Below are 230,686 nucleotides of genomic sequence, written 5' to 3' on the forward strand. Positions count from 1 at the left end.
CATAATGATATCCTCCTTCATGAGTTGACTGCTTGAACATGTTAAGCATAAACTATGAAGTGAACTCTAGGGCAAGCGGTCCAAAGGAGAAATGATGATAAAAATTCAGGAACTGGCGGACAAGATAGGATTAACGATCCATACGATCCGCTTTTATGAAAAGGAAGGCTTGCTGGATGATCGGCATGTCCGGCGAGAGAGCAATAATTACTGCAACTATTCGGAAGAGGCTGTCGAGCGGTTGAGGCTCATCAAGAATTTCCAGTCCATCGGCTGTTCGCTGGCCGAACTGAAGGATGCTTTGCAGGACTGCGACCCCAATATGAGCACCAATCTTTTCCATGAAATACCCTGCTCGTAAATGCAAAACATTTAACTGTTCAATTTGGTTTAAACCCTGTTCAAGCAGATGTAATCCCGTAACTGGCCCAGTACCTTTTTCTTTATCAGCCCCCAGCTACTAAGAGAAACAACATTCTTAACTTTTGATTGATGGTCAATCATACAAAAAAAGACACCGTACCCTTGGGGTAAAGTGCCATGTACTAGTGAGCTTACGAAACAACATTTTTATATATGAGTCACAAATTCGTTTACCGGCTTCCGGTAACCGCGCGGCTTCCGGCTCTCCACCTTCTCTTTACCGATGGTGATCATTAATACAACCTCATGCTGGTCGTCGATGTTGAGGACCTCTTTCACCGCTTCCGGATCAAAACCGATCATTGGACATGTATCCCAGCCCTTATCCTTGGCCGCCATCATGAACAGCATCGCAGACAGCGACGCATTGCGGATCGCCTCGTCTCTTTGAAATTGTTCCCCTTTCGATTCATAGGTAGCAACGGTATCGTTGACCATATGATCATACTCCTGCTTATTAACCACGCCCAACAGCTTAAGTCCTTCATAAATTTCGGCTGCCTGAAGATATGCCTTTTTATCCCCCAGGACCACAATAACCGCAGCAGAACTGCCTACTTTATACTGCCCATATGCCGCTTTCTTAAGCTTTTCCTTATAGACCGGGTCGGTGACCGCGATATAGCTTGTATGCTGCAGGTTAAAAGCCGATGGCCCCAGCTTGACCAGCTCAAAAATTTCATTCAGTTCTTCCTTCGTGATCGGGTGATCTGGAAGAAAATTGCTTGCAGAACGTCTTTCCTTTACCACTTGTACAAAATCAGTCATTTCGTTCTCCTCCAATTCGGTTATCTTACATTTCTATATCGGATAATCATTAAAATTATTTATCTTTATTTAAAGATTTTTTCATCATAAAGCAATACTATTCCTCTTTTATTACGGTGTCAATCTCTTTTAAACAAAAAAATCCCCTCCGGCAATAAAGACATTCAACCGAAAGGGATCATTATCATTTACTATTTTTAAATCGCAGCAGCCTCTTTGCCCAGCGGCATTGTATAATACCAAGGCTTCTGGTCTTCGTTCTGCTGGTATACCACAATCAGGAGTGTACGGCCATCGGCCGTCAAAGCGCTGCCTCCACCCAGAATATGTTCAAGCCGGAACGGCAACACGTCAACCACCGCGAACTTCTGCAGCTCCTTCTCCCCCATTCCCAATTCAGCAAATGCAGGTGAAGTGAATCGTTCTCCGGCAGGAGCTTGCACCACATCCGGATGGCTGGCCGCCAGTTTGACATACTCGCTGCGGTCGTCTTTATCGAGCGAAGTGTCCCACCAAATTTTACGCGGCTTATACTTGTGATTCAGGAAGTAGTCCAGCTTCATCAAGCCGAGGACAACATCCATTCTCTTTGTATCGCGCTGCTTAAGAAAAGCGTAAAGCCGGTTAAACAGATCCTCCAGCTGATGTCCGATCTTCTGCCAGCCCTGCTCCTCCCAATAGTCCCCGAACTGCTGAAAGAAGTCGAAGGCGGATGGGAATTCTCGTTCGATCAGGTAGTTCAGCGTATGATCCATCCGATGTGCGTTCCAGTATTTCTCCAGCACATCCTCCAGTCGCTTCAAACGAACAATATCTGCAAAAGACAACATGTCATTGCTCAGCATTTCATACGGCGCAACATCCATATAAATGTAGTTATACTTCTCGGCATCCAGGCGGAGGCCCGTACCGCGCAGCATTTTGAGGAAGCCGAGCTGCAGCTCTTCCGGACCTAGTGCGAAAACGTCATTAAAGGTTTTGCAGAATGTGTTATAGTCCTCCAGCGGCAGGCCTGCGATCAGATCCAGATGCTGGTCGATCTTTCCGCTCTCTTTGACCTTCGTTACCGTCCGCGTCAGCTTGGCAAAGTTCTGCCGCCGTTTCACCAGTTCGTTCGTCGGATCGTTGGTGGACTGCACGCCAATTTCGAACCGGAAAATACCCGGAGGCGCGTGCTCTGCCAGATAGTCCAGCACCTCTGGCCGCATAATGTCCGCCGTAATTTCAAACTGGAATACACAACCCCGGTGGTTTTCGATCAGGAACTTGAACATCTCAAGGGCATAATCCCGCTTGATATTGAAGGTGCGGTCGACGAACTTGATCAGCTTGGCCCCGTTGTCAATCAGATACAGCAGGTCGGACTTGGTCCGCTCAATATCAAAGTAGCGCACACCGACCTCTATACTGGACAGGCAGAACTGGCAGCTGAACGGACAACCCCGGCTTGTTTCGAAATAGACAACCCTCTTCCCAAGCTCGGGAATATCCTCCGGGAACCGGTACGGGCTTGGCAGCTCGTTCAGATTGGCCTTCGGCCGCCCTGGCATAAGGATAACCTCGTCACCCTTGCGGTAAGCCAGGCCGTACACAAAATGATACTTGCCCGCTCCCTCAATCTCCTGCAGAAGCTGATGAAACGACTCTTCCCCTTCACCCATCACGATAAAGTCGACGTTATGCAGCCGGTTCATCCAGTATTCCGTATCATAGGAGACCTCCGGTCCGCCGAGCACGACTTTTACATCTGGCATAACCTTCTTCAAGACGTCAATGACCTTGATCGTTTCTTCGATATTCCAGATATAACAGGAGAAGCCGATCACGTCCGCTCCCCGCCGGTACAGGTCTGAGACGATATTCATCACCGGGTCCTTGATCGTATATTCCGCCAGCTCAATGTCAAAATCGCGCTCGCTGTACGCCTTCAGACAGCGGATAGCGAGCGACGTATGGATGTACTTCGCGTTTAAAGTGGACAGAATGACTTTCATGGGTCACGACCTTTGCGTAAATTGGTTAAAACTCATCGTCATAGAGCGGAGCTGAATCGTCTGTCTGATTCAGGAAGAAGTCCAGGAACGGCTTGCCGTACTTCCGGAATTTCACTTCCCCGACCCCTTTGATGCGCAGCATATCCGCTTCGCTCCGCGGATTGGCTACGCTCATTTCCCGCAGGGTAGCATCGTTGAAAATAATATAGGAAGGCACATGCTCCTTCGCCGCCAGATCACGGCGGATCAGGCGCAGCTGCTCGAATACCGTCTCATTAACCGCTGACGGGTAAGCATCTCTGCCGCGTCGGCTGCCCGAGCCGCCAGAGATGGCAGTCGCATGACGCACAACACGCTGCATGACCTGGCGCTGCCCTTTTAATACCTCTGCCGCAAGCTGCTGCAGCCGTACAACCGGATACTGTCCTTCGCTGAGGGACAGATATCCTTCCGAGATCAGCACGTTGATGATCTCTACGATTTCCTTTTCCGTGTGGTTGCCCATGACGCCATAGGTCGGGAGGCTGTCAAAGCCGTACTGCAACACCTTTTTGTTGCGTGAACCCTTCAGCACCGCCGCGACCATCGTCGCGCCAAACCGTTCCCGCATGCGGTGAATGCAGGAAAAGATTTTCTGCGCATCCACCGTCATATCCACGAGCTCGCGCTCATCGGTGCAGGAGCTGCAATTCCCGCACGGTGTATCGTCATGCGCTTCGCCAAAATAATCCAACTGTGCGCTGCGCAAACAGCGGGTTGTATAGCAATAGTCAACCATCTGCTGCAGCTTCCGGTAGTCGTTGCGCTTGCGTTCCTCATCCTGCGGGTTCTGCTCAATCAGGAATTTCTGGGTGACAATATCCTGCGGCCCAAACAGCAGGATGCATTGGCTCGGATCGCCGTCACGTCCGGCCCGCCCGGCTTCCTGTACATAAGCTTCCATATTCTTCGGCATGTTGTAATGAAGCACATACCGTACGTTCGATTTATCAATGCCCATCCCAAATGCATTCGTCGCGACCACGACTTGAATATCGTCATACAGAAAAGCCTCCTGGCTTTCCGCGCGCTCATCGTCACTCATTCCGGCATGGTAACGCCCTGACGCTAGACCGGCATCGCGCAGGCGCTGGTACAGATCGTCGACATCCTTGCGTGTCGCTGCATAGATAATGCCCGCCTCTCCGGCATGCTCCCGCACATAGTTCATGATATAAGCTTTTTTGTCCTCACCCCGCAGCACATGAAACGCCAGGTTATCACGACCAAGTCCGGTGACAAACGTCCCGGGCTCACGCAGCCGCAGCAAACGCACAATATCATCCATAACCTGCGGTGTCGCCGTTGCCGTGAAAGCAGCCAGGATCGGACGCTGTGGCAAGCTGTCTACAAACGGAGCCACAGCCAGGTAGCTTGTCCGAAAATCATGCCCCCACTGTGACACACAATGCGCCTCATCCACGGCAACACAGGAGATCGGCAGTTGGGCTATCTCCTCACGGAACCAGTCCAGCTCCAGACGCTCCGGTGCGACATAGAGCAGCTTCAGGTCGCCGCGCTGCGCTCTCCGGATACGTTCATTCACTTCCCGGCCGCTTAAGGTACTGTTAATGAATGCTGCCGGTATTCCCATCGCAGTCAGCGCATCTACCTGATCCTTCATCAGCGAGATCAGCGGGGATACGACCAGCGTAAGACCGTCATACAGCAATGCCGGAATCTGATAGCAGATGGATTTGCCCCCGCCAGTCGGCATAATGCCGAGCGTGTCGCTGCCCTGCAGCAGACTTTCTACAATTTTCTTTTGTCCTTCCCGGAAATCGGGATATCCATAAAACTTGATCAAAAGCTCGCGCGCCTGTTCCAGACCCGGTGCTTGCACGTTCATTATTCAAAACCCCTTATAAACAGCGTTCATAACGCCTATAAACCTTTTGTTCTCATGCTTAACCGATTTTACGGCCTAAACATCCAGTACATGTTATTTTCCCATCAATACGGCATCATTTCAATAGGCAACGGAACTTGGAAACCCGCTGTATCCCGCCTGTATCTCTAGTTTAGCGGGCTTCTAAAAAATGGGCAACCGAACAAGCCATTCTGCCAAAAACGTGTACTTCTTTTCAACCCTGTGTTAGCGCCGCCGATGGTCAGGTGACATAGTATACATTATTTGATTTAACGGATGACTCTAAGGGGAGTGAATTAGCGTTTATGAAGAAAAAACAATAATAGCAATCCGTCTCAGTTAACTCGGAACGTATTATGATGAAAAGGAGGCTAACAAATGTCACAACCCAACATACCTAACATAACACCTAATATATCCTTAACCAGAAATGATGCTATCAACTTGCTTATATCTTCTGTAGCTTTTGAAGAACTTGGCCTAAGCCATATTCTTAATGCGGAAGGAGAAAAACTGCAATATGTGCTTGGGACGTTCCCGGGTATTTCCAGACCGGCTCCTACAATAAGTGAACTTTTGGCTGTCAATGATAGTGTCAGAAATATGGTGAAAGATATAACAAAAAAAGAGTTGGTACTTCAAAACAAGCTGGAATATATTTTAGACGCACCTTACTCAGGTGATTCAACAGGGCCGACCGGCGCTACTGGGCCGACGGGTGGCACGGGTGCCACAGGGAACACGGGCGCTATCGGGCCGACCGGCGACACCGGACCGACGGGTGACACCGGACCGACGGGTGGCACGGGTGCGACGGGCACCACGGGCGATCCTGGGCCGACTGGGGCTACTGGGGCGACAGGATCTATTGGGCCAACCGGGGCCTCGGGAGCCACAGGGAACACGGGAGCTTCAGGCGCTACCGGACCGACAGGTGACACGGGCGCGACGGGACCCACGGGCGCTACCGGGGCGGTTGGAGCCACTGGGGCGACGGGGTCTATTGGGCCAACCGGGGCGACGGGCACCACAGGGGCCACGGGAACCACAGGGGCCACGGGGGCCTCAGGCGTTCCCGGGCCGACAGGCGACATCGGACCGACGGGTGGCACGGGCGCCACGGGACCCACGGGTGATCCCGGGCCGACGGGCGACATCGGACCGACGGGGGCGACGGGAACCACGGGGCCATCGGGCGTTCCCGGGACGGCTGGCGCTACTGGGGCGACGGGGTCTATTGGGCCAACCGGGGCGACGGGCACCACAGGGGCCACGGGGGCCTCAGGCGTTCCCGGGCCGACAGGCGACACCGGACCGACGGGGGCGATGGGGGCGACGGGGCCATCGGGCGTTCCCGGGCCGGCTGGCACTACTGGGGCGACGGGCGCCATTGGACCAACCGGCACCACGGGCGCCACAGGGGCCTCAGGCGTTCCCGGGCCGACAGGCGACATCGGACCGACGGGGGCGACGGGGCCATCGGGCGTTCCCGGACCGGCTGGGGCGACGGGGGCTACAGGACCTATTGGGCCAACTGGGGCTACTACGGGCGACACCGGCGCTACTGGACCAACGGGGACCACAGGAGCCACGGGGGCATCGGGCGCTATCGGACCGACGGGCGATACCGGGCCAACCGGAGCTACTGGGGCGACGGGATCCATTGGGCCAACGGGGACGACGGGCGCCACGGGGGCTACCGGGCCGACAGGTGATCCCGGACCGACAGGGGCCTCAGGCGTTACGGGACCCATTGGGCCAACTGGGGCATCGGGCGCCACAGGAACCATAGGGGCAACTGGTATCACTGGGGCCACAGGCAACACGGGCGCCACGGGAACCACGGGGGCGACGGGAACCACGGGCGCCACGGGGTCCACGGGGGCGACGGGAACCACGGGAGTCACGGGAACCACGGGGTCCACGGGCGCCACGGGAGTCACGGGCACCACGGGGGCAACGGGCGCCACGGGCGCCACGGGAACCACGGGGGCGACGGGGTCCACGGGAGCCACGGGCGCCACGGGAACCACGGGGGCGACGGGGTCCACGGGCGCCACGGGAACCACGGGAGTCACGGGAACCACGGGAACCACGGGGGCGACGGGGTCCACGGGAACCACGGGCGCCACGGGAACCACGGGAACCACGGGAACCACGGGCGCCACGGGAACCACGGGAACCACGGGCGCCACGGGAACCACGGGAACCACGGGGGCGACGGGGTCCACGGGAGCCACGGGAACCACGGGGGCGACGGGGTCCACGGGAGCCACGGGGGCGACGGGGTCCACGGGCGCCACGGGGGCAACGGGAACCACGGGGGCGACGGGGTCCACGGGAGCCACGGGGGCGACGGGGTCCACGGGAGCCACGGGGGCAACGGGAACCACGGGCGCCACGGGCACCACGGGAACCACGGGGGCGACGGGAACCACGGGGGCGACGGGGTCCACGGGCAGCACCGGACCCACAGGCGGCACCGGACCCACGGGCGATACCGGACCCACGGGGAACACCGGGCCAACCGGCGGCACCGGACCCACAGGCGGCACCGGACCCACGGGCGATACCGGACCCACGGGCAATACCGGGCCAACTGGCATCACTGGACCCACAGGCGACACCGGACCCACGGGCAATACCGGGCCAACTGGCATCACTGGACCCACAGGCGACACCGGGCCCACGGGCAACACCGGGCCAACCGGCAGCACTGGACCCACGGGCAACACTGGACCCACGGGCAACACCGGGCCCACGGGCAACACCGGGCCAATCGGCAGCACTGGACCCACAGGCGACACCGGGCCCACGGGCAACACCGGGCCAATCGGCAGCACTGGACCCACAGGCGGCACCGGACCCACGGGCAATACCGGACCCACGGGCGATACCGGACCCACAGGCGGCACCGGACCCACGGGCAATACCGGGCCAACCGGCAGCACCGGACCCACGGGCAATACCGGGCCAACCGGCAGCACCGGACCCACGGGCGACACCGGACCCACGGGCAATACCGGACCCACGGGCAATACCGGGCCAACCGGCAGCACCGGACCCACGGGCGATACCGGACCCACGGGCGACACCGGACCCACGGGCAATACCGGGCCAACCGGCAGCACCGGACCTACGGGGAACACCGGGCCCACGGGGAACACCGGGCCAACCGGCAGCACCGGACCCACGGGGAACACCGGACCCACGGGCGACACCGGGCCCACGGGGAACACCGGGCCAACCGGCAGCACCGGACCTACGGGCGACACGGGGGCCACAGGCGCTACCGGACCGACCGGCCCTTCCATAACCAGCATCAGTATCATCCCTACGGCGTTCAGATATTTTCTCATCCTCCCAAGTGATACGAGTTTATCTGCTCCGGTAGCGTTCGCCGCAACCCAGTTCACTGATGATTCCGGTAACCCGGCCGCGGCATTCAGCGGACTTGGAGCAAACAGCTACAATAACTTATTTATCAACGGAATCCTGCAAGAGGGGAGCTTATATAATGTAATTTCATCTGCATTAACGTTAAATAACGGGGGCGGAACCCTTTATGCTGGAACTCCGGTCATTTTAGAGATCGTTAACTTTACAGCCATATTTTCATAACAAATTTGTCTATCTATATAGCAGGACAGTGAAAAGTTCTCGTACATGAATGACCTTTCACTGTCCTTCCATTCCTGCTGCTCCAGACAAACCACGTTCGAATGGTCTGTAGTGCTCATCGTCGGCCGGATGCTGCAGGGCTTTGGGCGTTGCTGGAGTTAGTGATAAAGATATCATGGCCTAGATTACGGGGTTAAGCTTACTTCTTGGATCACCTTCTCGGGCCCTTTCTCAGTTCAACAGTATTGGGGATAAAATCATCTACTACGAAACCTCACTGGTTCAGTTTATCTAGTAATTTTAAAAATACTCTTTTAACCTCCTACTATCGCCGCTCCTTTCTCTACCTGCCGAACATATCTTGGTATAGAGAAAGGAGGTGAACCGCTATGCCAATAACTCCTCCCTTCCAGGCCTCCAGAAAGTTCCAGTCTACCTTTGGAGCCGGAACCGGAACAGGTGCGACGTTCGCCATTGCCGCAACTACCTTTACAAATGACGCTGGAGCTGCAGCAACAGCTTTTCCAGGCTCCTTTGCTTATTATGTACTCTATATCAATGGTGTTCCCCAAACATCTGACGTTTCAACCATCTCAACGACAACGATTACCATACCTGGCGGTGATGCACTCGACGCAGCCACACCTTTGTTAATTGAATTTGTCGTCACTTAAGGTCTGTTGTACGAAAGTACCGGTTATCTTATTAGATAACCGGTACTTTCTATATTAGCGCAAGCCATTACTGACGACGCAAGCTTTCCGCTAAGCTCCTTACATAGCATTCCACCTGCCCGCATGGTATAGTGGACACGATACTACACAGGATGGAGAAATTACCGATATGGGTGAACAGCAACGCCCCCGCAAGGGAGCTCAAACCTATGAACAACCGAAAAAACAATCCCAGCCCAAAACACATACAGGCAAAAACAATGCCAATACGGGTGCCAAGATGGTCTCTTCCGGTCCCAAGCCAAAAGGGGCATACAAACAGCCCTTCTCCCGCAAGTCCACAGGTGCTGCTGATGCAGAGGAGCTGCGCCCGGACGACCGTATCGTCGTTACGATCAAGCGGCTGGGCATCAACGGGGAAGGTGTTGGATATTACCGCCGCAAGGCTGTTTTTATAGACGGGGCACTCAGCGGAGAAGTTGTGAAGGCCAAAGTCATTGACGTACAGCCCAAATTCATTAAAGCAGAACTGACCGAGATTGAGAAAAGATCCTCGCATCGCATTGAGCCCCCCTGCCCCGTGTTCGGTGTCTGTGGCGGCTGCCAAATTCAGCACCTTTCTTATGAAGGCCAGTTAGAAGCCAAGGTGGACATTATACGTGAAGCCTTCAGTCGTTATGCCGGACTGGAGGATATCAAGATGAAACCGATGCTGGGTATGGAGCAGCCGTGGGATTACCGCAATAAAGCACAGCTTCAGCTCACCCGCCGCCAGGGCGAGGTCATTGCCGGGCTATATGAAGCGGAGAGTCACGACATTGTGGACATCAGCGGCTGTCCGATCCAGCATCCGAAGGTCAATGAAGCCGTGGAAAAGGTAAAATCCGTGCTCGAGGAACTGCGAATTCCGCTGTACAAAGACAACGGCTCCCGTGACGGTGTCCGTACCATCGTCGTCCGTCATGGCTTTCAATCCGGTCACCTGCAGGTGACTCTGGTCACCACCGGCAGCAAGCTGCCGCGCAAGGATGATTTCGTGCGTCTGCTGCGCCTCACGCTGCCGGAAGTAACAGGCATCTCCATGAACGTAAATCCGAAACGCACATCGCTCATTTTCGGCGATAAAACGATTACGCTCTGGGGAGCGGGAGCCATGCAGGAATCGCTCGGCGATCTGGAGTTCGCCCTGTCCCCGCGCGCGTTCTTTCAGCTTAATCCGCAGCAGACGGTCAAGCTGTATGAAAGCGTCAAGGTTGCAGCCGGCCTGACCGGGCGTGAAACCGTTGTGGATGCTTATTGCGGGACAGGCACCATCGGTTTATGGCTGGCTCCTTACGCCAAGGAAGTTAGGGGGATCGAGGTCATTCCGGAAGCCGTCGAAGACGCAAAACGCAATGCGGAGCGCAACAACCGGACCAACGCCTCCTTCTATGTTGGAGAAGCGGAGGAACTGCTGCCCCGCTGGGTGAAATCCGGCTTCTCCCCTGACATTATCGTTGCCGACCCGCCTCGCACCGGCCTGGACCGCAAGTTTCTGGACACGATCCTGCGTACGAAGCCCAAACGTTTCGTTTACGTATCCTGCAATCCATCCACTTTGGCCAAGGACTGCAAGGTCCTGCTGGATGGAGGATATGCGATTGAGTGGGTTCAGCCTGTCGATATGTTCCCACAGACGAGTCATGTGGAATGCTGTGCGTTGATAGTGAGAAGTAAAGGATAAACAGAAGGGTTCGAGAAGCTGTAAAAGATTCTCGAACCCTTCTGCTTTAATTTGTTAGAAAAATGGCTTAAAATGATTTTTAGCCATACAATGAGTTACATTTTATGGTAACATGGTGATAGCGGTTTGTTTTGCCGAAAATGACGGAAGGGGTGACGTATTTTGAAAAGGATGGAAAATCAAAATTGTATGCCTATGAGAGGGCTTGCCTCTTAGCGGAGTTTAGTCCTCTCATAGATAGTGGGAGGAAAACAACAAAATGATGAAGTTAGGTAACATGGTTAAAGGTTTGGCTTCGGATGCCGTTGCCAAAAATCTTATTCAAAATTGGGAATATGACGAAGGTTCATTGAAATTCTGGCGTGCCAGTTCAAACTTCGTCTATGCTTTTGAGAAAAACCAGGAGAAATATTTTTTACGATTCAGCTTTGATCAAGAGAGTGCAATCGAACAAATTAAAGCCGAGCTTGAATTCATGGAATATTTGAAATCGAATCATTACCCTTGTGTTTCTCCTATTCTTTCAGTAAATGGTAACTATATTGAGACAGTACAGAACTCAGAAGGAACGTATTTTGCAGTTGTGTTTAGTTCAGCCAAAGGCATCACATTGGATGAGAACATAACCGAGGTGCAATGTGAGGACTGGGGAAGATCACTTGCTTCCTTGCATCAATTATCGAAAGTGTACGAGCCTTCCGATACGAAAAGATCGAACTGGCAGGATATACTACGAAAAATTGATGCTATGTTACAAAGATACCCGGATGAACAAGAAGCAATTGAAGAACTTGGTAGATTAACTGAGTGGCTTCAAACATTTCCGATTTCAAACAGTAATTATGGATTAATCCACTATGATTTTCAACTGGACAACATATTTTATAAATCGAATAATCGTTCATTTAGCGTTATTGATTTCGATGATGCTGTTTATAGCTGGTATGCTCACGACATTATAACGGCTCTCGATGATTTTCTGGGCGATGATATGAACTTGGATAATCCTCAAGTGAAGTCGTTTCTAAAAGGTTACTGTTCAGTAATTCCGCTGAGCAATGAGGACATTAACCAGTTTCCGTACTTTCAAAGATTCATGAAGTTGTATAGGTTTTCGAATTTGTTATGGTCGTTGGAAGGTTCTGAAATCACAGATGCGCCCAAATGGCTTAATGATATAAAGTTAAAGCTCGCTCGCGTTAGAGATGAATTTAGGCAGGGATTTCGAGAGCAACATTGAGTGAATAATAAACAAGATCCACCAGGCGTAATGCAAGGTGGATTTTGTTTTTTGGAATCATTGATTCGCTTGAATGAACATACGTCCGTGGATTGAAATTCACACCCATCGTGTTATAATAAGGGCAGAAACAGCGTATAATGCAAAGAGAGCCGTGCGCTAACACGACTCTCCTAGCAATAGCCGCTTTTAAGGGCGGTTGGCTTAACAAGAGGACATACGATCAAGCAGACCGCGACCTTTGCATGGGGGGCGGTCTACTTGTTTTTATTGGACAGCAGCGCTACAATCAGCGAACCAAAGGTAAGCATCAGCATAACCGCTTCAAACACTGTCACAAGGCATCACCTCCCTTCCGGGAGATTAGCCGACCGCCTATATCAGCCTTTCTATTGCTTTTGCAATTATATCATGCAGGGAGAGTTTTAGGAATATACTGGCACCAGTAAACCCACATTCTGCACCGCCATAATGGTCAATACCTCCATCCAGTTCCAGCATATTTCACTAATGATTCCACCAAAAATTTGACCATCCGCGTTTTTTTAAAACAGATTCACCTCTTGATACCTACCTTCTAAACCATCAGGGAAATACATTAAATTAAACTCAACCATCTTGTTTCTTATGTAGTCTTTGTCAGCATTAATAACTTACCATACCGGGCTGGAAATGAAAGACCAGAAGAGGATTTGCTGCAAGTAATGTATGTTTTTTTCTGATTGGAGCCAGATTGTTAACAAAGCGCCGACAAAAATGGACGAACTCACTCTGGCTGTCTTCGACGATACTTGCGGCAACCTGATTCAGATTGTGCAGCAGTAATAGCAAAAAGGGAGAGCTAACCTAGGGGCTAACCTCCCTCTTTTTAGTTTTGAGATGCTATCGTACTATATCATGTTTTTTATACCTGCCGAGCGTTCACCTGTAATCCGAACCTTATCGAATACGGTCACAGGGATCATCCCTCTGCTTGTTTGGTCCGGTAACCCGGTGCGTTGCCGCCCTGCTTGGCCTTCTGCTTCACATTTGTGCCGATCACTCCTGCGATGATGAGTGCAGAACCGATGAGATGGTAAATGGTCACGGTCTCTCCGAGCATCAATGCTCCGGCTGCAATGGAGATGACGGTGGACAGATTGGAAAAGACGCTGATCTTGGAAGCTTCAAGCCTGGACAGCGCATAGCTGGACGAGAAAGCTGTCACCAGCGATGCCAATATGCCGAGATAAACGATGGACCAGACAAAATCCGTGTGCGCCAGCGGCGCGAAGATTTGGTTCATCGTGCCGTCGGCCGCATGACCAACGAGCGACACGGCCCAAAAGGTGACACATCCGATTGCCATCATAGAGCTGGTGACTTCGGTAGGTGTGAATGTGCGAAGCAAAAAACGCGAAAGGACGACATAGCCCGCAGATGCGAGACATGACAGGATAAGCAGCAATATACCCGCTGCGTTTGCAAGCTCAATGCCACTACCCTGCATGACAAAGATCAATACCACGCCGAAGACGGATAACAGGATCGACAGCTTCTGCCGCAGTGTCGTGGATTCCTTCAAAAAGATCCCTGCCAGTAAGGCGGTAAGGATCGGTGTCACCGCAAAAATGATACCACCTTCGGCAGATGAAGCATGCTGCAGTCCAAATGTCTGCAAGGTAAAGAAACCAAGCGGATACATAAAGGCTAACAGAAGCAGTCTCGGCCATGGTTTGCCCTTGAGCGAAATGCGAAACACGCCAGTGGCCACCAGTATAACAATCGCCGCGAATGACAAGGTAAAACGCAGAGCCAAGGTATCGATGGGATCGGCGTACATGAGGGCGACTTTCGTAAACATAAAAGATAATCCAAGAATGAACGCATAGACTAGAACGGCCAAATAGGCATAAAAGCGACCGCGTTGCAATTGAGATTGCATAGATGTTTTCCTCCTTTGACGAATGTAGGACCGAATCTGTACTTGAATCGTAAGGCTTCCCCTTTCATGCCACAATGTGAAAAATCCGAAACTGTACCGATACAGTTTCGGACAGCGCTTATGGTACTTGGACGTTTTTTTCGGTATAGTGGGGTCTAAGAAGAACTTCGGGCACGTATTGAGGCATAAGGAGCGAGGAGGTCATGAAAAAGTATTCGGCAATCCTGGCGGATTTTGAACAAAAGCGGGCTGCAGGCGAGCTTCGTCCGGGCCAGAAGCTGCCCTCCGTTCGTCAGGCGGCGGAAATGTACGGCTGCAGCATCAGCACGGTGACGAGGGCTTATGCGGAGCTTGAGAAACGTCATGCGATCTATTCGATTCCACAGAGCGGTTATTATATGGTGGAGGACGAAGAGCAAGAGGCCGAGCTGGATGATGGAGTGATCGATTTTGCATCCTCCTCTCCCGATCTGAATGTATTTCCTTACCGGGATTTTCAGCATTGCTTGAACAAGGCCATCGACACATACAAATACCATTTGTTCACCTACGGGGACCCAAAAGGGCTGAGCGCTCTGCGCGAAACGCTCGTTAAGCATCTCGCCGATGATCAGGTGTTCGCCAAGACCCAACAGATCGCGGTGACGCCAGGCATCCAGCAGGCACTTCATACGTTAGCGAAGATGCCGTTCCCGAACGGCAGGTCGGTAATCCTGGTGGAACAGCCGAGCTATAATTTGTATTTGAAGTTCCTTGAGGCGGAGAATCTGCCGGTGCAGAGCATTGCGCGTACCGCAGACGGCATTGATTTGCAACGGTTAGAGGAGCTATTTTGCAACGGGGATATCAAATGCTTTTATACGATGTCGAGGCATCATAATCCGCTGGGCACCTCCTATGGAGTCCAGGAGAAAAAGACGATTGCGCGGCTGGCGGCCAAGTACGATGTGTATGTGCTGGAAGACGACTATATGGGAGATCTCGGAGACAGGCGGGGTTTTGAGCCCCTATTTGCTTATGACCAGAGCAGGCATGTGGTGTATTTGAAAAGTTTCTCGAAAATCATCTTCCCCGGGCTGCGGATCGGTGCCGTGGTACTGCCTGAGCCGCTTTTAGACAGGTTTCATACATACAATCAGCAAGGCGGGGCTGCCCTCCTGTCACAAGCGGCGCTGGATATCTACATCAAAAACGGCATGTACGAAAGGCACAGAGAAAAGATCTATCGGCAGTATGAAGCGAGGGTTGAGACCTTGCACGATGCGGTAAAAATGTATAACGATGCAGGGCTGCTTGAAGTGGCGGATGTCCGTTCAGGCATTTATACACAATTCAAAATTCCGCAGGCAGTCAATCTTGAGCGGGTAGTGGATCAACTCAAGAGACGGGGCGTGCTTGTAGGCAGCGGGAGGCTGTTCTACCTGTCAACCTATCTGCAACGGGAGAAGTTTTTGCGAATCAGCATCTCCCGCGCCCGGCCGGAGCAGATTCATGAGGGCGTGAAAGCTGTCATCGAAGAAGTAAAACGTGGAATGAATGCGTAGTTTAAGGGCATACCCCTCCGCTCCTTTTTTGTTGTTGAATTTCTCCATATACTTCGAAATCTTGCTTTTTATAAAAATCTAAGGCTTGAAAGCTCAATGTATCCAGTTTGATGAAATCGCACGCTTTCTATTCCACCAAAAATCTGGCCATCAGCATTTTTTAAATACAGATTTACCTCTTGATAATCATAGGAGTGTGAAGGAATGATTAAAGCCGTACTTTTTGATTTGGACGGAACTTTATTGGATCGGGATGCTTCTTTGAAAGGATTCATTGATGCTCAGTATAATCGATTGCATACTTTTTTAGGTCATATTGCAAAGAAAGATTTTAAAGCAAGATTTGTTGCGTTGGATGCACGTGGTTATGTATGGAAAGACAAAGTTTATCGCCAATTGATTGACGAATTTGAAATCAAAGGTATGACATGGGAAGAATTACTTGATGATTATGTAACTCAATTTAGTCACAACTGTATTCCGTTCCCTAACATGATTGAGTTGTTAGAATATCTTCAAAATCAAAAAATTCTATTAGGAATGATATCGAACGGATCTGCTGCTTTGCAATACAGCAATATACAGGCCCTTGGAATTGAAAAATATTTCGCAACGATTCTTATCTCGGAAAAAGAAGGAATCAAAAAACCGGACGCACAAATTTTTATGAAATCCATGGAAAACCTTGCAGTAAAACCGACAGAGAGCATTTATGTTGGAGACCATCCGGTAAATGATGTTCAAGCCTCCCGGAATGTTGGAATGACTGCCATTTGGAAAAAAGATATATTTTGGGATGCTCCTGTGCAGGCTGATTTTATCATTGAAGATTTGGCTGAACTTAAACCGATCATTGAACAGCTTCAAATTGGCAATCATTAACGCACATTAGCCTGATGTAGGGAGCGCGAATACTGCCACATCATGCCACGCTTTCTCCTATGTAAACTATGCAAATGCAGTTATATTTTATTGCGTAAAAACCGGCCGATGACATGAATATAGATCTCTATCAATAATGGACACTTTAAACCGACGCCTTTTCTAAGTTAATATCAGGAGTGTGGTGGTTATAATGAAAGATACAGTTTATCGCCAATGGATTGGCGAGTTTGAGATTTCACGTGTAAGCAGATTTTATCATTCATGATTTGCTTGAACTGGGACATATAGTTCTGGCTGAGGAATGTTTTTTTATTGCGAAGGAGGAGCTAACATGACAAAGAGCAATGAAACCAGTAACATAAAGGAAATATTACCCGAACAACGTGAAGAACTGCTCGGAACATTAAAAACCCGGTTTGAGAAAAACATGAATCGCCATAAAGACATTGAATGGACTAAAGTTCAAGCCAAGCTCGAAGCTAACCCTGAAAAACTATGGTCACTCAATGAAATGGAAATAACCGGCGGTGAACCGGATGTTGTGGGTCATGATGAAAAGACGGGTGAATACATTTTCTACGATTGTTCAGCAGAAAGTCCTAAAGGCCGCAGAAGTGTTTGTTACGACCGTGAAGCACTGGAGTCCAGGAAAGCGCATAAACCAGAAAATACCGCTATCGATATGGCTGCTGCCATGGGCATTGAGCTTTTAACGGAAGAACAATACCGGGAACTGCAGAAGCTTGGAAATTTCGATATGAAAACATCAAGCTGGGTGAAAACATCTGCGAATATCAGAAAACTCGGCGGGGCCCTCTTTTGTGATCGCCGCTACGACACCGTCTTTGTGTACCACAATGGAGCCGACTCCTACTATGGTGCAAGGGGTTTCCGTGGCTCGCTAAGCGTCTGATTATTGAAGGGAGAAAAAGATGAATACAAGTTCTTTTCATTCATTGGAAGGTGAAAACATCTGCTTTAAATCACTAAGCTCAAATGATGTTAAAGAGATACATAGCTATGCTTCTGATGAGGATGTGTCATGTTTTATCAGTTGGAATTTAATGAATACCTTCCAGGCAGTGATAGGGACTGCTATGATTTTCAATTTTGACAAAGAAGCCAGTCATGCCGAGATTGGTTATGTGCTGCATAAAGAACATTGGGCAAGGGTTATGGCACAGAAGCCGTTGGTTTAATGAGTGAATTCGCATTTGCGTCCCTTCAGCTCCACAAACTGTATGCCAGTGTAGTAGATGCGAATAAACGTTTAATCTTTATGAATAATGATAGGTTAAACCTTTAAGCAGAGAGTAACATGCATTTATTCCCAGCGTCGAGCTCATTTATTTGTCGGCCTTGATCCACTTGAGCAGTTGACAGAGTATCGCCCACAACGCACAAAGCCGGTTGCGCTTAAAATCAGGCAACCGGCTTCTAATTGAGTCGTGATGTTTTATAAAGCCCTATATAGAGCACGCTTTAAAGCCGCGTGATATTCTTTTATCACTCGCTGGCTGATCTCCGCAGAAGGAAAGTATTCTTCGAAACCATGAAAACATCCAGGGTATAAATGAAATTCTGTTGGCACACCGGCCTGCGTTAGCCTCAGAACATAGTCGATGGTTTCATCGCGAAATGGATCCAGGTCACCGACACAGGTGTACGTAGGTGGAAGCCCTGACAAATCGGTTGCACGTGCCGGAGCGGCATATTGAGATACTTCACCTCCATCCCCTAGATACATTTCCCATCCCAATTGGTTTTTTGCTCTGCTCCACACTCTGTCATCCGTTATTTCATGGCTGGACTTGGTCATGTGCCGATCATCAAGCATCGGATAGAGGGGCATTTGGAACAGGATCGAAGGGCCATTTCGATCTCTTGCCAAAAGAGAGACGGCAGCCGTTAATCCACCGCCGGCACTGGGGCCAACCACTGCGATTCTGGATGAATCGCTCCCCAGTTCTTCAGCGTTTTCGGAGAACCACTGGAGTGCAGCGTAGCAGTCCTCGAGCGGAGCCGGAAAAGGATGCTCCGGAGCCAGCCGATAATCCACGGAAACGATGACACATTCGAGTTCCGATGCCATCTGCTGCAAGGCAGGATCCATCATATCCGCGGAACCAAGAATATAACCGCCACCATGAATATAGAGAACTCCCGGTAGTGGCCCATTCTTTACTCGCGGTTCGTACATCTTGATCCGAACATCCGGATCCCCTGCTGCGCCCGGAACATATCTTTCTGAGGTCAGAACGGCATCATTAACGGGCAGAGATGCTGTCATACCGGCAACAAACTCTTGCATCTCTTTCCTTTTGGCCGCTAAATTCTCTCGAGTGTAAACAACCTCCGGTAAAACGGAAAACATATTTTTAAGTTCCGGGTGTAATCTTTCTTCCATTCTCCAACCATCCTTTGTGAAGCAGAATCATAAATCGTCATTGAATGTCATCCCTGTCTATTTTGCCACGCCGTTTGCCCTAGCAAGTCGCGCATGGTCGCCATGTACTTTTCTTCCGAATGGGACCACCTCAGTTTAGCCGTTTCCTCTGCGTCCGGACCTGCGAGATAGCGCAGCCGGGCAGACGGATCGCATGCAGCGGCGTATATCTGATCTGCAACCTCGTTCTCATCCGCACTATCAAACGGATAGTTCATCATAGAGTTCATCATATGATCAAAATAAGGCTTGTACGCTTGTGGAATGGATACGGCTTGGGCGGCGGCCATGGTGTTCGACGTGAAATTCGTGGTTCGCATGGCTCCGGGTTCCACAAGTTTGACGGAGATATTTTGCGATTCCAGCTCGTACGACAATGATTCCGATAGCCCCTCGATGGCATGCTTGGTCGCGACATAGACCGCCAGCAGTGGGTTGGATGCAAAACCCACGTTCGAAGTGATATTGACGATGGTTCCACCCCGTTGCTCACGAAAATAAGGGGTAATCGCCTGGATGACGTTCATGACACCGAAAACATTGGTCTCGAAAATTCCGCGGATCACATTCATGGGTGTAGCTTCAAATATCGAGAGGATGCTGACTCCGGCGTTGTTCACGACGGCGTCGATCCGGCCGAACCTATCAACCCCTGCCGCAATCGCCGCCTCGATCGTGGCGGGCTTAGTAACATCAAGTGCAGTTACGAAAATCCGTTCGGGATTTTCCTCTGCCAAGCGCTGGTCCGGTTTGCGCATCGTCGCAACCACGTTCCATCCTTCATAAGCGAACTTCTTCGCTGCCGTATTTCCCAATCCGGTCGAACTCCCGGTGATCAACACCGTTTTGGTCATTGAAGACCCTCCTCTTTATCCTTTTGTTATTTCTCCCTTAGCTTACAAGGCTAAAGCCGCTCTAAGTCAAATCCAAAACATGGTCCCTTATGGACAAGGGATGTATGGACTGGAAGCAAGCTCGGATTGTAAAATAGATGAAAGTAACTCTAACAAGTAAGAGGCGGTGAAAATGCTTATGGCTTATACGATGAAGGAAGTTGTGAATAAAACGGGCATTACCGCGTATACTTTGCGTTTTTATGAGAAGGAAGGCGTATTGCCGGCTGTTGACCGGGATGTTAATGGGGTACGCAAATTCAGCGACCATTACGTCGATTGCGTTGAGATGGTACAAGCCCTTCGTTCGACAGGTTTGCCCCTGGCCGAAATCAAACAATATGTTGAACTATACAAGAGCGGAGATCGGACACTGCCCCTAAGAAAAACGATGCTGTCCAACCAAAAAAGCAAAGTAGAGGAACAAATCGTACGGCTGATGAAAACGCTGGAAAAGCTCAATTACAAACTGGCGTTAATCGATGCCCAAGAAAACAAATTTGAACGGCTGCCCTGATCGGAGGAAGGTAGTATCTGTCACCTTCCTCTTTACAGTAACTCCCTTGCTGCCAGCCGAGACTGCACCTGGATCGGCTACACTTAGTTGGACAATAAAAATAAGGGCTTGTAGAATAAACCTATCATGTTAAGGAGCGGATCTCTACAATGCCAAAACAACAACGACGTACCTTCACCTCAGAATTTAAAAAGCAAATGGTGCAACTCTATGAAAACGGGAAATCCAGAGCAGCGATTGTGGAGGAATACGACCTCACAGCCTCAGCTTTAGATCGCTGGATCAAGCAAGCTCAGACGTCCGGCTCCTTCAAGGAGAAAGACAATCGTTCTTCCGATGAAAACGAGCTGATGGCTTTGCGAAAAGAGAACCAGCGTTTGAAGATGGAGGTCGATATTTTAAAGCAAGCCGCGCTGATCATGGGACGAAAGTAGCTATCATCCAGAGCAATCGTGATAAATACTCGGTATCAGCAATGTGCGACGTCCTGCAAATGGCAAGAAGTACGTTCTACTATGAAGCTACAGAAAGGGCCCATGAAGACGATCTTACTGAAGCCATTGTGGATATCTTTCACAAGAATCGAAAAGCTTACGGCACCCGCAAGATCAAAGTCAAGCTCCACGAACGTGGGCTCGTCGTGTCCAGACGCCGTATTGGCCGAATCATGAAAGAACAGGGACTGGTTTCCACGTACACGGTGGCGCAATACAAGTCGCATAAAGCCGTATGCAACGAAGAAGCTACAGCCAATATCCTGAATCGTGAATTTGACCAAATCGAGACCAAACGCTTCGTCGTCAGCGACCTGACCTATGTGAAGGTTCAGCACCAGTGGCACTACATTTGCGTACTCGTTGATCTGTTCAATCGAGAGATTATTGGTCATAGCGCAGGTCCGAACAAGGACGCTGCTCTGATTTCACGCGCCTTTGCTACCGTACAGGGGGATCTGCGTCAAATTCAGTGGTTTCATACCGACCGTGGCAGTGAATTTAAAAATGAAAAGATGGATGAGCTTCTGGAAACCTTTGAGATCGGTCGTTCTCTGAGCATGAAAGGCTGTCCCTATGACAACGCCGTAGCAGAAGCCACCTACAAGGTGATGAAAACCGAGTTCGTCAACCAGCAGGAACTTCAGAACCTTCGTCGTTTGGAGATCGAACTATACGATTACGTCAACTGGTTTAATAAGCATCGCATTCACGGAACACTGGGATACATGACACCTGTGCAGTACCGCCAAGAGGCCCTTAAAAAAGCTGTCTGATTTACTGTTGACAATCCAAAAAGCTATCCTTCAAAAAGCGAAACTATTGAGAAAAAAGAGGGTCTCCCCCTCTTTTTTTGCGTTTCAATCCCTCCGTCCCCACCTTCCACCCTATGGGGCGCATCGCGATCGCAACCTCGGATGCCAGAGCAGTGCCTACCTTACCTTTGACTGTACATAATTTCTGATTGTTGTTTTGTGGAAGCGATAGAAACTTTAAATTGATGTATTGAATTTTTCAAATATACATTGTCCGGGTGTTAGCCTATTATAGCAGATATAAATTACAGTAATCCAAGTCGTTTAGACGGGATTTGTTTTTTAGCTGGAGAAAGGGGAGAAACAGCATGGCTCAAAATCGATATCTCAAATTGGGAACCTTCCTGCAAGGCGTTGGTTCCAGCATGTCCTTGTGGAGACATCCCGAGTTGGAGGCGGATGCCAGCATTCGCTTCCCGCTTTATGTGGATCTGGCCCGGAAAGCGGAAGCCGGTAAATTTGATTTTGTGTTTATTGCGGATGGGCTCCATATTAACGAAAATTCCATTCCCCATTTTCTTAACCGGTTTGAACCGCTCACTTTGCTGTCCGCACTGGCCGCCGCGACTTCGCGCATCGGACTTGTCGGAACATTGTCGACCTCCTACAGTGAGCCTTTTACGGTGGCACGCCAGTTTTCCTCGCTTGACCATATCAGCGGCGGGCGCGCCGGCTGGAATGTAGTCACCTCTCCATCCGACGGCGCTGCCGCCAATTTCAATAAAGGCAAACATCCGGCCCATGCCGAGCGTTACCGGATCGCTGAGGAATATCTGGAGGTTACGACAGGACTGTGGGATTCGTGGGAGGACGATGCGTTTATCCGGGACAAAACGAGCGGCGTATTTTTTGATCCGGCCAAACTTCACCGGCTTAACCATAAAGGTGAATTTTTCTCCGTACAGGGCCCCTTGAATATTGCCCGTTCCAAACAGGGACGTCCGATTATTTTTCAGGCAGGCTCGTCCGATGCGGGACGTAATCTGGCGGCCAAAACGGCGGATGCCGTATTTACCGGACAGGAGACACTGGAGGAAGCACGCGCCTTTTATAAAGATGTCAAGACAAGAGCGCGGGCTTTCGGCCGTTCTCCGGAAGAGTTGCTAATCTTTCCTGGAATATCCGTCATTGTGGGCCGGACGGCAGAGGAAGCGGAGCGCAAATATGAGGAGATTGCGGGGCTGGGGTCCATTCAAGACGCCCTAACTTACTTAAGCCGTTTCTTCGACTATCATGACTTTACACAATATCCGCTGGATGAACCGTTCCCCGAGCTGGGTGACTTCGGATCAAACGGATTCCGCAGCACGACTGACAAAATCAAAAAAGACGCAAAAGAGCTCCATTTGACCTTACGACAAGTAGCTCTGCGGGCTTCGACACCAAGAACGGCGTTTACCGGAACACCGGAGCATATCGCGGATCAGCTTGAGGAATGGTTTCGGGAGGAAGCAGCTGACGGCTTTATTATCGGGTCAGGTGTGCCAGGAGGCTTCCATGATTTCGTGGATCAGGTGGTCCCGCTTCTTCAGCAGCGTGGGCTGTACCGTAACGAGTACGAAGAGGATACGCTGCGCGGACATCTGGGGCTGCCCTATCCAGAGAACCGTTACACCAAACAGAAGATCACAAATTGACCTACTCTCGACACAGGGGGATCAGAACAAATGAAATTATCCAAACAGCATCGATATGTGACGGCTTTGACTCTGACGGTTTCATTGCTCTTGTCCGCCTGCTCCGGCGGCAGCGGGGAGAATACGGCTGCCGGAGCGGATCAGGTTGCTTCAGGTCAGACGACCGCAGGCGGGGAGCTGACCTATGCGCTGGCAACTTCACCCGATACGCTGGCCCCGCAGCAAAGCGGTTTGGCCGTAGCCACACGTGTATACCGGACCATGTTCGATAATCTGGTGGTCAAACTGCCGGACAATACGATTAAGCCTTGGCTCGCAACGGAATGGAGCATATCCGACGATCACAAAAGCTATACGTTCAAGCTGCGCAAAGGCGTTAAATTCCATGATGGCACACCGTTTAATGCAGAGGCCGTGAAGTTCACCTTTGACCGCATCCTCGATCCGAATGTGAAGGTAGGCAATGCCGCCGCCCAAATCAGTCCTTACGAATCCTCCGAAGTGATCGACGAATATACGATCAAGCTGAATCTGTCCCAGCCATCCAGGGCTTTCCTGGGCAACCTGAGCCAGGGCCCGTTAAGCATTATATCGCCAACGGCGGTCAAGCAATACGGGGATGAGTTCGGCAAGCATCCGGTTGGAACCGGGCCGTTCAAGTTCGTAAAATGGGAGGAAAACTCCGAGATCACCGTGGAACGTAATCCGGAATACAATTGGGCCCCGGAAACAGTGGATAATCAAGGCGCCTCTTATTTGGATAAAATCACGTTCAAAATTGTTCCCGAGGAAGCGACGCGCATCGGCAGTGTACAAAGCGGACAGGTGCTTGCTGCCGAAACAGTTCCTCCGCAAAACGTGCTGGCCTTAAAAAACGATCCGAATTTTCAAATTTTGGAGACCGATACCATTGGTTTACCTTACACCTTGTTCATCAACCGGGAGCATAAGCCCTGGAATGAGCTGAAAGCAAGGCAGGCGCTGCAGTACGGCATCGATGTGGGCGCCATCGTGAAAACCTTGTATTTAGGCACCTATAACCAGGCCTGGTCTGCTTTGACGCCTGGCGTATTTGGCTATGATGAGTCGCTGGAAAATTCCATCCAGCCTGATCAGGCCAAAGCGGCGGCTTTGCTGGATGAGCTCGGCTGGAAGCCGGGTGCGGACGGGATCCGGGAGAAGGACGGCAAAAAGCTGACGCTTCATTATGTAGATGGTTCGCCAAACCGTGAGAAACGCAATGATATTGCGGTCATGATCCAGCAGCAGTTAAAGAAAATCGGCATTGATGTCCAGGTGGAAATTACGAAAGATGTAGCGACAGTCATCTATCAGAACCAGGATTATGACTTGTACGGCAACAGCCAGGTTAACGGCGATCCAAACGCCCTTTATGCGTTCTATCATACGCCCGCCGCAGGCGCCGCTACGTTGTCTAAGCTTTCTGATCCGCAGGTGGATCAATGGCTTGAGCAGGGTGCGGTAGAGACGGATGACGCCAAACGTGCCGAATTGTACAAAAAAGTGCAGCAGTACATTAAAGATCAGGCTGTAATTATACCGATCTACGTATTCCCTTACACTGTAGCCGCCGCCAAATCGGTCCAGAATTTGAAGTTTGATGTGCTCGGATATCCGATATTCAACGATGTAAAGCTGCAACATTAGTCGGGGCAAAAATGTAAACGAGGAGGTATCAGCATCATGACCAGAATGATTGCGGGCAGGCTGGCCAGCTCGCTGCTGGTGGTTTTCGGCTCGGCAGTCCTCGTATTTTGCATCCTTTACTTGCTGCCGGGGGACCCAACCAATACGATTCTGGACCCGTCCACGGCCACGCCGGAAATGATTAATCAACTGCGCCACCAGCTTGGTGTCGACCGTCCCTTATACGTTCAGCTGCTCGATTATTTCGGGGACCTGCTGCGCGGGGATTTTGGCAGATCGCTGCTGGATTCCAGCCCGGTCCTGCCTAAAATTGTGGCCAGCTTCCCCCCCACGCTGGCGCTGACGGCCGCAAGCATGGCCATTTCGGTCATTGTCGGCATCCTGCTGGGCGTGCTCTCAGCCATTCACCGCAACGGATGGATCGACATTTTTGCCCGCCTGGTAGGCTTGTTCGGCATTTCGATGCCGACCTTCTGGTCCGGTATTCTGCTGCTGCTGATCTTTTCCGTTCATCTGGGCTGGTTTCCCGCGATGGGCTCGGACGGCTGGAAAACACTTGTGCTTCCCTCCATCACCTTGGGCATTATCGGTTCCGGCTTTATCGTGCGCCTCGTCCGGAACAGCATGCTGGAAGTGATGAACGAGCCTTATATCGTCACTTTGCGCGCCAAAGGCATCGTCGAGAGAACGGTTATGTACCGCCATGCTCTCCGCAATGCGCTGATTCCGGCGATCACGATGATCGGCATGCTGGTCGGCGAAATGCTGGCTGGCACGGTCGTCATCGAAACGGTGTTTTCCAGGCAGGGAATCGGACGCATCCTTGCAGATGCGATTATGGCCAAGGATCTGCCGGTCGTGCAAGGAGTCATCTTTTTCTCGGCGATGATTTACGTCACGGTGAATTTGCTGGTGGATCTTTCGTACACGCTGATTGATCCGCGATTGCGCAGGTCTCTGTAAAGAAGGCGGCTCTTAAGTTGGCGGCTGCCCTGGCCGGTATGCGCAACTTCAAGCATCTTCAAACGGAAGGAGGTTTCATGGAAAATGAGAGACACCGCCATAGACAAAAAGCTCTGGAGAACCGCCAGCGGAAGAGTTCAGCCTTTTCCGCCCTTCCGGCGCGTAAATATCGCCAACCTGTTTGTGCTTTTCGCTGGCGTGATTATTTTGTTCATGCTGGCCTGCGCGCTGGTGCCCCAGTGGATTGCCCCCTATCCTCCTACAGAGATGCAGACAGACAGCATTCTGCAGCCCCCGAGCAGCAAGCATTGGTTCGGTACGGACTATTTCGGGCGGGATGTGTTCAGCCTTGTCGTATACGGCAGCCGGGATTCACTGTTTATCGGTCTGATGTCCGTCGTTGTGGGAGGACTGGCCGGAAGCGCGCTTGGTTCTCTCTCGGGTTATCTGGGAGGCAAGTGGGATCTGGTTTTGATGCGTTTCATCGATATCCTCATGACAATTCCCGGCATCCTGCTGGCGCTGGCTATTGCTGCCGCATTGGGGCCGGGACTGCTCAATATCGTGCTGGCCGTAGCCGTGGCGGGCATTCCCAATTACGCCCGGGTCATGAGGGGACAGATCATGAGCATTAAAGGGCGTCCTTATATTACGGCGGCCATTTCCATCGGAATGACCCGCCTGGACGTCTTCCGCAAACATATATTGCCTGGTTCGCTGTCCCCGCTGCTCGTAATGGCTACCCTGGGAATCGGCAGCTCCATTTTGGCAGGAGCGGGGTTAAGCTTCCTTGGACTCGGGCTGCTGAAGGAAACTCCCGATTGGGGAGCTCTATTATCTCAAGGCAGAGGCTACCTGACCGTAGCCTGGTGGATCTGCACCTTCCCCGGTCTTGCCATCACCTTATTTGTGTTATCCGTCAATCTGATCGGCGACCGGCTGCGCGACCATTTAGACCCGAAGAAAGCCAAAAGCTGAGCTAATAAAGGAGGGCAAGCGTTGAGACCACTACTGGAAATCGAGCATCTGTCCGTTGAATTTCCCGCCCAACCCGAACCCTTACAGGTCCTGCACGATATCTCCCTGACGATTGCGCCGCAGGAGACGATTTGCCTTGTGGGCGAATCCGGCAGCGGAAAAACGGTGACCTCGAAAGCCGTGATGCGGTTGACCGATTTCGAACACGGCCAGATCACCAGCGGTCGGATTCGCCTGAACGGGATGGATTTAACCCAGGCGACTCCCAGAGAGCTGCGTCTGTTGAGGGGCAAAAAGATGGCGATGATCTTTCAGGAGCCGATGTCCGCGTTTGATCCGGTATACACAATCGGCCATCAAATCACGCAGACCATTCTTGCCCATGACCGCACCAAAACACGTGCGAAAGCCAGGAAGCGTGTTATATATCTGTTGTCACGCGTGGGTATTCCCGAACCCGAGCTGCGGATGAAGCAATATCCCGGCGAATTGTCCGGGGGCATGCTGCAGCGTGCCATGATCGCTATGGCCTTGTCCTGCGGACCCGAGCTGTTAATCGCGGATGAACCGACGACCGCGTTGGATGTCACTATCCAGGCCCAGATTTTGGGCCTGCTGCAGGAGCTGAAGCAGGATTTCAATATGTCGATTCTGCTGATCACGCATGATTTGGGGGTGGCGGCACAAATCGCCGACCGGATTGTCGTGATGTATGCGGGCCGGGTCGTCGAGCAGGCAGCGGCGGCCGAACTGTTCAGCCGGCCGCTCCATCCGTACAGCCAGGGGCTGCTACAGTCCGTGGCAACACTGGACACGGAAAAGGGTACCAGGCTGCCGTCCATCGCAGGCTCGATTCCGGCGCTGACGGACCTGCCGTCAGGCTGCCTTTTTCACCCGCGCTGCCCCTTCGCTACGGATCGCTGCGCACAGGAGGCGCCTCCGCTCGAACACAAAGACGGACGGGACGTCGCCTGCTGGCATGCCGAACGTTTGGAACGTTTGATACCCTCCGGTAAATTCGCAGGGCAGGCAGCGCCTGTCACCGGCGATGCTGCCGCTCCTGCTTATGATTCCCCCTCCCGCCCGACGGACGCTCCGGAGCTGTTTCAGATTAGCAGGCTCAGCAAATATTACCCGGTAAGAGGCGGACGGTTGGGTCGCCGCTCTTTTGTCCGCGCTGTGGACGATGTCAGCTTCTCCATCCGGCAAGGAGAAACCTTCGGCCTGGTCGGGGAATCCGGCAGCGGCAAATCAACCCTGGGACGGCTGCTGCTTCAGCTGGAGAACCAAACCTCCGGCGAGGTAAATTTTCAGGGACGGGAGCTGTCGAAGCTGCGCGCGGCGGAGCTTCGAAGTATTCGCAGGGACTTCCAGATGATTTTTCAGGACCCGTACGGTTCGCTGGATCCCCGCTGGAAGGTGGGAGATATTATCGGGGCACCACTTGAGGTACATGACAAACTAAGCGGAAAGGAGAAACGGCTCAGAGTCGGGGAGCTGCTGGAATCGGTGGGGCTGTCAGCCTCCGCCACGGACCGTTTCCCGCATGAATTCTCGGGCGGACAGCGGCAACGGATCGGTATTGCACGGGCAATTGCGCTGCGTCCCCGCTTTATATTAGCCGACGAAGCGGTATCGGCGCTGGACGTATCCGTGCAGGCGCAAATCGTCAACCTTCTGCTTGAGCTTCAGGAGAAGCTGGGGCTGACCTATTTGTTTATCGCTCATGGCTTGCAGATTGTCCGGCATATTTCAGACAGGATCGGCGTAATGTATTTGGGCAAGCTGGTGGAAATCGCGCCTGCTCATGAGCTGTTCGCGAGCCCCGCCCATCCATACACCCGGGCCTTGATCGAATCCATTCCTCATATGGCCCCAGGACAACAGTTCATGGCGAACGGTATACAAGGGGAAATCCCTTCACCCGCCCGCCCACCGTCCGGTTGCCGCTTTCATACACGCTGCCCTTTTGCCACAGCCAAATGCCGTGCGGAACAACCCGAGCTTGTTTCGGGGGGCCATGACCGTTTCGTTGCCTGTCATTATCCTTTATAGTTACCTGAACTAATCCATGATCCATACCAGGAGGACAAAGTTATGTATGAAGCTTTTGCAGCCAGGTTGGCTGAACATGAACAGCAGTTGATTGAATGGCGCAGATATTTGCACCGGAACCCGGAGCTTTCTTTTCAGGAAAAAAACACGGCCCGCTTCATTGCGAAGCAGCTTCAATCCTTCGGCATTGAAGTCCGGACCGATGTTGGCGGCAATGGTGTACTGGGCTTGATCCGTGGCGGCAGCCCGGGACCGCGCATCGCTTTCCGTGCGGATTTTGACGCTTTGCCCATCCAGGATGAGAAGGATGTTCCTTACAAATCGGAGGTGCCTGGCGTGATGCATGCCTGCGGCCATGACGGTCATACGGCTGTTTTGCTTGGTGTTGCGCGTGTGCTGCAGGAGTTTCGTGAGACGCTTCATGGAGAGCTGGTGCTAATCTTCCAGCATGCTGAAGAAAAACCGCCGGGCGGCGCCAAGTTTATGATCGAAGACGGCTGCCTCGAAGGGGTGGACGCGGTTTACGGCATCCATTTGTCTTCCGAGTACCCTCTCGGCAGACTGGGGCTGAGGTCTGGTCCAGCAATGGCTGCCGTCGATGCCTTTACGATTGAAGTTCACGGCAAAGGCGGACATGGGGCCAGACCGCACCAAACCGTGGATGCGCTGGTCATTGGCACGCAGATCGTGGGCGGGCTGCAGCAAATTGTCAGCCGCAGAGTGGATCCGCTCGAATCTGCGGTGGTGACGGTGGGACAATTCTCTTCCGGCACGGCATTTAATGTCATAGCGGACAAAGCAGAGCTGCAGGGGACGGTACGGACGTTCAGCCCGAAGATACGCAAGCAGATTGAAGAAGAACTCAGAAGTATTGTCCGGGGACTGAGCGAGGCGGGCGGCGCACGCTCTGATATTCATTATTTGAATGGATATCCCCCTCTGGTTAATCCGGAGATAGAAACGGAAAGGGTCAAAAAGCTCGTTGCAAAACATTTTGGCGAGGATGCTTTCCTTGAGCCGCCTCCGGTAATGGGAGCAGAAGATTTTGCCTATTATCTGGAACAAAGACCGGGTGCCTTCATACAGGTGGGTGCAAGAACCGAAGATGTGCGGACCCAGTATGCCCACCACCATCCGAAATTTGATTTTGACGAACGGGCGCTGTTACATGCGGGAAACACATTTCTTGCACTGGCGCTGGACTATTTAAGTTGAAGCATTCCTTCAATTCCCATGATTTTCAAATTAGGCAAAAAAGGCAGAGAACAGAAGTAAATTGTCTTGTTCTCGGCTTTTTTATCATTGTATTTCATTTCATTTGATATTTGATATTTGAAATCCACTTATGGGACAAACCTGTTTTTTTGAATTTTAAATCACACCCACTCCCCGTCTTCCGGGATGGCCACCTGGTCAATCAATCCTTCCTTCACCAGCCGTTCACGCAAATCCGCTCTTGTGGTGAGACAGTGATTGATTGCCTCCATATGCACGGCCACCACCTTGGTATATGGCGCATACTGGCATAGGCTGGCTACATCATCTTCATCCATCGTAATCGGATCACCCACATTAAACCGCGCGCCCCCGGCATTCACAACCGTTATGTCCGGCTGATGTGCATCCAATGCGTTCTGCACATCGTCGCACCAGATGGTGTCCCCGGCGATATACAGCGTCGGCTCGCCTTCCGCTTTGAATACAAAACCGGAAACGGGCCCCATCCGTTTCCCGATTTCGCCTGTGCCGTGCTGCCCGCTGGTTCGGAAGATCGTCACGTCTTTGAAGGTGATGTGCTCACTTATCTCAGATACCGAGCTGAAGCTGGCAGAAGTGATAACCGTTCTGTCCTCTGGCTGACATAGAATCGGTGTTGATTTTGGCAGCGCTGTTGCCGCCGCTGCATCCCAATGATCTGGATGCAAATGCGTGACGAGCACGGCGTCCGGATTAAGCAATCCCTCCATTACAAAAGGCAGCGGCACAAGCGGGTTGCGGCGGTCGTTCGGCGTATTAATAACCGGCGGGTTCACTCCTGCGTCACTGAACATCGGGTCAACCAGAAACTGTGTTCCTCCATATTCCAGCCACAGTGTGGCATGACGTATTAATTGAAGCTTCATTGTTCTGCACCCCTTATCTTTCGAATCATGATTCTGCTAATATTATATATAAAACAAGCGATAAGATAATCATCCTGGTGAATGGAAAAATCGCTTTCCACTTTCACGCTGAAAGGAAATTACAATGTTGAGCAATCAGATGATCGATGAAGTGGATTTGCGTATCCTGAAGCTCCTACTGGAGGACGCCTCCCAATCCTACAAAACCATCGGCCAACTCGTGCACCTGACCGGGCAGGCGGTTGGTGCCCGTGTGCGAAAAATGCAGGATCTCGGTGTGATTGAAGGAGCAACCCTGCGCTGGAACCCGGAAAAAATCGGCCAGACGGTGCACGCCTTTGTTACCGTTTTCCTAAGCTCCAATACGGCCCACCCCTCGTTTCAAGCATTCGCTGCACAAAGCGAACAGGTAGCCGAGATGCACCGTGTAAGCGGCGAAGGCTGTTACTGGCTGCGGGTGCGCGTCGCATCGCCGCTGGAGCTGAATGATTTTCTCGACAGGCTCCTGAAATATGGAAACTACAAACTAAGCATGTCGATTGGTCAATTGAAATAGAAAATAAACCGTGCGAGCCGCAGTTTCTTTAGCCAACTTTGCACGGTTGTATTGTTCTATCTGTTCCTTTGCGGAAGGCTGGAATTACCATCGCCCCGCGAATATCAGTTATCCATATATTGCTCATCTGGCTCATTTAAAGCGGCTGCCAGAATTTTCTCTGCTACAAATTCAGGCGTATCCGATGGACGGGAAGAACCTGGAGCATGCTGCGGTTGAACGCCCAGCGCGTTTTTGCCAAAATCCGTTGCGGTTGCGCGTGGATAGACGGAAATTACCCGGATATTCTCTGAGGCCAATTCGCCTCGTGCTGTATCGGAAAGCATGTTCAAAGCGGATTTGGTAGCCGCATAAGCTCCGATTCCAGGGATATTCATTTTGGTGACCACCGAACTTATATTGATGATCAGTCCTCCTCCTTGCTCTCGCATGATAGGGATCACAGCTTGCATCGCTGCTAATGGTCCCATCACGTTAAGTTCAAAGATTCTACGGAAGTCATCAGGATTGACATCAGCGATCGAGCTAACTACAGCTTGCCCTACGTTATTGATAACCACATCCAGACGGCCAAAATGCCGCGCCGTCTCCTCAATGACTCGCTGAACCTGCTTCGGATCGCTCACGTCAGCAGGCAGAGCTACAGCGTCACTTCCCTGGCTCTTCAATTCCGCAGCGAGATGATTGAGTACATCGGCAGATCGGGCGACTAATGCTAGTTTGGCACCAGCGGCGGCAAAGCGGCGTGCTGTGGCTAAGCCAATACCAGCAGATGCTCCAGTAATAAGAACGACCTTGTCACGAATTTCCATATTAAAAGCTTCCTTTCTTTGAATGAAATGTACGGTCTTTGTAATATTTTAGGTTGATACATTAACCTGTGTTTACTGTATCACGTTCATGTTGATACGTCAACTATGTTATTATACTCCATGACTTATAACGAGCTGTACAAAGAGGAACTGTGAATATTTGAGGTTGAACTCGTGAAGTTTTATCTTGGAAGGAGGTATGCACGGCATGAAGGATTACGGCCCGGATTTATTCAAAGGAACGGCGCATTACTACTCCAAATACCGCCCGGCTTACCCGGCTGAACTAATCAGATGCATCGTGAGCCGGTTTGCGCTGGACGGGAGGAGCGAGCTTCTTGACTTGGGATGCGGAACGGGGCAATTAACCGTGAGATTTGCGGATTGGTTCGAAAAAATTACAGGCGTGGACAATGAAACGGAAATGCTGCAGGAGGCACGCCGGATCACCGAAGAAATGCGAATTTGCAACATGCATTGGGTACATGGAAATGCGGAGAACTATATTAAAGGGCTCAAGCATGAGTCCTTTAGACTCGTCATCATCGCCAAGGCATTCCATTGGATGGATAGAACACGCATGCTAGAGCAGTTACATCCCAGGGTTGAACGGAACGGCGGGGTTGCCATCATTGACAGCTACACCCCGGACCGGAAGGAACCGACAGATTGGCAAATCGCGGTCGATAAGATAGTTAAAAAATGGTACGGACCCGAAAGAAGAGCAGGCAATTCCACCTATACCCATCCCACGGTCAGCCACGAGGATATCGTTGCGGCTTCACCCTTTGAAGTAGAGGTGCACCGGCTGCCAGTTTACGAGCATACATGGACCGTTGAGTCGATCATCGGAAATTTGTATTCAACCTCTTTTGCTTCAAGGCGTTTCCTTAGGGACCAGGCGGTTTTATTCGAAAAAGAGCTGGAAGAAGCTCTGCTCAACCTTGACAGCAGCGGAATATTCCGGGCCGAGATGCACACATCTATCATTTTGGCCGTGAAGAATCATTAAGCAGCTTCTCCCATTGTTCCATGGACAGTTTTTCGGTCATGTTCTTTAACTCATCAGGTACATTAGCAAAACAGATCAGCTCCAAACTATTTCCGCTCGGATCTTCGAAATACACTGAAGCATTACCTTGATCAGGCCTAACAAAAGGATCAACCGACGTTCTTCCACCAAAGGGCACAGCCTCAATGTGAATAGAATTCAGCTTATGCCAGGATATAGATAGGAGAAGGAATGAATAGTTTTAAAGGGGGCAATAAATTGAAAAAAACAATCTATAAGAAGTGGTGGTTCTGGGTAATAATCATTTTGTTTGTTGGAGCTATAGCAAACTTAAAAACTGAAGAAACTGAAATAGTACCAAATGAAACAGTTTCAACGAGCCCTGTGTCAAATGAGCCAGAAGAACAAACGCAAGTTGAAGACACAGGTAATACGGAAAAAACCGAAAAAAATGTAGAATCTCCAAACCAATCGGAAGCTACATCAAACTGGGTTGGTATAGGTGCAGATCTAACAGCATTTGAAGAAAAATTCGGGGCTCCAAGTAATGCTTCTGATGATCTTTTCACAAATTATAGCAATGATAAATATTCATGCCTGGCTGTTGACAATAAGTGCATTAACCTCACAATTAACACTGAGGCAAGTAACATTGATGAAGCTATAGTAGAGATAAATACAATGAGTCCGACCGATGCCAAAGTAATTCAGAGATATGAACTTAAGGAAGATGGTGCTGATTATTTGAGAACAATCATTGTTTATCAGAGCGAGATACTTAAAAACAATTTCGAGCAATCGTTGTTTGGGGATGCTGAGCCTGGAACATTCATTGCAATTATCAAGTCTAACCAGACAGAGGGGATATTTGCTACTGTTCTCGGATTAGGTGATAATCCTTAATTGTTGTTGTCTAACAATCCATTTCCTAAGCTGCATCAACCTAAATGCATTTATGTCAGAAGCGAGAACGTTTAAACTTCCGTGTAATTGGTAACAATATCCACAAAGGAGATGTTACCCATGGAAGCGAAAAAAAACGAACTGGTGAGACTACTGGCACAAGAATGCAACAGTATGCAAGACATTCAGCAACTACTCAAAGATTTGTTTAAAGAAACGATTGAGCAGATGTTGGAAGCGGAAATGGACGAGCATTTAGGCTATGACAAGCACAGCCCATTGGGCGATCTCAGCGGAAATAGCCGGAATGGCTACAACAAAAAAACCATCCAAACCGAAATGGGCAAAACGCAAATTCGGGTGCCGCGAGATCGCAACGGACAATTTGAGCCGCAATTGATCGGGAAATATCAGACCAAAAACGACGGCATCGAGCAACAAATTATCGCCATGTATCAGAAAGGCATGTCGACTCGTGACATTGAAGATCACCTGCGCGACATCTATGGTATTGATGCTTCTCCCGCATTAATCAGCCGGATCACCGACAAAATCATGCCTCAGCTCATGGAGTGGCAGTCCCGTCCACTCAGCGCGATCTACCCGATCGTCTTCTTGGACGGCATCGTGTTTAAAGTCCGCAAAGAATCCAGAGTGGTGAATAAATGCGCCTATACCGTACTTGGCATCAATATGGATGGCAAGAAGGAAATCTTGGGCATTTGGCTCTCCGAAAATGAGAGCGCCAGCTTTTGGACCACCGTGTGCAATGAACTCAAAAACCGGGGGGTACAGGACATTCTCATCGCTTGCCGAGACAACCTGAGCGGGTTCTCCCATGCGATTCGGACCGTATTTCCGAAGACAGAGCAGCAGTTGTGCATCATCCACCAGATCCGCAACTCGACCAAGTATGTGTCCTATAAAGACCTCAAGCCGATCATGGCGGATTTAAAAGCGATTTACCAAGCACCAAGTGAAGATGATGCGCTATATCACCTGGAGGTGTTTGCAGAAAAATGGGATTCGAAATATCCTCAGATTTTGAAGTCCTGGAAAGAGAACTGGGCCGAGTTATCGACGTTCTTCAAGTATCCGAATGAGGTGAGACGATTGATTTATACCACCAATTCCGTCGAAGGTTTTCATCGGATGCTGCGAAAATATACGAAAACGAAGACGAACTATCCTTCGGATGATGCGCTCAAAAAATCGATCTATTTGTCGATTGAGGAAATTAGCAAAAAATGGACTATGCCTCACCGGGATTGGGGAATCATAGTAGGGCAGCTCCTGATTTTTTTCGAGGATCGGTTCGACCAGAAGGATCTGGCCTGAGACCTTGGGGCTCTGCCCCAAACCCCGGAGTTTTTCGCTTATCTGCGTTACCGGTACAAAGAAAAACAGCCGCCATAGCGACTGCCCTCTATACCGTATAACGCACAGCGGGATGCTCAGGTTGCTCTCCAGCAGAGCCCTATCCTTCCAACTGTAGTACCCAGGTTATCCCTATATCAGCTTATTAAACTCTTTGCAGTAAACCAATTACACTAAAGTTGAAACATTCCCTCAGAAGCTGTAACCAAACTTGTGACTCATACATAAAGAGCGACTCAAAACCATTTTCGCTGATTTGAGTCGCCCTGTCTTTTTATTTTATGAGAAGTGGGAAGCTACGGTATCCTCAACTTCCTTCAACATTTGCTTATATGCTTCTTCATCGAGATGCCCAACACCTCCGAAGAGCAAATGCCCTACAGACTCAATGCCCACGAAGTCAAAGATACCGGTATCAGAAGTCATTTTCAACGCTTCAGTCATACCAGACTCATCATAATAAGGCTTTGGAGTACCTTGTGTATTGATAATAAATCCTTTCTTTCCTGTCAGCATCTTGACGACTCCCTCTTCGCCATACGCATAAGCAAACCCATAGGAGAATACACGGTCAATATATCCTTTAAGAATTGCTGGCAATCCGGTCCACCAGATTGGATAAATCAAAGTGATGACATCGGCTTCCGTGATGTAATCCTGTTCTGTTTTAATATCCTGAGGAATTTGTCCCGCCTTCATGGAAGCTGTGTCTTCGGGTTTGAGTACGGGCTGAAAGTCCAGTGTATACAAGTCACGGACAACCACTTCGTGACCGTTATTTTTCAATGTACGGACTGTGGTTTCCAATATGGAGTGGTTTAAGCTCTCCGCATGAGGGTGAGCATAGATAACAAGATGCTTCATAGATGATTACCTCCGTTTGTTTACATTTTTATTTAAAATATGAAGTTATATAGATATCTATACATTCTAGCAAAAAAAATTATAACCTGCGCAGCATGTTTTCTAACGTAGATTCCAGTTGTTCCTTTTCAGAATCATCCAGACTCCCGTAAATGGCGTCGTTCAATTTTTTGGATATCGAATGAAATATCGGCTCCAATCGCTTCCCCTTCTCGGTAAGCTGAATCCAGGTTACGCGGCTGTCCTCCTCGCTTTTTATTTTCTCAACATAGCCCAATTTCGCCAACTTATCCGCTAATACCGTTACTGTCGGTTGTTTTCGATGAATTTTTTCGGCTAGTTCCTTCACGGAAAGTCTGTTTTTTTGATACAGAAACACTAATATATCACCGTGGGAAGGAGCCAATCCTTCGATCCCGACACGCTCGAGCTCGGACACAATCATTTTATTGACAGCATCTCTGATCTTGCTAATGGTTGCGGCAGCATTGTATTTCAACATACCCGTATTATACATAGACATCTATGCATTTGCAACAGGTTATTAATTTTTTGCTCTCTGATTCTTTTTCATGGAGGGTAGGCATCTCAATAAACAATGTATATATTTTATGATAGTATAGGACAGAGTCAACGTGAGGAAGGACCTGGAAAGGTGCCTGCCAAGCATCTTGATGAAACTTGGTGATTTATTGGCCCAAATCAACTAGATTGACTTTGGAACGTATGAGACGAGGAGAATTAGAGTATGAAGGACGTTTTCCACGATATAAGCCCCCACACCCTGCAGGCCGACTGTGAAAGCTGCTTCGGTTTATGCTGTGTCGCGCTTCCGTTCGCGGCCTCGGCCGACTTTGCGGCCGATAAAGACGCCGGACAGCCCTGCCCCAACCTGCAATCCGATTTCCGGTGTGGCATTCATAACCGCCTAAGACCGCAGGGCTTCAAGGGCTGCACCGTATTTGACTGCTTTGGAGCGGGCCAAAAGGTATCCCAATTCACCTACAAAGGAAGAGACTGGCGGAAAAAGCCCGAAGCCGCGAAGCAAATGTTTGACGTATTTCTGGTCATGCGGCAGCTCCACGAATTGCTTTGGTACCTAAATGAAGCGCAGACACTGCAGACAGCCCGTCAAATTCATGACAAGCTGCGCGCGGCGCGAGATAAGACCGAAGCCTTTACCCGGCTTGATCCCGATTCTTTGCTGGAGCTGGATACAGCCACCCATCGTGCTGAGATCAATGCCCTGCTCCTGCAAACCAGTGAGCTCGTAAGAGATGAGGCGCTGCGACAGTATAAACCGTCACGCCGCCGCAAGAACTACGGACGTGGAGCAGATCTGATCGGAGCCAAGCTGAAAGGCGCTGACCTGAGAGGCGTGAATTTACGGGGAGCCTGCTTGATTGCCGCCGATCTTAGAGACGCAGATTTAAGAGGTGCCGACCTGATCGGAGCAGACTTCCGGGACACGGACCTCCGTGGGGCCAATCTCAGTGAGAGCCTCTTTCTCACCCAATTCCAAATCAACGCCGCAAGCGGGGATAGCTCTACCAAACTGCCCACATCGCTCACCCGCCCCGCGCATTGGGGCACAAGCACATCCTAACCCATTAACCCAAAAGAGGGCCAAGCTATCCCAAAGTTGGTTCTAATACGGAGAGATTCGTCTCCTATATAAAAGGGTCGAGAACAGGGAAACTCACTCCTGTTCTCGACCTTTTTACCAAATCCGGAATCGAAGAAGATTTCTCGGGATTGGCGTTTTCTTCTTTTAATTTGGCATACGCACGCAGCAGCGGAGAGAACGAAGCAATTCCGGAAAAGCGGAGCGTTCGCCTTTGGCCCGAAGGGTCAACAACGATTGTAGGAATGCTTCGTTCTCGGAGCGCCTCATAACGTCTGCTTCAAGGTAAGCTGCTGCCTCGCCCATAAGGCCGCACCAATAACACCGGCCGCTCCGCCCAGTGCAGAAGAAGCAAATGTAATCGAACCTACAACCTTGGAGATTCCATAACGCCGGATAGCCGCGAGCATCGGATCAAGGAGCAGCGCTCCGCTCTGCGAAACACTGCCGCCAATCACGATGAGCGCGGGATTCAACAAATGGGCAAAAGTAACGATCCCGCAGCCAAGTGCCTCCCCTGCATCAGCCAGCAGCCTGATTGCAAAGTCGTTTCCCGCCTTCGCGGCCGCCGCTACATGCTCTGCTGTTACCCGCTCCGGCTCAACACCGTTCAGGGCAGCTATTGCCGCAGCTTCAGGTTCGCCTGCCTGAATGGCTACCCACGCCCTGCGGGCAATGGAATGCCCGGCCGTGTACATTTCCACACAGCCCCGATTACCGCAGGCGCACAAGGGGCCGTTACGGTCAATCGTGATATGACCAAACTCGGCGGCACTATGAGTGGTCCCCTGAATCAGCCGGCCGCCGCTGATAATACCGGCACCAATACCTGTCGAAACGGTAATATAGATCATATCTTGGATGTCAGGCCTCTCACCCGCCATCCACTCGCCAAACGCGGCGGCATTGGCATCATTGAGGATAAGGACCGGACAATGAAACCATTTCTCCAGGATGGGGCCAAGCTGCACATTATGCCAGCCTAAATTGGTAGCCAGCGAAATGATGCCTGGGTCCGGTTCCAATACACCCGCGACGGCTACCCCAATGCCACGAATAGTTATGGAACCCGCTCCCGCCCGTACAGACTCATCCGCTATTAATGCGTCACTTATGACGATTAGACGGCGAATCACATCATCCGCTCCCCGGTCAGCAAACGTGGGCTCCTGAATTTTAGCCACAATCCGCCCCTGCTCATCGATCAAGGCAGCAAGCATTTTCGTACCGCCCAGATCAATTCCCAAATATAGATTATTCATGCATTAACCTCTCTCCCGACTCCAACCTCCGTTATATTTATTGCAAGCTCCGTTTGATGCGGCGAATCGCTTCTGAAACGATCGGGCCATCCAGCATTTGCTCCAGACGTACAGCACGTCCGAAATGCACTTCCTCCACTCCCGTAGCCGCCAGAAAATCAGCAAGGTTGTCCTCCGACAGACCGCTGCCCGCAAGAATACGAATCGGCGTGCCTTCCGAACGCTGCCGCAACCGGCCAAGCATGCTTATCCCTTCCACAGCAGTCGCCTGCCCGCCCGAAGTCAGAATCCGATCAATTTGCGGAAATTGCAACAGTGTGTCGAACGCCTGCTCCAAGTCACATGCCTCATCAAACGCCCGATGAAAAGTAACGGACAAGCCTTTTGCCTCAGCCAGCAGAAAAGCGAGAGCCTCTGTATCCACCCACCGCTCCTCTGTCAACACACCAAGCACAATTCCGCTGGCTCCCACGCCCCTGACGGCCCGAATATCACGAACCATAACCTCCAGATCCTCCTTGCTGTACCGAAAAGAACGGCTGTGCGGTCGAATCATGACACGGATGGGCAGCGACGATACCTCGACGGCCCTCTCGATCATGCCGATACTGGGCGTAAGCCCCCCTTCCGAAAGTGCGCTGACCAGCTCAATGCGGTCGGCACCGCTGTCGTTAAGCTGCACAATATCGTCAACAGAGGTTGCGATCACCTCAAGCAGTTTTTTTTCAGACAAAACCTTCACCCCTTCACAGCTCCTTGTGTAAGACCCGAAACAATGTAACGCTGCACAAATGCAAACAAAATGATGACCGGGATCAACGAGAGCATGCCTGCAGCGCTCATCTCTCCCCAGTTCACATCAAACTTCTGAATAAACCCGTTCAAACCGACAGGAACCGTCTTCACATCCTCACTTACGGTAAACATCACCCCGAAGAACAGATCATTCCATGCCGCTGTAAAAGCAAATACAAAACTGGCGACAATCCCGGGCAGCATGATAGGCAAAATAATCTGGACCACGGTGCGGATGCGGCTGCAGCCGTCCACCATGGCAGCCTCTTCCAGCGCCACCGGAATGCGTTGAAAAAAGCCGGACATCGTAATCAGGCAAAAAGGAATATTAATGGCCGTATACGTAATAATGAGCGCAGGCAGCTTATCCAGCAGATCCAATTCCCCGAAGACGATGTACAGAGGCACGAGCAGCACCATGACCGGAATCATCTGTGTTGCCAGGAAAACGAGCAGGAAGAGCCCTTTTCCTCTAAACTGATATCTTGCCAGCGCATACCCTCCCAGAATAGAAACGATCACAACCAGCAGGCCGGATACGAGACTGACAATCGCGCTATTCGCAAAATACTGCAGAAAATCCGAATCCTGAAACGTTTTTACATAATTGTCCCAGGTCAGCTTTTGCGGCCACAATGTCAGCACAGAGCCGTAGATTTCCTGGCGTGTTTTCAGAGACGTTACGAACATCCAGTAGAAAGGAACCAGCGTTCCCAGCAAAAAAAGTGCAAGCACGACAAAGCGGACAAGCCCGGGCATGTTTTTGTGAACCCATACTGCCATTACAGATCACCTGCTTCCTTATATCTGGTGATACGCAGAAAGACAACCGTATACAGGATCAGCACGATCAGCATCAGCACGCCAAGCGCCGAAGCCTGGCCGAAATCGGCAGAATAACCAACCTTGTTAAAAATATAGGAAGGCAAGTTATGCGAGCTGTTAGCTGGTCCGCCATCGGTCATGATATAGATCAGATCGGCAGAGTTAAAGACCCAGATCACCCGCAGCAGCAGCGTCAGGATGAGCGTCGGCTTAATGTATGGCATAATAATTTGCAACAGCTTGCGGAATCTGCCCGCCCCGTCAATATCTGCGGCCTCCAGCATTTCATCCGGAACCGATTGCAGCGCGGCCAGAATCATAATGCCGAAGAAAGGAACGCCGTACCAGATCATAGCGATGATGACCGGAATGATGGATGCATAGGGAATAGCCAGGAAAGGAATAGACTTATTGATCAGTCCGGTTTCCAGCAGCAGATGGTTGACCAGCCCTCCCCGCTCGCTGAACATCCATTTGAAAATCATGCCGATCAGAAAAGCCGATACCGCCCAAGGCAGAAATACAACGGCCTGATACAGGTTTTTCCCTTTAAACCTTGAGTTTAAAGCCAGAGCCAGCGCAAAACCAAGAATAAACTGAAATCCGACCGTAGCCATCACCCAAATGATCGAATTCAGCAGAATGCGAAGCATGTTGGGGTCGGCAAACAGCGCTCTAAAGTTTTCCAGTCCAGCATACCCGATGTTATTCGGCTCGAACAGCACATAATGCATAAAGGCCAGTTGGAAAGCCTTGGCGACAGGGTAAGCGAAAAAAGCAAGCACGACCACGATAGCAGGCAGCAACAACAGATATGGCTGAAAACGCCGGAAAACACCTTTCGATAACATCTCATCACCTTCCTAAAGAAAAACGCATAACCAAGCAGAATTGGCTATGCGTTTTCATTCTCCTTCAGATCATCTTAAGGATTCTGCTGCTTGTATTTGCTTTGCGCTTCGGTCAAATAATCGGCCAAATGTTTGACCGTATCGTCAAGCGATTGGCCCCTCATCATATACTTTTGTGTCTCCGTAACCGCAAATGTGCCTGTAAAATCACTGAGTGTCGGCAGATAGCTCGGCGGCCCTGCAAACACGATATTGGAATCCGCCATCGCACCCGCATAACCGGCAATCGGGCCTGTGCTGAAGAACTCATCCTGCAGCGACTCCTGGTAGATCGGGATGCTGGTGTTGGCTTTGCTGTATTCCAGGTTGTTTTCCGGCTTGCTCAAAAATTCAATGAATTTCCAGGCCTCGTCTTTATGCTCCGAATTTTCCGCGATAGAATATCCGGCTGTGTATCCCCAGTAAATATAACGTTTGCCGTCATCCGACTTTGGCATCGGCAGCACGTTCCAGGTGCCTTCCGTCATGTTTTTCTCCGCTACGGCTATGACCTCCGGCGTCTGGTTCAGGATACCTGCCTGGCCGTTCATAAAGCCCTGCACCATCTCATTGAAGCCCCAGTTGACGGATTCGGACGGCGCGTTTCCATTCAGGTAAATATCATAAAATCTTTTAAAGGCTTCCTTGGCTTCCGGCTGATACAGGATGGATTTGCCTTCCGCATCAAACCAGCTGTCTGCGTGAACAGCCGCCATGACGTATTCCATTGCCCGGATAATGCCATGCGCACCGCCACGGAAAGCAATTCCGTACTGCCCTTTCGATTCGTCCGTCAATTCCTGAGCCAGCTTGAAGTAGTCGTCCCACGTTTCGATCGTTTCGGGGAGACCCTTTTCCTTGAACCAGTCGCTGCGGACAAACAGCCCCTGCAGCAGGAAAGCGTCCGGAATAGCGTATACCTGATCCTGATATTTGTTTCTGGCCTGCTTGAAGGCCTCTGTTGTTTTATCCTTCTGATCCCAGCTATCGTAGTAGGATTGCAGATTGGCGATATAACCGGCGGCTGCCAGTCCGGCCAGTGAGGTGTCATCCACGCTGATGACATCCGGGAGCGTTTTGGACGCACCCATCATCATCCATTTGGTATGCGCGTCCTCCCACGGTACGGAAGAGTATTCGACATCGATATTGGGATTTTCCGCTTCGAACTTTTCAATCATGCCCTCCATGAAGCTTGTGCGCTCTTCACTTGGCAAAGGATCCAGATAAGAAATAACAACCTTCTCTGCGCTGTCCCCGCCTGATGCCTTGCCTTCCGGGCTTCCCCCGCCGCAGCCTGCCAAAATGGAAAAAGGAAGAATAACGCCTGCCAGTAATGCGGATACCTGTTTTTTCATAACTCAGCCACTCCCCTGGATTGCATGAATTGGTTACATCAATTTGGTTGCTTTAATTGACTGTTTTAAGATGAAATACCGGTTTATTTTGGCCGACGACAAGCTTGTTGTCATTCATGATGTCCAGTGGAGCCAGCTCGTACATGCGGTCGATCGTATCCTGGTTGGCATAATCAATTTGCTCAAGAATCGAGGCTGTAATGATGGGCCATTCATCCTCCGAACCGTCCAGTACTTTCAGGGCAAAGGCCAGTCGTTCTTTTTTCAATCCGAGGCAGTAGACCCCTTTTGCCCCGCCTTTGGCGACAATATTGTCATCCATCAACAGACTCGAACAGATGCGATCGGTACCGGCTACCATTTCATAATGGGCGTTCATGCGGCGCACGATTTTTTCAACAGCCTGCCGGATAGCAGCATCCCCGATAAGGTCTGGACAAGCCAGCTTCAGGAAGGCGACAGCCAGCGAACGCAATGGCATCGCAAATACCGGAAAACCGCAGCCGTCAGTCCCCAAGGCGATTTCTTCCTTCTTGAGGTCGGCCATATAAGCGAGTGTCTCCAAAATCTCCTGCTGCGCCGGATGGTCAGGATGGCCGTACCCCTCCAGCGGATATCCCATAGCTTTGCACAAAGCCAGAATGCCCAAATGCTTGCCTGAGCAGTTATGGTAGATTTGGCGCTTCGGCTTATGCTCACGGTGCAACTGCTCGGTCGCATATACGCTGAGCGGATAGGTCGGGTGGCAGATGAGCTGCTCTTCCTGAATGCCCGTTTTGCCCATGATCGACTCCAGCGCTTGCACATGAAACGGCTCGGCCCGGTGGGAGCCCATCAGAATGGCCCCTTCGGCATCCGTAAACCCAAAAGCATCATCAGCTCCGTGTTTGATGACAGGTATCGCTTGAAACGGCTTGCCTGAAGATCTCAGGAAGGTCATTGCTTGCACATCGCCAACCGAATACTTCACGCCGCCCGTTCCGTCAACCCCGCAAATATGTCCGGTATGTACACATTCTTCGACACCGGCACGGTACTCCCTTACCAGAACTTCCTCCATAGCAGCCTCCATTTGCTCCCTATGATTTATGGACAAGCCCGTAATCGATCTGCTGCTGCAATACGAGTTTGGCAGCACCGATCATTACCGACCTTTCGCCAAGCTTGGAACGAAACATCTCAAATGAACCGCTGAAGTGCTCCCCGATAAATTCCTGGAGCTTCAGATTTACGGCCTCAAACATGCCGGGATGCTCCTCGATGAACTTGCCTGTCAAAATAATGCTGTTCGGATTATAGGTGCATACCACATTGTTGATGGTGATCGCAATGTAGGAGCAGGCCCGGTCAATAATACTTTTCGCCCAAGGCTCCCCTTGCTCCATATACCGGAACAGCTCCTGCAGACTGGACACCTCTCTGATCTGGTTGGCCTCCTGCAGCAACGCCAGATCCGTAATATAGGTTTGCAAACATCCCCGTTTGCCGCATTCACACAGCTTGCCGTTCGGATCAATGATGGAGTGGCCAATCTCACCGGCGATATTTCTGGAGCCACGGTAGATTTTTTGATTCATGATCAAAGCGGCCCCCAGTCCGCTGCCGATGCTGACCAGTGCAGTGATATTTTCAACCGTTTCAGCAGGTATAACATCCAACGATCGGAAGGAGCTTTCGCCCAAGGCTTTAACCTTCAGATCATTATCCAGCACCACCGGCATGTTCAGCCTGGCTTCCAGCCTTTCAGCGAACGGGACATTCCTCCAGCCAAGCTGCGCGGAGAACACCACCACCCCCTGCTCCGAATCGATGATGCCCGGCAGTCCGACGCCCGCTCCAATAAATTTGGAATGTGGAATGCCCTGTTCTGCGGCCATTTCGGCGACCAAACGAACAATAGCGTCAATCAGATTGTCCAGTTGCTTCTCATTTTGATCAATCAACTGCTGGTTCTCCACAATGATGCGGCCGCTCAAATCCACTAGGGCAACCTTCGTCAAATTCCGGTCCACTTCAATACCAACCGTCATGATCGATTCCAGGTTCAGCTCCAGCATCGTTGCCTTCCGGCCCACACCGCCGGATATTTGGTCGGTTTCTTTTACGAGGCCCAGCTCAATCAGATCTGCAACCACCCTGCCCACTGTGGCGGCGCTCATCCCTGAGAGCCTGGCGATATCTGTGCGTGAAATCGGATGATGCTGCTGAATGCTGTTAAACACGAGCATACGGTTCTTCTTGCGCATCAATTCCTGATCATGCTTTTCCAGAAACACTGGCATCTTCCCTTCCATATATTAATTTCACCATGAAATTAATTAAGCAAAAAAATAGTGTTATATGTACAGATCAATTATAAAACAATGCATTACAACGTGATTTCAAGAAACATTACTTGCAACTTGATAAAAATATAGTCCGATCCATTCTTAATGTCAAGGAATAATTTTTAATTATGTTAGGATACTTAACACAACCAGGAAATATGTGTGCATCCAATACTGCTTACCTGTTGTTGGTGGCTCACAGCAAACCAGGACTCCGACGCTGCATGTAACCCGGTCAGGATGATGCAGCACGTAATTTTCCTATATCCTGCTCTTGAAATACCAGACCCTTCAATGGAAAATAGTATTTATATCATCATTTGTACAATATTAACGCAGCAAAAATGAGATTTCAGAGACAAGGGGGCATGGAGATGCTGAAGCAATACGTACTGCCGGACGGTACGCTGGATGGTCAGCGAATATGGAAAAAGGAAACTCTGTATACCGGCATGAACGGCAGGCATGTGGAGCGTTTTTACGTGTCGCCTGATCAGAGCTATATTTTCAAGCCCTTGACTAATGATGGGCAGGCGGGCAAGGAACGCTGGGTATACGAGCATCTGCTGCCTTCCTTTCCGCCGCTATATCCCAAGCTGCTGTCGAAGTCGGACTCCCTTGATCCGGACACCAGCTGGATGATCTTCGAGGATCTTGGAACCATACGTCATGTTTATGACAACGAACTTGCTTTAAGCATCATCCCGCACATGGTATGGTGGCATCGACAGCCGACCGAAGGGTTACGGCAAGTCCCTTTGAAAGGGCCAAAGCCGCCCATTCAGGACATTGCCGCAAACCTAAGAGCAAGACAGGCCGAAGCGGAAGCTGCTCTGCTGTCCCTGGGAGTGCCGCAGCTTACCGTCCGCTCCCTCTTCGATTTGCTTGAACGCCTACCCTTTACAGAAGCGGATGTCCTGTGCCACGGTGATCTTCACCTCGGCAACTATACACGTGTGCACGGCCGGTTAATCGTGCTGGATTGGGAGCATGCTCATTTGAATTCCCGGCTGTGGGACCTGTACCATCTGATCGACATGTCCCACCCGCTGTTTCCGAAGCGCATGACCTCTCGGGGCCGAAGCCGCTTATTGGAAGCATATATAGATCAAGCGCTGCAATCCGGCGCAGTGCTGCATCCGCATAATTTCAAACGGGAATATTACCTGTTTGCAGCCGTCTTCTCCATCTGGATGCTGCTGCTGATTCACTCTGATCTGGAACAAGGGCACAGCGTATGGCCGGAGGAAGCGCTGCGCACCCAGCTCCGTGAAACAATGGACAGCCTGACACAGTGCGCGGACGAGCTGTTTTACAATAACAATTATGAAAACAAGGTGGTACAATAAATGACCAAAGTCGGATTAGTAATGAGAAAAATTCAGTTTACAGAGGCCCAGGGTCCGCGTATTTTTGCGGAAAGGCTCCGGCAGATCGGCAGCGAATTGGGGGTGGAGATCGTCTTCATTTCCCCGGAGCGGCATGTCAGCGGTTATGACTGGCTGCCAGGCTATGAACACGAAAAAGGCGACCTCGTCAACTATGATATCGTACTGGATCAGCTGCATAGCCAGCAGATTGAGCATGTGATCTATACTGTGTCCGGGTTTACTTTTTTGAACATGTTCTTCAAGAAAAGCGTGCTATTCCCGCACAGCTTTCCCGATCCAGCCCTGACTGGCTATGAAATGATGAAGCCGTTCTATTCGATTGTGAATAAAGCGATCGTGCAGACGGATTTCCTCAAACGGGAGATGGCAGACAAATTCGGCGTGCATGACGTCACCGTCATTCCGATCGGCTTTAATGAACAGCTCGTGGACAAGCATTTCGATCCTTCCCGTGTGGTTCAGAACCGTATTCTGTGGATCGGCAGGGACGAGGAGAATCGGCGTCCGAATGTGGTGCTGGAATATGCGCGTTGCAACCCGGACAAGGAAGTATTCATGGTCTTCGGAGGCGAAAGATACAAGGAAAGCATGAAAAAATACGACATCCCGCATAATGTGAACCTGCAGTTCGCCTTATCCCAGAATGACGTATTTGCGCTCATGAATACGGCCAAGGTGTACTGGAGCTGCTCCAAATTCGATACGTTTGCGATGCCGCTGACGGAAGCCATGGCGATGGGCAAAATCGTCGTCAAGCCCGAGCATGCCTGTTACGGCCACATCAGCTCACGCCATACCTTTGCCGGTAATGAACAGAACTGGTTCGAGCTCGTCAATATGGCGGCAGCTTCCCCTCATACCGTATCGATGGAAAACAAGACCTATGCGCTAGAGCACTTCTCCAGCAAGGTGATGAAGGAAGGCTACCGCCGCTTTTTTGAGCAGTGGCTGAACTGACCACACACTCCCGTCAGCCTTCAAACATCCGGGCGGTCAATGCTTATAAACTGTTCTTTTCAGGCCTGAAAAGCTCCAGCGCCGTCCGGATAAACAGCTTCACCGCCAGCGGCGCTTCCTGGAAGGAAGGCATAGCCATATAAATATCCCGGTATGCTTTCGGTTCAATCGCACGAGTAGTCACATTCGGCGGCTGATATGCCTGCATCATGCCGGACATGATCCCTAAACCCAGTCCCTCCTGAATCATGCTTAGCAGTGTCGTAAGATTGGACACGACAAATTTGGGTTTAAGCGGGGTATCTGCCTGTGCGAATAGCTCATATATGGGCGTTTCAAAACCGCCCTTGCAGATAATTATGGGCTGCTGCTCCAGCTCTTTTATCCGAATGGCGGGGTGTGCGGACAACGGATGACCGTCACGGATGACCGCGAACATCTCCTCTCTAAGCAGCGGGATCATCTCAAATTGCTCATCCTTCATAATCGTAAAGCCGACATCGATCTGACGGGATTCAAGCCATCCCCGGATCTCGTCAATCGTTCCCTCATGCAGATCAAACTGCAAATTCGGATACTTCTCTCCGATCGTACGCATGATCTTTGGCAGGAAATAAGCGGACGCTGACGTAAAGGTCCCGATCCGGATGATGCCCACCTCCAGCCCCTTCTCGGCGGCAATCTCTTGCTCCACCTTCTCAAACCCGTTTAAGATTTCCCGAAACAGCACCAGTATGCGGTTGCCCACCTCTGTCAGGACAATTCCGTTCCGCCGGTCGCGCAGGATCAGCTTCACGTCCAATTCATCCTCCAGAGTGGATATGGCCCGGCTAACGGCCGGCTGCGTCATATTAAGCGCCTGCCCTGCTTTCGTAAAGCTGCCGGTTTCAGCAATTTTCACAAATAACTGCAGTTGTGTATTCGTCATAACGTAAACGGTATGCTCCTCATAACAAACATTCATTTTATTTATAATAAAAGTCATTGTATCATAATAAAGCATTGTATGAAAGGAGTGGTTTGTCTTGCCGAAGCTTTCACGATCACGGACAGCCGTGTATCTTGTTTTTCTGATCATCATGTGGGGCGTGAACTGGCCCTTGAGCAAATTTGCCCTGGAGTATACACCTCCCCTGCTGTTCGCCGGACTGCGGACCTGCATTGCCGGTCTGTTATTGATCCTGGTTGCACTGCCGCGCTTTCGGGAGCTGCGCTTTAGACAGAACTGGCCCATCTATCTGATTTCCTCGCTGCTGAATATCGTTCTGTTTTACGGCTTTCAGACGATTGGGCTTGGCTATGTTCCCGCAGGCCTGTTCTCCGCCATCGTGTTCCTGCAACCTGTACTGCTTGGCATTGCAGCCTGGCTGTGGCTGGGCGAAGGAATGTCCGGGAAAAAGCTGATCGGGCTGCTGCTTGGCTTCCTTGGGGTGGCAGCCATCAGCATTGGCGGACTGGCGGGACATATCGCACCGGAAGGAATTTTCCTCGCCATTGGCAGCGCCGTGGCCTGGACCCTCGGAACCGTCTACATGAAGAAAACTTCCGGGCGGGTGGATACGTTATGGATGACCGCGATCCAGATTACGATCGGCGGCATTGTGCTGCTGGCTTCCGGAGCCGTCGTGGAGGACTGGACGGCCATCCGATGGGAGCCTGTGTTTATCTATGACATGCTGTTTATTTCCGTCTTTGTCATCGCGCTCGGCTGGCTCACCTTCTTCAAGCTGATCGGCTCCGGTGAAGCCAGCAAGGTCGGTTCGTTCACCTTCCTGATTCCGCTGATTGCGATCACCTGCAGCGTGCTATTCCTGGGTGAACACGTTACCCTGAATCTGGCCGCCGGGCTTGTGCTGATTGTGCTGAGCATTCTGCTCGTTAATGGAAAGCAGCGCAGATTGGCGGCTAGAAGCAGCAGTACAGCCCAATCCTGATCAGAGCCAGGCATAAAGGACAAAAGGTCGAGAACTGGGGAATCTCAGCTCTCGACCTTTTTTGCCAGATTAGACATCGCACGAGATTGGCGATGTTTTCTCGATATTTTTAAGTAGGGACATGCACGAAGCAGCGGAGAGGACGAAGCAATTCCGGAAAAGCGGAGCGTTCGCCTTTGGCCCGGAGGGTCAACAGCGATTGTAGGAATGGTTCGTTCTCGGAGCCCTCACAACCTGCTAAAGTAACTATTAAACGCCTTGCGGTACGGGCAGGCCGAGCGCTTGCGCCAGACGGGTGCCAAAGTCAGGGTCAGCCTTGTACCAGTGGCCGATTTGGCGGATTTTGATTTCATCTTTTTCCACCGGCTTCATCGCAGCGGCGATGTTGGCAATCAGACGGACACGCTCATCCTCGCTCATCAGACGATACAGGTCACCAGCTTGGGTATAGTGATCGTCATGATCGAAGCTTGTGCTCTCTGCCAGACCGGACACCGCAAACGGCGTTGTCTTGTGCTCAGACGCTTCCGTCGGTCCACCGTAGCTGTTCGGCTCGTAGTACGCGCCTGCTCCGCCGTTGCCATCCGCTCTCATAAACCCGTCACGCTGGTTGTTCTTCACCTCCGCAACCGGACGGTTGATCGGCAGTGTGCTGTGGTTGGCGCCTACACGATAGCGGTGTGCATCAGAGTAAGCGAACAGGCGTCCTTGCAGCATTTTGTCAGGCGAAGCCTCGATACCCGGGACGAAGTTGCCAGGGGAGAACGTAGCCTGCTCTACTTCAGCGAAGTAGTTTTCAGGATTTCTGTCCAGGACCATGCGGCCCACTTCGATCAGCGGGTAGTCTTTTTGCGACCAAACCTTCGTTACGTCAAACGGATCGAAACGGTAGGTGTTCGCATCCTCCAGCGGCATGATCTGAACATACAGCTTCCAGGCAGGGAAATCCCCTTTTTCGATGGCGTTGAACAGATCCTCCGTATGATAATCCGGATTTTCACCCGCCAGCTTGGCGGCCAGCTCCACATCCAGGTTTTTAATCCCTTGCTCTGTTTTGAAATGGTATTTCACCCATACGCCCTGTCCTTCGGCATTTACCCATTTGAAGGTATGGCTGCCAAAGCCGTGCATATGACGGTAGGTTGCCGGAATGCCACGATCGGAGAACAGAATCGTTACCTGATGCAGAGATTCGGGAGAAAGAGACCAGAAATCCCATACCGCATTCGGATTTTTCAGGTGTGTCTGCGGATGGCGCTTTTGTGTATGAATGAAATCCGGGAATTTAATCGCATCACGAATAAAGAACACCGGCGTATTGTTGCCTACCAGATCATAGTTGCCTTCTTCAGTATAAAATTTAACGGCGAAACCACGCGGATCACGAACCGTATCAGCAGAACCGAGCTCACCGGCAACGGTGGAGAAACGGATAAACAGCGGCGTACGCTTGCCCGCTTCGGACAGGAAAGCTGCCTTGGTGTACTTGGACAGATCATTCGTCACTTCAAAGTATCCATGGGCTCCTGCTCCTTTGGCATGCACGACACGCTCAGGCACACGTTCACGATTAAAGTGGGCCAGCTTTTCCAACAGGTGTACGTCCTGAATCAACACAGGGCCGCGTTGGCCGGCTGTGATGGAGTTCTGATTATCGCCGACAGGAGCCCCCCAGCTTGTAGTCAAATGATTTTGATTGCTCATTAACGGAATCACCTCGTATGCTTGATATGTTCCCAACTATAAATGAGCCCTTTATTAAAATCAATCTTTTTTTATAATAATTCTAAAATAGAATGAAACATAAAAACTTTTCTCAAATTTACTATTACATATATGCTGTTACGAGAACTTTATGAAATATTCATCCTCTGTTTCCTTGACAATTTGACCTGGAATTTTCTCGGCAGCATAAAAGGTCTCCTTATCCAGTGCGGTTAAGGAGACCTTTTATGCTGTTAGATAGCAATCCTGTTACGCTTATTTAATCCAGCGGGAAAACAGTTGATTGACCCGCTGGGCAAATTCTTCAAGATTCAGATTGGCCTTATCAAGCCGGTAGTACCAATTTTTGATCGTATCCAGAACCCAGGACGGCATCCTTGCTTCCGAAAATCCGGAATAAAAGGTGTGGTAGGCCCATACGAGATGCTCCCACCGTTTGTCATCGCCTTCCTTGACGTACTCGGATACATCCAGCACCTTGGCACGCCCGTTCTGCAGCAGCACATTTTTAAGGTGAATATCTCTCGGATTAAGCCCCTTGGATCTGACGAAATCCCGGGCCTCCTCCACATCCTGAATGACCTGCTCCGGCACGGGGATTCCTTGCAGCAGACAATCCATCAGTGTAATCCCTTTCTCGTAGCTGATCACAATATATCTGTCCCCTTCTCCGTAAAATACCGGAAAGGAGGGACATCCCCGCAGCTTCTCATAAACGGAAGCTTCGGCGCTCTTTTTCTCCGCGGCCAGTTCCGAGTAGATCTTGAATGCATATTCCGGCATGGAGTCCAGCGTAAATACGGCAGCATCCGTGCCGATGCCGATACAGTGCACACCTTCCGCATAACCGTTAATGGTGACAGGCGTGTTGTCCGGGGTGCCGATGACTTCAATCCGCTGCAAAACGCTTTCTGCCTTTCTCCATTCCTCACTCATGTCGATCTCCCCTTTTCCGGTGCTCCGCTAAACGCGGTATGTCTTCTTGAAAGTATATCGATAGATGTTTTTCTCAGGTCGGCAGCAGCATTTCCCTCAGTTCTTCGTAGCTGGCAGCCGTCCCATATGGGGAATGCTCCGTTGTCTCAGGCTCTGTCTGCCGATGGTTGAACCATAGAACCTTCCAGCCCGCTAAAGATGCGCCTACGACATCATTCCGCCAGGAATCCCCCACATACCAGCACACGTCAGCGGTCGTTCCCGTTCGTTCGTTCACCGCAGTGAATATACGCGGATCAGGCTTCGCATAACCTACAGCTCCAGAGATAAAAACATGCTCAGGGGCCACATGTGATTCCAGCGCCAATGCGCGGATTTTCTGAAGCTGGTGTTCTTCAGGACCGTTCGTAATCAGCCCGACCAGAACCCCCGCATCCGCCAAATCTTTCATCAGCTCAGGGGCCCCTATAAAAGGCGTGATTCGATACTGGCGGTCCAAATATTCAGCCTGCAATCGGGCCGCCTGCTCCCAGGACAGCTCGCTCCCGAATTCCCGCATGGCGAGTATGAAGCGGCGAATACGCATCTCCTCCAGCTCTGACGTGCCTGGAGCCCTGTGCAGCAGTCCCCCCTCCGCTGCGAGCTTGTCGCTGTAATAACGGATGCGGTGATAGGCGGCCTCGTACGGAAAGGAATCGTCCAGCCCCATCACATGCTGAAGCGCGCCGCGGGTAGGCTGCAAATGGTCGTACATGGTATCATCTACGTCAAAAAATACCGCCTGGTGCCATTTTTTCGATATCATATGTTGTTGTCCCCTCTGTAAAGACTTCGTGCACCTGCAACCCCCGAAGCACATAACTTAGATTAGACCCGGGAAATCATCGGTGTTTTACACTCATTTGACAAAAGTGTTTCATGATACTTATTTACCATTTTTCTGCAGTTTTTATAATTTTGGTTTACAATTCGTATAATTTCACGTAATTTTTATGTTACGGTCCAGTAATCAGAGCCGTTGGTTCCCGCCCTTCCGGCTCCCAACGAACACAAAATGCATGTCATCAGTAAGGGAGGAGAACTTGAATGAAGCCCGGTTCTGAATTTAACTATGGCTCCTTGTCGACGCTGATCCAGGAACTTATCGACTTTGAACAGGAGCTTGAAGAGAACAGGCACTCCCTCGATTTCGATCTGGGATTGATTATGGAGCGCGGCCGGGGGATACGGTACATGTCGACCCCGCCGGATGTTATACCGTTCGCACGCGCAGGCGTGGACGGGCTCCAGTACGGTTTTTTGACCGATTTCGGCGCTATTGCCGATCCTGCACAGGCTCCAGTGGTCTGTGTATCTCCCATGCACTGGAACGGCGTATGGCTGGTCGCCCGCAATCTGCATGAATTCCTGAGCATTGTCTATACGGATAATAGCCCGCTCACCCATTATTATGAACATACGGACGCCTATCTGCACGATCTGGCACGCCGTCAGGCCCCGGTTTATGATGAGCGGCGGCAGATGGTACGTGAGCTGTTCCGGACCCGCTTTGGCATTCATCCGATTGAAGACATGGTCCGCTATATCAAGGATCTGCGCATGACGCGCCGCCGCAGTATCGCCGTACAAACCTTGAACGGGCTCGGCATTGTGCCGCTCTCTTCGGAGCAGCGTGCTCACACTCCTTTTAGCCTGCCGGATATGCTGCTCTGGGATCAGGACAGCAGGAGAATTCAGGAATTTTTTCTGAATGCCTCGGTGGAATCCAGGCTTGCCTTTGTGCGGGACGCCCAGACGAAGCACCTGTTCACCGATTCCCTTCTGCGGGCGTTTGTCACATCCCAGCTCCGAGCGATGGGATTGTCCGAGGCGGCCGACCATCTGGATGAGTCCTATTATACCGTTGTCATGGAATCCTGACCAAAGCATCATCTCATCTATTTCGCACTCTGCCGTCTGCATTGCAGGCGGTTTTTTTCTGTTTCGCGGACACTGTCTAGACAGAGGCGGTTCATGCTACAATAGGTTCATGAACAACACATTGCAATATTCCAGTTATGACATCATAGAAGTGTGTCTGCTGGCCGGAAAAGTCATGCTGCAAAGCGGAGCGGAGACCTACAGGGTGGAAGACACGATGTCACGCATTGCCGCCGCTTACGGTGTCCTGCACTCACACAGCTACGTCACTCCGACGGGGATCATCTTTTCCATGGACGGTACGGAACCGGCCAAGCTGATCCGCATCATGGAGCGGACAACGGATCTCCACAAGGTGGTTGAGGTTAACAACATATCACGCCGGATCGGTGCAGGTGAGCTGTCCCCCGTCCAGGCCGTCGAACAGCTCAGGCAGGTGGAGTGCCGCCCCCAGGCTTACTCCGTTTGGTTGCAGCTCTTCGCGGCCGCTGCGGCCAGCGGATGCTTCATGATCATGTTCCGTGGAATATGGGCCGACTTTCCCGCAGCCTTCATCTGCGGTGGCGTCGGCTTTGCGGCAGTACAGTATTTTCACCGGCTCGTTCAGGTGAAGTTTTTCGCCGAATTTTCTGCCGCCTTCCTGGTCGGGCTGGCCGCCTCACTGTTCGTTACTGCCGGATTCGGACACCAGCTGGACACCATTGTCATCGGCTCTGTCATGCCGCTGGTGCCCGGGCTGCTGATCACCAACGCCATAAGAGACCTGATGGCAGGCCACCTGGTATCAGGTCTGTCCAAAGGGGCTGACGCCTTTCTGACCTCCTTTGCCATCGGGGCCGGCGTCGCTTTGATCTTTTCCATCTGGGGGAGCGGAGGAATACTATGATACTTCAACAGCTCGCTACCAGCTTTATCGCTTCCGCCGCATTTGGCATTCTGTTCCATGCGCCGCGCAGGTCACTGGCGCTTTGCGGTTTTGTCGGCATGCTGGGATGGGTAGTCTACTTTTACACCGTCGACCGCTGGGACACCCTGCTGGCCACGTTTGCCGCCACCTTTGTGATCGGAGTTTTAAGCCAGGCCATAGCAAGATGGTATAAAATGCCGGTCATCATCTTCAGCGTGGCAGGCATGATTCCACTGGTGCCCGGAGGCATCGCCTATGATGCCATGCGCAGCTTTGTGGAACATGAATATGCCGGAGCTGCCGAGCTTGCCGCACAGGCGCTCATGATCTCCGGCTCCATTGCCGTCGGTCTTATTGCCTCCGAAGTATTCAACCAGATGCTGAAGCAGGTCAAGAAGTTCTGAATGTGGGGAATGCAACGTGCATGCCCCTGACTTTCTTGCTCATTCAGTCTTCGACGCGCTGGCCTACAATGACCAGATCGCGTTCAATGCCGTCCAGTACGGCTACAGCCGGATACAGCCCCCACTGTTCAAACCCGAACTTGCGCAGCAGACCAAGGCTTGGCTCATTATGGCCGAACACAAACCCCAGCACCGTCTGTACGCCAAGTCCCGGACATTCCTGCAGCGCATGCTGTACCAGCCGGCCGCCGATTCCCGCTCCCCGGAAAGCTTCACTTACATAAATGCTGATTTCAACCGTGCCGTTATAGGCCGGTCTTCCATAGAAGGACTGCAGGCTTGCCCAGCCGGCAATGTCATCTCCGGTGCGCATGACCCACAGTGGCCGCCGCTCAGGATGATGCTGCTCAAACCAGGGTCTGCGGCTTTCTGCAGTCACCGGTTCCAGATCCGCCGTTACCATCCGGCCGGGAATGGTAGAGTTATAGATATCGACAATCGCAGGCAAATCCTCCAAGCGGGCAAAATCGATGATGTACTGTTCCATATAAATGTCCTCCTAAAATGACCTAAAAAAACCAAAATATACATCCTGTGTAATATGCCTATTGTACAGGAGGAGCCGCAGGAGCGTCATCCGTTTTGCACGATGCCCGGACAAAATCTGAGACTGAGACATCCTTGCTTTGCATATCTGCTCCGGGCAGATTTATAATAATTATAGAACGAATTTGGAAAGGGAGAAATCATATGGCTGATAAAATAAATACGTTATTTAACGCGCTGGCCAACAACGGATGGCAAGGTTTGCTGGTCACCGACCCCACACATATCTATTATTTGACCGGCTTCGCCAGCGAGCCGCATGAAAGATTTCTCGGACTCCTGCTCGTGAGCGGGGAGGAGCCTGTGCTCATCGTGCCTGCGCTGGATGAAGATAAGGCCCGTGAGAGCTCTTCCGTCAGCCGCATCGTTACTCATACCGACACGGATAATCCGTATGAGCTTCTCAAAAGATTCATCGGCGGCAGCATGGATGTGTTCGCTATTGAAAAGGAGCACGTGTCCGTCGCACGCTACGAAGCGCTTTCCACATCGGTGGGCGCACAGCGCTACGAAGATCTCGGACCGGTGCTGCGCGAGATGCGGGTTAGAAAATCGGCTGATGAAATGCAGCGGCTGAAGCATGCCGTGCATCTGGTAGAGGAGGTGCTGCGCGGCGGGCTGACTCATGTCAGAGAGGGCATGACTGAGGTCGAATTGGTCGCCGAGCTTGAATACCGGATGAAGAAGCTGGGAGCAGACGGGCCCTCATTTGATACAACGGTGCTGTTCGGGGCCAAGACGGCTATGCCTCATGGGGAACCAGGGACGAAAAAGCTGACTCCCGGAGATCTGCTCATGATCGACATGGGCGTGTACGCGGACGGCTACGCATCCGACATTACCAGAACGTTTGCTTTCGGCAGCCTGTCCCCCGAGCTTGAGAAAATTTATAATACCGTGCTTCAGGCTAACCTGGCAGGGATCGCAGCCGCACGTCCTGGGGTCAGCTGCGCTTCTGTCGACCAAGCTGCGCGGGCTGTCGTTGAAGCAGCCGGGTACGGACCGGCATTCAATCACCGCGTAGGGCACGGCCTTGGCCTGGGCATTCACGAATACCCTTCCCTGCATGGCGCCAATGAAGATCCGCTGGTGGAGGGCATGGTCTTTACGGTTGAACCGGGCATCTATATTGCAGGCAAAGGCGGAGTCCGCATTGAAGACGATGTGCTGGTTACCGCAGATGGCGTCGAGGTGCTGACCTCCTTCCCCAAAGACCTTAAAATTTTGGCATAATACAAGCCGGATTGTGAAAAGGGACTGTTCCCGCAAGTCATCAGCGATGACGGGGAGCAGTCCCTTTTTCTCTTAAACGCCGCAGCGTTTTTTTACAGCTTAAGATGTTGCCGCCACATCCAGATCCGGTCCGCGGTCGTTATATACATCCTGATTATTCTCCTTGAGAATCTTGCTGGAGATCAAGCCTGACGTAATCGAATCATTGACATTCAGCGCAGTGCGGCCCATGTCAATGAGCGGCTCGACGGAAATCAGCAGCCCTGCCAGCGCTACAGGCATATTCAGTGTGGACAGCACGATCAGGGAAGCGAAGGTTGCGCCGCCGCCCACACCGGCCACACCAAACGAGCTGATGACAACAACGGCGATCAGGGTAAGAATGAAATCCCAGCTTGTCGGATCAATGCCAACGGTCGGTGCAATCATAACAGCCAGCATCGCCGGATAAATGCCAGCACAACCGTTCTGTCCGATGGTAGCGCCAAAGCTCGCGGACAGGTTCGCAATTCCCTCGGACACGCCGAGCTTGCGGGTCTGTGTCTCCACATTCAGCGGAATGGTAGCCGCGCTGGAACGGGAAGTGAACGCAAACACCAGGGTGGGCAGAACCTTCCGTACATAAGTGACTGGATTATAGCCAAACAGCGCGATCAGCACAAGGTGAATGACAAACATGATCAAGAGTGCCACATAAGAAGCCAGCACGAATTTGATCAGCTTTAAAATTTCATCCGGGTTGGTGGTCGACACCACTTTCGTAATCAGAGCGAGAATACCATATGGTGTCAGACGCAGCACGATGGTGACGATGCGCATGACCACCCCGTAGACCGCCTCAATCACATTGCGGAAGGTCTGCGCCTGCTCAGGCTTCTTGCGGTCCAATCCCAATACGGCCACGCCCACAAATGCCGAGAAAATAACTACAGCCAGCGTTGAAGTGCTGCGTGCCCCCGTCATATCTTCAAAAGGATTGGCAGGGATGAATGACAGCACCTGCTGCGGGATGGTCAAATCCTCTACCTCGCCTACACGCTCTTCCAGTGCCGCGCCGCGCGCCTGCTCGGCATCCCCTGCATTAATCTCAATCGCCGTCAGGTTGAAGGACAGGCTGGTCGCGATACTGACGGCTGCGGCAATCGCAGTCGTAATCAGCAGCACCGCAATAATGGAGAAGCTCATTTTCCCCAGATTTTGTTTGCCCTTCAGATTCATGATGGCCGAGATAATAGACACCATGATCAGCGGAATGACGATCATTTGCAGCAGCTTGACATATCCATTGCCCGCCAGGTTGAACCAATCCACCGATTTGGCTATTGTATCCGAGCCTGCACCATATACAAGCTGTAAAATGACACCATATACAAGCCCAAGGCCAAGGCCGGTAAATACTCTTTTCGTAAACGAAATATGCTTTCTCTGCATCCAGTACAAAATGCCCAGCAGTACCAGCATAACTACAACATTTAAAACAACCAGAAATGTATCCATAAAGATTTCCCCTCTCTCTTTGTATTTGTCCGGCAGCTTTGCAACAATTAAGCCTCCGGCTTTCTTTTTCCCGGGCAAATAGCCGCACTGAACACTATACCACAATTCCCCACCAAACAGGTATGATTTATTTTATTTCATGTGATGTATATGTCAAATACTACTTTAGGTTCATATTTTATTTTATATTCTAGTTAGATTTTACTATTCAACCTGCGGTTGATTTTGTAAAATAGGACTATCCTAGTTCTAAAGTGTTACGGATGCTGCAAAGCGCCGGCATGACTGCATGCGCATGGCGGCGTGCATCCGTCCGCAATCATGATGGCTACAGGATTACCATGGGCAGATTAGCCCGAAGAAATATGAAAGGAGAGCACTTATGCTGCGCTTTAACCGCTCTATCGCAGCCAAGCTGAAGCTATTAAACATCGCTATTCTGCTGGCTGCTTCGCTGCTATTCAGCATCAGCTTTTATGCCGTATCCATGAGTATCATCAACAGCTATGTCGTTCCACAGTCCGTTCAATCCCTTGAAACCGGTGCTCAGGAGCTGTACAGCAAATTGAATGCCACGCAGGCCCTGCAAACCCGTCAGAGCGGAGCGGGGGCCGTCATGACGGTGGAATCTTACCTTCAGGACAAGGTAAGCAGTCTCAAACTGGAATCCGCCTACCTTGCGACCATTACGGACCAGGAGGTGGCCGTTGTCGCCCGCAATGCCAAATCTGCTTATCAGATTGGGGACAAGCTGCCTTTCATGAATGAAATGCAGCTGGCTATAGACAGCCATGAGAGACAAATCAGCGGCGTGCACAAGGATCAGTACGGGGTACATAAGACAGCCTTTTACTCGATTCCGGGAAGCAATTTGATTGTGGCTGTGAACACGGATGTCGGCTTCATCGAACAGAAATCCAACCAGATCTTCTGGATTTGCCTGTTGATTACGGTCGGGGTCATTGCAGCAGGCTGGGTTGTTTCCACACTGACGGTCCGCAAAATTACCCGTCCGATTGCCGAGCTCCTGAAGCATAGCGAGCAAATCGCCGCAGGAGATCTGTCCCGTGATTTGCACATCCGGGGGCAGGACGAAATCGCGCAGTTGGCCGGAAGCTTCCGAAAAATGACCGTCAATTTGAAAGAAATGATCGGACAAGTATTATCCACCTCAAATGCTGTTGTTGAGGGATCTCACGAGCTGCTGCACCGGGTGGACACCATCAGCGGCACCACGCGGCAGTCAGCCCGTTCCGCCGAGGAGGTGACGAAAGGCAGCGTAACGATTGCCACCTCAGCCTCCGAAAATGCGCGCGCAATGGAAGAGATTACACAGGGGATTCAGCATATCGCTGCATCGTCCGGCGAGGTGTCGGACCAGATCAGCAGAGCCGCCGATGAGGCGGTAGGCGGAAATACACTGGCTCAAAACGCGGTTTCACAGATGAATCTTGTTGGACAAGCCGCTGAGGAATCTTTGAGGTATGTAAGTACGATGAACGAACGCTCGGAAGCGATTGGCGAGGTTGTATCCTCCATCTTTGAGATCACGAAGCAGATTCAGATGCTGTCCCTGAACGCCTCCATAGAAGCCGCACGCGCCGGCGAACATGGACGGGGCTTCGCCGTGGTAGCAGGAGAGGTTCGTAAGCTGGCGGAACAGTCGAAAACCGCGACACAGCAAATTTCCGACTACCTGCTCACACTTCAGGAAGATTCGCAAAAGTCTGTCGATTCCATGAATCGGGTGAATACCGAAATTGTATCCGGAACCGAATTGGTACAACAGGCCGGTGCAGCCTTCAACGAGCTGATGGATCTGATCCAGAATGTCAATCTGACCATTCAGGCCGTATCCGCCGCGACTGAAGAGGTATCTGCAGGCTCTGAGGAGGTTAGCGCGTCTGTGGAGGAAACTGCTCAAATTACGGCCAGAGCGCAGCAAATGCTGCAGGAGATCGGACACAGCGCGGAAAAACAGCTGGCCGAAATGGATGACCATACCCTTACCGTGCGCAAGCTGAACGAAGAAGCTTCCGCTCTGCAGCAGGCTGTGCTCAAATTCAAATTGTAGATTTTGCAATATTGGGTGGTCTGGGGCATTTCTTGGGGGGGGTTGTGAGACGCTCCGGGAACGAAGCATTCCTACAATCGCTGTTGACCCTTCGGGCCAAAGGCGACCGCTCCGCTTTTCCGGAATTGCTTCGTTCTCTCCGCTGCTCCGTGCGTCTCCCTGCTTCAAAAATGCCCATCAGAAATCGCCAATGTATTGCGGTTTCTGATGGGTATAAAAACCGGGAACAGGGGCGAGCTTCTCCTGTTCTCAAGCTTATGTTCTTCATGCGCAATGCCATGTATATGTATATGTATATGTATATGAGAAAGAGCGAGTATTTTGTGGAATTAGACCACGATACTCGCTCTTTTCATCTGAAATGGTTCTTTTTGTATTTCAATGACTGCCTACTATGATTTAATTTTCTTTACTTGGTAGCCCCATTTCTTCCGTTAGCCCCATGATGCTGTAGACTCTTTTCATATCCAGATGGGCACGGACCAGGTCGGCAATCCGGTCGAATTCGCGTTCTTTCGCTTCCCGCGCGGCAAAGGTTTGTCCCAATGGGGACAGTCCCTTGCTCAGCCGGATGCCATCCAGCCAGGAGCGGCGCAGCCTGTCATTATCAAATACGCCGTGCAGATAGGTTCCCCATACTCTGCCATCCGCTGCGGCGCTTCCCTCGTCAAACGGAACGCCGTCACCTCTGCTTACGCTGAACAGCGGCAGCAGATCGTCCTGGCCCTCCATCCGTTCCGTAATGCCCATATGTATTTCATAGCCTGTCACCGGGAACGCCTCTGTCAGGCCTGCAAGCGGCAAAGGATTGGCTGGTGCAAGGGTACCGCTGACTCTGACGGTCTGTTTTTCCTTCAGAAACGTCGTAATCAGCGGCAGCCAGCCCAGCCCCTCCGCTTCCTGCGGTTGTCCCGCTTCCACCGCATCCGGGTCCAGCAGCCGGCCACCGAGCATCTGATAACCGCCGCAAATGCCGACAAGCTGGCTGCTGCCCTTCTCCATGGCGATCCGGATATCCTCGTGAATTCCCTGCGCCTTCAGCATTTCGAGATCGCCTATCGTATCCTTCGTTCCCGGCAGAATGATGGCATCAGGAACACCAAGCTGCCCCGGCTCCGTAACAAACCGTATACTTACATCCGGCTCCTCCGCCAATGCGTCCACATCTGTAAAATTTGAAATCCGCGGATAGCGGATCACCGCAATATCCAGTTCCTTTCCCTGCGCGCGCGACTTGGGCAGCTTGTCCAGCACGACCGAATCCTCCGCCTCGATCTTGATGTCCGGGACGTAAGGCAGGACGCCGAGCACCGGAATTCCCGTCCGCTCCTCCAGCCAGTCCAGTCCGGGCTGCAGCAGCGACAAATCACCTCTGAATTTGTTAATGATAAAACCCTTGATTCGCTTCACCTCATGCGGCTCCAGCAGCTCTATGGTTCCCACAAGCGAAGCGAAGACCCCGCCCCGGTCGATATCGGCCACCAGCAGCACAGGAGCGTCCGCCCAGCCGGCCAGGTTCATGTTGACGATGTCCCGCTGCTTCAGATTGATTTCGGCCGGGCTGCCTGCGCCTTCCATCACTACGATGTCGTATCGGTTGCGCAGACGGTCAAGAGCGTCCATAACGGTCTGCCTGGCCTCCGGCAGAAAACGGTTCCGGTAATCGGCCGCGCTCATATGGGCATAGGGCACTCCGTGCACAACAATTTGCGAATGCATATCCCTGACCGGTTTGATCAGGATTGGATTCATGTCAGTGGTTGCTTCGATGCCGCTGGCTTCCGCCTGAACCCCCTGCGCGCGCCCTATCTCCTTGCCATCAGCCGTGACATAGGAATTGAGCGCCATATTTTGTGATTTAAACGGGGCGGGCCGGTATCCATCCTGCTTGAAAATCCGGCATAGAGCCGCAGTGACCACACTTTTGCCGACATCCGAGGCAGTGCCCTGCAGCATCAGGACAGCGGCAGTCTGCTGCCCTGCCGTTTTCTTTTCGGTCATTACAGGTCCCCTCCTCTATCATAAATCCAAATTGGAACTTAAGTTGTGGCCTGTGGCCTTTAGAGTAGCAGCCTGTGCAGCAGTACCACCGCAAGCAGCAGCAGAGCCTCCAGCAGCTCATTCAGCGCGCCATAGACGTCGCCCGTTAATCCGCCCAGCCGCTGGCTGATTCGTTGTGCTGTCCATTTGCCAATGATCCACGACAGCACCGGAATCACCAGGAAGGCAGCCATGAACGGAGACATGAGGACGGCCGGGTTCAGAAGCGCAAGCAGCACGCTCAGCATGGCGGCCAAGAGGGCGGCAAGGCCTGCCTCACGTCCCCTGAGCGTGTGAAACTGCCCGGCCAGACCCTCCCCTTGACGCGCTTTGGGCCACCCGGACAGGGCAGCCACCATGAACCAGCGGCTCCAGAGCAGTGGCAGCAGCAAGGCGGTGGACCAGAGTTTTTCATCAATTACCGTATAAATAAGGGAAACCTTCAGCAGCAGAAGCAGAACGCAGGCGATCACGCCCATCGCTCCTACTCTGCTGTCCTTCATAATCTCCAGCATTCGCTCACGGGAACGATAGCTCAAGAGCGCGTCAGCCGAATCCATCCATCCGTCAAGATGCAGCCCCCCGGTCAGCCATACCCAAAGCATCAGGACCAGGACGGCCGCCGGAAATGGCGGCAGCAGAAGGGCCGACAGATAAGCAGCCGGCCAGACTACCGCAGCAATGGCGAGGCCGACAAGCGGATAATAGACCGTGCTTCGCTGCAGCAGTTCAGGCGAGAAATCGCCTCCGGACTTGACCGGGAAGCGTGACAGGAACTGGAACGCCGCTGCCGCTGCCTCAAGCCCCCGCTTCACAGCCGGTACTCCAGCCGCTTTAATTCAACAGCGACACCTGCGGTGACGAGAAATACTTCCCCGCACACACCCGCAATCCGCTGATTCATGATCCCGCTCAAATCCCGGTACAGCCGCCCCAGCGGATACTCGGGCACGATGCCGCTGCCAACCTCGTTGGTCACAAGAATCAGCTCGCCGGGATAGGACGCCACCGTCTCAGTGAGGCGTTCGACCGCTTCACGCGCAGAAGCCTCCCCTTCGTCCCCAGCGGCGAGCAGGACATTGGACAGCCACAAGGTAAGGCAGTCTACCAGCACCGCAGGCGGCCCGCCGCTGCTTGCAAGCCTGTCCAGCAGACCGGGGAGCTCCAGCGGCTCCTCCAGCGTGCGCCAAGGATAGGCGGCTTCGGCACGCAGGCTGCGGTGAAGAGCGATCCGCTCCTTCATCTCATCGTCGAAGGCCTGCGCGGTTGCCACGTACACAGCCGCGTCAGCGCGTGATATGCAGAGCCGCTCGGCAAAGCCGCTTTTGCCGCTGCGTGCCCCACCTGTAATCAGCGACTTCATGCTTCCAGCACTCCCGTTCCGTCGGAAACGCCCGCACTGGCGAATGTCGCCATCTCCCGCATCACTGCACAAGCCGAATCAATCAGTGGCAGGGCCAAGACACCGCCCGTGCCCTCTCCGAGCCGCATGTCCAGCCGGAGCATCGGCTCCAGGCCAAGCACTTCAAGCAGCACAGCATGCCCTTTCTCATCGGAGACATGCGATGCCAGCATATAATCCAGGCTGGCCGGACACAAGCGGCTGGCAGCAAGCGCTGCCGCGCCGGAGATGAATCCGTCCAGGACGACGGGACAGTTCCGGGCCGCTGCACCGAGAATAAGGCCCGCCATGCCCGCAATCTCCAGTCCGCCCACCTTTGCCAGCACGTCGATGGCGTCCTCTCTGTCAGGCTGATTAACGGATAGCGCCTGCTGCACAGCCCCCGTTTTACGGCTCAGGCCCTCATTGTCCACTCCTGTCCCCCGTCCTGTCAGCAGTGAAGGCTCCAGTCCAGTAAATGCACTGGCCACAGCCGCGCTGGCCGTCGTATTTCCGATGCCCAGCTCACCGGTGACGAAAAGCTGTATCCCCCGCTCGCAGGCCTCTTCAGCCACAGCCGCTCCCGCCAGAATCGCCTGCTCCGCCTCCTCACGCGTCATAGCCGGACCCTTGGCCATGTTGGCCGTACCTTTTCTAAGCTTGCGGTTCAGCAGGGCCGGATGGCTGATATCCGCATTTACGCCCATATCGACACAGACCACCTCAGCTCCCGCCTGCCGGGAGAACACATTGACGGCGGCACCGCCTGCCAGCATATTCAGCAGCATCTGGGGGGTCACCTCGGCAGGATAGGCGCTGACGCCTTCCTCACATACCCCGTGGTCCGCAGCCATAACTACCACAGCCTTCCGGGCCAAATCCGGCTTTGGCTGGCCGGTGATGCCGGCTGTCCGAATAACCAGGCTTTCCAGCTTCCCGAGGCTGCCCGGCGGTTTTGTCAATTGGTCCAAATGCGCTGCGGCCAGCCGCTTGGCTTCCTCATCAGGCAAAGCTATGCTTTGGACAAGCCGCTTCAGAGCTTCATTCATCCTTCCACTTCCTAACCTTAATGTATTTAAGAACAGAGTCGTCTCTGGGTCCCTATTCCCTTCGTTTCAGCATGAGCTGCGGAACCGCGCTGTCGGGGTGGGGCATGACATGGCTGTCCACGCCGAACCAGCGACGGATATTGTCCTCTGTGAGCATTTCCGCAGCCGTTCCCGCTCCCTCGATACGGCCGTTTTTCAGCACCAGCAAAGAATCACAAAATTGAGCCGCCAGATTCAGATCATGCAGGACGGCAATGATGGTAATGCCCGCCTTCGCCCGCCATTCGGCCAGCATCTCCATGAACTGGAGCTGATAATGAAGATCGAGATAGGTCGTAGGTTCATCCAGCAGCAGAATCTGCGGGTCCTGGGCCATCACCTTGGCGAGCGCCACCCGCTGCCGCTGGCCTCCGCTCAGCTCGTCCAGTTTCCGTTCGGCCAAAGGCGCAAGCCCGAGCTGATCCAGCACGCGTTCAACGATATCCGCGTCGGCATCCTTCCCGGCCCAATCCAGATGAGGGTATCTGCCCATTTCCACGACATCCCTGACCGTATACCCGACCGGAGGCACTCCCTCCTGCTGCAGCACGGCCACGATACGCGAGAGCTCCTTACGTCTGTAGGCGGCCGCGTCCCGGCCTTGAATGTGAACGATTCCAGCATCAGGCTTGTCCACCCCGGACAGCAGCCGGATCAGGGTCGATTTGCCGCTCCCGTTCGGGCCGACGATCCCCCACCACTCTCCGGAGGCTGTGCCCCAGTTGATATCGGATAACGCCTGCACCCGGCCAAAGGTTTTATGCACCCCCGACACGCTGGCTGCCCTGAACTGTGTGCTCATCACGACAGTTCTCCTTTCCGCTGCTTCTTGTTGCGCTGCAGCAGGTAAGCGAAGAACGGAGCTCCCACAAATGCCGTAACGACCCCGAGCGGAATTTCTGTCGGTGCCAGCAGCGTGCGTGCGGCCGTATCCGCCCATACCATAAAGATAGCGCCTCCCAGCGCGGACAGCGGAATGATCAGCCGGTAGTCCGGTCCGGTCAGCAGGCGGATCATATGCGGCACAACGAGCCCCACAAAGCCGATCACCCCGCAGACGGATACCGACGCCGCCGTCAGAAAAGTCGCCGCAATCAGCACCCACAGCTTCGTCCTGTTCACATTTACGCCCATATACGCTGCCTGCCTTTCTCCCAAGGCCAACATGTTCAGTACACGGGCTTTACTGCACAGGAACACCAGCCCGAGCATGACGTAAGGAAGAATAATGCTCGGATATGCCCAGCCCTTCAGGCTGAGGCTTCCCATCGTCCAATACAGGATTTCATTGACGGTCTCCTTGGACATGGCCGTCAGCAAAGAGACGACCGCCCCCAGAAAGGACTGCATGACCACACCGGACAGGATCAGGCTTTGAGTGGGAATTTTTCTTTTTTCCCCTGCCAGCAGGATCACAAAATATAAAGTAAGAATTCCTGTAGTGAAGGCCACCATCGGCAGGGTCCAGAGGCCGAAAAACGAATACTGAAGTCCCCAGTAAATCAAAAATGCCGCTCCGACCGACGCGCCCGACGATACCCCAAGGGTAAAGGGATCGGCCAGCGGGTTGCGCAGTACGCCCTGGAAGGCCGCGCCTGCAAGCGCAAGCGCCGCACCAGTCAGCATGCCGAGCAGAACGCGCGGCAGGCGCACGTTAACAATAATTTGCTCGGCCGGAGCATCCCAGAACGGCGTAATATACATCCCGGCCCACGGCAGGTGGTGCATCAGAATGCCAGCGATCTGCTGGACAGGCAGCCGCACGGAGCCGATGCCCAGGCAGACCAGCACGGTCAGGATCAGCAGAACGAATCCGGCCAGGCCGTACGCAACAAGCTTGCGGTTCATTTAAAGATTTCCGGATAGATGGCCTTGGCCACTTCCTTGAGCCCTTCCGTCACACGTGGTCCCGGACGGCTGAGCAGGTTATCGTCCAGACCGAACACACGGTTATTGCGGATTGCGTTGATGTGGCTCCAGCCGCCACGCCCTTTGATGATCTGCTCCAGTGTCTTCCCATTCTCATCCACCACACTTTTGCTATACAGGATGACATCCGGGTTAGCCGCGATGACCTTTTCTTCGCTGATCTGGTTCCAGCCTTCCGTGTCGGAAGCGATGTTCACCCCGCCTGCCAGGCTAATCAGCTCGTCCATAAATTCTCCCTTGCCAACCGTCCAGCCTGGCGAAAATTCAACATACACCCGCAGTCTCTGGTCCTCGCCGATATTTTTAACTCCCTCCTGCACCTCAGCGATATCGGCCTTCATTTTATCAGTTACAGCCTTGGCCTCCTGCTGGCGGTCCATTACTTTGCCATACAGGGTGATATTGTTCATAACGTCCTCTACCGTCTTCGGATCGGTCTTGAAGATGGTAATGCCCAGGTCGCGCAGTTTGTTGACGGCCTCTTCGCTCATCGATATGCCTGTAAAAACTATGTCAGGCTGGGCAGCGATAATGGCCTCTTCATTCGGCTTTGTAATGCCGCCCATCTTCGGCTTGGATTTGGCCGCTTCCGGGTAATCATCATAATCCGATACACCGACGATTTCCTTGTCCAAACCAAGAGCGAACAGCGCCTCCGTCTCGGCCGGGGATACGGAAATCACCTTTTCCGGGGCCTTCTCAAAAGTAAACTCCTGTCCGGTCGCATCCTTAACGGTCAGCGGATAAACGGTAGCTCCCGCTTCTTCCGCCGGCGCTGTTTGCTGCGAAGAAGCTCCGCTGCCGCCTGCAGCCTCATTGCCTGCCCCTGTATTGCCACATGCAGCCAGCGCTGCAATCAGCATCAGCGCCAGCAGCACGGTCATCCAACTCTTTATTGATCTGGTCACAATGCTTACTCCCCTTTTCTTCTGTATAGTCCGGCTGTGCAAAAGAAAACCCGGCCCTCATGAGAGGACCGGGCTCTGCGTCAGCCGATATCCGCAGCAGGCAAGTGCCGTGCCGCGCGGATTCATTGCCGCGAACCCGCCATCCTTTCCGCGAAGGAGCGACGGTCTAAACGGACCAGGCAGGTCTCCTGACTTACGGGAATTGAATTGCTCAAGACCGGCGCCTTCCCGCCACGGTATTTCCTGCGGCAGTGGCGTATCGCCGTCCATACCCGTTTCACAGTGGCGGGACCGTGCCGGAATTGCACCGGCTTCCCTTTTAACAGAACGGCGGAATTCGCAGTCTTCTGCGCCGCTCTGACCTAGTCTGCTGTCAATTTCAATCAGGCCATACTTTTCAAAGTGATTATAGGTGAAAAAAGACGTCTGTACAACCCGAACAACCAGCAAGTCTGCCGTCAAAATCAAGGAAAACCCGCCGGGGCGGGCTTTACAAATTTGTGAACGAATGCAGGCCAGACCCGGGTTAGGCAGGCGCCAAGTCGGGGTTAGGTAGATATGATGCTACTCAGCCAGCTTCCTGTAATGTGCCCATCCTCATATCTTAGACGCAGCCCCGCCATGCCAGCGGGCGGCAGCTGAATGGACCAGAAGTCAAGACCAGGCACGGTCCGCGCGGCCAGTTGGCGGATCACGCCGCCATGGGTGACTGCAAGTACGGCAGGAATTACAGCTGTATCGCTTTCTTCCCCCTGCAAAACATCCTTCACCAGATCGTTCAAAAAGCCGTTAAGCCTGTCTTCAAAATGCTCCAGACTCTCGCCGCCGGGCGGAGTGACACAACGCGGATTGTCCAGCCAGGACCTGTACAGCTGCATATCTTTAAGCGATTCGTAGGTTTCGCCGTCCCATGCCCCGAAGTCCAGCTCACGCAGCCTCTCGTCCAGAGCAGCCTCAGCCGCAAGCTGGGGCGCGGCAAGCCTCAGCGTCTCTGTACAGCGGCGAAGGTCGCTGCTGTACACTTTGGCAAAACACATCCCGCGCAGCCGCTGCCCAAGCGCCCCCAATTCACCTTCCGCATCAGGAAGCAATCCCGGATCGGCATGTCCCACATAACGTCTTTCGCGATTCCACTGCGTTGTCCCGTGCCGGACAAGGATTAAATCCAACTCACAGAATGTACTGCTGCTCATTTTATATACCTCCCCCGGAATCAGGCTCTTCATTGCGGCGGCGTAACCATCCAGCCTATCTCCCCGGCTGCCACACAGAGCAGCACGAACAACGAGGAAGAAAGGAACATCAGCGCAGTTGTCCGCCTGATATCCTCCGCTTCCAGCGGTCGGAGCGGGTCTCCCATATAGGCTCTGAAGGAGCGTACCCCATGGTATACATTGTACCCGCCCAGTCTGACGCCAAGCGCGCCCGCGACCGCCGCTTCCGGAAATCCGCTGTTGGGGCTTGGATGGAGCCGCGCATCGCGCCGTATCGTCCGCCAGCTGCGAAGCGACTCCAGCCTCTTCAGCCACGCCGCGACGACAAGCAGCACTGCCGTAAGCCGGGCGGGAATGTAATTGGCCGCATCGTCAAGCCTTGCCGACGCCCAGCCCAAATGGAGGTACTTCTCATTTTTATAGCCGACCATAGAATCAAGTGTATTGACCGCACGGTAGGCCATAGCCAGGGGCGCACCGCCGATCAGCGCATAAAACAACGGTGAAATAATCGCGTCAACGATATTTTCGGCAATTGTTTCCACCGTACCACGCACAATTTCCGGCTCATCCAGCTCCTGCGTATCCCGTCCCACGATCATGCCGAGCGCCGCGCGGGCTGCAGGCAGATCACCGGAGCACAGCTCCCTGTACACCGCCATGCCCGCATCCTTCAGCCCTTTGGAGGCGATGGTCGTTGCAATGAGCAGCACCTCCGCGCCAATAGCCAACCAGGGATGGATTCTTCCAAGCAAAAATACGACAAGCCAGGTCAGCAGATACGCTGCCCCCACGATGGTCAGGGGAAGCAGCATACCCGCCCAGCGCAAGGCCTTCGTGCTGCGGGCGTAGCCGCGTATGATGCTCTCCACGAAGGTGATCAGCTTGCCCATGCCGATCACAGGATGGGGAATCCAGCGCGGATCACCGATCATCCGGTCCACGATGTATGCCGCCACAATGATCAGGCTACCTGTCACGCCGCTCCTCCTCCAGCACACGCCCCAGGGTGTCCAGCAGCAGCAGATTATCCTTCCGTTCTTTGACGGCGACCCGGAAATGGTTTTCCGACAGCCCTGGGTACATGGCACAGCTGCGGATGAGAATGCCGCGCCGTCCCAGCGCTTCCTGCAGTTCGACCGCCCTCCACATCCCCGGCGCGCGCACCAGCAAATAGTTGGCCTCGCCCGGAATTACCGCACAGCCCAGTTCCGCCAGCCCTGCCAGCAGCCTCGCCCGCTCAGTTTGAACGAGTTCCAGCGTCCGTTCCTCATAATCGGCGCCGGCATGCAGACAAGCTTCTCCAGCCAGCAACGCCAGTCCGTTGACACTCCAGGTCACCTGCTTGGCGGTCAAACGGCGGATCATGCCCGGATGAGCCACGGTATAACCGAGCCGCAGCCCCGGAATCGCGTAAAACTTCGTCATGGAACGGATCAAAATCACGTTCGGATACCGTTCCAGACTTTGCAGCAAGGACACCCTGCTTTCCACGGGTATAAAATCCGTAAATGCTTCGTCCACTACAAGCACCGTGCCCGTCCTTGCCGATGCAGCAGCCAGGGCATCCAGTTCTTCCTGACCATACTGTACCCCATTGGGGTTATTCGGCTGGCCAAGGAAGAGTACGTCCACTTCTTCCATCAGACCGACCATCTCCGCCTTGTCCGCTCTCCACTGCTGCGAGGCCCTGCCATACACCCTGCTGACCTCAGCCCCGAATTTGGCCGCAAGCTCCGCATATTCCGAGAAGCACGGCTCCACGATGCCCACTCTCGCCGGAGCGAGAGCCAGCAGCACAAGCGCCATGCATTCCGCTGCCCCATTGCCGATGCCGATCCATTCCGGCGCGAGCTGCAAGCTGCGGGACAGCAGACTCTTCAGCGTCCGGTGACCCGGGTCCGGATAACGGATAACCGCCCGCAGCCCGCTGCGCAGCGCCTCCCTGACTTCGGGAGGTGGGCCGAGCGGATTGATATTCGCGCTGAAATCAACGAAATCAGTCGCACGCCTGCCAAACACGGCAGCCGCCGTCTCCATATCACCGCCATGGCCGAAAACTTCTATCATATCCATCAACCTTTCCGGACGAATTCCGTTCTGTTTCCCATTATGACGCTGTATTTCACGTTCCGTCAATCGGTGCAATCTTTTGTGTCCTGTTGTTATTTCGGTTACAATGAAAGACGAATCTTGTCATAAACGGAGGAACGAACATGCTGTTCATCGACAATAAAGGAATCACCGATCCAGCCATCAATCTGGCGATCGAGGAATATGCCCTAAAGCATCTTCCACTGGACGACAGCTACCTGCTCTTTTACATCAACAGACCGTCCATTATTATAGGTAAGCATCAGAATACAGTGGAGGAAATCAACAACGAGTACGTGAAGGACAACAATATCCAGGTCGTGCGCCGTTTGTCGGGCGGAGGGGCTGTATATCACGACCTCGGGAACCTGAATTTCAGCTTCATCACCAAAGATGACGGACAATCCTTTCACAACTTCCTCAAATTCACGCAACCGGTAATCGACGCCCTGCGCGACATGGGGGTAAATGCGGAAATGACGGGACGCAATGACCTTCAGGTCGGGGAGAAAAAAATTTCCGGCAACGCCCAGTTTGCCACCCGCGGTCGTATGTTCAGCCACGGCACGCTCATGTTTAATCTTAATCTGGATGATGTGCAGGCGTCCCTGAACGTCAATCCGGAGAAATTCAAATCCAAGAGCACAAAATCCGTGCGCAGTCGGGTAGCCAATATTGCCGACCTGATGGATCACCCGATGACGATTGAGGAGTTCCGGGGCGAGCTGCTGCGCCATATTTTCGGCATGGAGCCAGATCAGGTCCCGCAATATGAGCTGACTGAAGCCGACTGGGCCAAGATTCATGAAATTTCCGCCGAGCGCTACCAGTCCTGGGATTGGAACTACGGCCAATCGCCTGAATCCAATATCAAGCATGTGAAGAAGTTCCCGGTCGGCCTGATCGACATCCGGATGGACCTGAAGGATGGCCGAATCCGGGAAATCAAAATCTACGGTGATTTCTTCGGCGTCGGCGACGTGGCGGATATCGAAAATGCGCTGCGCGGCAAGCGTTATGAAGAGGCTGAGGTGCGTGAAGCTCTGGCTTCTCTGGACATCAAGCATTATTTCGGCAATCTGGAGCTGGATGATTTCATCGGACTTGTTTTCCTTGAAGACTGAACGTCTGCAATGCCAAAACGTACGATATAGAGAAAAAGGAGAGAAACTACATGTACAAACTGATAGCCATCGATATTGACGATACGCTGATCAACGATGAGAAAGAAGTTACTCCTGCAACACAGAAGGCACTGGAGGCCGCTGTCGACAAAGGTGTTGTTGTAACGCTGGCAACCGGGCGCGCTTATGCCTCTGCACAGGCTATCGCCCGCCAGACGGGGCTCAACGTGCCGATCATTACCTATCAGGGAGCTCTGGTTAAGAACCTGATGGATGAAAAGGTACTATATGAGCGCTATGTTCCGGTCGTCGCTGCCCGCCGCCTGTTTGAGTTCTGCCTGGAACGCAACCTGCATCTGCAGACATACGTGGATGACAAGCTGTATGCGCGTGAGGAGAACCAGAAGCTGCTGGACTACTCCGCACTGAACAAGACGTCTTATTATATTGAACCGGTTTTCAGCAAAATGATTGAACAGCCTACTCATAAAATGCTCATCATCGACGAGCCGGACTACCTGGATGAAATTGCGCCGCAATTGCGCGAGCTGCTGGGCGATGAAGTGCATATTACGAAGTCCAAGCCTTACTTCCTCGAAATTATGCATAAAGAAGGCACCAAGGGCCATGCCCTTACGTTCCTGGCGCAGCATTTCGGCTGTGACATGTCCGAAACGATCGCCATCGGCGATTCCTGGAATGACCATGAAATGCTGGAGTGCGCTGGACTTGGCGTAGCCATGGGCAATGCCATTGATGCGCTTAAAGAGCTTGCCGACTACGTTACACTCACCAATAACGAAGACGGAGTCAAGCATGTGATCGATAAATTTGTGCTGAACGCGGTCTAAGCCACAGGCACGGGTTTATAACGTATTCACTGCAAAGAAGCCTCTTTCCCTTTTAGATGGAAGAGGCTTCTTTTTCATATTAACGTCATCTCCGGCCCTCTGTCCGTCGTGTTCATTCCAGTTCCAGCTCCATAAATACATTCGCTCTTGCATAAGGCATGGGCCCGATTTGCTCAACCGAAACGTGTTTGAAGCCAACGGATTCGTAAAGATGAACGGCATTCGGCAGCTTGGTGCTGCTCCCTAAAAAGAGAGAAGCTGCCCCAAGCTCACGTGCGCGGTGAATAGCGGCAAGAATGATTCTCCGCCCGTATCCACGCCCTCGGCACTCGGGTGCAACGCTCATCTTCGAAAGTTCGAACACGCCAGCTCCGGTTGGCACGAGTGCAGCGCATCCAACGATCTCAGTACTACAGTGAAGGCGCTTATCATGCTTGTCAGTCTATAACTTTATTTTTCTGGCCCAATACTTTATTTCCTGCGAGCAGTGCAGCTTTACGCCGGAGCCAATCCCATGCCGTCTGGTTCATAAAAATCAATCCCCCCAGAATCAGGACAACACCCGCGAGGCTGATCAGGCTGATCTCCTCCCCATACAGCAGCACACCAAGACCGACGGCAATCGGCGGTGATATGTAGAGCCATGTCGAAGGAAAGAGCGGGTTCGTCCGTGCCATAATCCAGTAAAACAGGCTGTGGCCCACCATGGAGCCAATCACAGTCAGATACAGAAGTGAAGCAGCAGCCGGAACAGGAGCCCAATCGCTGAACTGCCAGGTTTCAGTCAAAAGTGATAACACAAGCAGCCCCAGACCTCCATGAACCATCTGGGCGGCATTCAGGGCAATCGGATTCGTACCGGCCAGCTTTTCCGTCACATGCTTGGAATACACCGCGCCGCCCGAATAACAAATCTCTCCCAGCAGGATTACCACACAGCCCAATACCCACAATCCGCTTATGTCCACAACAATGCCGGGAATCATCACAAGAATCACACCCGTAAACCCTGCCAGGCAGCCGATGACGGAGCGGCGTGATACCTTTTGCCGCAGCAGTAGGGATTGAATCAGCACGATCAGCAGCGGGCCGGTTGCGGAAAGCACGGCCCCGATCCCCGAGCTGACATGCTGCTCCGCCCAGTACAGGGCGGCGAACGTTCCGAACGTTAATCCGGCGCCGCTGATCATCGTTTCCTTGCGCAGCAGCAGCGACAGCTTCGCCCTGCCGGTCACTCGCAGCACAATCAGCAGAATTATACCTGCGGCAGCAAAACGGATGCCCCCTGACAGAAACGGGGGAAGACCTGCATCAATCCCCACTTTAATGACCAAAAAAGTTGTCCCGAAGATCAAGCACATGATTGTAAAAGCAGCAGCTACCATCTTGTTCCCTCCTTGTTGTGCTTCATGATAATGCAGCAGGGACAGAACAGATAAAATGATACAGAACAGACTGGTGCTATATAAGGTACAATGAAGCAAAGGAGCGTGAGAAAAATGACGTTCAAAACGTTTTTTCAGGCTGACGCCGCCACCAGACTATATGAACAGGTCATGGATTATATCCAGGTGCGGATCGAACGCGGAGAGTGGAAGGAGCACGAAAAGCTTCCTTCCGTTCGCAGGCTTTCGGAGGAGCTGGGGGTGCACAGGCTGACGGTATTCCGGGCTTATCAGGAGCTCAAAAATAAAGACAAAATCTATGTAAAAGATAAATCAGGCTATTATGTACAGCCCGCGAACGGACAGAAGGACCGGGAACCGGCCGACGATCCCGTATACGGCAGCTGGCTGCAGGCGGATAACCTTGCACGCATTCATGCCATTCAGGTGGACTATCAGTTTTCCAAATCGCTCATTGACCCTGCCCTGCTGCCGAACCGGTTCTGGGCGGAGCTGATGGTGAACATGTTCCGCGAGTATCCCAGGCTTCCAGGCACTTACTCCACCGTCCAGGGAGATGCGGAACTGCGCGAAGAGCTGGCGGCTCACTTTTCGAATACCGGGCTTTTTCACCTGACCGCCGATGAGCTGCTCATTACCTCCGGCGGACAGCAGGCCATCGATGTGACGGCAAGGACCCTGATCCGCCCCGGAGACCGTGTGCTGGTGGAGCGGCCTGCATATGGGCCGGCCATGGAAATCTTTCGCAGACAGGGAGCGCGGCTGCTGACGGCCGATATCCGCCCGGACGGATATGATATGGAGCGGATTGAACAATGCATGCGCACCGAGAAGCCGCGGCTGTTCTATATCAATCCGACCTTTCACAATCCGACGGGCTTCACCGTGCCGGCCGCACAGCGCAAGCTGCTGCCAGAGCTGGCCGAACGATATGGCTGTGTCATCCTGGAGGATGACAGCACTTATGACATCCATTTCGGCTATAAGACTCCGCCGCCCGTATTCACCTATGCCACAACCGGGCATGTCATTTACATTCGCAGCTACAGCAAATACGTAGCGCCCGGCTTGCGCATCGCTGCTGTAGCCTGCCGGGGAGACCATTTGCCAGGGCTGCTGGCAGCCAAATCCTTGACCGATAACGGGTCTCCCCTGCTGAACCAGAAGCTGTTCCTGCAGTATTTCCGTTCGCCGCGCATGCAGCAGCATCTGGAGAAGCTGTGCACAGCGCTGCAGCTGCGCAAGGAGGCGATGGAGCGCTGCCTGGCGGACTCCGGATGGACATGGCACAGTCCCGCAGGCGGGCTTAACCTGTGGGTGCAGTTGCCCCGTCAGGTCGACATGCGCCGTTTCCTGCAGGCAGCGCTGGCGCAATCCGTATCTTTTATACCAGGCCATGTGTTTGATCCGCTAGGTTCTGCGGAAAATCCACATATCAGGCTGTCCTATCCTTTTGCCAACGAAGGGCAGATCCGTGAAGGCATGCAGAGGCTGCTCTCGGTCTATGAATCTATTCATTAAGAAGTTTCGGAAAATAGCAGCCTAGCTGTCACGGTGAGCCAGAGATACCTTTGTTCCTGTCCGGGCAAGAGTAGTAGCTTCCGGCAGGGGATAAGCCCGGTTCACATCCACATCATGGGACATATGGGTGAACAGCGTCCGCTTCGGCTTGATCTCGGCCAGCAGCTCCTGGGCTTCCAGCATGTCATACACCGAGCGGCCAGAGTACTCCGCCTCTTCGTGGTAGAAGCTTGTTCCAAGCACCAGCATATCCAATCCGTTCAGGGGCTGTTTCTCGGCTTCATTGAGGCCAATGGAGTCCGAGCAGTAAGCCCACGTGAAACCATCCTTGGTCATACGATAGGCGTAAGAATAACCGTTCTTGCCGTGATTGACACGCCAGCCCTGAATGTCCCAGCCAGCCAGGCGGACGCCGCCGTCTGCAGGCAGCAGGTCCAGATGCCCCGGCAGCCACGGAAACTGGCGCAGGATGACGTCAATGACCTCCTGCGGAGCATACATCCGGCCCCGTCGGCCCTGCCAGCGGCAGGCATCCGTCCATTCCGGCAGACCTGCAATATGATCAAAATGGGCATGAGTCACGAGGATCGTATCTATATGGCGCATACCCATGTTCTCCATCTGTTGGCGCCAATCCGGGCCGCAATCGATGAGAAACGATTCGTGATCCCCCTCCACCAGCACCGACGATCTCAGCCTCCGGTTGGCTCCTGTCTGACGCGCTTCCTCACATACAGCACAGCTGCAATAGACGCGGGGAACACCCATCGCATCCCCTGTTCCCAAAAAAGTAAGTTGATTCATCCGTAGAGTTCCTTCCTGAAATTCAAATTTTCGGTCAGGGCTGCCAGGCCTAGCCACCCAGCCCCATGCTTCTTCATTATACCTGTACCCTGTTACAGAAAAAAACACTGCCGGCCCATATCCGGGCTGATCGGCAGTGTTCACTGAAAAGAAATATTTGATTCTTCAAGTTCATCTTACAATCCGGCTAATACCTGATACCAGATTCCCCGCTTGGAATAAAGTTCGTCCTTCACCTTGTCCCATCCGCCCAGATAATTGATATCAAATAAACCCGACGGCTGTGGAAAGCGGCTCTTCGTTTCTTGGAATACTTTATCATCCACGGCACGAAAACCGTTTTCGGCAAAAATCCGCTGTGCTTCCTCTGACTGCAAATAATCCACAAACGCTTCGGCCAGCTTGCGGTTGCCGTGCTTATCCACATTTTTATCGACCACTGCAGCCGGATTCTCGATCAGGATCGTATGCTCGGGGACAACAATATCGTATTTAATCCCTTTGGCAATCCGGGCCAGCAGTTCATTTTCATAGGTAACAATGACGTCTCCTACTCCGTATTCAAAGGCAGCCATCGACGCACGTCCGCTTTTGTCCAGTGATTCCACATTCCGGTGAACCTCCTCCAGAAACTGCTTCGCTGCTGCCGGATCTTTCTTTCCTTGTTCCTCCGACATCTTCAGACCCGCACCGTAGATCGCATTGATGTCCCACTGAGCGCCCCCGGACGTCTTCGGGTTAGGATACAGCACCTTAACCCCTGGCTTGGTTAAATCCGCAAAATCAGTAATTCCGAGCGGATTGCCCTCTCTTGTCCCGAGCACAACGATGGAGCGTGTAATCATGCCCTCATGCTTCCGTTCCTTCCACTGCGGACTGATCAGCCCGGCACTCACCAGCTTCTTGACATCGCCCTCCATGGCCAGCATGGTAACATCCGCCTCAAAGCCACCCGCAATCGCCCGCGCCTGGGTGCCAGAGGCTTCGTACGATTCCTGGAATTCAACCTTCTGCCCCGTCTCGGCTACCCATTTGGCCTGAAAACGGGGAATGATCTCAGCCATCGCATCCTTGACGACACTGTAAGCGCCGATAACCAGGGTGGCATCCGCCGGCCGGGCGCTGGCTGCCGCCTCCTGCGCCTGATCCGCTCCACCGCAGCCCGCCGTCACCACCGCGACGGCGAGCAGCAGAAACAGCACCGTCAAGAACCGCTGTTTTGTTCCGTTTAACCTGCTGCGCATACCACATGCTCCTCGCTGTCCCTCATATTCAATCAGATCATGACCGGCATCGGGTCTTCCTTCAGTCTGTTCTCCACCATCCAGCTTGCTTCGTCGTTAAACAGGTAGGCCCGGTGAATGAGCACCCGCACTTCCTCTCCCGGATGCAGCGTCTGCTTTTCCAAGGATCTGTAGGTAATCAGGCGGTTTTGGCCCACTTCAACCTCCACCATCCACTCGCTGCCGCGGAAATGCAAATGCCGTACTGTGCCGGCTTCGGTGGCGGAATGCAAAGTAAATTCGTGATCATGGCCCATCTCAATATATTCGGGACGGATCAATGCGCGGGTTCCAGGACCTGCGGCGGTATCGAATCCCTTCAGGGTTGAGGCATCCTCCACGATTGTGGATTCGCCGATAAACGAAGCGACGAACGGTGTGCCAGGACTTTTGTAAATATCCCAGGGCGTGCCCTTCTGTTCCAGACGGCCCTGGTTAATGACCATAATCTCGTCAGCCACCTCAATAGCTTCATCCTGGTCATGTGTAACGAAGATCGACGTAATGCCCACCCGCTCAATCAAGTCGCGCAGCCAGCTGCGCAGCTCCTGACGGATTTTGGCGTCGATGGCGGCGAAGGGCTCATCAAGCAGCAGCAGCTGCGGCTCGGGCGCAAGCGCGCGCGCAAAGGCCACACGCTGGCGCTGCCCGCCTGAGAGCTGGTGGGGGTAGCGTCTTTCAAAGCCTTTAAGTCCGGTCAGCTCCACGAGCTCCATCACCCGGTCCCGGATTTGCGCCTTGGGCATTTTTTTGATTTTCAGGCCGAAGGCGATGTTATCAAACACCGTCATATGCTTGAACAGGGCATAGTTTTGGAAAACAAAACCGATGCCGCGCTCCTGCGGAGGAAGCTCATTAACACGCTGTCCATGGAAAAGAATATCCCCCCCGTCCGGGTTTTCCAGGCCGGCCAGCATTCTCAGAATCGATGTTTTGCCCCCGCCGCTGGGGCCAAGCAGGCCGATCAAATGGCCTTTGGCAATTTCGAATGACACATCTTTGACGGCGTGAAAGCTGCCAAAATGCTTGTTCAGATTCCGAACCTCCACATGCTGCATATCAGTGCACTTCCTTTCTTTTTCTGGACCATTCCATAATGAGCAGCAGCGCTATGGAAAAGGCGGCCAATACGAGCGCCAGTCCGTTCGCCGCAGTAACATTAAAGTTCTCCACATCCTGATACACGAGCGTCGTAGCCGTTTGCGTCTTGTTCATGATATTGCCCGAAACGACCAGAACTGCCCCGAATTCCCCCAGCGAGCGGGCCACCGTCAGTACGACACCGTAAATAACAGCCCACTGAATCGAAGGCCAGGTGACGTACCAGAACGTTTTCCAGCCATAGGCCCCCAGTGTGGAAGCCGCTTCCTCCTGCTGGGCTCCAATCTCCTGCAGCACAGGCATAATCTCCCGTACCATCAGCGGGAAGGTGACAAACAGAGTGGCGATCACCATGCCGGGGAAGGCGTATACCACTTGAAATCCGCTTTGTTCAAAAAATGCCCCCATAATGCTGTCAGGACCAAGCAGCAGTACGATCATAAGGCCTCCTATTACCGGCGAGACCGCATAAGGAAGATCCACAATGCTGTTCAGTATGTTTTTCACCCGGTCGCTCAGCCAGCCAGCCCTGACCAGATAAATGGCCATCATAACACCAAACAGCGTATTGAGCAGGGTGACGACGATAACGACCGCTCCGGTCATCAGAAGGGCGTGCAGCGCCTCCGGCCGCAGCAGAGCAGCAGTAAAACCTGAGAAGCCCTGTGCAAATGCTCCGGTGATGATCCGTACCAACGGAATGATAATCAGAAGGATGAATACAAGATAAGTGAGACTGATCCACAATTTTTTCATCGTCTTCTCCCTCTTGTCTGAACGATGTTGATGCCCCATAGAATGAGGAAGGATAATGTCAGCAAAATGACAGACACCGAGGCCGCACCCACCGGATTGTCACTTTCGACCTCCCCGTAGATGAACACCGACGCGACCAGCGTTCTGCCCGGAATGTTGCCTGCGACGAGCACAACCGCACCGAATTCCGCAAGAGCCCGCGAAAAGGCCAGCATACCACCGCTGATCATGCCCGGCAGCACAGAAGGCAGGATCACCTTCCAGAACGTCCGGCTTCTGGATGCGCCAAGTGTATAGGAGGCCTCCTCTTCGGACGAATCGATTTCCTCCAGCAAAGGCTGGACGGCCCGGATTACAAACGGGAACGTCACGAACACCATGGCAATTACAATAGCCGGTTGGTGAAATACAATTTCGAGGCCAAGGCCTTCAGCCAAGCGCCCGACGAGGCTAACCGGTCCGAGCAGCAGCAGAATCATCAGTCCTCCAACGGCGGTTGGCAGCGCAAACGGCAGATCCACCAGGCTGTTCAGGAGAGAACGTCCCCTAAATCTGTATCTTCCCAGCACCCAGGCGATCATCGTGCCGATGATGACATTGATGACAGCCGCAATCGCCGCCATTTTCAAAGTTAGCAGCACCGCTTTCCAGGCGATGGGGTCCCTGATGCTTTCCATAAACACAGTCCACCCGAGCGTAACAGAGTTATAATAGACCCCCGTAATAGGCAAGATAACCAACACGATAAAATACAATAAAACCGTTGAACGGAACCCCCACGTCCATCCCTTGTAACGAAAAACTGTATTCATGCTCTGTTTCCTGCCTTCCTTCCCCCATAAAAGTCCGGTCCATAAGGAATATTCTATATTTTTACATATGAGGAACAAGTGATTAATATATTAATCCAATTAGTATACTTGGTTTTACTTAAGTGATACTTTATCAAATTCATTTGCAGACCGTCAATGCCTTTTTATTTAAATTCCTCATACAACATATTCGAAACGGTTATAGGCAGATGCCTTGATCATGCAGGTAAAATAGAAAAAAGGAATAAATGAAATCTAAAAAAGACGATGTGCGCGCAAGTTAGCCCCATCGTCTCCCCTCATTCCCTTTTCTTGTGTAACGTTATGCCATTGCAACGTCGTGAAGCATCAAAGCCAATAAAAATGCCGTCTTAGGCGGCACCTGCTTTTCATATACTTTTACACATCAGTTTAACATGAGCTAGCGCGGCCGGCCGGATCTCCTCAAAAGTCAGTCTGTCCTGGATGTAATAGGAAACAAAACCGTGCAGGGATAAAAAGAGGCTGTGCGGGATGCGCTGCCGGTCTGTCTCCGAATGCTCCCCCTGCCCCAGGTGCTGGCGGATCATGGATGCAAACAGCTCAAGACATCGGCTTTGCTCGGCACGGCAGTAGGCCAGAAGCTCCTCATCCCGGATCATGAACATAATCTCGTACTGGTACGGATTTTCCAACCCGAACCGGATGAACTCAAGCATCAGATGTTCCGGTTTGCTGAGGCCCTCAGGAGGTGTTTTATGAACGGCCTGCATCAAAATTTCACCAAGCGCCCTGAAATCCTCCATGACAATGGCATAGAAAAGCTCTGCTTTTTCTTTGAAATGATAGTATAAGGATCCGTGACTATACCCCAGATGCTGGCCAATGCTGCGCATTGAGATGGCGCGGTAGCCCTTTATAATGAAAAGATGCCTCGCCGCCTCCAGTATCCGTTCCCGTGACAACTCCCGTTCTACTGCTCTTCTAGCCATAAATTTTATTCCCCTTCAATAAAGTAAAGCTGATTTCCCTCCGTTATGAGCGATTGTCCCTGTGTGATATCCGTCATCCAAAGCTTGAAGGCTTCCGCCTCCCCATTCAGGGGCAGACAGGTCAACTTCACTTTATCCGTAAAATCCGTATTCCCCATGCGTATGCCGCGATTCCGCAGTTCATTTTCCACCTTGCCCAGCCATGTATAATCGAGTTCTACAAATACCTCTCTGTGCAGTACTCGTGTAATGGCTTCTCCGGCTTCAATGGCAACTACGGCACCGTCCGTATACGCCCTGATCAGACCGCCCGCCCCCAGCATAATGCCGCCAAAGTAACGGGTGACGACGATCGCCACATTTTTCAAGCCTTGATTGCGGATGACTTCAAGAATCGGTTTGCCGGCAGTGCCGCTCGGTTCCCCGTCATCCGACTGCTTCTGGATTTCATCACGCTCGCCGATCATATAAGCAGAGCAATTATGAGTGGCGTTCCAGTGCAGCTTCTTGATTTCTTCTATAAAAGCAACCGCTTCCTCTTCATGTTCAACTGGCCGTACATGACCGATGAAGCGTGACTTTTTAATCACGATTTCTTTCTGGCCGGCATTACGTACAGTTCGGTAACGTTCCAGCATGGCCGATCATTCCCCAATTCATTTTGAAAGAAAGCAGCCCATCAGCCAGCAGGCTGGTGAACTGCTTTTTTTGTGAACCCTGCAAAATCTTGATATTGATGCGAATTACTCGGACAATCTGGCTTCCAGCTTCGCTTTTTCTTCCTCAAAGCCAGGCTTGCCCAGCAGTGCAAACATATTTTTCTTGTAAGCTTCAACACCCGGCTGGTCGAACGGATTGACTCCCAGCAGGTAACCGCTGACGCCGCAGGCTTTCTCAAAGAAATACACCAGATATCCAAATGTGTATGGTGTGAAATCCGGGATATTTACGATAAGGTTAGGAACCTGACCGTCCGTATGTGCCAGCATGGTGCCCTGGAACGCTTTCTTGTTCACAAAGTCCATTGTCTTGCCTGTCAGGAAATTAAGGCCGTCCAGATCATCCGGATCCTCTTCGATCGTAATGTGATTGGTCACATTCTCAACCTGAATCACAGTCTCGAAAATGTTGCGGCTTCCTTCCTGAATAAACTGACCCATGGAGTGAAGATCTGTTGAGAAATCAACGGACGCCGGGTAAATGCCCTTGTAGTCCTTGCCTTCACTTTCGCCGAAGAGCTGTTTCCACCACTCGGACACATAGTGCAGAGAAGGCTCATAGTTCACGAGAATTTCCGTTGCTTTGCCTTTACGGTACAGCGCATTGCGAACGGCGGCATACTGGTAAGCTTCATTCTCAGCCACATTAGGGTTGCTGTAAGCTTTGGCCGCATCGGCAGCGCCCTGCATCATTTCTTCAATGTTGATGCCCGCGGTTGCGATTGGCAGCAGACCTACCGCAGTCAGTACGGAATAACGTCCACCCACATCGTCCGGAATGACGAAGGACTCATAACCTTCTTCATTCGCCAGGCTTTTCAACGCACCGCGCGCTTTATCCGTAGTGGCATAGATACGTTTGCGCGCTTCTTCCTTGCCGTATTTTTTCTCCAGTTCCGCACGGAAAATACGGAATGCAATCGCCGGCTCTGTAGTCGTACCGGATTTGGAGATGACATTGATGGAGAAATCTTTGCCCTCAATCAACTCCAGCAGGTGGCTTACATATGTAGAGCTGATATTGTTGCCTGCAAAATAGATTTCAGGCGTTTTGCGCTTGTCCTTCGGCAAAATATTGTAGAAGGAATGCGACAGCATTTCAATCGCCGCACGCGCGCCGAGGTAGGAACCCCCGATACCGATAACGATCAGTACGTCGGAATCGCTTTGAATTTTGGCCGCAGCCTTTTGGATGCGTGAAAATTCTTCTTTATCATAATTTGTAGGCAGATCGATCCAGCCGAGGAAATCAGAGCCTACACCTGTCTGGTTGTGCAGCTGCTCATGGGCCAACTTGATCGGTTCTGCAAAATAATCGATTTCGTGCTGCCCCACGAAAGTGAGCGCTTTGCTGTAATCGAAAGAAACCTTCTTGGACATAATTGAACCTCCTGTTTTGCTATTAACCAAGACACTTCAATATATTGCCCATAAAGCGGCTTAGCAATAGGATACTTTATATTTTAGGGCCTGACAAGCATGACAAATCAGTTTATGTCCGGTTCCTTGACAGGCCCTATGCCTATCGATGGGGCATCTCCCGGAGAAGCTCCGGTAAAAGGTTGATACTGGTGGTTACGCTGGATATGAACAGCAGTAATCCGTTACACTCCGTACTTCCAGTTTGAACTTGGACTGGGCCGGCACATGGAAGGTACCCTCTCCCTTGATCTCCAGCCATGTCTCTTCTCCTGGCAGCAGCACACTTAAATCGCCGGACAGAATTTCCATGATTTCGCGGGAGTCCGTACCGAATTCGTACGTTCCGGGCAGCATGATGCCAAGAGTTACTTTAGAACCATCTGCCAGAAAAACGGTCCGGCTCGTTACCTTTCCTTCAAAATATACATTCGCTTTTTTGACTACGCTGACACCGCTGAATTGTTCCATGCCCCACTTCTCCTCGTCTGGTTTCGAATCATCCATCAGGACTGGCTGATGAATGATTCGAAACCGGAACCGCCCGGGAGACGGTTCCGATTCCTGTACTGCTTTTACTTAAGCAGATTTTTAACTTTACTCACGACGTTCTCAACCGTAAAGCCATATTCTTTAATGACACGATCGCCAGGAGCGGATGCGCCAAATGTCGAGATGCCGAGAATGTCTCCCTGATCGCCAACATATTTCTCCCAGCCCATTGGATAAGCCATTTCCACCGCAAGGCGGGCCTTAACGTCAGGCAGGATGACCGAATCCTTATAGGCCTTGTCCTGCTTCTCAAACAGATCCCAGCTTGGCATGCTGATAACGCGCACCTGGATACCTTCTTGAGCGAGTGCTTCCTGTGCTTGGACAGCCAGTTGAACTTCGGAGCCGGTAGCAATGATTTGTGCAGCAGGCTTGCTGTCCTTGGCATCAGACACCACATAAGCGCCACGTTTGATTCCTTCACGAGCGCCATCAACCGTACCAGCCAGAATTGGCAGATTTTGACGGGTCAGCACGAGGGCAACCGGATTCGACTGATTTTCCAGAGTATATGCCCATGCAGCTGATGTTTCGTTGCCGTCTGCAGGACGAATGACAGTCAGGTTAGGAATGATCCGCAGGGAAGCCAGCTGTTCGATAGGCTCATGCGTAGGACCGTCTTCACCGACAGCAATACTGTCGTGAGTCAGCACATAAGTAACAGGAAGACCCATCAGTGCAGCCAGGCGAACTGCCGGACGCAGATAATCCGTAAATACAAAGAACGTGCCGCCGAACACTTTTACGCCTTTATGCAGTGCCATGCCGTTCATGGCCGCTGCCATGCCAAACTCGCGGATACCAAAATAAATGTTGCGGCCCGCATAGTTTTCTGGAGCAAAGTTGGAAATATTGTTCAGATGAGTCATCGTCGAGCTTTCCAGGTCAGCGGAACCGCCTGTCAGGAACGGAACGTTCGGAGCCAGTCCATTCAGTGCATTACCGGAAGCAACACGTGTCGATACAGCTTTATCTTCCGGAGCATACTTAGGCAGGTCACGATCCCAACCCTCTGGAAGCTTGCCGCTGATTGCCGTCTCAAATTGAGCAGCCAGCTCAGGGAATGCTTCTTTGTAATTCGCAAATTGCTCATCCCACTCTTTGTTGGCAGCGATGCCGCGCTCTTTCACTTTGCCAAAATGCGCACGCACTTCGTCAGGCACGTAGAAGTCTTCTTCGTAAACCCATTTGTAGAATTCCTTGGTCAGCTTCGCTTCTTCGCCACCCAGCGGGGAACCGTGTGTACCGCCGTGACCGCCCTTGCCCTGCTTGTTTGGGCTTCCGTAACCGATGATTGTCTTCACTTCGATCAGCGTAGGACGCACAGTTTCCGCCTGGGCTTCGGCAATTGCTTTTTCAACCGCAGGCAGATCGTTACCGTCTTCTACACGCAGCACCTGCCAGCCGTAAGCTTCAAAACGCTTCGCCACAGATTCGGAAGAGGACAGGTTCAGTTCGCCGTCCAGCGTGATATCGTTGGAATCAAACAATACGATCAGCTTGCCCAGGTGCAAACGTCCAGCCAGGGATGCCGCTTCATGGGATACACCTTCCATCAGGTCGCCGTCGCCGCAGATCGCGTATGTAAAGTGATCCACAACTTTAAACTGGTCTTTGTTATACGTAGCAGCCATTTGCGCTTCAGCCATTGCCATGCCGACAGCCATCGCAATCCCCTGTCCAAGCGGACCGGTAGTGGCGTCAACACCTGCAGTGTGACCGTATTCGGGATGGCCTGGAGTTTTGCTTCCCCATTGGCGGAACTGCTTGATTTCCTCCAGTGGGAGATCATAACCGCTCAGGTGCAGCAGGCTGTACAACAGCATGGAACCGTGTCCCGCAGATAATACAAAACGGTCGCGGTTAATCCATGTCGGCTGGTCCGGGTTATGCTTCATCGTCTTTGCAAACAGTTGGTAGCCCATTGGAGCAGAGCCCATCGGCATGCCCGGGTGACCGGATTTCGCTTTCTCAATGGCGTCAATAGCCAGCGTACGGATGGTAGTAATCGACAGGTTGTCGATGGTTGAGTTCTCGTCCTTATGAATCATTTCTTGATTCTGGTCTGTCATGGTTATCCTCCTCGTAATTGTTGAACTATGCCAGATAGTTGCCGGATTTCACATACGGCCCCGGCTGCGGCTTCTTACACAAGTCCGTCAATGCGATTCAATCTGCTTGAATCTTTCAATTTGACTTATTCGTTACTTCTGTATTGTATCACTTGCCGCCGAGCTTTGCCATACACAAAGGTATTCATAGTAAATATACCCGTTATAGATCATCGTCATTAACCAAAACCGTAAATTTCGTGTATGATTTGCCGGAATCTGCATTTGGAAAGTTAATTGACCTTTCCCGACATAAAAAGGGAGCAGTTCTCTGGTTATTTGCTGCCAAAGAACTGCTCCCCTGTTTAATTTAAAAGACTACCGTTTTATTTTCATGTACTAATATCCGGTCTTCGACATGCCATTTCACCGCTCTGGCCAGAACAACACGCTCAATCGTGCGGCCGATGCGCTTCAGCTCGGTCACATCGTCACGATGGCTGACACGTTGAACGTCCTGCTCAATGATCGGTCCTCCGTCCAGCTCCTCGGTAACATAATGCGCGGTAGCCCCGATAATTTTCACCCCCCGGTTATACGCCTGGGCGTAAGGCTTTCCGCCGACAAAGGCAGGGAGGAATGAATGATGGATGTTAATAATCCGGTTTCTGTAATGCTCGATAAACTTCGGTGAAATAATCTGCATATACCGTGCAAGAATGATGACATCAATGTCGCTGCCGATCACTTCCAGTTGGCGTTGCTCAGCCTCAGGCTTCGTCTCCGGCGTTACCGGAATGTGATGGTAAAGAATGCCAAAGGACTCCACATACTCCTTCATATCGAGGTGATTGCTCACCACCATGGCGATGTCGGCATCCAGATCTCCTGCCTGCCATTGCCACAACAGCTCAACCAGGCAGTGATCCTCCTTGGATACAAAGATGGCAAGCTTCTTTTTCCGGCTGACACAGGAGATATGCCATTGCATGCGGAACTGTTCAGCTACCATCCCAAAATCCTGCTCCAGCTTAGGCAGAGCTTCGGTCAGCTCTGGCAGGTCGAACTCAACACGCATAAAGAACATGCCGCCTTCCGGATCCATCGTGTATTGGTCCGATTGCACGATGTTCGCCCCATGTTCATGAAGAAAACGGGAAACGGCCGCCACGATCCCAGGGCCGTCCGGACAGGAGATCAGCATGCGTGCACGATTCGCATACACAGTATGTGCGTTGACACGATGTTGATTTACATGGATTTCCATCTTTCTGTAGACCCTCCTAGGCTTTTTATGCATTCACCAGCAGCTGCTTGCCGGCTAACCAGGCAATCAGTCGGTGATTAACCTGTTCCTCTGTGAGCTCGCTAAAGATGCCTGCATTGGCAACATTGTCATACAGACGCTCAAGCGGTTCACGAGGATCTGCTTTTTTGGCCTTCGCATCGTTCTTGAGCAGCGTCCAGGTATCCAGCACAAACTGGCGTGAATCGATATCCTGCTTGCTGAAAAAAGTATGCAGATCTTCAATTTGATTCATAAAATCCGGACCGAAGCGCTCTGCCACATCCCCGCGCAGAAGTGCTATTTCAGCTTCATACATCGGACGCTGTGTTTTGGCGTCCTTGCCAATCCATGGAGTTTCGAGAATGAACGGGCGGCCCTTAAGCGCATCATGATGAACCACGTTGCGGATGGCATCAAAGCCGATCCAGCCCGATCCGAGCGGAGCATGGCGGTCTTTTCCGGCTGCTGCGGGATTCTTGCTGTCATTCAGGTGAACTACCGCGATACGGTCCAGACCTACAATTCTGTCGAACTCTTCAAGAACGCCGTCCAGATTGTTCACAATGTCATAACCTGCGTCATGAATATGGCAGGTGTCCATGCATACGGTCAGACGTTCATTCTGCTCCACCTTGTCCATAATGCCAGCAAGCTCCTCGAAACTGCGGCCAATTTCTGTACCTTTGCCAGCCATCGTTTCAAGCGCGATATTCACGTCCGTCTCTTTAACTCCATTCAGAACCTCATTCAATCCTTCCGCAATCCGGCTGATGCCGTATTCCGCATCCTTATCCGTATATGCCCCTGGGTGGAGTACAATATTCCGGACTCCGATCGCATGTGTTCTGCGGATTTCCTCCTGCAGAAAGCTCACTGCAAGCTCATACGTATTGCTCTTGTAAGAGCCCAAGTTGATGATATACGGAGCATGAACAACGATCTCCTCCATGCCCAGTTCCTTCATCAGTTGCTTCCCTTCATCCAGATACATGGACTCCATCGGCTTGCGGCGCGTATTTTGCGGAGCACCCGTATATATCATGAACGAACTGGAACCGTAGTGCGATGCTTCTTTGGTTGCGCTCAACAATCCCTTATCCGAGAAAGATACGTGAGAACCAATCTTCAGCATCTTTCTTCCCCCCTTACCATTCGAATGTCTACTTATTTTAACGTGATTACGAAAATCTAACAATGATGAACATACCGGTAAATCTGCCCGATAAATCCGCTATGGAAGGCAACCCCAAACAGGACCTCATGGCATGATTTGTTTTAGGCGTTAAAACAAAGTTATATTCTACATAGTAGGAGAAAGCAATCGGCAATTGCAACCTGGCCCGATCACTTAATATCGAATAATATCGAAGCAGGTCTGAAGGGGGATGAAGATTATGAAAATAGCTGTCTGCGGAGGTACCGGATTTATTGGAAGTGCGCTCACCAAGCACTGGCTTGAGGTGGGGTACGAAATTGTGATTATTACACGCAGGCCGCCGGAGCGCGCCACATCAGGCCGTCAACCTCAGTACGTAAGCTGGGGCGAGCTTGAACGCGATCCGCAGCGGATCGCGGGAGTAGATGCGGTCGTGAATCTGTCCGGCGAGAGCCTGAACCAGCGCTGGACGAAGAACGTTAGGCTGCGGATCATGCAGTCGAGAGTTGACAGCATCGCGGCATTAGCCAAGGCAATCAAGCAGTTGAATAAGAAACCGGAGGTCGTGATTCAAGCCTCGGCCATGTCGTTCTATGGGACATCGGAAACGGAGACTTTTGATGAATCCAGTCCGCACCGTCCCACTGACTTTCCGTCAACGGTTGCTGAACAATGGGAAGCTGCAGCGGAGGCTTTTCAGGACGTCAGGCTTGTAAAGCTGCGAATCAGCATGGTGCTTGGCCGTGACAAAGGGGCATTTCCTCTTTTGAAGCTGCCTTATTTGATGGGCTTTGGAGGCCGGATCGGGAGCGGGCGGCAGTGGGCCACCTGGATTCATATCACCGATATGGTCAGGATTGTGGATTTTTGCCTTCATGACCGCTCTATATCCGGTGCAGTAAATTCATCTGCCCCCAATCCCGTGACTAATGACGATTTCGGCAGAACGATTGCCTCCGTGTATCACCGGCCTCACTGGTTTCCCGTACCTGCCTTCCTCATTAAAGCAACCCTTGGCGAAATGAGCGTGATGGTGCTGGAAGGACAAAAGGTCATCCCGAAAAAGCTGCTGGACCACGGCTTCCAATATCAGTTCCCTGATTTGAAGCATGCACTTGAGGACCTGCATACCAATTAGGCAGCATAATAGGTGTAAACCACCCCCGCAAGCTCGAATGTATCCCCGTCATTCAGCAGGTATTCTTTGTAAGGAACCATCGGACTGCCGTTTAAGCGCGTACCGTTCGTAGAAGCCAAATCCTTCAGGACATAAGTCTGTCCGCTTCCCTTCAGGCTCAGTTCAACATGCGACCTGGATACTCCCTCAGTCTGGTCCACGTACTGCGCTGTCTCCTGAGAGCGGCCGATAATAAAGCTGCCTGACTTGACGGGTATTTCCTCTGGCGAGCCTGACTTTCCCGCAACCCTTCGTAAATAAGCGCCAGTGCTAACGGTCACCGGAATATCGTTGTGCTTGTCCTGAAGGAGTGTGGTTGCCGGACTTATTGGGGACTCCGGTACATCATCATTGGTTTCAAACCCGTCCCCATTCTCCTCCTGAACGATGAATGTCCGATACTCAGATTTCATTGTATCTTCCTGTACGTTCCATCTCCACGGTTCCTGTCCCTCAGCCTCTTGCTCTGCTGCAAAACGGAATTTCCCGCGCAAAGGAGCTGCCGGCTCCGAATATTCTTCACCAGGAATATCGCCGATATCGGGATCTTCACGTCTTCCGAGCATTCCCCGCAAGCTCCACCCCTGCCATGCGAATAATGCCACCGTTGCCAAGCCTGCCGTTATAATGGCGCAGATCAGCAGACGGATTGTACCAGGAGCTTCAAGGTACACATATCTCCACATGACCGCAGCCCCCAGCAAACATCCTAGAGCGACATACAACCGGTATTTATATAATGCCGATTCCAGCTCATCCCCTTCCTCTGCTTCATCCTCAATGTCGCCCGCATCCTCCTGCCTGCGGGTGGCTGCTATCGTCGCAGCCGTAAAAGTGTTCTGATCCCGGGGCAATCGTATACTGTCCACGGCAAGTGACCTATTCAGATCCGGTTCAGGAATGGAATCGTTGTCCTGCTTCAATCTCGGCGTATGCTGCTGCAGGCCGGGATTCGCATAACCACCGGGCTCTGCTGCACCTGTTTTACCATGCGCGTTCCCTTTCGTCCAGGTGTCTGCTTCGGGATGAATATATTGCAGCAGCACCTCCTTCAGCTTTCCAGGGTCAAACAGCCCCCCGTCGCAAACCTGAAGTATCCGCTGTACACCATCACCTTTCAATTCGGAGACACAGGAAATCAGGCGGATAATTAACTGCTTCATCTGATCGCCTGGTGTACCTTCATACAGGCTTCTGCGCACAGGTACATATGACAAGCTAACGCTGCCGGAGCGCTCGCTTTCAGAGATAAATATATAATCTTCATGCAGAATGAAACGGTTCATATCAAGCATGTATTGCCGGCAGTTATGCAGCGTATCTGCAATTTGATAGATCATATCGTAGAATTGGCCCATTGAAATATTGCCGTTTTTCCATATATGGGACAGCATCCGCCGGCCACTGATGTCATACTGCAATTCAATCCGGTAATCCACTTCTTTGATCATAACACCCAACAAGCCGGGAATCCGGTTGGAAGTAACCATACCGCTTTGAACCGGATGAAGATCGGCGGACCCCAAATCAGGCTCCTGTTTGATAATCATGAATAACCCGCCATTCAGCGTAAAATCCCTCTGCAGACCAAACAATCCTCTCCCCTCCCCTTAAATGCTTAAGTAAACGTAAGCGCTGATGACCCCGGGAATTACCGCAACCATAAAAGGAAAGCGCAACTGTGATTCCCACCCTGCCTTAAAGGGATTCCCGCCACGGAATATGAGAAATCCCCCAAGGTTAAACAATACCCTTCGCAAACGAAGAACGGCCTCGCGCTTCCACAATACAATGAAAAGACCGATCACCCCCGCGAACATCACAGAGTAAATCGCAGACTGAAACACAAAAGCTGCGCCTGTCCATGCCCCGATGCCGGCAAACAGCTTCACATCCCCGGCGCCTACGGCGCCCATCCAGTACATGACCAGCAGTAAAACAAATCCCGTGCCAAGCCCTGCGCAGGCAAACAGTATCCCTTCCCAGCCGCCGCTGACCGCATGCACCACCAAACCGCCCAGCGCGGCTGGCAGAGTCAGCTTGTTCGGGATTTTCATAGACCGTAAATCTGTTATTAGCGCTGCCGCAAGAAAAATGGCGCAGCCGATATACATAACCCCCATCATACACGCTCCCTGGCTGTATTTTTTTCTACTACCTCGAACTGCACCTCAATGTGCTGACCACTTTCTGTTTCAATGACAAACGTCCAAATGCCGGGTGTTGTATTCGTCCCAACAAACCAGTTCCATTCCACGGTACCCTCGGCATCGGCCTGAGTCCATCCGATATGCTTGGCTGTACTGGAGCCTGATTTATAATAGATCGACAGATTGGCGGATTCTCCCGGAGCAACCCGGGCCTGAATGGTGTTGTACACCCCTTTGATCGCCGGTTCCGGCTTGGAAAGAATCTGTATGCCTCCATTCACGGTTCCGGGATCTGTGCCGCTACCGTCTCCAGCCCCTTCCCCCGTATCCCCGATCCATAATCTTTCTTCTGCGGCTGCCTGCAGCACCGTATCCCTGTAGATGAAAGGAACTTTGATCGGCAGCTCATAGGACAGTTCAATTTTGAAATAAGGACTGCTGCCGTCATCAAATCCGGGAACCACGACACCTGTGATATGTATCCGTTCATAATCCAAAACGGTCTTCTCTATAAACGGCTTTAACAGAGGTTTCATAACCGGGTCCATTACAGCCTCGCTCACCTGTCCCCGCAGCTTCTCCAGAGGTTTTTTTCCAGCCAGAACTGCTTCCTCCATCCAGGTGCCTGCAGGCTCCGGCAGCGTGTCGCCGAACTTTGCGGCAAGCTCCTCAATCGTCAAGGATGGAACGATCTCGATCTGGCCGATCGAGTCTGCCGTGCCTTCAGCCGCTTCAAGCGCAAGCGATACCGGATACATGCTGGATGCAACCTGCTTGGCCATTTCGGAGGCTGCATTTTGCAGGGCCGTTGATATGAGCGTCATCTGTACCATATAAATAAAAAACAGGATAAAAAATATAAATAAAGGCAGCACCAGCGAGGCTTCCAGAACAATGCTCCCCTGCTCCTGTCCTGCCCTGCAGCCGCGCATCCAGCTTCTCACACGCAACCTCGCCCTCCCTCCTCCTAAAAGACGCGGCCGTTTCAGTAAGAAAAGACCGCTTGCTTTGTCACATAAAAAACACCCTTTTCGATCTCTTCTCCTTCACCGGAAGCCGTACCCAGCATTTTCATCACCCCTGGCAAAAACCACAAGCGTATGCCGCTGCGAACCTCACCGGAGGCATACGTATCCCTCTCAGCAGGATTAACCCCCGTATTAAAGCGGATGAGCGCAAGCATGCGGGACATTTTACGTTCATTATTGCTGTGCAGCATCAGGAAGAGTCGCAAATGATCCTTGTAGGTCATCTTGAAGTTTATGTACTCCGACAAAGGCACAAATCCTTTCTGCGCCAGCATAATCATATCCTCAACCGCTTTTTCCACACCGTATAATACAGCCGCTGCCAATACCAGCAGAGGGTTCCCCTTGGAGCTGTTCTTGACCAGCCCCTCCATCGTCCGGATTGCCAGCCTCATGCCGAATATTTCCCCGTATGCTGCTGCAAGATTGCCTGCCGGATTATGAAAACCGTATAAAATGTACTCAACCTCCTGGCCATTTACCTGCAGCTGATCTCCCAAAATTTCGGACGCGTTGCCTACCGTTTTGTTCGGACCGATCAGGCCTCCGAAACGGCTGAAGTCCACATGCTCAAACCGGGACAGCGCATATTCGTTCTGGAAAAATTCATCACCCAGCTTGTTCAGAAGGCCCGCCGTCGAACCATACATTCCGTCCATGCTGTCCATAGCGCCCCCGACGGCATCGTAAGAATCATAGGATATACCTGCCGGGGTCCCTGCCTCAGCAGAGGCTTCATTAAATTGCAGGCTTTCGAGATAGTATTGTTCGAGTTCGTTGAATTCTTCGTTGCCCTGTGTCAGGCTGGACAGCATTTCAACAATTTGATAAGCCTCTCTCAGCTTGTTTTGCGACTGCTTTTCCAATTGTTTGCGCTCTGCATCAGACCCACGTCTGCTCTCAAGCAGGTTCTGCGCCTGTGTCAGCTTGTTATCATCCCCCTGGTGAACATATCCTTTCAAATATTCGTCCAGCGCACTGCGCGCACGGATGACCTTGTTCTTAAGGCTGTCGGCATCCTCCGTTCGAGCCGAAATATTCGCCAAGCCTGAATTCATGATCTTCACCTTGCTGTTAACGGCATTAATCACCAGCTCCTGCTCACGGATGCCAGATCTCAGCGACTGAAATACAGAATCAGGTGTAAGCAGATCCTCGGCCTGCTGCCTGGCACTTGCAATGGTGCCGTCTGCAGACCCTGCGCTTCCCCCGGAGGTTTGCGCCCTGGACACCTCGTCATATGCCGCATTAGCAGCGCGCTCTTTGTATTCGGCGATGACCTGCTTCATCTCGGCATTGATTTTCTCCGCTTCATTCAGCTCCGTTTCCGCCTCCTGCAGCAGACTGCTATGCTTGATTAAAATTTTGTCCATTTCCTTCGCAATATCACTCCTCAGCCTGCTGACCTTTGTACGGTAGCCCTGTAGAGCCAGTTCTTTTCTGAGGCTTGGATTCTTCTTGTTATCCTCATACAAATCCAAATACGGGTTATACTGAGCGGCAGCTTCTTCGGCGGTTTCGGGTTTATCGACATCCTGCGCATCGTCAATATAATTGCTGCCATTTTCCATGATCAGCTTGCGCAAGTTGCCTGCGCTTTCCGCCGCTTCCCTCTGCTTCCGCAGCATACTGTCAAGCCTTGCTTCCCGCTTCTCATAAAGCTTTTGCAGCCTCTTCAACAGATCAACCGTGTGAGCCGCCTCCTTCATATTCTGGGAAACAGGCTTCAGCTTCTCCAGAATTTCAAAGGTGAAATCAACAGGCGCCTTATACTTCATTTCCTCTCGGACCTGGTTATTAAAAATGTCATAGGCCCCCAGCTTCCGCTCCATGCTGAGAGAGCTGCTGTCCAGGCGGCTATTCATTAAGGCCAGTGAGCCCTCCCGCGGGGTTCGTTTGGCACTGTCATTCAGCACCTTTGTCATGATCCGGTCCCCCGTTCCCTCGCCATAGGCAAACAGGCCATATTGACGCTGCAGTGCCGGATCATACGCGGACATTACCGATCTGAGCGCAGCGTGAAGCACCTTCTCAGTCTGTACATGAAGAGTTGCTACGCGTGCATAATCAATGAAAATGGCCACAAATGCAAACACAAAGGCAAGAACCATAATCAAAAAAACCGTAACCGCTCCTTCTTCATCTTTTCCTCTGCGAAACATGCCTCAGCTCCTTTCGTAGATGCTCATTCATACAGAATCACATGCCCGATTGCCCATACTGCTGCAGGACGTTTCCGACTGTCGCAGGCGTCACCTGCGTTCCCCCACCTCTGCCCAAAAATTTCGCGCCATAATATCTCGTCAGCTCGACGGTTCGAATAAACTCAACCGGATCCACAATACTCACCCAGACCGAAGACTTCATTTCAGGCTCGCTCATGACCGAATTCAGCAGCGGAATTTCCGCCATGTTCTCCAAATTCGTCGTAATTTTCCGCATAATCAGATTGTTGCGGTAGCTCATCTCCCCATCAAGACCTGACGGGAGCCCATCAGCAGCCTGCAGCATTTTTTGCGCCGCGAGCTGACTGTCATCACCGGCAGCATCCGTGATGGCAACTTTCACCTCATTGTCGGCCCCCGCCCAGCCAAACAGCGCTCCAAGGGCGGCATCGTCCTTCAATCGCCAATACAAGGAATCTCTTTCTCCTTGTGCAAATGCGCCGTGGACCGGTTCCTTGTGGCTGTTGTCCCAGCTGTAGGCCGATCGCTCCGCCGCGGTTGAAGAGAGCTGGACAAGGATCGTTTTTTGGTATAAATAAATACAGAAAAAAAGCAGCACAAAGATAAGCAGCAATATAACCGGCATAACCAGGGAAGCTTCCAATGAGAAGCTCCCCCCTTCTTCTTTTTGCAGCCGCCTGAGCATCAGGAGTCCATAAAATCGTTGCTTTTTTGATCCGCTTTGTCCAGGAGGCCTGTGATGATTTTGGAAATCTGTTCTCTGAAGATAATCGCCACCGCAATAAGAATGGCAATAATCAAAATCATCTCCAAAGTTCCGAGACCTTCCTCTTCCTTCCAGAACTTCTGTAATCCATGATTAACGTTTGGTATCACCTTTGTATTCCTCCTCACATATTCATCATCATGAATGCTGGCGCACCCACCAGCACGATTACGGTCAGCAAAATAACCGCCATCGGAAAAACCAGCTTGGACGAGGCCTGTTCGCCATGTGTGCGGCTGATCGCCGTCCTCTTATTCCACAGCGATTGTGACAGCTCGCCCAAGGCCATGACAAAATCGCTCCCGCCCCGCCGCATGTTAAGCAGCACAGCTGTTGTAAACACGGTCACCTCCTGAATTCCGCAACGGCGGCTCAACTGCTCAAAGGCTTGCTGAAACGAATATCCACCTTCCCATTCCGCAATCGTCTGCGTCAATTCGCGGTACAGCGGGTGACCCGGCTGATGCTTTTTCCGTTCCGTACAATGGATAATGGCCCGCTGTACCGTCTCTCCTGCTCCCACAAGCAGCATAATTTTCCCCAGCAGCTCAGGCAGCTCCATAATCATTTCCTGATCCCTCTTGCTGACCTTGGCATGAAGATCCTTTACGAGCGCGGCAGGCACCACAATGCCAAGCCCCAATCCAAGCATCAGCCCTGACGCGTCTCCTCCCATGGCCAGTGTCAGCATGCACCCTCCCCCAAGCAGCAGAAAAAAGTAACCCGCCATTTCCGCCAGAAACAGCATCGTTTTCTCCTGACTGCTGCGTATTCCGTAAAGCTTTTGCACAGACCTCTGCAGCCTGAACATGAGCAGCGGGAACTTTTGAAAGATGCGAAACTTGTACAGAAGATGCAGGAACGGAGCGGCCATTTTTTGCAGACGGAGCCCTTCAACACGCACCGTTTTATAAGATTCATATTCCTTCCCGTGCATCCGGTACAGAAGCAGCCAGCCGCCGATTTGCAATGCCAGCACGAAGCAGCTGATGATCACCATATCGCTTCCCCCTACACGTTGATTTTCATGATTTTGTTGATCCACAGGAGACAGCAGCCCAGCAAGAGCAGACATCCTGTTGAAATCAATCTTCCGGTGCCGCTATAAAGAGGCGTCATATAATCCGCCGCTGAAATATTCATGAACAGCACGAATAAAAAGGGCGTGGCAAACATGACCCTTGCCTCAAAACGCTTCTGCGCGACCATTACACTGATTTCCTGCTGGATGTCCATTTTCTCACCGATTACAGCCGATGATCTCCGCACGACTTCAACAAGATCGCCGCCCGTACGCTTACAGGTCGCAAAGACGTCGGAAAAATTGACGATATCCTCCAGCTCCGACCGCCGGGCAAAATCCTGCAGCGCCTCTTCTACCGGCTGGCCGTATTCCATCTTGGCACTGATAATGCTGAACTCCCGGATCAGATCATGATCTCCGTCAGGACTAAGCAGCTTCATGTCCGCCACCGCCTCGCGAAAACCGTTCTCTACGGATTTCCCTGCCGCCAGGGAAGAAGAAAGCGAATAAAGCGCCTGTTTAAACTGCATGCTTAAAGCGGCCTTCCGCCGTTCCAGCAAAAATCTGCTGTAATATCGGGGGACCAGCAGCCCGACCAACGATGCCATACCTGCAATCACCCAATGGTGATAGAAAAGAAAGCCGACACCGTAAAACACCAGTCCGCTGAGCATGATGCAGCCTAATCTCTGACCTGCCGACAAACGATAGACGGTATAGTCCTGCAGCTGTCTCCCGGCACCTTCCCTCACAGACGGGCCATTAGACGATCCCCGCGTTGCAGCGCGAATGGATATTCGTGGACGAATACGGGAATACGATCTTTTATTAACCTTGTTATGCGCTGTTTTTCCTGGTGATCTTGACCTGGTCTCCGTCTGCGGAATGGGCTGCCGATGCTCTTCCGGGCGGAGCTCTATTTTATCCTTCCGCCCTCTGTTCATTGTCTTCACCTCCTTCAGCCCACGCGAGCAGTTCGTGCTTTATCCCGGCCATCCGCAGCTTTTCCCGGTGCTGCAACCCTGATCCGGTCCGTTCCAGCCTGCCTTCAATGCGTCCCTCCCTTTCGGCGTATTCTTTAAAAAGAAACAGCGGATTAAGAACAACTTCCCCGTCCTTATATCCAATCACCTCGCTGATCTCCAGCACACGCCGTGACCGGTCGCGCAGTCTGGACAAATGAACAAATATATCTATGGCCGAGCTGATCTGCTGGCGCACGACGCCAAGGGGAAGCTCCGCACCGCTGAGCACCATCGTTTCCAGCCTGCTGATCATGTCCGGAACACTGTTGCTATGCCCCGTGGACAAGCTTCCATCATGCCCCGTATTCATAGCCTGCAGCATATCAAGCGACTCGCTGCCTCTCACCTCCCCCACGATAATCCGGTTTGGCCGCATCCGCAGGGCGGAGCGGATCAGATCACGAATGGATACCTCACCCTTTCCTTCGGTATTGGGATTCCTCGTTTCCAAGGACACCAGGTTGGGAACGGTCGTAATTTGCAGCTCTGCCGAATCCTCAATCGTGATGATACGCTCCGATGCCGGAATGAACTGGGACAATGCGTTCAGGAAGGTGGTCTTCCCCGACCCCGTACCACCGCTTATAAAAATATTGTATTTGCTGCGCACAAGCTGCTGCAGCAGCTCGGCCGCTTCTGCACTCAGGGCATCCTTTCGGATCAGATCCTCCATCGTCAGCGGCGCAGCCGGGAATTTGCGGATCGTCATGGTAGGCCCTTTAAGCGCAATGGGTGGCAGCACAATATTCACCCTTGAACCGTCCTTTAAGCGCGCATCCACGATAGGGGAAGCTTCGTTCACAATCCGGTTCACACCGGCGACGATCATCTGAATAATATCCTCCAGCCGCTCACGGGACTCAAAGGCGACAGGCAGGCGCATAACCTCCCCTTCCCTTTCCACAAACAGCTCGGTATGGCTGTTGATCATAATTTCACTGATGCCCGGGTCATCCACCAAGGGCTGCAGAACGTCCAATCCCCGGAATGAGTCAAAGATCCGGCGGACAAGGGCATACCTTTCACGTGAGGTTAATTCGGCGAGCCTCGTATCATACAGCACCCTGTTTTCGATTTGCCGGATCAGCTCCTTATCCGTAACAGAAGAAGTAAGATCCAGTCCCGCCCGAATCTCCTGCCGCATCTCCTGAAATATTCCGTCCCCCATCCACTCCTCCTTATGCACGGACAGGTTCCTGTAGCGCCACGGCAGCCTCGTTCAGCAGTTCCCTGCACAGCTTGCGAATCTCGCGCTGATAAATGGGAGAGCTCAACAGCAGTTCTTCCCGGTCCATCTGTTTCCACGAGGGAATATACGGCAGCACACCATGCAGAACCATTCCTTCTGCCGGCAGCTCGTTGACTTGTTGGCCAGCATACCTGTTCAGCACGAACAGGGTCTTGTCCATCAGCATTTCGTAATCGTCTTTATACGAGCTCTCAAGCTCATACAGCCGCAGCCTGCACTTATGCATGCTTACCACATCGTCGGCCAGCAGCCAGACCAGCCGGCTGCTGGCCTGCAAGACAGCCTCCGTGCGGGCATTCAGTTCGGCATCGGCATCCGCGATAATCACATCATATTGACCGGAACCTGCAAGCAACTTGATCAGCTCGCAGGTCTCCATACAGGCCATCTCCGCGATTTCCTTGCGGTTGGCCAGCGGCTGGAATATGTCAGCCTTGAAATCATGCTGCCGCATGCTGTAGGCCGCGGCAGACTCAATAGGATTCGTCCCCCTCGTCTTCATGTCATAAAGCAGACGCGAAAGTCCTGTTACGCCTTCAGCCGACGGCGCAAACAGTGAACTGGAGTCTGCCGTTTCCAGATTCAAATAGAACACGGAATAACCCGCACTGCCCAATTGCTTGGCCATATTAAGGGCCGCCGTCGTTTTGCCTATACCGCCGGATGCGGAGACAACACCCACCACCATCGTCTCCTCCCGGCTGCTCATGCGCAACTCCCCGTCCGACCTGCGCCTGCATTCGTCCCAAATGCCTGCCAGCAATTGGGGAACAGGCTGATATTTCCGCATGGGGATCGTGCCAGCCACGGAACGTCCCTCTTCACTCAACAGGAAACAGGTCATGGGAGATTCTACACGTTCCTTCCAGCTCTCGAAAAACACTGCTTCTCCCACCACCGCATCAGGCAGCTTACCGTCAGCCGCCTCCTGCATATATTGGCAAAAAGCGTCCGGTTGTGAAAAAGCCGTCATCCGGATCCGCCCTGCATATTCACTTCCGTGCAAATAATCCAGCAAGGGCTCTATATACTCCCTGCTTTGCACAGCCAAAACAACCCTCAAACCATTCATGCCTCCTCCCCCTTTCTGTCCGGAAACGCAAAAAAGCACCGCTCATCAGCCGCTGTCATGCGGCCGGTGAACGGTGCTTCCGTCACGTCCCATATTTTTAACGATAGAATATCACAGTCCCGTGATCCAGGCAAGCTGTTTCTGTAAAATAATGCAGATGCAAAAGTTTAAACAGGCTGTATTCGTTTTAGCGCCTATATTTAGTACAATATTGAAAGGCCAAGATTGCACCGGCAGCAGGAAAGGGTGAGTCAGAATGAACTTATATATCAGCCGTTCCGGTCGGCTAATCGTTGCAGCGGCATTGTTGCTGTTTCTCTGCTCATGCGCCAGAGGAAATGCACATGCGACTGTACATATAGACCGAAGCGTCGATTTGGATGTGGAGGTCAGCGTGAGCGAAAATACATTAAGCTCATTATATTTGCAGAAAGCTGTAGAGGATTACGCACAGCCTCTTGAACAATACGGTATACAGATTGAACCGCTTCAGGAAAGCGGGCGGGAGGGCTTTCAGCTGCACCATACGTTTACAGCCCCGAAATCCGACGGCAATACGGATCCAGCGGAGGCGCTGGAGAAACTGTCGCAGCAGTTGCCCAAGGGGATGACGCTATCCTCCGCGGTGGAGAAGCATTTTTTCTCCACAGACTATCACTTACAGTTGAGCGCCGATTTTCTGCAAATGCTCCCCGACAGTGATCAATCATTAACCAAAAGTCTGAAAAGCATGAACTTTATTGCCAAAAAGCTGCTGGCACAGCAGCTGGATTTCAGCTTCGACCTGGCGCTCCCCATTCGTCCGCTGGACCATAATGCGAATCAGGTGACGGGTAACGGCAAAACTCTGACCTGGGACATCTCCCCGCTGAGCGAGAACCGGCTGGAGCTGGCCGTCCGTGTGCCGAATTTGGGACGCATTGCCACAGCGGCGGCGGTTGTACTGCTGGCCGTAATTGCCCTTGTTCTATTCTGGGTGCGGCAGAGAAAGAAACGCTCAAAGAGTTAACCTGCCTGGGGGACCCCTGATTACTGCCGATTCAATCTTAAACTAGCTTACAGACAGGAGAACCCATGAACACAAAGAACTTTTTTCATCCACACATGCCAAAACTGATTTCAATTATTGCAGCACTGCTCTTGACCCTACTGATCGCAGGATGCGGCGCCGCTCCCCTAATCCAGGAGAACGGGACGCCCACGGACATTGTCCGGAACACTGATCAGAATGCTGTCCAGAAATCACAGGAATCCTCCAAAACGGAATTTCCCCGGGTAAAGGTCAAGCTGGACAGAGCCGTCGATGGCGATACGCTGAAGGTGATCTATGACGGCAAAGAGGAATCCGTGAGAATGCTGCTGATCGATGCACCTGAGACGTCGCACCCCCGTCTGGGAGTACAGCCCTTTGGCCCGGAAGCAAAAGCTTATACCAAACAGCTTCTGGAGCAGGCGAAAACGATTGAGCTGGAATTTGATGTCGGGCCGCAGCGGGACAAGTATGGGCGCTTGCTGGCCTACGCATATGCAGACGGTGTCATGGTGCAGGAGACGCTGTTGAAGGAGGGCCTGGCCCGTGTCGCCTATATCTACCCGCCGAATGTGCGTTATGTCGATCCATTTGAAGAGCTTCAGAAAACCAGTAAGAAACAGGGAAAAGGCATCTGGAGTGTCGAAAATTACGCACAGGAGGACGGCTTTCACCCGGATGAAATGGAAAATGGCACAATAATTGATAACAGGAGCAAAAAAGACGCCGACACAGCAGAACAGACAAACACGAAAACGTCTCCTCCCGCTACAGCGTGCGCCATCAAAGGCAATATCAACTCCAAAGGGGATAAAATTTACCACACTCCGGAGTCTCCCTCTTATGAGCGTACCAAACCGGAGCAGTGGTTCTGTACCGTTGCGGAAGCGGAGAAAGCCGGCTTCCGCGCTCCGAGATAGGAACTCCATTTTTAAAGCAAAAAACGCTCTCACCGCTGGCGTTTTTTTGCTTACAGGAACCTTTCCCTTACCTCCGGTGAAGGAATCCGGCATTGGGCACCGTCGCCGTCATCCTTGCCGAACCAACGGTACCGGTTGCGGGCGATGTAAGTATATAGAGCATCCCTTATAGGACGAGGAATGAGGATAAACAGATAAGCAAGCGGGTAGGGAAAGCGCAAATTCCTGGCAATCCGCAATACTGCCGTAGACTTGGTGAAATATGCACCATCTTCAAACAGAACAAGTGTATCAAGCCGGTCTGGCGGCAGATTTCCCGCCTCCAGCAGCCGTTTCCCTTCTTCGGACTGCAGCGAACCAAAGTGGTGCCTGCCCTTCGGGTCACGCTTGAGGATGAATTGGACGGCTCCCTGACAAAAGTGGCATACACCGTCCACCAGGACAATAGAATGCCCCCTATGCTTATCATGCAGCCCTGCGGCGACTGCCTCTCTTTCGGTCAACAGAAGCACCTCCTCTAACATAGATACCCTTGTTCAGGCTGCTTTGTTCCGATATGCACAAAAAAGCGCCGGAATTTTAAGAATCCGCCGCTTATCTATGCTGATCGAAGAGAAGAACACCCGCTTATTCAGCCGCTGCCTTCTCCAGCCAATTATTATCCTGCAGCTGCTGCTCCAGATCACTTGTATACTGTTCTATACACTTGCAAATATAATCCTTGCGGCACACAGGGCAAGGCGTTTTTTGCAGGCGGCTGATGTTCGTCATTGTCCATTCCGGATACCGTTGATAGAATACACGGCACTCCGTGCCGTCAGCCAAATACATCGTAAATTCGTATAATCCGTCCTTCTCATTGCTGCTGGCTTTTTTAAAGTTCACAATATTCGGTTTGTAAGAAGACATAACATCACCTGTATTCTCAAATTTGGTCCATACCTTTGTCGAATCCAGCCGGAATTTCGGTTCTGAATCACCTAAGTATATTAAAGAATTTTTAGTATCATGTCAAATTGACAATCATCCATGTATTGAAATAGAAACCTAAAATGAATACGCAAAAAAGAGCCCTGCAATGATACAGGACTCTTCTCCGTTAAATGATGCGGTCGAGAGGACTCGAACCTCCACGGGCGTACGCCCACTACCCCCTCAAGATAGCGTGTCTGCCATTCCACCACGACCGCTTAATTAAGCAACAGATTTATTATACTCCTTTTAATCTCAATTGTAAAGTTAAAATCAACAAAATACATAAATATTATAACCGAGTTATATTATATGACATAAATAATTTTGATCGAGTAAAATTTCGGCAAATCAATTGACAATTCTCTGCATTGAATGTAAAACTGTATTACATAAGCGACATATTCAACATCAATAAGTATGCATATGTCATTAAATTCAACATTTGAATCATGAGTAATATTTTAAGGAGGCGGACCATAATGAGCAAGAACAGCCGATTGCTCCATTATGCGTATGTATTGGATCCCAGTTTGCCCATTGGCAGCTTCCCTTTTGTTTCCGAATTGAGACAGCACATCACTGAAGGAAGCATAACAGCACTGGAAGATGTCGAAGCATATATGAAATGTCACATGCACAGCCTTATGGTCAGCATGGACGGAATGGCTATAAAGGGTATTTATGCCGCCTCCAAGCAATATGATGGCTGGCGGATTGCGCTGATTGATAAAATGCTGCATGCGCAGCGAACACCCCGCGATCAGTTGAGCAGTGCCCGCATATCAGGGCAGCGTCTGCTCAAGCTGGGCAAAGCGCTGTATCCATGGATTGACTTTAGGGATCTGCAAAAAATATTGCAGCGCTACAGAGCCGTAGGCACGCTTCCTACAGTGCATGCCTGGATCAATTTTCAATTAGGCGCAGATATGGAGCAGGCGGTCATCACTTATTTAAATGCAGCCGTCAATGCCTGTGTCGAAGAAGCTACCAAACAGCTAAATGAAACACAGATTTCCAAAAAACAGGCGCTCCAAAGAATCATGAAGGATATGGAGCAGGAATGGGAAAATGGCAAGGACGCGGAGCCCGTTCATTCCATCAAGCCCTTTCCCGCCTGGAATCTTGGAGCAGCGTACGCCGTTAACCCATTGCATCATAATAAACGTATGCTGCCTACACATCCGTGATCCCCAATTTTTATATATACCCCTAACACAAAAAACACTCCCATCGCTTTCTTCCCCTGCGATTAGAGTGTTTTTTGTTGTCGAAATCAGGATTCGGAATTGTCCTTATGGTGCCGGTATTGCACGAATTCAATGTACTCCTTTATAAACCACTGCTCATCCTTTGACAATTCCCTGCTTTTGTTGTAGATATATGCCGGAAAGGATTCCGAAGCATCTCCAGGCGTACCTTTTCCCAAGACAAGCCAATCAAGACTGACATCAAAAAAAGCGGCGATTTCAATCAATTTGCTGGTGCCCGGTTTGGATTTCCCCCTTTTCCAGTCTCCAAGATTTCCCGTACTGATGGCCAGCTGCTCACAAAAAGCTTTTTTCGTCATTCCTCTTCGATGGATCAGCAGCTCAATGCGTTCATAAATAGACTGCATATCCACCCGCCTTCCTAAAAAAACTTCAAGCAAGACGACGCACGTAAGTAATTATAGATTGTAAAATGACGTAAATAAGTATATAATGAAATTCAGATGGTTAATTATAGCACGTTTCACCATGAAATACAGCATAGGAAGCTAGTGTTGGAAAATCGGTTAGGGGTGAAACTTCTTGAACAAAAAAAAGCCGATCACTCCATTCGGGTGGGCAATTAAACAGAGACTTACCGAGCTGCAAATGGATCAGAAAAGTTTTTGCGAGCTGCACGGGATACCCCCGTCACGACTTTCTAATCTGATTCACGGCACACGGAAAGCCGCCCGCCACAGACAGCTGGTTGCCAAACTTCTTGATATACATCCGAATGAAAAATACTAATTTTGCAGCAATGAACTGCTACAATAGGACGCACCAGCAAGGAAGTGAAATCGTTGTCCAAAACAATGTCCATCCATCTGGTCGAAGGAGCTAATTCACTGCCCGTGCAAATCGTTGTGATCGACCGCAACGGCACCATTCACGCGGTTAATCAAGCCTGGGAGCAGGCTCACATCGATAAAGGAACTCCGGCTGGCTATATATGGCCCGGGACCTCCTATTTCGATATTTTGCCATGGTTCTGCAGTGACGACAGCCTGGAATCCGTTCAGACTCTGCATGACGGACTCCTTAGTGTCCTCCAGGGAGATACATCGCAATACAGCTGCGAATTTCATTGCAGGCATTCATCCAAGGACCAGTGGTATTTGCTGCAGGCTGCTCCAGTTATACAACCGGAAAATCAGGAAATTGAGGGGATTGTTATTTCCAGCACAGACATCACCCGCCTCAAACTACAGGAAACACGGCTTGTTCAAGCAATAACTCAGATCAGAACCATTCACGGCATGCTGCCGATCTGTGCCGTATGCAAGGACATCAAGAACAAAGACAATGAATGGCAGCCTGTCGAGTCCTATCTTAAGAAGCATACCCATGCCGAGTTTACACACGATATCTGTCCGGAATGCATTCGCAAGCTGTATCCCGAATATTCATCAAAACTGGGTCTGAATCACGCAAATTAACAGCCGTTCATAAAGGCCTGACAGGATATCTGTCACAGGCCTTTATGAGCCATTATTTTTGTCTTCTTTCTTTTTCTTCTTTTTGCGGTAAGCAGCAAATTCAACATAGTCGAGTATAAATACTTTTTCCTGCTCGGAAAGCTGAGCAATTTGGCAATTCAATTGCCCTAAATTGTCAAAAAAATAAGACTCCTGCTTTTCATTTACCATTTCACGATTCGGGGTACGGCCCATCATAAGCCAGTCCAAGCTGATGTCGAAAAAAGTTGCAATCTCAATCAGCTTGTTGGTGCCAGGAGTTGTTTTCCCCCTTTTCCAGTCTCCAAAGTTACCAGTGCTGATCCCCAGCTGCTGGCAAAAAGCCTTTTTCGTCATCCCTCTTTCAGCGATAAGCGCCTCAATCCGTTGATAAATCGATTTCATAAGATACCACCTTCCACCCAAACTTTACTTAAGATGTTTGAATCCGGATATGTATACTCAAATATTATAACATACGACATGGCAAGACCGTCCATATTCAATAATGAACGGTCTTTTTTCACCCTATTTTTCTTCATCCATCTGGTCCAGCTTGAGCAGAATCGTTTTCAGTTCATTCAAACAGCTGTTCATTCGCTCCAAATCTTTCTCTTGCAGTCTGGCCAGCCTTTCTCTAATTTCGATCATCAAGCGCTCACCTATTTCCCGGACCAGTTCGTCCCCCTGGCGGGTTATTTCGACCTCCACCACCCGCCTGTCCGTCTCGCTTGGCTTCCGGGAAACCAGGTCATACTTTACCAGCTTATCGAGCAATGGGGTCATATTGGGCCGTGAAATATTTAGCTGCTTGGAAAGCTCCGACACTGTCGAATGGCGCATTTCGTGCATAAGAAACAACACATGGTAGTTACTGTTCGATAGCGGAAGCGATGAGGTGGGAACCGGAGCCCCTTTCATCAACTTTTTTCTTATTAAAGGAAAAAGTCCCAACAGTCCTTCTGATATATTCTCCAGAAGATGGGATTTCATACCATTCACCATCATTTCTTAAAATTTCTTCCATATCCAATGAATCTTATTGTCCATATTATAACATTCGCTTGTATGATTATACTCTTTGTTTCGATTTTTTGTAAACGGAATTTAACTTCTCTAAATTTTACACAAAATTTGTAAAAGCAAAACAAAAATTCATCTCTATTACATTAGACTTAAAAAAGCCGCAAAAGTCGCTAAAATAAAAAAAAATCCGATACAATCGCAAACGATTGCACCGGATTCCTTGCACTATTATGCGGTAGAGAGGACTCGAACCTCCACGGGCGTACGCCCACTACCCCCTCAAGATAGCGTGTCTGCCATTCCACCACTACCGCACATGAATGAACCGTAGGGAATACTTTCACTTCGCTCGAGACTGCGATGTATTCCTATCGAAGCTTATGCTCCAACGAACCCAATGGATTCTCACCCCTGAAGCTTTAAAGAAAGCTATGACCCGTAGGGGATTCGAACCCCTGTTACCTCCGTGAAAGGGAGGTGTCTTAACCCCTTGACCAACGGGCCATATTGTTTTGTCATTCTCGTGACGACAAGATAGAGTATATCAAATAGAATACTGAGTGACAAGCACTATTTTTATTTTTTTAGAATTACATAAATTCATGCAGAACAGGTCAGAAATCATTGTAATTTCACTTACAAACACTTAAAATGAATTATAATCACTTACAAAGATCAAGCATTTATCTGTCGGGAGGCTCCCCATGTATCAAGAAGAACGGATGCAGCTCATTTTGGATCATCTCCAAACCAAGAAGCGGATTTCCATTGAAGAGATTTGCTCCCTGTTCGACGTTTCCCGCGATACCGCACGCAGGGACCTCGTCAAGCTGGACGAACAAGGGGCCATTATTCGCACCCGCGGCGGCGCCCTCCTGCCGAATCCGCTGCAGGACAAGATCGGAAATTACAAAGAACGGCTCATGAAGGTGTCTGAAGAGAAAAAGTCCATCGGCCGTGTGGCTGCGCATTATATTCGTGATGGAGAGCATGTCATCCTCGACTCCTCCACTACGGTGCACGCATGCGCCGAATTCATCGATCAGCAAAGCTGCTTTATTATTACCAACTCGATTAACCAGGCGGATGTTTTATCGGACAAAAAAGGGGTGTCCATCCACCTGCTTGGCGGCCAATTGGAGAAAGAGCACAGATATGTATATGGATCGACCGTCATTTCCACCCTGTCCAACTATTTTGTAGACAAAGCATTTATCGGTGTAGGCGGCATATCTGCGAGCGGCTTTACATCCGTTCATGATGAGGAAGGCATGCTGAAGCATCAAATGATGAAGCAGGCGCGTCAGGTGTTTGTGCTTGCCGATCATTCAAAGTTTGGCAAGGACTGTCCTTTTCGTTTTGCCGCTCTCTCTGAAGTCGATTTCATCGTGACCGACCGCCTGCCTGAACCTGACATGCTGGAAATGCTGCAGCGTCAAGGAATTGAGATCCTTATTCCTGATTTTAAAGATGAAGAGGAGCTGGAAGAAGTATGAAACTTATTGCTGTGGATTTAGACGGAACCCTGTTGAATGCGGACAGCCGCATCAGTGAAGTGAACGCCTCGGCCGTCCGGAAGGCGCAGGAAAGCGGACTTACGGTTGCGATCGCCACCGGCCGCGCGGTATACGATGTACAGGAAAAGCTGCGGGAATCCGGGCTGAACGCACCCGTTATCTCCGCGAATGGCGCAGTCGTTCACGATGATCAGAAACACCTCCTCACCTCCTGCCCGATGGACCGCAGTCAGGCTTTCTCCGTCCTGGCTTGGCTTGAGGAAAACGAATTTTATTACGAGATCATGACTGATCAGGCCATCTATTCGCCGCAGAAAGGGCATCAAATTTTAACGATCGAAATGGATCGGGTACTAAGCGCCAATCCTGATGTCACCTTGAAGGAGCTTATATATGCTACGGAGAAACAGTACTCGCAAGCTGGAATTGTACGGATCGCTTCTTATGAACACATCCCGCAAGAGGCTGAAATTTATAACATTCTCGCGTTCTCTTTAGAAGAACATAAGCTTGAAAAAGGACGCAGCCGCTTTCGCAACGATTCCTCATTGACCATGGTCGTGTCCTCGGATCATAACTTCGAAGTGGAGGATACCCGGGCATCCAAAGGCAATGCCCTCTCCTATCTGGCCAACCATTTAGGTATCCCCTTGGAAGAGACGGTCGCCATAGGTGACAGTTACAATGATATTTCCATGTTGACCTCTGCGGGCAAGGGTATTGCCATGGGCAATGCGCATGATGAGATTAAAGCCCTCTGTGACGAAGTGACTCTGACCAACATAGAGAACGGAGTTGCCCATGCCATTGAACGCCTGCTTAAAGAAGCCTCTCCATCTCCGTCGAATCCCTAAATGGTAAGGAAGCATCTAAATAGGTCAACCAGGAACTTCTGGTTGACCTATTTTGCAGGTGCTTTAAGATGGTGCGTAGCCAATACAGGGCAACATAAGCGAAGCTTTGGGGTAAGTAGGGGGATGCACAGAGCAGCGGAGAGAACGAAGCAATTCCGGACAAGCGGCAGCGTTCGCCTTTGGCCCCGAATTTCATCCACTAAAAAAATAATTTGAAATTTGGGGTCAACAGCGATGGGAGGAATGCTTCGTTCTCGGAGCGTCTCACAACAACCGAAAGGAGCGCCCTAGTCAGCCTCCATCACGAACGGGATGCCCAAAGCCGGGTGTTCCGTCCTCTTTCCAATGAAAGACCTGCGCCCGGGTATGGCGATTCGGATCGTACAGGGGGTCCCCGCTAATTTCTTTATAATTCCGCGCATGATAGATGAGCACATCCTCCCCCTCTTCATTTACGGTAAAGCTATTATGCCCCGGCCCGTATTGTGCCGTCTCCTCACTCGTCCGGAAGACCGGCTCCGGCTCCTTGACCCAGGAGGCGGCATCCAGCAGATCAGCATGTTCATCCGCCCACAGCAAACCCATGCAGTAGTTGAAATCGGTGGCGCTGGCCGAAAACGTAATGAAGATACGCCCGTTCCGCTTCAGCACAGCCGGCCCTTCATTCACTCTGAAGCCAATCACCTCCCAGGCATGCTCAGGCGTGGCGATCATCGTCTGCGGTCCTGTCAAAGTCCAGGCATTACTCATTTCCGATATGTACAGATTCGAATTGCCCTGAATGTCCGGGTCCTTCTGCGCCCATACATAATACCTGACTCCCCGATGCTCAAAGGAAGTGGCATCCAGAGCAAAGGATTCCCAGGCCGTCTTGACCTGTCCCTTCTCGATCCATTCCCCTTCCAGCGGGTTTGCAGATTCATTCTCCAGCACATACATCCGGTGATCGAACAAGCCGTCCTTCGTTTCCGTCGTGCGGGCAGCGGCGAAATAGATATACCATTTTCCTTCGATAAAATGGATTTCCGGAGCCCAAATATTCGCGCTGAGCGGTCCTGTATCATATTTGCGCCAGGCCACAACCGGCTCGGCCAGACTTAAACCCTCAATGGTGGCGGCACGTCGCACCTCAATTCTGTCGTACTCCGGGACAGAGGCCGTGAAATAGTAATATCCGTCCGTATGTCTGTACACCCACGGGTCCGCGCGCTGCTCTATCAGCGGATTGTGATATTTTTTGACCGTTTTCATATTCATAACTCCTTCCTAGAAAATCTGCACACTCTAACCTTTCACAGCTCCAGCCGTCATCCCGTCGATAAAGTATTTCTGAAAAGCCACGAATAATATAAAAATCGGGATGATGGAGAAAAACGAGCCCACGATCAGCAGATCATAGTTGTTCCCGTATGGGGTCAGCAGCGTTTTCAATCCGATCGGCAGCGTGTATTTGCTTTCATCGCTCAGAACCATGAACGGCCAGAGAAAGTTGTTCCAGCTGTTCATCCCGTTCAGGATGGCCATTGCCGCAAATGACGGCTTCATGATCGGAAGAATGAGGCGAATATAAATGCCGTACTCACTAGCCCCATCGACCCGGCCTGCTGCGATAATTTCCTTGGGCACTCCGCTCAGATACTGCCGGAAGAAGAAAATGGTGGCCGCGCTCGCGATACCCGGCAGAACAATGGCCGAATAGGTATTCATCATGCCCAGATTGTTGATCAGCGTGTACAAGGGCAGCAGCAATATTTCAAAGGGAACCATCATAATGAGCAGCACACAGATAAACAGAAAGTTTTTCCCTTTAAACTCATAAGCCGAGAAGCCGTAAGCCACCGTTGCGCTGATCAGCAGCGTCAGGACAACCTGCACAATCGTAAGCACCAGTGAATTAAAAAACCAGCTAAAATAAGCGTGATTGCCGGTAAACAAATAAATGTAGTTGTCAAAGTTCATGACAGACAGGTCGAACCTTAAATTCAGTCCGTACCGGATCAGCTCCTGGCCCGGCTTAAAGGAGGAAATAGCGATCGCATAAAACGGAAGTAAAATAAGGATACAGAGGGCCGTGAAAAAGACAACCAGAGTAATCTTGGCAAAAAGCCCCTTTCCCGTATTAAGCCCGTGCTCCCGGACAGCAGGATATGCATTTGGGGCAAGCTCCTTTTTCATTACCGATCCTCCTTTTTAAACAGGCCGGAAAACGCCAGCTGCGTCAAATTAATCAGCATCGTAATCGCCAGCAGTACAATCCCGACCGCCGCCGCATAGCCCAGATTGTTCTTCTCAATGCCCTGGCGGTACAGATAGCCGACGATGGTAAGGCCGATATTCTTCGGCGAATTGTTGCCGTTCCACAGCATCATGCTCTCAATAAACATGGCCAGTCCCGCATAGATACTGATCGTCACCACGTAGATGGTCGTTGGCTTCAGCAAGGGCATCGTAATCATTCTGAATTTCTGAAAGGCGGAGGCTCCGTCAATCGAAGCCGCTTCATAATATTCATCAGGGATGTTTTTGAGGCCTGACAGGAAATACAGCATGTTCACACCGGTCCATCTCCAGGCAGCCAATGCCAGCAAAGCGATAAACCCGGTGACCTGGCCTTTCAAGAACTTGACTGGCTCTACCCCAAACCAGCCCAAAACACTGTTGATAAGCGAACCGTCCATTTCCCCGAACATGAGCCGGAAAATCGTCCCCGCCACCACCACGGAGGTCAGCGCCGGAAAGAAGAAGGAGGACTTAAAAAATTCTCTTCCCCACATAAATTTATTGTTGATCAGAACCGCGAACAGCATCGGGAAAGGAATGAGAATCACCAAAGTAAGAACCATGTAGATGGCACTGTTAATGACAGCCTTCAAGAAGATGCCGTCCCCCATCAGCTTGGTATAATTGTCCAACCCTACCCAGCTTGCTTCCTGGCCGAGCGATATTTTTTGGAAGCTCATTTCAAAGGAGCTGAGCAGCGGATATACCCAGAAGACGGCGAAAACAATAACAAACGGCAGCACAAAGACGTAAGGGGCAACCTTCTGCGAGTACAGGAAATTTTTAATCACATCTCCCACTCCTTTCTTTAAAATCGAGCCGCTCTATGCAGAGCAGCCCGCTTCTGTCTCTCTGGTTATTGCAATTCCTGTTCGATTTGCGCCTGTGCATCATTCAGCGCTTCCGTGATATCCCTTCCGTCCTCAAATATTTCGTTCAACGTCACCGTACAGAGCACATTATTGATGGTTGGACTTGCAGATGTCGATTTGATCAGCCGGATTTCATCCTTGATCTCATTTAATACATCGAACGGATTGTTGATAAAATACTTTACAAACTCGTTGTCAGGGTTATGGGTAACCTCTTTCATATTCCAGATGTCCATGTTCACCGGATCAAACCCAAGCGTATTCCAGATTTCGATGTTCGCTTCCTTCGACAGTTTTGCGAATGCTACGAACTCCTTGGCTAACTGCACATCCTTGGCCGTTTTGGTAACGACTGTGCCGGTTCCGCCGCCGCCAAGCGATCTAGGCATGCCCTCTTCCATGACCGGAAGGGGAGCAAGCGCAATTTTTCCTGCCAAATCCGGCATATAGTTCGTGTAACGCGACATCATCCAAAGCGGCATAAAAATGGTCGCATAATTCCCGGAGTTAAACTCCCCGTATGCTTCTTCCGTATCAGGCTGTCCGCCGGCAATCGTCGCAAGAACATTGTTATCCTGCAAATCTTTTAAAACGGTAAGCCCCTTGATCATTTCCGGAGAATTCACTACTGGCTTGCCGTTGTCATCCGTAAGATCCGCTCCCTGCTGGGCCAGCATCATGGAGGACTGCCATAGCGCGCTGGTGTCGGCTGTAGCCATATACTTACCGGTCTTGGCATAAACCTGGATACCCGCTTTCTTGAAATCGTCCCAGGTTTTGATGGTGGTGTAATCCACACCGGCTTCCTTGAGAATTTCCGTGTTATAGAAAGCCACCGTCGCGCCTACATGAGTCGAAGCTCCGTAAGTTACGCCATCCTTGCTGTACAGATCAATCTGTGACTTTACGATCGTATCCCGGTACGGATCAATGACATCGTTCAGCGATTCCAGTTGGGGAGTTCCTTCCAGGAAATCAGGGAATTTGCCAATCTCAATATCGGCAATGTCCGGAGCGCCGGTACCTGTCTGCAGGGCAATCGACAGCTTGTTGTGCATGTCATCATACGGCATGACCGTCACGTTCAGCTTGATCTGACGGTCCGGGTTGGCTTCGTTCCACTTTGTCAGCATTTTCTCAAAATGCTTTCCATGCAGTTCAACAAAGGTCCAAAAAGAAAGTTCGGTTGCATTTTCGCCTGCACCTCCATCGAGAACTTCGTTTTCCCCTCCCGCACCCTTATTGCTTGAAGAGTTGCCACAACCCCAAAGGAATAAAACCATCGAAATTACCGTGAGCATCAAAAACCATTTTTTCTTCATGCTTGACCCTCCCTATGTAAAAATTCAATTGATTGTATCCGCTTACAGAAATAAAATAGCATAGAACGGAATCTGTTGTAAATAAAAAATATAAAATGGTTTATAAAAATATAAAATTATAATACTATTAGCAATGAAATCATAAAAATTCAGGATGAAAAGGTCATGATTTCACAGTTTAAATTCATTTTTTTCTAAAATAAACATTTGATTTTCGACTTTAGCACCTGTTTTTTCATCATTTTTCACACAAAAAGTATTGTTCATTTGCTTTTCAGGCAATTTAGTTTATACTTACCTAAAATAAAAAGTTTCGTGGAAGAGGGTACTGTATCATGATCTATATTAAGGACCTGATGAGCGGTATTGATATTTTCAAGGCGCTCAGCTCGGAAATTCGCCTGCAGATTCTGGAGATGCTGGCCAGCAATCAGGAGCTGAATTTAAATGAAATCGCAAGAAGACTCAACCTCAGCAACGGAGCTATTACCATGCATATAAAAAAATTGGAGGACAGCGGACTTATTGAAATCAACACCTCTGTCGGAAAGCACGGAATTCAGAAGGTCTGTTATTTAAACAAGGATAAGCTCATGGTTGATCTGCGCAGCAAGGACACCGACAATTTGTACGAGGTGGAGATTCAGGTGGGCCATTACAGTAACTATCAGGCTTTTCCGACCTGTGGGCTTGCAACCAAGGACAGTATTATCGGAGATTTTGACGATCCCCGTTATTTCGCGGATCCGCAGCGGATCAATTCAGGCATTATCTGGATGAGTGAAGGTTTTCTGGAATATCGTATTCCCAACTATCTGAAACCGAACCAGTCCTTCCGCGAAATCCAGTTTTCTCTGGAGCTGGGCAGCGAGGCTCCCGGTTATTCCGACAATTATCCTTCTGACCTGTATTTTTATATCAATGGCACGGAAATCGGCTATTGGACCAGTCCCGGGGATTTCGGTGATATGCGCGGAACCTTCAATCCGGATTGGTGGCCCCCTCACCTGAATCAATACGGGATGCTGAAGCTGATCCGCATCAACAAGGATGGCAGCTTTATTGATGGCTGCCGCATCTCGGATGTGACTTTGCAGGATATCGGGCTGGATTATAAAAGTGAGCTTACCTTCCGGATTGCCGTAGCCGACAAATCGGTGAACAAACGCGGAATGACGATTTACGGAAAAAATTTCGGCAATTATAATCAGGATTTATTGGCTCGTGTGCTTTACGATGAGCATTGGGTTGCGGAGACACGAAGCGCCTCCTTAACGATAAATGCGGATTGATGCGGATAACAAAAAAACCGTTCATTGGTGGAAGCCAACGAACGGTTTTTTCTGAATCAAAACGGAGAGAGAGGGATTCGAACCCTCGCACCACTTACGCAGTCTAACCCCTTAGCAGAGGGTCCCCTTGAGCCACTTGGGTATCTCTCCATACTGGCTCCCCGAACAGGACTCGAACCTGTGACAACTCGATTAACAGTCGAGTGCTCTACCGACTGAGCTATCAGGGAACATTCTTTGTTTTATAATTTATCATGATTGAGTTACAACGTCAAGGCGAAGAAGCTGCAGCTGGCCTGAGCACTTGCCGCAGCGGTAGCGGGAAGGATCCATTTTGCGTTTACGCAAATATTCCTGGCCACAGGTACGGCATAACAGCTTGTAGCGGAAAGGCAATTTCTTCGCCTTCTCCCTTCCGGGCAGCGCGCGGCAGTGTCTGCTTCCTCCTACCTTGGCAAGCAGGCGCTTGAAGTCCTCATCCCGGTGCTTGTACCCCCTGCCGCTTAAATGAAGGTGGTAATGGCACAGCTCATGCTTGATAATGCTCTCTACCTCTGCATGTCCGTATGCGGTCAACTGATGAGGGTTAATTTCGATATCGTGGCTCTTCAAAAAATACCTGCCTCCCGTCGCGGTCAGACGGGGATTAAAGATCGCTCGATGACGGAAGGGAGCGCCGAAATAATCAACAGATATACGTTCTACCCAGCGCTGTAGCTCTTCGTTGCTCATGGGCTGCATGACTTCCGGCCAACTCCTCTCCATGCTATATCACTATTTTGAATCATACCCCCTCCCCACACGGTTCTGTCAAGCATGTCTTTCTGGAACATATCAGGACGGTTGCCCATATGCTAACCATACATACGACCGAATGGGGAGGAGATTGTGTTGCCTCAATGGCTCAGAAATCAGTTAATGCGTGCTTTCAACAAAAGAGACCGCAATCAGATTCGCTTGTTGAACGACTGCTGGTTCTTCTACGTTAAAAATCCCGGTAAAACGCTGGAATCACGGAACGGCAAGACCGTCTGACCACCAAAAGAACAAGCCGGTGTCCCGAATGGACACACCGGCGAAATGATTTTTTCTGTGTTTTAGGAAAATCAGGAATGTGCCTGCTCTTCGACCGGCTCCTTCATCGTAAGACCGACTCTGCCTTTTTTCAAGTCCACGTTCAGCACCCAGACCGTGACGTTATCACCCACGGATACGACATCCATCGGATGCTTCACATATCCGTGCTTCAGCTGTGAAATATGCACAAGGCCGTCGCTCTTGATACCGATATCGACGAATGCGCCGAAATCAATAACATTCCGCACCGTTCCCTGCAGTTTCATGCCAGGAGTCAGATCTTCAATCTTCAACACATCCTTGCGGAATACCGGCAGCGGCAGTTCATCCCGCGGATCTCTGCCCGGACGCTGCAGGCTGTCCAGAATGTCGCGCAGCGTCGGCACGCCTACACCCAGCTTCTCCGCCAGCCGCTCCGGATTTTGAGCAGCCAGCAGGTCTGCCACCTGCCTGGAGCCGATCTCCTGCTGATCGATATTCATCTCCTGGAACAGGCGGTTTACCACCTCGTAAGATTCCGGGTGAATCGGGGTACGATCAAGCGGATTGTCTCCACCCGTAATGCGCATAAAGCCGACACACTGCTCATAGGTTTTGGCTCCAAGGCGGGATACCTTCTGCAATTGGCGGCGGTTGACGAATTTTCCGTTCTCCTCGCGGAATTTTACAATATTTTTGGCAATGGTCGTATTGATGCCGGCCACATAGGACAGCAGCGACGGTGAAGCTGTATTCACGTCAACACCGACATGGTTAACGGCGGATTCAACGACAGCTTTCAGGCTTTCTTCCAGATGTTTTTGGGAAACGTCATGCTGGTATTGGCCGACGCCGATCGCTTTTGGCTCAATTTTAACAAGCTCGGCGAGTGGGTCCTGCACCCGGCGGGCAATGGAAGCCGCACTCCGTTCCGCCACATCCAGATCCGGGAACTCCTCCTGGGCCAGCTTGGACGCAGAATAGACACTGGCACCCGCTTCATTTACGATCAGGTAAGACAGCTTGCTGCTCTTCAGTTCAGCGATCAAATCTGCGACAAATTGCTCCGTTTCCCGTGAAGCCGTGCCGTTGCCGATTACAATCAGCTCGACATCGTACTTGTCAATGAGTTCCTTGAACTTCTCGGCAGCTTCCTTCTTCTTGTTATTGGGCGGAGTCGGATACGTAACAGCCACCTCCAGCAGCTTGCCGGTATCGTCTACAGCTGCCAGTTTGCAGCCCGTACGGTAGGCAGGATCCACGCCGAGAACCCGCTGTCCCTTGATTGGAGCCTGCAGCAGCAAGCTGCGCAGATTGCCGGAAAAAATGGAGATCGCCTGATTCTCCCCTTTTTCCGTCATTTCCGCTCTTACCTCACGCTCAATAGACGGGGCGATCAGCCTTTTATATGCATCTTCAATGACAGCTGTAATCAAATGGTCAACGACAGACGGGCTCCTCTGGATCTGGCCGGCAATGTAGCGGTGAACCGATTCCGGTGCAACCTCCAGACTGACCTTCAGAAAGCCTTCGCGCTCCCCGCGGTTAATCGCCAAAATCCGGTGTGGCGGCATTTTCTTGGCCAGCTCACGATAGCTGTAGTAATTCTCATAGACAGACTCCGCTTCCGCATCCTTGGCTTCCGAGGTCAGCATGCCTTGGTCCAGCGTGTAGCGGCGCACCCATTTGCGGATGGTCGCATCATCGGCAATATTTTCAGCCAAAATATCCAGCGCTCCCTGCACCGCGGCCTCGGCAGTATCGACACCTTTTTCCGGGTCAACATAACGCTCTGCTTCCTGCAGCACATCGCCCTGCTTCGGCTGATTCCAGATCCATACGGACAGCGGTTCAAGCCCTTTTTCCTTGGCGACGCTGGCCCGTGTTTTGCGCTTCTGGCGATAAGGACGGTAGAGGTCTTCCACTTCCTGCAATTTGACCGCATTTTCGATGGCGCTCTGCAGCTCCTCCGTCAGCTTGCCCTGCTCCTCGATTATCCGGAGGACCTCCAGCTTGCGGTCCTCCAGATTACGCAGGTACTGCACCCGCTCTTCGATTTGACGAAGCTGGTTCTCATCAAGCTCCCCCGTCATCTCTTTACGGTAACGGGCAATAAAAGGAATCGTATTTCCTTCATCCAGCAGGCCGGTCGTCGTACGCACCTGCTTCAGGGACAACGACAATTCCTCCGCCACCTGCTTAATAATCCGTTCCTGACGCTTCTGCTGCACTTCATCAACTACATTAGACATGTAACCAAAACTCCCTCCAGCCCCATACAACGGAGCTTATCCATCATACTAACCCGATTGCAGCGGGCTGCAACTGCTTCTGTTTATGGCAAAAAAAGAACCGTACTTGCCAGTACGGCCCTTGATATTCTTCATCCGTCCGATGCTAAAAATCAATCAGCCCCACACTGATTTGAAGCGCATCGCTTACTTTGCGCATGGTTTCTTCATCCAAATGGGTTATTTTGTCAGTCAACCTCTGCTTGTCGATCGTCCGGATTTGCTCCAGCAGGACGACAGAGTCGCGGTCAAAGCCATGTGTCGCCGCATCAATTTCCACATGCGTCGGCAGCTTTGCCTTCTGGATTTGGGCAGTAATCGCCGCTACGATTACGGTAGGGCTGAACCGGTTGCCAATATCATTCTGGATGATCAGTACCGGCCGTACTCCACCTTGCTCGGAACCGACAACGGGTGAAAGATCTGCAAAAAAAACGTCGCCGCGCTTAACGATCAATATCGATTACACCCCGCTAACTGTGCGGCCCAGAGTGCTGTCTGCATCTTCCTCCGCGTAAAAAGCCTCGGATGCCATGGTTAAATTAATCTTAGCCATTTCCATGTATCCCCGCTGCATCGCTTCACGAATATACCGTTTCTTCCGTTCGCTCAAATACAGCTTCATGGCCTGCCTTATAAATTCACTGCGGTTGGAATTCTCCATAGCTACGATCCCGTCCACTTCCTGAAGAAGATAATCAGGCAAACTGATCATAATCCTTTTGGTGTTCTGCAAGTTAGCCAACTTCCTTCCACCCCCCACAACCTTATCGCCATTGTACCATTATAACGTTATCCCCGGTAATTTATACAAGATATATATATGTTGGCAGTATATCAACTATGCTGCATCCCATTATAAACTAACCATGGCATTCGCGTACAGTGCGTTTCCTGTCAAAAAACACCCATCTGCCCGCAGCATGCTCCCGATTAGGCGCCAGCATAGTATTTTCCTCGCCTCTCACACAACATATTTCGAGACACTCCACGCAAACTCCTGCCTGTTCATATCGTTTCTCTTGTCATTTCCTCATTTTTTGCTTCTAGATGAAGAAAAAACCGGTAATTCGTTATCCATTGGCAAAACATGCTACAATAACGGGTTCCTGCGGGTGACTATCCGGCCTCCGCGCATATATAGCCGCGGGACCCTGTTCGCAATCATGCAGACCACCTCATAGTTGATGGTCCCTAGCCAGGAAGCCAGCTCATCCGCGGAAATGATCGCGCCGGATTGCTGGCCGATGAGAACAACCTCCTCGCCGGCCTGAATTTCTTCCGCCTCTGCGGCGAAAGCTTGCAAAGAAACCATACACTGGTCCATACAAATGGTGCCCAATACCGGAACGCGACGGCCGCGTATCAATACTTCCGCTTTACCACTCAGCATCCGCGAATATCCGTCGGCATAACCGACCGGAAGCGTACCGATGAGCTCCTGGGAAGCTGTTGTATATTGGGTCCCATAGCTGATGCCCCAGCCAGGGGGAAGAGTTTTGACGTAGGACAATTCGGTCCTCAGCGTCAAAACCGGGAGCAGTTCAACAGCCTGACGGTTCACCTCATGGGAAGGATACAAGCCGTACATGGCGATGCCGATCCGGATCATGTCGAAAGACAGCCCCGGCATGTCCAAAGCCGTTGCACTGTTTCCCGTATGTATGATGGGAATGGAATAGCCTTTCCCTTGCAGCGCCGACGCCACACCCTGAAATCTCCGGTATTGTTCCAGTGTATAGCTTTTATTTTCTTCATCCGCCCGGGCAAAATGAGTGTACATTCCTTCCAGTTCCGCCTCTTCCGTGTTCCAGACCTTCTCGATAAAGGCGAATGCGCCTTCATCCGGCAGCAAGCCGAGACGTCCCATGCCACTGTCAATTTTGATATGCACCTTCAACCGGCGCGGGCTCCCTTTACGGTCAAGCGCCTGAACGGCCTCCAGCACCTCTGTCGTGAACAGCGTCAACGTAATCTCGTTCTCCCATGCCGTCTGCACAGCCTCCGGTGACGTATAGCCAAGAACCAGAAGAGGCAGGGTAATTCCTGCCCTGCGAAGTTCAATGGCTTCGTCCAGAAATGCCACGCTGAGATAATCAGCCCCGAGCTGCTCCAGCTCTCTCGATACCTCTACCGCTCCATGACCGTAAGCATTGGCCTTGACGCACGCCAACAGCTTCATTTGCTGTGGCAGCGCATGGCGAATGCCCTGGTAATTGAAGCGCAAATGATCAAGATTGATTTCCGCTCGGGTCGGTCTGTATTGTACTTGCACTGTAGGTCACCTTCTTCAAAGTCTTGGATGCGAGCCGGATCGCACGCTGCGATGTAAGCTGAATAGTTACCATGGTAATGTTCCGTGCCGCGACTGTCAATGAAGCAGGGCCAGACATATACAAATGCAGGAAAACAGCGGATGAAAAAAGACGGACAGCGGCAGCAGCAGAGCGAGTACCCTACCAACCATCACTATCCGCCTATAAGGATTTATTTACCCGATTGATCCTGCATAGACGCGGCAATTTGAATCATTTCCTGAACAGGCAGGTCCGCACTCGTAATTCTGAACTCCACACCGTCCATCATCCAGGTCAAAGTCTGCTGCTGATCTCCTGTCAATACACCTACCACACCAAAGCCCATATCGATCGGATCGCCTGCCGCAAGGGATACAGCCCGATCAAGCGGCCGGCTCTCCACAATCGTATAATTGTATTGTCCGGCATAACGCATCATCACCGCGTAGGTCTCGCTGTCCTCGATTTCCGGCATATCCCTCATCTGCACGCCTGCAGGCATGTAGGTCGGCTCAATAATTCCGAATTCACTCATGGCCGGGTCTTCACTTCCCTGGTCAGATTGGCCGTCAGCTCCTGCATTCGGCTCCCCGGCCCCGGCATCTGCATCACTGGCCTCGATACCATCAGCAGCCGGTTGCTCCTCCGTCCCGTTAGCTTCACCTGCTGCCGGCCCGCTCGTACCCGTTCCCGCCTGATCCGGGTCTCCTGTTTCATCCGAGGTTCCTGTTTGATCCGGGTTGTCCGATGGCTTGTTCCCCCCAGTCTCCCCAGTCTCCGCTTGCGGCTGCGCGTCCTTCGTGTCCCCTGAATTGGATGGCGGAACAGCCGTGCTGCCTGCACCCATATTGCGCTCCATATCAAAGGCATCCTTGTCAAATTCGGTTCCGAATTTGAAATCGCTGAATTTCAAATCGACTACAACTTTGGCATTGGCGTCGGACACCTGCACCTGCTGCGGGGCATAATTGTCCTTGGCAAGCCAGATTTTTTGGCGGACAAGCGCATGGCTGTTGTAATTAGCGGCAACATCGAAGATGTAGGCTTTGTCATCGTTAGCCAACTGGCGAGTCTCATCCCCTATGATGCTGCGCACCAATGTCTCGTACAGATAGACCTGCCCCTGATTATCCGGCCAGTCGCTTTTAAAGCGGAAGCTTTTGTTCAGACTTGGTGTAAGGACGAATACCCCCTCATCATTCCGCAGCACAATCTGGGTAATATCCTTCTTCTCATTCGTCATGGCTATACGATAATACGAAGGCTTGCGGTAGGATATATCCACCAGATATTCCTGTGGCGTCTGGCCCGTATGCAGGGTCATCAGCGCCGTACCGTGATAGCTGTCCATCCCGCTTACCACATCACTTAAATCTTTAACCACATCGTCCGCACTTTTCTTGCCGCAGCCAGCCAGCAGCACGGTCACGCACATGATCATGGCAAGTATCCATGAACTCCGGCGCATATCATCAACCCCTTCAGCATGTTTTAATTCGAATTAGTACATGTCTATGAAAGACTTGTTCGATTTATGCTGACTAGCCTGACAAGCTGCGTCTAAATACTGGCTTTCGATTCATTCAAAATTCTGAAACTTCATGAAATATCCCTGCCTCCTTCATGTAATTTTCACTGGACGAAGCATGCAGACAGCTGTAGAATATATACTATCTAAAAAAACGGAATAAGGATCTTCGGGGTAGGGTGAAATTCCCGACCGGCGGTATGGCTCCTGGAGCCGAGCCCGCGACTCCGCTGCCTGTCATTCAGACAGCGGACTGATTTGGTGAGATGCCAAAGCCGACGGTACAGTCCGGATGGAAGAAGATCACACAATAAACCACGTTAGCGGGTTCACGGGGAACAGTCTGCTCTTTTGGGCTCATTCAACTTCCTGTGATGTCGTATACGTTCAGGTTTATTTGATCATCAGTCCCCGTCCGTGTTTAACCACACGCGAGCGGGGGCTTTTGCCTCTATGGGTCCTTTATCCACAAAGGAGCTAACAATCATGAGTGAAACTACAGCGTCATCCACAGCTATTTTGCGGGAAGCACCTGTAAAAAGCGGCTTTTGGCTCGTCGTCATCGGAGCAGCCTTATGGGGCGTTGATCCCCTGTTCCGCATCCTGCTGCTGGATCATCTGACCTCCACGCAGATTGTGTTGCTGGAGCATGTAATTCTGTTTATATGCGCCGCGCCGGTGTTATGGCGACACCGCGGAGAATTAAAGCGGGTGCGGCTGCGCCACGTCCTGGCTCTGCTGTTCATTTCCTGGGGCGGTTCGGCCCTCGCCACCGTGCTGTTCACGATGGCCCTGTCTGACGGCAATCCGAATGCGGTGCTGCTGCTGCAGAAGATGCAGCCTCTTTTTGCCATCATCATGGCCAGAATCATTTTGAAGGAACTGTTGCCCCGCTACTTCAGTGTTTTGCTGCTGGTCGCGCTGGCCGGCACTTATATGCTGACCTTCGGCTGGTCGATGCCTTTCAGCCATGTCAACGAATTTATGCAAATCGGCAGCCTGCTCTCGTTAGGCGCTGCCGCTTTATGGGGCGGCTCCACCGTCATGGGCAGATATTTACTTGGCACCATGAAATATGAGACAGTAACCTCCCTGCGCTTTATGCTGGCTCTGCCCCTGCTGCTCGTAATGACCTCTGTGGAGCAGGCTCCCTGGCAGCTTCCGTCAGGCACATGGGCCGCTGGTGCCGTAATTCTGAATCTGGTGCTGCAGGCACTGCTGCCCGGACTGCTCAGCATGGCGCTGTACTACAAGGGGCTTAGTTCTACCAAGGCCTCCTATGCCACGCTGGCCGAGCTCAGCTTCCCAATGATTGGCGTGCTCATTAACTGGGTCGCCTTTCACGAACTGGTCACCCTTGCACAGCTTACCGGCTTTGTGCTGATCTGGATTACGCTATTTCTCATTTCCAGACAGCCCAGGGAGGCTTCAACATGAGACGAGATTATGCCTCATTATGCAACGACCGCGTTCCTATAAAAGGAACGCGGTCGTTTTTTTCAATAACTTTTCTTTTGGGATTAATGTATTATTTTTACATTATAACTAGGTCTATAAGCTCTTTATTTTAACTCGAATTTAGTCGAATAACATAACAGCAGTTAAATTTTGAAATAGGAGAATACATATGGACAACATTCATTCCAAAAGCTTATTCGCTAAATTCAGGAGACACATCGGTTTAATGAGAACAAAGCTGATTGCTTCTTTCTTGGTCGTACTCCTTGTTCCCAGCCTGTTCATAGGATATTTCTCCTACCAGAGTGCCAGTAACAAGCTGCGCGGCAACATTTCCGATGCGGTAACAACCAATATCGGATTGATCGATTCCAATATTACGGAGTATGTGCAGCCAGTTATAAATACTCTGAACATGTTTGTGAAAGTGCTCTCATCAGAGGACGTCACCGAGCATCCGGAACAGGTTCAGCAGACGTTGGATCAGATGATGGCCACGTACTCCAAGCTGGATGGAGTCGTTATCGCAACTGAAGATGGCAGCTATGTCAGATCACCCGCCAAGGTCGATCCGGAGTATGATCCGCTTGAGAAAATCTGGTACCAGGAAGGCATAAAGCTGAACGGAGACGTTTTTGTTGGCAAACCTGTGGTCAGCACCTCTACCGGCAATCTGGTCGTCACGTTTTCCAGATCTTTGCCTGACGGCAAGGGTGCGCTCACCTTGAATCTTAGCCTGCAGAGTCTTACGGACAATCTGAAGGATATCAAAATCGGCGAGCACGGCGGATTAATCATCACCAATGATGAAAATATGATCGTCGCAGGGGTCGGCCCTGCATATATCAACAGCAAGAAAAAACCGGGGGACCTCTTGAAAGGGCTGCCTGCTGTGGACACAAACGGCGAGACCGCTGCAGCTCATGGCATCAGCTTCCTCGGGCTGCTGGCGGATGTCTTTTCCACCAATCAGCCGCTGACGGGCTGGAATATCTACGGCATCTATGACAACCAGGATTATGATCAGGCGGTCAAGCCGATACTGATCAACAGCCTCGTGGTCATTGTTGTGTCGATTGTCGCAGCGGCCGTCATTATATTCTTGACACTGCGCAGCATTATGGTACCACTGGGCAGATTGCAAAGAGGAACCAAAATCATCAGTGAAGGCAACCTGACGGAACGCATCCATCTGAAGAGAAATGATGAGTTCGGCGAGCTTGCCCGCGATTTTGACCAGATGACGCAATCCCTGCATGCGATGGTGTCGGAGGTCAATCAAACCTCAAGCCATTTGGCTTCGTCGGCTGAAGTGATTAAGGAAAGCACCGAGCAGACCACCCTGTCCGTTCAGTCTGTCGCGGAAACGGTACAGGAGACGGCAGAAACGGCATTAGCCAGTGCTGAATCCTCGGAGCAAACCGCCTTTGCCGTAGAAGAAATGGCAAGGGGCGTCAGCTCTATTGCCGAATCCGCAACCTCCATTGTGGACTCTGCATCCCGGACGGAACACGACGTTGCTAATGGAAGCCACAAGATCACCACCGTGCGCAGCCAGATGGACCGCATTTTACAGGCCGTACGCGAAACAGGAGACTCCATCGACGAGCTCTCCAAGCTGTCGGATCATGCACGGGAGATGAATAATGCGATTGCCGACATCGCCAAGCAGACCAACCTGCTCTCGCTTAACGCATCGATAGAAGCGTCCAGAGCAGGCGAAGCAGGCCGTGGATTCGCTGTTGTGGCCGAGGAGGTCCGCAAGCTCTCCGAGCAATCCAAGCATACAGCCGGCGAAATCAGCACGATCATCGGACAGATGGTGGAGTTGATCGAACGGTCGACCCATCAAATGAACACCGAGGTACGCAATCAGGTCAACGAGGGTCTGCGGGTCAGCGAAGAAGCGCAAACGGCGTTCAACAGCATCGAAGGCTCCACAGCCCATATTGTGGACCAGATCCAGACGGTGTCCGCTGCCGCTGAACAAATTTCGGCGAGCACACAGGAGGTGTCCGCTACCGTTACTGAATTGGCCAACATGTCCAAGCAGTCTGCCGAAAGCGCACAGACGACATCGGCTTCCGCAGAGGAGCAAATGGCCGCGATGGAGGAAATCTCTTCCTCCACCCAGGAGCTCGCGAATATGGCGGAAAGCCTGCAGCAAATGGTTAAGCGTTTTACGATATAATACCTGAATTTATAAAGAGGACCTCTTCCATACCAACAATGGAAGAGGTCCTTTGGCTGCTTGCGAACAAGCAGAATCAGTTCTTCGCTGCAGCAATGAAGAGGACTCGCTTCTCCGCATCCGGGTCCCGGACAACCGTAGTGTCACAGTTGAAAATAACGGTAGCCCGTTCATTCAGATCATATCTTGGCCAGTCCAGCTCCGGAGTAGAGGGGTTCCCGCTGCTGGCAAAGGATACCCAGGCATCCTGCATCCATCGTGACAGGCGCTTCATCTCTTCAGTCAGCGTGATGTTCAGTTCCTTCAATTGCTGCTGGTTGTCAAATACAAACGCAATCTCCGCCCCATGCACCGATTTGCCCAGGAACGGGTGTCCCGGCATGCACCAGTCAAACCGGTACATCCAGACCGGGCCGTAACCTGCCTGACCAGATGCGTATTGTACCGCCGAACGCCAGAAGTACAGGTCTGTCATTAGCTGCGCCTGTCCTTCCACACTGACGGGATACCGGCCGGAAAGCTCGGCGGCATGGGTTATCCCTGTCATCGCCTGAATGGCCTGGGCAGCGGCTTCAGCGCTGATCAAATGCTCCGGCCCTCTCACGAAGTATGCGCCTTCGTCACGGTTGGTGCCGATCATGACAGCCACATCTTGAGCTGCTCCGTGTTCAATGGCTTTCTGCGGCTCCTCCGGCAGCGAGCTGCCGTCTACCACCGGCTGAAAGAGCATCGCAACCCCGGAGGAACCGAATTTTTCATACAATTTGAATCCTGCTGCGGCAATAGCCTCTGTAGGAAGTGTTGAAAGGCGCTCCCTGCTGGATGCATCTACCCCCAACTCATGCAGAAAAGCAGCCGCAAGGCCTGTGGCGTCCTTCGGATTAAGCACCTGGGATGCGCCGCTTTGAAGTATCGCTTTACGGAACAATCCCCTGGCAGCCGGCATCGCCAGCAGTGCTGCTATACTCATGGCACCAGCCGATTCGCCGAATATCGTCACATTGTCCGGATCGCCGCCGAACTCCCGGATGTTCTCCTGAACCCATTGCAGAGCCGCAATCTGATCCAGCAACCCCGCGTTGGAGACCAGATCTTCTCCAAAAGGCGAAAGATGCAGAAATCCGAACGGACCCAGACGATAATTAATCGTAACGACCACCACACCGCCGTTGTTTGCCAGCGCTGTTCCATTATACAGGGACATGCTTCCGGACCCTGTCACAAATGTACCGCCATGGATCCATACCATAACAGGACATGGAGCATCCGCTTTTGGCGCCCAAACGTTCAAATACAGACAGTCCTCCGACGGAGCAGGCTGCCCTGTCCGCGATCCAAAGATGCCTTCAGCCGACTTCTGCGGCTGGGGACAAACCGGACCAAACTGTGAAGCGTCCCGAATTCCCTCCCAGGCTTGCGGAGGCTGGGGAGCGCGGAAACGGAGCGGCCCTACCGGCGGCTGTGCAAAAGGTATGCCTTTCCACGAAAAAATACCGTCCGCTTCTGTACCCTGAAGCTCGCCATTCTTCGTACTGACCCGTATGCTCACCATGCGAATCTCTCCCTCGAAAATAAGCATGACGATGCTCCCGCCCTTTTCCCAGGCAAGCACCATGCCTTATCTAGTTTTTGTGTTCTGTCTTTATTTTATCATCTTCTTCCTTCGGAACCAGCTCGTAAATCTTCTCATCCTCCATCGCATCAATCAGGCGGTCCAACCATTTATAATAGGATTCCGCCTGTTTCATTTTGCCGCGGTCGCGCAGCAGCACCTCTTTCACCGCCTCGCTGGCGTCCTCATCCATCAACAGCTTGTCTACTTCAGAGATCGCCTTCCGCAGCACCTGCAGATTCATTTCCACCGCTTTGCGCCACTTGATGGCAAAATAATCGGTAAAGGTCTGGTGCCAGTCAAATTCTACCTCATATAAATCCTTACGGGAGCCCTTGGTCCACACCTTGTTCACCATTTTCAAATCCAGCAGCGTGCGCATGCTGGTGCTCATGCTTGTCTTGCTCATTTCCATTTCCCGGCCCATATCATCAAGCGTCATCGGTTTATCGGCAAAAAAAAGCAGGCCGTACAGATGCCCCGTGGAAAGCGTTACCCCGTATAAATCCATATTTTTACCGATCGCTTCTATGACCCTCTTCCTTATTTTTTGCAGGGATTCCTGCTGCTTTTCATCTAAATGGTCCAAGCTCATGCTTGCAACCTCCTGTTCATATGCTTAGACGGGGCAGCTGCCTTATTTGTTCGCAGTATCATCCGTTGTAAGATTTAAATCTTTGTCTATTTTAAAAAAAGCTGATTCTGTTGTAAAGAAACGGATCGTGGAGCATCCTAAAGGATACATGAGAATTATATAGCATTGGTTCGTACAGTTTTTTCTGTACGTTCCTTATGAACAGAATTTTCATTTGATAAATTTACAAAAGCTCTGTTACAATTGTTTACGTTGTCAGCCGGATCCAAACGCTGACCGTGTAAAATCCATTGACTTGTGTCAATCGCCATACAAGTGTGTGTTCAAAAAGTCAGGTTTTCAGCACCGAAGCCTATGCTTTCGAAGTGCGTTTTTTCAAAACGCTTGAGTTGGATGAAACTAGGGACTGAGGAGCGGAGCGTACGTGGGGTACGTGAGCACCGGAAGGACCGGCTGAATTCAAGATTCGATGTCGAGTCCGCTTCCTGATTTCCTTCGTGATCAAAAGATGACTTTTGAACAACCTCTCAAGCACCGTGGGGTTAATGGAAAGCGAAAGATATAGAGAAGAGGTGGATTACATGACCATTTTGGAAGTCAAAAATGTAAGCAAGCTGTTCGGGCTGCGGGCTGAACAGGGAGTCGCGCTCCTTGAGCAGGGCTGGACGAAGGAAAAACTTGCCAAGGAAAAGCAAATTACTGTCGGTGTAAACCGGGCCAGCATGGAAATCCGGCAGGGTGAGATTTTTGTCATCATGGGCTTGTCCGGCAGCGGGAAATCGACGCTGGTGCGGATGTTCAACCGCCTGATCGAGCCGACCTCCGGGGAAATCCTCGTTCATGGCAAGGATTTGCGCAAAATGAGCAAGGAGCAGCTGCGTCAGGTACGGCGCAAAACGATCAGCATGGTGTTCCAGAAATTCGCCTTGTTCCCACACCGGACCGTACTTGAAAATGTGGAATACGGGCTGGAAATTCAAAAGGTGGATAAGAGCGAGCGCGAAGAAATGGCTCGCCAAGCGTTGGAGCTGGTTGGCCTGAAAACCTGGGCTGATAAAATGCCTGATGAACTGAGCGGCGGCATGCAGCAGCGTGTTGGTCTGGCCCGTGCGCTTGCCAACGATCCTGAAATTCTGCTGATGGACGAAGCCTTCAGCGCGCTTGATCCGCTGATCCGCAGAGATATGCAGGACGAACTGCTGGAACTGCAGGATAAGATGAAAAAAACGATTATCTTCATTACCCATGACCTGGACGAAGCGCTGCGGATCGGTGACCGGATCGCCCTGATGAAAGACGGGGCTGTTGTACAAATCGGCACACCGGAAGAAATTATGATTCAGCCGGCCAACTCCTATGTCGAACGCTTCGTGGAAGACGTGGACCTGTCCAAGGTACTGACAGCCGCCCATGTTATGCGCAGACCCGAAACGATCACATTGGACCGGGGACCGCGGGTTGCACTGGGACTTATGCGTGAACGCGGAATTTCCAATCTGTTTGTTATAGACCGTTCCAAAAAATTGCTGGGCGTCATTACGGCTGAAGACACGTCGATAGCCCTGAAGCAAGACCGGAATTTGAACGACATTCTGATTACGGACGGCCCGCAAGTGGCGCCGGAAACCGTCATGAATGATTTGTTTGAAATTACAAGCTCGGCCAAAGTACCTCTGGCTGTTGTTGATAACAACGGCAGACTTCAAGGGGTTATTGTGCGCGGTGCAGTGCTCGGCGCGCTTGCCGGAGAAGTATCCATCAAGGAGGTGAATGCCGATGCTGCCGAAAATACCGCTCGCTGAATGGATTCAGGCCATCGTCGATTGGATGGGTCTTCATCTTGGCGGATTGTTCAGCGTCATTTCAACCGTAATTCAAAGCGTCGTTGGGTTCTTTGCAGGACTATTCCTGATGCCCCATCCGCTACTCTTTATCCTGATTGTGGGGATTATCGCTTACTTGATCGGAAGGCTGCCGCTCACGCTGTTTACGGTCATCGGCTTCCTGCTGGTCGACAATCTGGGCTACTGGACCCAGACGATGAATACACTGGGGCTTGTCATTACCTCCGCGTTAATCTCCATCATTCTGGGTGTTCCGCTTGGAATATGGTGTGCCTACAGCAGAACCGCTTCGCGCATCATTACCCCTCTGCTTGATTTCATGCAGACGATGCCTGCCTTTGTCTATTTGCTTCCTGCTGTAACCTTCTTCAGTCTGGGTGTCGTTCCTGGCGTGATCGCTTCCGTTATTTTCGCTATACCGCCAACGATCCGCTTGACCAATCTGGGGATTCAGCAGGTGTCCGGCGAGCTCGTGGAGGCGGCTGACGCTTTCGGTTCCACAGCGGGCCAGAAGCTGTTCAAGGTGCAGCTTCCGCTGGCAATGCCTACCCTGATGGCGGGCATCAACCAGACGATCATGCTGTCCCTGTCCATGGTGGTCATCGCGTCCATGATCGGCGCACAGGGCATCGGTGCGGAAGTATACCGTGCTGTGACCCAATTGCAGATCGGCAAAGGCTTTGAAGCCGGTCTGGCCGTTGTGGTGCTCGCGATTGTGCTTGACCGTTTTACCCAAAGTCTGTTCAAGCCCGGGAAACGCGCCAAGAGCCGGGTCAAAGGCAAGCAAAAAGCCTGGATCGCCGCTGCTGCCACCGTACTCATTCTTGCCGTCGGATTTACCCAATATATTGACAGATCCGGCACCGCTGCCAGCAACAGCAATGCAGGTTCAACCGTAGGCGAAGAGGTCGGATACCAGATTATCGGGATCGATGCCGGCGCCGGCATTATGAAATCGACCGCGCAGGCCATCAAGGATTACGGTTTGACCGAATGGACACTGATCGAAGGTTCGGGAGCGGCCATGACCGCAGCTCTCGACAAGGCTGTCAAAAATCAGGAGCCGATCATCATTACAGGCTGGACACCACACTGGATGTTCAATAAATATGATCTCAAATATCTGGACGACCCGAAGAAAACCTACGGGGAATCTGAGGAGATCCATACCATCGCCCGCAAAGGGCTGAAGGAAGATCATCCGATAGCCTATGAATTCTTGGACCGTTTCGCCTGGACCTCAGATGAAATGGGCGAAATGATGATCGCCATTCAGGATGGCACAAGCCCCGAGCAGGCGGCACAGGACTGGGCGACCAAGCATGCCGACAAGGTTGCCGAATGGACGAAGGGCCTGCAGCCGGTGAACGGCGACACGATCAAGCTGAGCTATGTTGCCTGGGATTCGGAGATCGCCAGCACAAACCTGCTCAAATATGTGCTTGAGCATGACCTCGGCTACAAAGCAGAGGCACTCCAGGTGGAAGCCGGACCGATGTGGACCGGCGTCGCAAGTGGTGATGTTGATGCTTCCCCTGCAGCCTGGCTGCCCCTGACTCATGCCGATTACTGGGCTGAGTACAAGGATAAACTGGATGATCTGGGACCCAATATGACGGGCGTGAAAACCGGACTTGTCGTTCCTGCCTATATGGACGTCAATTCCATTGCAGATTTGAAAGGCGGGCAAGCCCCTCCGCCGAATGCCGTTGGAGACGAGGTGGACCATCAGATTATCGGCATTGATGCCGGTGCAGGTATTATGAAATCAACCACGCAGGCGATCAAGGATTATGATTTGACCAACTGGACACTGGTTGAAGGCTCCGGGGCAGCGATGACCGCCGCCCTCGACAAAGCTGTCAAAAACCAGGAGCCGATCATCATTACAGGCTGGACACCACACTGGATGTTCAATAAATATGATCTCAAATATTTGGAGGACCCGAAGAAAACCTACGGGGAATCTGAGGAGATCCATACCATCGCCCGCAAAGGACTGAAGGAAGATCATCCGACCGCCTATGAATTCCTCAACAGGTTTGCCTGGACCTCGGAGGATATGGGTGAAATGATGACCGCCATACAGGAAGGCGCAAGCCCTGAGCTGGCGGCACAGGACTGGGCGACCAAGCATGCCGATAAGGTTGCCGAGTGGACGAAGGGCCTGCAGCCGGTGAGCGGCGATACCTTCAAGCTGAGTTATGTCGCTTGGGACTCCGAGATTGCCAGCACAAACCTGCTCAAATATGTGCTTGAGCACGAACTGGGCTACAAGGTGGATGCGCTCCAGGTGGAAGCCGGACCGATGTGGACCGGGGTGGCAAACGGCGATGTCGACGCTTCCCCTGCAGCCTGGCTGCCCCTGACTCATGCCGATTACTGGGCTGAGTACAAGGATAAACTGGATGATCTGGGACCGAATATGACGGGTGTAAAAACCGGCCTTGTCGTTCCCGCATATATGAATATTAACTCCATTGAAGATTTGAAAGACGGAGCAGCAGCGGATACCGCTGCCTCCGGGGATTTCGGCAAGAAAGTCAGTTACAAAATTGTCGGCACCGATCCGGGTGCGGGCTTGATGAGGCTCACTGCAAACGCCATGAAGGATTACGATTTGTCAGACTGGACGCTGATAGAAGGCTCTCCTGCCGCAATGACCGCAGCGCTGGATGATGCCATCAAGAAGCAGGAGCCGATTGTTGTTACAGGCTGGTCGCCTCACTGGATGTTCAACAAATACGAGCTGAAGTATCTTAAGGACCCCAAGAAATCGTACGGTGATCCAGAAGAGATTCACACTATCGGCCGTTTGGGGCTGCAGGAAGATCATCCTGTCGCGTATGAATTCCTTAGCCGGTTCAAATGGACTGCAGAGGACATGGGTGAAGTTATGATTGCAATCCAGGAGGGTACACCGCCTGAACAGGCAGCCAAGGGATGGGCGGATGCCCATCCTGAAAAGGTGAAGGATTGGACCCAGGGCCTGCAGCCTGTGAACGGAGATGCATTTAAGTTAAGCTATGCTGCCTGGGACTCCGAGATTGCCAGCACGAATGTGCTCAAGTATGTGCTTGAACATGATTTGGGTTACAAAGTCACTGCCCTGCAGGTAGAGCCCGGACCGATGTGGATCGGTGTCGCTACCGGCGATGTGGATGCGAGTGCGGCAGCCTGGCTGCCCCTCACCCACGCTGATTATTACGCACAGTATAAAGATGATATTGTTGATGTGGGTACAAGCATGACAGGTGTATCTTCCGGACTTGTCGTTCCAGCATACGTTGACATCAGTTCCATAGAGGACTTGCACTCGTAATATTATCCATTAACAAAAATTCCCCGAAGTTTGATGGCTTCGGGGAATTTTTTATTAAACTGTCCCATTAGAATTGCTCGCTCGCCTGCAACATCCGATTCATGCGCTCCAACATATTATCTATTCACTACTCGTTCGAGATGGATCGTTAAGTAAAGCATTTCTTCATTCGTCAGCTCGTGCTTGTATTCTTTCTTGACGAATTTTTTGATTTTCTCCGTGCATTCCGCGGCCTCTTTATGCTTCTCTTTGATCATCTTATATAAATAATCGTAGTTATTTTCATAATGTGTGCCTTTAAAGACACGCTGGGCAAAGAACTTCAAGTGGGTAATAAAGCGGAAATAGCTTAAAGAATCCTCATCAAATTCGGTTTTAAAATGATATTTCACAATCGTCATAATTTGCTGGATGAACTTTGTAATGTTCATGGTGTTCACGACTTCTTCATTCATTTCCGCATTGATGATATGAATGGCAATAAACCCGGCTTCATCCTCCGGCAGCTCGATATTAAATTTATGATTTATTTGTTCGAGCGCCTTCTTGCCAACCTGAAATTCTTCTTTATATAATTGCTTGATCTCCCACAACAGGGCATTTTTGATTTCCAACCCCTGCTGTTGTCGCTCCATGGCAAAATTGATATGGTCCGTCAGGGACACATAAATATTCTCGTTCAACTTTTTACCCAATGTATTTTTGGTATAGTTGATAATATCTTCAACCACGACGACCAGGTCGATGGGAACCTCACGAAGAAGCATTTTAAAATTGTCGGATGTTTGTTTGTTTTTCAAAGCAAAGACCTTTTCGATCTTGTCTTCTTCCACTTCATCGCCAGGCTTTTTCTTAAAGGCAAGCCCTCTTCCCATGACTACAAGCTCAGCGCCATCCTCCTGATTTACGCTTATGACATTGTTGTTAATGACCTTCGCTATCTTCACGATCTTCCGCCCCTTTGTATGCCCCTGCATATGTCTCCGATCCTATGATCATGCCCTGCTTTCTCTCTATAAACACACAAAAAACCTAAGCATTACAAAATAAATAAGACCCTTTGATCTTACATTTTGCACCTTAGGTTTTGCCTGCGTACAGTAACAATCCTAATGTTATATTCACTTAACTAAGTTAAGTATATAGCGGCATTAAGCTTCTGTCAACGCTTTCATTTCGTGCAAAACAAAAACGCAAATCCTTATGGAATAGGGATTTACGTTTTCATTTTCAGGCAGCTTTACTTACGTTTTGCAGTATGCTTATTCATTTCTTAGAGATCAGCACCGTTGGATTGAATCACACTTTTATACCAGTCAAAGCTTTTCTTCTTTCTCCTTGCCAAAGTCCCTTTTCCTTCGTTATCCCTGTCCACATAAATATATCCGTACCGTTTCTTCATCTCACCGGAGGATGCGCTAACGATATCGATCGGCCCCCAACTGGTGTATCCAATCATCTCTACGCCGTCCTTGATGGCTTCGCCCATTTCAGCGATGTGCCGCTTCAGGTAGTCAATTCTGTAATCATCGTTGATTTCCCCATCAGGTGAAACCTCATCGTTAGCCCCGAGCCCGTTCTCTACCACAAACAGCGGTTTTTGATAGCGGTCATGCAGCTGGTTGGCTGTAATGCGGAAGCCCCTTGGATCGATCGTCCAGCCCCACTCGGATTTGTCCAGGTAAGGATTGGCCACGGAGCCGAAGACGTTGCCGCTGGTCATGTTTTTGACGACCTCCGGATCTGTGCTCGTGGTCCGGCTGGAGTAGTAACTGAAGCCAATATAATCCACCGTATGATTTTTCAGAATGGCTGCATCTTCCGGTTCCATGACGATGTTGAGGTTATGATCCTTGAAGAAACGTTTGGCATAACCCGGATATTCTCCGCGTGACTGAACGTCAATGAAGAAATAGGACTCACGATCCTTCTCCATCCCCTGGAAGACATCTTCCGGGTTGCAGGTATAAGGATAGAAGCTGCCTGCAGCGAGCATGCAGCCAATTTTTCCATCCGGAATGATTTCATGACATGCTTTCGTAGCCAGTGCGCTGGCAACGAGCTGATGATGCGCGGCCTGATACTGGATTTCCTTGATATGGTCCCCTTCTTTAAATACGAGACCCGCGCCCAGGAACGGAAGATGCAGCAGCATATTGATTTCATTGAAGGTCATCCAGTATTTCACTTTGTCTTTATAGCGGTTAAAGACGGTCCTGGAATACGTTTCGAACAGGTAGACAAGCTTGCGGTTTCTCCAACTCCCGTATTTTTCGATCAAATGAACCGGCACATCAAAATGAGCAAGGGTGACAACCGGCTGAATATTGTGCTTAAGCATTTCAGCAAACAGATCATCATAAAATTGCAGCCCTGCTTCATTCGGCGTCTCATCTTCTCCTGTCGGGAAAATACGTGCCCAGGAGATCGAGACACGCAAGGCTTTAAAGCCCATTTCGGCAAACAAGACCATATCCTCTTTATAACGATGATAGAAATCAATTGCTTCATGAGAAGGATAGAATTCCCCTTTCAGCGGGGTGAAGGACGGGACATTGCCTTTCATAATCGCTCTTCTATGTTCGCCTGTAGGCAATAAATCAACGATGGTCAGCCCTTTGCCGCCTTCAAGATAGGCTCCTTCCGCCTGATTGGCGGCAATGGCTCCGCCCCACAAAAAATCACTAGGAAAGACACTGTTGGACATGGTTAAGACTCCTTTGCTAAGTATTGTATTAGCCAAACTGGCAGGGCCGGATAAAGAAAAAACCTGAGCCGAAATTGAATACACGTGTCGTGTAATCAGGTCGGTCCAGGTTATGCCCTCTCGGTAACATTCCATGAAACATTTTCACTTGTTTATAACTCTAACAACTATTTTGGGCAAAGTCAATAAGGAAGCGGATACATTACAGTGAACCTCAATGCCTTATAAAGTGTATAATATAGAGAGCCCGAAAGGAGGTGTTTGCTTGTGAATGAAAGGCAGCAATTCGTTACGGATGAAAATCTGAGAGTTTTCACCATGAAAAACTACTTTGTTGATTCCAGGCACAAAAAGGTTCATTGGAACTGGGCAGCATTTTTTCTGACTTCCTTCTGGTTGTTTTATAGAAAGATGTATCTGTTAGGCTTCGTCTATTCCATTTTTACGATACTCGTCCAGTATCTTATTCCATCCTCCTGGGCCGTATTTATAATTAACTGGACAGTATCCATTTTGTTTGGCATGTTCGGCAATGCTATGTATCTCAAGTATGCAGAAAAGAAGATCAGCCGAATCTGCGAAACATATGCCGACGATTCTGCGCGTATTCCGGAATTCTATGATCAGGGCGGCACCAACTTAAGAGCAGCCATCCTTATTCCGCTGGGGATTGGCATAATCCATTATGTAATTTTTCAAGTTTTTCTCGCCTGAATTTCATATTCTGTGATGTAGGGAGGATCAAACTAAGTCCACAACTTATATTTATTTACCACAAATGGAAATACTACGATGAACAAGGATATAGCCTTATATAATCCAGCTAAATAGTAAAGGAGCTGATACATATGAGTAAATATGGAATGCAAGCCATATTCACCGCCAAGACCGGCCAAAGGGATGTGTTGGCTAACATACTATTGGAAGCAGCCGCTGGCCTGCAGTCGATAAAAGACTGTGAACTATACATCGTTAGTGTGCCAGAAACGGATCCAAACGCAGTATGGGTAACAGAGGTATGGAGCAGCTCAGAAGCTCATAAAGCGTCCCTTTCCCTTGAAGAAACAAAAGCTGCAATTCAACGTGCAAAACCTTTAATCGATGGAATAGAAGCAGTAGAATTGAAGCCCCTTGGAGGAAAAGGAATCATTTCCTGACAGATCGTTCCCGAAATTCACTTCAAAAAAGTACCCCTTAGAACATTGCAATATCCCTCGAATGATTTTGCAAATGTTTATTCTAAGGGGTACATTCCATCATTACTGCCAAGATCTATTCATGAAAAATTCCAAACACTTAGATTTTATTTACTTCGTGTCCTCATCTGGCTTGGTTCCTGCAGACTTGGTTGCAGACTGGCCGTCAACATAGGCTTCGGAGAGCATATAAATGGCGATAGAGCCGAAAGCGCCGATGAGCCCGACGATTTTCACTGTCACTTCTGAATCGCTGGAGTAGCCATAAATCGTCAGAGCAGAAGTGGCAAGACCGGCGAGAAGCGCCCAAAACTTCCGGCTCGCCACCTTTCTTTTCCAATCAAAATTATTCATGATTGTCCCCTCCTCAGCCGAAGCAGCCCCGGCTTGTCTTATATCATTTCATTGAGCTTTTTGGCTCGTGATTATTCTATTCATTCAAATCCTCCTTGCCTTTGCTTTTACCTAATTTAAATCCAAAAAACAACAAATAAGCAAAAAAAGCACGCCAAACTGGCGTACCTCGAGTGTTATGTCTTTTTTAATTAACCGAAGATATCTTAAAAGTACAGATTATTTAGCGTTCATTCCATAAATGCCAATTGCCAAAGAGGCAAAAGCTACAGCAACTAATATCCATAGACTAAATCCAACAATTGTGAGGCACTCCCATTTAAGCTATTCTTAAGAGAAGGACGGTGATTAACATGAACTTCGTCAGAAAAATTACAAACAGCGCTGCTTTAAAGCATATCGTCGATCTCCCTGAAGACCTTCAGAATCAGGATGTTGAATTAATCATATTGCCTATCGGAGACTCCTCTCTATTGAGACGTTCCATACCTTCTTCCCACACTGCCAGAGGTGCTCTAAAACAATACGCCAATTTGGATTTAATCCAATTCGAACAAGGCGCTTGGGAAAAGGGTGTGCAAGAAAAACATGAACATCGTTGATGCAAATTTAATACTGCGTTATTTGCTTCAAGATGCGGTTCAGTTCATTGAACAAGCTAGAGACAAAATTGAAAACCATCGTATCTTTATCCCGAACGAAGTCATCGCCGAAGTCGTATATGTGTTGGAAAAGGTATATAAAGTCGAACGTGTCAATATCTTTGATACCTTGCAGAACCTGCTCACTTATAGCAACATTACAACACATGACTGAAGTATCCTAGTCGAAGCTTTAAATGTCTACAGTGAAATCAAAATCGATTTTGTTGACTCACATGCCGTTTTCACTTTTGATAAGAAGCTTAACCAGTTGCTTGATGAACTGCGCAATGCGTAATAAAAAGGCTTCTCACAGTTCAATTCGAACTCGTGAGAAGCCTTTTTTAATTCAATGTGATCAAAATGTGGTCAAACGGCGTTCCTCTGAAGAAGGATCGTTGATGCACAAGGCCTTTCAGCCTTTATTACATCATGCCACCCATTCCACCCATGCCGCCCATATCTGGGACTGCTGGAGCTGCTGGTTCTGGCTTGTCAGCGACAACCGCTTCTGTAGTCAGGAACATAGCCGCGACGGAAGCTGCGTTTTGCAGAGCGGAACGTGTAACCTTGGCAGGATCAACGATACCTGCTTCGATCATGTTCACCCATTCGCCGGTTGCAGCGTTGTAGCCTACGCCAATTTCTTCGCGCTTCAGGCGTTCTACGATAACAGATCCTTCTTCACCAGCGTTGGCAGCAATCGTGCGGACTGGGGATTCCAGTGCACGCAGTACGATGTTCACGCCTGTTTGCTCGTCGCCTTGCAGTTGAACTCCTGCAACAGCGTTGTATACGTTCAGCAGTGCCACGCCGCCGCCAGATACGATACCTTCTTCAACCGCAGCGCGGGTTGCGTTCAGGGCGTCTTCGATGCGCAGCTTGCGCTCTTTCAGTTCAGTTTCAGTAGCCGCACCGACTTTGATGACTGCTACGCCGCCAGACAGTTTAGCCAGACGCTCTTGCAGTTTTTCTTTGTCGAATTCGGAAGTAGTTTCTTCCAGTTGAGTGCGGATTTGGCTTACACGTGCATCGATGTCGGCTTTGTCGCCTGCCCCGTCAACCACGATCGTGTTTTCTTTGGTTACACGCACTTGACGTGCAGTACCCAGCATGTCAACCGTAGCGGATTTCAGATCCAGACCAAGCTCTTCTGTGATCACTTGACCGCCTGTCAGAGCAGCGATGTCCTGCAGCATAGCTTTGCGGCGGTCACCGAAACCAGGAGCCTTAACAGCAACTGCGTTGAATGTGCCGCGCAGCTTGTTCACTACGAGCATAGCCAGCGCTTCGCCTTCAATGTCTTCTGCGATCAGAACAAGCGGTTTGCCTTGCTGTACGATTTTCTCAAGCAGTGGCAAGATTTCCTGTGTATTCGTGATCTTTTTGTCCGTGATCAGGATGTACGGGTTTTCCAGCACAGCTTCCATTTTATCCGTGTCTGTAATCATGTATGGGGAAATGTAGCCGCGGTCGAATTGCATACCTTCAACCACTTCCAGCTCTGTAGCGAAGCCTTTGGATTCTTCTACAGTAATAACGCCGTCTTTGCCCACTTTTTCCATTGCTTCAGCGATCAGCTCGCCTACTTCTTCGTCAGCTGCAGAGATTGCGGCAACCTGAGCGATGGATTGTTTGCCTTCGATTGGCTTGGAAATGGACGCCAGTTCAGCTACAGCTGCTTTAACCGCTTGGTCGATACCTTTGCGGATGCCGATTGGGCTTGCGCCTGCAGTTACGTTTTTCAGACCTTCTGTAATCAGAGCCTGAGCCAGAACGGTAGCTGTAGTTGTTCCGTCACCTGCAACGTCATTTGTTTTGGTCGCTACTTCTTTAACGAGCTGGGCGCCCATGTTCTCGAAAGCGTCTTCCAGTTCGATTTCCTTGGCGATGGTTACACCGTCATTCGTGATGAGCGGGCTTCCGAATTTCTTCTCAAGCACAACGTTGCGGCCTTTAGGTCCGAGTGTTACTTTCACAGCGTTAGCCAATGCGTCTACACCGCGCAGCATGGAGCGGCGAGCGTCTTCACTGAATTTAATCTCTTTAGCCATTATGGTAAAACCTCCCTGTGGATTATGGAATATTCAATGCAGGCTTCACAGAAACCCGTCATGCTATAGTTCAGGTCTTACGGGTTCGGCCCCGATTAACCGATGATGGCGTGGATATCGCTTTCTTTCATAATCAAATACTCTTTACCTTCGTATTTGATTTCTGTTCCAGCGTATTTGGAGAAAATAACACAGTCGCCTTCTTTCACTTCCAGAGGAATGCGCACACCGTCTTTCAATGCTCCCGCCCCAACCGCAATAATTTTGCCTTCTTGCGGCTTCTCTTTAGCGGAGTCCGGAAGAACGATACCGAAAGAAGTTGTTGTCTCCTGCTCGATCGCTTCCACCAATACGCGTTCACCCAAAGGTCTGATCATGAAAAATAGCCTCCTTATTCAAATGTGTATTCAGATATGCGGTTGTTCTCATATGTATTAGCACTCGACTCAGTGTAGTGCTAACAACCAACTTCATGATACTCAACTTGGCAATCAATTTCAAGTCCTTATGACAATTTTTCTCGACCTTTAACGAAAAAAAACTACCCTGCCACAAAATCTGCGGGTTGGACATCCCCTCTCCCATTGTATACAGTTAAATCCCAAATATGCCAACCGCGTACAAGGCCATGAAGAGGTTCAATCGTTTCTGTGGGCGCTGCGCTGAAGCTGCCTCCGGTATACCACAGCCGATATATAGACACTGCACTCGTAAAGCAGCAGCAGGGGAACCGCAACAAGCAGATCAGAAATAAAATCCGGGGGCGTTATAACCACCGCTATAAATACCAGTGAAAAATAAGCGATCTTGCGCCATCTGCGCATTCGCCCGGGAGTGAGCAGGCCGAGGCGGGTAAGGAACATGACCAGCACCGGCATTTCGAACAGCAGCGACACAGGCAGCACAATATTGAATACGAAGCTGAAATACTGGGCTGCGCCATACGTTTCATGAAGCCCCATGCTCCGGTTGATGGAGGCCGTAAAATAAAGAGCCATCGGCACAACTGCAAAATAGGCAAATACAGCCCCCGCAGCAAAAAGGAAGAACACGTAAGGAACACAGCGCAGCGCGGCTGAACGTTCAACCGCCTTCAGGCCAGGGCTGACAAACTTCCAGATCTGAAAAAGCAGAAATGGAAGGGATACGGCCAGCGCCAGCAGAAACGCAATTTTCATATAGATGCCGATACCGTCCCACAGAGAGAGCGCATGCAGCTCAATGCTGACCCTCTGCTGTCCCGCCGACAATATCCAGCGGTAAACAGGCTCAGCCGTGGCCAGGCCTGCAACGAGCGCGGCGGCAAAAACAAGCAGAACCCTTATAATTCGGCTTCGCAGCTCGTTCAGATGGCCTGCAATGGTCATTTCCTGTTCTTGCGGTTCCGGCATGCTTTCACCACCTTGCGAATTGACAAGAAAAGCCCTTCCCGAAGAAAGGACCAATAAAAGCTGTCATGGCTGATCTGTCGTCCGTTTGTCCGCCGTGCGGTCAGCGTCTCCAGACCCCCGGACCGGGGAGGAAGGATTCCCGCCCCTGGGCTCTTCCTCTGACATCAGATCCCGCGCCCCGTTCTTGAACTCGCGAAATGTGCGTCCTACAGCCCGCCCCAGTTCAGGGAGCTTGTTCGGGCCAAACAACAGCAGCGCCAGCACAACAAGCAGAATCAATCCGGATGTTCCTATGCCTCCGAAACCCATACGGCCTTCCTCCCTGGTAGCTTGGATTTGGCAAAATCCGGCCAAGCCTCCTGCTGTTTCAGCATCATCGCTTGCCGGATCGGCTGCTAAACTGTCCTGTAACCATAAGCAGGGCTTCCGGCAACTGGTCCATGATGGCAGCCAGATTCTCGTGCACTCCCTTCGGCGTTCCCGGCAGATTCACGATCAGCGAGCGTCCGCGAATGCCCACAATGCCCCGAAACAGCATGGAGGCCCGGTTTTTCTGCATGACCGTCATTCTCATCGCTTCGGCCATACCAGGCACCTCCCTTTCGATCACCCGGCGGGTCGCTTCCGGTGTAATGTCCCGGATTGCAAGCTCCGTCCCGCCTGTGGTCAGTACCAGATCCGCATGAAAATAATCCGTCATTTCTATTAAAGCGGCAATAATTTCATCAGGCTCATCGGGAACGATTCTGTATTCGACAATTTCGCCACCCAGCTCTTCTTCAACCAATTCCCGGATGACCTGTGCGCTCGTATCTTCACGTTCTCCGCGTGCCCCTTTATCACTGGCCGTCAGGATCGCTGTTTTCCACACCATAAGATCACCCTTCTCCTATCTTCATCCTCTGATTATGGCCTGGCCGTAAATCAAGGCCCGATTATACCACGATTACTAGTTGCTGCCGTTGATATCGCGGGTGACGTCACGCATGAAGTCGCCGTTCTTGCCTCCGGTTTTGGACTTCAGCAAAGTCGGCCCAATCACCATGTCCTTCTGCAGCGCCTTGCACATATCGTAGATGGTCAGCGCGGCAGCCGACACGGCGGTCAGCGCCTCCATCTCGACCCCTGTTTTGCCTTCGCTTCTTACCTCTGCTTCAATAAAAAGCTTATCAACCCCATTATCCGCAAATGTGATATTGACACCGGTTAAAGCAAGCGGATGACACATGGGAATCCAGTCGGATGTTTTCTTCGCTCCCTGGATTCCGGCAATCTGCGCCACAGCCAGCACATCTCCCTTGCCAACTGAGCCCTCCTTGATCGCCGCGAGCGTCGCCGGAGCCATCGTGACCTTGGAAACCGCGACAGCAGTGCGGACACTGGATGCTTTATCCGAGATGTCAACCATCCGTGCCCTGCCCTGCCCATTAAAATGTGTGAATGACTCCATACAGATAACACCTACCCTTCTCCCGTGCTGATGACGCCCTCTGCGGTGATCAGCTTGTCTACTCTTAAATCCCCGGGCTCCATCGGAATATGGCCTATGATCTGTCCGGGCAGCGCAAGCGAAACAAAGGCAGGTCCGGCCGCTCCCGTACGGACGCATTCCTGCAGAAGTGTCTCAGTAAAACGATCATAATAACCCCCGCCGTATCCGATACGCCCTCCTGAGAGGTCAAAAGCAAGCCCGGGCACGACCACCCAATCAAGCTGCGCCCACTGCCCGACCGGCCACAGCGGACAAGTCTCGTCTGGTTCAGGTATTCCCCAGCTGCCGGAAGCAAGCCCGCCCGCATCCTCGATGACCCTCAGCTCAAATCTGCCTGCTGCCCTGTTCACCCTGGGAGCAAGCACAAGATCTCCACGCAACCAGCAATGCTGGATTAGCAAAGTGGTGTCTGGCTCGCTGCCGAAGGACAAGTAGGTAAACACCGTAAGGCGCTCTTTCCCGCTGCCCTCCCGCAGCTCTTCCCATTGCTGAATGGCATGACCACAAGCGTCGGCAGCTGCCCGCTGCCGTTCAGCAGGACTCATTTCATTGCGCAGGCTCCGCATATCAGCCCGCAGTCTTGCCTTGATCGTACGAATGTCCACCATCTTTTCATCCTTCCGGACGAGGCCTTCCAAAATTACGCGCGGACGGGTGCATAGCACGCATTCCGAATCAGCCGCGCTTTTTCAACATACTTGTTTTAGTTTATCATTGATTATGGAAAATGACCACAAGCTTGAGGAGCTCACGATTTAAACTACTGTCCACGAGTATGAATTTCATAACCGCGCATGGATACACGCGACTTTAGTTGTGTGAGGAATTGCGCTCGGCATGAGGGCTACCCTCTGGTAGCTCCGAAAGCCGAAAACTCCATGCTTCCTCCTTCCGGTCATGAAGATTCAACCATTTCTTATTGGATCATATGCTATACTAAATTTAGTGAGAAGAGGTGAATCAGATATCTACCATTACAGCAAAAATCCAAATCTATGTCCCGCATGAACATACGGAAATGCTTATCAAGACAACCAACACCTATCGTGAAGCTTGTAATTATCTTTCCGCTATTGTTTTTCAAACGAAAGAAATAAATCAGCGTACACTCAATGACTTGTACTATCAAGAACTTCGAAACCGTTTTCGTTTGAAAAGTCAAATGGCACAATCGGTGATCAAAACCGTCATCGCCCGCTATACATCCGCTCGATCCAACGGGCACGATTGGAACCTGGTCAAATTCAAATGTCCTGAATATGATCTGGTATGGAATCGAGATTACTCTTTGAACCATAACAGGTTTAGCATAAATACACTGGACGGACGCTTGAAGCTTTGTTACGAAAAACAAGGAATGCAACACTTCTTTGATGGGACGTGGAAGTTTGGTACGGCCAAACTCGTATATAAACATAGGAAATGGTTCTTGCATATTCCAATGACCAAAGAATTCCCTGAATTCGACTTTACGAAGGTCAAGCATATGGTTGGAATTGACCTCGGAATCAACTTTCTTGCCACAACCTACGACAGTCAAAGCAAGACGACGTTTTATCCTGGACGAACAGTTAAACACAAACGAGGTCAGTATAAAGCCTTACGCAAACAACTTCAGATGAGACAAACTCCATCTGCACGTAAACGACTCAAGCAAATCGGTTCAAGAGAAAACCGTTATGTTACCGATGTCAACCATCAGATAACAAAGGCACTCGTTGAAACGTATCCGAAAGGGACTCTTTTTGTAATCGAAAATTTAAAGCATGTCCGTTCAGCAACTGAAAAGGTATGTGTTCGCCATCGTTATGTGCTGGTTTCCTGGGCATTTCACCAGTTCCGTCAAATGTTGGAGTACAAGGCTCAACTGAACGGACAACAAGTCATCGCAGTAGACCCTAAATATACTTCCCAAACCTGCCCAAAATGCGGGCATATTGAACGGGAAAATCGAAACAAAAAGACGCATAGCTTTGAATGCCGAACCTGTCGCTATCGTTCGAACGATGACCGAGTTGGCGCTATGAATCTGTACCGCAAAGGGATCGAGTACATCGGTACAGTTGCAGCAGGAGTATAACTCTTGTTGTAGGGGCGAGGTCAACCGTCCTGATGTTCCATCACGCTAAGGTAGGAGCACTGTGAGGTGCGTTTGCACTACCGGTTAGGAATAAGTCTAAAAGGCTGGTGCGAAGCGCAAGCACTGTCTACGAAGTAGGCAGAGACAAGCTCGTGACTTGAGTCATGAGTTGTTGATGTAAACTGGAGGTGGTCTGCCTACTACCCGGATCGGGGATGCAGACCAAATTGTAATGGAGGATACAGGCTATGCTGCTGCAAGTAACAGGAATTGTTAAAGCTTATGAGGTGGACCCTGTCCTGGACGGTGTGAATTTGCAGATTCAGGAACGTGAGCGGATTGGGCTCGTCGGGGTAAACGGCGCAGGCAAATCCACCTTGCTCAAGATTATCGCCGGGGAACTGTCTTACGACAGCGGACAAATATATAAATCCAAAGAAACGACGCTGGGGTATTTGGCTCAGAACAGCGGTCTGAACTCGGAGCGTTCGATATGGGATGAAATGCTGCAGGTATTCCAGCCCCTGCTGGAAGCGGAGGCGGAGCTGCGCCGGATGGAGCAGCAGATTGCGGACCCCGCATCCATGGCGAACGGGAAGGCTTATGAAGAATTGCTTGAACGTTACGCCAGACGTTCGGACTGGTTCAAGGACCGGGGCGGCTATGAAATGGAAACCCGCATCCGCAGCGTTCTGCACGGCATGGGCTTCGGCTCGTTTGATCCGCAAACCCCGGTCTCCACATTAAGCGGCGGTCAGAAAACGCGACTGGCTCTGGCCCGCATCCTGCTGCAGGCCCCTGATCTGCTCATGCTGGACGAGCCAACCAACTATCTTGATATTGAAACGCTCACCTGGCTCGAAGATTATTTGCGCGGTTATCCCGGCGCGCTGCTCGTCGTCTCCCATGACCGCTATTTCCTTGACCGGCTGGTGACGACCATTTTTGAAATCGAGCGCCACCGTTCGACAAGATATACGGGCAATTACTCCAGATATATTGAACTGAAAGCCGCGGAATACGAAGCGCAGATGAAGCAATTTGAGAAGCAGCAGGACGAAATTGCCCGCATGGAGGCGTTTGTACAGCGCAACATCGTCCGTGCCTCCACGACCAAACGTGCCCAAAGCCGCCGCAAGGCACTTGATCGCATGGAGCGCATCGAGAAACCGATGGGAGAGCTGAAGAAGGCGAATTTCTCATTTGAGCCTGCCTTTATGTCCGGCAAGGAAGTGCTGGATGTGGAAGGTTTGTCCGTCACCTTTGATTCCGGTAAAACGCTGTTCCGCAACGTGACCTTCAGCTTGCGCCGCGGAGAAACTGCCGCGCTGATCGGCCCAAACGGGATTGGCAAGTCCACACTCCTGAAATGTCTGACCGGGTCTCTGAAGCCTTCTCTGGGCTCGATCCGCTGGGGAACCAAAGTAAAAATCGGATATTATGACCAGGAGCATACCCTCCTGAATCCTGCCAATACGGTACTGGAGGAGCTGTGGAGCGAGTATCCACACCTGGAGGAGGTGCGCATTCGAACCGTACTCGGCAGCTTCCTGTTCAGCGGGGAGGATGTGCTTAAGAAAATATCCGCGCTCAGCGGCGGGGAGAAAGCACGCGTGTCGCTGGCCAAGCTCATGCTGCGTGAAGCGAATGTGCTGATTCTCGACGAGCCGACCAACCATCTGGACCTGTTCAGCAGAGAAGTGCTGGAATCCGCATTGGTGGATTATGAGGGTACGCTGCTGTTTATTTCACATGACCGTTATTTTCTTAACAAAATGGCGGAGCGGGTCATCGAGCTTCACCCTGAAGGTGCCGAGCATTTCCTAGGAAATTATGACGACTACATCGCCAAAAAGGAAGAACTCGCCGAAATCGCACAAGAGCAGATCCAGCAAAGAGCAAGCCGGCCGAATAACTCCACTGAGTACGCTGACCAGCAGGGGGCGGAGAAAGACGGTGCAGCCGCCTATGCCGCCGGCAAGCAGGCTTCGCGTGAAGAACGCAATCGCAAGCGGAAGCTGGAAGCATTTGAAAAACGCATCACCGAACTGGAGGAAGCCATAGGCTTGCTAGAGGAGCAAATGACCCGTCCGGAGGTTTATCAGGATTATACGGCTCTTCAGGAAATTCAGACTCAGCTTGATGGGCATAAACAGGAGCTTGCTGAGGTCTATGCCTCCTGGGAGGAATTGATTGAGGAGTAAAAGCCACAGCATCGACAATTTTTTTGGAATTGGCGGCATATACTTATTCACAAGGTTATGCACAGAATAAGTATACAAAATCATTTATAAAAATGGCCTTAAGGGTCATTTTTTTATGATTAGACCGCCATTTTTCATAAAAACCCATTATTATCCATATTTTTTATCCACATTATCCACAATTTTTCCTTTATGTATTATCAACGATATTTCATCCGATGGATTCGACAAAAATCCTTATAGGGTCGGCACTCTGCAGATTTGTCCACAAAATGATGTGGGTATGTGGATAACGTTGTTAACAACTTGACAAATGTTTATTGCTTGTATGTATTTCCGCGAAAAACACAAAAGCCTGCCGTCTCGATGGAGAGACGGCAGGCTTTTCACCCTCGCGGTACCACTTTTGTTGACCGTTATTACATGGTGGACATCAAGAGAACTTTGCGGCTTCCACCGACCAATTCTCGAGGGACAGTCCTGGCTCTGCTTTCATATCCAGCGGCGTGAATTGGCCCTCCTGCCATTTCAGATGAGCGGCAGCCCCGATCATCGCCGCATTATCGGTACAATACTTCAGCGGCGGAATCAGCAGCGGCAGCCCTTCCCGCCCGCACCGTTCGCTCAGCGCTCTGCGCAAGCCCTGGTTTGCAGCAACACCGCCGCATAACAGCAGCTGGCGCCCGCCGAACTGCCGCATGGCACGGACGGCCTTCTCCACAAGCACCTCGACGACCGATTCCTGAAAGCCGCGCGCAACCGCTCCCTTATTGACCGTCTCACCGCGCATCTTCATCTGGTTGACCGCATTCAATACGGCTGATTTCAAGCCGCTGAAGCTGAAATCATACGAATCCGGCTCAAGCCAGGCTCGTGGGAGCGAAATCACCTCCTCCGACTCAAGCGCGGCACGATCCACATGTGGCCCCCCCGGATACGGGTAGCCAATGGCTCTCGCGACCTTGTCATAAGCCTCGCCAACCGCATCGTCCCTCGTACGGCCGATCACTTGGAAGCGGCCAGGCGATTCCAGCAGCACGAGCTCCGTATGCCCTCCCGACACCACCAGCGCAATGCAAGGATAAATGATTTCATCCGTCAGGTTGTTGGCATAAATATGTCCTGCAATATGGTGGGTGCCGATGAGCGGCTTGCCAAAAGCCAGCGCAGCGCTCTTGGCGGCAACGATCCCTACCAGCAGCGCCCCGACCAGGCCCGGTCCCTGCGTCACAGCCACGGCGGACAGTTGGTCGGGAGTAATGCCGGAAGCGTCCATCGCTTCTTCCAGCACGTACGTAATGCTTTCGACATGCTTGCGGGAAGCCACCTCGGGGACAACCCCGCCAAAGGCCTGATGGGTAGCAATCTGGCTGGAGATCAGATTCGAGAGCACCTCTTTGCCATCCTTAACGACGGCTACGGCCGTCTCGTCACAGCTTGTCTCAATCGCTAATATGTAGCTGGGCTCCGCTGTTTGCTTCCCTTTGCTGTCTTGATGTATCCTCATTTCTGTTCGCTTCCTTCCTCTCCGGCCGTACTCTCCACGTTGGGCAAATCCGCCCACATAATCAGAGCATCTTCATGGTTATCCGAGTAGTAGCCTTTGCGGATGCCGGACGGTGTAAATCCTTTTTTCTCATATAAATTCCGGGCGACACTGTTCGAAACTCTCACCTCGAGGGTGATCCGCTTCATACCCAAATAGGCAGCGGTCCGCATCAGTTCATCCAGCAGCCGCTCCCCAAGCTTGCGGCCTCTGTATGCTTCACGGACCGCGATATTCGTAACATGAGCTTCATCCATAATCGTCCACATCCCGGCATAACCGATCGGCTCTCCGTTCAGCTCCATCATCATATATTTGGCAAAATGATTGTTGGTCAGCTCGTTCCGGAACGCTTCCCTTGTCCATGGCAGCGTGAACGATTCATGCTCAATCACCATCACATCCGGTAGATCATCGAGCATCATCAACCGGAAAGTCAGCTCTCCCGGAAACTGGCTTAACTCCTTCATCCCGTTTCAACGTCCCTTCAACGTTGGCGCAGCAGGTTTGCTTCCGCCTCCGCCAACTGGGTATAGTTCGGAACGAGCGTATGCAGCTCGTCCTGCTCTCCATTCAATAAGCGGTCAGCACCCAGCCGCCCGACCCAGCCGCCTTCCAGCTCATAGGGTACTACCTGTACCGCCGCCTGTGCCTCCAGTCCAGCCGCCGTTTGTGCATGCACCCCGGTTTCTCCGACAAACCATAGAACCCGCGGACGGCTGCCCTCATCCGTATCCGTCAAACGCCGCTTGAGCTCCTCAACCCAGGACGTCATCAAGCGGATGCCATCCTGCTCCATCCGTACAGGAGCTTGCTCGCCATTGGCCGCAAAAAGACCGGTATACACCTGGCCGCGCCGCGCATCCAGCAGGGGGATGATCCATTGAACGGCACTGGCCTGCAGTGGCACGGACTTGTCCCCCAGCCCGGTCTGTCCGTGAGCCCAGCCGCCCCAAGCCAGCGCATGCAGCGTGGATACGCCAGCCACCGGCACCTTCCATGCCCAGGCCAGCGTTTTCGCTGCCGTAACAGCAATTCTGACTCCCGTATATGAGCCAGGCCCTACACCAACCGCCAAACCTGTGATGTCTCTGCCGGATACGCCGGCATCCGACAGCAAACGTTCCAGCTCGGTAATAACATGTACGGAATGATTTCTCTCTCCCTGCACATTTACCTCTCCGGTAACCTTGCTGCCTTCCAGCAAAGACGCAGCCATCACGGCCGTTGCTGTATCCAACGCCAAAAACCGCTGCCGCGGCCGTACTTCCTCATCATTCATATCATTCTACTCCATTCTCTCGCAAACTCCGGCACCATTCGCCATACACTTCGCCGCAGCCTGTCAGATGAATCAACCGTTCATCCGGCAAGGCCGTCGCTTCAATGACGATGTGCAGTCGCTCTTCTGGCAGGAGAGACGGAATCAGGCTTCCCCATTCCACCAGACAAACGCCTGTGCCGTAAAAATATTCATCCAGGCCGAGCTCACCCGCCTCATCCTCATCGATCCGATAAACGTCCATATGGTATAGGGGCAAGCGGCCTTCGTATTCCTTAATCAGGGTAAAAGTCGGGCTGTTCACCACTCCTTCTACCCCGAGATGTCTGGCGAACGCTTTGGAAAACGCGGTTTTTCCTGCGCCCAGCTCACCGTCCAGCACAATTACGGAGCCTGCGGACGACCGGGCGGCCAATGCCGCCGCCAGCCGCTCCGTATCAGCCACACCTTTCGCCAAATATGTGAAATGTTCCTCTGTCATTGTATATGCCTACCTCTCGGCGGCCCCTCAGGCCTTGCAACTTGTTCTTTATTATATAGCCCTTCTGTACCTTGCCGCAAGAAAAGGGATAAGCAACCTTATCATGACAAAAAGAACCGCTCCTGCCGGTAAAACGGCGAGCGGTTCTTCCCTGTCAGGCTTTATTTCTCCTCCAGCCGGGCGGTTTTGACCGTTTGCGTGTTGACAGGATTCGATCCTACCTGCACGGTCGCCATGCCGTTCTCCACATCCACATGCTCAATCCACACCGGTTCTCCCTCAAGCTTGACTGCAATCATTTCCGGCGAGTCCAAGATGGCTTTGGCACGCTGGGCGTCCATAACCTATTCCTCCTTTGCTGCAAAATCTCCTTTTATCTGGCATCAGATCATCTTCTCCGTATTCATGCTCCTTGTTACTATGCGCCAAAGCGAACCCCGCCATGCACTACATACAAAATGCCATGCTACGCATACTACGTATTGCGCAGTATACAGCCGCTAACAAAGGAAGGTGATCAACGATGCATACCGTCTGGAAAGGAGCGATCAGCTTCGGCCTTGTCCATGTTCCTGTCAAAATGTTTTCTGCAACAGAGGACAAGGATATTTCCATGCGTTACATCCACAAGGAGTGCGGCAGTCCGTTAACTTATGTACGAAAGTGCCCCGTTTGCGACAAAGAGGTCGAGTGGGAGGAAATCGGCAAAGGTTATGAATATGAGAAGGGCCGTTTTGTCATGTTCGAAAAAGAGGAACTTGAGCAGCTGACGGAGCAGGGCAACAAAAACATAACGATTCTGGACTTTGTCAATTTGACCGATATTGATCCGATTTATTTTCAGAAAACATATTATTTGTCTCCGGATCAGGCGGGCGCCAATGCATACAGCCTGCTGCTTAATGCCATGCAGGATACCGGCAAGATCGGCATCGCCCACATCTCCATCCGTTCCAAGAGCAGTCTGGCGGCCATTCGGGTGCTGGAGGGCTGCCTTGCCATCGAGACGATATTTTATCCGGATGAAATCAGGCCTATATCGCAGGTGCCCAATCTTCCAGGGACGACAGCAGTTAATGAGAAAGAACTGTCCATGGCCAAAATGCTGATTGAACAGCTTTCCACTGAATTTGACCCTGAAAAATATACGGACGAATACCGTGCACGGCTGCTGGATCTGATCTCCCACAAGGTAGCGGGAGAAGAGGTCAAAATTGCTCCGGCCAAACCGCAGACGAATGTAGTGGACTTGATGGCAGCGCTGCAGGCCAGCATTGAGGCGGTTAAGCCCATAACACCTGATCCGGGCCCATCTCCAGGCCGGAAGCGTACTGCCAAAAAGCCAGCCGCCCCGGCCAGGGCCGCTGCCAGCGAAGCACCGCCTGCCGCTCCCAAGCGAAAAACCGCGACCAGAAAAACAAGCAAGACATGACTGTTCGATAAGGAGGCTCCCGTATGGCCAGAACGGTGAAAGGCAGCATAACGATTGAAGGGCGTGAAATCACCATCACCAATCCGGACAAGCCGTTATGGCCGGAAGCCGGGATCACCAAAGCGGTATATTTGACCAAGCTTGCCGTTCTGGCGCCTTACCTGCTGCCTTACTGCCGTGACCGCCTGTTGACCGTGATCCGCTGGCCGCATGGTATTCACGGCGATTCCTTTTACCAGAAGAACGTGCCTGAGCCTAGACCCGACTTCGTCAAAAGCTATGTCGATCAAGGAATCGATTATATGGTGCTGAATGATCTGCCGCAGTTGCTTTGGCTCGGCAATCAGGCTGCACTGGAGTTCCATCCTTCTCTCCATAAGGCAGGCAGTCCGCTCCCCTGTGAATGGATGATTGACCTGGACCCCTCGGTCGAAGAGGAACCGCGGATCATGGAGGCCGCCGGCATCGTGGGAGAAGTGCTGGCTTCGCTCGGCCTGCAATCGATTCCCAAAACTTCTGGCGCTACCGGTGTACAGATTATCGTCCCCGTATCTGAAGGCATTACATTCGACGAACTGCGGAGCGTCGGCCATTTTGTCGGAAAATACGTAACCGAGAAGCATCCGTCTCTGTTTACGCTGGAGAGGCTCAAGAAGGACCGCGGCACCTGCATTTATTTCGACTATCTTCAGCACTATCGCGGAAAAACGCTGGCAGCCCCCTATACCCCGCGCGCAAGAACAGGCGCCACGGTATCCACTCCCCTAACATGGGAGGAAGTTCGGCGGGACGTGTCTCCCAAGGACTATCACCTGCTTAATATCGGGGAACGGCTTCAACAGATAGGGGACCTGATCAGCATGGTTCCTCCACAGCCCATCCGCCCGCTATTGGACTATTTGAACGGCAAAAAACCTGTACAGATCCAATGACCGTACAGGTTTTTAAATTTTAAGCTCTGCTGCCTTCCCTTTACTCATATCTCAAAGCATCGATCGGTTTGAGGCGCGAGGCTTTAAGGGCAGGAATAACTCCGAACAGGATGCCAACAGCCATACAGCTCAGGAATGAATACAGAACCGGCTCAACCGTATATACGATCGGCATCTGTGCCGTGCTGTTCAGCAGCCTGGCCGCCCCGATTCCGGCAAGCACGCCGAGGATGCCGCCAAGCAGACTGATGAATACCGCTTCCATCAGAAATTGCAGCATAATATCGCCGCGCTGGGCTCCGATGGCCTTGCGGATTCCGATTTCCCTGGTCCGTTCCGTAACGGCCATCAGCATCATATTCATGATACCCACCCCGCCCACGAGCAGCGCAATCCCGGCCACTCCGAGAATCAGCAGGTTCATGGTGTCATCAACGCCGGCAGTCATCTGCAGATAGTCAGTCTGGCTCATCATTTGAAAATCGTCCGGCTCCCCTTCCTTGATCATATGCCTGGTCCGCAGCTTCTGCGTAATTTCAGCACGCGCGCTGTCCATTAATTCGGGAGCCGCAGCGGAAATATTTAATTGTTGAATGCTCATATGACTCATCCGGTCCATGCCGGTTGTGATCGGAATATAAAGCTGGTAGGCGCTGTTGTTTATCATGGAGTTTTTAGACGACAGCAAGCCTACGATTTTAAATGGCAGATTGTTAATCAATACCGTTTCCCCAACCGCATTGGCGCTGTTCTCCCCGAACAAGTCGCTGGCAGCCTGCGGCCCGATAACAGCCACATTCAGCCCCTTTTCCACCTCATAATTCGTGAAGGTTCTGCCATCCGTGAAGGAAAGCTTTTGCACCCTCGCAAATGAGGCCGAAGTGCCTTCGATTTGCAGATTCGCCTTTTGCCTGTTCCAGACCACATCGGCGCTGCTCATCCCGCTCGGAGCCACATCGGCAACGGACCTGAGCTGCTCCAATTCGGCCACATCCTCCAAGGTGAATTCCGGCGGCTCCACAAATTGGGTGCCATTCGCTTCATCATATTGAGCAAAAGGGTAGATCATAATTAAATTATTGCCCATATTATTAATCTGCGAGGTGATCTGGGCATTGGAGCCCTTGCCGATCGCCGCAATGGCAATGACTGCCGCAACCCCGATAATGATGCCGAGCATGGTCAGCAGCGAGCGCAGCTTATTGCTTTTCAGACTGGAAAAGGACATCTTCAGCGTTTCCAGCAGGTTCATGCGTTCACTTCCTCTGCCGTCATTCTTCGCGGAGTAATCCGTTCATCCTTCTCGATCCGTCCGTCCCGGAAATAGATCAGGCGCTTGGCACATGCTGCCACCTCCGCATCATGCGTCACGAGAACGATCGTGATCCCCTGATCATTCAATCGTTGAAAGATGTCCATAATCTCCACGGTCGTACGGGAATCCAGCGCGCCTGTCGGCTCGTCCGCCAGCAGAATGACCGGATCGTTCACAAGCGCGCGGGCGATGGATACACGCTGCTGCTGTCCCCCGGACAGCTCGTTCGGCTTGTTCTTCAGCCGGTCCCCGAGCCCTACATGGGTAAGCGCCTCAGCCGCCCGCCGCTTCCGCTCCCTTGCAGGCATCCCGGCATAAATCATCGGCAGCTCGACATTGGCCAGCGAGGTGGAGCGGGACAGCAAATGAAATTTCTGAAATACGAAACCGATCTTGCGGTTGCGAATCAGGGCCAGCTCATAAGGCTTGGCTCCCAGCACCGGATATCCATCCAGATAAAACTCGCCGGAGTCCGGCAGATCAAGACAGCCGAGCACGTTCATGATCGTGGATTTCCCCGATCCCGATGGACCCATGATGGCGACAAATTCCCCCTGCTCAATGGAAAGGTTCACATCATGCAGGGCGTGAATTTCCTGGCCGCCTACCCTATAGGTTTTGCGGACATGCCGAATGTCAATGACGTGGCTCATCCCGCACCTCCCATCATGGGATCCACCGGCATCGCAGCAGGCGCAGGGATCACCACCGTATCCCCTTCCTTCACGCCGGACTTCAGTTCAACCCGGTCAGGAGTGTAGAAGCCCTGCTCAATCGGCACAAATTTATAAGCCTCTGGAGCTGCCGGATTGGACGCCACATATACGCCGTCCTGTCCTCCCTCGGAGCGGATCGCCATGGCTGGAACGAACAGCACGTCTTTATGCGTACCCAGTAAGATGGATATTTCCATGACCATCCCGGTTTTCAGCTTGCCATCGGGATTTTTGACAGACAGCTCAATCGGATAAGCGGTGCTCCCATCCTCGGTGGACGGTTCAGGTGACACAAACTTCACCTCTCCCTGAAACTCCTCACCTGGATAAGCGTTGGTACGAAATATAGCCTTCAAGCCTGTCTGTACCTTAACGATATCGCTTTGTCCGATTTTGGCTGCAATCATCAAATTGTTGGCGCTCGCGTTGTTCATCACAATGAAAGGAGCCGTCGGGCTTGTCCCCACGTCGCCGTTTACTTTCAGAATTACTCCGTCCCACGGGGCCTTGATTTCCAGCTTCGTCAGACTGTCCTGTTTTTGCTTCAGCACGGTTTCAGCCCGCCGCACATCAATCCGTGCCGCCTCAATCGCGGAGTCATCTGTGGGAGTCTGGATTTTTTTCAGCTCGGCCATCGCCTGCCGGTACGATATTTCCGCATCCTCGATCGCTTGCTTCTGTTGATTTTCAATCTTGCGCATGTTTCTCTCTTGCGCTTTATAGTCCTGTTCGGCCTTCTCCAGTGTCTGCTCAGCCTGCTCCATTTCATTGGCGGGAACAGCCCCTTCTTCCAGCAGAAATTTCTGGTCATCATAAGCCTTACGGGCCTGTTCGAGCTGCTTGGAGGACTGCTCTTTCTGGCTCTGTGCCTCCTCAATATCAAAGTTCTGCTTGGCTCTTTCCAGCTCCGTCTTCGCACGCTGCACATGGACCTGCTGGATTTCCACTTCCTCCGGCTTTGGCCCTTTAAGGGCCTCCTCCAGCTTGTTTTTGGCCATAGCCAGGTCGTCCGCCGCACTCTGTGCCTGATTGCGCGCCTCCGTATCATCAAGCCGGGCCAGCACCTGTCCGGCCTTGACCCGGTCCCCTGGCGCGACATTGACCGCTGCCAGCTTATCGGTGCTTTCGCCTGTGAAGTTGAGGTTGACCTCCTTCGACGCTTTGACCGTTCCCGTGGCGTCCAATGTCTCCGTAACATCCCCGCGCTCCACCTGCAGCGTCTCGTTCTGAGGCACGGCCGCTACTTCTTCTTCAGGCCACTGCCAGTATACCACCGCTCCCGCTCCGCATAATGCAAGCACAATAACAGTCCGAATGATCCATTTCCTTCTTCGTTTCTTTTTCCATTCCACGATTGCATCGTTAGCAACGATTTCACTCACAGCCTGTCCCTCCTAGACACTCCACGGCTTATTCAGCGTATATTCCAACTGGCTTATCTCGATCGCCAATTCCTCAAGCTGACGTCGGAGCTGGTCGGCATTCAAGCGGCTCTCCACCAGCTCAGACTGAACGATCATGCCCCTATCCCATTTCTTGCGGGACAGCTCCAGCGCTTTTTGGGCAATTTCATAATTTTCCTTCAATCGTATGTATTCCTGGCCCTTGTCCATCAGCGTGCTGTAGGCCGTTCTCAACGATTCAGCAAAATCTTCCTTCCCTTTCGTCAAGCGCTCATTGGCCTCTTCCAGATCCATACGCTTCAGTTTTTTATCAGACTCACTGCCCTGGAAATTATCGTATCTGATATTCCATTCACTGTTCTTGACCGCTTCCTTCAGGTCAATAATCTCCGGGCTGTCTTCCACGAGCTTGCTGATGTGGGCCTCGATATCCAGTTTAACGGGCTCCCGGTACCCTGGCGGGTCCTCCAAAGTATATGTTGTGCCCTTGGGCTTGCCTATCAGCGTATTTAACGCATCATACGCCTTTTGCAGTTCGGAGCTGCGCTGCCTGACAGTTTCCTCCGCTTCCATCCGGCTGTGTGCGGCATCATCGTAATCTTTCTGCGCCACTAGACCGCGGGATGATTTGGCGGCAGCGATGCGTTCTTTTGCCCGTGCAAGCTCCAACTGCTGCTGAGCGGTTTCTGCATTGTTTTCTGCAACATAAACGGCCTGATAGCTTTTCATGACCGAGAAATAGACCTTATCCTTGGCAAACTTGGCATGCCTTACAGCCGTAAGATAAGCCTCATTGGCCGAAGTATAACTCTTCCAGAGCGGATTGCTCTCCGAGGCATCAACGCTCCCGTCGACATCATAAGGCGAGATATACCCCAGGTCTTCCACTGCCTCCTGCAATGTAATCCCTTTACGATCCACGTCCCGTGTCGAACTTCTCAACAGCTCGTTATTAGCCTCTGCCAGAGCTACGGCCTGCTCCAGGGTAAGCTGGACTTCCCCCTGTTTGGCAGGCGCATTTACTTCCGCATTCGATGGCTGCGGCTGCTGATTGCTCCCTGACGCTGCTTTTACTTCTCCGGCCAAAGCGGCGGATAAAGAAACAACAAGCAGCAAGACAGCCGTTTTCTCTTTCATCATGAAACCTCCCTTTGATCATACTCTCATTCCCTCTCACACCCTCTCATGACGAGGGGATGGAAAAATAATGAATCCCTTCTCCTTAGATATTGTAAGTGAAGAGGTTATGGTAGATAAAGTTCTAAAAAAACACATTTTTGTAACCTAAAACGACAAATTGTGAATTGTAGTTATGGGTCTTTCACCGATGATGACAAATACGGCAAACGCACCTCGAATACGGTACGGATGAGATCGCTTTGCACCGATATGGCGCCTTCGTGCTGCTCTACAATGTTCTTGGCGATAAACAGGCCAAGCCCGGTGCTTCCCTCCTGATGGGTGCGGGCACGATCCCCGGTAAAAAACATATCGAACACATAAGGAAGCTCGTCCGCAGGGATGACATCGCCGTAATTGATGACTTGAACGATGACCTGGTCCTCCTCCAGGCGGCCGTAAATATCAATGTATTCGCCGTCTTTACCGTAACGGACAGCATTGGACAACAGGTTCTCGAACACACGTGCGAGCAGATCGCCGTCTCCGGAAGTCATCAGCTGCGGCGCAGCATCAAGGCGCGCTTTCAGCTCACCTTTTTCAAATACGGGATACATCTCTTCGGTTAATTGGGTCAGCAGTTCGCTCAGGTCAAGCGGGTTGCGATTGATCCTCAGCTTGCCGTAATTCATTCGCGTTATTTCGAACAGCTCGTCGATCAGCTTCTCCAGCCGCTGCGATTTGGTGTAGGCAATCGTCATGTAATGCTTCATCTGCTCTGCGGTCAAATCCTTGCCCTGAAGGATGAAATCCAAATACCCGATGACGGAAGTCAACGGAGTCCGCAAATCATGAGCCAGATTCAGCACCAGCTGTTCCTTGCTGTTCTCGGCGAAATCCCCCCGTTCCACCGCCTGCTGCAGCTTTTCGCTGGCCAGGTTGATGTCCCGGGCAATGTCCCCGATTTCATCATTGGACGGGATATGGACCCGATGGGAGAAGTCACCCCCGGCCAATTGGTTGATCCCGCGGGAAATCTCCCGGAAATAAGCAACGTAACGCCGGGTAAGCAGATAGAAGTAGAAAAACGAAATCGGAAAAAAAAGGAGCAGGAACACGTTAATATCGCCGATCTCTCTGATGGTTTCCCGGACTACGAACATCGGGTCTTCCCGGTACAGCGTATGGTAATATTGCTGCAGCGCCAAGTAGATCAGAAAAGTAGTGCCAGCGGACAACAGCATGCTGAGCCCGAACAGCCGGATCATATGAAAGCGGAAGCTGCGGAATTTGGGTTTAGCCATTGAACGTATAACCTACCCCCCAGACGGTTTTGATCAGCTTGTCCTTGTGCTGGTCCTCCCCCAGCTTCTTGCGCAGAGTACGGATATGTACCATTACAGTATTTCCACCTTCATAATACGCCTCGCCCCAAACTTGCTGAAAAATATGCTCTGAGCTGAATACCTTCTTCGGATGGCTGGCCAGCAGCATCAAAATATCGAACTCCTTTGGCCTAAGCTCCACCGGTTTGCCGTACAGAAACACGGTCCGCTGCTCGGGATGGATCACAAGCCCCCCGGCCTCAAGCACGGACGCATCCGCCGAAGCCGCCATCGACGGGTTCAACTGAATGAAACGTCGCAATTGGGCATTCACCCTGGCCACCAGTTCCATCGGGTTAAATGGTTTGGTCATGTAATCGTCGGCACCACGAACCAGACCGGTGATCTTATCCAGGTCGGTCGCCTTGGCGCTAAGAAAAATAATCGGCAGATGATGCTGCTCGCGGATTTGCCGGGTCACCTCGTACCCGTCGATCCTGGGCATCATGATATCCAAAATCGCCAAATCCACGGACTGCGTCCGGATCGCGTCGAGAGCCTCTTGTCCGTCAGCGGCTTTTAGGCAACGGTAGCCCTCTCTGGCCAGATGCAGTTCGATCAGATCGGCGATTTCCGCCTCGTCATCCGCAATCAGAATGGTAATCGGTTTCATAGCGTTTTCTCCTTTTCAAGGACATGCGTAACCGAAGGGGACGGTTTCATCGGTCCGGCATAGATTCGGTATATCACAAAACCAAGAAGTCCTCCGGCGGTATTCAGCAAAATGTCATCGACGTCGAATTGTCCAATCCTGAACAAGAGCTGGGCGGTTTCCATACCCAAGCTTAAGAAAAACGCACAGATGAATATTTTTATCCCTGGCATGCCTTCTTTTTTGAACATAAGTCCCAGCAAAATACCCAAGGGTATAAAAATCGCCACATTTCCGAACAGATTAAGTAAAGTATGGTCCGTTAACGAACGCAGCGATCTGGAGATTTCCCGGAAGGGGACCAAATTGCCTGTATGCAACTGCTGCGCGATCAAGCCGGGATGCTGCAGGCCAGTCAACAGCTGGCCCCAGAGAAAACCCAAATCCAGGGAATGAAACTTCAATAAGATGATTTTGACCAACACACATATATATAGGACGAGCAGAGCTCGAAGGCTTAGAATGCTCAGACGGCTTCTCGTCGCCGCACCTGATCTTGTCAAGGTATCCATGCTCATTCCCGCTTTCATATTGTTAATATCCACGCTCGTATTCGTCTTCATCCCCACTGTCGTCACCATCCCGATTTTCGTATTCATCCTGCCCGGTTATTCTCGTACTGTAATGATAACACCGTCCTCATTATTGCCGGAAATCTCGTATTTTCCTTGCGCCGGCACGGTGATCGTATTATCTTTGGTTACCGGAAAGTAAAAGACTTTATAGTTTTCCCCCCCGAGCGTGATACTCACCGCCTTCTGCTGTTTCAGTAAATCCAGGTACTGTTCCAGGACAAGGCTCTTCTCCTGCATGATCGCGCTGTGCGGCAAACCGACGTAACGGAAATGCCACGGCTCGAATTGAATGCCCGTCACTGCTGTTTTATCCTCGGGATAGCGCAGAATAAACCCATATTTCCAGGAATTATCTTTCAGCCATTTCCCTTCCGGGGCCTGATTCATATCCGCCTGTGAGGAGCCGATATCCATCGATAAACCGAGGTTGTGCTCGCTGTACCCCGCCGGCAGGGCGTATTCCGATCCCATATCGCGATACAACTCGTCCTGCTTGTCTTCGCTCCGATAACCGCTGCTGATCAAGAAATGATTGACCCCTTCCTCTGCTGCGGCCTTGATCATGGTATGAAATTTGTCCACCAGCCGGGGCGATAGCAGAACCGTGTTATCAAGCACGCCAAATCCGTCGATCAACTCGGAATTCTGGACCAGACTCACCGCTTCCGACTCGGGGTTTAGCCCTTCCGGAACGGGATGGTCCTTGTTGACGAGCAGCAGATCCCCGTGGAATATCATTTCTTTCGTCACTTTTATCGTAAACTCATCCCTATCCGATTGCGAAACCTCTTCAGAGTTGTCTATGCTTACGGCAAAAGGCTCCAATTCATCAGACAGGCCGGTCATGCCCGTCTTCAACTTCGTAAATCCGTAGCCCAGCAGCAACAAAACGATAATACAAAAAAACCATTTCTTCATACTTCAGCTTCCTCCTAATCCTTCGTATGCTTGTAGGATAAAGAAAACTATTAAAGAAGAAATGAGGTTAAAAATAAAATTTTTCTTAAATCACAACATCACTTTTAGTGTTCGGGCAGAAAAAAGCCCCCTGAAATGCGATCAGGGGACGGGTTTTGCCTTATGATTTAGCTTCGCTAATGAATTCCCTTTTTCTTAAATCTTCCACCCTTAACATCATGAATATTGCCAATCGCCACAAAGGCATGGGGGTCCCAATCTTCTACGATGGATTTCAGCTTCGCTTCCTCAAGCCGGGTAATGACTACGAAAATCACCTTTTTGCTTTCACCGGTAAAGCCTCCTTCACCATCCAGATAGGTGACACCGCGGCCCAGCCGGTCGGTCAGCGCATCACCGATATCCCGGTATTTATCACTGATGATCCATACGGACTTGGACTGATCCAGACCCTCAATCGTAATGTCGATCATCTTCATGGCAATATAATAGGCAATCATGGAATAAAGTGCGTTAGGCCAGCCGAAGACGAAGCCCGCGCTGCCAAGAATGAACACGTTCACGAACAGCACGATTTCACCCACCGAGAAGGGCGTTTTCTCACTGACGATAATCGCCACGATCTCCGTGCCATCGAGCGAGCCGCCCGAACGAATAACGAGTCCTACACCGATACCGAGAATAACTCCGCCGAAGATGGCACCCAGGAGAGGCTCGCCCGGCGTCAAGGCCGGAACCGGATGGAGCAGCGTTGTACCGATGGACATCAGGACTACGCCTAGCAACGTAGAAAGCGCGAAGGTTTTGCCGATCTGCTTGTAGCCAAGAATGAGAAAGGGCAGATTGAGAAGAAACAGAAAGATGCCGAGCGGGAGGTCAAATATTTCTGAAAACATAATGGATACGCCGGTAATGCCCCCGTCGATGACCCCGTTGGGCACAAGGAAAATTTCAAGCGCGACCGCCATGAGCGCCGCTCCAAGCGTTATAAAAGAAACCCGCCGCAGCAGTTTCTTGATTTTATTTTTACGACTGACCGGAAGCCTTTTTTCCAATGCTGCGACTTGTTGCTTTTCGATGGTTTCCATCATCCTTCCCCCCAAATTTATATGGAATAATTTACATATTAATGGATAAAAAAGGAGGCTCGTTTAACAAGCCCCTTCTTCGCAGCATCATTAACTTATGTATAGTATATCACATAATGTTCGATCCATGGTAAAAAAGTCAGCAGTGAGCAGATAAACAACAAAACAGCCCGCTTTTCTGTCAAATTCAAGCCATTTTAGCCTTTAAAGGAGGGGGGACAGCATGCGAGCTAACATTTCAGCTGCCTTTCGGGTTTTTGGCCGGTTGGAAAACTCTTCGTAATCGATGGGACTGGAGTGCTGCAAGTCCTCCTCGAAATCCTGCATCAGCCGGCTAATGGCCTCGTCCGAAAACAGCACGGCTGTAAGCTCGAAGTTATAAAAGAAGCTGCGCATGTCCAGATTGGCTGTTCCTACAGAAGCCAGCAGTTCATCCACAATCATCACCTTGGCATGGATAAAGCCTTTACGGTATTGATAAAACCTTACCCCCGCCTCAAGCAGTTCCTCAACATAGGATAAGGAAGCAAGCTGCACCAATACGGAATCCGATTTGAACGGAATAATGATCCGCACGTCCACACCGCTAACGGCAGCCGTCTTGAGCGCTTCATAAATGCTGGGGTCTGGGATGAAGTACGGAGTGGTCAGCCATATCCTGCTTTGGGCGACAGACAAGGCCCCGAAGCACATTTCCTGGATCGCATCCCAATCCTGGTCAGGACCGCTGGCCAGCACTTGCACCTGCTCATTTCCCTGACATTGGTGTGGTGGGAACAAGCTTTCATCGATAATCCTTTCTCCGGAAGCAAGCTGCCAGTCGCCGAGGAATGTGTTTTGCAAAATATAGACCCCATCCCCCTCAATCCTGATGTGGGTGTCCCGCCAGAAGCCATGCTTCGGATAGAGCCCCAAATAATCATTCCCGACATTGATGCCGCCGACAAAGCCAACAATACCATCCACCACTACAATTTTACGATGATTCCGGTAATTCACCCGCCGGTCAAGGGTCGCGATAAGCGGAGGCAGAAAAAAATAAAATTCCACCCCTGCTTCCCGGCAGTCACGGACAAAGGAGCGGGGCAGATGGTAGCTTCCCAGCCCGTCCGCCACAAAGCGCACCTTAATCCCCTCCCGTGCCTTGCGCATTAAAACCTGCTGAAAACGCGTACCGATTTCATCATTGCGGAAAATGTAAAACTCGATATGAATGTGATGCTGCGCGCCCTCCATCGCCTGCAGCATGTCGGGAAAAGCTTCTTCCCCGTTCGTCAGTATGCTCGTTGCATTACAGCCTGTGATAGGGCCCTCCGACAAGCGGGAGAGCAGGTTGAACAAGCGCTTCTGATTGGCGAAGCCGGGATTCTCCATTTGTTCAGGATGCTCAATCACCTTGGTCTGCTTCCAGAGACGGTCTTTGAGTTCCTCAAATAAGCGGGACCCTCTGCGGCGCATGAACTTGCGTTTTTTATAATCCTGGGCCATGAAATAATAGACGACGAATCCGACCAGAGGAAAGCAGAACAGGATAAAGAGCCAGGCTACCGCCTTGGAAGGATTGCGGAATTCAAGAAGCAGGATCGTTCCGACCTGAAAAATAAAAATCAGCAGCGCAATCACCAACCAAAAAAGCATGTGGCACCCCCTTTACGAATATACTTTGACAATGGGACACTTTACATCTTTGTCATATATCGCGAAATTCAGGAATACATAGTTAGCAATACAGGCATTTGGTCGGCGATACGGCTGTGCAGCCGCCGCCTGCTGTGTATCTGCCGGAAAGGAACTGTTATGAAAAAAGGAGACACTAACCGACGGATGACCCTTCTTTTACTGCGTGACGCACAGCGTCCTGCCCGCCAATTTCAGCTGTCCAGACCTGTTATTATTTGGGTGCCTGCCCTGGCTATCCTGTCCATCTCCACACTCGTCGTATCACTCCAGGTCCGATCCGCCCATGTTATATCCAAACTGGAAACAAACCTTGCTGCCCAAAGCCTGCAATTGGAGATCACCGTATCAGACAAAGAAAAGGCGATTGCCCTGCTTGAAAATGAAGTGATGAAGCTTTCCGATCAGGCCGTTGATATGAAGGAACGCATTCAACGAATGAGCGAGCTGGAACATCAGCTTGAGGAGTTTATCCGGAAATATGATCCCGATTCCTCCACCAGGGAAACAGGGAAGAACAAACCGATCTCCTGGGACGGGTCCGGCAGCAAGGGCGGTCAATGGATCGCGGTTCACGACCAGCAGAAGCTGACGCTGGGCCGGGAGCTGAAAGACGATTTTGAGGAGATTCAGGAGATGCTGAATGCCATGGAGAAAAGCGTGCCCAGGACACTGAAACGCGCCGAAGACGCCCGGCAGAACCGGGAACAACAGCGGCAGGCCAGATTGCTGCAGGCCCGAAAGCTTGAACTGTCCCGGGAGGGCAGGCCTTCGTTCTGGCCGACAGCCGAACGCCGTCTGACCTCAAGCTTCGGATACAGGCGTGATCCGTTAAACGGAAGCAGCGCTTATCACGCAGGCATTGATATTGCGGGCCGTATCGGCGATCCGGTCTACGCGGCAGGTGCGGGAACCGTTAAAACTGCCGATCAGATGAGTGAACGCGGCAAATATATTATCATCGAGCACCAGAATGGGCTGCAGACCTGGTATATGCATCTCAACGGGATGAATGTATCCCCGGGTGATCAGGTGGACAAGGGCGACCTGATCGGACAGTTGGGCAACACCGGGCGAAGCACCGGCCCTCATCTCCACTTTCAGGTGGTTAAACAAAATATTCCCGTTGATCCGCTGCTCTATGTACAATGAAAGGCATGCCCTGCTAGCCGTTCATTGTTTAAATGAAGCTCAGGGAGGTTGTAACATGTTCAAATCGAGCCCCAAGCCCACAAAGCCCGCACCAGCCCGCTCTACGGATACGCTGCTTTCCACCAGTGCCTTCTTTGAAGGAAAATTGCAGTGTGAAGCTCCGCTGCGGATAGAGGGCAGGTACCAGGGTGAGATTAACAGCACGAGTGTTGTTTTCATTGGTGAATCCTCCGTTATCATAGCCAACATCACTGCCCCGGAGGTCATTATTGCCGGGAAGGTTTTCGGTGATATCTATGCAGACAACCGGGTTACGCTCACCTCTACGGGAGAGCTGTACGGCAATACAGCCTGCGGCGTGATTGTCATTATGGAAGGCGGCGTCCTGAACGGCCTTTGTCAAATGAAAAGCAAAGCGGATTCCCCTCCCGGGGACCTGGCTGGATCCCGGAACGAATCACAGTCTGCCAATCCTGCCGCCGGGACCGGTTGATTTCATTTATATATGCCGGTCCGGAGGCCGGCTTTTCTAATTTCCCGCAATTCAAGCCGTTACATCCCTTTTGACAAATACGATCCAACTGATTGCAATGAATATGATGTAGTAAACTACCAATACGGAGATGGAAAAACCGAGGGTCATGCCTCCCCCGCCAACCGGGGAAACCATATACTGACTGAGCCCCATGTTATTAAACAAGGCGTACTTGGCCCAGCTATACCGCTCAGGAGTGAAAATCAGGGACAGCGTATTCTGCATAAAAAGAATAAACAGGGACAGCCCGATCGTCAGACCTCCGGAGCGGAAGACAGCCGACAGCATAAAAGCAAACGTACAGATGACAAACAAATCCGCATACCGGCTAAGCAAACTGAATGCAGTATATTTCCCGGCACTCCAGCCTGGCAACATTTCCGCCATCCCCCCGGACCCTGGCAGCAGCAGCAGTGAAAAAATGGCGCTGAAAAGGATCAGCAGGGCAGTGCCTGCCAGACTAAACAATACGACGGACAGATATTTGGATAAAAGCAGCTTGCCGCGGCTCCAGGGGCGGATCAGCAGAAGCTTGATGGTGCCTGCCGAGTATTCCCCGGCCACGGAATCAGCCGCCACAATGACAGTAAATATAATATTGAGAAAAAAGGTGACAGAAGCTGTAAGCAGCATTCCGTCCCAAGCGCCGACCCCATCGGAAGCCATGCCGATCCCATCGGCAGCTATATAAATAAGAAAAGGTACAATCGCCGTAATAAAAGCCAGAATCCCGAACATAACCCAGGTTCGGATACGGACATAGATCTTCACATTTTCATTATGAACAAGCTTAAAAAAATTAGCCAATGGTTGTTTCGCCTCCCGTCATCTCCAGGAATTGATCCTCAAGCGTCCTTGCGGACCGGTGTATGGAATATACATGGATCCCGGCCTCAGCCAGTCTGGCATTCAATTGCGCCGTCTCTTCCCTGCCCAGGTCAAGAATAAGGCTCTCGCCTTCAATCAGGCCACCGCCAGCAATGATCTGCGCCTGTCGCGGGTTGTTGACTTCAAAGGCCACACGGGCCGATCCAGGCGTGCCTGCCGAGTTGTTCAAGTCACGCATCCCCACCAGCCGGCCGTTCTGAATAATCGCAACGTTGTCGCACATTAGCTCCATCTCGGACAGCAAGTGGCTGGATACAAAGATGGTCGTACCTTCGGTACGGCTTAGATGCCGCAAATAATCGCGCAGCTCGCGAATCCCCTGCGGATCCAGACCATTCGTAGGCTCGTCCAGAATAAGAAGCTTTGGGCGGTGCAGAATCGCTTGCGCAACTCCGAGCCGCTGGCGCATGCCAAGCGAATAGGTTTTTACCTTCTCTCTGATTCTTCCTTCCAGCCCGACCAGCCTGACCGCCTCCTCGATCCGCCCCCGGTCCACTCCCGGATTCATGCGGGCATAGTGGAGCAAATTCTGGTATCCTGTCATATACTTGTACATTTCAGGATTCTCTACAATAGCACCGACATGAGCAATGGCACGTTCGAAGTCTGTCTTGATGCTGTGGCCGCAAATATGTATATCTCCCTCAGTTAATGAAATGAGGCCAACCATCATCCGGATGGTTGTCGTTTTCCCCGCTCCGTTCGGGCCAAGAAAGCCGAATATCTGCCCGGCCTGAACATCCAGTGTTAAGTTATCGACAAGCGTCCTGGAGGATTTGATCTTGGTGACCCTCTGCATACGTACAACGGGATCCATCTGCATCGTTCTGACTCCTTCCGTCCGGAAATACGATTCCCTAAGGGGACAAATCCGGTTTTAAACTATTGTACCATAATATTGTATATCTTCTCCTGTTCTGAATGGAAGTTTACATATTTCATCATTTGTTAGACGGCCTGAAAAAATCTACTATAATTAATGATGAAAGCACTATGCTTCGGTTTATTCGACTATTTGAACGTTTCCGAAAGTTTGCATTAGTCGAAACAAAGCTGGAGTATCATAACTTAGTGGAAATGGGAGGAAAACATGAAGAAAATAATTTCTCTGCTGCTCGTAACTAGTTTAATATTATTTGTGACTTCGAACTCCATTATTCAGTTGTCATCAATCCACGGAGGTGGATAAGCTAGCCCATTCCGACAAAGATCAGTGGGCAAACCGTTGATTTCATTAGGTCACATCATACTTCAGAAAAATGCAGGCAACTCCCTTGTGGACGTCGCTTGTATTTTTTATAGGTAATGACGTTTCGACAACTTAAAGGTTCTCTTACTTTTATTTACATAAATCTCACTTCTTTAGTCATAAATTAAAGTCATCGTTTCTGTTACTTTATAACTATATACGCCCACAAAGCCCGTCGTATCGCGAAAAAACTGTTCATTCCTCATCTATTTATAGTAAAATGCATATATGCTAATACATTAACCCAGTAAAGATACTATAAGTATCTTTATATTTTTGTAAAAATACAAAATGCAACATCACTTATTCATAATACTCCTTACCCTCTCAAAACAACTTGCAACCAGGAGGAGATACGATGGATTATGGCACCCGCATTGCAGAACTACGGGAGAAAAGGGGTTGGAAGCAGGAAGAGCTGGCACAAATTCTTGGAATTACACGGGCCGCTCTCTCGCATTACGAGAAAAACCGGCGCAAGCCTGATTTCGATACCCTGACGAAGCTGGCCAATCTCTTTGGGGTGTCGATCGATTATTTGATCGGCCGCATTCCGCAGACACAAATTGACATGGAACCGGATGTAAAGCAATTTATTGATCATCTTGAGCTTTCTGACAAGAATATTTTAAACCGCTTTAATCTTATGATTGACGGGCGCAGCTTAAGCGAAGAGGAAGCCAAACGCTTCATTGCGTTTATCCGTATGGAACGAATGATGGAGTAAGAGGGGCTGTCCCAAAAGTGTCCGCATGACATGGGAACATCCCAATTACAACACAAAAAGACCTCAATATCCACTGTATTAGTGGATATTGAGGTCCTTTTTTTCGCAAATTGACTTTTGGGACAGCCTCTTCGTTCTCCCTGTATTGCCCTTTTCAGTCGACCACCGCCTGTACCGGAGCCAGAATGTACTGGACGGATTCACCCGGCCCCAGCGTCTCTTCAAAATCCAGGGCCGGAGAAGCCGACAGACCGGATAATGTGCTTTGTGCCTCGGCATATGTGGCCCCCGGTCCAAAACGTTCCCCCTGATAGGTTCCCTGGTTCGGCATCGTTACACGGACCTTAATGCGCTGGCTTGTCGATTCGAAGTTCACCAAATTGACCAGCAGCTTGTTGGATTTCGCACCGCTCCCCGGCAGCGGATCAAGTGTGGACGTGTCCACCGCGCGCACATAGACCATTTTATCGGCAGTCTCGCTCTTGTTCAGCACCTCATAAGTCAACGGCTTGCCATGAGTGGCATATGCCAGGCTGAGACGTCTCATAATATCGACGCGTGAATCCAGACCGCTTGCAAACTCATGAATTTTCGTATTCGCAGGATTGTGATTGTTCAGATCAAAGCCTGTCTCAAATAAAGTGAAATCCTTGTAGAAAGCGGCATGCTGGACGAGCATATCGGCATATCCGATTTGTGACCGCATAATCCGGTCGAAAACCGCTGCCTGCGGCTGGCTCGCCCCATAAATCGGTTTATCCGTATGGGAGTCGGAGGTGCCGAATTCCGTGTTCAGCATCGTCTTGCTGAGCCCATCCTTGGAGCCGCTGAAGGTCTGCAGGTTTTCAACAAAGCTGCCTCCCCGTCCCTGCACATACGATTCACCATAGGCATGGCCGTTGGTCAGATCCGTGACATTCTCCAGCTCAAGGCGCTGCTTGGGATCCCTTTCCCATCCGTCCGGATCGCCGCACTGTTGTTTGCCTCCTGTCTGGTTTTTGCATGATTTGACGGAATATGCCGGCCAATAAGCCCATCCGGGAGCTACTGTTTTCATATGAGGGGCAATTTTCTTCCCTTCATTGTTCAGCCAGTTGGCTACCGCCAGATTGACCGCTTTGGAACGGTTGAACAGCCCCGGTTCGTTGTCGACTTCAAAATACTGCACATACGGGCCGTAATTTTGAAGATATGAAGTTAACTTCTGTTTGGCGGAATCCGGCAGTGTACCGTCCGCATTCAGCTTGATGTCGCCTGTATACAGGTACAGGGCAACAGCTTGCATGTTGTACTGCTTGAGGGTCTTGTAATAATTGTCCAGATCGGAGCATGCGTTGCCGACGTTGCTCGCACAGGTAACCCGCATTATATTTCCGCTGTAGGCGATCCCCAGCCACTTCATCACGGCCGGAAGATGACGGGTAGCCCCTTTATCATAATAAAACTCGTTATTGTTTACATTGGTTCCCGTGCGGATGTAGCTGCCATGAATCGGTTCAGTAACCGGGGAAGCAAGCTTCTCAAGACTCAGGCTGTCCCATGTCCACCAGAGACTCGAATTCTCCGCCTCGGAGCAGTACAGGCACCGGGCCACCCGGAGCTTGAGCTGGTTTACCCCTGTCTGCAGCTGTTCTTTCGGGATATACAATTGATAATTGCTCTTGAAGGTATACGGACTTTCCGTTCCCGCCACGCCCGCAATCTGGATCATGCCGGAAAACTGGTGATTGGAAAATACAGACATCTGCGGCACCGCTTTGCTGGCATCCAGAATGCGGACATTAAAGCGCACACCGTTGGCCGGAACGGTATCCAGCTCATACTCCAGCACGAGCTCCGGATGGGTCTCGGCATTCAGCCCTGGAGGAACGGATCCGTTAAGCTGAATAACAGGGGAAGAGGTCCTGACGGCCTGCGCCGCGCCTCCCGCTGCCTTTAATGCCGTTCCACTCACTGCTTTAACGTCTACTGTAAGGGATTCCTTGCCCGTTCCTCCTTGGAACTCGGTGGAAGAATCATTACTGACGCCAAGCATCCATAAAGTTGTAGCCGCAGTCTTGTCATTTTCCTGATTGCTTTTGTTCGCATAACCCAGAAGCAAAAACAAGACAGCTAAGCCAAGCAAGCCCAAAAGCAAATATGCATACTTGTTCGCCAACCCATTTTTCATTGTTCTTGTCCACACTTTCTGTACAGAGTCATCTCCGGAACAAGCGAGCTATTCCGCAGTATGGAACAAAGCGCTTGAAGGAATGACCGCTTTGGCCTCCTGTCCGCTCTCCCACATCAGGCGTGCCATGGCATCACCTGTTCCTTCATAATACTCCACTTTGATGTCGTAGAGCTGATCTGCCGTAAGGCTGATGCTCCCTTTGCGTTCCGTCCAGCTTTGCTTGAACCAACTGTCAATAATCAACTGCCCATCCACCCAGACCCGGATTCCGTCGTCGGAAATGGTCGTAAAAGTATAGGTACCGCTGTACCCCGGTTTTACCTTGCCTGTCCAGCGTGCGGAGAATTGATCGGCAGGCACTGCCGGATCCGGCGCGGAGCTGCGCCAGTTGAAATCCAGCTTGGCATCCGTGCGTGTAAGCACAGGTGTCCCGCTTAGATTGATATTGTTGAAGAATTCGGCGTGCAATCCCTCGTTTACCGTACCTGGAACAGGCTCAGGTGCAGGTTCCGGTGCAGGCTCGGGATCGGGTTCTTCCCCGACCGGCGGCGCTCCCGGAGGAGCAGAGTCGGGTGGCTCCACAGGAGGGGCTTCAGGAGGAGCGGCCATGTCGGCAATCAATTCATCCCTGGTCAACGTTCTGTCCTCATTCATGTATGCAAAAATTTGACGGTTCGAATTGTTTTGTGTCAGCATGTTGCCCCAGGTCATAGAGTATACCCATCTCGGCTGGGCCGACAGCACCCTCTCAGAAGGCATTTCACCGTGCTCGCCAATGGCAATCGGTTTATCTCCTGCCAGATTGAGCAGGCCGTCATAATAGCTCTGCTTAAAATCATTGTCATAGATGTCCGCAGCCAGAATATCGACCTTGGACAAACCGGGGAACGAACTGGCATAAGGAGCAGCCCAAGCGTTCGGAGCGTTGGGATTCCAGACCCACAGCAGATTGTTCAATTGGTGGACATTCACAAATCGGTCATACATGATATCCCATAATTTCACAAAGTTCCTCTTGTTTCCCCACCAGAACCAGTCCCCGTTCATTTCGTGGTAAGGTCTCCACAGAACAGGCACACCCGCATCCCGCAGCTTGCCGAGGGATACCGCGACCTGATCCAGATCTGCGATCAGCCTTGCATATTCCTTGGTCCCTGGCGTTACATACTTGTTAAATTGCGCCTGGGTGATCTTCGCCTGCACATTGGCCCAGGTCAACGGTTTACCGGGAAGCGCCTGATGAAAGGTCATCGTAACGATGCCGCCAGCATTGTGCCAATTCATGGCGCTATATACAACATTGCTGCGCTGGGCTTCGGTCATCGCAGTCGACTGGTTGGAAACAGCACCCAGCTCATAGCCGTGCAGGCCAGCGTACTGTCCACTGATGTTCTTCAGCTCGATGTTCAGTTCATCAGGGCTTTCCAGATAATCATGCTGACCGGTAATCATTCCGCTTCCGTCCAAATTTAACAAATACATATATAATTCGCGCGCCTCGGCTGAAGCAGCAGGATTAATCGGCGCTGCAGCGGCCTGGGCAGCAGAGTGTTCACGGGACAGTCCCGATGGAAGCAGGGAACAAAACAGCATGACAGGCAACAATTTTTGAAAAAATCGATACATAGAATAAGTTTTCACCAATTCTCTCCCTCTCGGTAGCCAGGCTGCCAGCCCTCTAGGGGGTAAGGCCCTTTAGCTTTGCGTACACCTGCCTTTCGGCAGGGTTGCCATTTTTCTATGAAGGCTATGAAACTCCCTCTTATCCTAGAATATCGACTCGGAATTTCCAAAAATTAATATATGATTCACACTAGAACCAATTTTCCAGGATATTTTACAAAATAACCTGTAAAACTACATCATTTTTTTCATTTATATGCGCAAAAACGCAACCTGTGCGTTTTTGTATCAGATTATAGAATTTTCTCATGAAATGAACTGATGCAAAGTGATGTCGTTCCAATCTATGCAAAAGCGGACGATATCTTCTTCCACCAGTTCGGAACCTGTCTGCACCTCAATCAGTTCTACATCGGTTACAGCCAAAATGCTGTGCTTCGTGCCTTCCGGAATGCGGACCACGTCGCCAGCTTTTACTTTATGCAGCTTCTCGTTCAGAATCACTTCCGCTTCGCCGCTGATGATCGTCCATATTTCGCTCCGCTTTCGATGAAGCTGGTAGCTGATATTTTTGTCCTGCTCGATGCAAATCCGCTTGGTGAGCACTTCATTGCCCTCCGGATATTTCACATAATCCACAACCCGGTAATGCCCCCAACGGCGTTCCTCGTACATCGGCCGCTGATTGTGAGCCTTCAGCACTTCCTTGATCCGCGGGCTTTCCGCTTTGTTGGTTACAAGAATACCGTCCGGGCTGGCCGCAACGATCAGATCACTGGCCCCGATAATAGTAACTGGAATGTCCAGTTCGTTAATCAGGTTTGTATTCACACAATCCTCGGTCATCACTCCCTTGCCCACCTGACGCTGCGACATTTCCTCTGTCAGCGTATTCCAGGTGCCGAGATCCTTCCAGAAGCCGTCATAAGGGAGCACTACAATGTTCTCTTCCTTCTCCACCACTTCATAATCAAAGCTTATTTTAGGCAGTATATGATATTGCTTCTGCAGTTCTTCGTAATTCAGCGGAAGCCCCTTCCCTTCCAGTATCTTCAGCAGATACCCCAGACGGAAGGCAAAAACTCCGCAATTCCAGAGCGCGCTCCGCTCGATCAGAAGCTCGGCCTGCTCCCGGTTCGGTTTTTCCTGAAAATGACTGACCTGCAGGCAGCCTGCCGCTCCGGCCGAGCCTTCTTTCGGAATAATATAACCGTATTTTTCGGACGGATAGGATGGGATAACACCCATAAGAGCAAGATTGGCGCCCGTTTCCTGCAGCGTGTATTCCATACGTGCCACCGTATGGAAGAAGGTTTGCTCCACATACGGATCCACCGGCAGGATCGCAATGACCGTATCCGGGGATGCGCCGGCGACACTGTATAGATAACTGGCTGTAAGCGCAATGGCCGGAAAGGTATCCCTGCGTTCAGGCTCCACGATAATGCTGGCATCACTCCCGATTTGACTCTGAATCATTTCGAACTGAGCTCTGCCGGTAGCGATATAAGAGGAATCCGCCATTCCGGTGTCTCCCAGCTGTCTCCATACCCGCTGCACCATGGACTCAGGATGTCCTTCCGGGCTTTCCAGAACTTTCAGAAACTGTTTGGAACGGGAATCGTTGGACAGAGGCCATAATCTTTTACCAGAACCGCCAGACAAAAGCACCAATTTCATAACTCCACTCTCCCTCCATGAAGTAAATTTCCTAAAAAGGACAATTTTTCCCAGCCACTTATATTATACTGCACCTGCAACGCTTGGCGAAAGGCCGTTAAGCCCACTCATGCGTGGTCTGCCGACCGAATAATACTCTAATCCGGATTCGGCGATCTGCTGTTCAGTGAATACATTGCGTCCGTCTATGAGAATCGGCTTGCGCAGCACAGAGCCCAGCATGCGCAGGTCAACCTGTTTGTAGTGATCCCAGTCGGTCAGCAGACAGACGGCGTCAGAGCCAAGCGCCGCTTCTTCAGGCGTGGAGCACCACTGAATAAACTCATGATTAAACTGCTCCCTGAATTTGTCCATTGCGATCGGATCATGGACTTTGACGAACGCGCCTTCCTTCACCAGGGTTTCCACAATTTCGAGGGATGGCGCCTCCCGGATATCATCCGTATTCGGCTTGAAGGACAAGCCCCATACACCTACATGTATGCCGTTTAACTGCCCGAGAGATTCGCGCAGTTTGGAAATCATCATATAGCGCTGATCAGCGTTGACCTCCACTACGGATTTAAGCAGCTTGAACTCGTAATCCACATTGCCTGCGATTTGAATGAGGGCATTCGTGTCCTTCGGAAAGCACGAACCCCCGTATCCGATTCCTGCCTGCAGAAAGGAGGAGCCGATGCGCTTATCCATGCCCATGCCAACCGCTACATTGGTAACGTCAGCACCCACTTTTTCACAAATATTAGCAATCTCGTTAATAAACGAAATTTTTGTTGCCAGAAAGGCGTTGGAGGCATACTTGATCATCTCGGCACTCCGGATATCCGTTACATAGATATTGTCCGTAAAATCCTGATGAAGCTCGACCATCGTCTCACGCAGCGCAGGATTGTCAATACCGATAATGATGCGGTCAGGATGAAGCGTATCGCTGATCGCGGAGCCTTCGCGCAGAAACTCGGGTGCCGATACAATATCAAATGCATGACGGGTATGCCGTGCAACCACCTCACGGATTTTTTCGTTCGTTCCCACGGGTACGGTGCTTTTGGTCATTATGATCTTGTAGCCGTTCATCGCCGCGCCCACTTCAGCCGCCGCCTGCTCAATGTACTGCAGATTGGCTTCCCCGTTCGGCAGGGATGGTGTCCCGACCGCCAAAATCACGATATCCGAACGACGCACCGCATCTTCCAGGTCCGAAGTGAACTCAAGCCGCTGCTCCTGCAAATTCTGCTCAATCAGTTCCTCGATGCCAGGCTCGTAAATCGGCGACTCGGCCTGCTTCAGCTTTTTAATTTTTTCCTCGGCCAGATCAACACAAATCACCTTGTTATCCTTTAAGGCAAAGCATACTCCCGATACCAGACCTACATATCCCGTTCCGATCACAGCCAGCTTCATCATGGCTTCAATCCCCCTTTAAGAAAGTTCACATAGGCTTGCTCCACATACTTTTTGAACTGTTCCTTAAACGTGTTTTCGTCAAATTTACGGGCATGCCGTGTAATGTCGTCCACGTTCCACCCATGCTTTTCCACGGCTTCCACCGCTTCCAGCACATCCTCCACTTCATGCCTGCGGAAGAAAACACCGTTCAAATACGGTATGATCGTGTCGAGTGCCCCGCCCCCCTGAAAGGCTATGACAGGCCGGCCGGCCGCATTGGCCTCCAGTGGGGTGATGCCGAAGTCCTCAATGCCTGGAAATACCAGCGCCCGGCACTCTGCCATCAGCTTGTTGACCTCGCTGTCCTCCAGTCTGCCGAGAAATTGAACATTGGATTTCGCCATCTCTTCCAGTCGCTTCCGGTCGGGTCCCTCGCCGACAATGAGCAGCTTCAGGCCGTTGCGGTTAAAAGCCTGTACGGCCAGATCAATCCTCTTGTATGAAATAAGGCGGGATACGACCAGATAATAGTCTCCAATGCAAGAGGATCTCTCAAAGCGGGATGTGTTAATCGGCGGAAAAATAACATCCGCATCCCGCTGGTAGTAGGACTGAATGCGCCGCTTGACAACCGAAGAGTTCGCGACGAACTGATTTACATTGCGCGACGTTTTCTGATCCCATGATTTCAGGCGGTTCATATAAATTCTCAGCATGCTTTTGAACAGACTTGATCTGGACTGTCCGGCCATGTAAGTGTCGTAGTCCCACGCAAACCGCATCGGTGTATGACAATAACAAATATGAAAAGTATGCTTGGGTACCTGTATGCTTTTCATAAAAGCACTGCTTGAACTCAAGACGATGTCGAATTCCCTGAAGTCAAAATCGCGGATGGCAATGGGATACAGCGGAAGCACGCCCTTGAAATTGGCCTTCACTCCCGGAATGTTCTGCAGCCAGGAGGCCCTTATATCCGCATCCTTCAAATTATGTGATAAGCGGCTGTCACTGAACACCGTTGTGAAGATGGGAGCGTTGGGATACATGCTGTGAAATACCTCGACCACTCTTTCGGCTCCGCCCATTTGGATCAAATAATCATGTGCTATCGCTATTTTCATCAGTACCATCCTTTTAAACGCAAGATCGTTTACACCCCTGCAAGCAAACCTTTGTAGTAACGAACGATATCTTTGACGGTATTTTCGATAACGAAATGCTCCTTTACCCGGGCCATTCCTTTCTGCCCCATCAGCTTCCGCTCTGCCGGATGCTCCAGCATCCACCGGACCGCGCCGGCCAGCTTCACAGGATCTCCCGGCTGAATCAGCAGCCCTGTCTCGTCATGTACTACCGTCTCTGTCGGACCTCCTTCATTGGAGGCAATCACCGGCAGGCCGGCGGCCATGCCTTCCACAATGACCTGGCCGAACGGCTCCGGTGTAACGGAGGTATGAATCAGCAGGTCACAGCGTCTCATCAGGCCTTGAATATCATCGACATGTCCGAGCAGATTGACGTTTTTCAGTTCGTAACGGGCAATCATGTCTTCAAGCTGCCGTTTGTAATCCTGTTCGCCGAACAGCGCATCCCCGGCCAGCCAGAACTTGACCCGCGTTTCCTCCTTAAAGGACCGCGCCGCCTCCAGCAGAATATGCTGCCCCTTCCAGTGGGCGAGCCGGCCCACAAGGACCACGTTGAACTCGCTGCTGTCTTTGCCTGCCGGTTCCGTTTCGTCAACGGACCCTATCGTCTTCGCGAACGCGGAGTATACAACGAGCGTTTTTTTATGCGCAGGCAGCTCCAGTGCCCGCAGCGTTGACTTGGAGTTGGCGATCACACCGTTTGGCAAAAAGCGGGACATCAGCCGGATCACCTTTGCGACCATCGGCTTGAGATACGGCGGGCCGATATGATCACGGATATGCCAGACCAGGGGGATTCTCGCCGCTTTGGCGGCAACGGCTCCGTAGATGGCCGACTTCAACGAATTGGTGTGCACGCACTGCACATTTTCCTGCTTTAGCAGAGGTGCCAGCCTTTTACCATAAGACAGCATCTTGAATGCTGCCGCAGGAGCCCCCAGGTTAACGGCATTCCGGTTCCGGTTGCGGACCGTTTCATCCATCGGGACAATGCGGACATCGATGCTCTTCTGGCGCAGCCGGTCGGCCAAATCCCCCTCCTCCGCCAGAATGACCAGCGGATCAATGTGTTCCCCGATATGGGTCAATATGTTGTATAACGCTACCTCACCGCCGCTCCATCTGGCGGTATGATCGATATATGCCACCTTCAGCATCCTGCCGCCGCCTTTCTGTTCACGACTTGGTCGAAAATATCCTCCACCTGCTCCGCCACCCGTTCCCAGGTGTACTTTTCCAGCACATGTGCCCGGCATTCTTCACGTCCTGGCAGTAAATTCCGGTCCGCCAGGATGCGTAGCAACCCGTTTTTAATCGCTTCGCTGTCCGTCCCGCCGAACAGGAGCTCAGGACGGAATTTGCTCAGAATCTCCTTGCTGCCTCCAACCGGTGTCGCCATTACAGGCAGTCCTGATGCCATAGCCTCGACCGTGATCAGCCCAAAGCCTTCCAAGGCCTGTGTTGGTACAATGAACATATCCGAGGCCTGGTGGTATAAAGGAAGCTCCTCGTCAGAGACATAACCCAGCAGCTTCACCTGCCCGTCAAGCCCGTACTCCCTGATCTTGGCCTCAAGCTCTTCACGGAGCGGCCCTTTGCCTCCGATCAGCAGAATATGGTCCGGATAACGCTGGGCAACGTGCCTCCACGCTTCCAGCAGCTGAACCAGCCCCATCCGGTTGACCAATCTGCGCACGGTCAGTATGATTGTCGCTTCCTGCGGCAGCTGCAGGCGGGCACGAACCTCGCTGCGGTCTGCGGGAGGATGGAACCTTTCCACATCGGCCGCGCCGGGTATAATATGAATTTTCTGCAGCGGGACTTTGTACTGCTGATGCAAAATGTCCCGGAACGTCTCGCTAAGGACGATGAACTTGTCAGCCAGACCGTAAGCCTTCATTTCAATCGATTTGGCCATCGTCGTCTTGAGCAAATGTTTAAGCCCCTGGCCTTCAATTTTCATTTCCTCCGTCCATGGCCCGTGAAAGGTCATGACAACCGGAATTCCGCGCTTTCTTGCTTCCAGAGCCGGCCCTACGCCATAAGGGGCGAAATGGGAATACAGCACATCTACCGGCTGACGATTGAAGAGGTCTGCAGCATACCGCTGCATCAGGTCCCTGCGCTTCCATAGCGAGAGGTTGTTGCTGCCGATATTGTGAATCTTGATTCGATCGGGAGCCTCGGGTTTATTTTCATTACAAATCAAAGCATCAAGCTCATTTCGCCTGGACAGCTCCTCACAAATGGATTTGAAATACGTGTTCAGCCCGCCAGGCTGCAGCGAGGGCCAGCTTAGCCCGGTCGCCGCGATGCGGAATCCGCCGCTACTGGACGACATAACTGGTTTCCCCCTTTTTCTCGGCAGTCCCTTCTTCCGTAACGGTAACCTGCTTTTTCCGCCGGGTCAGTTCATAATGCTTGAAGCAGACGAGAAATTCATACATGACCCAGAAAAAAGCGACGGCAAATCCCGCAAGCCCCTTGCGGTACAGACCATGCAGGAAATATTTCTGCACAAAGCGGGCAGGCGGCCTGAACAGCAGGTTCATAATCCGGAAGGGTTTGCCCTTGTCATAGACGGTCTGAGCCTCCAGATCCGTGTATTTGTTAAATCTCGTCACATGGTCGCTGATGCTGCGGAAGCCGTAATGCCAAAGCACGCCATTAAGCTTGATTGTATGTCCTTCCGATACATCAGGCATCTCGTGAACCAGGCTGTTTGTAATTCCGTAGATACGGCGGTTATACAACCGAACCAGATATTCCCCCCTATTCATCCATTTGCCGAGGAAGTCGCCGATCCGGAACACAGAGTAAGCTTTGGCGGGATCATACAGCGTCTCCTTATACTTCAGAATATCGGCCGCCAGTTCTTCATTGACGACCTCATCCGTATCAATCAGAAAAATCCAGTCATAGCTTGCGCGCTCTACGCCGAACGTCCGCTGCTTGGCATAACCCGGCCATGGATTCGTGAAAACCTTGCAGCCCAAGGATTCGGATACCTGGACTGTATTGTCCTTGCTGCCGCCGTCTATGACGACGATTTCATCCGCAAAGACTTTACAGGATTGTATGGCATTCGCAATTCTGACTGCGTCATCCTGGGCAATGATAACAACAGATATTCTGTTATCCGCCGGAACGCTCGACATATGGTTCATTAGGGGGTGCCTCCTTTTTCTTTAACCGTTCGCCGGTTTTCTCCGAATGTAGTTTGACATTGTTGTACGGAGCCATTGAATATCCTGTCTGGAGATTAACAATCTCGGTATTTTGGTTTTAAGTACGAATCTGACATTCAGCAGAATGCAGATAAATCTGAGAATTACCGATGACAGCATGGCAATGCCCGCCCCCGTGAGACCGTATGCGGGTACAAGAATAATCAGCAGCGGGACAACCAGAGCCAGGCCGAGTCCTTGAAGTATGGTCACAAGCTTGGGTTTGCCGAGCGCCATGAATGCCTGTGCCAGCACCATGGTCCCCCCTCCGATGGAAACCTCAAGTACCAGTAATCTGAAGACGGTAAGCGCCTCTTTAAATTCGGGTCCGTACAGCAGTGTAAATACAAAGGGAGCAAGCAGCATCAGTATGATCGCCGCCAGAATGGCCGCGGTCGAAGTAATGCGAAAGGCTCTGAACGTGATGGCAATCGCATCCTCTTTTTCCAGGCTTGACGCTTTCGGGAAAAGAACGACGATGATCGATGTCGAGAACACGTTGACCATTCGTGCCAGACTGACCGCCACCGCATACAAACCCAGTTCAGCAGGCGCCAATAATGCGGCGATCAGAATCTGGTCGATATAGGTGGAAACCTGCCCCATCAGATCATTGCCGTAAGAACCCATTCCGTAAGTAAACAGCCGCTTGAAATGCAACCAGCCGTTTTTGATTTTCGGCCTGTACTCACGAACGAGCCGCACCGTGACGGTCACGTACACCGGCAACGACGGAAGCAGGTAAGCCAGTGCAGAGGTATAAGGGTTTATGTAACCTGTTATAATGAGAAGCCCCAATAGAGCAAGCGTGCTCAGTGGCACTATATAACGAAAAATATTGTATTGCTTGTACTCGCCGCGCACCTGCATCATGGCATTGTTGATTTGCGAGATGGCGATCAAAGGGCACATCACCATCGACATTTGCGCAAACAGGACCACACTCGGACTAAAGGCGTCGAGCCAGAACGGAATCAACACAACCCCGACGGTTGACGCCAAACATCCGAAAATGACGGCAAGCAGCAGGGCAATGCCATACAGTGTCCCGGCATCCTTCGGAGCTTTCTTGGCGTTGTAAATCAACGCTGAAGGAACGCCAAAGGTCATGCAGAAGGCAAGAAATTGCGACCAGTTGACCATGGCCGTCTGCTCGCCGCGCCCGGTCGGCCCCAGGTAACGTGCTGTCAGGATGCCTGTCAGCATATTCACAACCAGGATCAGCATGCTGACGATCATGGTCTTCACGACGGCCGAGCTGTTGTCTTTGCTTCTGGAGAAACGCATGATTGTTCCGATAACTGTCCGGATTGGATTGGACAGCGCTTGTAAATTTTGCACCCGAGCTCACCTTCTTTCCGCCATAGCATCTTTGGCCCACAATCCAACTCCGATCAGCGTCCAGACCACGTAGCCTCTTAAGCCAGGAAAGCCGTTATCGGAAATCAGATTGGCAAATGCTCCTGCCCATGCCGCAAATCCCAGCCGTGCGTAAGGCTGAAACGAATTCCGTGCAGCGATCCGGGAAACCAGCTTCTTCGCGATCAGGAACAGAGCTGCAAAGAAGAAGATGGCGCCTGGAACACCAAAAGTTAGAAATAGTGCGATAAATCCGTTATCCATAATGCCGAGTTCACCGAGATCGCCGCCGTTATCCAGCTTCGTTCCGGTTCCTACACTGCCAAGCCCCTGGCCGACCGGGTTGCCCGTCACGGCCGGAAGCATCGTATGCAGCAGATCCAGCCGATCATTGTAGGAACGGTCTTCCTCGATGGCCGTCAGCGTTTCCATCCGTGCGACCAATCCTTCGGCCCCTGGAAGCTTGGGAACGATGTACACCAGCAGCGCCCCCAGCACAACCAGCTGCAAGATCGTCCTCCACTTCCCTTTGGAGGAGGAAGTCAAAATATAGGCAAGCAGCATAATAAACACCAGCAGCCACGCCGAGCGGACAAGGGTAGTCATAAGACATACCAGCGTCAGCACGACGCCGAGCCAGCCCAGGGCACCACGCCAGCGCTTTTCCATCAGCATCGGCATCAGCGCTCCTGCCAGGAAAAAGGCGCAGGGACCGGGAGAGTTCAGGGTAGAGAAAACCCGGATCTCCAGCGGATAAGGCTGGCCGATCGAATTCATCTCCACATGATTCATCCAGAAGGCGTCCCATGGCGGCACGGTCATATACTGGATAATTCCGTATGCGGACACAGCGACTGCGATATTGGCGTATGCGGACAAAAGACGGTCAATGTCTTTTATATCAAACGGCCGTACCGCAAAATAGGGCAAAATCATCAGCGGAATAATATAGTTCGCCAGATCATAAGCAAAGCCCATACCGTTTTTGGCAACCCCGATCAGGCTCCCGTAACCCAGTGCCACCGCGAAATAGAGCGCTATTCTTGCCAAGGGCTGCTGCACCTGATGGATGCCGCGCAGCACCGGAATCAGGATCATGGTGCTTGCAAGCAGCGGTGCGATGCTTAACAGCGATACGGATTGATAGGTTCCTTCCATCCAGTCTGAAATGCGCCGAATTTCCGGACCGACAGCCCATACCACAAGCGTGTAAGGAATCAGCAGCCTCGACTGGATAACCGCAAGTACGAATGCCGGAAATACCAGGGCAAGTACGATGGCTCCCTGCTGGCTCATGGCCGGACTTATTTTGGCGCTGATAAAACCGATGATGAATGGAAGCAAACAGGCTGCCGCTCCCATAGCCACTATAGGGAGGCTGCGGCTGTTCCACATCGCGGGCGATTGATTGAACAAACGGCCTTCATTTCTCATTTCAGGCCTCCCTTTCGACCCAGGCTTCTGCGGAAAAAGTCATTCCGCGTTCCCTCCCTTCAAACGATTGCGTTTGAGCATTTCTTTGGCAAGCAGGAGCACAAACTGCGAATCCTCAATCAGGTATCTTTTCCACAAGCGGCGCGGCTCCTGCGACAATCTCCAGAACCATTCGAAGCCTGACTTTTGCATAAAATCCGGGGCCCGCTTCACGGAGCCTGACAGGAAATCGAAGGTCGCACCTACCCCGATGGATACCGGTGCGCGGTACGTTTCATAATGCTGATAAATCCATTTTTCCTGCTTCGGCGCTCCCACACCGACAAATACGATATCCGGCCGGGATTCAATGAGCATCTCCACGATCCGTTTGTTTTCTTCCTCGTTCTTCTCAAAGCCGTAGGATGGGGAATAACAGCCGACAATGTTCATTCGCGGGAAGGATTCCTGCAGATTGTGCATCGCCCTCTCAGGCACCCCACTTGCCGACCCGAGAAAAAACAGCCTGTAACTCCTTTCCTCAAAAGCCTCGCCGAGCTTATGGAACAAGTCCGAGCCGGATACCTTCTCCTTCAACGGTTTTCGCAGAAGCTTCGATGCCCATATAATCGGCATGCCGTCGGCAACGACTGCCCCCGCATCCGAGTAAACCCGCCGGAATTCATCATCTTTGCGGAGCTTGATCACATGGTCCACATTGCAGGTGAGAATGTAGGAATGATGCTGTGTCCGAATGGCTCTATCAATAAATTCGAGTAGATCATTAAAATCGTAATTATCAAAATTGACATCAAACATGTTCACTCTGCTCATCGTATCACTTCTCTTTTGCGGAAATCGTATTGATTGGATGTCTGGTAAAGACAGTTCAGATACCAGCAGAACGGGATGATCATTTGAACTGTCGACAAGGTGTTATCGGAAAAAGAATAGATCAGAAACCCGGCAATTAAGCCTGCGTAGTACGGCTTGATCAGCCTGGGAAGAGACCTGTAAATGAGAACAAACACGATCAGCAGCGAGAGCATCAGCAGACCGCAGCCGATATACCCTGTATCAAAATAAAAGCGGATATATTCGTTATGCGGAACGACAAAACCGCGGAACAGCGTTCCATCGTTCGCTACGGTTACGGCGCCCAGTCCTCTCCCCGACCATGGGTAATCCTGCACCCTGTTCAGGAAATATTCCCAAGCCTCCGTTCTCCCCGACAGATCAATGCCTTCGGATGTCTGCCGTTCGAAGGAACGCTTCTGCAAGTTATCCCACTGCAGGGCCAAAGCACCGAGGACAAGAATGAACGATCCGGCCAGAGGAATAAGATAGTTGATTTTCCCTCCGAGATATTGCTGTGAGATGTCACACAGATATACTAGCAGCATTAGAACCAGCGCGAGGATCGGTCCCCTTGTGCCGGTTGAAATCAGAATCAGAAAGTTCAAGGCAAGCACTGAATAAAAAAACACCGTCTGCTGTGGCCTGCGCTTGAGCTCAATCAGCGCAACCGCGATACCGAGAAAAGCAAGCATCGCCAGATGTGGTGGTATATTGGCTCCCTGCACCCTCACAGCTCCGGTAAATTCGACATCCGTAAACGAATGAAGGCCTGCCACTGACAGGAGAAGGCCTACGCCTACACTGATGATTGGCAGCAGACTGATCATCGTAATATGCTTCTGCGCCACTTCCTTCTTCCATTTGATCAGCAGAAAGAAGAAAGGAAGCGACAGTCCAATAAACGCTTTAAGCGCAATAGAAGCTGTCAAGGTTGGCAGCCATACCGAAGAGGTGAAGGTGATGCCCAGCATGGCGATTAAGGCAAAGATCGGATAGCTGAATTTGAGCCGAATGCCATACACCAGCATACACGGCACAAGCAGCGCCAGAATTCCCAGCTTGTAAAGGGATAGAATCTCTACGCCAAATACGCTTCCGGAATACAAAACATCAACGGACACCGCTGTGCTCAGCAGCACCACATAGCTGATCCGTTCCGGATGCCGGAGAGAAACCACCAGAAGAAGCAGCAGACATACCGCGGCAAGACTGATGACCGGCTGATATGTAGCCGCAATCCCTACAAGCAGTGCGGCGGCAAGAAAAATAAAACCGTACTGCAGGGTGTTTATTCTTGCCAACCATGGATCATTACTCATCTTCCAACACCTCTCACCCTGCAGCAGATTGACTTTTATGGTTGCGTATCGTGTCCATGGTTCCACGGATGCTTTCCAGCCTGCAGCGGATCAGCATTTTGCTGCCCACAGAGCGTGCATTCAGGGAGCTGACCGCAATGTACAGCAGCTTGGCTGCCACCTTGCCCAGCAGCTTGGCTTTTTCTTTCAGGCTGGTGCATTGGACCGCGTTGGACATTCCCTGGCAGTAATAGCGGTTCATGATCCATTCCTTGCTCAAGCGGGCGGCAGGTACGAAGTGGTCAACCGCCATATCCGGATGGTACTTGACCAGACCGCCTTTTGCGCGGATTTGCTCGAACACCCAGGACTCCTCTCCTGACAGAAGAAGATTTCCCTTTCTTCCCAGATGAAGCGGGAACAGATTGCCTTCCAGGGCCTGCCTGCGCATGGCCATATTGGCGCCAAACGGATTCAGGCTGCGCGGATATTCTCTCTCCTCTGTGCCAAGATTGACAATCGTGTATGGCAGCTCAAGCGGACCTGTCAGCCATGCGGGACGTTCGGATTCAAAGATCGGAGCAATGGGCCCGCCCATAGCGCTCATGTCCGGATTCCGTTCGAAGGCGGAAATCATCGTGCGAATCCAGGAAACCGCCGGAATGGCATCATCGTCCAGAAAGGCGATAATATCGGCAGCCGCCAGCCCGATTCCCGCATTGCGTGCCGCCGAAAGCCCCTGCTCGGCTTCATAATAATAGACCGCATTAACGAATTCTCCGTGTGCAGCAATAAAGCGCTGAACCACCTCTGCCGTATGATCCGAAGAACGGTTGTCAATCACGATAATTTCAGCCCGGTCCAGCTCATGCAGACTCAACAGAGAAACGAGCGTTTTGTCCAGCAGATCGGCACGGTTATAGGTGCAAATAATGACCGACAGCTCTGGCCGGGGAAAGTTGGGCTTCTCCATCAGTATGCATCCCTTGAGAAAAGCATCATGAAGGCCGTTTTCACGATAATTTTAAGATCAAGCCAGATGCTGCGGGCCTGAATATACTTCAAATCCATCTGCACCATTTCCGCAAAGCCGACGCTGTTACGGCCGCTTACCTGCCAGTATCCTGTGCAGCCGGGAGTGACCAGCAGCCTCTGTTTATCGTAATCCGAGTACTGCTCCACTTCGCTTGGCAGCGGAGGACGCGGACCGACCAGACTCATGTCGCCGATCAGCACGTTCCAGAGCTGGGGAATTTCATCAATGCTCGTTTTGCGCAGAAATTTGCCCATTTTGGTGATGCGGGGATCGTTTTTCATCTTGAACATCGCTCCGCTGACCTCGTTTAATGCCATCAGATCCTTCTTCAATTCCTCCGCATTGGAAATCATGGAGCGAAATTTGTACATATAAAACGGCTTTTCATTTTTTCCAACCCTGATTTGCTTGAAGAACACCGTGCCTTTGGGGTCCTCCAGCTTGATCAGAATCGCTACCACCACAAACAGCGGCAGCAATACGATCAGTCCGATCGCACTCAGAACCATATCCAGCAAACGCTTGGCAACCAGATAGGACGTCTTGTCCTGCATTTGTTTCGTTCCATATGGCATGTAAAACGTCGTACCCGGCATGACAGCCTCATAGTCGTCCGGCAGATTTTCCATGCTCATGCTTTAAAGCCCTCCTCTCAACCGACTGTTGTTGGATGTTCAGCTTTAGCCAGCCACTCCGACATCGCTTCCAGCACCGGCTCGCGCAGGTCGCCGTTTTTCAGTGCATATTCAAGTGTAGTCAGCACAAAGCCCAGGCGTTCGCCCACATCATAACGGACACCTTCAAAGTCATAAGCATACACGCGCTCGCTTTGATTCAGCCTTTGAATGGCATCGGTCAGCTGAATTTCACCACCTGCTCCTTTTTCTTGCAAATCCAGATATTTAAAGATTTTTGGTGAAAATACATATCGTCCCATAATGGCCAGATTTGACGGCGCTGTTCCTTTTGGCGGCTTCTCCACAAAATTGTTCACCCGATACAGTCGGCCGTCCTGAAGGTCCGGCTCGATGATCCCGTAACGATGTGTCACTTCATCCGGCACACGTTGTACGCCGATGATCGAGTTTTGCGTATCTTCATATTGTTCAATCAGCTGGCGCAGGCATGGAGTCTGCCCTGTGACAATGTCATCTCCCAGCAACACGCCAAACGGCTCATCCCCGATAAAGCGTCTTGCACACCACACGGCATGTCCGAGACCCTTCGGTTCCTTTTGACGGATATAGTGGATATCCACTTTGGAGGAACGCTGCACTTCCTGCAAAATTTCAAGCTTGCCATCCTCCAGCAGTCTGGATTCCAGTTCGAATGCGTTGTCGAAGTGATCCTCGATGGCACGTTTGCCCTTTCCTGTTACGATGATGATATCTTCAATTCCGGATTCAATTGCTTCTTCCACGATGTATTGAATGGTCGGCTTGTTGATGATCGGAAGCATCTCTTTAGGCATGGCCTTGGTCGCAGGCAGAAAGCGCGTTCCGAGACCTGCAGCTGGTATGATCGCCTTTTTCACTTTTTTCATCGCACTCGTCCTCCTAACGTTTTTGTATAGTTCATTTCACCTGGTTCATGACGATACCCAGTAGTGTAGCTCCAGCCTGTTCCATTTGCTGTTTTGTCTTGCGCAGGTGTTCCCGTTTGGTTCTGGCATGCTTTGCTACCAAAATGACACCGTCCGTCCGTGCGGCAAGCAGACGGGCATCCGTATAGTCCAAAGCCGAAGGGCTGTCGAGCAGGATGAGATCGTACTCGCTCTTCAGTTCATCCAGCAGCGCCGTCATCCGCTCACTGCCTAGCAAGTCAGGAGCATTGTACAGGTTCTCGCCGCCTGGTACGACATACAGTTCCTGTCCGCCTTTGCGCAAAATTTCTTTGGAGGTCGCTCCTCCACGCAAATAGGCCGATAGACCGTTGGTATTCTCCATCCCGAATGCTTCATGAAGCGAGGATTGACGCAGATTACCATCGATCAGCACCACCTTGCGCCCTTCCTGGGCAAAGGAAACTCCCAGATTGGCCAGCAAGGTCGTTTTCCCCTCCCCTTTATCCGGTGAGGTAAACAACAGAACGGTCCCTTGGTCTGTATGACGCAGGACCTGCTGGTGGATATAGGTACGAAGGGAACGGAAAGACTCCGAGATATAGGAAGCCGGGTTGCTCTCGGCAATTAACGTGTCATTCAACTGCAGCATAGCTTCGTTCCCCCACTCGTTCTTTTGAATTTCCTACGGTGCCGCCCAGGTCTTTCTTCCGTATCAGCGGAATGCTTCCGATCACCGGGAGACCCAGATCGACCTCAGCTTCTTTCTCACTGCGCAATGTGCCGTTAATGCTCTCCAGGAAAATAATCGTTCCCAAAGCGACCATCAAGGACACCAGGAAACTGATCGCAATATTCATGACCGGACTGCCGTTAATCGGCTCCGGCTGATTGACTGTGTCCGCCAGATTCAAAATTTTCACGTTATTCATATTCATCAATTCAGGAACGGAACGGACGAACGTCTGGGATATGGAATTTACCATAGCGGCAACCGTCTGATAATTTTCCCCTTCGATGGTCAGCCCGATGACCTGGCTTTTGTCAGAGGACTGGATCTTCAGCTTTTCAGCCAGTTGCGCTGCATTCAAACCGAATTCCGGATGATCCGCCACGACTTTTCCCATAATCGCAGGAGATGTGATAATTTGCTTATAGCTCTCCACCAGATTAAGGCTTGTGTTGACTTCATTCAGAACGTTGCTGCCTTCTGCTCCGGTAAAATTATTAATAAGCATTTGACTGGAAGCAGAGTACATCGGTTTCACAAAATTTTCACTGACATAAAAAGTCGTGGCACATGCAATCAACACGAATGCCGCGATAAGCCACAGCCTTTTCCTGATTAATACTAGATAGTCCAATATCGTCTTCTCCACAGAAATCCTCCCTTCCGCCTTTTTTTGCTTCTTATTAAAAATTATATTTTCATTTTATCAACGGCACCTGTAACGCACATGGACCATTACGGCACTTTGATCGGAACGAAGGTGGTGATTTGTTTGCCACTTTTGTTTATGGTTTGGTATACTTTTAGACCATCTTCTTTAGAAAATAAAAAAAACACGGAATTTCTTCCGTGTTTTTACTTTCATTCAAAATTTTATTGAATTATTAATAACATTCCGCGAATAATTATCAAATAGTGGTTATCGGTTCATATTTCACAAGACCAATGGCATTGGCATACAGCGCAGCCTGTGTCCGATCCGCCAAGCGCAGTTTGGCCAGAATCTGGCTGACATGCTTCTTCACCGTAAATTCACTGATAAATAACTTGGCAGCAATCTCACGGTTGCAAGCACCCTGTCCCAGCTCAATGAGAACTTCTCTTTCTTTGGGTGTCAATTCATCGGTAAGCGACCCGGCTTCCTCGCGCAGCTTGTTCTCCAGGATGGTCGGATCATAATATTTGCGTCCCTTGCCCACAAGCTGAATGGCATACAGCAGTTCTTCCGGAAGCGCCTCTTTCAGCACATATCCGTCTACGCCTGCTTCCTCCGCTTTCAGAAAATCTTCACGGCTTGCAGAGGAAGTCAGCAAAATAAACTTGCTATTGAAGCCCATACGGCGTGCAGCTTTGATGATATCCAGGCCGGATTCATCCGCCAGCTTCAGATCCAACAGAACCAAGTCCGGTTGTGTTTCTTCGAGGACCAGCATCGCTTCCCGCTGATTTTTGGCCTCTCCTGCAAATTGTACATTCTGCTGCATCGATATTACCGCAGCAAGTCCTTTTCTTACTAAAGGATGATCATCTACAATGACAATTTTCACCACACGACCTCCTGTTCCTAGTGGAATGATTCAGTTCACTGCATTCGTTCGGCTGCCTGGACGGGAATCCTGATTACAATCTCGGTTCCTTTCCCGACTGCGCTGGAGACACTAAACTCACCTCCCAAAGAGTGTGCAAGATATTCCATGTTTTTCATGCCAAGTCCACCCTCCGCTCCAATCTCCTCCCCTCCTGCGGCAAGCTTTTCAGTCCTGAAGCCGGTGCCGTCGTCCATGATGGTCAGCTCAATCTGCTGCAGGGTCAGTGCAAGATAAACCTGAATCTGTTTGGCCTGGCCGTGGCGGATCGCATTGCCGACAGATTCCGATATCATGCGAAACAGTGCTTTCTGATATGGATAAGGCAGTGTATATTGGTCTCCCGTGTTATGCAGCTCAATCTGCACGTTATTAAGCCTGGATAACATATGTAAATGGCTTTTTACCGTTGCCATCCAGGTCGGTCCGCCACTCTTCTTGGAGCTAAGGCTATGAATGGCAAGCTTTAGTTCCCGCACCGCCTGATTCGCCGACTCCTGAATCAGTTCAATCTGCTCATCCACCTGGGCTTTGCCCAGGTGATGCCACGTTTGCCGCAGCGAGTGGGAAGCATAAACAATTCCGAACAGGCTCTGTGACACATTATCATGCATTTCATTGGCAATCCGGTTCTGCTCATTCGTCACCAGCAGCTGGTTTTCGACCCGTTCAAGCTCATAACGTTCGAGGAAAATCGCACTCAACTCCGCAAGAAATATGAGCTGCTGCACGAGCCAGCGCCTTCTCTCCATCCCTTGCTCGGGGTCGAGCTTCACACCGATCGCCGCTACGAACCGTGTCGTCATCGGCACGGTTATCATCAAAAAATCGCCCCATTCCGGAAAGCTTCTGAAAAAGGGGTCCCGCTCAAACCGGAATTGCTCACGATGAACAGCCAGCTTTTGGAACAGCTGCCGTTCTTCCTCTGCTGTCCAGCCCGTCTGGCTGCTCTCCGGGGCGTCTTCGATTTCCCTGTTATCCAACCAGAAGAACGCCTTGCTCTGCTTGGTGAGCTTCACCGCATAGTCCGAGATCACCTGCCCCATGTTCACGGCTTTATTATGACTTGCCGTCTCCATGATGTGATACAGCGATTTGATGTGGTCCATCGTTTCATTCGTGCGCTCGTTCGCCTTCATAAGCTCCCTCTTCATGGTGCCGATCACCTGCATGGCCATAGTGGTCAAAGCAAGTACCAGAATCATATTCGTATTCTGCAGCAGCACTTCGAGAAAGCTGAACCGGTTCACATTGAAGAAGACATAACAAAGCGTTAGCTGGACGCCGATATAAGATACAAGCAATGACCAGCAATACAGGGCGTCCAAATATACACCGGCTGCAAGGATCGGATTCATGACGTACCATTTGTACGGGCTTTCCGTCCCACCAGTAAGGAACTGCAAAACTACAATCCCCAAGGCTTCTACGGCAATGAATATTTTCAGCACCGCCCCATGCTTGCGATATCTACGGTAAATGTACGTAAACACCGTTACAAAAAAGAACAAGAAAAAAATCAATGCCAGCTTGTGACTGGGCGTGCCCGAGTCATTTAACGCATAAGCAAGTGATGTGAAGGCCCAGGATGCATACCGGTATAAAAAGATCATCCTGCCTTCCGCTGTGGTCCTCGCTTTCATCCTTTCACCCTGTTCTTTGATTAGTAGGGAAGATGAAACATCCGATGTGTTACAAAAATGATAACGAATAAAAAAAGAAATAACAAGTCGTCTTGATTCTAGTAAACGTTTACATCGAAAATATTTTGGTATATTTTATGTCAACTTTCATGTTTCAGTAAACTTTAAACGGGGTAATGTCGCAATTTGTTGCAGTTGTCAATAAGATTTTTTTCATTACTCCAAAAAAATAAACCTGCTGTCAGGAGACATAAAACTCGTCCTGCAGCAGGTTATTATTTTGTAATTATTTTTCCATTCCAAGGAAATCGCGCTGTCGAATCAGGTCAGTTCGTGCCTGTCCGTGCAAGCTCACGCATGTTGGCTTCAAACGCAGCAAGCAGAGCCTCATCGCCGGTCAACCCGGAAGCTTCCACCTTCTCGATCTGCTCCAGCATCCGTTTGTAATCTTTAGGGATGACACGGACAAAATGCTGAAGCGAAGCCTCCCAATCCTTCAGAATACGCTGTCCCGCCTCAGAGTCTGTATAAGCGACATGACGCTCGATCATACCGCGTAGGTCTGCAGCCTCAGCCGCATCTTCCACACGCTCAAGCAACACCATCTCAAGATTGCAGCGATGAAGGAATGAGCCCTCAGGATCATATACATAGGCAATACCACCCGACATGCCTGCCGCAAAGTTGCGCCCCGTTCCGCCGAGTACTACAACCCTGCCGCCGGTCATATATTCGCAGCCATGATCTCCTGCGCCTTCCACAACGACTCTTGCTCCGGAATTTCTTACCGCAAAACGCTCACCAGCTATACCGCTGATATACGCTTCACCGCTTGTTGCTCCGTAGAAGGCCGTATTTCCAATAATGATATTCTCGTCCGCCTTAAAGGTCGCCTTGGACGATTTCTTGACGATGATTTTACCGCCGGACAGACCTTTGCCGACATAGTCGTTCGAATCGCCCTCTACCGTAAGGGTAATACCTTTCGGGATGAACGCCCCGAGGCTTTGCCCCGCCGAACCGACAAAATGGAAGCGGATCGTGTCCTCAGGCAGACCGGCAGCACCATATCTACGTGTCACTTCACTGCCGAGTATGGTTCCAGCGGCACGGTTGACATTGGTGATCGGCAGTATTGCTTCGACTGGAGTTTTGGTCTCCAGAGCCGGAACAGCAAGCGGAAGCAGCTGCTGAAGGTCCAGTGTTTCCTCCAGACCGTGGTTCTGACGCTGCGTGCGGTAGCGTCCGCTTCCTTGCGGAAGCTCAGCCGTATGCAGGAGCAGGCTCAGGTCCACACCGCTCTTCTTCCAATGCTCGTTCGCAGCGGCTGCATCCAGGCAGTCCGTACGTCCAACCATCTCCTGGATGGTGCGGAAGCCGAGCTCAGCCATAATTTCACGTACATCCTCCGCCACAAACCGCATAAAGTTAACGACATGCGCCGGATCTCCCATGTAGTTTTTGCGCAGCTGCGGATTTTGGGTTGCCACGCCTACAGGACATGTATCCATTTGGCAGACACGCATCATGATGCATCCGAGCGCAACCAGCGGCGCTGTAGAGAAGCCGTACTCTTCCGCACCGAGCAGGGCAGCTACGGCCAGATCGCGGCCTGAAAGCATTTTGCCGTCCGTCTCAAGCACGACGCGGTCTCTCAGATTGTTCAGAATCAGCGTCTGATGCGCCTCGGCAAGACCTAGCTCCCATGGCATGCCCGCATGACGGATGGAGCCCTGCGGAGATGCGCCGGTACCGCCGTCATAACCGCTGATCAGAATGATATCCGCACGTCCTTTGGCGACACCGGCAGCGATGGTGCCTACGCCCACTTCGGAAACAAGCTTCACGTTGATGTCCGCACGCGGATTTGCATTTTTCAAGTCATAGATCAGTTCAGCCAGATCTTCGATAGAGTAGATGTCATGGTGCGGCGGCGGGGAAATGAGGCCTACGCCCGGCGTAGATCCGCGCACTTCCGCTACCCATGGATATACTTTGCGCCCCGGGAGCTGTCCGCCTTCGCCCGGCTTGGCTCCCTGCGCCATCTTGATCTGAATTTCGTCAGCATTCACCAAATAATTCGAAGTTACCCCGAAACGGCCGGAAGCCACCTGCTTGATGGAGCTGCGCCGGGAATCGCCGTTTGCATCCGGCACGAAACGGGCAGGATCCTCGCCGCCTTCGCCGGTATTGCTTTTACCGCCAATACGGTTCATGGCAATCGCCATGTCTTCATGAGCCTCCTTGCTGATGGAACCGAAGGACATGGCCCCTGTCTTGAAGCGGCGCATGATCGACTCCGCAGACTCCACTTCCTCAAGCGGCACGGGTTTGCCGTTTGGTCTGAGCTTCAGCAGGGAGCGAAGCGTAAGCTTCTGCTCATTTTCGCCCTGAACGAGCGCCGCATATTTCTTGTACAACTTGTAATCGCCCGTACGTACCGCCTGCTGCAGCAGATGGATGGTCTGGGGATTGAACATATGCTCTTCCCCGTCATTCCGCCACTGATACTCACCGCCGGAATCCAGCACTTTATCGTTGCCGTCCTTATCAGTGAAGGCGCGGTTATGGTGAGCCAGCGCTTCCGCCGCAACCTCTTCAAGTCCGATACCGCCAATACGGGACGGAGTCCATGTAAAGTATTTATCCACAAATTGCTGCTTCAGACCGACGGCCTCAAAAATTTGCGCACCCCGGTACGACTGAATGGTGGATATCCCCATCTTGGACAAAATTTTAACGACACCCTTGGTTGCCGCCTTAATGTAGTTTTTCACAGCCTTCTCGTGTGATAGCCCGCGCAGCATTCCCTGCTGAATCATGTCGTCCAGCGTCTCGAATGCCAGATACGGATTGACGGCGCTCACCCCGTATCCGAGCAGCAGCGCATAATGATGAATATCGCGCGGTTCGCCGGATTCAAGCAAAATGCTGACTTTCGTGCGCGTTCCGTTCTTGATCAGATGATGATGCAAACCGGCAACTGCCAGCAGCGCCGGAATGGCTGCATTCTCCGCATCCACGCCGCGGTCGGACAGAATCAGGATATTATGTCCTTTGGCAATGACACGATCAGCCGACACGAACAGCTCTTCCAGAGCTTTACGCAGCCCTTCCGCTCCTTCCTTGGCCGGGAAGAAAATCGGAATGGTCATCGATTTGAAGCCAGGCCGGTGGACATGGCGGATTTTAGCAAAATCTTCATTAGATAAAACCGGGGTCTCCAGACGGATCTGGCGGCAGCTCTCCGGCTCCGGATGCAGCAGATTTCGTTCCGGTCCGATCGTCGTGCCTGTTGACGTAACGATCTCCTCACGGATGGCATCAATCGGCGGATTGGTTACCTGCGCAAACATCTGTTTAAAATAGTTATAGAGACGCTGCGGCTTATCGGACAGTACAGCCAGCGGAGCGTCATAACCCATGGAGCCGATCGGCTCCGCACCTGTGGCAGCCATAGGCTCCAGCAGCTTGCGCAGCTCTTCGAACGTGTAGCCGAAGGAAAGCTGGAGCTGGTTCACGTTATCATGCTTCGGCTCCGGCAGCTCCGGCGCGTCAGGCAGCTCGTTCAGATCGATGAGATGCTCGTCAAGCCACTCCTGATAAGGCTGCTCGGCAGCGATTTGCGCCTTGACCTCCTCATCGGAAACAATGCGGCCTTCCTTCGTATCGACTAGCAGCATCCTACCTGGACGAAGCCGGTCCTTATACAGCACATTTTCCGGCGGGATATCGAGCACGCCCGCTTCGGAGGAGAGCACGATCAGGTCGTCCTTCGTTACATAATAACGTGCGGGACGAAGCCCGTTGCGGTCCAGAATGGCGCCAATCTGAAAGCCGTCCGTAAACGCCATCGCGGCCGGTCCGTCCCAGGGCTCCATTAATGTGCTGTGATATTCGTAAAATGCTCTCTTCGCAGGGTCCATGCCCTCGTGGTTGTTCCATGGCTCAGGAACCATCATCATGGCTACATGAGGCAGTGAACGGCCGCTCAGGTACAAAAATTCCAGCGTGTTATCAAACATGGCCGTATCCGAGCCGTCCGGGTTGATGACAGGCTTGATCTTCTCCGTGTCTGCACCAAACAGCTCGCTCCGGAACTGGGCCTGACGGGCATGCATCCAGTTCACGTTGCCACGCATCGTATTGATCTCGCCGTTATGGATCATGAAACGGTACGGATGCGCGCGCTCCCAGCTTGGAAACGTATTGGTGCTGAAACGGGAGTGGATCAGGGCGATGGCCGAGGTAAGCCGGCTATCCCGCAGATCCATATAGAACTGGCCGACCTGGGCCGTCGTCAGCATGCCTTTGTATACGACCTTCCGGCAGGAGAGACTTGAAATATAGAACGTGTCGCCATGCTCTTCATTCTCACTGTAGCGAATGGCAAGCTCAGCCCGTTTGCGGATGACAAACAGCTTCCGCTCGAAGGCGAGCTCATCCTCAAGATCAGCGCTGCTGCCGATGAATACCTGACGCACATGCGGCTTGGCGGCCTTGGCGGATTTGCCCAGCATGCTGTCATCTGTTGGCACTTCACGGAATCCCAGCAGCTGCTGGCCTTCCTCGGCGATAATGCTCTTCAGCACTTCTTCGTGACCCGCGCGCACGGAGGCATCTGTAGACATAAACAGCATGCCGACGCCATAACGTCCGGCTGCGGGAAGCGCAAAGCCGAGCTTCGCCGCTTCCTCCGCCAGGAATGCATGCGGGATCTGCAGCATGATGCCGGCCCCATCGCCGGAATTCGGTTCACTTCCCTGACCGCCGCGGTGCTCCATATTCTCAAGCATGGTAAGCGCCTGGCCTACAATCTCGTGCGAAGCCTTGCCCTTGATATGTGCGACAAAGCCCATCCCGCAGGCATCTTTTTCAAATTGCGGATCATAAAGCCCTTGTTTTGGAGGTAGTCCTGTCTGTCTCATGGAACGCAACCTTTCTGTAATGAACTCATAAAGCCGGGAATTGCCCGGTATGGGACCTGAAGACGGTGGCGACAAACTAACTATTCAGCAGGAGCTGAAAATGGGGGTACGACGAAACGCCGCCACTTGGACACCAAGGGCGCGGCGCCCGACAGATTGAATGCGGGCAAAGCGGCAGAGACTTCTTTAATAGACTGCCATTTCAATAAATATGCACTTCACGATTTTGATATAGATTAGTTCTATCATTTTAACACTGACCTAACGCGTTAGCAATTCAAAGTTTTTATGATTGTGATAATAAATTTTTGGAAGCAAAGCTTCACCGCAATGTCGCGGCATCTGAAGAAAGATATGTATAAATATACGAAAAAATGAAAAACTTCGATGCCCTTTTTCAGACTCATGAATTCCAAAAGTATTTCATATTTTATCAATAGTGAGCAGCCCGTTTTATTAGCCTTCAAATGATCCAATAAAGTAGGTGCTTTCATGTTATCCAAAAGATTCCTGATCTTGTCCGAGGGCTTCGGCACGGGCCATACCCGTGCCGGCGCTGCTCTCGCCGACGGCCTGCACCGATTATATCCGGGTGTCTGCACGCAGGTGATGGAGCTCGGTACGATGCTGAATCCTAAAATAGCTCCGGTCATCTTCTCCGCCTACCGCAAAACGGTATACAAACAGCCGAAGATGATCGGCATGCTGTACCGCAGACAGTATCACAAGCAACTGAACGAGCTGGCCCGCATCGTTTTGCATAAGCTTTTTTACACCCGAGCTCTAAGAGTGATCGGCGGCTGGGAGCCGGATGCGATTGTCTGCACCCACCCGTTCCCCAGCGCAGTTGTGGCCCGGCTGAAAAAGCTCGGCCTGGACATCCCTCTCTACACCCTTATTACGGACTATGATGTCCACGGAGCCTGGGTCAGCCAGGAGGTGAATCAGTACCTGGTTCCTTCACCTGAAGCCGGGAAAAAGCTCCGGGCCAGAGGTGTGGAGAGCAGCCGTATATCCGTCACTGGCATTCCCGTGCATCCCGATTTCTGGGATTGCGGCGACAAGTCTGCAGCCCGGGCGCGGTTTGGCTTCCGCGACATGCCTACAGCTCTTGTCATGGGCGGAGGCTGGGGCATTCCGCTTGAAGAGAGCATGATGAACGTGCTTGTCCGCATGGCGAATCAGCTTCAGGTCATTGTATGCACAGGCAGCAATGACAAGCTGCTTGCCAAGCTTGCAGCAGCCCCGGCATTCCGGCATCCGCATATTCACGTGCTTGGCTTTACCCGTGAAATCAGCACGCTGATGGATGCATCCGACTGCTGATTACGAAACCGGGCGGCATGACCTGCACGGAGGCAATGGCCAAAGGGCTCCCGATGCTGTTCGCGTCCTTGCTTCCCGGTCAGGAAGAAGAGAATTGCGGGTATTTTGAAAAAAATGGCTTCGCCAAAACGGTGACCGGTCCTGTCCAACTGATGCTAAGTCTGCGTCATGCAATACAGAATATTCATGAAAATAATAGCAATGCTCATTACATTATGCAGTCGCCCGCCATGGGCTTCAGATACGATCCGTTATGCTGTCCGGCAACCGTCTTCCGTTTGACGGCAGAATCAGCCGCTGTTCAGGACAGGCACGGACTTTTTTGGTCCGATACGAAGCAATGGTCTGCTCACTTATAAAACGTATGATTGCCTATCGTTTTGACTTTGGTGCGTGAGTGATGAACCGTAAGATCATCCGCTAAAGTCAGGGACAGAAAATAATAAGTATGATCCGGAACGGCTTTGTGCCCTTCAAGCGCTTCGTTGACTGCTTTCACAGCTTCAGCGTTCGGACGGACACGGTTAAGACGCCCGTTGGCTACCGGGCTGAATTGGGCTTTTTGATAGATGACTTCTCGTATGGTATCAGGGAAATTGGCTGACCGCAGCCGGTTTAAGACAACGTTGGCAACTGCCACTTTGCCTTCGTACGGTTCACCTTCTGCTTCCGCCATGACGATCTTTTGCAGCAGAAGCACTTCTCGCGCGGTGATGCTGTAACTCCATGTTGCCTTGGCCTGGTCCGCCTGGGTCAACATTGCTGTCCGCGTAAAGAAGAGTTTTTTAGGAGGGGATTGGATTTTAGCTTTGCTGACGGCTGTAGCCGCCGCTTGTTTTGCAGAAGAGCTGGCGTTCTTCTCAGCTTGTACTCCTTTTGCGTCCAGTACCGCCTTTTCCGCCTGCGCTTGCAGCAGAAGAGTGGGCATGACACCTTTCAAGCTGTGCATATCATTCATGGACGAGCCGTGGTCCACAATATGCTTGGGCCTAATCCTGTTTTGTCCCTGCTCCGTACCGGCAGCAGCCGTCCACTGCTGTGAACCGGATGTATTTGCAGTGTTTCCCGTTTTTGTATTCTGGCTTTCCACCATCAAACTGATCCCCAATATACATACCATAAGCACACTCATCAGAGGTGCGATCCAGCGATGCTCTTTTATGATTTCCATCTTGTTCCTCCCGTGATTCAGGCACATTTTTTTCAGTGATGTAACCTAAATCCACCTTTTGAATAATGCTGCACAATAGTATCACTAAGTTGACATCAATTTCAAGGGTAGGAATATGGAAACGGGAATGTTTGCAGAACCTCATACATCGGTTTTCGGCCAAATTTTGTTGCAAAAAGCACAAAATCCGTGGCGATCCACGATGCGTCGCTCCCAGCATTTTCAATGTTCGGGAGGGGCTGTACGGGTTCGGAGCCGATGTAGGATCTCGCAATGGTAATATGCGGGCTGTACGGCCTCTCTTCCGGCCTGAAACCAAGCGGCAGCATGTGATCTGCTACGGTTTTCTGCAGCAATCCGAGTTTTCCCCGCTCCCCCTCCACTCCTCTCCACAGCACCTTCGGAGAAGCCGGTCTCCCAAAGGTTCCTGCCCCGCCCAGACGAAGCTGAAAAGACCCGCTTTTTGCTGCCGCCTCCTTCAGCACCTCGATCACGGACGGTATGGTGTTTGTATCCACATCACCCATAAATTGAAGAGTAATATGATAATCGCGCGGATCGGTCCATGTACGGAAAAACAGCTGCCGCTTTATGTCATCCCGCCAAACTTTTACCTGCTCCTGAAGATGATGGGGGAGCCGGATGGCTGTAAACAGCCGCTCGCTTCCAGTGCTTTCTTTTCCTGATTTGGACATATTGTGCATTCTCCTTTAATCAAAAATCAATATGATTCATCATTCCACAAAGCTTGGTGATCCACACTTGTGAATCTGGTATCCTGATATAGATGAGTTTAAATAACATAAAATAATGCTCTTGGGAGGTAATGATTAATGGGCAAAATGGTTAGTCTGCAAGTCCTGTCGCCCGAACAGGAATCCCTGATCCGGGAAACGGCTCCAGGTTATGAGATTATCCAGGAAACGGGCAAAGAAATCGACCCCCAAGTCATCCGGCATGCTGAAATTTTGCTGGGCTGGCCCAAAGGCTATGAAGAATCCGCGCTTGATCCGGAAAGTCCCCTGCGCTGGGTTCAGACCAGATCAGCAGGCGTAGATATGCTGCCGCTGGAACAGCTGGAAGAAAAAAATATTATGTTAACGAATGCCAGCGGTGTTCACGCCATCCCGATTACGGAAATGATCTTCGGATTTCTGCTCTCCCACACTCGCTATATGCATACCGCCGGGAAGCAGCAGCTTCAACAGGTCTGGAAAAAAACTGAACTCAACACGCTTGGGGAACTGCACGGAAAAACGATGCTGATTGCCGGTGTCGGCGAAATCGGTTCCGAAACCGCCCGCATTGCCAAAGCCTTCGGCCTCAAGGTCACGGGAGTGCGCCGCTCCGGCAGGGACGTCCCCCATGTCGATCAGATGTATACAATCGACGGGCTTCAGGAAGCCGTGGCGGGTGCAGATATTGTCGTGAACATTCTGCCGCTGACGGACGAGACACTGCATATTTTTGATGAAAAGGTGTTCGCCGCTTTCAAGCCAGGCATGTTTTTTGTGAACGTCGGACGAGGCCCAACGGTCAAAACCGGCGCCTTGATACAGGCTTTGCAGAATGGACAGATCCGTTTCGCAGGCCTTGATGTCTTTGAAGAAGAACCTCTCCCTGCCGGTCATCCCCTATGGACAATGGACAACGTGCTGATTACTCCGCATATTGCAGGAGATACGGAACGTTATGATGAGCGCGTTTTTGATATTTTCCTGGAAAATCTGAAGGCTTACACAGCCGGACGCGAGCTTCCCCGCAATTGGGTAGATTATAAGGTAAGATATTAAAAAAAAGAGCCGCCCCGCTGCAGAAAACCCTGCTTTTACGGGGTGGCTCCCTCTTCATATGAAGTTTTCTATTCTATTTGCAAATGTAGATCTCTCTTACCATACCGCCGCGCTCGCCTTTATATAACCTGCATTCCGCTTCAATCTGCCAGCCTGTGGCCAGCAGCGCATCACGGATCGGTTCAATGCTTACGACGACAGCTGCGTCAGCAAGCCTTCTAAGGCTCGTCAGCATCCGGTCCCGCTCCGGCTGTGACAAAACCGAACAAAGATTATAGGGCATATCCAGGATGGCGGCATCGTAGCGCTCTTCCAGCAGATTCATATCGCCAAGCGTGACCAGTTCTTCCGACAAGCCATAGTGGCGCAGATTCACCCGTGCTCCCTGGACAGCCAGCGGATTCATGTCATTGCCGTGAATGTGGATTCCGTTCATCTGCCCTTCGATCACCACATTGCCCATGCCGCAACAGGGGTCGATCAGCTTCCTGCCCTCAGGATAAGGAGCAGCCAGATTCACAAGCGCCTTAGCCGCCAGCACGGGAAGACCTGTGGAATAATTTTGCGGCTTATGCCTGCGCTGCAGCCAGGAACGACCGCTGTACACACATCGGCCCAGCAGCCATTGCCCTTGCAAGCGGATGATGCCGAAGACCAGGTCGGGTTCTTTCATTTTAGCTCGTCCCCGGATGCGCCAACCGATTTCCCGTTCGATCTCTCTCTGTCTTGTATAATCCTCCGCGCCGTCCCCTTCTTTGATAAACGCTGCTTTAAAGGTGGTTCCTTCATCTACGATCAATTCCGAAGCGAACGCTGCCAGTTCGTCCAGTTCTGTCGCCGCCCCAAGCACATCCAGCCTAAGGCGGATAAACGGACTAACGTCCGGATCCATCAGACGGCTGGCCGCAACAAGTGTGGATGTAACGGGCCGGGTATCGAATAACCGCAGCATTTCCAGCTCACACAGCTCTCTTTCGGTCTCATGGCATGCATACACGTATATGTGCCGAAATTCCTTGATGCTTCCGCTGTTCATGATGTCTTCCGAATCTCGAATTGGGATACCGACTCCAGCAAAATATCAGACAGCTCCTTCAATGAGTGGATGCCCTCCGTAACTGTTTCAATATTGGACACCTGCTGCTGTACGGACGCTGATGTCTGTTCAGCCCCAGCGGCAGCCTGCTGGGAAACGGCGGAAATATTTTGACTCTGCTCGTTCATCTGCTCGCTTGCCTCCTGCATGCTCTGCAGATTGGACGAGACCTCCGCGATGACTTCTACCATGGAAGCCACCGATTGATTAATATCCGTAAATGCTTGGCCGGTAATGCTCATCTGCTTGTCGCCCTCCTTTGTCTGCAGCACTCCAGCCTGCAGCAATTCTACAACTGCACGCGAATCGTTCTGTATATCTGTAGTAATGCCCGTGATTTGAGACACCGCTTGCCGGACCGCATCAGACAGGCTGCTTACCTCTCTGGCTACGACCGCAAAGCCGCGCCCGCTTTCCCCGGCCCTTGCCGCTTCAATCGCGGCATTAAGCGACAGCAAATGGGTCTGCTGAGCGATCTCGCGGATAGTCTGTACTAAACGATCAATGTCCCGGTTTTTGCGGTCAAGCTCCATAACCTTGTCCATAGAATCGGACACCAGGCGGGAGATCACCGACATTTGGCTGATGGACTGATCCATCGCAGATTCGCCGATACCGCCTTTGTGAAGCACAAGCTCCGAATTGCGCTGCAGTTCCTCCCCATGCCGCGCATGCTGCGCAATCCGCTCATTCAAATGCTCTACTGAAGCCGCGGAATCAGCCGCCGTCAGAGCCTGGTCCTCAGCCCCCTTGGCCAGCTCCGCCGCCGTAATAGCAATTTGCTCACTGCCCGCCTTGACTTCAACAGCGGAAGCTGCCAGCTCGGCGGTGCGTTGATTCATCGCCCCTGAAATATCATGGATGCTTTGCACCATGGCCGTAAAGTTGCGCTTCATCAGATTCACTGAATCGGCAAGCTCTCCGATTTCGTCCTTATGGACGGCAATTATATTGTCGCCGGTCAGATCTCCTTTGGCGATGACTTTAACATTGGAAGTGAATGTCCGTAACGGGGCAATCACACGTCTTGTAATTTGCCGGTTCGCCGTAAAAGCCAGGACAACAGCCAAAACAAGACAAATTCCGGTGATCACCTGCGCCCAGACAAAGCTGCTGCGCGTCTCGTTTTCTGCCGCCGCAGCCTTCTCCTGATTAAATGAAACGAGAAAATCGAGATCTCCCTCCATGGCGGTAAAAGCGTTCGTGCCTTTGGATGCAACCTCCGCCGCCAGCTCGCTCTGCTCATCATTGCTTAGGTTGATCGCTTGCATGTTCAGCTTCAGGTAATTATCCCATTTTTCATGAAGCGCCTGCAAATGCTCGGCCTCTCCGGGCGTCAGCAACCGCGCTTCCAGCCTCTTGAAGGTCTGTGCCGCCATCCGCACCATTTCATTGCGCTCTTCTTCAAGCAGGCCCTTTTCACCAGGGTCGCCTGTGGAGAAATGGCGAAAGCTCAATGTTAATACATGCTCGGTAGCATATCGTATGCTGTTGATATCCTCCAGTACGGGCATGACATTGGTTATAATGTTAGACGAATTTTGCTGCATTTTATTCATTTGCTGCAGGGACACGACACCAAAGATCAGCAGATAGACAATCAGGCCGGCAAAAATAAGAGCTGTAAATTTACCAACACTCTTGTTGACCCCAAACCATGTTTCAAACCGCAGCCATTGGCCCGGTTCGGGACCCAGTCGGCTTTTCCCTTCCTGCTTCTTTTTAAGCTCTCCCCATTTGCCCAAAAGTTTACGATTTTTCATCTTTTCAGACATCTCCCTTCATCCTACCCTCTTCTGTCCCATAGAACGGATCGGCTTCACAATTACGTGTATATCTGTTTTTTCGGAAGTCAGGGAGTCTATTTTTAGTTCTTTAGTCTTAAAAAAGATGAATTTTCGTTATTTTTACGAAAATTTAACGATTATACATGAAAATTTACTTTCTTTCACGAAAATTTCAATCAATCCTCACAATCCGCTATTTCTGCCACAAGCAAAAAATCATCGGCTCCAGCGGTTCACACGAAAAAAAGCAGCCCCTCAGTCAGGACTGCTGCTTTCTCTTCAATATAATGTACCGATTAACCCGCTTCAATCCGGACCCTTAATCCAGATCGTAAATGGACCCGACCTTCAATCCGTATAATTCATTGTAAACTTTCTCCGCAAACGCATCCGTCATGCCGGCAATATAATCGATGATCATATGCTCCCATGTCCACATGGGCTTCGGCTTAGCCTGATCACGTTCAAAACGAAGCAGCCAATCGCTCGGAATGATCGATTTCGAAGTCTCCGGATCTACAAAAGCCTGCCATAACCGTTTCAGCATCCATTCGCTGCGCTTTTGCAGCCGCTGCACCCTCAGATCGCGGATCATCGTCACCCAGGCAAAGCTTTTGAGCACGCTCACCGTCCTGAGCATCTCCTCATCCTCGGCGCCTTCATTGACAAAGGTGACCTTCCTCCAGTCCCCGTCATCAATAATGCCCAAGCTGTTCACAAAAAGGCTGACCCAATACGCCTTGACCTCGCGCCTGGTGCGGGAATAATCGTTCTCGCAGAACGGCATCTTCGCATTCCATACCTTGAGAAATTCCTTGAGCACCCCTTCAACCTTGCTTGCAATCTGCCCGGAGGTCCAGCCCTGCCAGAACGGATCTTCCAGGGTTGTAATTTTTTCAGTTATAAGCTTATTCAATAAAGGATCATGCAAAAAGTGCTCATGCAGCTCAATTTTGCCCGCTTTGATGCCATCCTCAAGATCATGCGCAGAATAAGCAATATCGTCACACAGATCCATCAGCTGCGCCTCCAGCGTTTTTTTGCCGGCCGGAATCCCCCAATCCCTGCGGATCGCTTCGATATATTGCCATTCATGCAAATACATGCCCTTCTTGTTCACCGTTCCAGGATAAGGATATTTATTAATGCCCAGCAGCACCGCATCCGAAAGGTTCAGACCGTCAATATCCTCCCGTTTTTCCAGAAACATGATTAGCCGGAAATTGTGAGCATTGCCTTCAAAATGCTCATATTTGAGGCGTGTTGCCTTATGAATCTCCAGAGCTGGCTCCGACAAGGGGGGAAGCCCAAGTGCGTCGGCGGCCTCTCTTGCCCGTTGCTTGACCAGCTGCTCAAGGATGCCATCCAGCACCTCCTCGCCTTTGTGGCCGAAAGGAGGATGCCCGAAATCATGAGCGATGGCTGCACACTCCACAACCTCTGAATCAATGACTAGCCCGGGATTATCCGCCTGTTCGAAAGCCGCATCCGGATATGCCCGGATCAGACTGCGTGCCGCTTCGCGGGCAATCTGCGCCACCTCAAGCGAATGGGTGAGGCGGGTCCGGTAATAGTCCCCTGTGCCGGCACCGAAGACCTGGGATTTCCCCTGCAGCCTGCGGAAGGTCGGCGAATGGATCAAACGTGAGTAATCTCTTTCGTAAGCTGCCCGGGAGGCATCGGAACGAATCTGCTCCGGATGCTGGCGGTGTTCTCTTTTTGTCGTCCATGTCATGCAACTTCACTCCCTACATCGTTGGAGTGATTATACACATTTTTGGCCAGCCGGAAAAGTCGCTCGTCCATTCGTAGCTGAAGGCGAATTGCCGGCTCATTTCGGTTTCATGCGCGGATCCAGTACATCCCTTAATCCGTCCCCAAGCAGGTTGAAGCCCAATACCGTCAGCATGATGGACAGACCCGGAAAAAAGACGGTCCACGGTGCTGTCTGGATAAACTGCCTGGAATCAGACAGCATTTTGCCCCATTCCGGTTCCGGCGGCTGCGCCCCCATACCCAGAAAGCCCAGCGCGGCCGCCTCAATGATGGCCGTACCGATTCCGAGCGTTCCCTGTACAATGATGGGCGTCAGGCTGTTGGGCAAAATGTGCCTGATCAGAATCCGTGAGTTCTTAACTCCGATCGCCCGCGCCGCCGTAATATACTCCTCTGTCTTCAGACTGAGCACCTTGGAGCGCACGAGGCGACCGTAGGTCGGCACGTTGACAATCGCAATCGCATACAGAGCATTCTCAAGCGAGGGACCTAAAATGGCGACGATGGCGATGGCCAGCAGGATACTGGGAAAGGCCAGCAGAATGTCGAACAAACGGGAGATGAGCATATCCCACCATTTTCCGTAAAACCCGGCTAGAATGCCAAGCGCCGTGCCCAAAATGATAGACCCTATGACAGATAAAAAGCCAACCCAGAGTGAAATGCGTGCTCCATATAATGTCCGTGTAAAAATATCCCGCCCCAGATCATCCGTACCGAACCAGTGCTCGGCAGACGGGGCCTGCAGGCGATCCGTCAGCACCTGCTCCTTGTAGTCATAAGTGGAAAGCAACGGCGCCAAGATCGCAATCAAAATGAAAATAATAATGATAGACAGGCCGACCACGGCGGTCTTGTTCCGCCGGAAGGCCTTCCAGGCGTCCCGCCACGGCCCTGATGCCCGTTCCGCAGCCGGAATGCTTGCCTTGTGTGTATTCATTGAAATTTGACTCATAATTTCCTCCTGCCTGTCATTGCCTCACCAGAGTGGCGGCCATTTTCAGAGTGAGTTAATGCCGGATGGACTAATAGTGCGTGTTCAAAAAGTCAGGTTTTCAGCACCGAGAAGGTTGGATGAAGCCAGGGACTGAGGAGCGGAGCGTACTTAGGGTACGTGAGCACCGGAAGGACCGGCTGAATTCAAGATTCGATGTCGAATCCACTCCCTGACTTACTTCGTGATCAAAAGATGACTTTTTGAACAACCTCTAATAACGTATACGGCGGTCGATCACGGCATACAACAGGTCGACAATAAGGTTGATGACGACGAACAAGAATGCAATGATCAGAATACCGCTCTGAATGACAGGATAATCCCGGGAGCTGATCGCATCATAAATATAGCGGCCCACACCCGGCCATGCGAAGATCGTCTCTGTCAGCACCGCACCGCCGAGCAAGGAGCCTGTCTGCAGGCCGATGACGGTGAGCACCGGGATAGCAGCATTTTTGAGCGCATGCTTATAAACTACCCGGAATGGGGCAAGCCCCTTGGCGCGGGCTGTCCGGATATACTCGGAATTCATCACTTCAAGCATGCTGGAGCGTGTCATTCTTGCAATGACGGCCATCGGGATCGTTCCCAGGGCGATGCTTGGCAAAATCAAATGCTTGACGACAGTCCAGATCTGGTTCCAGCGTCCGGCAATGATGGCGTCCACCACAGCCAAATGTGTTACCGCTTCGACAGGGTCACGCGAATTCATGCGTCCGATCGAAGGAAGCCAGTGCAGCTTGTTCGCGAAAATCCACTGCTCCATAAGACCAAGCCAGAAGATCGGCATTGAAACACCGACCAGCGCGATCACCATACTGGCATAATCAAACCAGGAATTTTGCTTCCAGGCACTGATGATGCCTGCATTAACACCGACGATCAGCGCAAACAGCATGCTGGCCAACGTCAACTCCAGAGTAGCCGCCAGATAAGGCAGCATTTCCCGGGCAATCGGCTCACGGGTCCGAATGGAATCTCCCAAATCTCCGCGTAACAGCTCCCCTAAATAGGCTCCATACTGCTGCAGCCACGGCTTATCCAGCCCGAGCTGCTCCCGCAGTGCCTGCTTGGACTGCTCTGTCGCTTTATCCCCCAGAATCGTGTCCGCAGGATCACCGGGAATGGCATGAATGATGGAAAATACGATTAACGTCATGCCAAGCAATACAGGAATAAGTACAGCTATTCTTTTAATAATGTAAGCGCTCAAATCGATTCACCGCCCGCTTGCTGTGGGTATGAACATGGCGGCGGCTGCCCCGTACGGCCAGCTTTCGACCGCGGAACACACCGCCGGATGTTCACTCATATTTGATATTTTTCATACTGCAAATGAATCCATACACTCAACCTTATTCAAAATAAATGCTTGCGTAAGGCTCAGTACCTGTTGGCGAAGGAGTATAGCCCTTCAGGTCCGCTCTGGCTGCCAGCAGAGGAGTGGTGTGCACCAGCGGAATCCAAGGAGCATCCTTCTTGATGATCTCCTGCGCCTGCTCATAGAGTGCCGCACGTTTATCCTGATCTGTTTCTTGCTGTGCTCCAACAAGCACCTTGTGCAACTCTTCATTTACATAGAAGCTGCGGTTGTTGCCCGGAATGGTATCTTTGTCGAGCAGCGTATAAATGAAGTTGTCAGGGTCTCCGTTATCACCGGTCCAGCCAAGCATATACATATCATCTTTCTCACCAGCCTTGAGGTCATCAAGGTAAGTTGCCCATTCAGGAGACTGGATGTTGACCTTAACACCGATTTTTTCAAAATCCGCCTGAATGGCCTCAGCGACCTTCTTGCCGTCAGGCATATAAGGACGGGAGACAGGCATCGCATAGAATGTCACTTCTTCAGGCAGGCCGTTCGGATAACCGGCTTCGGCTAGCAAGGATTTGGCTTTCTCCAGATCGTATTCATAATCCTGGATGCCGTCGTTGTAACCCCACAGCGTTGGCGGCATCGGGTTCTTCGCCGGAATTGCGCTGCCTCCGAAGAAGGCATCTACGAGCGCCTGTTTGTTCACCGCATGATTCAGCGCTTGTCTAACGAGCGGGTTATCAAACGGCTTTTTCTTCACGTTGAAGCCGATGTACGCCACATTGAAGGAAGGACGCTCGATCTTTTGCAGTTCAGGATTGCTTTCCAGCACGGCCAGATCGTCTGCGTTCAGGTCTTCCATAATATCGATTTCCTTGTTCTGCAGCGCGTTAAAGCGGGCAGTATTATCAGGGATGGAGCGGATGATGACTTTATCCAGCTTAGGCAATCCCTCTTGCCAGTAGTCGGGGTTCTTCTCCAGCGTGATGGAGTCATTGCGCTTCCATTCAACGAATTTGAATGGTCCAGTACCTACCGGCTCACTCTTGAAGTTCTCTTTCTTCTCTTCGATGGCCTTAGGACTGCCAATACTGAAGGAAGTCATGGCGATATTTTGCAGGAACGGCGCTTGCGGCGCATTCAGTGTAAATTGAACAGTCAGATCGTCAACTGCCTTAACTTCCTTGATGACTCTGTTGTCGGGAGAACCGAACATGGAATCGTAATAATCAAAGGAGTCCCCTTCAAACTTGTATGGGCTGTTCGGATCAGACCAACGATTGAAGTTGAACACAACGGCATCGGCATTAAAGTCTGTACCATCATGGAATTTCACGCCAGCTTTTAATTTAAAAGTATAGACGAGGCCATCTGCGGAAACTTCATAGCTTTCAGCCAGTGAAGGCTTGACCGTTGTTGAACCTTCTTCATAAACAAGCAGCGTATCGAATATCTGCTTCGCGACCTTCGAGGATTCGCCGTCTGTCGTGATCGACGGATCTAATGCCACCGAGTCGCCACCGCGGCCGAAGATCAGCGTATTATTTTGGGACGCATCCCCTTGATCCGCTGGTGGTTCAGCAGCCGGATCAGCGCTTTCACCAGATCCTCCTCCGCAGCCAGCCAAAGCAATCACAGCTGCCAGCATCATAACAAACATGCTGTACCATCTTTTTTTACTCATTCTGAAACCCCTCTCGATTTGTGTTTATGTTGTAAATGTGTTGTTACCGGAGTAAATAAAAAATCACTTTTTGGTAATTAAATACATAAAATATCTGGTAAAAAAAGTATAACACTAGTGTTAAAACAGAAAATAGAGTTTAATAATTTCATTGGCAAAAATCGATAAAATTCGCAAAGAAGAAAAAAACATTTGATGTTATCTAATGTTATAATTAATAACATTCACTCGTCATGTGGTATGTACATAGAGGTTATTTATGGTTACTTTACAACAGGAAGACGTTTTTAACAAGCATTTTTTACAATATTACGGCATTTGATTTTTCTATATGTAAAATATTATTACAAGTAAAAAGATGGAATATCATTCGTTCTATGAACCCGCTAATTAGATAACGGTCAATAAAATCACAAATTGCAGGAATACGGGGCATTCAAGCACGCGATACTCAAGAATTCTTCTTTGAACCTAAAAAGAACACAGATTTGAACCAAAAAAGAGCACCGACCCTATAAGGCCAGTGCTCTCTACTGCTGCTGTTGATTGTCTATTATTTTTTATTGAACAGACCCATGCGGTGCATCACCACAAGCAGGCGGTACATATCATAGCTTGTGGCGCCGTTCACATCCAGAAGCGGCTGCTGCGGGTTATAGGCCACCGCTGCCGCTACGGCTTCCTTCGCCCACTCGGGAACCGGCATGCTGTGCGATGCCTGCAGTGCCGCTACCTGCTGCTGCAGTGCCTGGAAGGCTGCTTTTTCTTCATTCGTCATTGGCTCTTCATCTCCTCCGCCTTTTGCAAATTCCTCACGCAGTTCTGCTTCCGTGCCGTTGTATACATTTAAATCCACAGCGCCCGCAATCCCGTCCACACGACCATGATCCGTATATTGCCAGATATCCCACTGCTTCCAGGCAGGCGTGTCATAGGGTGGTTTGGTACTATATCGCGCAATCCACAGCTTGTACGGGCTGAGTGAAGCGTCAAAATTGGAGGCAAATGAATTGCCTGAATAAATGATCGGCCGGCGGCCTGTTACATTTTCAAGCTCGGTCAGAAAAGCCATGGCGACACTGTTGATCGCTGATTTGCTGAGCCCGGCGGGATTATTTTCATAATCCATCACCGGCGGAAGCTCCAATGCGGCCGCACCGCCAACCCGTTCAAGCACCTCCGCAAAATGGCGCGCTTCCAGCCGGGCAGCGCTGGCACTTGCCGCGTCCAAAAAATGATACGCACCAATCAGCACCCCGGCCTCCTTCGCGCCCCGCACGTTGGCCTCAAATGTCGGGTCTACATAGCTTTGCCCCTGGCTCGCTTTGACGAAAGCAAAAGACTTACCATCCGCACGCACCTTCCGCCAGTTAATGCTGCCCTGATATCGTGAAACATCAATACCTTCGGCATTCGTAGAGCGACTATTCTGCATATGACACTCCCCCTTTGTTCATCCGCAGAATCTGAATTATTGGAGCTCTTATCTATCTCTTGCAAGGATGATTTTTGTCTTGCTCTATATTGTATGCTTGTCTTCTTTTCGTGTACGGGCCGTTATCCTGACTTCACGCAAAGGATTGAAAATTAGGCCTTTCCTTTTTTTATGAAGGCCTTGTTTCTTTGGAAGGAGCATTTTGCTTTGAAAAACTGGTTGTAGACCTGACAGTAATATGCTCCAAATTAACACTACCTGTTTAGGATTGAAATCCCCTTTCAAGCAGACAAAGAAACACGTTCCTTCAACGTGCACTTTCTTTATCTATACTATCTTCAATACTCCCGGTTTCGCTGTCGTACTTTTTTCCGAGCAGATTTACATCATATTCTTCAGTTTCGAATATATTACTTCCTTTTGGGATCTTGGGACTTTCACCGATAGACACAACAATGTTATCGTCATTCACCTGAAAAAAAATCACGTTTCTCCCCCCTTTTTATTAATTATAGGTAACAACTTCAAACGATACTGTGGTATTGGAAGTCGTCCAACCTCTTGTGGCACTCACCGTTGTTGAGCTAATCAATTGTATTGCTATATCCCCTTCTCTTGCATCGTATCCATCGGAGTATGTCCCAAGAAAATTCAAAATAGTATTTGCCGTGTTAACAGCCGAAATCGTGACCAGTGTTGTACTTGAACCTTTGGGAATCGTCGCTGTATATCTTTGAATGGATTTCACCGCCCCCACCTCCACTTTAGTTTGTAAATTGTTAATAACTGTTTTAAGGCTCTCATATATGCCCGCAGTATTTTTGAAAAGGAAGTCCTGATTTTTCAATGCAACGGGAACCTGATTGTTTGAATAGAAGTCAATTCCTCCGTCACCAATCCAATGTAAACCTGTATCACTGTCCCCGATAGGCATTGTGATGTTTGAAATCCCGTTATATTTCACCATTAATTGATTGTTTACTGCTAGCGATCCGCTTATTGTACCTCCAGCTTTAGGAAGGGAAGAATCAGCGGTTGTCTTAGCTGAGTTTGCTGTTGATTGAGCCGTTGTAGCCGTTGAATTAGCTGTATTTGCCGTTGACTGCGCGTTTGAGGCTGCAGTGTTTGCAGTATTCGCCAAGTCATACGCAGCCTTCACCGCTTTGGGCGTTGCCGCTAAAATCTCGGACGTGCTGTTCGTAGCACTGCTTAGCTGCACAATTCCTTTCTGCGTAATGCTTCCTTCGGGAATATCCGGGTCCATATTAGCGATTTCGTCTTGCAAGATTCCTACTGCCTCGTCTAACTTATCCCAATTGTCATTCAGCATCGTTTGGATATTGAAAGTTTCATTACCATCAGTTAGGGGATCTTTTTTAAGCAATTTTAAACGTTCGGTATCACTTGCCATATGAAGTACCTCCTATAAGCTTGGATAAAAGGACCACGAAGTCCCTTTTGTATTTAGAACACGATTTATCTATGACATATTGAAAAGCGTCATCTATCATAGTCTTCCCAATCACTACATGATCTGGCCTTTGGAGCGAGCAGCAGTCTCTTGATTGTCCTGAGCATCCGAACCAGTCATGCGCTCCTTTGCTTTCAGAGCAGCTTCCGGGTCTACAAACATCGTCTGCAGCAGATCCCTGCTGTTATCCTGACTAGTCTCAGAACTCTGCTGCAGCACGCTTTCTTGAGATTTTTGTGCCTCACCGCTCACATTCTGCTGTACATTTTGCATTTCCTCAATCTCGTTCTGTTCTATCTTACTCTTGCCACCTTTGTTCACAGCTGACCTGGATTGGAATATGGCAACTGCGTTGCGCAAAATATCCGGCATCGGCACGCCCATTCTGCCTACATTTTCAATAATAGACAGCAGCTCATTCGCCAGATAAAAGAAAACGACCGCATCCCGGAAATAGTGTTCGTCTCCAAGGATACCGTCGATTAAATGAGCAATGGTTATAAGTAAAAATACAGTGACCTTCCGAAAAACGCCATAATATCCGGACCGACTCTTAAGCTCGCCATTGATCCAAGCCGCCGTCCAGCCGGTGAAAAAATCGATAATCACCATCCACCACAGCAATGTCAGCATCGTCGTCCAGCCGCCGAAAAGATAATCAACTACTCCTCCGGTAGACAGAGCCACAGGCATAAAAGCTGTATATTCACTCATAGCTTCTCCCTCCTTCTTGCTGCAAGTTTGTTGTGCATAGGGTTATACCGACTTTTTGCGAAAAACAGCATGGTACCACTTGCCCTTGATGGGGGCATATGGCTCCTCTCCTGCAGATCGCAGTTCGGGACGCTTGGCATATACCTCCGAGAGAACAGCATCCGCATCCCTTTGGTTCAGAGCATAGCTACTGATGATTCCACCCAGATTCTGCTCACCTTTGTCAAAACGGGTAATGCACGCCCATGCGCAAATACGCAGTTGTTCTTCAGTTAATGCTGACAAACACATTCGCCTCCTTTACTTTTGTTTTCCGGCCATTAGTTGGGCCAATGCCAATTCCAGATCCGCGATCCGCTGTTTAAGTTGGTCGGTTTCACTCGGCTCCTGCTGTGGCGCGGCAGTCAGCTTGGCAATCTCCTCGGGAGTTAGGCCCTCGATCCAGAAGGTGGAAAGTTCCTGTTGTCCTGTTTCGGACGCAGATTTAGATTCTTCAAGCTGCTTCTGATAGGCATCCCAGGCTTCCAGATCAAAGCGTGGATAATATAGTCTCTCAGGGACGGGGATACCAACAGTGTATCCGGCAATCCTCCGCATCGTTTGAGTTTGATCCAGATCCGATAAGAGAGCATCGGAATAAAAAGAGACGACACCACTGAAAGCATCGTCCACGACTACATCCTCAATGTAGAGGCCTTTTATATCGACTTTCGGTACAGCTTTCATAAATTGCAGCCTCCTTTTTATTGCTCTACCAAAAACGGCGGCAAGTGTAGAGACATCCAGTCAGATGGTGCAACTAACGAATGTGGACAAAAACTGTACACATCTCCATTATTTGCAACTTTGATTCTGGTAGTCATTTCGCCACCGCCGGTCGAAGAATAGTAAGGAGCAGAGAAAGTGAATGAATTTTTCGGTCTATATCCTACTGGGAGTCGCGCTATTAAAGAGGGATTACCGGCTGAAGCAGCCACTCCGTTGTTTATAAGACCCATTGTGTGCACATATCCCTCAGAATCCCTGCTAATATAAAACCCTGACACATAGTCATAGTATCCAGATACACCAGTAAATCCATTTAATAGCGTAAGCTTCATCAAAGCCGGGCTATCCTTCTCCGCTTTCTTATTTTCAACGGCAGCCAAGCGGATTTCCTGCTGTGTAACGCTATTCACCAAGTTGTTTAGCAATGATTTTTCATTTCCGGCATAGATCCCGGTCATCGGCTGGATCGGAAACGTTGCCTGCATTAGATACGTCACGCTGTAGGCTGCGGAAGGATCATAGTATTGCGGGTAAATAGCTATGGCAGGCCCATTATCACCCGAAAACGTTGCCCATCCTCTGTACAGGCGTCTACCGTTTGCATATAACGTTAAATAGGACTTTACGGCGTGTTTTAAAGCATTTGCTGCCGTTTTACCTGTGTTTATGTCATAGTTTGAATATAACTGCGGCTTCGCACCTTCCCGCAGCACAATACCCGTACCCACTTCCACCTGATTGCTGCCCTCGTTTAATGTTAGTTGACCTTCGGAAACAATCGACTCGACTGTAGGTGTAACCAACTGATAGACAAGCTCATAAGGCGTCCACACAGGGGCTTGTGTGGTTGGTAGTGTCGCTGTAGGCCCTGCGTATGTGCGAGACACGCCATCTGTCCGGTAGCACCAAGCCCTCGAACCTGTCCCATTATACGTATTGCCTGCTGGGTTATTAGGACTGGCTGCACCACCAGCTAATGATCCGTCATACATCACCCAACCCAAGAAATACGCCTTAATCTCGTCGGCTGATGGTGCATACGCATCGCCCCACCCGCTGTCAGTGTTTGCTACGGATATATGCAAAAGTGTGCGATCACCATAGTCAATACCCGATCTATCAGGCCCCGCCATATTTTGGTCTGTTTGTAGAATGGAACCCGTGAACTTAGTTACGAGCTCAGAATTTATTACTCCCGCCGCTGGCAACCTGATAACTATTTGTTTCCTTCCTGTTGTAGAAGCCGCAGTTACAAACGTAATATTGTTGTCAATTTTGAATTGGTGCCATTTCTTTGCCTTGAAGTACTGACCGTTCTGCTCGAATACGGAATCGGCACTTGTCCCAGTCAATGGATCGGCGTACAGGTCTGTTTGCAGCGCCAACATAGCATCCTCACGCGGTACGAATGGAAGAGCTTTGTTGCCAATGTTAAGCATAGGATTTGAAATTATAAATGTACCTGCAGCTGTCGCGGTCACAAGCGTTTTTGCACGAACAGCGTTATTAGGTGCGATTACTGTTTGACCATTTTGGTTAGCGGGCGTATATCCTAATGGGATACCGGCAGCATCATGCCATTGAATATTAATATAAGCAATGTCTGGCACAGAAGACGTATAGGATAGTGTATATGTCTGCCCTCCCACTATATTTATAAATGAGTTCCACGGTTGTGTAGTGGCTGTTGTTGTAAGAACAGCCTCATATGGCGATATTACTGTCAAAGTTGACCCAGTAGTTGCCGCGACATGTTCATAAAATGGAGGAAAGAGATTTTCCCCGTGCCGAATCGCATATGGATTACGGACAGGCGTAACGCTGTCCACATATGGATATTTCAAGGCGATTTGATCGGCGGTCATATTTGAAAGTGCTGTGTATTCAGTGTCGCTGATTTCATAGACTCGGATTCCGTCAATGTAACCAACACTTCCAGCAGCACCCACAACCTCCCCTACAGCATATACTGTAGCAGCAGTTGTGACGCTGTAAGCTTTCCATACAGTTTTAAACTTCGCAGTATCGGTAGAATTTGTGTTCCCTTTTGTAGAGGTTAACCCATTCAAGTAAGCCCCTATTGAAATCCCTGAACCCAGCTTTACGTCTGCGGCAATAAAATAATAGCTGCCCGCCTTCACCGCAAACCCAGCAGAAGCACCGGAACCTCCCGGAGACGCTGTAGTTGTTATCTTTATCGCTTGATTGCCCTGTGTCTTATTTGTAGTATCCGCTGTCAATGTTGCCTGCCATGATGAAAACTTGCTTGGGTCCTCACAGTTCCCAGCGCGACCTATCAGGTTAACTAGCGTCCGGCCTTTAAGGCCGGTCAGGTTGAACGGCGCCGCCTTGACGGCATCCACAATCTGAACTCCCCCATTCAAAACAACTTCTTCCTCAGCTTTTGTATTCAAACGATCCTCAAGACCCGCGATGCTCGTCTTAGCTTCACCGGCAAACTTATCGATCTTCTCCCAGTTATCGTTCATCATCGTTTTCACATTGAAATATTCGTGACCATCCAACGTCGGATCTTTCATTAACAAATCCAGTTGTGGCGTATTCTCGCTCAAGATTTTCACCTCTTTTCACATCAAAATTGTTGAGTACGTACTATCTTTCCATTCGTATTACTGGCCATTTCAAGCCCCTCCTGCAAACTTGGACAACAAGGTTTGTTCCATTTCAGTCAAAGTCATCACTTCATGAATATCACGAATAAGCAGATATCTAAACGTATATCCAATTGCCAAATGGGCAGGCTTAATCTCCTCCAAGGCTTCCTTCAGATCATTGAGATTGGGAGGAATACCTATCGTGTCAATAAAATGAATGGTAAAGGTATAATCGGCAGGCTGGACGCTTACATCCACCTGCCCACCGTCATACGCTTCAGCCATCTCTTTAATTAACTGGGCTGAAACTTTGCCGCTGCCGCGCATCTTGGAGATGATGACAGAACGACGCTGCTCAAAGGGCTTGTCTGGAATCGTATTGATTTGTAAATCCTTTTCGTAACGTTCCAGCCCCCAGGTTGCCGACTCCGGGTAATACTGATCCAAAAGCTCGCTGATTTGCTTTTCCAGCAACTCCAACTCGGCACCCTCACTATCGGTTAGCCGGCCCATTTCCACAAAATCATTATAGTAAGATGGCAGATATCCTTTTAAAATCTGGGATTTACTCATACCTTGTTCACCGTCACTATGCCAAGAACAGCTACCTCATCCTCGTTGATCTGTATATTCTTTCCTTCAAGATCACTGACCTTTAAATTCACATAATCGATAACTCTCGGAATATCCAGAACTACGTTAGCGATACGGGTATAGCGAACCAATGTATCATTGAATGCCAGGCTCTTCAGGTAATCACTGACACCCGTTTCAATTGCCTCCTTCACCGATTCTACGTTCGCCCCTTCCGCTAAAGTCACATCAACGGAAATGTTTATAGCAATTTCGTTTGCCCCCTCTACGGTTACAACCGGACCAATCGGAGCCACTCCTTCACCTTTACCATCCTGAGAAGGATCAATGTATTGCTGGACTTCCTGAATCACCGCATCCGCCGGTCTTCTCATGTTGTTATCCAACAAAGCGACTCTTACCGTTCCTGGTCCCTGCCAGAGCGGGAAAGCTCTGGCTTTGCCCACACCGGAAACCTCTCTTGCCCAAAGCTCATATTGATAGCGATTACCGCTTGTGATCGGCTTGGTAATTTTGTCCTGATACCTCTCATATAAAGACTCATCGTTTTCAATCTCTTCGCCCGGCAGAATCAATTCTGTCAGTTCTGCACGAACCAGGCCAGTAATATAATCTAAAGGCAAAAGCTGGCCGAAAAAAGAATTGCCGATACTTCCTGCCGTTTCACACTCAAGGATAAAATTCCCTTTTTGGATTTTCTCAATGACCTTATAATTGAGATCACTTAGTGAATAACGGCCGCCAATCGGAACATCAAGCGGTTGATTGGCTTTATCCCAAAATAATCCTGATAATCGGGCCTTTGTAGCCTGTTTCCGTTGAATTCCTGACCAGGCGATACTGCGATCCAAATAATCTCCTGAAGCCGAGTCGGGAAACCTCAAATTAGCGTTTATATCCAATTCGACATACATCTGGGCCAATTCTACAGCAGCAGGAGCCATCGCATCATAAATAATGCTCCCTTCCCTCTTGTCGATCGTGTCCGGTATACGGTCGAGCATCCGCTGCAATATTTGTTCAAACGTCTGTGACTCATACATTTGCAGATACCTCCTTGCTCATTGAAAAGTCGCCAAAGCTTGAAACTACGGTAAAGCGGGCAATAGCGTCATTACCCTGCCAAAATAGCCGAAAATTAACTACATCTTCTACACGGTCATCCTGTATTAAAGCCTCGGTTATCACACGATTCAGTTCTGATTGCACCCACAACCTGTCTTTCCCGAGGATATTTGTCCATTCTGTACCATAATCAAAGCTGTAGATAAGATGCTCGTATCTTTCGGTTAATAAGATTTTTAATACAGCCTGCTTCACTGCTTCCAACTCATCGATTCGCCCGGCAATTCTATTTGTATTCCAATCAAGACGATAGGTTAAGCTTGGTCCTTCCTGCAGGCTTACTTCAAACTCCTCCTCATTCGGATTTGCCGTCAACTGTCCACCCTGAGGAATCATGATTCATCCACCACCCGATCAAGAATAACGTATCTTTCTCCGCCCTGAACACGTAAGAGCAGGACCTTATCCCCGCTTTCCCACTCCTGATTTACAACGGATTCTGGAAGGATCAGAAGCTCGCGAGGAAGAGTAAATCTTTGGTCTATATTGATTTCCAATGGATTGGTCCCTACCACACTTCCAAATAAAACATGAACAGGGTTGGCGCTCGATACGGCTCCCAGACTTGCTTTTTTGATAATATCCAGCATTTACTGCACCACCTTGAGTGTGAGAGACATCGTATGCTCCCCGCCTGCGAATTTGTGCGTACATTCCTCGACCCCAAACAGCTTCTGCTCGGGGAAATCCTCCAAGATAATAGCAACAGCATCTCCAGCTCTTACATTCAGATCACCGATCGAGTCAATGGAAAAGGTTGTTTTTTCCCGGTTATGCAAGGTTAGCAGCTTAGCCGCTCCTTCCTTGATTTGCGCTTCATTCCAGTTGTCATCTGCTTTCTGAAACAACTGTAATTGCCCCCATTTGGCGATGTTGGCGCTGTCCTGTACGATATAGACTTGCCTGCGGCCTGTTTCCTTATCGTCTTTATAAAGCTTGATCCGATTATATGTTTCATCATCAATGCTTTTTTTGATGGAATAACCGGTTAAATCCCTGCCCGGCCCAAGCACAACTTTAGGTGTAAAGTTCATCGTTTTAAGTGTCAGTTTGCCAAAGTTGTCATAGAAGGTAAGATATTGCGTCTTGTAAGCCAAGGAATAATCAATGGCTTTCAAGATCATATCAAGGAGTTTCTTGTTATCTTCCACCATCGATGGAATCACATATTCTCCTTTATCAAGGTTTCCTACGATAAGCCCATTGTCATTAGCTATTTTGCGAATGACTTCATCTGCAGTGACTTTTGTAAAAACATAGGTTCCCTGGCCCATCAAATACCTTATCTGGTCATAGGCCTTAATTTTAATTTGCCTGTCATCTCCCGTATCTACTGTAAAAACATAACCATAAAATAAATTATGGTTATCTTTAGTTATACGGACGATATCACCATTATTGACGGTGAATGCTTTGTTCCGTCGTGAGGCATCATTGATCAGAGTAATATCTGCTGTAGACGGATTACCAGTGCGGGTAGTTTTCCAGGAGACCTCGGAAGTCATGGTAGAGATATCCCAGATTTGACCATTGCGGTTATCAAGAACAATATTCACTTGATCCCACCTTCCTCTCAGTTGGATGGAAGCTTCAAAACTTTACCCACCGGCAGTTTTTTCAATTCACTGTCTGCAATATTGTTCATTTTCTGGATCTCTTTATATCTGCTTCCGTCTCCCAAAGTTTTTTTGGCAACACTCCAAAGGCTGTCGTCAGATTTCAACGTATAAGATTTAGGAGTATTTTTATCCGATGCCCGTTTCTGAGTAACCGTTTTTTTTGCTTCTGTGCTGGAGGTTGAAATCGAAACCTTACGCGGCTCGTAGAATACATACTCTTTAAGAGAAATTGTATAGTCCACATCTTGAGAACCAGCAGTAATGCTCCAGTCAAAGCTTTCAATACTTGCGGCCATGTTAATGGCAAATGTTCCTGTACCCGTAAGTCCTGAGTTAAGAAGTTCACTTTCCGTATTGTCATCGGCCGCAGCCGTTGTTGAGGTAATCCCCGAAAAAACAAAACGGATGGGGTTCCTGGACTCCATCCATTCCTTAATCATGTTAATATAGTAAAGCGGTTCACGGAGTTCACCAACGACAAAGGGATACCTTTGCGCAGGAAAAAAACTGTTAAAGCTAATCTCACGCAATTTGGTAAACTGAATCGTATTGATTTCCCCAAAGTCCACAATAGAGTAGCTATTGCCGTTTACTCCGGATTTTAAATCCAGTGACTCGGGATTAACCGGCAGACGGATAATCTCGCTCTGATTGTTATAGGTAAGAAAGAAACCATATTCCTCCATTACGTATACACTCCTTCAGCAGTAGACACAAACTCTTCCTGCAGCATAGTACTGATTCCAGTAATAATTGAGTTCAAGTCCGCACCGCTGTTTATATCTCCCGTTGTTACCTGTACAGTTGGTGTAAGGCTTACAAAATTTTGAATAGCATTCATTTCAGCCAGTTCGCGCATCATTTTTAGATCTTCACTTGAAATATCAACCTGGTTCTCCACTTTTCCGACACTCCCCACATGTCCAACGTTAGGAATCATATTCGCTCCCAAAGGGGATGTGGTAGGAAGTTTTGCAGCACTTATTGCTTTCTCGGCTTTGACAGTTTTATCATTCATACCGCTCGTGGAAAAGCCTTTCATATAGCCAAGACCTTTATTAAACCCATTACTAGCAAGATTAAACCCATTCATTCCAGCTTCAGTAGGATTTTGATAACTCATCCGATCAATTCCAATGGTTCCTTTATCACTGGTCGGCTTTTCATAGGAGTTTATTATATCTTGAATTTTGTCACTGACAGCATGAACATTGTTTTCATCGAGTAATTTAATCGAGCCAAAGTTTGTGCCAAAAATTTTGTTAATAGCAGGCAGCACTTTATTGATAGCCTCAATAACAACATTAATGCCCTTATTGACACTAACCATGAATACTCCTAAGAAATCTTCAATTCCTCTGAATACGGTATATATACTGGCTAAGAAATTTTGAACAAAATCATAGAGCAACTTCTTTACCGCATAGATAGGATCGATAAAGAGATTTACCAAAAACTCTGCCAGGCTTGCGAATGTGTTCCAAACATTTGCCGCCAAATTCATGATGGTAGCGCCCAATGCAAAAAAAGCCCCCACGATGACACCGACAATTGTTGCCCCTGATACGCCCAACTTTTGCAAAATCATAATAACGAGTGCAATAGCAGCCACGATTAGTAAAATAGGCCAGTTGGCAGCTAACCAGGCTGCAGCCATTGCGTATAGCTGAATTATAACTGCGACAAGATATACCCCAGCAATGGCAGCCAAAATTGGGGCAACCAAATCCCAGTGCTGCTGAACAAATGAATTCAAATTGAGCAGCCCTGTCACAACCCACCCGATGGCCTCAGCTATAAACAAAAAAGTTCCGCCTAATGCACCGAGCAATGTATCAAATTGCCCTGTATCCAAAGCGGTGATCAGCATGTCCATGACTGGTCTAAGGGACTGCATAGCTCCTTCCCCTGCCTTAGCCAAAGAACTATTGATTTTATTTCCAATGTCTTCCCATTTTTGTTTATCTGCTTCAGTTGCCGCGCCACTAATCATTTTCTCCCCAAGTGACTGAATTTGTGAAAATATCCCTCCAATATCGACACTTTTAAGAGAGTCAACAGCACTAGTTAGAAAACTTTTTTTTGCTTCTGCAGCAGCGCCAGTTTCACTATTTGCCGCTTCAGAAGGCGCACTCTGGGTGTTATTATCTCCCATCATCGTTGTAGCCAATGCACCAAGGCCTATATTAGCGATAGTATTGGGTAAGCCCGGTATAAAATCCTCCATCGAGTCAATAATCCTGGATAATCTTCCGGCTTGTTTGGTCCCCTGATCCATGTTTTCATTTAGCTCTTCTTGAGATTTTGCTGCATCCTGAGTTGCCTGATTCAGTTGCTCTTGCGCCTGTTTGGCGGCTTGTGCAGCCCTTGTTGCTTCAGCATGCCCTTTTATGAAACCATCCATAAACGACACCGTTTTTTGTTGATATAGAAAATCATAGAATCTCTGCATATTCCGGAACAACTTTTCTAATTCCTCATTTGCGGAACTCCACTCTTCCCCACCGGTATAAGGAACTACGAACGTTTCATCCGCCATGCCTCCACCTCCTTCTCACTCATTTTTTTCTCGCTCTCCCCTTGGCTTGCTCACGCTTCTCATTCTCTATCCGGACAGAAATCATGGCATAAATCGCGGCTCGTTCATGCTGAGAGAATGACATCAGATGGTGTGGGAGGATATGAAGCTCATGGAGGGCATAGTAAGCCAAGTTAGCTTCACTATCGCCCTCTTTAATCAGTTTTTTACTTCATCCACCAGCTCATTCATGTCCCGGTTAAACCCGTTAAGTGCCTGAACTCTTTCACCAAGCGCGGCAAATTCACCTGGCAGCAGCATTTTTCGGAGCAGAGAATCCGCTCCGAGAACACCATAGGAACGCTGCAATTCGGCGTCTTTCAGATCCGGATAAACAACACTGGCAACCATCAGCTTGCCCATATATTCATTTGGATCAATCTCTTGGGTATACGTTCCGTTCTTTCCTTTATTTTTACGTGTAGCTGCTTTTCGGCATTCCTGATTTTCTTCTTCAGTCATACTGCGAAGCTTCCAGGCTACCGCACTTCCATTCTCATCTTTAAAACGCTCCGAAACAATGAATTCCTCGACAGTATCTACAGGGACATTTTGTGCGAAAAAGAGACTCAGATTACTCATAATTACCTCCGTGATTTATAATTAATTTGGCCCGTAAGTTAATCTCACGGGCCATTTTTTTATTTTAACGTTCTGACAGCTTAAGCAGGTGCATTAAAGGCATTACCAATTTCAACATCCTCAAATGTGAAGCTTACTTCTTCTTCAAGTGCATCTGATTCGGTGTCAAGAGAAGCCATAATAACACTATCCAGATTGACCCCTTTAAGAGTCACAGTTTGCTTGCCAATAGAAGACGTTGGATCCTCATTAGTAACCTCGATATCAAAATATTGATCGACACCGGTTTTCATATAGTCAAGCATCATTTGCCGAAAGCGTGTAGTCATATAAAAAATCGTCATCGAACCGGAACCAGACCAGCCGGTAGCCTTATGCTGAACCCCCCGGCGCCCAAGCGTCTTTACTTCAGCCTTCTGTTTCTCAACAGTAGCTTCCAACGTTTTCACATAGAACATTTCTTCGACTTGGCCATTAATTGTGGCGTATGCGCGTCCCTCTTGTCCGGAAATCGTATCACTAGCTTTCAAAAATGCCATCTTAAGCCACCTTCACTTTCATGTATACTTTTTCAACAGAATCTACCGGTTGTACGGACAGCTCCACTACGATACTGTCACTTTCAGCACCTGCCAAAACCTTAATATCCGTTTGGGAATTGAAATTTTGTACTGCACCAATATTTTGCAGATCGTTCAGATAAGATACACACTGAGAACGGAACAGGTTTCGGCCGTCATCGTTATTGTTGACTTTACCAATAAAATAAGATTCAAAAATTCGCTTCAGATCGTTCGCAACACTATCCAGGACCCGCACTACACGGTTTTTGGAGAAATGTTTAGCTTTATCTGGCGACAAAGATGTAAATGTATTAATATCCTGTTCCACTACTGCTTTGCCGCTGCTAGCAGTAAATACAAACTGTCCCTGTTTCAGCGCTGCTTCCATTTCAGCATTTGTCAGCTTACCGTTAACATCTGCAGCATCATCATATGCTTGGTAGGTAAGAGACTCATTTACAGCTGCTCCTGCCGTTGCAGCCGCAACCCAAGCTGTTGTATGTTTGGCATACAAAACCGTTCCATCCGTCAGAGTAACCCCGTTTTTAACACTGATAATACCTTCATGGTCAGCCGCAATATAATCAGCCAGCACTGCCTGAATTTTTTTACCTTCTGTTTCACGCAATCTTTTAACATACGCAGCGTAGACAGACTTGAGGGTAGTATCATCAGATACCAATGCGATGGTTTGGAAATCCATAACTTCAAGAGCTTGCAAATAAGAGGTATGGTCCTGATTAGAGACAGTACCATCCGTGCCATCCTTAAGCGGAGCCCCAGCTGTCAATTCAGGCTGACCCTGACCCTGGAACACAACGTATTTATTGTTTTTCAGCTCCTCCAATGATGCGACAGTTTGAACATCTACTCGCTCTCCGGCAAGGAAGGTTTCAACATCAAATTTAGTGTCATCATTAATATTGGGAGCAATAACAATCGAGAGGTCATTACCGCGAACGCCACCGAAAACTGCTGTTGCCTGCAATGTTCCGATCGTCGCAGCGGCTTTAACCCCTTCGTTTAGGCGATACAGCAACAACGTTTTTGCTCTTTTCAGAGCTTCACGAATAATCAGCATTTGAGAAGAGGTGATATCATAGCCAAGTTTATCCTTGAGATCTTCTCCAGCTTGAATAGTAATGATTTTCTTCGGTTCACCCCAAGACAACGGGAGTGCCATACTTACTGTTCCACGTTCACCCAAAGTCCCTAGCGAATTCGCCTCAGAAACAAAATTAATATATACCCCAGGTCGTACCTTGTTTTGTACTGTCCATGTTCCTCCAGCCATTAGAATGCCTCCTTAGTTAGAAACTGGGCAAGCATTTTGTTCGCCTGCTCCAATGTATAAGATTTATCGTCTTGCATAAGTCCTGCCAGAACATCTTTTTCCAGTGCACTGAAGCGGTTTGATGATACAAACTGCCCTTTTGTGTACTGAATTTGGACCTCTCCTTCATAAATGCTGGCATCTGAAGCTTTGACCGCTTTTTTAGTAGCCATTTTATGTTCCTCCAAATCTTTAAGAAAGAAATTTTGTTTACTTGATTCCCAGCGATTTCTGATCCATGCTTTGCATTTTCACCTCAGATTCCCGCTGCCTGATTGACCTAACCATGTAAACTACGGTGGCCTTCGGTGTGGACGTTTGATGTTCCCAAGTTATTTCACTCGCTCTGCATAACAATCCACTCTGATCAAGCGTCTCCAGAGCCTCAATAAGTTTATCTACAAGTTGCTCCTGAGAGCTGTGCCCCGTTGAAGAAACGTATACTTCAAAGCTGTAAAGCCCTACCAGCCTGTCGCTACGCTCCCTCGTTAATGCAATTTTCGACAAATGATAACCCAGATCATTGTCGCTCGATTGCCCGCTGACATAAACGCCAATTTTCAAATTCGGAAAATTGTTTTCCAAATGGATTTTAAAAGTTTGGGTCATAAGTTCAGCATTCATGGAACTCCTCCTTTCACATTTTTAGACCGAGCGTCACCCCCAGTCATTTAAAGAAGCTTAATTTCGGAAAATAAAGTGTTCACCATTTGTGAAGCGGCTTGCATTAAGCAACCTTGGGGAATAAGCTTCCCGAACATTTGGTGTCCCTTGCCTTCATTCCCGATGCTATAATCTTACACCCCCAAAACGTATACGCTGACGCGAAAAAGCACGAATATCGACCGAATTAGAGACAACAATCGGCGGCAAAAAGTAGAACACATGTTCGTTGTTTTGTGATAAAATAAATCTATCCGGTTCAGACGCGAAAAAACCGGACAAGCCTGTACGGCCAATCCGGTTTCGTTTTCTTTCTACATATTATCTTACTGCTGCTTTCTTGCATAAACTGTCGAGCTGCAGCCATCCCTGATCGGCCAGAGCCAGCGCTATTTTATAAAAAGCACGGGCACGGATTTTCATATAAGTATCCTTGCTGACCGGCGGATCGAACACATGGTTATAGATTTTATAGTCGAACACATCGTCCTGCTTCAGGTAGCGTTCCCTGATCAGCAGCTGTTCGCGTTCATTCAGACGGCTTACGATGCTGTCCACCGTGTCGCAATAAGCAGCTCTTGCCGCAGGCGCATCTACATTATACACGGCCGTTCGCGCAGTCGGATCGGAAGTCAGGTTCGTCGGGCCGTGAGGCCTGTCTGTATAGGATGCGGTTACGGACACCTCACGGTCCATAAAGGTGATCGTTTTGTAAATGCGGTATTTTTCAAACACAGCCTCCAGAGCAGTTTGTGTTTTGCGGCGGTCCAACTCAGGTAAAAGAGTATTCATCAGCCAGTCTCCTTTTTCTATGCCTTTTGGCAATGTTTTAAGTGTAACGAAGGACCTCTGCTGTCATTCCATAAAGCCGATTCTTCATGAGGTACATAAGTTAGTTTACAATTTGTTCGTATTTTTGTTCGTATATATCCATAACATACCACTACATAGTGGATGAACCAAACCGTATTTTAGCCCGTTTTTCCCAGAAAAAAACGTCCAAGCTTTCGTTTTCTATGCCTTTTGGCATGATTATTGCCATTTTCCTTTACCTATTGGTATCACGGTTTTATAGTATTCTATAGACTGGCCTGCTTAAAGCTCGCTGGCGCTATGTTTTGGATCCTGCATAAAGGAGTGTCCGTCAACGTGGAAAACCCTTCATTCGGAATATACCTGAAACAGTTAAGAGAGCAAAAAAAGGTAAGCATTAATCAGCTGGCTGAAGCGGCAGGCATCAGCAATTCACAAATATCACGCATTGAGAACGGCTTGCGGGGCATACCGAAGCCGGCCACGATCCGCAAGCTGGCCGATTCGCTCTCGGTGCCCTACGCCGAGATGATGAAGCAGGCAGGGTATTTGGAGCATGACGCGAGCGAGGAAGCTGCAACCAACTCCCCGGCCTGGGCCACCTCAAGGGACCGCCGGGATTTCAAAAAAATGCTGGAGGAAGACGGGGAGCTGATGTTTGACGGCATCCCCCTTGATGAGGAAGACAAGAGGCGGATCAAGGATGTGCTCACAGGCCTGTTCTGGGAAGCCAAGCAAATGAACAAGCGCAAGCCTCCATCCGCCAAGGGGAAATGAGGCCAAACCTCCATTTATCAACCGATAGCAGGTGAATAACTATGCATGAAATCATACAGAAGCTGGTTAAAAAATACCGGACCAACTGTCCGTTTGAAATCGCCCGCTCACTCGGCATACATATCCGCTACTCAGATTTGGGCACAACCACGAAGGGCCTTTACTTCCGCAAGCTCCGGCGCCGCTTCATCGTGCTTCATAACGGCCTGACCCCGGAGTGGGAACGCTTTGTATGCGCCCATGAACTGGGGCATGACCGACTGCACAAAGGGATCAGCCGTTTTTTCCTGGAAGAGCACTCCTATTTTCAGCCGGGAAAATGGGAACGGCAGGCTAACCGGTTTGCCGTTCTGCTGCTGAGCGAGGGCCAGCCACCGCAGCCTGACGAGACGCTGGACGCGTATCTTCCGCGCATCGGCCTGCCCATTGAAGCCTCTATATTCTGGCCGCAGCCTGCGGAGCAGCGGGCCGGCTGCTCCTGGCTCACAGATATAGATTAAAGGAAGCCTGTTCCATTCAATCACTTTCAATAATTTCAGAGAAACCTGGCATTTTGTCAGCTCCATGGCATCTATTTTTACGCAAAACTCAAGATTTATTTACAATTCTCTGATAAAATAGCAGCTGTGAGTGCGAGTTCAAAAAGTCAGGTTTTCAGCACCAAGAAGGTTGAATGAAGCTAGGGACTGAGGAGCGGAGCGTACGTGGGGTACGTGAGCACCGGAAGGCCCGGCTGAATTCAAGATTCGATGTCGAGTCCGCTTCCTGATTTCCTTCGTGATCAAAAGATGACTTTTTGAACTACCTCTATGATAGATTTGCATTTATATGTTGTGGGAGGGTGATGTATTCAATGAATCAAAGGAAAAGATTTACTTCCGTCCTGCTGAGCGCCACCGTACTGTTCGGCAGCTTCGGTGCCGCCGTCTCTGCGGCTCCGGCGACAGATAAGGCCGCTGCCCCTGAAGGCGGCAAACACATCACGATTTTACATACCAATGACGTGCATTCCCATGCCGTCGAGAACAAGGAAGAAATGGGTTACGCCAAGCTGGCTGGTATCATTGACAAGTACCGCAGCGAGAATCCCGACAGCCTGCTGCTTGATGCCGGTGACGCCGTTCATGGCACCACCTTCGCTACGCTGGTCAACGGCGAGAGTGTCGTGAAAGTGATGAACGAGATGGGCTATGATGCCATGGCTCCGGGCAACCATGAATTTAACTACGGCTGGCAACAGCTCGTGAAGCTGGCCGGAGAGATGAAATTCCCGCTGCTCAGCGCCAATGTGAAGCAGGCGGACGGCAACCGCTTGTTAAAGCCTTATATCATTAAAGAAGTAGATGGCGTGAAAATCGGCATTATTGGCCTTACTACACCAGAGACGGCGTACAAAACCAATCCTAAAAATGTGGAAGGCATTGATTTTGCCGACCCTGCCGCAGAAGCAAAGGCCATTGTGAACGAGATCAAGGATCAGGTTGACGTGGTCGTTGCCGTAGGTCATGTTGGGCAGGATAAGTCCAGTGTGGATACCAGCCTGAAAGTGGCCCAGGAAGTGCCGGGCATCGACGTGTTCATCGACGGCCACAGCCATACTGTGCTGCAGGACGGGCTGGTTGGCGGCAACGGCACGCTGATTGCAAGCGCAGGCGAATATTCCAAGTTCCTTGGCGTGGTCGACCTGTATCTTGATGAAAATAACGATGTGGTCAGCAAAAAAGCAACGCTGGTGGACGCCAAGGAAGCTGCGGACATCAAGCCTGACGCTGATGTAGACGCTCTCGTGAAGTCCATCCAGGCAGAGCAAAAGCCGATTTTGGAGGAAAAGGTAGCCAACAGTGCGGTTAACCTGAACGGGGAACGTGAAAACGTGCGTGCTGGTGAAACCAACCTGGGCGACCTGGTTGCCGATGCGATCAAGGATGTCAGCGGCGCTGACGTAGCTTTGACAAATGGCGGCGGTATTCGTACCTCCATTCCTGCCGGTGATGTAACGAAAGGCCAGGTCATCTCCGTGCTTCCTTTTGGAAACCAGGTAGTCACCCTTGAAGTCACCGGTGCGGATATCAAAGCTGCGCTTGAAAACGGTGTAGCTGCCTACCCGGAGCCAAGCGGCGGATTTCCGCAGGTGTCTGGCATGACTTTCAAGATCGATACGTCTGCTGCTGCAGGCAGCCGTGTCACTTCGCTGATGATCGGCGGCAAACCATACGATCCAGCAGCAACATATACACTGGCCACCAATGACTTTACAGCCGTAGGCGGCGACCAATACACCATGTTTACGAAATACCCGCAAGCAGGCATGTTCGGTTCGCTGGATGAGGCGTTGATCAGCCACATGCAGGAGCTTGGCGCTGTCAATGTTCAAGCGGACGGACGCATCACTGAAGCTGCCGGAGGCGGCAATACAGGGACCGAGCCTGCACCGGCTCCTGTTCCGCAACCAACACCAGTACCTGTAACAGAACCAGCTCCTGTACCTGAAGTAGAGGAGCCCGCACCTGCACCTGTTCCTGTTCCTGTTCCCAATTCAAACACACCAAAACCTCAGGATTCGGCAGCCGGCCAGGTCTATGTGGTAAAATCTGGCGATACGCTGTACGCGATTGCCAAGAACTACGGAACAAC

At 50.8% G+C, this 230,686-nt stretch carries 215 protein-coding genes, 5 tRNA genes, 3 pseudogenes and 3 riboswitches (1 of these 226 cut by a window edge); of the genes and pseudogenes, 66 read left to right on the forward strand and 157 right to left on the reverse strand.

The features are described from left to right. Positions 1-94 precede the first annotated feature (94 nt). The gene (locus ACE41H_RS08765; protein WP_375354809.1) at positions 95-361 is read left to right on the forward strand and encodes a MerR family transcriptional regulator; all 267 of its coding nucleotides are present in this window, start codon (positions 95-97) and stop codon (positions 359-361) included. A 209-nt stretch (positions 362-570) separates the two neighbouring features. Here the strand turns inward: ACE41H_RS08765 and ACE41H_RS08770 are convergent, their stop codons facing one another. The 3 genes from ACE41H_RS08770 to recQ form a co-directional block, all read right to left on the reverse strand. After that, positions 571-1,191, reverse strand: coding sequence for a nitroreductase family protein (locus tag ACE41H_RS08770; protein ID WP_375354810.1), 621 nt, complete (start codon positions 1,189-1,191; stop codon positions 571-573). Positions 1,192-1,388: 197 nt separating this feature from the next. After that, positions 1,389-3,185, reverse strand: a complete 1,797-nt coding sequence (locus ACE41H_RS08775) for a B12-binding domain-containing radical SAM protein (protein WP_375354811.1) — start codon at positions 3,183-3,185, stop codon at positions 1,389-1,391. A gap of 25 nt (positions 3,186-3,210) precedes the next feature. After that, positions 3,211-5,073, reverse strand: coding sequence for a DNA helicase RecQ (recQ, locus tag ACE41H_RS08780; RefSeq protein ID WP_375354812.1), 1,863 nt, complete (start codon positions 5,071-5,073; stop codon positions 3,211-3,213). A 399-nt stretch (positions 5,074-5,472) separates the two neighbouring features. Between recQ and ACE41H_RS08785 the strand changes: the two genes are divergently transcribed. The 4 genes from ACE41H_RS08785 to ACE41H_RS08800 all read left to right on the forward strand — a co-directional run bounded on the left by ACE41H_RS08785 (position 5,473) and on the right by ACE41H_RS08800 (position 12,352). Next, complete coding sequence (locus ACE41H_RS08785) at positions 5,473-8,715, forward strand: alpha-helical endospore appendage domain-containing protein (protein WP_375354813.1); 3,243 nt, start codon at positions 5,473-5,475, stop codon at positions 8,713-8,715. 389 nt (positions 8,716-9,104) lie between these two features. Beyond that, a complete protein-coding gene (locus ACE41H_RS08790; protein ID WP_375354814.1) occupies positions 9,105-9,389 on the forward strand; it encodes a DUF4183 domain-containing protein in 285 nt (94 codons plus the stop codon). 169 nt (positions 9,390-9,558) lie between these two features. Beyond that, the gene (gene rlmD, locus ACE41H_RS08795; protein ID WP_375354815.1) at positions 9,559-11,112 is read left to right on the forward strand and encodes a 23S rRNA (uracil(1939)-C(5))-methyltransferase RlmD; all 1,554 of its coding nucleotides are present in this window, start codon (positions 9,559-9,561) and stop codon (positions 11,110-11,112) included. Positions 11,113-11,371: 259 nt separating this feature from the next. Continuing rightward, positions 11,372-12,352, forward strand: coding sequence for a phosphotransferase enzyme family protein (locus tag ACE41H_RS08800; RefSeq protein WP_375354816.1), 981 nt, complete (start codon positions 11,372-11,374; stop codon positions 12,350-12,352). Positions 12,353-12,609: 257 nt separating this feature from the next. On the opposite strand, the gene ACE41H_RS08805 is transcribed toward ACE41H_RS08800, so the two are convergent. Further along, positions 12,610-12,690 carry a putative holin-like toxin gene (locus tag ACE41H_RS08805; RefSeq protein WP_375355063.1) on the reverse strand — a complete coding sequence of 27 codons (81 nt, stop codon included), beginning with the start codon at positions 12,688-12,690 and terminating at the stop codon, positions 12,610-12,612. A 409-nt stretch (positions 12,691-13,099) separates the two neighbouring features. Between ACE41H_RS08805 and ACE41H_RS08810 the strand changes: the two are divergent. After that, positions 13,100-13,177: pseudogene (locus ACE41H_RS08810) on the forward strand (VOC family protein); the annotation flags it as partial. 136 nt (positions 13,178-13,313) lie between these two features. On the opposite strand, the gene ACE41H_RS08815 reads toward ACE41H_RS08810, so the two are convergent. Then, complete coding sequence (locus ACE41H_RS08815; protein ID WP_375354817.1) at positions 13,314-14,276, reverse strand: DMT family transporter; 963 nt, start codon at positions 14,274-14,276, stop codon at positions 13,314-13,316. Between the two features lie 203 nt (positions 14,277-14,479). Here ACE41H_RS08815 and ACE41H_RS08820 point away from each other — a divergent pair, with 203 nt between their 5' ends. The 5 genes from ACE41H_RS08820 to ACE41H_RS08840 all read left to right on the forward strand — a co-directional run bounded on the left by ACE41H_RS08820 (position 14,480) and on the right by ACE41H_RS08840 (position 18,011). Next, a complete protein-coding gene (locus tag ACE41H_RS08820; protein ID WP_375354818.1) occupies positions 14,480-15,820 on the forward strand; it encodes an aminotransferase-like domain-containing protein in 1,341 nt (446 codons plus the stop codon). A 204-nt stretch (positions 15,821-16,024) separates the two neighbouring features. Next, positions 16,025-16,702 (forward strand): HAD family hydrolase, encoded by a 678-nt coding sequence (locus ACE41H_RS08825; RefSeq protein WP_375354819.1) that lies wholly within the window; start codon positions 16,025-16,027, stop codon positions 16,700-16,702. 334 nt (positions 16,703-17,036) lie between these two features. After that, positions 17,037-17,618 carry a DUF4256 domain-containing protein gene (locus ACE41H_RS08830; protein WP_375354820.1) on the forward strand — a complete coding sequence of 194 codons (582 nt, stop codon included), beginning with the start codon at positions 17,037-17,039 and terminating at the stop codon, positions 17,616-17,618. 19 nt (positions 17,619-17,637) lie between these two features. Continuing rightward, the gene (locus ACE41H_RS08835) at positions 17,638-17,904 is read left to right on the forward strand and encodes a GNAT family N-acetyltransferase (protein WP_375354821.1); all 267 of its coding nucleotides are present in this window, start codon (positions 17,638-17,640) and stop codon (positions 17,902-17,904) included. Then, the gene (locus ACE41H_RS08840; protein ID WP_375354822.1) at positions 17,904-18,011 is read left to right on the forward strand and encodes a hypothetical protein; all 108 of its coding nucleotides are present in this window, start codon (positions 17,904-17,906) and stop codon (positions 18,009-18,011) included. Before ACE41H_RS08835 ends, ACE41H_RS08840 begins: the two co-directional genes overlap by 1 nt. A 150-nt stretch (positions 18,012-18,161) precedes the next feature. Here ACE41H_RS08840 and ACE41H_RS08845 read toward each other — a convergent pair whose 3' ends face one another. After that, positions 18,162-19,112, reverse strand: a complete 951-nt coding sequence (locus ACE41H_RS08845) for an alpha/beta hydrolase (protein ID WP_375354823.1) — start codon at positions 19,110-19,112, stop codon at positions 18,162-18,164. 47 nt (positions 19,113-19,159) lie between these two features. Then, a complete protein-coding gene (locus ACE41H_RS08850; protein WP_375354825.1) occupies positions 19,160-20,005 on the reverse strand; it encodes an SDR family oxidoreductase in 846 nt (281 codons plus the stop codon). Positions 20,006-20,177: 172 nt separating this feature from the next. Here ACE41H_RS08850 and ACE41H_RS08855 point away from each other — a divergent pair, with 172 nt between their 5' ends. From ACE41H_RS08855 to ACE41H_RS08890, 8 genes are all read left to right on the forward strand, one after another. After that, positions 20,178-20,561 carry a MerR family transcriptional regulator gene (locus ACE41H_RS08855; RefSeq protein WP_375354827.1) on the forward strand — a complete coding sequence of 128 codons (384 nt, stop codon included), beginning with the start codon at positions 20,178-20,180 and terminating at the stop codon, positions 20,559-20,561. A gap of 149 nt (positions 20,562-20,710) precedes the next feature. Further along, positions 20,711-21,831, forward strand: a protein-coding gene (locus ACE41H_RS08860) for an IS3 family transposase (RefSeq protein ID WP_375354829.1) whose coding sequence is annotated in 2 segments (ribosomal slippage) — positions 20,711-20,960 and positions 20,960-21,831 — 1,122 coding nt in all. Because the reading frame shifts where the segments join, the coding sequence is not laid out codon by codon here. A 347-nt stretch (positions 21,832-22,178) separates the two neighbouring features. Further along, positions 22,179-23,507 (forward strand): LLM class flavin-dependent oxidoreductase, encoded by a 1,329-nt coding sequence (locus ACE41H_RS08865; RefSeq protein ID WP_375354831.1) that lies wholly within the window; start codon positions 22,179-22,181, stop codon positions 23,505-23,507. A 30-nt stretch (positions 23,508-23,537) separates the two neighbouring features. After that, complete coding sequence (locus ACE41H_RS08870; protein WP_375354833.1) at positions 23,538-25,175, forward strand: ABC transporter substrate-binding protein; 1,638 nt, start codon at positions 23,538-23,540, stop codon at positions 25,173-25,175. Between the two features lie 36 nt (positions 25,176-25,211). Continuing rightward, positions 25,212-26,138, forward strand: coding sequence for an ABC transporter permease (locus ACE41H_RS08875; RefSeq protein ID WP_375354835.1), 927 nt, complete (start codon positions 25,212-25,214; stop codon positions 26,136-26,138). A gap of 84 nt (positions 26,139-26,222) precedes the next feature. Next, a complete protein-coding gene (locus tag ACE41H_RS08880; protein WP_375354837.1) occupies positions 26,223-27,116 on the forward strand; it encodes an ABC transporter permease in 894 nt (297 codons plus the stop codon). Between the two features lie 21 nt (positions 27,117-27,137). Beyond that, positions 27,138-29,171: an ABC transporter ATP-binding protein gene (locus ACE41H_RS08885; protein WP_375354839.1), complete on the forward strand. Its 2,034-nt coding sequence runs from the start codon at positions 27,138-27,140 to the stop codon at positions 29,169-29,171. A gap of 42 nt (positions 29,172-29,213) precedes the next feature. Then, on the forward strand, positions 29,214-30,386 hold the full coding sequence (locus tag ACE41H_RS08890) for a M20 metallopeptidase family protein (protein ID WP_375354841.1): 1,173 nt from the start codon (positions 29,214-29,216) through the stop codon (positions 30,384-30,386). A 161-nt stretch (positions 30,387-30,547) separates the two neighbouring features. Here ACE41H_RS08890 and ACE41H_RS08895 read toward each other — a convergent pair whose 3' ends face one another. Then, the gene (locus tag ACE41H_RS08895; protein WP_375354843.1) at positions 30,548-31,294 is read right to left on the reverse strand and encodes an MBL fold metallo-hydrolase; all 747 of its coding nucleotides are present in this window, start codon (positions 31,292-31,294) and stop codon (positions 30,548-30,550) included. A gap of 124 nt (positions 31,295-31,418) precedes the next feature. Here ACE41H_RS08895 and ACE41H_RS08900 point away from each other — a divergent pair, with 124 nt between their 5' ends. Beyond that, entirely contained in the window at positions 31,419-31,850 is a 432-nt protein-coding gene (locus tag ACE41H_RS08900) for an Lrp/AsnC family transcriptional regulator (RefSeq protein ID WP_375354845.1), read from the forward strand. Positions 31,851-31,954: 104 nt separating this feature from the next. Here ACE41H_RS08900 and ACE41H_RS08905 read toward each other — a convergent pair whose 3' ends face one another. After that, positions 31,955-32,662: an SDR family NAD(P)-dependent oxidoreductase gene (locus tag ACE41H_RS08905; RefSeq protein ID WP_375354847.1), complete on the reverse strand. Its 708-nt coding sequence runs from the start codon at positions 32,660-32,662 to the stop codon at positions 31,955-31,957. Positions 32,663-32,870: 208 nt separating this feature from the next. Here ACE41H_RS08905 and ACE41H_RS08910 point away from each other — a divergent pair, with 208 nt between their 5' ends. Beyond that, entirely contained in the window at positions 32,871-33,674 is an 804-nt protein-coding gene (locus tag ACE41H_RS08910; protein WP_375354849.1) for a class I SAM-dependent methyltransferase, read from the forward strand. Here ACE41H_RS08910 and ACE41H_RS08915 read toward each other — a convergent pair. After that, a pseudogene (locus ACE41H_RS08915) lies at positions 33,649-33,897 on the reverse strand (VOC family protein); the annotation flags it as partial. The gene ACE41H_RS08910 and the pseudogene ACE41H_RS08915 overlap by 26 nt on opposite strands. An 8-nt stretch (positions 33,898-33,905) precedes the next feature. On the opposite strand from ACE41H_RS08915, the gene ACE41H_RS08920 reads away from it, so the two are divergent. Both ACE41H_RS08920 and ACE41H_RS08925 read left to right on the forward strand, forming a co-directional pair. Further along, entirely contained in the window at positions 33,906-34,577 is a 672-nt protein-coding gene (locus ACE41H_RS08920; RefSeq protein ID WP_375354851.1) for a hypothetical protein, read from the forward strand. Positions 34,578-34,697: 120 nt separating this feature from the next. Further along, complete coding sequence (locus ACE41H_RS08925; protein WP_375354853.1) at positions 34,698-35,915, forward strand: IS256 family transposase; 1,218 nt, start codon at positions 34,698-34,700, stop codon at positions 35,913-35,915. A 318-nt stretch (positions 35,916-36,233) separates the two neighbouring features. Here the strand turns inward: ACE41H_RS08925 and ACE41H_RS08930 are convergent, their stop codons facing one another. Together ACE41H_RS08930 and ACE41H_RS08935 are read right to left on the reverse strand one after the other, a co-directional pair. Next, the gene (locus ACE41H_RS08930; protein ID WP_375354855.1) at positions 36,234-36,818 is read right to left on the reverse strand and encodes an NAD(P)H-dependent oxidoreductase; all 585 of its coding nucleotides are present in this window, start codon (positions 36,816-36,818) and stop codon (positions 36,234-36,236) included. Positions 36,819-36,897: 79 nt separating this feature from the next. After that, the gene (locus ACE41H_RS08935; protein WP_511055548.1) at positions 36,898-37,341 is read right to left on the reverse strand and encodes a MarR family winged helix-turn-helix transcriptional regulator; all 444 of its coding nucleotides are present in this window, start codon (positions 37,339-37,341) and stop codon (positions 36,898-36,900) included. A gap of 225 nt (positions 37,342-37,566) precedes the next feature. Here ACE41H_RS08935 and ACE41H_RS08940 point away from each other — a divergent pair, with 225 nt between their 5' ends. Then, positions 37,567-38,424, forward strand: coding sequence for a pentapeptide repeat-containing protein (locus ACE41H_RS08940; RefSeq protein WP_375354856.1), 858 nt, complete (start codon positions 37,567-37,569; stop codon positions 38,422-38,424). 284 nt (positions 38,425-38,708) lie between these two features. On the opposite strand, the gene ACE41H_RS08945 is transcribed toward ACE41H_RS08940, so the two are convergent. The 7 genes from ACE41H_RS08945 to ACE41H_RS08975 form a co-directional block, all read right to left on the reverse strand. Continuing rightward, positions 38,709-39,704, reverse strand: coding sequence for an ROK family protein (locus tag ACE41H_RS08945; RefSeq protein ID WP_375354858.1), 996 nt, complete (start codon positions 39,702-39,704; stop codon positions 38,709-38,711). Positions 39,705-39,741: 37 nt separating this feature from the next. Further along, entirely contained in the window at positions 39,742-40,437 is a 696-nt protein-coding gene (locus ACE41H_RS08950; protein WP_375354860.1) for a copper homeostasis protein CutC, read from the reverse strand. A gap of 5 nt (positions 40,438-40,442) precedes the next feature. Next, a complete protein-coding gene (locus ACE41H_RS08955; protein WP_375354862.1) occupies positions 40,443-41,282 on the reverse strand; it encodes a carbohydrate ABC transporter permease in 840 nt (279 codons plus the stop codon). Continuing rightward, entirely contained in the window at positions 41,282-42,175 is an 894-nt protein-coding gene (locus ACE41H_RS08960; RefSeq protein ID WP_375354864.1) for a carbohydrate ABC transporter permease, read from the reverse strand. The genes ACE41H_RS08955 and ACE41H_RS08960 overlap by 1 nt, the downstream gene beginning before the upstream one ends. 74 nt (positions 42,176-42,249) lie before the next feature. Next, positions 42,250-43,572 (reverse strand): ABC transporter substrate-binding protein, encoded by a 1,323-nt coding sequence (locus tag ACE41H_RS08965; RefSeq protein ID WP_375354866.1) that lies wholly within the window; start codon positions 43,570-43,572, stop codon positions 42,250-42,252. Between the two features lie 52 nt (positions 43,573-43,624). Further along, entirely contained in the window at positions 43,625-44,632 is a 1,008-nt protein-coding gene (locus tag ACE41H_RS08970) for an asparaginase (RefSeq protein ID WP_375354868.1), read from the reverse strand. A gap of 19 nt (positions 44,633-44,651) precedes the next feature. Next, positions 44,652-45,866, reverse strand: coding sequence for an ROK family transcriptional regulator (locus tag ACE41H_RS08975; RefSeq protein WP_375354870.1), 1,215 nt, complete (start codon positions 45,864-45,866; stop codon positions 44,652-44,654). Between the two features lie 407 nt (positions 45,867-46,273). Here ACE41H_RS08975 and ACE41H_RS08980 point away from each other — a divergent pair, with 407 nt between their 5' ends. Beyond that, positions 46,274-47,248: a phosphotransferase gene (locus ACE41H_RS08980; protein ID WP_375354872.1), complete on the forward strand. Its 975-nt coding sequence runs from the start codon at positions 46,274-46,276 to the stop codon at positions 47,246-47,248. Continuing rightward, the gene (locus ACE41H_RS08985) at positions 47,249-48,247 is read left to right on the forward strand and encodes a glycosyltransferase (RefSeq protein ID WP_375354874.1); all 999 of its coding nucleotides are present in this window, start codon (positions 47,249-47,251) and stop codon (positions 48,245-48,247) included. Positions 48,248-48,290: 43 nt separating this feature from the next. Here the strand turns inward: ACE41H_RS08985 and ACE41H_RS08990 are convergent, their stop codons facing one another. Further along, on the reverse strand, positions 48,291-49,175 hold the full coding sequence (locus tag ACE41H_RS08990; RefSeq protein ID WP_375354876.1) for a LysR family transcriptional regulator: 885 nt from the start codon (positions 49,173-49,175) through the stop codon (positions 48,291-48,293). 97 nt (positions 49,176-49,272) lie between these two features. Between ACE41H_RS08990 and ACE41H_RS08995 the strand changes: the two genes are divergently transcribed. Next, positions 49,273-50,181, forward strand: a complete 909-nt coding sequence (locus ACE41H_RS08995) for a DMT family transporter (protein ID WP_375354878.1) — start codon at positions 49,273-49,275, stop codon at positions 50,179-50,181. Between the two features lie 249 nt (positions 50,182-50,430). Here the strand turns inward: ACE41H_RS08995 and katA are convergent, their stop codons facing one another. The 3 genes from katA to ACE41H_RS09010 all read right to left on the reverse strand — a co-directional run bounded on the left by katA (position 50,431) and on the right by ACE41H_RS09010 (position 53,647). Then, positions 50,431-51,885 (reverse strand): catalase KatA, encoded by a 1,455-nt coding sequence (katA, locus tag ACE41H_RS09000; protein WP_375354880.1) that lies wholly within the window; start codon positions 51,883-51,885, stop codon positions 50,431-50,433. Between the two features lie 276 nt (positions 51,886-52,161). Then, a complete protein-coding gene (locus ACE41H_RS09005; RefSeq protein ID WP_375354882.1) occupies positions 52,162-52,842 on the reverse strand; it encodes a serine/threonine-protein kinase in 681 nt (226 codons plus the stop codon). A 73-nt stretch (positions 52,843-52,915) separates the two neighbouring features. Further along, the gene (locus ACE41H_RS09010) at positions 52,916-53,647 is read right to left on the reverse strand and encodes an HAD family hydrolase (protein WP_375354884.1); all 732 of its coding nucleotides are present in this window, start codon (positions 53,645-53,647) and stop codon (positions 52,916-52,918) included. Between the two features lie 281 nt (positions 53,648-53,928). Here ACE41H_RS09010 and ACE41H_RS09015 point away from each other — a divergent pair, with 281 nt between their 5' ends. The 3 genes from ACE41H_RS09015 (at position 53,929) to ACE41H_RS09025 (ending at position 56,073) form a co-directional block, all read left to right on the forward strand. Beyond that, entirely contained in the window at positions 53,929-54,762 is an 834-nt protein-coding gene (locus ACE41H_RS09015; RefSeq protein ID WP_375354886.1) for a hypothetical protein, read from the forward strand. Positions 54,763-54,871: 109 nt separating this feature from the next. Beyond that, a complete protein-coding gene (locus tag ACE41H_RS09020) occupies positions 54,872-55,648 on the forward strand; it encodes a threonine/serine exporter family protein (protein WP_375355065.1) in 777 nt (258 codons plus the stop codon). After that, complete coding sequence (locus ACE41H_RS09025) at positions 55,648-56,073, forward strand: threonine/serine exporter family protein (RefSeq protein WP_375355066.1); 426 nt, start codon at positions 55,648-55,650, stop codon at positions 56,071-56,073. Before ACE41H_RS09020 ends, ACE41H_RS09025 begins: the two co-directional genes overlap by 1 nt. A 43-nt stretch (positions 56,074-56,116) precedes the next feature. Here ACE41H_RS09025 and ACE41H_RS09030 read toward each other — a convergent pair whose 3' ends face one another. Beyond that, the gene (locus ACE41H_RS09030; protein WP_375354888.1) at positions 56,117-56,620 is read right to left on the reverse strand and encodes a GNAT family N-acetyltransferase; all 504 of its coding nucleotides are present in this window, start codon (positions 56,618-56,620) and stop codon (positions 56,117-56,119) included. A 203-nt stretch (positions 56,621-56,823) separates the two neighbouring features. Between ACE41H_RS09030 and ACE41H_RS09035 the strand changes: the two genes are divergently transcribed. After that, positions 56,824-57,912 (forward strand): M24 family metallopeptidase, encoded by a 1,089-nt coding sequence (locus ACE41H_RS09035; protein WP_375354890.1) that lies wholly within the window; start codon positions 56,824-56,826, stop codon positions 57,910-57,912. Positions 57,913-58,011: 99 nt separating this feature from the next. Here the strand turns inward: ACE41H_RS09035 and ACE41H_RS09040 are convergent, their stop codons facing one another. Then, positions 58,012-59,409: an L-cystine transporter gene (locus ACE41H_RS09040; RefSeq protein WP_375354892.1), complete on the reverse strand. Its 1,398-nt coding sequence runs from the start codon at positions 59,407-59,409 to the stop codon at positions 58,012-58,014. A gap of 382 nt (positions 59,410-59,791) precedes the next feature. On the opposite strand from ACE41H_RS09040, the gene ACE41H_RS09045 reads away from it, so the two are divergent. Next, positions 59,792-61,483: a methyl-accepting chemotaxis protein gene (locus ACE41H_RS09045; protein ID WP_375354894.1), complete on the forward strand. Its 1,692-nt coding sequence runs from the start codon at positions 59,792-59,794 to the stop codon at positions 61,481-61,483. A 399-nt stretch (positions 61,484-61,882) separates the two neighbouring features. Here ACE41H_RS09045 and ACE41H_RS09050 read toward each other — a convergent pair whose 3' ends face one another. The 10 genes from ACE41H_RS09050 to cobD all read right to left on the reverse strand — a co-directional run bounded on the left by ACE41H_RS09050 (position 61,883) and on the right by cobD (position 72,113). Continuing rightward, complete coding sequence (locus ACE41H_RS09050; protein ID WP_375354896.1) at positions 61,883-63,484, reverse strand: cobyric acid synthase; 1,602 nt, start codon at positions 63,482-63,484, stop codon at positions 61,883-61,885. A gap of 59 nt (positions 63,485-63,543) precedes the next feature. Further along, positions 63,544-64,338 carry an adenosylcobinamide-GDP ribazoletransferase gene (cobS, locus tag ACE41H_RS09055; protein ID WP_375354898.1) on the reverse strand — a complete coding sequence of 265 codons (795 nt, stop codon included), beginning with the start codon at positions 64,336-64,338 and terminating at the stop codon, positions 63,544-63,546. Next, a complete protein-coding gene (gene cobU, locus ACE41H_RS09060; RefSeq protein WP_375354899.1) occupies positions 64,335-64,886 on the reverse strand; it encodes a bifunctional adenosylcobinamide kinase/adenosylcobinamide-phosphate guanylyltransferase in 552 nt (183 codons plus the stop codon). The genes cobS and cobU overlap by 4 nt, the downstream gene beginning before the upstream one ends. Continuing rightward, positions 64,883-65,953: a nicotinate-nucleotide--dimethylbenzimidazole phosphoribosyltransferase gene (gene cobT, locus ACE41H_RS09065; RefSeq protein WP_375354900.1), complete on the reverse strand. Its 1,071-nt coding sequence runs from the start codon at positions 65,951-65,953 to the stop codon at positions 64,883-64,885. The genes cobU and cobT overlap by 4 nt, the downstream gene beginning before the upstream one ends. Before the next feature lie 52 nt (positions 65,954-66,005). Next, the gene (locus ACE41H_RS09070) at positions 66,006-66,794 is read right to left on the reverse strand and encodes an ABC transporter ATP-binding protein (RefSeq protein WP_375354901.1); all 789 of its coding nucleotides are present in this window, start codon (positions 66,792-66,794) and stop codon (positions 66,006-66,008) included. Continuing rightward, positions 66,794-67,840: a FecCD family ABC transporter permease gene (locus tag ACE41H_RS09075; protein WP_375354902.1), complete on the reverse strand. Its 1,047-nt coding sequence runs from the start codon at positions 67,838-67,840 to the stop codon at positions 66,794-66,796. Before ACE41H_RS09075 ends, ACE41H_RS09070 begins: the two co-directional genes overlap by 1 nt. Next, positions 67,837-68,805 carry an ABC transporter substrate-binding protein gene (locus ACE41H_RS09080; RefSeq protein ID WP_375355067.1) on the reverse strand — a complete coding sequence of 323 codons (969 nt, stop codon included), beginning with the start codon at positions 68,803-68,805 and terminating at the stop codon, positions 67,837-67,839. Before ACE41H_RS09080 ends, ACE41H_RS09075 begins: the two co-directional genes overlap by 4 nt. A 185-nt stretch (positions 68,806-68,990) precedes the next feature. Next, positions 68,991-69,210, reverse strand: a riboswitch (cobalamin riboswitch). A gap of 167 nt (positions 69,211-69,377) precedes the next feature. Further along, positions 69,378-70,022, reverse strand: a complete 645-nt coding sequence (locus tag ACE41H_RS09085) for a histidine phosphatase family protein (protein ID WP_375354903.1) — start codon at positions 70,020-70,022, stop codon at positions 69,378-69,380. 29 nt (positions 70,023-70,051) lie between these two features. Then, positions 70,052-71,023, reverse strand: a complete 972-nt coding sequence (gene cbiB / locus ACE41H_RS09090; protein ID WP_375354904.1) for an adenosylcobinamide-phosphate synthase CbiB — start codon at positions 71,021-71,023, stop codon at positions 70,052-70,054. Continuing rightward, entirely contained in the window at positions 71,013-72,113 is a 1,101-nt protein-coding gene (cobD, locus tag ACE41H_RS09095) for a threonine-phosphate decarboxylase CobD (RefSeq protein ID WP_375355068.1), read from the reverse strand. The genes cbiB and cobD overlap by 11 nt, the downstream gene beginning before the upstream one ends. A 146-nt stretch (positions 72,114-72,259) precedes the next feature. Between cobD and lplA the strand changes: the two genes are divergently transcribed. After that, on the forward strand, positions 72,260-73,261 hold the full coding sequence (gene lplA, locus ACE41H_RS09100; RefSeq protein ID WP_375354905.1) for a lipoate--protein ligase: 1,002 nt from the start codon (positions 72,260-72,262) through the stop codon (positions 73,259-73,261). A gap of 50 nt (positions 73,262-73,311) precedes the next feature. Beyond that, positions 73,312-74,112 (forward strand): Cof-type HAD-IIB family hydrolase, encoded by an 801-nt coding sequence (locus tag ACE41H_RS09105; protein WP_375354906.1) that lies wholly within the window; start codon positions 73,312-73,314, stop codon positions 74,110-74,112. A gap of 112 nt (positions 74,113-74,224) precedes the next feature. On the opposite strand, the gene ACE41H_RS09110 is transcribed toward ACE41H_RS09105, so the two are convergent. Together ACE41H_RS09110 and ACE41H_RS09115 are read right to left on the reverse strand one after the other, a co-directional pair. Continuing rightward, the gene (locus ACE41H_RS09110; RefSeq protein WP_375355069.1) at positions 74,225-74,515 is read right to left on the reverse strand and encodes a GNAT family N-acetyltransferase; all 291 of its coding nucleotides are present in this window, start codon (positions 74,513-74,515) and stop codon (positions 74,225-74,227) included. 34 nt (positions 74,516-74,549) lie between these two features. Beyond that, on the reverse strand, positions 74,550-75,497 hold the full coding sequence (locus ACE41H_RS09115; RefSeq protein ID WP_375354907.1) for a DMT family transporter: 948 nt from the start codon (positions 75,495-75,497) through the stop codon (positions 74,550-74,552). 114 nt (positions 75,498-75,611) lie between these two features. Here ACE41H_RS09115 and ACE41H_RS09120 point away from each other — a divergent pair, with 114 nt between their 5' ends. Then, positions 75,612-77,039, forward strand: a complete 1,428-nt coding sequence (locus ACE41H_RS09120; protein WP_375354908.1) for an aminotransferase-like domain-containing protein — start codon at positions 75,612-75,614, stop codon at positions 77,037-77,039. 21 nt (positions 77,040-77,060) lie between these two features. On the opposite strand, the gene ACE41H_RS09125 is transcribed toward ACE41H_RS09120, so the two are convergent. The 12 genes from ACE41H_RS09125 to ACE41H_RS09180 all read right to left on the reverse strand — a co-directional run bounded on the left by ACE41H_RS09125 (position 77,061) and on the right by ACE41H_RS09180 (position 89,927). Next, positions 77,061-77,843 (reverse strand): MBL fold metallo-hydrolase, encoded by a 783-nt coding sequence (locus tag ACE41H_RS09125; protein ID WP_375354910.1) that lies wholly within the window; start codon positions 77,841-77,843, stop codon positions 77,061-77,063. Between the two features lie 176 nt (positions 77,844-78,019). Then, a complete protein-coding gene (locus ACE41H_RS09130; protein ID WP_375354912.1) occupies positions 78,020-79,087 on the reverse strand; it encodes a sulfate ABC transporter substrate-binding protein in 1,068 nt (355 codons plus the stop codon). Between the two features lie 32 nt (positions 79,088-79,119). Continuing rightward, entirely contained in the window at positions 79,120-80,184 is a 1,065-nt protein-coding gene (locus ACE41H_RS09135) for a sulfate/molybdate ABC transporter ATP-binding protein (protein WP_375354913.1), read from the reverse strand. A 1-nt stretch (position 80,185) separates the two neighbouring features. Further along, positions 80,186-80,983 carry a sulfate ABC transporter permease subunit gene (locus ACE41H_RS09140; protein WP_375354915.1) on the reverse strand — a complete coding sequence of 266 codons (798 nt, stop codon included), beginning with the start codon at positions 80,981-80,983 and terminating at the stop codon, positions 80,186-80,188. Next, positions 80,980-81,795 (reverse strand): sulfate ABC transporter permease subunit CysT, encoded by an 816-nt coding sequence (cysT, locus tag ACE41H_RS09145; protein ID WP_375354917.1) that lies wholly within the window; start codon positions 81,793-81,795, stop codon positions 80,980-80,982. Before cysT ends, ACE41H_RS09140 begins: the two co-directional genes overlap by 4 nt. A gap of 389 nt (positions 81,796-82,184) precedes the next feature. Continuing rightward, positions 82,185-82,766 carry a TetR/AcrR family transcriptional regulator gene (locus tag ACE41H_RS09150; protein ID WP_375354918.1) on the reverse strand — a complete coding sequence of 194 codons (582 nt, stop codon included), beginning with the start codon at positions 82,764-82,766 and terminating at the stop codon, positions 82,185-82,187. Between the two features lie 5 nt (positions 82,767-82,771). Beyond that, entirely contained in the window at positions 82,772-83,404 is a 633-nt protein-coding gene (locus tag ACE41H_RS09155) for a YigZ family protein (RefSeq protein ID WP_375354919.1), read from the reverse strand. Between the two features lie 105 nt (positions 83,405-83,509). Further along, positions 83,510-84,865 carry a glucose-6-phosphate isomerase gene (locus tag ACE41H_RS09160; protein ID WP_375354920.1) on the reverse strand — a complete coding sequence of 452 codons (1,356 nt, stop codon included), beginning with the start codon at positions 84,863-84,865 and terminating at the stop codon, positions 83,510-83,512. Positions 84,866-85,060: 195 nt separating this feature from the next. Further along, positions 85,061-85,375: a pyrimidine/purine nucleoside phosphorylase gene (gene ppnP / locus ACE41H_RS09165; RefSeq protein WP_375354922.1), complete on the reverse strand. Its 315-nt coding sequence runs from the start codon at positions 85,373-85,375 to the stop codon at positions 85,061-85,063. Between the two features lie 104 nt (positions 85,376-85,479). Next, a complete protein-coding gene (gene tkt, locus ACE41H_RS09170; protein WP_375354923.1) occupies positions 85,480-87,528 on the reverse strand; it encodes a transketolase in 2,049 nt (682 codons plus the stop codon). Between the two features lie 349 nt (positions 87,529-87,877). Continuing rightward, complete coding sequence (purU, locus tag ACE41H_RS09175) at positions 87,878-88,774, reverse strand: formyltetrahydrofolate deformylase (RefSeq protein WP_375354924.1); 897 nt, start codon at positions 88,772-88,774, stop codon at positions 87,878-87,880. A gap of 25 nt (positions 88,775-88,799) precedes the next feature. Further along, positions 88,800-89,927: a deoxyribonuclease IV gene (locus tag ACE41H_RS09180; protein WP_375354925.1), complete on the reverse strand. Its 1,128-nt coding sequence runs from the start codon at positions 89,925-89,927 to the stop codon at positions 88,800-88,802. A 262-nt stretch (positions 89,928-90,189) separates the two neighbouring features. Here ACE41H_RS09180 and ACE41H_RS09185 point away from each other — a divergent pair, with 262 nt between their 5' ends. After that, positions 90,190-91,089: a TIGR01777 family oxidoreductase gene (locus ACE41H_RS09185; RefSeq protein ID WP_375354926.1), complete on the forward strand. Its 900-nt coding sequence runs from the start codon at positions 90,190-90,192 to the stop codon at positions 91,087-91,089. On the opposite strand, the gene ACE41H_RS09190 is transcribed toward ACE41H_RS09185, so the two are convergent. The 10 genes from ACE41H_RS09190 to ACE41H_RS09235 are packed head-to-tail and all read right to left on the reverse strand — an operon-like array spanning position 91,086 to position 101,628. After that, the gene (locus ACE41H_RS09190; RefSeq protein ID WP_375354927.1) at positions 91,086-92,723 is read right to left on the reverse strand and encodes a DUF6382 and FHA domain-containing protein; all 1,638 of its coding nucleotides are present in this window, start codon (positions 92,721-92,723) and stop codon (positions 91,086-91,088) included. The genes ACE41H_RS09185 and ACE41H_RS09190 overlap by 4 nt on opposite strands. A 15-nt stretch (positions 92,724-92,738) precedes the next feature. Further along, complete coding sequence (locus ACE41H_RS09195; protein WP_375354928.1) at positions 92,739-93,251, reverse strand: A24 family peptidase; 513 nt, start codon at positions 93,249-93,251, stop codon at positions 92,739-92,741. Beyond that, positions 93,251-94,222, reverse strand: coding sequence for a pilus assembly protein (locus ACE41H_RS09200; protein WP_375355070.1), 972 nt, complete (start codon positions 94,220-94,222; stop codon positions 93,251-93,253). Before ACE41H_RS09200 ends, ACE41H_RS09195 begins: the two co-directional genes overlap by 1 nt. Positions 94,223-94,263: 41 nt before the next feature. Next, entirely contained in the window at positions 94,264-96,468 is a 2,205-nt protein-coding gene (locus ACE41H_RS09205) for a hypothetical protein (protein WP_375354929.1), read from the reverse strand. A gap of 37 nt (positions 96,469-96,505) precedes the next feature. Then, a complete protein-coding gene (locus tag ACE41H_RS09210) occupies positions 96,506-97,135 on the reverse strand; it encodes a TadE/TadG family type IV pilus assembly protein (RefSeq protein ID WP_375354930.1) in 630 nt (209 codons plus the stop codon). Positions 97,136-97,176: 41 nt separating this feature from the next. Next, positions 97,177-97,368: a Flp1 family type IVb pilin gene (locus ACE41H_RS09215; protein ID WP_375354931.1), complete on the reverse strand. Its 192-nt coding sequence runs from the start codon at positions 97,366-97,368 to the stop codon at positions 97,177-97,179. Positions 97,369-97,382: 14 nt separating this feature from the next. Further along, on the reverse strand, positions 97,383-98,258 hold the full coding sequence (locus tag ACE41H_RS09220; RefSeq protein ID WP_375354932.1) for a type II secretion system F family protein: 876 nt from the start codon (positions 98,256-98,258) through the stop codon (positions 97,383-97,385). A gap of 11 nt (positions 98,259-98,269) precedes the next feature. Then, positions 98,270-99,226: a type II secretion system F family protein gene (locus tag ACE41H_RS09225; protein WP_375354933.1), complete on the reverse strand. Its 957-nt coding sequence runs from the start codon at positions 99,224-99,226 to the stop codon at positions 98,270-98,272. After that, positions 99,204-100,475: a TadA family conjugal transfer-associated ATPase gene (locus ACE41H_RS09230; RefSeq protein ID WP_375354934.1), complete on the reverse strand. Its 1,272-nt coding sequence runs from the start codon at positions 100,473-100,475 to the stop codon at positions 99,204-99,206. Before ACE41H_RS09230 ends, ACE41H_RS09225 begins: the two co-directional genes overlap by 23 nt. 10 nt (positions 100,476-100,485) lie before the next feature. Beyond that, positions 100,486-101,628, reverse strand: coding sequence for a P-loop NTPase family protein (locus tag ACE41H_RS09235; RefSeq protein ID WP_375354935.1), 1,143 nt, complete (start codon positions 101,626-101,628; stop codon positions 100,486-100,488). A gap of 256 nt (positions 101,629-101,884) precedes the next feature. Here ACE41H_RS09235 and ACE41H_RS09240 point away from each other — a divergent pair, with 256 nt between their 5' ends. Both ACE41H_RS09240 and ACE41H_RS09245 read left to right on the forward strand, forming a co-directional pair. Beyond that, the gene (locus ACE41H_RS09240; RefSeq protein ID WP_375354936.1) at positions 101,885-102,637 is read left to right on the forward strand and encodes a hypothetical protein; all 753 of its coding nucleotides are present in this window, start codon (positions 101,885-101,887) and stop codon (positions 102,635-102,637) included. Between the two features lie 65 nt (positions 102,638-102,702). Next, entirely contained in the window at positions 102,703-103,578 is an 876-nt protein-coding gene (locus ACE41H_RS09245; RefSeq protein ID WP_375354937.1) for a thermonuclease family protein, read from the forward strand. A 50-nt stretch (positions 103,579-103,628) separates the two neighbouring features. Here ACE41H_RS09245 and ACE41H_RS09250 read toward each other — a convergent pair whose 3' ends face one another. The 3 genes from ACE41H_RS09250 to ACE41H_RS09260 form a co-directional block, all read right to left on the reverse strand. Next, on the reverse strand, positions 103,629-104,081 hold the full coding sequence (locus ACE41H_RS09250; protein ID WP_375354938.1) for a thiol-disulfide oxidoreductase DCC family protein: 453 nt from the start codon (positions 104,079-104,081) through the stop codon (positions 103,629-103,631). Between the two features lie 124 nt (positions 104,082-104,205). Beyond that, on the reverse strand, positions 104,206-104,487 hold the full coding sequence (locus ACE41H_RS09255; RefSeq protein ID WP_375354939.1) for a hypothetical protein: 282 nt from the start codon (positions 104,485-104,487) through the stop codon (positions 104,206-104,208). Positions 104,488-104,685: 198 nt separating this feature from the next. Next, positions 104,686-104,768: transfer RNA gene (locus tag ACE41H_RS09260), tRNA-Leu, on the reverse strand. Between the two features lie 264 nt (positions 104,769-105,032). On the opposite strand from ACE41H_RS09260, the gene ACE41H_RS09265 reads away from it, so the two are divergent. Next, on the forward strand, positions 105,033-105,740 hold the full coding sequence (locus tag ACE41H_RS09265) for an urease accessory protein UreF (RefSeq protein ID WP_375354940.1): 708 nt from the start codon (positions 105,033-105,035) through the stop codon (positions 105,738-105,740). A gap of 86 nt (positions 105,741-105,826) precedes the next feature. Here the strand turns inward: ACE41H_RS09265 and ACE41H_RS09270 are convergent, their stop codons facing one another. Continuing rightward, positions 105,827-106,168 (reverse strand): helix-turn-helix domain-containing protein, encoded by a 342-nt coding sequence (locus tag ACE41H_RS09270; protein ID WP_375354941.1) that lies wholly within the window; start codon positions 106,166-106,168, stop codon positions 105,827-105,829. A gap of 175 nt (positions 106,169-106,343) precedes the next feature. On the opposite strand from ACE41H_RS09270, the gene ACE41H_RS09275 reads away from it, so the two are divergent. Both ACE41H_RS09275 and ACE41H_RS09280 read left to right on the forward strand, forming a co-directional pair. Next, positions 106,344-106,550 carry an XRE family transcriptional regulator gene (locus ACE41H_RS09275; RefSeq protein ID WP_375354942.1) on the forward strand — a complete coding sequence of 69 codons (207 nt, stop codon included), beginning with the start codon at positions 106,344-106,346 and terminating at the stop codon, positions 106,548-106,550. Positions 106,551-106,603: 53 nt separating this feature from the next. Further along, positions 106,604-107,239 carry a PAS domain-containing protein gene (locus ACE41H_RS09280; protein ID WP_375354943.1) on the forward strand — a complete coding sequence of 212 codons (636 nt, stop codon included), beginning with the start codon at positions 106,604-106,606 and terminating at the stop codon, positions 107,237-107,239. Between the two features lie 42 nt (positions 107,240-107,281). Here the strand turns inward: ACE41H_RS09280 and ACE41H_RS09285 are convergent, their stop codons facing one another. The 5 genes from ACE41H_RS09285 to ACE41H_RS09305 all read right to left on the reverse strand — a co-directional run bounded on the left by ACE41H_RS09285 (position 107,282) and on the right by ACE41H_RS09305 (position 108,787). Continuing rightward, complete coding sequence (locus ACE41H_RS09285; RefSeq protein ID WP_375354944.1) at positions 107,282-107,662, reverse strand: helix-turn-helix domain-containing protein; 381 nt, start codon at positions 107,660-107,662, stop codon at positions 107,282-107,284. Positions 107,663-107,785: 123 nt separating this feature from the next. Further along, positions 107,786-108,109, reverse strand: a complete 324-nt coding sequence (locus ACE41H_RS09290; RefSeq protein WP_375354945.1) for a MarR family winged helix-turn-helix transcriptional regulator — start codon at positions 108,107-108,109, stop codon at positions 107,786-107,788. A gap of 19 nt (positions 108,110-108,128) precedes the next feature. Next, positions 108,129-108,284, reverse strand: a complete 156-nt coding sequence (locus ACE41H_RS09295) for a hypothetical protein (RefSeq protein ID WP_375354946.1) — start codon at positions 108,282-108,284, stop codon at positions 108,129-108,131. Positions 108,285-108,514: 230 nt separating this feature from the next. Then, positions 108,515-108,597 (reverse strand) — tRNA-Leu (locus tag ACE41H_RS09300). Between the two features lie 118 nt (positions 108,598-108,715). Further along, positions 108,716-108,787, reverse strand: a tRNA-Glu gene (locus ACE41H_RS09305). A gap of 200 nt (positions 108,788-108,987) precedes the next feature. On the opposite strand from ACE41H_RS09305, the gene ACE41H_RS09310 reads away from it, so the two are divergent. Further along, positions 108,988-109,779 (forward strand): DeoR/GlpR family DNA-binding transcription regulator, encoded by a 792-nt coding sequence (locus tag ACE41H_RS09310; protein WP_375354947.1) that lies wholly within the window; start codon positions 108,988-108,990, stop codon positions 109,777-109,779. Beyond that, positions 109,776-110,654, forward strand: coding sequence for a Cof-type HAD-IIB family hydrolase (locus ACE41H_RS09315; RefSeq protein ID WP_375354948.1), 879 nt, complete (start codon positions 109,776-109,778; stop codon positions 110,652-110,654). The genes ACE41H_RS09310 and ACE41H_RS09315 overlap by 4 nt, the downstream gene beginning before the upstream one ends. Positions 110,655-110,945: 291 nt before the next feature. On the opposite strand, the gene ACE41H_RS09320 is transcribed toward ACE41H_RS09315, so the two are convergent. The 4 genes from ACE41H_RS09320 to ACE41H_RS09335 form a co-directional block, all read right to left on the reverse strand. Beyond that, positions 110,946-111,905, reverse strand: a complete 960-nt coding sequence (locus ACE41H_RS09320; protein ID WP_375354949.1) for a glycoside hydrolase family 43 protein — start codon at positions 111,903-111,905, stop codon at positions 110,946-110,948. A gap of 33 nt (positions 111,906-111,938) precedes the next feature. Then, on the reverse strand, positions 111,939-112,829 hold the full coding sequence (locus ACE41H_RS09325; protein WP_375354950.1) for a carbohydrate ABC transporter permease: 891 nt from the start codon (positions 112,827-112,829) through the stop codon (positions 111,939-111,941). Continuing rightward, positions 112,829-113,725, reverse strand: a complete 897-nt coding sequence (locus tag ACE41H_RS09330) for a carbohydrate ABC transporter permease (RefSeq protein ID WP_375354951.1) — start codon at positions 113,723-113,725, stop codon at positions 112,829-112,831. The genes ACE41H_RS09325 and ACE41H_RS09330 overlap by 1 nt, the downstream gene beginning before the upstream one ends. A gap of 65 nt (positions 113,726-113,790) precedes the next feature. Next, on the reverse strand, positions 113,791-115,128 hold the full coding sequence (locus tag ACE41H_RS09335; RefSeq protein ID WP_375354952.1) for an ABC transporter substrate-binding protein: 1,338 nt from the start codon (positions 115,126-115,128) through the stop codon (positions 113,791-113,793). A gap of 335 nt (positions 115,129-115,463) precedes the next feature. Between ACE41H_RS09335 and ACE41H_RS09340 the strand changes: the two genes are divergently transcribed. Continuing rightward, positions 115,464-116,420, forward strand: a complete 957-nt coding sequence (locus ACE41H_RS09340) for an ArsR/SmtB family transcription factor (protein WP_375354953.1) — start codon at positions 115,464-115,466, stop codon at positions 116,418-116,420. 62 nt (positions 116,421-116,482) lie between these two features. On the opposite strand, the gene ACE41H_RS09345 is transcribed toward ACE41H_RS09340, so the two are convergent. The 3 genes from ACE41H_RS09345 to ACE41H_RS09355 form a co-directional block, all read right to left on the reverse strand. After that, positions 116,483-116,570: transfer RNA gene (locus ACE41H_RS09345), tRNA-Ser, on the reverse strand. 4 nt (positions 116,571-116,574) lie between these two features. After that, positions 116,575-116,650: transfer RNA gene (locus tag ACE41H_RS09350), tRNA-Asn, on the reverse strand. A gap of 22 nt (positions 116,651-116,672) precedes the next feature. After that, positions 116,673-117,152, reverse strand: coding sequence for a SprT family protein (locus ACE41H_RS09355; RefSeq protein ID WP_375355071.1), 480 nt, complete (start codon positions 117,150-117,152; stop codon positions 116,673-116,675). Positions 117,153-117,311: 159 nt separating this feature from the next. Here ACE41H_RS09355 and cmpA point away from each other — a divergent pair, with 159 nt between their 5' ends. Beyond that, a complete protein-coding gene (gene cmpA, locus ACE41H_RS09360) occupies positions 117,312-117,455 on the forward strand; it encodes a cortex morphogenetic protein CmpA (protein WP_375354954.1) in 144 nt (47 codons plus the stop codon). A gap of 71 nt (positions 117,456-117,526) precedes the next feature. Here cmpA and ACE41H_RS09365 read toward each other — a convergent pair whose 3' ends face one another. From ACE41H_RS09365 to ACE41H_RS09385, 5 genes are all read right to left on the reverse strand, one after another. After that, positions 117,527-119,728 carry a Tex family protein gene (locus tag ACE41H_RS09365; RefSeq protein WP_375354955.1) on the reverse strand — a complete coding sequence of 734 codons (2,202 nt, stop codon included), beginning with the start codon at positions 119,726-119,728 and terminating at the stop codon, positions 117,527-117,529. Positions 119,729-119,873: 145 nt separating this feature from the next. Further along, positions 119,874-120,224, reverse strand: coding sequence for a type II toxin-antitoxin system PemK/MazF family toxin (locus tag ACE41H_RS09370; RefSeq protein ID WP_375354956.1), 351 nt, complete (start codon positions 120,222-120,224; stop codon positions 119,874-119,876). A 6-nt stretch (positions 120,225-120,230) separates the two neighbouring features. Further along, positions 120,231-120,512, reverse strand: a complete 282-nt coding sequence (locus ACE41H_RS09375) for a CopG family ribbon-helix-helix protein (protein WP_375354957.1) — start codon at positions 120,510-120,512, stop codon at positions 120,231-120,233. A gap of 348 nt (positions 120,513-120,860) precedes the next feature. Next, complete coding sequence (gene alr / locus ACE41H_RS09380) at positions 120,861-122,042, reverse strand: alanine racemase (RefSeq protein ID WP_375354958.1); 1,182 nt, start codon at positions 122,040-122,042, stop codon at positions 120,861-120,863. 212 nt (positions 122,043-122,254) lie between these two features. Further along, on the reverse strand, positions 122,255-123,532 hold the full coding sequence (locus tag ACE41H_RS09385; protein ID WP_375354959.1) for a DUF4367 domain-containing protein: 1,278 nt from the start codon (positions 123,530-123,532) through the stop codon (positions 122,255-122,257). 221 nt (positions 123,533-123,753) lie between these two features. Further along, a riboswitch (FMN riboswitch) is annotated at positions 123,754-123,900 on the forward strand. A 178-nt stretch (positions 123,901-124,078) separates the two neighbouring features. Between ACE41H_RS09385 and ACE41H_RS09390 the strand changes: the two genes are divergently transcribed. Both ACE41H_RS09390 and ACE41H_RS09395 read left to right on the forward strand, forming a co-directional pair. Next, complete coding sequence (locus ACE41H_RS09390; RefSeq protein ID WP_375354960.1) at positions 124,079-125,029, forward strand: DMT family transporter; 951 nt, start codon at positions 124,079-124,081, stop codon at positions 125,027-125,029. A gap of 247 nt (positions 125,030-125,276) precedes the next feature. After that, positions 125,277-127,241, forward strand: coding sequence for a methyl-accepting chemotaxis protein (locus tag ACE41H_RS09395; protein ID WP_375354961.1), 1,965 nt, complete (start codon positions 125,277-125,279; stop codon positions 127,239-127,241). 76 nt (positions 127,242-127,317) lie between these two features. Here ACE41H_RS09395 and ACE41H_RS09400 read toward each other — a convergent pair whose 3' ends face one another. Next, on the reverse strand, positions 127,318-128,793 hold the full coding sequence (locus ACE41H_RS09400) for a carboxylesterase/lipase family protein (RefSeq protein ID WP_375355072.1): 1,476 nt from the start codon (positions 128,791-128,793) through the stop codon (positions 127,318-127,320). A 70-nt stretch (positions 128,794-128,863) separates the two neighbouring features. Then, positions 128,864-129,448, reverse strand: coding sequence for a GbsR/MarR family transcriptional regulator (locus ACE41H_RS09405; protein WP_375354962.1), 585 nt, complete (start codon positions 129,446-129,448; stop codon positions 128,864-128,866). Between the two features lie 581 nt (positions 129,449-130,029). Here ACE41H_RS09405 and ACE41H_RS09410 point away from each other — a divergent pair. Both ACE41H_RS09410 and ACE41H_RS09415 read left to right on the forward strand, forming a co-directional pair. Then, positions 130,030-131,250 (forward strand): quaternary amine ABC transporter ATP-binding protein, encoded by a 1,221-nt coding sequence (locus tag ACE41H_RS09410; protein WP_375354963.1) that lies wholly within the window; start codon positions 130,030-130,032, stop codon positions 131,248-131,250. Further along, complete coding sequence (locus ACE41H_RS09415) at positions 131,225-134,614, forward strand: glycine betaine ABC transporter substrate-binding protein (RefSeq protein WP_375354964.1); 3,390 nt, start codon at positions 131,225-131,227, stop codon at positions 134,612-134,614. Before ACE41H_RS09410 ends, ACE41H_RS09415 begins: the two co-directional genes overlap by 26 nt. Before the next feature lie 116 nt (positions 134,615-134,730). On the opposite strand, the gene licT is transcribed toward ACE41H_RS09415, so the two are convergent. Both licT and ascB read right to left on the reverse strand, forming a co-directional pair. After that, positions 134,731-135,561: a BglG family transcription antiterminator LicT gene (licT, locus tag ACE41H_RS09420; protein ID WP_375354965.1), complete on the reverse strand. Its 831-nt coding sequence runs from the start codon at positions 135,559-135,561 to the stop codon at positions 134,731-134,733. Positions 135,562-135,887: 326 nt separating this feature from the next. Next, positions 135,888-137,321, reverse strand: coding sequence for a 6-phospho-beta-glucosidase (gene ascB, locus ACE41H_RS09425; protein ID WP_375354966.1), 1,434 nt, complete (start codon positions 137,319-137,321; stop codon positions 135,888-135,890). Between the two features lie 267 nt (positions 137,322-137,588). Here ascB and ACE41H_RS09430 point away from each other — a divergent pair, with 267 nt between their 5' ends. Together ACE41H_RS09430 and ACE41H_RS09435 are read left to right on the forward strand one after the other, a co-directional pair. Then, the gene (locus tag ACE41H_RS09430; protein ID WP_375354967.1) at positions 137,589-138,035 is read left to right on the forward strand and encodes a DUF2628 domain-containing protein; all 447 of its coding nucleotides are present in this window, start codon (positions 137,589-137,591) and stop codon (positions 138,033-138,035) included. A 134-nt stretch (positions 138,036-138,169) separates the two neighbouring features. Then, a complete protein-coding gene (locus tag ACE41H_RS09435) occupies positions 138,170-138,478 on the forward strand; it encodes a putative quinol monooxygenase (RefSeq protein ID WP_375354968.1) in 309 nt (102 codons plus the stop codon). A 150-nt stretch (positions 138,479-138,628) separates the two neighbouring features. Here the strand turns inward: ACE41H_RS09435 and ACE41H_RS09440 are convergent, their stop codons facing one another. Next, complete coding sequence (locus ACE41H_RS09440) at positions 138,629-138,871, reverse strand: hypothetical protein (protein ID WP_375354969.1); 243 nt, start codon at positions 138,869-138,871, stop codon at positions 138,629-138,631. A 353-nt stretch (positions 138,872-139,224) separates the two neighbouring features. Between ACE41H_RS09440 and ACE41H_RS09445 the strand changes: the two genes are divergently transcribed. Then, the gene (locus tag ACE41H_RS09445; protein ID WP_375354970.1) at positions 139,225-139,473 is read left to right on the forward strand and encodes a hypothetical protein; all 249 of its coding nucleotides are present in this window, start codon (positions 139,225-139,227) and stop codon (positions 139,471-139,473) included. After that, complete coding sequence (locus ACE41H_RS09450; protein ID WP_375354971.1) at positions 139,460-139,687, forward strand: PIN domain-containing protein; 228 nt, start codon at positions 139,460-139,462, stop codon at positions 139,685-139,687. The genes ACE41H_RS09445 and ACE41H_RS09450 overlap by 14 nt, the downstream gene beginning before the upstream one ends. 250 nt (positions 139,688-139,937) lie before the next feature. On the opposite strand, the gene groL is transcribed toward ACE41H_RS09450, so the two are convergent. The 7 genes from groL to ACE41H_RS09485 form a co-directional block, all read right to left on the reverse strand. Then, positions 139,938-141,566, reverse strand: coding sequence for a chaperonin GroEL (gene groL, locus ACE41H_RS09455; RefSeq protein ID WP_375354972.1), 1,629 nt, complete (start codon positions 141,564-141,566; stop codon positions 139,938-139,940). A 95-nt stretch (positions 141,567-141,661) separates the two neighbouring features. Then, a complete protein-coding gene (gene groES / locus ACE41H_RS09460; RefSeq protein WP_375354973.1) occupies positions 141,662-141,943 on the reverse strand; it encodes a co-chaperone GroES in 282 nt (93 codons plus the stop codon). Positions 141,944-142,204: 261 nt separating this feature from the next. After that, the gene (gene tatC / locus ACE41H_RS09465) at positions 142,205-142,957 is read right to left on the reverse strand and encodes a twin-arginine translocase subunit TatC (protein ID WP_375354974.1); all 753 of its coding nucleotides are present in this window, start codon (positions 142,955-142,957) and stop codon (positions 142,205-142,207) included. A gap of 63 nt (positions 142,958-143,020) precedes the next feature. Next, positions 143,021-143,266, reverse strand: coding sequence for a twin-arginine translocase TatA/TatE family subunit (gene tatA, locus ACE41H_RS09470; RefSeq protein WP_375354975.1), 246 nt, complete (start codon positions 143,264-143,266; stop codon positions 143,021-143,023). Between the two features lie 64 nt (positions 143,267-143,330). After that, positions 143,331-143,831: a MogA/MoaB family molybdenum cofactor biosynthesis protein gene (locus ACE41H_RS09475; RefSeq protein WP_375354976.1), complete on the reverse strand. Its 501-nt coding sequence runs from the start codon at positions 143,829-143,831 to the stop codon at positions 143,331-143,333. A gap of 75 nt (positions 143,832-143,906) precedes the next feature. After that, positions 143,907-144,407 carry a cyclic pyranopterin monophosphate synthase MoaC gene (moaC, locus tag ACE41H_RS09480; protein WP_375354977.1) on the reverse strand — a complete coding sequence of 167 codons (501 nt, stop codon included), beginning with the start codon at positions 144,405-144,407 and terminating at the stop codon, positions 143,907-143,909. An 11-nt stretch (positions 144,408-144,418) separates the two neighbouring features. Then, positions 144,419-145,057, reverse strand: a complete 639-nt coding sequence (locus tag ACE41H_RS09485; protein WP_375354978.1) for a 5-formyltetrahydrofolate cyclo-ligase — start codon at positions 145,055-145,057, stop codon at positions 144,419-144,421. A gap of 356 nt (positions 145,058-145,413) precedes the next feature. Between ACE41H_RS09485 and ACE41H_RS09490 the strand changes: the two genes are divergently transcribed. Beyond that, positions 145,414-146,529, forward strand: coding sequence for an RNA-guided endonuclease InsQ/TnpB family protein (locus ACE41H_RS09490; protein WP_375355073.1), 1,116 nt, complete (start codon positions 145,414-145,416; stop codon positions 146,527-146,529). Positions 146,530-146,777: 248 nt separating this feature from the next. Then, complete coding sequence (gene abc-f / locus ACE41H_RS09495; protein ID WP_375354979.1) at positions 146,778-148,733, forward strand: ribosomal protection-like ABC-F family protein; 1,956 nt, start codon at positions 146,778-146,780, stop codon at positions 148,731-148,733. A gap of 433 nt (positions 148,734-149,166) precedes the next feature. Here abc-f and tsaD read toward each other — a convergent pair whose 3' ends face one another. The 5 genes from tsaD to ACE41H_RS09520 form a co-directional block, all read right to left on the reverse strand. Beyond that, the gene (gene tsaD / locus ACE41H_RS09500) at positions 149,167-150,240 is read right to left on the reverse strand and encodes a tRNA (adenosine(37)-N6)-threonylcarbamoyltransferase complex transferase subunit TsaD (protein ID WP_375354980.1); all 1,074 of its coding nucleotides are present in this window, start codon (positions 150,238-150,240) and stop codon (positions 149,167-149,169) included. After that, positions 150,237-150,749 carry a ribosomal protein S18-alanine N-acetyltransferase gene (rimI, locus tag ACE41H_RS09505; protein ID WP_375354981.1) on the reverse strand — a complete coding sequence of 171 codons (513 nt, stop codon included), beginning with the start codon at positions 150,747-150,749 and terminating at the stop codon, positions 150,237-150,239. The genes tsaD and rimI overlap by 4 nt, the downstream gene beginning before the upstream one ends. A gap of 17 nt (positions 150,750-150,766) precedes the next feature. Next, a complete protein-coding gene (gene tsaB / locus ACE41H_RS09510; RefSeq protein WP_375354982.1) occupies positions 150,767-151,561 on the reverse strand; it encodes a tRNA (adenosine(37)-N6)-threonylcarbamoyltransferase complex dimerization subunit type 1 TsaB in 795 nt (264 codons plus the stop codon). Position 151,562: 1 nt separating this feature from the next. Then, the gene (gene tsaE, locus ACE41H_RS09515) at positions 151,563-152,042 is read right to left on the reverse strand and encodes a tRNA (adenosine(37)-N6)-threonylcarbamoyltransferase complex ATPase subunit type 1 TsaE (RefSeq protein WP_375354983.1); all 480 of its coding nucleotides are present in this window, start codon (positions 152,040-152,042) and stop codon (positions 151,563-151,565) included. 161 nt (positions 152,043-152,203) lie between these two features. Then, a complete protein-coding gene (locus ACE41H_RS09520) occupies positions 152,204-152,383 on the reverse strand; it encodes an H-type small acid-soluble spore protein (RefSeq protein WP_375354984.1) in 180 nt (59 codons plus the stop codon). 182 nt (positions 152,384-152,565) lie between these two features. Between ACE41H_RS09520 and ku the strand changes: the two genes are divergently transcribed. Both ku and ligD read left to right on the forward strand, forming a co-directional pair. Next, entirely contained in the window at positions 152,566-153,474 is a 909-nt protein-coding gene (ku, locus tag ACE41H_RS09525) for a non-homologous end joining protein Ku (RefSeq protein ID WP_375354985.1), read from the forward strand. Positions 153,475-153,497: 23 nt separating this feature from the next. Further along, on the forward strand, positions 153,498-154,406 hold the full coding sequence (ligD, locus tag ACE41H_RS09530) for a non-homologous end-joining DNA ligase (RefSeq protein ID WP_375354986.1): 909 nt from the start codon (positions 153,498-153,500) through the stop codon (positions 154,404-154,406). Between the two features lie 40 nt (positions 154,407-154,446). Here the strand turns inward: ligD and ACE41H_RS09535 are convergent, their stop codons facing one another. The 10 genes from ACE41H_RS09535 to cls form a co-directional block, all read right to left on the reverse strand. Further along, entirely contained in the window at positions 154,447-155,658 is a 1,212-nt protein-coding gene (locus ACE41H_RS09535) for an ABC transporter permease (protein WP_375354987.1), read from the reverse strand. Continuing rightward, positions 155,655-156,374 carry an ABC transporter ATP-binding protein gene (locus ACE41H_RS09540; RefSeq protein ID WP_375354988.1) on the reverse strand — a complete coding sequence of 240 codons (720 nt, stop codon included), beginning with the start codon at positions 156,372-156,374 and terminating at the stop codon, positions 155,655-155,657. The genes ACE41H_RS09535 and ACE41H_RS09540 overlap by 4 nt, the downstream gene beginning before the upstream one ends. Beyond that, positions 156,371-157,819: an efflux RND transporter periplasmic adaptor subunit gene (locus ACE41H_RS09545; RefSeq protein ID WP_375354989.1), complete on the reverse strand. Its 1,449-nt coding sequence runs from the start codon at positions 157,817-157,819 to the stop codon at positions 156,371-156,373. The genes ACE41H_RS09540 and ACE41H_RS09545 overlap by 4 nt, the downstream gene beginning before the upstream one ends. A 12-nt stretch (positions 157,820-157,831) precedes the next feature. Beyond that, on the reverse strand, positions 157,832-158,980 hold the full coding sequence (locus ACE41H_RS09550) for a TolC family protein (RefSeq protein ID WP_375354990.1): 1,149 nt from the start codon (positions 158,978-158,980) through the stop codon (positions 157,832-157,834). A gap of 170 nt (positions 158,981-159,150) precedes the next feature. After that, positions 159,151-160,263, reverse strand: a complete 1,113-nt coding sequence (locus ACE41H_RS09555; RefSeq protein ID WP_375354991.1) for a sensor histidine kinase — start codon at positions 160,261-160,263, stop codon at positions 159,151-159,153. Further along, positions 160,256-160,957, reverse strand: a complete 702-nt coding sequence (locus tag ACE41H_RS09560) for a response regulator transcription factor (RefSeq protein WP_375354992.1) — start codon at positions 160,955-160,957, stop codon at positions 160,256-160,258. The genes ACE41H_RS09555 and ACE41H_RS09560 overlap by 8 nt, the downstream gene beginning before the upstream one ends. After that, complete coding sequence (locus ACE41H_RS09565) at positions 160,954-161,595, reverse strand: VanZ family protein (RefSeq protein WP_375354993.1); 642 nt, start codon at positions 161,593-161,595, stop codon at positions 160,954-160,956. The genes ACE41H_RS09560 and ACE41H_RS09565 overlap by 4 nt, the downstream gene beginning before the upstream one ends. A gap of 9 nt (positions 161,596-161,604) precedes the next feature. Next, positions 161,605-162,489 carry a M15 family metallopeptidase gene (locus ACE41H_RS09570; RefSeq protein WP_375354994.1) on the reverse strand — a complete coding sequence of 295 codons (885 nt, stop codon included), beginning with the start codon at positions 162,487-162,489 and terminating at the stop codon, positions 161,605-161,607. A gap of 176 nt (positions 162,490-162,665) precedes the next feature. Then, on the reverse strand, positions 162,666-163,577 hold the full coding sequence (locus ACE41H_RS09575) for a YitT family protein (RefSeq protein WP_375354995.1): 912 nt from the start codon (positions 163,575-163,577) through the stop codon (positions 162,666-162,668). 204 nt (positions 163,578-163,781) lie between these two features. Continuing rightward, the gene (gene cls, locus ACE41H_RS09580; RefSeq protein WP_375354996.1) at positions 163,782-165,215 is read right to left on the reverse strand and encodes a cardiolipin synthase; all 1,434 of its coding nucleotides are present in this window, start codon (positions 165,213-165,215) and stop codon (positions 163,782-163,784) included. A 186-nt stretch (positions 165,216-165,401) separates the two neighbouring features. On the opposite strand from cls, the gene ACE41H_RS09585 reads away from it, so the two are divergent. Continuing rightward, positions 165,402-166,406 (forward strand): M23 family metallopeptidase, encoded by a 1,005-nt coding sequence (locus tag ACE41H_RS09585; protein ID WP_375354997.1) that lies wholly within the window; start codon positions 165,402-165,404, stop codon positions 166,404-166,406. Between the two features lie 55 nt (positions 166,407-166,461). Next, on the forward strand, positions 166,462-166,899 hold the full coding sequence (locus tag ACE41H_RS09590) for a bactofilin family protein (protein WP_375354998.1): 438 nt from the start codon (positions 166,462-166,464) through the stop codon (positions 166,897-166,899). A 51-nt stretch (positions 166,900-166,950) separates the two neighbouring features. Here the strand turns inward: ACE41H_RS09590 and ACE41H_RS09595 are convergent, their stop codons facing one another. After that, a complete protein-coding gene (locus tag ACE41H_RS09595; protein ID WP_375354999.1) occupies positions 166,951-167,748 on the reverse strand; it encodes a DUF2705 family protein in 798 nt (265 codons plus the stop codon). Beyond that, positions 167,741-168,652, reverse strand: coding sequence for an ABC transporter ATP-binding protein (locus tag ACE41H_RS09600; RefSeq protein WP_375355000.1), 912 nt, complete (start codon positions 168,650-168,652; stop codon positions 167,741-167,743). Before ACE41H_RS09600 ends, ACE41H_RS09595 begins: the two co-directional genes overlap by 8 nt. A 784-nt stretch (positions 168,653-169,436) precedes the next feature. Here ACE41H_RS09600 and ACE41H_RS09605 point away from each other — a divergent pair. Then, positions 169,437-169,805, forward strand: coding sequence for a helix-turn-helix domain-containing protein (locus tag ACE41H_RS09605; RefSeq protein WP_375355001.1), 369 nt, complete (start codon positions 169,437-169,439; stop codon positions 169,803-169,805). Positions 169,806-169,959: 154 nt separating this feature from the next. On the opposite strand, the gene ACE41H_RS09610 is transcribed toward ACE41H_RS09605, so the two are convergent. The 20 genes from ACE41H_RS09610 to gltB form a co-directional block, all read right to left on the reverse strand. Next, positions 169,960-171,975 (reverse strand): hypothetical protein, encoded by a 2,016-nt coding sequence (locus ACE41H_RS09610; protein WP_375355002.1) that lies wholly within the window; start codon positions 171,973-171,975, stop codon positions 169,960-169,962. A gap of 48 nt (positions 171,976-172,023) precedes the next feature. Then, positions 172,024-173,604, reverse strand: coding sequence for a glycosyl hydrolase (locus ACE41H_RS09615; protein WP_375355074.1), 1,581 nt, complete (start codon positions 173,602-173,604; stop codon positions 172,024-172,026). A gap of 28 nt (positions 173,605-173,632) precedes the next feature. Beyond that, positions 173,633-173,720: riboswitch (cyclic di-GMP riboswitch) on the reverse strand. Between the two features lie 187 nt (positions 173,721-173,907). After that, positions 173,908-175,281, reverse strand: coding sequence for a sugar phosphate nucleotidyltransferase (locus tag ACE41H_RS09620; RefSeq protein WP_375355003.1), 1,374 nt, complete (start codon positions 175,279-175,281; stop codon positions 173,908-173,910). Positions 175,282-175,344: 63 nt separating this feature from the next. Then, entirely contained in the window at positions 175,345-176,685 is a 1,341-nt protein-coding gene (locus tag ACE41H_RS09625; RefSeq protein ID WP_375355075.1) for a UDP-glucose dehydrogenase family protein, read from the reverse strand. Beyond that, entirely contained in the window at positions 176,685-177,794 is a 1,110-nt protein-coding gene (locus ACE41H_RS09630) for a glycosyltransferase (RefSeq protein WP_375355004.1), read from the reverse strand. The genes ACE41H_RS09625 and ACE41H_RS09630 overlap by 1 nt, the downstream gene beginning before the upstream one ends. 29 nt (positions 177,795-177,823) lie before the next feature. Next, positions 177,824-178,975 carry a glycosyltransferase family 4 protein gene (locus tag ACE41H_RS09635; RefSeq protein ID WP_375355005.1) on the reverse strand — a complete coding sequence of 384 codons (1,152 nt, stop codon included), beginning with the start codon at positions 178,973-178,975 and terminating at the stop codon, positions 177,824-177,826. Next, entirely contained in the window at positions 178,969-180,159 is a 1,191-nt protein-coding gene (locus ACE41H_RS09640) for a glycosyltransferase family 4 protein (protein ID WP_375355006.1), read from the reverse strand. Before ACE41H_RS09640 ends, ACE41H_RS09635 begins: the two co-directional genes overlap by 7 nt. Beyond that, entirely contained in the window at positions 180,146-180,985 is an 840-nt protein-coding gene (locus ACE41H_RS09645) for a glycosyltransferase family 2 protein (RefSeq protein WP_375355007.1), read from the reverse strand. The genes ACE41H_RS09640 and ACE41H_RS09645 overlap by 14 nt, the downstream gene beginning before the upstream one ends. A 21-nt stretch (positions 180,986-181,006) precedes the next feature. After that, positions 181,007-182,386, reverse strand: coding sequence for a lipopolysaccharide biosynthesis protein (locus tag ACE41H_RS09650; protein WP_375355008.1), 1,380 nt, complete (start codon positions 182,384-182,386; stop codon positions 181,007-181,009). 6 nt (positions 182,387-182,392) lie between these two features. Then, on the reverse strand, positions 182,393-183,838 hold the full coding sequence (locus ACE41H_RS09655; RefSeq protein WP_375355009.1) for an O-antigen ligase family protein: 1,446 nt from the start codon (positions 183,836-183,838) through the stop codon (positions 182,393-182,395). Between the two features lie 39 nt (positions 183,839-183,877). Further along, complete coding sequence (locus ACE41H_RS09660; protein WP_375355010.1) at positions 183,878-184,651, reverse strand: WecB/TagA/CpsF family glycosyltransferase; 774 nt, start codon at positions 184,649-184,651, stop codon at positions 183,878-183,880. Next, positions 184,648-185,994: an O-antigen ligase family protein gene (locus ACE41H_RS09665; RefSeq protein WP_375355011.1), complete on the reverse strand. Its 1,347-nt coding sequence runs from the start codon at positions 185,992-185,994 to the stop codon at positions 184,648-184,650. Before ACE41H_RS09665 ends, ACE41H_RS09660 begins: the two co-directional genes overlap by 4 nt. Positions 185,995-186,007: 13 nt before the next feature. Then, complete coding sequence (locus ACE41H_RS09670) at positions 186,008-186,946, reverse strand: glycosyltransferase (protein WP_375355012.1); 939 nt, start codon at positions 186,944-186,946, stop codon at positions 186,008-186,010. Next, on the reverse strand, positions 186,946-187,644 hold the full coding sequence (locus ACE41H_RS09675; protein ID WP_375355013.1) for a sugar transferase: 699 nt from the start codon (positions 187,642-187,644) through the stop codon (positions 186,946-186,948). Before ACE41H_RS09675 ends, ACE41H_RS09670 begins: the two co-directional genes overlap by 1 nt. Before the next feature lie 17 nt (positions 187,645-187,661). Next, on the reverse strand, positions 187,662-188,552 hold the full coding sequence (gene galU / locus ACE41H_RS09680; RefSeq protein ID WP_375355014.1) for a UTP--glucose-1-phosphate uridylyltransferase GalU: 891 nt from the start codon (positions 188,550-188,552) through the stop codon (positions 187,662-187,664). Positions 188,553-188,583: 31 nt separating this feature from the next. Next, positions 188,584-189,222, reverse strand: coding sequence for a CpsD/CapB family tyrosine-protein kinase (locus ACE41H_RS09685; RefSeq protein ID WP_375355015.1), 639 nt, complete (start codon positions 189,220-189,222; stop codon positions 188,584-188,586). Then, positions 189,206-189,949 (reverse strand): YveK family protein, encoded by a 744-nt coding sequence (locus ACE41H_RS09690; RefSeq protein ID WP_375355016.1) that lies wholly within the window; start codon positions 189,947-189,949, stop codon positions 189,206-189,208. The genes ACE41H_RS09685 and ACE41H_RS09690 overlap by 17 nt, the downstream gene beginning before the upstream one ends. A 259-nt stretch (positions 189,950-190,208) precedes the next feature. Then, the gene (locus tag ACE41H_RS09695) at positions 190,209-190,847 is read right to left on the reverse strand and encodes a response regulator (protein WP_375355017.1); all 639 of its coding nucleotides are present in this window, start codon (positions 190,845-190,847) and stop codon (positions 190,209-190,211) included. Between the two features lie 35 nt (positions 190,848-190,882). Next, positions 190,883-192,529 carry a sensor histidine kinase gene (locus ACE41H_RS09700; RefSeq protein WP_375355018.1) on the reverse strand — a complete coding sequence of 549 codons (1,647 nt, stop codon included), beginning with the start codon at positions 192,527-192,529 and terminating at the stop codon, positions 190,883-190,885. Positions 192,530-192,855: 326 nt separating this feature from the next. Further along, on the reverse strand, positions 192,856-197,457 hold the full coding sequence (gene gltB, locus ACE41H_RS09705; RefSeq protein ID WP_375355019.1) for a glutamate synthase large subunit: 4,602 nt from the start codon (positions 197,455-197,457) through the stop codon (positions 192,856-192,858). A gap of 492 nt (positions 197,458-197,949) precedes the next feature. Between gltB and ACE41H_RS09710 the strand changes: the two genes are divergently transcribed. Both ACE41H_RS09710 and ACE41H_RS09715 read left to right on the forward strand, forming a co-directional pair. Beyond that, positions 197,950-198,783 carry an MGDG synthase family glycosyltransferase gene (locus ACE41H_RS09710; RefSeq protein WP_375355020.1) on the forward strand — a complete coding sequence of 278 codons (834 nt, stop codon included), beginning with the start codon at positions 197,950-197,952 and terminating at the stop codon, positions 198,781-198,783. A 35-nt stretch (positions 198,784-198,818) separates the two neighbouring features. Beyond that, the gene (locus tag ACE41H_RS09715) at positions 198,819-199,142 is read left to right on the forward strand and encodes a hypothetical protein (protein ID WP_375355021.1); all 324 of its coding nucleotides are present in this window, start codon (positions 198,819-198,821) and stop codon (positions 199,140-199,142) included. Here ACE41H_RS09715 and ACE41H_RS09720 read toward each other — a convergent pair. Together ACE41H_RS09720 and thpR are read right to left on the reverse strand one after the other, a co-directional pair. Beyond that, positions 199,133-199,954: a cell wall hydrolase gene (locus tag ACE41H_RS09720; RefSeq protein ID WP_375355022.1), complete on the reverse strand. Its 822-nt coding sequence runs from the start codon at positions 199,952-199,954 to the stop codon at positions 199,133-199,135. The genes ACE41H_RS09715 and ACE41H_RS09720 overlap by 10 nt on opposite strands. 101 nt (positions 199,955-200,055) lie before the next feature. Next, the gene (gene thpR, locus ACE41H_RS09725) at positions 200,056-200,649 is read right to left on the reverse strand and encodes an RNA 2',3'-cyclic phosphodiesterase (protein WP_375355023.1); all 594 of its coding nucleotides are present in this window, start codon (positions 200,647-200,649) and stop codon (positions 200,056-200,058) included. A 138-nt stretch (positions 200,650-200,787) separates the two neighbouring features. Here thpR and ACE41H_RS09730 point away from each other — a divergent pair, with 138 nt between their 5' ends. Next, positions 200,788-201,747: a D-2-hydroxyacid dehydrogenase gene (locus ACE41H_RS09730; protein ID WP_375355024.1), complete on the forward strand. Its 960-nt coding sequence runs from the start codon at positions 200,788-200,790 to the stop codon at positions 201,745-201,747. 73 nt (positions 201,748-201,820) lie between these two features. Here ACE41H_RS09730 and ACE41H_RS09735 read toward each other — a convergent pair whose 3' ends face one another. From ACE41H_RS09735 to ACE41H_RS09860, 26 genes and pseudogenes are all read right to left on the reverse strand, one after another. Then, positions 201,821-202,783 (reverse strand): TRM11 family SAM-dependent methyltransferase, encoded by a 963-nt coding sequence (locus tag ACE41H_RS09735; protein WP_375355025.1) that lies wholly within the window; start codon positions 202,781-202,783, stop codon positions 201,821-201,823. After that, positions 202,780-204,606, reverse strand: coding sequence for a methyl-accepting chemotaxis protein (locus ACE41H_RS09740; RefSeq protein ID WP_375355026.1), 1,827 nt, complete (start codon positions 204,604-204,606; stop codon positions 202,780-202,782). The genes ACE41H_RS09735 and ACE41H_RS09740 overlap by 4 nt, the downstream gene beginning before the upstream one ends. A 343-nt stretch (positions 204,607-204,949) precedes the next feature. Further along, positions 204,950-206,365: a deoxyguanosinetriphosphate triphosphohydrolase family protein gene (locus tag ACE41H_RS09745; RefSeq protein WP_375355027.1), complete on the reverse strand. Its 1,416-nt coding sequence runs from the start codon at positions 206,363-206,365 to the stop codon at positions 204,950-204,952. A 96-nt stretch (positions 206,366-206,461) separates the two neighbouring features. Continuing rightward, positions 206,462-207,361, reverse strand: coding sequence for a nickel transporter permease (nikC, locus tag ACE41H_RS09750; RefSeq protein ID WP_375355028.1), 900 nt, complete (start codon positions 207,359-207,361; stop codon positions 206,462-206,464). A gap of 253 nt (positions 207,362-207,614) precedes the next feature. Beyond that, the gene (locus ACE41H_RS09755) at positions 207,615-208,616 is read right to left on the reverse strand and encodes an ABC transporter permease (RefSeq protein WP_375355029.1); all 1,002 of its coding nucleotides are present in this window, start codon (positions 208,614-208,616) and stop codon (positions 207,615-207,617) included. 142 nt (positions 208,617-208,758) lie between these two features. After that, complete coding sequence (locus tag ACE41H_RS09760) at positions 208,759-210,402, reverse strand: ABC transporter substrate-binding protein (RefSeq protein WP_375355030.1); 1,644 nt, start codon at positions 210,400-210,402, stop codon at positions 208,759-208,761. 553 nt (positions 210,403-210,955) lie between these two features. Continuing rightward, positions 210,956-211,837, reverse strand: a complete 882-nt coding sequence (locus ACE41H_RS09765; protein WP_375355031.1) for a glycoside hydrolase family 25 protein — start codon at positions 211,835-211,837, stop codon at positions 210,956-210,958. Between the two features lie 307 nt (positions 211,838-212,144). After that, the gene (locus ACE41H_RS09770; protein ID WP_375355032.1) at positions 212,145-212,324 is read right to left on the reverse strand and encodes a hypothetical protein; all 180 of its coding nucleotides are present in this window, start codon (positions 212,322-212,324) and stop codon (positions 212,145-212,147) included. A gap of 18 nt (positions 212,325-212,342) precedes the next feature. Beyond that, the gene (locus ACE41H_RS25285) at positions 212,343-213,248 is read right to left on the reverse strand and encodes a phage tail protein (protein WP_445974742.1); all 906 of its coding nucleotides are present in this window, start codon (positions 213,246-213,248) and stop codon (positions 212,343-212,345) included. A 372-nt stretch (positions 213,249-213,620) separates the two neighbouring features. Further along, positions 213,621-214,022, reverse strand: a pseudogene (locus tag ACE41H_RS09780) (phage holin family protein); the annotation flags it as partial. A gap of 42 nt (positions 214,023-214,064) precedes the next feature. After that, positions 214,065-214,307, reverse strand: coding sequence for a hypothetical protein (locus ACE41H_RS09785; protein ID WP_375355033.1), 243 nt, complete (start codon positions 214,305-214,307; stop codon positions 214,065-214,067). 15 nt (positions 214,308-214,322) lie between these two features. Further along, positions 214,323-214,748: a hypothetical protein gene (locus ACE41H_RS09790; protein WP_375355034.1), complete on the reverse strand. Its 426-nt coding sequence runs from the start codon at positions 214,746-214,748 to the stop codon at positions 214,323-214,325. A gap of 17 nt (positions 214,749-214,765) precedes the next feature. Beyond that, positions 214,766-217,363, reverse strand: coding sequence for a hypothetical protein (locus ACE41H_RS09795; protein ID WP_375355035.1), 2,598 nt, complete (start codon positions 217,361-217,363; stop codon positions 214,766-214,768). A gap of 69 nt (positions 217,364-217,432) precedes the next feature. Beyond that, on the reverse strand, positions 217,433-217,978 hold the full coding sequence (locus ACE41H_RS09800) for a putative phage tail protein (protein WP_375355036.1): 546 nt from the start codon (positions 217,976-217,978) through the stop codon (positions 217,433-217,435). Then, entirely contained in the window at positions 217,975-219,042 is a 1,068-nt protein-coding gene (locus ACE41H_RS09805; protein ID WP_375355037.1) for a baseplate J/gp47 family protein, read from the reverse strand. Before ACE41H_RS09805 ends, ACE41H_RS09800 begins: the two co-directional genes overlap by 4 nt. Next, complete coding sequence (locus tag ACE41H_RS09810; RefSeq protein ID WP_375355038.1) at positions 219,035-219,460, reverse strand: DUF2634 domain-containing protein; 426 nt, start codon at positions 219,458-219,460, stop codon at positions 219,035-219,037. Before ACE41H_RS09810 ends, ACE41H_RS09805 begins: the two co-directional genes overlap by 8 nt. After that, positions 219,457-219,714, reverse strand: coding sequence for a DUF2577 domain-containing protein (locus ACE41H_RS09815; protein WP_375355039.1), 258 nt, complete (start codon positions 219,712-219,714; stop codon positions 219,457-219,459). Before ACE41H_RS09815 ends, ACE41H_RS09810 begins: the two co-directional genes overlap by 4 nt. Further along, a complete protein-coding gene (locus ACE41H_RS09820; protein WP_375355040.1) occupies positions 219,715-220,680 on the reverse strand; it encodes an XkdQ/YqbQ family protein in 966 nt (321 codons plus the stop codon). A 17-nt stretch (positions 220,681-220,697) separates the two neighbouring features. Next, entirely contained in the window at positions 220,698-221,429 is a 732-nt protein-coding gene (locus ACE41H_RS09825; RefSeq protein ID WP_375355041.1) for a LysM peptidoglycan-binding domain-containing protein, read from the reverse strand. Further along, the gene (locus ACE41H_RS09830; protein ID WP_375355042.1) at positions 221,429-223,282 is read right to left on the reverse strand and encodes a phage tail family protein; all 1,854 of its coding nucleotides are present in this window, start codon (positions 223,280-223,282) and stop codon (positions 221,429-221,431) included. Before ACE41H_RS09830 ends, ACE41H_RS09825 begins: the two co-directional genes overlap by 1 nt. Before the next feature lie 198 nt (positions 223,283-223,480). Next, positions 223,481-223,903 carry a phage tail assembly chaperone gene (locus ACE41H_RS09835; protein WP_375355043.1) on the reverse strand — a complete coding sequence of 141 codons (423 nt, stop codon included), beginning with the start codon at positions 223,901-223,903 and terminating at the stop codon, positions 223,481-223,483. Positions 223,904-223,983: 80 nt separating this feature from the next. Next, positions 223,984-224,442, reverse strand: a complete 459-nt coding sequence (locus ACE41H_RS09840; protein ID WP_375355044.1) for a phage tail tube protein — start codon at positions 224,440-224,442, stop codon at positions 223,984-223,986. 1 nt (position 224,443) lies between these two features. After that, positions 224,444-225,760 (reverse strand): phage tail sheath family protein, encoded by a 1,317-nt coding sequence (locus tag ACE41H_RS09845; RefSeq protein ID WP_375355045.1) that lies wholly within the window; start codon positions 225,758-225,760, stop codon positions 224,444-224,446. Further along, the gene (locus ACE41H_RS09850) at positions 225,760-225,972 is read right to left on the reverse strand and encodes a hypothetical protein (RefSeq protein WP_375355046.1); all 213 of its coding nucleotides are present in this window, start codon (positions 225,970-225,972) and stop codon (positions 225,760-225,762) included. Before ACE41H_RS09850 ends, ACE41H_RS09845 begins: the two co-directional genes overlap by 1 nt. A 37-nt stretch (positions 225,973-226,009) precedes the next feature. Continuing rightward, positions 226,010-226,423 carry a hypothetical protein gene (locus ACE41H_RS09855; protein WP_375355047.1) on the reverse strand — a complete coding sequence of 138 codons (414 nt, stop codon included), beginning with the start codon at positions 226,421-226,423 and terminating at the stop codon, positions 226,010-226,012. 360 nt (positions 226,424-226,783) lie between these two features. Continuing rightward, a complete protein-coding gene (locus ACE41H_RS09860) occupies positions 226,784-227,254 on the reverse strand; it encodes an ArpU family phage packaging/lysis transcriptional regulator (RefSeq protein WP_375355048.1) in 471 nt (156 codons plus the stop codon). 357 nt (positions 227,255-227,611) lie between these two features. Here ACE41H_RS09860 and ACE41H_RS09865 point away from each other — a divergent pair, with 357 nt between their 5' ends. The 3 genes from ACE41H_RS09865 to ACE41H_RS09875 form a co-directional block, all read left to right on the forward strand. Next, a complete protein-coding gene (locus ACE41H_RS09865; protein ID WP_375355049.1) occupies positions 227,612-228,052 on the forward strand; it encodes a helix-turn-helix domain-containing protein in 441 nt (146 codons plus the stop codon). Between the two features lie 41 nt (positions 228,053-228,093). Then, positions 228,094-228,552: an ImmA/IrrE family metallo-endopeptidase gene (locus ACE41H_RS09870; protein WP_375355050.1), complete on the forward strand. Its 459-nt coding sequence runs from the start codon at positions 228,094-228,096 to the stop codon at positions 228,550-228,552. A gap of 353 nt (positions 228,553-228,905) precedes the next feature. Continuing rightward, positions 228,906-230,686, forward strand: partial view of a 5'-nucleotidase C-terminal domain-containing protein gene (locus ACE41H_RS09875; protein WP_375355051.1) — the 5' portion only. 82 nt of this gene lie beyond the right edge of the window; 1,781 of the gene's 1,863 nt are visible here — the first part of the coding sequence; the start codon lies at positions 228,906-228,908; its stop codon lies off the right edge, out of view.

Source organism: Paenibacillus enshidis (assembly GCF_042136365.1).
GTDB lineage: Bacteria > Bacillota > Bacilli > Paenibacillales > Paenibacillaceae > Paenibacillus > Paenibacillus enshidis.

Excerpts from the sequence above, each read along its gene's own strand:
- tkt (WP_375354923.1), bottom strand. The coding sequence starts at position 87,528 with ATGACAGACCAGAATCAAGAAATGATTCATAAGGACGAGAACTCAACC.
- ACE41H_RS09255 (WP_375354939.1), bottom strand. The coding sequence starts at position 104,487 with ATGTCTTCTTACAAACCGAATATTGTGAACTTTAAAAAAGCCAGCAGC.
- ACE41H_RS08815 (WP_375354817.1), bottom strand. The coding sequence starts at position 14,276 with ATGCAATCTCAATTGCAACGCGGTCGCTTTTATGCCTATTTGGCCGTT.
- ACE41H_RS09625 (WP_375355075.1), bottom strand. The coding sequence starts at position 176,685 with ATGAAGCTGGCTGTGATCGGAACGGGATATGTAGGTCTGGTATCGGGA.
- ACE41H_RS09635 (WP_375355005.1), bottom strand. The coding sequence starts at position 178,975 with ATGCTGAAGGTGGCATATATCGATCATACCGCCAGATGGAGCGGCGGT.
- ACE41H_RS09325 (WP_375354950.1), bottom strand. The coding sequence starts at position 112,829 with ATGAAAAAGGAGCTTGCCCCAAATGCATATCCTGCTGTCCGGGAGCAC.
- ACE41H_RS09740 (WP_375355026.1), bottom strand. The coding sequence starts at position 204,606 with ATGAAAAATCGTAAACTTTTGGGCAAATGGGGAGAGCTTAAAAAGAAG.
- ku (WP_375354985.1), top strand. The coding sequence starts at position 152,566 with ATGCATACCGTCTGGAAAGGAGCGATCAGCTTCGGCCTTGTCCATGTT.
- ACE41H_RS09665 (WP_375355011.1), bottom strand. The coding sequence starts at position 185,994 with ATGAGTAATGATCCATGGTTGGCAAGAATAAACACCCTGCAGTACGGT.
- ACE41H_RS09125 (WP_375354910.1), bottom strand. The coding sequence starts at position 77,843 with ATGAATCAACTTACTTTTTTGGGAACAGGGGATGCGATGGGTGTTCCC.
- purU (WP_375354924.1), bottom strand. The coding sequence starts at position 88,774 with ATGGAAATCCATGTAAATCAACATCGTGTCAACGCACATACTGTGTAT.
- galU (WP_375355014.1), bottom strand. The coding sequence starts at position 188,552 with ATGAAAAAAGTGAAAAAGGCGATCATACCAGCTGCAGGTCTCGGAACG.
- ACE41H_RS09550 (WP_375354990.1), bottom strand. The coding sequence starts at position 158,980 with ATGATGAAAGAGAAAACGGCTGTCTTGCTGCTTGTTGTTTCTTTATCC.
- ACE41H_RS08935 (WP_511055548.1), bottom strand. The coding sequence starts at position 37,341 with ATGTCTATGTATAATACGGGTATGTTGAAATACAATGCTGCCGCAACC.
- ACE41H_RS09560 (WP_375354992.1), bottom strand. The coding sequence starts at position 160,957 with ATGAAACCGATTACCATTCTGATTGCGGATGACGAGGCGGAAATCGCC.
- groL (WP_375354972.1), bottom strand. The coding sequence starts at position 141,566 with ATGGCTAAAGAGATTAAATTCAGTGAAGACGCTCGCCGCTCCATGCTG.
- ascB (WP_375354966.1), bottom strand. The coding sequence starts at position 137,321 with ATGTCCAACAGTGTCTTTCCTAGTGATTTTTTGTGGGGCGGAGCCATT.
- ACE41H_RS09540 (WP_375354988.1), bottom strand. The coding sequence starts at position 156,374 with ATGAGCCACGTCATTGACATTCGGCATGTCCGCAAAACCTATAGGGTA.
- ACE41H_RS09410 (WP_375354963.1), top strand. The coding sequence starts at position 130,030 with ATGACCATTTTGGAAGTCAAAAATGTAAGCAAGCTGTTCGGGCTGCGG.
- ACE41H_RS09140 (WP_375354915.1), bottom strand. The coding sequence starts at position 80,983 with ATGAAAAAATTGTGGATCAGTCTCACTTATCTTGTATTCATCCTTCTG.
- ACE41H_RS09075 (WP_375354902.1), bottom strand. The coding sequence starts at position 67,840 with ATGAACCGCAAGCTTGTTGCGTACGGCCTGGCCGGATTCGTTCTGCTG.
- ACE41H_RS08970 (WP_375354868.1), bottom strand. The coding sequence starts at position 44,632 with ATGGAGGAAGTTCTGGTAAGGGAGTACCGTGCCGGTGTCGAAGAATGT.
- ligD (WP_375354986.1), top strand. The coding sequence starts at position 153,498 with ATGGCCAGAACGGTGAAAGGCAGCATAACGATTGAAGGGCGTGAAATC.
- ACE41H_RS09440 (WP_375354969.1), bottom strand. The coding sequence starts at position 138,871 with ATGAATAATTTTGATTGGAAAAGAAAGGTGGCGAGCCGGAAGTTTTGG.
- ACE41H_RS09570 (WP_375354994.1), bottom strand. The coding sequence starts at position 162,489 with ATGAAGAAATGGTTTTTTTGTATTATCGTTTTGTTGCTGCTGGGCTAC.
- ACE41H_RS09710 (WP_375355020.1), top strand. The coding sequence starts at position 197,950 with ATGTTATCCAAAAGATTCCTGATCTTGTCCGAGGGCTTCGGCACGGGC.
- ACE41H_RS09285 (WP_375354944.1), bottom strand. The coding sequence starts at position 107,662 with ATGAAATCGATTTATCAACGGATTGAGGCGCTTATCGCTGAAAGAGGG.
- ACE41H_RS09855 (WP_375355047.1), bottom strand. The coding sequence starts at position 226,423 with ATGAATGCTGAACTTATGACCCAAACTTTTAAAATCCATTTGGAAAAC.
- ACE41H_RS09810 (WP_375355038.1), bottom strand. The coding sequence starts at position 219,460 with ATGATTCCTCAGGGTGGACAGTTGACGGCAAATCCGAATGAGGAGGAG.
- ACE41H_RS09805 (WP_375355037.1), bottom strand. The coding sequence starts at position 219,042 with ATGTATGAGTCACAGACGTTTGAACAAATATTGCAGCGGATGCTCGAC.
- ACE41H_RS08960 (WP_375354864.1), bottom strand. The coding sequence starts at position 42,175 with ATGTTATCGAAAGGTGTTTTCCGGCGTTTTCAGCCATATCTGTTGTTG.
- ACE41H_RS09475 (WP_375354976.1), bottom strand. The coding sequence starts at position 143,831 with ATGGTGTGGAAAACAGCGATCCTGACGGCCAGTGATAAAGGGGCACGC.
- ACE41H_RS09590 (WP_375354998.1), top strand. The coding sequence starts at position 166,462 with ATGTTCAAATCGAGCCCCAAGCCCACAAAGCCCGCACCAGCCCGCTCT.
- thpR (WP_375355023.1), bottom strand. The coding sequence starts at position 200,649 with ATGTCCAAATCAGGAAAAGAAAGCACTGGAAGCGAGCGGCTGTTTACA.
- tsaB (WP_375354982.1), bottom strand. The coding sequence starts at position 151,561 with ATGAATGATGAGGAAGTACGGCCGCGGCAGCGGTTTTTGGCGTTGGAT.
- ACE41H_RS08865 (WP_375354831.1), top strand. The coding sequence starts at position 22,179 with ATGGCTCAAAATCGATATCTCAAATTGGGAACCTTCCTGCAAGGCGTT.
- ACE41H_RS09240 (WP_375354936.1), top strand. The coding sequence starts at position 101,885 with ATGAACTTATATATCAGCCGTTCCGGTCGGCTAATCGTTGCAGCGGCA.
- rlmD (WP_375354815.1), top strand. The coding sequence starts at position 9,559 with ATGGGTGAACAGCAACGCCCCCGCAAGGGAGCTCAAACCTATGAACAA.
- ACE41H_RS09010 (WP_375354884.1), bottom strand. The coding sequence starts at position 53,647 with ATGATATCGAAAAAATGGCACCAGGCGGTATTTTTTGACGTAGATGAT.
- ACE41H_RS09730 (WP_375355024.1), top strand. The coding sequence starts at position 200,788 with ATGGGCAAAATGGTTAGTCTGCAAGTCCTGTCGCCCGAACAGGAATCC.
- ACE41H_RS09185 (WP_375354926.1), top strand. The coding sequence starts at position 90,190 with ATGAAAATAGCTGTCTGCGGAGGTACCGGATTTATTGGAAGTGCGCTC.
- ACE41H_RS09085 (WP_375354903.1), bottom strand. The coding sequence starts at position 70,022 with ATGAGCAGCAGTACATTCTGTGAGTTGGATTTAATCCTTGTCCGGCAC.
- ACE41H_RS09630 (WP_375355004.1), bottom strand. The coding sequence starts at position 177,794 with ATGAAAATAGCGATAGCACATGATTATTTGATCCAAATGGGCGGAGCC.
- ACE41H_RS09450 (WP_375354971.1), top strand. The coding sequence starts at position 139,460 with ATGAACATCGTTGATGCAAATTTAATACTGCGTTATTTGCTTCAAGAT.
- ACE41H_RS09335 (WP_375354952.1), bottom strand. The coding sequence starts at position 115,128 with ATGAAGAAAAAATGGTTTTTGATGCTCACGGTAATTTCGATGGTTTTA.
- ACE41H_RS09315 (WP_375354948.1), top strand. The coding sequence starts at position 109,776 with ATGAAACTTATTGCTGTGGATTTAGACGGAACCCTGTTGAATGCGGAC.
- ACE41H_RS09760 (WP_375355030.1), bottom strand. The coding sequence starts at position 210,402 with ATGAGTAAAAAAAGATGGTACAGCATGTTTGTTATGATGCTGGCAGCT.
- cls (WP_375354996.1), bottom strand. The coding sequence starts at position 165,215 with ATGCTTTTTTGGTTGGTGATTGCGCTGCTGATTTTTATTTTTCAGGTC.
- ACE41H_RS08875 (WP_375354835.1), top strand. The coding sequence starts at position 25,212 with ATGACCAGAATGATTGCGGGCAGGCTGGCCAGCTCGCTGCTGGTGGTT.
- ACE41H_RS09435 (WP_375354968.1), top strand. The coding sequence starts at position 138,170 with ATGAGTAAATATGGAATGCAAGCCATATTCACCGCCAAGACCGGCCAA.
- ACE41H_RS09675 (WP_375355013.1), bottom strand. The coding sequence starts at position 187,644 with ATGAGCATGGAAAATCTGCCGGACGACTATGAGGCTGTCATGCCGGGT.
- ACE41H_RS09520 (WP_375354984.1), bottom strand. The coding sequence starts at position 152,383 with ATGGACGCCCAGCGTGCCAAAGCCATCTTGGACTCGCCGGAAATGATT.
- ACE41H_RS08945 (WP_375354858.1), bottom strand. The coding sequence starts at position 39,704 with ATGAATAATCTATATTTGGGAATTGATCTGGGCGGTACGAAAATGCTT.
- ACE41H_RS09720 (WP_375355022.1), bottom strand. The coding sequence starts at position 199,954 with ATGGAAATCATAAAAGAGCATCGCTGGATCGCACCTCTGATGAGTGTG.
- ACE41H_RS09245 (WP_375354937.1), top strand. The coding sequence starts at position 102,703 with ATGAACACAAAGAACTTTTTTCATCCACACATGCCAAAACTGATTTCA.
- tatA (WP_375354975.1), bottom strand. The coding sequence starts at position 143,266 with ATGGGTTTCGGAGGCATAGGAACATCCGGATTGATTCTGCTTGTTGTG.
- ACE41H_RS09790 (WP_375355034.1), bottom strand. The coding sequence starts at position 214,748 with ATGAAAGCTGTACCGAAAGTCGATATAAAAGGCCTCTACATTGAGGAT.
- ACE41H_RS09765 (WP_375355031.1), bottom strand. The coding sequence starts at position 211,837 with ATGCAGAATAGTCGCTCTACGAATGCCGAAGGTATTGATGTTTCACGA.
- ACE41H_RS08975 (WP_375354870.1), bottom strand. The coding sequence starts at position 45,866 with ATGGAAGGGAAGATGCCAGTGTTTCTGGAAAAGCATGATCAGGAATTG.
- ACE41H_RS09645 (WP_375355007.1), bottom strand. The coding sequence starts at position 180,985 with ATGAACCATATGTCGAGCGTTCCGGCGGATAACAGAATATCTGTTGTT.
- ACE41H_RS09270 (WP_375354941.1), bottom strand. The coding sequence starts at position 106,168 with ATGCAGTCTATTTATGAACGCATTGAGCTGCTGATCCATCGAAGAGGA.
- ACE41H_RS09845 (WP_375355045.1), bottom strand. The coding sequence starts at position 225,760 with ATGGCTGGAGGAACATGGACAGTACAAAACAAGGTACGACCTGGGGTA.
- ACE41H_RS08850 (WP_375354825.1), bottom strand. The coding sequence starts at position 20,005 with ATGACCAAAACGGTGTTGATCACCGGGAGTTCGACCGGATTGGGAAAT.
- ACE41H_RS09015 (WP_375354886.1), top strand. The coding sequence starts at position 53,929 with ATGAAGCCCGGTTCTGAATTTAACTATGGCTCCTTGTCGACGCTGATC.
- ACE41H_RS09585 (WP_375354997.1), top strand. The coding sequence starts at position 165,402 with ATGACCCTTCTTTTACTGCGTGACGCACAGCGTCCTGCCCGCCAATTT.
- ACE41H_RS09835 (WP_375355043.1), bottom strand. The coding sequence starts at position 223,903 with ATGAGTAATCTGAGTCTCTTTTTCGCACAAAATGTCCCTGTAGATACT.
- ACE41H_RS09040 (WP_375354892.1), bottom strand. The coding sequence starts at position 59,409 with ATGGATACATTTCTGGTTGTTTTAAATGTTGTAGTTATGCTGGTACTG.
- ACE41H_RS09295 (WP_375354946.1), bottom strand. The coding sequence starts at position 108,284 with ATGGAAGAAATTTTAAGAAATGATGGTGAATGGTATGAAATCCCATCT.
- ACE41H_RS09655 (WP_375355009.1), bottom strand. The coding sequence starts at position 183,838 with ATGAGAAATGAAGGCCGTTTGTTCAATCAATCGCCCGCGATGTGGAAC.
- ACE41H_RS09575 (WP_375354995.1), bottom strand. The coding sequence starts at position 163,577 with ATGGAAACCATCGAAAAGCAACAAGTCGCAGCATTGGAAAAAAGGCTT.
- ACE41H_RS09130 (WP_375354912.1), bottom strand. The coding sequence starts at position 79,087 with ATGCGCAGCAGGTTAAACGGAACAAAACAGCGGTTCTTGACGGTGCTG.
- groES (WP_375354973.1), bottom strand. The coding sequence starts at position 141,943 with ATGATCAGACCTTTGGGTGAACGCGTATTGGTGGAAGCGATCGAGCAG.
- ACE41H_RS09265 (WP_375354940.1), top strand. The coding sequence starts at position 105,033 with ATGAGCAAGAACAGCCGATTGCTCCATTATGCGTATGTATTGGATCCC.
- ACE41H_RS09035 (WP_375354890.1), top strand. The coding sequence starts at position 56,824 with ATGGCTGATAAAATAAATACGTTATTTAACGCGCTGGCCAACAACGGA.
- ACE41H_RS08775 (WP_375354811.1), bottom strand. The coding sequence starts at position 3,185 with ATGAAAGTCATTCTGTCCACTTTAAACGCGAAGTACATCCATACGTCG.
- ACE41H_RS09080 (WP_375355067.1), bottom strand. The coding sequence starts at position 68,805 with ATGACCGTGCTGCTGGCGCTGATGCTGATTGCAGCGCTGGCTGCATGT.
- ACE41H_RS09225 (WP_375354933.1), bottom strand. The coding sequence starts at position 99,226 with ATGAACAGAGGGCGGAAGGATAAAATAGAGCTCCGCCCGGAAGAGCAT.
- cobT (WP_375354900.1), bottom strand. The coding sequence starts at position 65,953 with ATGAATGAAGCTCTGAAGCGGCTTGTCCAAAGCATAGCTTTGCCTGAT.
- ACE41H_RS08790 (WP_375354814.1), top strand. The coding sequence starts at position 9,105 with ATGCCAATAACTCCTCCCTTCCAGGCCTCCAGAAAGTTCCAGTCTACC.
- gltB (WP_375355019.1), bottom strand. The coding sequence starts at position 197,457 with ATGAGACAGACAGGACTACCTCCAAAACAAGGGCTTTATGATCCGCAA.
- ACE41H_RS08765 (WP_375354809.1), top strand. The coding sequence starts at position 95 with ATGATAAAAATTCAGGAACTGGCGGACAAGATAGGATTAACGATCCAT.
- ACE41H_RS09555 (WP_375354991.1), bottom strand. The coding sequence starts at position 160,263 with ATGGCTAAACCCAAATTCCGCAGCTTCCGCTTTCATATGATCCGGCTG.
- ACE41H_RS08770 (WP_375354810.1), bottom strand. The coding sequence starts at position 1,191 with ATGACTGATTTTGTACAAGTGGTAAAGGAAAGACGTTCTGCAAGCAAT.
- katA (WP_375354880.1), bottom strand. The coding sequence starts at position 51,885 with ATGAGCAATCAAAATCATTTGACTACAAGCTGGGGGGCTCCTGTCGGC.
- ACE41H_RS09870 (WP_375355050.1), top strand. The coding sequence starts at position 228,094 with ATGCATGAAATCATACAGAAGCTGGTTAAAAAATACCGGACCAACTGT.
- moaC (WP_375354977.1), bottom strand. The coding sequence starts at position 144,407 with ATGGAGTCATTCACACATTTTAATGGGCAGGGCAGGGCACGGATGGTT.
- ACE41H_RS09385 (WP_375354959.1), bottom strand. The coding sequence starts at position 123,532 with ATGCGCCGGAGTTCATGGATACTTGCCATGATCATGTGCGTGACCGTG.
- ACE41H_RS08925 (WP_375354853.1), top strand. The coding sequence starts at position 34,698 with ATGGAAGCGAAAAAAAACGAACTGGTGAGACTACTGGCACAAGAATGC.
- ACE41H_RS08910 (WP_375354849.1), top strand. The coding sequence starts at position 32,871 with ATGAAGGATTACGGCCCGGATTTATTCAAAGGAACGGCGCATTACTAC.
- ACE41H_RS08855 (WP_375354827.1), top strand. The coding sequence starts at position 20,178 with ATGCTTATGGCTTATACGATGAAGGAAGTTGTGAATAAAACGGGCATT.
- ACE41H_RS08980 (WP_375354872.1), top strand. The coding sequence starts at position 46,274 with ATGCTGAAGCAATACGTACTGCCGGACGGTACGCTGGATGGTCAGCGA.
- ACE41H_RS09160 (WP_375354920.1), bottom strand. The coding sequence starts at position 84,865 with ATGTCCAAGAAGGTTTCTTTCGATTACAGCAAAGCGCTCACTTTCGTG.
- ACE41H_RS09565 (WP_375354993.1), bottom strand. The coding sequence starts at position 161,595 with ATGAATACGAAAATCGGGATGGTGACGACAGTGGGGATGAAGACGAAT.
- ACE41H_RS08825 (WP_375354819.1), top strand. The coding sequence starts at position 16,025 with ATGATTAAAGCCGTACTTTTTGATTTGGACGGAACTTTATTGGATCGG.
- cysT (WP_375354917.1), bottom strand. The coding sequence starts at position 81,795 with ATGAATACAGTTTTTCGTTACAAGGGATGGACGTGGGGGTTCCGTTCA.
- tsaE (WP_375354983.1), bottom strand. The coding sequence starts at position 152,042 with ATGACAGAGGAACATTTCACATATTTGGCGAAAGGTGTGGCTGATACG.
- ACE41H_RS09600 (WP_375355000.1), bottom strand. The coding sequence starts at position 168,652 with ATGCAGATGGATCCCGTTGTACGTATGCAGAGGGTCACCAAGATCAAA.
- ACE41H_RS09700 (WP_375355018.1), bottom strand. The coding sequence starts at position 192,529 with ATGAAAGCGAGGACCACAGCGGAAGGCAGGATGATCTTTTTATACCGG.
- ACE41H_RS08955 (WP_375354862.1), bottom strand. The coding sequence starts at position 41,282 with ATGGCAGTATGGGTTCACAAAAACATGCCCGGGCTTGTCCGCTTTGTC.
- ACE41H_RS09800 (WP_375355036.1), bottom strand. The coding sequence starts at position 217,978 with ATGAGTAAATCCCAGATTTTAAAAGGATATCTGCCATCTTACTATAAT.
- ACE41H_RS09605 (WP_375355001.1), top strand. The coding sequence starts at position 169,437 with ATGGATTATGGCACCCGCATTGCAGAACTACGGGAGAAAAGGGGTTGG.
- ACE41H_RS09120 (WP_375354908.1), top strand. The coding sequence starts at position 75,612 with ATGACGTTCAAAACGTTTTTTCAGGCTGACGCCGCCACCAGACTATAT.
- ACE41H_RS09365 (WP_375354955.1), bottom strand. The coding sequence starts at position 119,728 with ATGTCTAATGTAGTTGATGAAGTGCAGCAGAAGCGTCAGGAACGGATT.
- ACE41H_RS08880 (WP_375354837.1), top strand. The coding sequence starts at position 26,223 with ATGAGAGACACCGCCATAGACAAAAAGCTCTGGAGAACCGCCAGCGGA.
- ACE41H_RS09610 (WP_375355002.1), bottom strand. The coding sequence starts at position 171,975 with ATGAAAAATGGGTTGGCGAACAAGTATGCATATTTGCTTTTGGGCTTG.
- ACE41H_RS09290 (WP_375354945.1), bottom strand. The coding sequence starts at position 108,109 with ATGCACGAAATGCGCCATTCGACAGTGTCGGAGCTTTCCAAGCAGCTA.
- ACE41H_RS09155 (WP_375354919.1), bottom strand. The coding sequence starts at position 83,404 with ATGCTGGAACGTTACCGAACTGTACGTAATGCCGGCCAGAAAGAAATC.
- ACE41H_RS08890 (WP_375354841.1), top strand. The coding sequence starts at position 29,214 with ATGTATGAAGCTTTTGCAGCCAGGTTGGCTGAACATGAACAGCAGTTG.
- ACE41H_RS08905 (WP_375354847.1), bottom strand. The coding sequence starts at position 32,662 with ATGGAAATTCGTGACAAGGTCGTTCTTATTACTGGAGCATCTGCTGGT.
- ppnP (WP_375354922.1), bottom strand. The coding sequence starts at position 85,375 with ATGGAACAATTCAGCGGTGTCAGCGTAGTCAAAAAAGCGAATGTATAT.
- lplA (WP_375354905.1), top strand. The coding sequence starts at position 72,260 with ATGCTGTTCATCGACAATAAAGGAATCACCGATCCAGCCATCAATCTG.
- ACE41H_RS09150 (WP_375354918.1), bottom strand. The coding sequence starts at position 82,766 with ATGGCTAGAAGAGCAGTAGAACGGGAGTTGTCACGGGAACGGATACTG.
- ACE41H_RS09830 (WP_375355042.1), bottom strand. The coding sequence starts at position 223,282 with ATGGCGGATGAAACGTTCGTAGTTCCTTATACCGGTGGGGAAGAGTGG.
- ACE41H_RS09020 (WP_375355065.1), top strand. The coding sequence starts at position 54,872 with ATGAACAACACATTGCAATATTCCAGTTATGACATCATAGAAGTGTGT.
- ACE41H_RS09535 (WP_375354987.1), bottom strand. The coding sequence starts at position 155,658 with ATGAACCTGCTGGAAACGCTGAAGATGTCCTTTTCCAGTCTGAAAAGC.
- ACE41H_RS09180 (WP_375354925.1), bottom strand. The coding sequence starts at position 89,927 with ATGCTGAAGATTGGTTCTCACGTATCTTTCTCGGATAAGGGATTGTTG.
- ACE41H_RS09070 (WP_375354901.1), bottom strand. The coding sequence starts at position 66,794 with ATGAGCACACAGTTCAGGGCAGCCAGCGTGTCGGGGGTGCATAAAACC.
- cobU (WP_375354899.1), bottom strand. The coding sequence starts at position 64,886 with ATGAAGTCGCTGATTACAGGTGGGGCACGCAGCGGCAAAAGCGGCTTT.
- ACE41H_RS08895 (WP_375354843.1), bottom strand. The coding sequence starts at position 31,294 with ATGAAGCTTCAATTAATACGTCATGCCACACTGTGGCTGGAATATGGA.
- tatC (WP_375354974.1), bottom strand. The coding sequence starts at position 142,957 with ATGCCGGAACCGCAAGAACAGGAAATGACCATTGCAGGCCATCTGAAC.
- ACE41H_RS08785 (WP_375354813.1), top strand. The coding sequence starts at position 5,473 with ATGTCACAACCCAACATACCTAACATAACACCTAATATATCCTTAACC.
- ACE41H_RS09660 (WP_375355010.1), bottom strand. The coding sequence starts at position 184,651 with ATGAGCAGAGTGAACATGTTTGATGTCAATTTTGATAATTACGATTTT.
- recQ (WP_375354812.1), bottom strand. The coding sequence starts at position 5,073 with ATGAACGTGCAAGCACCGGGTCTGGAACAGGCGCGCGAGCTTTTGATC.
- ACE41H_RS08870 (WP_375354833.1), top strand. The coding sequence starts at position 23,538 with ATGAAATTATCCAAACAGCATCGATATGTGACGGCTTTGACTCTGACG.
- ACE41H_RS09395 (WP_375354961.1), top strand. The coding sequence starts at position 125,277 with ATGAGAACAAAGCTGATTGCTTCTTTCTTGGTCGTACTCCTTGTTCCC.
- ACE41H_RS09485 (WP_375354978.1), bottom strand. The coding sequence starts at position 145,057 with ATGGTGGACATTCGTACGATCAAGGCAAGACTGCGGGCTGATATGCGG.
- ACE41H_RS09045 (WP_375354894.1), top strand. The coding sequence starts at position 59,792 with ATGCTGCGCTTTAACCGCTCTATCGCAGCCAAGCTGAAGCTATTAAAC.
- ACE41H_RS09815 (WP_375355039.1), bottom strand. The coding sequence starts at position 219,714 with ATGCTGGATATTATCAAAAAAGCAAGTCTGGGAGCCGTATCGAGCGCC.
- ACE41H_RS09220 (WP_375354932.1), bottom strand. The coding sequence starts at position 98,258 with ATGGTGATCATCAGCTGCTTCGTGCTGGCATTGCAAATCGGCGGCTGG.
- ACE41H_RS09415 (WP_375354964.1), top strand. The coding sequence starts at position 131,225 with ATGCTGCCGAAAATACCGCTCGCTGAATGGATTCAGGCCATCGTCGAT.
- ACE41H_RS08840 (WP_375354822.1), top strand. The coding sequence starts at position 17,904 with ATGAGTGAATTCGCATTTGCGTCCCTTCAGCTCCACAAACTGTATGCC.
- nikC (WP_375355028.1), bottom strand. The coding sequence starts at position 207,361 with ATGAGTCAAATTTCAATGAATACACACAAGGCAAGCATTCCGGCTGCG.
- ACE41H_RS09405 (WP_375354962.1), bottom strand. The coding sequence starts at position 129,448 with ATGAGCTTGGACCATTTAGATGAAAAGCAGCAGGAATCCCTGCAAAAA.
- ACE41H_RS09310 (WP_375354947.1), top strand. The coding sequence starts at position 108,988 with ATGTATCAAGAAGAACGGATGCAGCTCATTTTGGATCATCTCCAAACC.
- ACE41H_RS08845 (WP_375354823.1), bottom strand. The coding sequence starts at position 19,112 with ATGGAAGAAAGATTACACCCGGAACTTAAAAATATGTTTTCCGTTTTA.
- ACE41H_RS09860 (WP_375355048.1), bottom strand. The coding sequence starts at position 227,254 with ATGAATACTCTTTTACCTGAGTTGGACCGCCGCAAAACACAAACTGCT.
- ACE41H_RS09615 (WP_375355074.1), bottom strand. The coding sequence starts at position 173,604 with ATGTATCGATTTTTTCAAAAATTGTTGCCTGTCATGCTGTTTTGTTCC.
- ACE41H_RS08900 (WP_375354845.1), top strand. The coding sequence starts at position 31,419 with ATGTTGAGCAATCAGATGATCGATGAAGTGGATTTGCGTATCCTGAAG.
- ACE41H_RS09715 (WP_375355021.1), top strand. The coding sequence starts at position 198,819 with ATGGCCAAAGGGCTCCCGATGCTGTTCGCGTCCTTGCTTCCCGGTCAG.
- ACE41H_RS09320 (WP_375354949.1), bottom strand. The coding sequence starts at position 111,905 with ATGAAAACGGTCAAAAAATATCACAATCCGCTGATAGAGCAGCGCGCG.
- ACE41H_RS09030 (WP_375354888.1), bottom strand. The coding sequence starts at position 56,620 with ATGGAACAGTACATCATCGATTTTGCCCGCTTGGAGGATTTGCCTGCG.
- ACE41H_RS09355 (WP_375355071.1), bottom strand. The coding sequence starts at position 117,152 with ATGAGCAACGAAGAGCTACAGCGCTGGGTAGAACGTATATCTGTTGAT.
- ACE41H_RS09005 (WP_375354882.1), bottom strand. The coding sequence starts at position 52,842 with ATGAGTGAGGAATGGAGAAAGGCAGAAAGCGTTTTGCAGCGGATTGAA.
- ACE41H_RS09115 (WP_375354907.1), bottom strand. The coding sequence starts at position 75,497 with ATGGTAGCTGCTGCTTTTACAATCATGTGCTTGATCTTCGGGACAACT.
- ACE41H_RS08820 (WP_375354818.1), top strand. The coding sequence starts at position 14,480 with ATGAAAAAGTATTCGGCAATCCTGGCGGATTTTGAACAAAAGCGGGCT.
- ACE41H_RS08965 (WP_375354866.1), bottom strand. The coding sequence starts at position 43,572 with ATGAAAAAACAGGTATCCGCATTACTGGCAGGCGTTATTCTTCCTTTT.
- ACE41H_RS09745 (WP_375355027.1), bottom strand. The coding sequence starts at position 206,365 with ATGACATGGACGACAAAAAGAGAACACCGCCAGCATCCGGAGCAGATT.
- ACE41H_RS08800 (WP_375354816.1), top strand. The coding sequence starts at position 11,372 with ATGATGAAGTTAGGTAACATGGTTAAAGGTTTGGCTTCGGATGCCGTT.
- ACE41H_RS09135 (WP_375354913.1), bottom strand. The coding sequence starts at position 80,184 with ATGCAGCATGTGGAGGTTCGGAATCTGAACAAGCATTTTGGCAGCTTT.
- ACE41H_RS09685 (WP_375355015.1), bottom strand. The coding sequence starts at position 189,222 with ATGCTGCAGTTGAATGACACGTTAATTGCCGAGAGCAACCCGGCTTCC.
- ACE41H_RS09850 (WP_375355046.1), bottom strand. The coding sequence starts at position 225,972 with ATGGCTACTAAAAAAGCGGTCAAAGCTTCAGATGCCAGCATTTATGAA.
- ACE41H_RS09050 (WP_375354896.1), bottom strand. The coding sequence starts at position 63,484 with ATGACCGAAAAGAAAACGGCAGGGCAGCAGACTGCCGCTGTCCTGATG.
- ACE41H_RS09205 (WP_375354929.1), bottom strand. The coding sequence starts at position 96,468 with ATGTTTCGCAGAGGAAAAGATGAAGAAGGAGCGGTTACGGTTTTTTTG.
- ACE41H_RS08930 (WP_375354855.1), bottom strand. The coding sequence starts at position 36,818 with ATGAAGCATCTTGTTATCTATGCTCACCCTCATGCGGAGAGCTTAAAC.
- ACE41H_RS09445 (WP_375354970.1), top strand. The coding sequence starts at position 139,225 with ATGAACTTCGTCAGAAAAATTACAAACAGCGCTGCTTTAAAGCATATC.
- ACE41H_RS09840 (WP_375355044.1), bottom strand. The coding sequence starts at position 224,442 with ATGGCATTTTTGAAAGCTAGTGATACGATTTCCGGACAAGAGGGACGC.
- ACE41H_RS09640 (WP_375355006.1), bottom strand. The coding sequence starts at position 180,159 with ATGTCGTCCAGTAGCGGCGGATTCCGCATCGCGGCGACCGGGCTAAGC.
- ACE41H_RS08920 (WP_375354851.1), top strand. The coding sequence starts at position 33,906 with ATGAATAGTTTTAAAGGGGGCAATAAATTGAAAAAAACAATCTATAAG.
- ACE41H_RS09735 (WP_375355025.1), bottom strand. The coding sequence starts at position 202,783 with ATGAACAGCGGAAGCATCAAGGAATTTCGGCACATATACGTGTATGCA.
- ACE41H_RS09230 (WP_375354934.1), bottom strand. The coding sequence starts at position 100,475 with ATGGGGGACGGAATATTTCAGGAGATGCGGCAGGAGATTCGGGCGGGA.
- ACE41H_RS09670 (WP_375355012.1), bottom strand. The coding sequence starts at position 186,946 with ATGGAGAAGCCCAACTTTCCCCGGCCAGAGCTGTCGGTCATTATTTGC.
- ACE41H_RS25285 (WP_445974742.1), bottom strand. The coding sequence starts at position 213,248 with ATGGCAAGTGATACCGAACGTTTAAAATTGCTTAAAAAAGATCCCCTA.
- tsaD (WP_375354980.1), bottom strand. The coding sequence starts at position 150,240 with ATGAGGATACATCAAGACAGCAAAGGGAAGCAAACAGCGGAGCCCAGC.
- ACE41H_RS09235 (WP_375354935.1), bottom strand. The coding sequence starts at position 101,628 with ATGAATGGTTTGAGGGTTGTTTTGGCTGTGCAAAGCAGGGAGTATATA.
- abc-f (WP_375354979.1), top strand. The coding sequence starts at position 146,778 with ATGCTGCTGCAAGTAACAGGAATTGTTAAAGCTTATGAGGTGGACCCT.
- ACE41H_RS09400 (WP_375355072.1), bottom strand. The coding sequence starts at position 128,793 with ATGGTGAGCATACGGGTCAGTACGAAGAATGGCGAGCTTCAGGGTACA.
- ACE41H_RS08940 (WP_375354856.1), top strand. The coding sequence starts at position 37,567 with ATGAAGGACGTTTTCCACGATATAAGCCCCCACACCCTGCAGGCCGAC.
- rimI (WP_375354981.1), bottom strand. The coding sequence starts at position 150,749 with ATGAAGGAGTTAAGCCAGTTTCCGGGAGAGCTGACTTTCCGGTTGATG.
- ACE41H_RS08830 (WP_375354820.1), top strand. The coding sequence starts at position 17,037 with ATGACAAAGAGCAATGAAACCAGTAACATAAAGGAAATATTACCCGAA.
- ACE41H_RS08985 (WP_375354874.1), top strand. The coding sequence starts at position 47,249 with ATGACCAAAGTCGGATTAGTAATGAGAAAAATTCAGTTTACAGAGGCC.
- ACE41H_RS08835 (WP_375354821.1), top strand. The coding sequence starts at position 17,638 with ATGAATACAAGTTCTTTTCATTCATTGGAAGGTGAAAACATCTGCTTT.
- ACE41H_RS09620 (WP_375355003.1), bottom strand. The coding sequence starts at position 175,281 with ATGAAATTGGTGCTTTTGTCTGGCGGTTCTGGTAAAAGATTATGGCCT.
- cobD (WP_375355068.1), bottom strand. The coding sequence starts at position 72,113 with ATGATAGAAGTTTTCGGCCATGGCGGTGATATGGAGACGGCGGCTGCC.
- ACE41H_RS09340 (WP_375354953.1), top strand. The coding sequence starts at position 115,464 with ATGATCTATATTAAGGACCTGATGAGCGGTATTGATATTTTCAAGGCG.
- ACE41H_RS09825 (WP_375355041.1), bottom strand. The coding sequence starts at position 221,429 with ATGGAGGAATATGGTTTCTTTCTTACCTATAACAATCAGAGCGAGATT.
- ACE41H_RS09105 (WP_375354906.1), top strand. The coding sequence starts at position 73,312 with ATGTACAAACTGATAGCCATCGATATTGACGATACGCTGATCAACGAT.
- ACE41H_RS09195 (WP_375354928.1), bottom strand. The coding sequence starts at position 93,251 with ATGGGGGTTATGTATATCGGCTGCGCCATTTTTCTTGCGGCAGCGCTA.
- ACE41H_RS09390 (WP_375354960.1), top strand. The coding sequence starts at position 124,079 with ATGAGTGAAACTACAGCGTCATCCACAGCTATTTTGCGGGAAGCACCT.
- ACE41H_RS08990 (WP_375354876.1), bottom strand. The coding sequence starts at position 49,175 with ATGACGAATACACAACTGCAGTTATTTGTGAAAATTGCTGAAACCGGC.